This window comes from Rhizobium sp. CFBP 8762, assembly GCF_014841565.1.
In the GTDB taxonomy this organism is placed as follows: Bacteria; Pseudomonadota; Alphaproteobacteria; order Rhizobiales; family Rhizobiaceae; genus CFBP-8762.
The window spans coordinates 1-230686 of sequence record NZ_JACYUD010000003.1 but is presented as its reverse complement, the minus strand read 5'-3'; the positions used below and the strand labels follow the sequence as shown (position 1 = coordinate 230686).

The following is a 230686-nucleotide window of genomic DNA, read 5'->3' as shown; positions in this document are numbered from 1 at the left end:
CGATCTTTACACCCTTGTCGATCCTATTTCGCCCCCATCAAAAGCCGGTGTGAACACCGGTTTTTGGTGGAGGCGCCGGGTACCGCCCCCGGGTCCAATAGGCTTATTTCATCGCCCGTTTATCGCCATAGCCGCCCGAAGACGGCAAGGCTGATATAGGTGGTAATGCTGAAAAGGGAAAGAGGGCTTTTTTACAAAATGCAATGTGACATTGGACGCGCTGGTATTTATAGAGGGTTGGTAATTCAAATGGACTGACGATGCGACATCCCGAACAGCAATATCTCGATCTGATGGCCCATATCCTCGAAAACGGGGATCGGCGGATCGACCGCACAGGCGTCGGTACGCTTTCCGTTTTTGGTGCCATGGCGCGCTTCAATCTCGGCAAAGGCGAGTTCCCGGTTCTGACGACGAAACGCGTCTACTGGAAACTGGCAGTCAAAGAAATGCTGTGGTTTCTGACAGGCAACACCAATCTCCAGCCGCTGTTGAAAGAGAACGTGCGCATTTGGTCAGATTGGCCGCTGGACAAATACCGCAAAGCGGTTGATGCGAACATGTCTCAGGTCGAGTTCGAAAAGCGCATTGTCGAGGATGACGCGTTTGCTGCCGAATGGGGGGATCTGGGCCCGGTTTACGGCAAGCAGTGGCGGCGCTGGGCAGGCCCGGATGGCCGGGAATATGACCAGATCGCCGGCTTGATCGAGACGCTCAAGACAAACCCGACGAGCCGGCGGATGCTGTTTCATGCCTGGAACGTGGCCGATATTGCCGACATGGCGCTACCGCCGTGTCACATGGTCTATCAGTTCCATGTTACTGATGGGCGCTTGTCGTGCATGTTGTATCAGCGCAGTGTCGATCTTTTGCTGGGTTGTCCGTTCAACTGGGCGGAAACCGTGGCGTTGCAGATGATGATTGCGCAACAGGCGGGACTGGAACTGGGCGAATTCGTCTGGTTTGGCGGCGATGTTCATCTTTACCTCAACCATCTGGAGCAGGCGCGCGAGCAACTCAGCCGCACACCACGCCCTCTGCCGACGCTCAAACTCATTCGAAAGGCCGACAGCATCGATAGCTATACGATCGATGATTTCGAACTGGACGGGTACGATCCCCATCCGCCAATTCATGCGGACGTCGCCGTTTAGAGCGTTTTCCGATCTGATTGAATCAGATCAGCGCTCTCATTCCTTTGACTGAAAGCATATCTTGTCGATCCTCGCTTCGCTCCGGTCGCATTATGCTCTAGCCTTTCTCGAATTCCGCAATGATTGGACAATCCGGCCTGTCATCCCCATGGCAGTGCTGAACCAGATGTTTCAACGTATCGCTCATGGCCCGCAATGCCTCAGCCTTTCGCTCGAGATCCTCGATATGTTGCACAGCAATCGACTTGACGTCTGCACTGGCGCGGGAGCGGTCCTGCCAGAGCGCCAGCAAGGCACTCATCTGCGCAACAGAAAAGCCAAGATCACGCGCGCGGCGGATGAACCGCAGAGTATGAACCTCATTGTCGCAGTAAATCCTGTAGCTGGCTGCGGAGCGCTCTGGCGGACGGATCAGGCCGATGGACTCGTAATAGCGAATCATCTTCGCTGAAACACCGCTGGCTTTGGACGCTTCTCCGATATTCATTCGTGCCTCATGCAAGTTTGAAGCGGCGCAGCCGCATGGCATTTCCCAGCACGAAGACGCTGGACAACGCCATGGCCCCTGCCGCAAACACCGGGGACAGCAACGTTCCGTTTAACGGGTACAGTATGCCCGCTGCAACAGGAATCAGGCTGGCATTGTAAGCAAACGCCCAGAACAGGTTTTGCCGAATATTGGCCATGGTGGCTTTGGATAGAGCGATGGCATTCACTACGCCGTTGAGGTCTCCTGACATCAGCACCACGTCAGCGCTCTCGATGGCAATATCCGTGCCGGTGCCAACGGCCAGCCCCACGTCAGCGCTCGCCAAAGCAGGCGCATCATTGATACCGTCTCCAACAAAAGCGACGGACTTTTCGCCTTCACGCAGCGTCTCAAGCGCTGTCACTTTACCGTCCGGCAGGACTTCCGCAACCACCACATCAATCTCCAGCCTGTCCGCAATGGCCTGAGCGGTGCGTGCGTTGTCTCCTGTCAGCATGGCGACTTTTAAACCGAGATCGTGCAACGCGCGGATGGCAGCCGGGGTTGTGTCCTTTATCGGGTCAGATACGGCGAGGATGGCCGCGAGGCGTCCATCCACGGCAGCGTAGAGCGGGGATTTCCCGTCCTGACCCAGCTTTTGTGCCTGCACATCAAACGGAAGCGGATCGATACCCATGTCCCGCATCATGCGGTCCGCGCCAACGGCGACGTCCCGTCCGGCTACCCGACCGCGGACACCGAAACCGGTGACGGACTGAAATTCCTCCGGTTCGCTCACAGGAATATCTTCTGATCGTGCCGCAGAGACGATGGCTTGCGCAATCGGGTGCTCGGACTTGGCCTCGACAGCTGCGACCAGCGCCAGAACCTCGTTTCGGTTAAATCCTTCGGTCAAAACGAAGTCGGTCAGTTCCGGCTTTCCCTTCGTCAGGGTTCCGGTCTTGTCGAGTGCTATTATACTGACATCACGCAGGCTTTGCAGGGCTTCACCCTTGCGAAACAGAATGCCCAGTTCCGCCGCACGCCCGGTGCCGACCATAATGGACGTTGGCGTTGCCAGCCCCATGGCACAGGGGCAGGCTATAATCAGCACTGCAACTGCGTTGACCAGTGCAAAGGTCAGGGAAGGCGAGGGGCCGACAACGAGCCAGACGGCAAAGGTCACCAACGCGATGCCCATGACCACCGGTACGAACCAGCCTGTGACCCGATCCACCAGCGCCTGAATGGGCAGCTTCGCACCTTGCGCTGTTTCCACCATACGGATGATCTGTGAAAGAACCGTATCGGCGCCGATCTTGGTCGCGGTGAACGTCAACGAGCCGGTTCCGTTGATGGTGCCGCCCACAACATGGGCACCGGTTGCCTTTTCCACCGGGATGGGCTCGCCTGTTATCATGGACTCATCAACAAATGACTGGCCGCTTGTCACGGTGCCATCAACGGGGACGCGCTCACCGGGACGCAAGATCACCGTATCCCCGACGATCACGTCCGAAAGGTCCACGTCCAGTGTCGTACCGTTGCGCTCCACACGCGCTGTCTTCGCCTGCAAACCGACAAGCCGCTGAATGGCCTGACCGGTTTTTCCCTTCGCACGTGCTTCGAGATAGCGCCCAAGCAGAATCAGCGTGACGATAACCGCAGCCGCTTCGAAATACACATTTTGCGTGCCTGCCGGTAATGCGTCGGGAAGGAAGGTCGCCACAACCGAATAGCCCCAGGCTGCGGAGGTGCCGAGCACGACCAGGGAATTCATATCAGGCGCCAGCCGCCAAAGGTTCGGGATGCCTTTGCGGAAGAACCGCAATCCCGGCCCGAACAGAACCAGCGTTGCCAACCCAAATTGCATCAGCCGGCTGGTTTGCATGCCCATGGTGTTCATGACCCAGTCGTGGACACCGGGGATGATATGAGAGCCCATTTCAATGACAAACAATGGCACTGTGAGGAGCGCAGCAAAAATCAAAGCATTGCGCAACGCAGCCCGTTCGCGTTCCTTGCTATCCTCATGAGATTCATTGCTGTCAGGCTTGGACGTGCGAACGCCGTAGCCAGCCTTGATGACCGCAGCTTCCAGCGTTCGCCTGTCGGCAAAAGCGGCGAGCATGGTCACTGTTGCAGTTTCGGTTGCAAGGTTGGCATTGGCCGACAGCACGCCCGGAACCGCCAGCAAAGCTTTCTCGATACGGGAGACACAGGAGGCGCAGGTCATGCCCTCGATGGACAGATTGAGCGTATCAATCGCCATTTCATATCCCGCTTTGGTAATCGCCGCCTCAACCGCAGCGGGGCTCAGGCCCGCCTCATGAAGAAGCGTCGCCCGTTCCGTTGCCAGATTGACCGATGCGGACTGAACGCCAGGCACCGCCTTTAGCGCCTTTTCCACCCGCGAGACGCACGAAGCACAACTCATACCGCCGATCTGCAGATCGGTCGTGGACAGTTGGTCCTGGGCGATATCCTGCGTCATTGTCTCAAATCCTGTCAGGCGGGTGCGTATCCGGCATCGGTCAAAGCGTTGCGCAGCGTTTGCTCATCCAGTGACGTTTGTATCCGGGCTGTTTTGCTGGGCAGGTCGATGGAAACGGAGGCCTGTGCATCGGCTTCCTTCACCGTTTTTTCAACGGTTTTGACACAGTGGCCACAGCTCATATCGGGCAGAGTGAGAGTGAACATGGCAGTCTCCTTTGTTTGTTGTTCCCTATATGGGGCTTCCCATCATGGTAAGGTCAAGCGCGCGTAACAAATTTCGTCTGGCCTTCCGTGTGGCTGCTTCTATAAAGAAACGTCAAAAGAAGGGATTGCTGATGTCGCATTGTATTACCCATGTGGTTGCTGTCTCGGAAAATGGCGTCATTGGCCGGGATGGCGACATGCCGTGGAAGCTTTCCACCGACCTCAAGCGGTTCAAGGCACTGACAATGGGCAAGCCGGTCGTGATGGGGCGCAAGACGTGGGATTCGATTGGTCGCCCGCTTCCCGGCAGGCCAAATATCGTGATTTCTCGACGTAGCGATTTTCTGCCCGACGGTGCCACGCTGGTGTCATCGCTTGACGCCGCCTTGGAAACCGCCCGCGCATTTGGCACTGACATCTGCATCATCGGTGGGGGTGAGATCTATCGCCAGTCCATGGATTTCACCGATGTTATCCACTTGACCCGGGTGGAAAGCGTGATTGAGGGCGATACGCGCTATCCCGAGATCGATCAGCACATGTTCGTATTGACCGATCACGAGCGGCCTGAACAGGGGGAAAAAGACAGCCACGCTATGCGCTTTGAGACATGGACACGCAAAACGGCACGGCAAATTAACGAAAGCTGATCTATTTTGCAGGCTTTCCCCAGAAGTTCCCGTCTGCGCGTTGAAACCGCCTCGTCATATACCTATAACGGGTGCAGGTCATAGCGTAGCCCAAGCGGTTGTGTGCATGTGACACCGGGAGTTTAACGAAAGAGGTATTGATGCCCTGGAGCAATCAAAACGGCGGCGGCGGCGGTCCATGGGGCGGCGGCGGCGGCGGCAATAATCAGGGGCCGTGGGGTCAGGGGCCAAAAGGCAGCGGCGGCAACGGTCGTGGCAATCCACCTGATCTCGAAGAGATTTTCCGTCGCGGACAGAACCAGTTGAAAAACGTGGTTCCCGGCGGCTTCAACGGTGGCATTCTGGTCATTGCCGGGCTTTTGATTTTAGGCTTCCTGCTGATCAACAGCATTTACACCGTGCAGCCGGACGAACGTGGCGTTGAGATGCGTTTTGGCAAGCCCAAGGAAGAAATTTCCATGCCGGGCCTGCACTTCCATTTCTGGCCGTTTGAAACGGTCGAATTCGTGAAGATTACCGAGCAGCAGCAGAATATCGGCAGCAAGTCGGCCGTCTCCAACCCCAACAGTGCTGGCTTGATGCTGACGGGCGACCAGAATATCGTCAACGTACAGTTCTCCGTGCTGTTTTCCGTGACGGATCCGAAGGCGTATCTGTTCAATCTGGAAAGCCCTGCCAATACACTGCAGCAGGTTTCTGAGAGCGCCATGCGTGAGATTGTCGGTCGTCGTCCGGCACAGGATATTTTCCGTGATAACCGTCAGGCGATTGCTGAAGATGTGAAGGTCACGATCCAGAACACAATGAACAAATACGGTGCCGGTATCTCGGTCAACACTGTCGCGATCGAAGATGCGGCTCCGCCGCGTGAAGTGGCAGACGCATTTGACGAAGTGCAGCGTGCCGAGCAGAATGAAGACCAGTTGGTAGAAGAATCCAACCAGTACTCCAACCAGAAACTGGGTGGCGCGCGTGGTCAGGCAGCGCAGATTCGCGAAGAAGCAGCTGCCTATAAGAATCGTGTCGTTCAGGAGGCGGAAGGTGAAGCCAACCGCTTCGTATCGATCTACGACCAGTATCGTCAGGCTCCGGACGTGACGCGCAAGCGCATGTTCCTCGAAACGATGGAAGCTGTTCTTGGCAGCTCACGTAAGGTCATCGTGGATGAGAAAAGCGGGCAGGGCGTCGTTTCCTACCTCCCTTTGAATGAACTTGGCCGCGCTTCGCAAACGCCACAGGCGGGGAGCAACTAATGAGCAATCGTCTTTCAGCACTCCTCATCGCGCTGGCGGTGGTTCTCGTTGGTATCTATTCCTCGGTCTACGTCGTCAACGAGCGCCAGCAGGCAATCGTCGTGCGCTTCGGTCAGATCCAGGACGTGAAAACGGAGCCGGGTATCTACTTCAAGCTTCCATTCGCGTTCATGGATGCCGATCGTGTGCAGTTTGTGCAGGATCAGGCCCTGCGGTTTGATCTGGACAATATCCGTGTTCAGGTGTCCGGCGGTAAGTTTTATGAAGTGGACGCGTTCGTCGTCTACAAGATTACCGACGCCCGTCGTTTCCGTGAAACGGTTTCGGCGGACCGCGATAATGCGGAATCACGGCTTCGCACCCGTCTCGATGCGTCCTTGCGCCGGGTTTATGGTCTGCGTGGGTTTGAATCGGCTCTTTCGGAAGAGCGTGGCTCGATGATGCGCGAGGTCAGCAACGATCTTCGTGCGGATGCGGAATCACTGGGCTTGCGCATTGAAGACGTTCGCATTCGCAGAACAGATCTGACGCAGGAAGTGTCACAACAGACGTTTGACCGGATGAAGGCCGAGCGTCTGGCGGAGGCAGAACTCATCCGTGCGCGCGGTAACGAAGAAGGCCAGCGCCGCCGTGCGATCGCCGATCGTCAGGTTGTCGAAACCATTGCTGCTGCGCAGCGTGATTCGGAAACGCTGCGAGGCGAGGGCGATGCGGAACGCAACCGGGTTTTTGCCGCTGCCTACCAGCGCGACCCGGAGTTCTTCGATTTCTACCGGTCGATGATTGCCTACCAGAAGTCGCTGGGCTCGCAGGATTCGACTTTGGTGCTGTCTCCAACGTCAGAGTTCTTCCGGTTCTTTACCGATCCGGCCGGAGCTGCGGCAGGGGCGGCGGCAACACCACAGGCACCCGCACCCGCAGCACCGGTTGCAACACAGCCTGTGCAAAACTAAAGTCCGATGCAGGATTTTTTGACGGGAATTGCTTTTTTCCTGATTATAGAGGGGCTGGTGTACGCACTGGCCCCTTCGGTCGTTGCAGCTATGGCAAAGCGGCTTCCTGAAACGCCGCAATCGCAACTGCGGGTTTTCGGGGTCGTATCCTTGGCTCTCGGCGTGGGCTTGGTCTGGTTGTTGAGGGGATAGCGTTGGACAAAAAACTGATCTTGCAAGTCGTTGTACCGGAATATGCGATCACACGGCTGAATGCGGGCTCCACCATGCCGGAATGGGTGTCAGGACCGGGCTTCTGGGAAGTGTCGAATTCCAAGGAAGAAATGACACTGGTGTGCCGCTCGGACCGGGTTCCATCGAACATCAAATCCAGCGGGGGCTGGAAATGTGTGCGTGTGGAACAGCGCTTCACTTTTGAAGAGCCCGGCGTGCTGGCATCCGTCCTGCTGCCGCTGGCCAATGCCGGGGTCAGTATTTTCACCAGTTCGACATTCAGCACAGACTATATTTTTGTCGCCGGGGGCGATTTGCAGAAGGCGGTGGATGCGTTGCGCGGCCACGGTCATGAAGTTCGAACGTGATTGCAAGTTTCGCCGCAATTGCGAATGATACAATAGCTGTTTCGCAATGACGATAAAGGACGCCTGATGGCCCTGTCCCTCCGCAATTTCGTACTTCGCCCCACCATCCTCGCCTTGAGCCTTGCGGTGGGCACGGCAGGCATGGGGCTTCCCCGTGTCGGCTTTGCCGCAACGCAGGCCGGGCCGGAATCGGTTGCCGATCTGGCGGAGGGTTTGCTGGATGCGGTGGTCAATATCTCCACGTCGCAGAATGTGAAGAACGAGGACACGGGCCCAACCCCGAAAGTGCCGGAGGGGTCCCCGTTTCAGGACTTCTTCAATGAGTTCTTCAAGGGGAATGGCAAGAGTCAGCGCACGGTTGATTCGCTCGGGTCCGGTTTCGTCATTGATCCCACGGGCGTAATCGTCACCAACAATCACGTGATTGAAGGGGCGGATGATATCGAGGTGAACTTTGCCGATGGCAGCAAGCTGAAAGCGAAGTTGCTGGGCAAGGATACCAAAACCGATCTTGCGGTTTTGAAAGTCGAGTCCAAAACGCCGCTGACTGCTGTCGCCTTCGGGGATTCCAAGGTGATGCGGATTGGTGATTGGGTTATGGCTGTCGGCAATCCTTTCGGGCTCGGTGGTACGGTTACCGTGGGTATCGTGTCCGCGCGTGGACGCAATATCAACGCCGGGCCCTATGACAACTTTATTCAAACGGATGCTGCCATAAATCGTGGAAATTCCGGTGGTCCGCTGTTCAACATGAAGGGCGAGGTTATCGGCATCAATACGGCGATTATTTCGCCGAGTGGCGGCTCGATTGGTATCGGCTTTTCCGTGCCTGCGGAACTGGCGCAGAATGTCATTCAGCAACTGCGGGAGTTTGGTGAGGCGCGGCGCGGTTGGCTTGGCGTTCGGGTGCAGCCGGTCACTGATGAGATTGCCGAAAGCCTGAAAATGCCGAACACCAAAGGCGCTTTGATTGCTGGCATTATTGAGGGTGGTCCGATCCGCAATGGCGAGATCAAGACCGGGGATGTGATCCTTCGCTTTGACGGCAATCCGATCAATGAGATGCGGGATTTACTGCGGGTCGTTGCCGAAAGTCCTGTCGGTAAAGAAGTGGATGTCGCCCTGATCCGCGATGGTAAAGAACAAAGCGTCAAGGTAACGCTGGGCCGCATGGAAAATGCTGTGGAGGAACCGGCGGCAGCCGTTGTGGGCGAGGACGATGCAACGCCGGAAGATGAGCCACCTGTCGCAGAAGCTCCACAGGATGGTGCCGTTCTGGGCATGACACTGGCGCAGCTCACCGAGGAAACGCGCAAGCAATATGGGATCGCGGCGGATGTCGACGGTGTGGTGGTAACGGCTGTTGCCGAGGGTTCCGGTGCGCAGGAGCGCCGGATTGCGCCGGGAGACGTCATCGTCGAAGTTGGTCAGGAAGCCATGAAGCAGCCCGACGATGTGCGTCGCCGGGTCGAAGAGCTGAAAGGCGAAGACCGCCGCAACGCACTGATGATGATTGCCAACAAAACCGGCGAGCTGCGGTTTGTGACTGTGCGGATGCAGTAAGCAGGTTGGCGCGCTTTCTGCTGCGCGCCATTTGATGCTTATTGTGCGATAACGAAATCGCTTTTGCGATAGCCTTGCAGATAGAGCAGGGATGTCAAATCCCCGTGATCAATGCGGATTTTCGCCTGCGCGGAAACGGTTGGTTTGGCATGAAGCGCAACACCTGAGCCGGCCAGTTGCAACATGCCGAGATCATTGGCACCGTCGCCCACGGCGATGGCGTTATCGGTGGATATTCCAAGCTTTTCGGCGATATCGTTCAGCGCATCGACTTTCGCCTGTTTTCCGAGGATAGGCTCGGCGACTATGCCAGACAGGCTGCCATTGTCTTCCAGCAGGATGTTTGCCCGGTTTTCATCAAAGCCGAGGGTCTGGGCGATTGGTCCTGTGAAAACGGTAAATCCTCCAGACACGAGAGCGGTATAAAAGCCCTTGGCTTTCATGGTCGCGACCAGTTCGCGCCCGCCCGGCATCAGGGTGATTCGCTTGGCGATGACCTCTGATACTACCGACGAGGGCAAGCCTTTCAACAAAGCCACCCGCTCGATCAAGGCCGGTTCGAATGCGATTTCGCCATTCATGGCGCGTGCGGTAATGTCGGCCACGCGCTCTTTCAGGCCAACTTCTGCGGCAAGCTCGTCAATGCATTCCTGCTGGATCATCGTGGAGTCCATATCCGCAATCAACAGCTTTTTGCGGCGTGTATCTGCATTCTGCACCGCGACATCCACGGGCAGCGTACCGATTACGTCGCGCAGGTCCTGCTCAGCCTGTGCGGGGTCGGTGCCATCGCGCAAGGCCAGATCACAGGCGATGCCATCCGCCAGCCAATAGAGTCCGCTGGCGTTGATTGCGCTGGCGGCGCGCTCGGCCAATGCGGTATCCAGAACAGGGTTTGACGGATTGGCAATAAGCGTGGCAACGAAAGCCATGATGAGAAACCTTGTGAAAAACCAGACTGCGATCCTGATAACCGGGCCGACCGCCAGCGGCAAGTCCGCGTTTGCGGCTGAACTCGCCGCTGAGCACAATGGCGTGGTTATCAATGCCGATAGTATGCAGGTCTATGATACGCTGAATGTGCTGACCGCCCGGCCAGCGAACGCGGATATGGCTGGTGTAGCGCATCGCCTTTATGGGACTGTATCGGCCACCAGTCTGTATTCCACCGGCATGTGGCTTACCGATGCGCAAAGGGAAGTAGAGGCTGCGCGTGACGCGGGCAAAATCCCGGTCTTCGTTGGTGGCACGGGCCTGTATTTCAAGGCACTGACCGGCGGTCTGTCGGACATGCCTGCGATACCCGATGATATTCGCAGCCCACTGCGTGCCCGGTTGTTGAGCGAGGGGGCGGAGGCGCTCCACCCGGAGCTGGTTGCCGTGGACCCCCTAACGGCCGCGATTTTGCGCCCCGGCGATGGTCAGCGCATTGTGCGGGCGCTGGAGGTGTTCGCCGCGACGGGCCAGTCGATCCGAACGTTTCAGAACCGTACCGGGCCCATGCTGATAGACCCGGACACGGCTGCAAAGTTTGTCGTGCTGCCAGAACGCAAGCTGCTGCACACACGAATCAATCGCCGCTTTGCCCAAATGCTGGACGGTGGCGCGGTGGAGGAAGTGCGCGCACTGTTGGCGTTAAACCTGTCGCCGTCCATGCCGGTCATGAAGGCTATCGGCGTGCCGCAGATAGCTCAGTTTCTTGAGGGTAGAATCAGCCGCGAGGAGGTTATTGAAACCGGAGCCGCCGCGACCCGCCAATACGCCAAACGGCAAATGACGTGGTTCCGCAATCAACTCGATGCAGACTGGCAGCGAATCGATCCGTCTGATGTGGAAGGATTGTGTAAAAAGCGTTGACGCAACCCTGCTTTCTGTCTATCACTCGTCCCCATGAAACATTTGCAGACAATTCTTGTGGTGGGATGGCGCATGGGCAGGGTGGTGTAACCACCCGGCGATAGCCACCTATGCGCAAACCGAAGGCTCCCTCAGGAGCCTTTTTTTATGCCCGAAATCACGTTCATCACTCTATACGCAAACGGAATTCGATCCCATGACCAATCCGCAGACGACAAACGCTCCGACTGACCCAGACAATCAGATGACAGGTGCAGCGATCGTTCTTCAGGCTTTGAAGGATAATGGCGTAGAGCATATTTTCGGCTATCCCGGCGGTGCCGTCCTACCCATTTATGACGAAATCTTCCAGCAGGACGATATCCAGCATATTCTGGTGCGCCACGAGCAGGGCGCTGGCCATATGGCGGAAGGCTATGCCCGGTCCACCGGCAAGGTCGGGGTTATGCTGGTCACGTCGGGTCCGGGGGCAACCAATGCGGTCACCCCGTTGCAGGATGCGCTGATGGACTCCATTCCGCTGGTCTGCCTGTCCGGTCAGGTTCCAACCTCCCTCATCGGGTCGGATGCGTTTCAGGAATGCGATACAGTCGGCATTACCCGCCCCTGCACCAAGCATAACTGGCTGGTGAAGGACGTCAATGATCTGGCGCGCATCATCCATGAGGCATTCCGCGTTGCCAGTTCCGGCCGTCCGGGTCCGGTCGTTGTCGATATTCCCAAGGACGTGCAGTTTGCGACCGGCACCTATACGCCACCGTCCGCAAGCGAGACTGCCAAGACCTATCATCCGAAGGCCCGCAACAACGGTGATGCCATTGCGCAGGCGGTTGAGTTGATGCGCCATGCCAAGCGTCCGGTGATTTACTCCGGCGGCGGCGTTGTCAATTCCGGTCCGGAAGCATCGCAATTGCTGCGCGAACTGGTCGAGCAGTCCAATTTTCCCATCACGTCCACGCTGATGGGGCTGGGGTCTTACCCCGCATCCGGTGCCAACTGGCTGGGTATGCTGGGCATGCACGGAACCTATGAAGCCAACATGGCCATGCATGACTGCGACGTCATGGTGTGCATCGGCGCGCGGTTTGATGACCGGATCACCGGTCGCCTGAACGCGTTTTCACCCAACTCCAAGAAGATCCATATTGATATCGATCCCTCGTCGATCAACAAGACCGTTCATGTCGATATTCCCATCATTGGTGATGTTGGAACTGTTCTGGAAGATATGGTGCGCCTGTGGCGGGCCGGGTCTAAGTCCGTGGACAAGACGGCGATCAATCCGTGGTGGGATAGCATCCGCGAGTGGCGGGCCCGCAAGTCGTTGTCCTACAAGTCCAACAACGATGTTATCATGCCGCAATACGCCATCCAGCGCTTGTATGAACTGACGAAGCACCGCGATACCTACATCACGACCGAAGTTGGTCAGCACCAGATGTGGGCCGCGCAGTTCTACGGGTTCGAGCAGCCAAACCGCTGGATGACATCGGGCGGTCTCGGCACGATGGGTTATGGCTTCCCCGCTGCTATCGGCGTGCAAGTTGCCCACCCGGAAAGCCTTGTTATCGATATTGCCGGTGACGCGTCCATCCAGATGTGCATTCAGGAAATGGCCTGCGCCGTTCAATACAATCTGCCGGTCAAAATTTTCATTTTGAACAATCAGTATATGGGCATGGTGCGCCAGTGGCAGCAATTGCTGCATGGCAATCGCCTGTCCAACTCGTACACCGAGGCAATGCCTGATTTCGTTAAGCTGGCGGAAGCCTATGGCGGCATGGGCATTCGCTGCGAGAAGCCGGGTGATCTGGATGAAGCGATCACACGCATGATCGATACGCCGGTTCCGGTCATTTTCGATTGCCGTGTTGCCAATCTCACGAACTGCTTCCCGATGATTCCGTCAGGCAAGGCGCATAACGAAATGCTCCTGCCGGACGAGGCCACCGACGATGCTGTCGCCAATGCCATCGACGCCAAGGGCCGTCAGCTCGTTTAAGGAAAAGGACACATGAACGCTCAGCATCAGCCGACCGGTTCGGCCTACTTCATTGCCAAGGAAACCGCCAAGGCAGAAAATCATACACTATCGGTCCTCGTCGATAACGAACCGGGCGTTCTTGCCCGGGTCATCGGCCTGTTTTCGGGCCGGGGATACAATATCGAGAGCCTCACGGTTTCGGAAACGGAGCATCAGGCGCATCTGTCCCGCATAACCATCGTCACGCGCGGCACGCCGCATGTGCTGGAGCAGATCAAGTCGCAGTTGGAGCGTATCGTTCCCGTTCACCGCGTGGTGGACCTGACGGTGCGTGCGCATGAGCTCGGGCAGGAGCGTGCGCTGGAACGCGAACTGGCGCTGATCAAGGTCTCCGGCACAGGCGAGTCGCGTGTCGAAGCGTTGCGGCTGGCCGATGCCTTTCGTGCGCAAGTGATTGACGCCAACACCGAGCATTTCGTGTTCGAAATCACTGGCAAGGTGTCAAAGGTCGATCAGTTCATCGCGATCATGAAGCCACTCGGGCTGATTGAAGTATGTCGCACCGGCATCGCCGCGATGAACCGCGGCCCTCAAGGCATGTAGGGCTACTGCTCTACAGCATTTCCAGCGATACCTTTCGGCTGGGCGGCGCGAAAGCGGCGTCCAGCGTTTGTTTGTCCGCCTCGGTCAGGTGGACGGACACGCAGTCCCGGTTTTCCGCAAGCCGCTCGAGTGAGCTGGTTTTGGGTATGACGATCACATCTTTCTGGGCCAGCAGATAGGCCAGTGCCACCTGCGCCGGTGTCGCCTGATGCGCTTTTGCCAGTGCAACCAGATCCGGCTGGCGAAGCAGCCGTCCCTGCTCTATGGGGGAATAGGCCATGATCGGGATCTTGCGGTGCTGGCACCAGGGCAGCAGATCGAACTCTATGCCACGCCGCGTGAGATTGTAGAGCACCTGATTGGCCGCCACATGGCCGCCGGCGGGTAGGGCGGTCAGTTCCTGCATGTCGTCCAGATCGAAGTTGGAAACACCCCATGCACCGATTTTGCCCTGTTGCTTCATTTGCTCCAAAGCCTCGACTGTATCGCTGAGCGGATACCCTCCGCGCCAATGCAAAAGATAGAGGTCGATGGTTTCGACTTTCAGCCGCTTCAGGCTGCGCTCGCAGGCGGTGACGGTGCCTGCACGGCTGGCATTGGATGGCAGAACCTTGCTGACCACATAGGCCTCATCACGACGACCTTCGATCGCCTGCGCAACGATGTCTTCTGCGCCGCCATTGCCGTACATTTCGGCCGTGTCGATCAACGTTAAGCCCAGATCGAGGCCCGCTTTCAAACTGGCGATTTCCGCCTTCGCGTTGGCTGCATTTTCACCCATGCCCCACGTGCCTTGACCAAGAGAGGGAACGGTTTTTGATCCGGGAATGTCAATCATGGGCATGGTGTCGGACATGGGTTGCTCCTTGCTTGGTGAATGGTTTCAATTTCAAACGCATGCCTTGCCCGAATGATCCGCTAGCGGTCGCGAAAATGCGGAATCGTTTTTGCCATGAACCGTGCGATAGATGGTCCGAGCAGGGTAACGATGACCAGTCGCGCCGTTTGCAGAGACATGACGAAGCCCATATCGACATGGGAGGATGCTGCGATAATGGCTATCGAATCCATGCCTCCCGGACTGGTGGCAAGGTACGCCGTTAGCGGATCGATGCCTGTGAGGGTGACCAGCAGCAGAGCAAGCACGCCTGAAAACGCCATCAGCACCAGAATGGAGAGAAGGATGGCTGGCGATGCCCGCCGGGCATGGAGCAGAATGGGGCGGGTAAAGGCCAGCCCCACATTCAGGCCCACAATCGCATAGCACAGAAACAAAAGAGGTGCTGGAACCTGCGGTTCCGCCAGCTCCGTTGCGTTCAGAATGCCTGACAGAATGAAGGGCATCAGAAACACACCGGAGGGCAAGCGCAGCAGCTTTCCTGCAACGCCGCCCACCAGCGCAATAAGGAGGGCTGTTCCGAATTGCTCGAAAGAAATTGCCGCGAAAACGGTGTGAACGACCGGCGGGCCCGCTTCGGACACGCCAAAATGCGCAACGATGGCTGCGGCCAGACAGACGCAGAGCACCCGCAAATATTGCATGAAAGCGACCAGACGCGTATCCGCGCCATAGGCTTCCGACATGATCAGCATGGCGCTGGCCGCACCGGGGGATGAACCCCAGATGGCGGTGGACCCCGGCACGATACCGCGCCAGGCTAGGCCCCAGCCCGTCAGCGTGCTCATGAGGATAATGCTGACGACAATGACTGTGAACAGCACCCAATCGGCCGCAAACGTGGCGATGATGCCCGGCGAGATCATTGTGCCAATGGCCGTGCCGAACAACGCCTGCGCCACCAGCAACACCCTGCGCGGCATACGAACCGTTGCGCCATAGGCGCTGAACGTTACGCCCATGATCATGGCGCCGATCAAAAATGCACCGGGCAGCCCAAGCCATTCCAATGCGGTCGAGACCAGCGCGGTTGCGAGGATAAGAGCGAGCCACTGCCAGAGAGGGCGCGTTTTGCCAAGACCAGTTGGCGCGGGCAGGTGAGGGGCGTGGTTCAACATGGCAGGTCTTTCAGGGAAGCTGTGATGACTGTCTACCCTATGACACAACCGGAAATCGAGACCTCCAGCAAAAAAGGACCACAGGCAATCTGCTCGGTCTTTCATCAGCATTTGTGGTGAATTTGACCACAACTATTCGCTTTCCTTCTTCTAACGGTGCGTTACAGTCGCGCACACACTATTGGAAGATTCTAATATGACTGCCGAAACGCTGATTGCTCTTTTCCTTTTCGCCTTTACAACGTCCATCACGCCCGGACCAAACAATATGATGCTGTTTGCCTCCGGTGTGAATTTTGGCTTCATGCGCACTATTCCTCACATGATCGGCATCGGTGTTGGCTTCCTGTCACTTTTGATCGGTGTTGGGCTCGGGCTCGGCGCCATTCTCCATGCCTATCCGCCGCTCTATACGGGTCTTAAAATTGCTGGCGGGCTCTATCTGCTGTGGATTGCTTACAAGATTGCTACGTCGCGCACGCTGGGTGAAGGAACGGCCTCAGCGCAGCCCATGACGTTTGTGGCTGCTGCTGCATTCCAGTGGGTCAACCCCAAGGCGTGGGTCATGGCGATTACCGCCATGGCGACCTATACGAGCGAGGCAAGCTATTTTAGCAGTGTCCTGATCGTTGGTGTCGTTTTCGCGATCGTCAACGTGCCTTCGGTTTCCACTTGGGCGGGGTTCGGCACCGTGCTGCGGCAATGGCTGTCAGTGCCCGTGCGGCTGAAATGGTTCAACATTACCATGGCTGTGCTCCTAGTGCTGAGCCTTTGGCCAATGTTGAAATGAGGTCGATACCCTTGCAATCCGCCCGCGAATCCTGACAGGACAGGGCATGGAATTTGCACCACAACAGGACGAGGCCCTGAAGGCCGTTGCGCGTTGGCTGAAAGAGGGGCGACGCCCCTTGTTCCGCCTCTTTGGCTACGCCGGAACCGGTAAGACGACGCTTGCCCGCCACTTTGCCGAGCATGTGGATGGCGAGGTACTGTTTGCCGCGTTCACCGGAAAGGCAGCGCAGGTCTTGCGCTCGAAGGGCGCAAAAAATGCCAAGACCCTGCACTCCCTGATTTATCGTCCGCGCGGCGAGGAGGAGGTTTCCAACGAGGAAACGGGCAAGACCTCCATGTCGCCGATGTTCGCCATCAACCGCCAAAGCCCGGTGGCCAAAGCGGCTCTGATCATTGTGGACGAATGCTCCATGGTGGACGAAGCGCTTGGCAAGGATCTGATGAGTTTTGGTACGCCAATTCTCGTCCTGGGTGATCCGGGGCAGCTTCCGCCAGTTTCCGGCGGCGGTTTTTTCACCGATCAGGAGCCCGATTATCTGCTGACAGATATTCACCGCCAGGCGCGGGATAACCCGATCATCCGGCTTGCCATGTCGGTGCGTGAGGGGCAGGAACTGACCTACGGTGACTGGGGCAGCGCAAAAATCATATCCAAGGGCGAGGTGACCCGTGAGCTGGTGCTGGATGCCGATCAGGTTCTGGTCGGCACCAACAAGACCCGCAAGCGCTACAACCAGCGTCTGCGCGAATTGAAGGGCTTTGCCACCGAGTATCCCCAGTCCGGCGACAAGCTCGTCTGTCTGCGCAACGACCCGGCCAAGGGTCTGTTGAACGGGTCACTCTGGCAGGTGATGACGTCCTCCAAAGAGACCGTGAAGCCCGGCATCAACCTGATGATCCGCCCGGAAGACGACGATATGGACCGCGGTGCCGCGAAGATCAAACTGCTGAAAACCGCGTTTGAAGAGGTCGAAGGCGAAATTCCGTGGACAACGCGCAAGCGCTATGATGAGTTCGATTACGGCTATGCACTGACTGTGCACAAGGCTCAAGGCTCGCAGTGGAACGACGTGGTGCTGTTTGATGAAAGCTGGGCTTTCCGCGAAACGCGCGAACGCTGGCTGTATACTGCCATTACCCGGGCTGCCGAAACCCTCACAATCGTTAGATAAATTGGAGAGCTGAAATGCCTGCCAAACTGTCGGTCAATCTGAATGCCATCGCCATGCTGCGCAACCGACGGGATTTGCCGTGGCCGAGTGTCACCGGCCTTGGGCGGATTGCCATGGCGGCCGGGGCCAGTGGCTTGACGGTGCATCCGCGCCCGGACCAGCGCCATGTGCGGTTTTCGGATCTGGCACCCATTCGTGCCCTGCTGGATGACGAGTTTCCCGGTGCCGAGTTTAATATGGAGGGATTCCCGGATGAGGGGTTCCTGTCCCTGGTGGAAGCCGCGCAACCCGATCAGGTCACGCTGGTGCCCGACGACCCGACACAGGCAACATCCGATCATGGCTGGGATTTTGAGGCCAGCCGCAGCGTGCTTGAAACTGTGGTGTCCCGTTTAAAAAAAGGCGGGTTTCGGGTGTCGCTGTTCAGCGATGGGGATGCCAGCGAAGACGGCTTGCGCATTGCCCGTGAGGTGGGTGCAGACCGCATCGAGCTTTACACCGGTCCGTACGGCGGCTGTTATGACGATCCGTCGGAGGCGGCGCGGATCGTTGAGCAGCTTGGCCGCACGGCGGATTTTGCGGCGGGACTCGGGCTGGATGTCAATGCCGGTCACGATCTGACCGTGGATAATCTCCCTGCTCTTGCTGCGCGCATTCCCGCACTGGCGGAAGTGTCCATCGGCCACGCCCTGACGGCCGAGGCGCTGGAGTACGGCATGGCGGAAGCTGTGAAACGGTTCCGCAAGGCTTGCGGGCAGGCGGTTTAGAGGGCTGGTGTAAGGCTAAGCTTCGACGACGCAGATTTCTACTCGTAATTATCTGGCACGCTTAACATCCGACGTCCGCTGTGGGAAATTCCCGATGGTGAGTGCAAAGCGCCTTTGACGTAAACATCATGGGCGTGATCGAAACTGCCCGCTGCTTCCTGCCAGCGATGATCGCGCGGGATAGCGGTGTGTTCGTGGCAATGAGTTCTGGCTGGGGGCGATCAACATCGGCCGGGCTCGGCCCCTATTGTGCCAGCAAGTTCGCGGTCGAAGGGCTTGTTGGTGTGCTGAATGACGATCTGCCGCCTCAGGTTTGCGCTATCGCGCTGGACCCGGGGAATAGGGTCAATACCAACATGCTGAACCCTGCCTGCCTAACGAACATAATGATTGCATCGCGCCAGATGCATGGGCAAAATATGCCGTAGACGACTTCCTGAACATGTATCGCCTCGAAGCGAGGGACAGCCTGACTATAGCTCATCCTGGAGTATCTCAATGACGCTGGAACTTTTCGGAAAGAGAGCCGTCGTTACCGGTGGGGGTCGGGATTTTGGCAGGGCCCTATCCATTTGGCTGGCACGCGAAGGCGTGCATGTCGATCTTTGCGCCCGACAATTAACCGACGCGGAAGCGACATGCTCCGCAATCCGAGCCGAAGGTTATTCAGCGTCCCCCTACCGTTGCGATCTGACGAATCCGGTTTCAATTGCAGAGTTCGCAACTAACCTGAGAAGTCACAGAACCCCGGTCGATTTTTTAATACTAAGTGCCGCTCAATGGATGGAGGGCGATTTAGGCGACGGGACGCCAATGGCGGAGATCGTCGGCACCATTGCCTCCGGATTGACCGGGTCGATCCTTTTGACCGATTCGTTGTTACCCGAATTGCGCCGGTCCGATGTAGCCACGATCGTCGCCATGGTTTCATCCTGCGGCAGGCCCGGCTATACTGAATCGGTTGCGCATCCTGCATTCTACGCAGCCAAACATGGGATGGCAGGCTTTATTTCTATACTCGGGCATCGACTTACCGCCGACGGGATCAAAGTTTGTGGCGTCTATCCTCCGGATTTTGAAACGCGTGATCCGATCTCCCCTTCGGCACAGCCGGCCACCGCACTGTTGCAAGCTGAAACGATCTGGCAAAGTATCCGGTCGGTACTGACGACATCCGGCACAGCCGCGGCCGATGCGCTGTTTTTCAGTGGGCCGACACGTAAGGCCATGGGATTATGATGTGCTGGTCACATGGGTCGATGGCGCCGTTACGGCTTGAACTGCAAATGCGCCCGTGTGGGTGGACCCCTGTGGACCAAGCACAAGGGGTGAGGGAGGAGAGTTTGGGGTGGGAATTTAGGATCGTGGCGAGGCCAAGTATTCCTGATTCCAACAAGCTCTCCTCGCCACAGCGTTGATCAGCCGCCCAAAGCCGCCTTGTTTTCCGCCAGAAAATTCTGAAGGCTGCGCGGCGCATTGCCGGTCAGTGTTTCAATGTCGTTTGTCACGACATCAAAATTGCCGTCACGCGTATTGGCGTCAAAGGACACAAGCAATGGAACCACCGGTTCCGGCAGACCAGCAGCTTTCAACCCTTCCGACAGTTGATCATCGCTGACATGCACCACTTCGATGTGGGTGCCGGTTGCTTCGGTTACGACCGCCGCGATCTCGTCGGTTGTCAGTGCCTGCGGGCCGGTCAGCGTGTAGATTTTGCTGTCCGTGCTGTCACTCGCCAATGCGTGGGCGATGGCCTTGGCGATATCGGCACGGGCGGTGTAGCTGTTCTTGCCGTCGCCAGCAGACGTGTACCATTTGCCGCTGGCCAATGTCTGGGGAAGGGAACCCATCAGGTTTTCCATGTACCAGCCATTGCGCAGTATGGTGTAGCTCAGGCCGCTGTCCTTGATTGCCTGCTCTGTGCCGCGATGATCCGGGGCAAAAAGAACCTTGGATTCCGGACCGGGGTTCGGCATTGAGGTGTACAGAATATGGCTGGCGCCTGCGTTCTTCGCCGCTTCTACAGCGTTTTTATGCTGCTCCAGACGTTTGCCGGGCTCGCCGATGGAATCGGTGGAAATGATCAATACCCGGTTTGCGTCTGTAAAAGCCGCTTCCAGAACCAGCGCTTCGTCAAAGCTTCCCGGGCGAACCTCGACACCCTTGTCTGCATACTCCGCAAGATTGGATGGATAGCGCGTGACGGCGATGATATCACTGCCCTTGACGGAGCCGCTTGCCAGAAGTTCATCCAGAACCAGACGGCCAAGCTGACCGCTTGCGCCTGTTACCAATAGTTTTTCAGCCATACTTATCCCTCAAGCAAAGGGCTGCACGATTGCAGCCTCTCAAAACGCGGTCTATAGTCTCAAAAAGAGACCGTCAGCCTATAGGTAGCATCTAAAATGCGGCTGTAAAGGCGGCAGGTTTTTCTACTATAGGCACCAAAAGGGAACCACCTGATGAACACCGCACCGGGCATAATCAAAGGCGAACAGGTATTGATGATTGCCGGTGTGCCGATGGCCATGGATAACTGCCCCGTACGCGACGTGCTGAACACGGTGAGTGGCAAATGGAGTTCGCTGTTGCTGCTGGCACTACTGGATGGGCCGCTGCGATTTTCACAGCTAAGGCGCACCGTACCGGATATTTCGCAGCGCATGTTAACGCAGACGCTGAAAGACCTGCAACGCGACGGCTACATCACACGCACCGTCTATCCCACGCAGCCACCGAGTGTGGAATACGCGCTAACGCAGATGGGCCATTCGTTTCTGGACGTTTTCCAGAAACTGGTCACATGGTCAGTGCAAACTCAAAATACGATCCTCGCTGCCCGTACCGATTACGACAAAGCCGCAGAGTGACTCATGCGTTTCTTGATCGGATCGACCAGTCGGTAGCCGAGTAGCACAGCGATGATGCCAGCGTATATCAGAGGTTCATTCGGCCAGGATTTGACCGACAGCACGAAGTGCAATGCTGCCGACGCCGCTGCCAGATACACAAGCTTATGCAGCCGTGACCATCCCTTGCCGCCGAGCTTCTTGATGGAGAAACTATTGGATGTCATTGCCAAGGCAATCAAAATCACAAACGCCACCATGCCCGCAATGATATAGGGCCGCTTGATGATGTCATTGATGATACGGTCCATGGCTAGCCCTTGGTCGAGCACCGCGTAGACGCTGAAATGCAGCGCAGCATAATAAAACGCGATCAGACCAAACGCCCGGCGAAAGCGTAGCAGATTGATGCCGGCAAGCTTCCGCAGGGGCGTGACCATCAGGCCGATGATGATAAACCGCAGCGCCCATATTCCCAACGTATGCTCCAGTGTGCGCACCGGATTTCCACCCAGTTGATTGCTGAAGGCCATATAAAACACCCACATCGCTGGTAACAGGCCGATGATATAGACGGCATACCACGGAAATTTGTTGACCCATGCGGGTGTGCGGTTGGTGATGGGTTTACGCATCAATAGTACTTCTGTAAGTCCATGCCCGTGTAAAGCCCGGCCACCTGTTCGCCGTAACCGTTGAACATCAGTGTGTCTTTGCGCGCGGAAAACAATCCGCCACCAATGACCTGCTCGGTGGCCTGACTCCAGCGGGGGTGGTCACGTTCCGGGTTTACGTTTGAGTAGAAACCGTATTCGCTCGGGGCTTGCAGGTTCCAGGCCGTCGGCGGTTCCTTGTCAACAAAGCTGATCCGTACGATGGATTTCGCGCCTTTGAAACCATACTTCCACGGCACCACAAGGCGCAGCGGTGCGCCATTCTGGTTCGGCAGGGTTTCGCCATACATGCCGACTGCCAGAATGGTCAGCGGGTTCATCGCTTCATCCATGCGCAACCCTTCGCGGTAGGGCCAGTCCAGCACCGGCAGGAAGGATTTCAGGCCCGGCATTTCCTCCGGTCGCATCAAAGTTTCAAAAGCAACATATTTTGCGCTGGCCTTGGGATCAGCGCGCTTGATGATATCCGACAGCGGAAAGCCAACCCAAGGAATGACCATGGACCATGCCTCAACACACCGGTGCCGGTAGACCCGATCCTCCAGCTTTGACGGCTTGATAAAATCTTCCAACTGGTAGTCGGCAGGATTGTTGACAAGGCCGTCCACCTTCACCGTCCAAGGCGAGGTGGTTAGCGAACCGGCATTGGCGGCTGGATCATCCTTGCCGGTGCCGAACTCGTAATAATTGTTATAGGTGGTGGCATACTGCTTGTCTGTCGGCTTTTCATTGGTCGAAAACGGGCTCGACGCCGCTTTTAGAGGCGCTGCCGACAGCAACGATGGTGCAGCAAGCGCACCGCCAATGAGACCTGCGGCGCCAGCCATAAAATTTCGGCGATTAAGGTAAGCATGGCGTGGCGTGATTTCGGACGCGGCAATCGCAGGACAATCAAAACGCGGCATCAACATGCTCCTCGAGAAGGGTAACGATCGAGATTATACGCCCCGAACGCGTATTTAGTTTCATGACATGTGCGTGATGCGATCAACGGACAAAATATCCGTTGACGACACCACGCAGATGCGCAATAAGCAGAACCGTACCGTACGGTACTATAAGAGGATTTCAACGTGCTGGCAGGAACCATCATTGAGGAAGAGTACACGCCGCGCCAGAACGCTGTTCTGGAAGAAGCGCTGCGACTTCTCGTCAAAGGTGGTGAAAAAGCATTGACCACCGCAGGGGTCGCGCGCGCAGCCAACTGCTCAAAAGAGAGCCTCTACAAGTGGTTTGGTGACCGTGACGGTCTGCTGTCCGCCATGATTTCGTTTCAGGCCAGCAAGGTGCGCACCTCCGATGTGCGCCCGGATGCACTGACGCGGGATAATCTGCGGGAGCATCTGGTGGTGTTCGCGCATGATCTGCTGGAGGTTCTCTCCGGCGAGGTCTCGCTGGCGCTGAACCGGCTGGCCATCGGGCAGGCAAGTCGCGAGGGCTCCAAGCTAGGACAATTGTTGCAGGAGCGGGGCCGCTTGCAGGTGGGGCGACGCGCGGGTGCACTGCTGGAAGCGGCCCGGCTGGCTGGCCTTTTGAGATTTGATGATCGGGACGAAGCCTACGGCCTGCTGTACGGGCTGATCGTGACCGATCTGCATTTGCGGTTGATGCTGGGCGCGGATGCGCGCGCGTTGAAACCGGAATTTTCGGCACGGGCGGAGAGGGCGGTTGGAGCCTTTCTCACGCTTTTTGCCAAAACCTGAATGCCGTTCCGGGCAACCGGATGGCGAACCATTGAAGCACTTAAGGGAGATACCTATGCGCGTTTACTACGATCAGGATGCTGATCTCAATCTCATCAAGTCGAAGAATGTTGCTATCATCGGTTACGGTTCGCAAGGGCGCGCGCATGCGCTGAACCTGAAGGATTCCGGCGCTGGCAACATTGCTATTGCCCTGAAGGCTGGCTCCAGCACCATCAAGAAGGCCGAGGCCGATGGCTTCAAGGTCATGACCGTTGCCGAAGCTGCCGCCTGGGCAGACCTGATGATGATGGCGACCCCTGATGAACTTCAGGCTGATATTTACCGCGACGAAATTGCGGGCAACATCCGCGATGGCGCAGCTATCGCATTCGCGCACGGCCTGAACGTTCACTTTGGCCTGATCGAACCCAAGAAATCCGTCGACGTTGTCATGATTGCGCCAAAGGGCCCCGGCCATACGGTGCGCGGCGAATACCAGAAGGGTGGCGGCGTTCCCTGCCTCGTTGCTGTGCATCAGGATGCCTCCGGCAACGCGCTGGATCTCGCTCTGTCCTACGCCTGCGGCGTTGGTGGCGGTCGCTCGGGCATTATCGAAACCAACTTCAAGGAAGAGTGCGAAACCGATCTGTTCGGCGAGCAGGTCGTTCTGTGCGGCGGTCTGGTTGAACTGATCCGCGCCGGTTTCGAAACGCTCGTCGAAGGCGGTTATGCGCCTGAAATGGCATACTTCGAGTGCTTGCACGAAGTGAAGCTGATCGTGGACCTGATCTACGAAGGTGGCATTGCCAACATGAACTACTCCATCTCCAACACGGCGGAGTGGGGCGAGTACGTGACAGGCCCACGCATCATCACTGCTGAAACAAAGGCTGAAATGAAGCGCGTTCTGCACGACATTCAGACCGGCAAGTTCACCTCCGACTGGATGCAGGAATACCGTTCCGGCGCTGCTCGCTTCAAGGGTATCCGCCGCATGAACGATACGCACCAGATTGAAGAAGTCGGCACCAAGCTGCGTGGCATGATGCCATGGATTGGCAAGAACAAGCTGGTCGACAAGGACAAGAACTAATCCTCATTGCGAACAACCGATTCAAAGTCATTGATTGCACGAACTCATCCGACGCGCACGCCGCGTCGGATATATCCGAAATCAACGCGATGATGCTTTCATTTGCCATATTTTGGAATATAGGTCAGTCATGCTGACCTACGCTGATGCGTGATAAATATCCGGGAGTACCCCATGTTGGACTGGCAGGCTGTATACGCAACACGCGCTTCGCGCATGAAGGCGTCGGAAATTCGTGAGCTTCTCAAGCTTCTTGACCAGCCGGATATTATTTCGTTTGCAGGCGGCATTCCGGATCCCGCGCTGTTTCCAAAGGAAGCCTTTCGGGCTGCCTATACGGATGTGCTGACGGGTTCCACAGCCAATGCGGCGCTTCAATATTCCGTCAGCGAAGGCTATTTGCCGCTGCGTGAATGGTTGGTGGAGCAGATGGGTGCCATCGGCATTGCCTGTCGTCCTGAAAATATCATGATCGTATCCGGCTCGCAGCAGGGGCTGGATTATCTCGGCAAGCTGTTCTTGTCTCCGGGTGATACGGCTTTGGTCACGCGCCCAACCTATCTGGGCGCGCTGCAAGCCTTCAACGCGTATGAGCCCAACTACGATCAACTGGCAATAAACGGCAACCGGACGCCCCAATCCTATGCGGACAACGCGGCTTCCAACGGCGGGCGCGCCAAATTTGCGTATGTAACGGCGGATTTTGGCAATCCCAGCGGGGAAACGATGACACTGGCAGAGCGCGAGCGTCTGCTTGATCTTGCCACGGAGCTGGATATGCCGGTGCTGGAAGACGGGGCCTATCAATCGCTGCGCTACGACGGCGAGGCCATTCCCCCAATCCTCGCGCTTGATCTTGCGCGCAATGGCGGGGAAATCGATGCCACGCGTACCATCTATAGCGGCAGCTTTTCCAAAACGCTGGCCCCCGGTCTGCGCACGGGTTGGCTGTGCGCGTCCGAGGCGGTCATTTCAAAACTCGTGCTGATGAAACAGGCCGCAGACCTGCATTCATCCACTATCAACCAGATGGCCATTCATCACGTGGCGACCCATGGCTTTGCGGCGCAAGTGGAAAAAATCCGTGTCGCCTATCGGGAGCGCCGGGATCTTCTGCTGTCGGCCCTTGCCCGTCACATGCCCGCAGGCGTGGAGTGGACGAAGCCGGAAGGTGGCATGTTCATCTGGGTTACACTGCCGGAAAGTATCGATAGCGCAGCATTGCTGGCCGAGGCGGTCAAGACGGTGCGCATTGCATTCGTACCCGGTCAGGCTTTCCATGCGGATGGCACTGGTGCGAATACGCTGCGTCTGAGCTTCTCCTGCGCCAGCGCGCAAGGGATTGAAGAGGGCATGTTGCGCCTCGGCAATCTGATAAGGAAGACGCTGGGGACGTAAGCATACCAGCTTAAGTGTAACCATGTGAGCGGATCCCTGTGCTCATCACAGGAATCCATGCTTCGGTATCTTTGGACGCAGTCGGGTGCAGTAGGCATCTTAGCCTTTAGGAAGCGGCGAGGAATTTCTTCCCTAACCCAAATACGGGCCTAGCAACGATAAATCCGCCTCGCTCAGCCGGTCGCTGGCGGTCTGCAACTGGTGCCAATAGGGATAGAGGATCGGGGGCGCACTGACCTCGTCCAGTCGGCTCCGCTCCTCGTCCGTCAACTTGAGATCGGCAGCGGCAAGGTTGTCGCGGAACTGCTCTTCCGTCCGCCCGCCGATAATGACCGAGGTCACAGCCTTGCGGCCAATCAGCCAGGACAGAGCAACCTGCGCGCCCGATACGCCACGCGCTTGGGCTATATCGACGATAACGTCGACAATTCGCCAAAGGCGTTCCTCATCGCGGATCGGCGGCTCACCCCAGCCAGCCAGTTGGCGTGTGCCTTCCAGCGCATTCCCGTCCCGGCGGTGCTTGCCGGACAGCAGCCCTCCAGCCAGCGGGCTCCAGACCAGCACACCCAGTCCCTGATCGATAGAGATCGGCAGCAACTCATATTCTGCTTCGCGTGCTTCCAGCGTATAGTGGATCTGCTGGCTGACAAAGCGGTGGCGGTGATCGGCAGCACTGATGCCCATGGCCTTCATGATGTGCCAACCGGAATAGTTGGAGCAGCCGATATAGCGCACCTTGCCGTGGTTCACGAGCGTATCGAGCGCGGCCATGGTCTCTTCCAGCGGGGTCTGTCCGTCCCATTCGTGAACCTGATAGAGGTCAATCACGTCCGTCTTCAGACGGCGCAGACTGGCTTCGCATTCCGCAATCAGATGCTTGCGCGACAGGCCGCCCTGATTGGGGCTGTCGCCCATGGAAAAGCGTGCCTTTGTGGCAATCAGCACATCGTTCTTGCGTTTGCCGCCCAGCACATCGCCGATCATCTCTTCCGATGTGCCGAATGAGTAAATATTGGCCGTATCGATAAGGTTAACACCCGCGTCAATGCACATGTCGACATAGCGACGGGTGTCGTCCATCGACACATTGCCGGTTTTGGCAAACACGCCTTTACCGCCAATCGTCATGGTGCCCATGGTGATGGTCGAAACTTTCAGGCCGGAGCGGCCAAGCAAACGATATTCCATAGTCTTCCCCCGGTTTCACGCACTGCGCGTGAGGTAAGAGTAAAGCGGCGGGCTTGGTTTTCAAGTTACCGCCGGTGTGGCTTTCTTTCCAACGCGCTTTAAGTAGACTTCGACAGCAACCGGATTCGCCCATGCCCCTTCGTCTCGCCACGTTCAATATCGAAAATCTTGTCAGCCGCTTCGACTTCTCCGGGTTCAAACATCAGAACAGGCAGGACCGTGTGCTGCGCCTCTATGATGTTGAAAGCAAGGATGAGTATGAGCGGCTGGAGGGCGCACGCGCCGTATCGCTGACAGACGATACCCGCCAGCTTTCTGCGCTCGCGATTGCCGAGTGCGATGCCGATATCCTGTGTTTGCAGGAAGCCGATAATATGGAGGCGCTTGACGCGTTCGAGTATGGCTACCTGTACCGCATGATGGGTGAGGGCTACCGGCATAAGTTTTTGATCGAGGGGAACGATACACGCGGAATCGATGTGGCCGTGATGATGCGCGAAGAGACGCGTGACGGGCAGAAAATTGAGTGCCTCAACGTCACCAGCCATGGTGCACTGAGCTATGAGTATTCCGGCCTGTTTACCGATTCCGTTGCCCTGACAAACCAGCCGCTTGACCGCGTGTTTCGCCGTGACTGCCTTGAACTCGACCTGCGCATCGGTGGCCGTCCGCTGACGCTTTATGTGGTGCATTTCAAATCCATGGGACCGGGACGGGATGGCGCCGATGGCAGGCTGTCCACCATGCCGGTGCGCAGCGCCGAAGCGCTTGCCGTGCGAAGTCTGATCACAAAGCGGTTTGGCGAGGGGATAGGCACAGCTAGTTTCGCCATCTGCGGTGACATGAACGACTATCAGGAACGCATTGAGATTGCAGGCGATAAGCGCAATGGTTACACGTTCACACCCAAAGCGGAAACCATCAGTGCTTTGAACGTTTTAGGCGAAGATAATTTCGCAGACAATATTGTCGGGCGTTTGCCAGAGATGGAACGCTGGACGTTGTTTCATTCCCGTGGCCCGCAGGAGCGCCATCTGTGCCAGCTGGATTACATCTGGCTTTCGCCCGCACTGTCCCGTTTGAATTCAAACACCTTGCCGGAAATCATTCGGGCGGGACAGCCATTTCGCACCCCGTTTCCGCCGGGGCAGGACGTCCCACGCTTCCCGCGCACGGGATGGGATCGCCCGAAAGCCTCCGATCATTGCCCGGTTGTTGTGGAGTTGGAACTGCCATGAGCACACTTTACCCTGAAGGTTTTCCGCCAGAAGGGGAGATCGTTCCCATCTCCTGTGTGGATATCACTGTGCACACGGCACCTCATCCCTTCGTTTCAAAACACGAGTCCGACATCGATACCAATTGGGCGGTTGAAATTGCCGCGAACCCGGCCCTGTTCAACGGCCAGATGGTTCTGCAACATCGGGTCAGTCTGGTGGATGGTGTGCTGCACAGCGACGCCCACCTCGTTTCTTTCGCCAGCTTCATGCTGTGGCGCAAGCTGAGGACGCACGAGGCGCTCCACCTGTTCGGGTTGCCTGTTATTGTGTCGGCAGATGGCAAGGTCATCGCCATCCGCATGGCGGAAACCACGGCAAACCCCGGCAGGGTCTATTGTGCGGCGGGGTCCTTGGATGAAGGCGATGTCCGTCGTGGCAAATGCGATGTGCTCGGCAACATGGCGCGAGAGGTGCGCGAGGAAATCGGGCTTGATCTTGGCTGTGCGGTCGGGCGTAGCGGACTTCATCTTTTGCACAGCGCACGCACCATTACGGTGTTTCAGGTTTACCGTTTTCAGGAAACGGCGAAGGCGCTGCTTGAACAGATCGAGCGGCATCGCGCGCTGACACCGGACCCGGAAGTTGCTGATGTTTTGACAATCAGCGATCCTGATCCCAACCTGCACAATTACCCGGCTTTCATGCCGCCCATCTTGAAATGGCTGTTCGGTCTTGTGGATGCTGGCGAGAATATGCCACTCTGTACGTAGCAACAGGGGAGATAAGCGTGGACAGACGGTACGCAATTTATGATGTGTTCACCGAGGTGAGCCTTGCTGGAAACCCTCTGGCTGTCGTGTTCGATGGGGATGGTCTATCGGACGCGGACATGCTGGCGATCGCCGGGGAATTCAATCTGTCCGAGACGGTTTTCGTCTGTGCGCCCAAGCAACCCGCCCATGTGGCAAGCCTGCGTATCTTTACCATATCGCGTGAATTGCCGTTTGCAGGCCATCCCACAGTCGGCACAGCCGTTGCCTTGGCGGAAGAATCCAGTGCGGATCGAAGCGCGGCGCTCGATCTGGTGCAGGTCATGCAGGAGCAGGTTGGTCCTGTTCGCTGCGCCGTGCGGCTTATGCCCGACGCAGTGTCGTTCGCAGAATTTGATGCGCCTCGCAAATCGAGCCGGTTGAATGCCACACTGGATCATCAGAAGATAGCAGATGCCTTTGGCCTGTCTGCGGCGCAGATCGGATTTGAAAATCACATTCCGTGTCTCTGGTCTGCAGGCGTGCCGTTTGTGCTGATCCCGGTGCATGATCTGGATGCCGTGCAGACCGTCGCGTTCGATCCCGAGCGTTGGCTGCATGTTGCGCCGCTGGCAGAGGGGCATCTCGCCTCGGCCTATGTCTATTGTCGCGGAGGGGTACACCACGCTGCCAGTTTCCACGCACGCATGTTTGCGCCGGAAATGGGATTGACGGAAGATCCCGCAACAGGCTCCGCCGTTGCCGCGCTGTCGGGTGCCATTCATGATTTCGATCAGTTGATTGACGGGCATTATCCACTGATGGTGGAGCAGGGTGTTGAAATGGGCCGCCCGTCCTACATTCACCTGCATCTGGACGTGAAAGGTGGCGAAATCACCGCTGCGCGGATTGGCGGAAGCGCCGTGCGTGTCGCTTCCGGTATACTGAATATAGGTCGTTAAGACCATGAGACAAAACGTAAAAAAGCCCCGGAGGGCTTCTGCATTTCAAACACGGGAAAGATTGGTGGGTGTGCACAGGTTCGAACTGTGGACCCGCTGATTAAGAGTCAGCTGCTCTACCAACTGAGCTACACACCCACTTAAGACCGCCTCGGCGTCTTGAAGCGCGTAATAAGGGTCTTCTCCAATCTTGTCTAGCGGGGAATAGCATTTTTCTGCGAAAAAGTGAAAATAAACAGCGGCGCTTCAACAAGATGCAGCGCCGCTGACGTGGTTACACGAAGCGATCGATGATCGTCAGGCCTGTTTCCGAGGTCGTGCCCATCGCCATCAAAGGTGCAATGGCGTCCGACAGCGAGATATGCCGTGCAATCAGTTTCTGCGGTTCCAGTTTGCCAGACGAAATCATGTTCAGCATTGCACCGTAGCGCCAGGCCTGCATGCCATGGCTGCCGTAGACTTCCAGTTCGTGGGCAATAACTTGCGCCATGGGAATTTGCGGGGTGGTATTGTCCCCCAGCATAAGCCCGACCTGAACATGGCGGCCCCGGCGACGCAGATTGCTGATGGAGTTGAAGCAGGTTTGAGGATGACCGAGCGCATCGACGGACACATGTGCTCCGCCTTTGGTTAGATCACGGATTTCACCCACCACATCCGGCGTTTCAAGGCTGTTGATCGTGGCACATGCTCCAAGAGATAGTGCCAGCGCCAGCTTTCCCGCATCAATGTCAATGGCGATAACGTTGGCCCCAAGTGCGGCGCCAATCATGATCGCGGAAAGGCCAACCCCGCCGCAACCGTGGACAGCCAGCCACTCGCCGCCTTTCAGCCGTCCCTGATCGACGACGGCCCGGAACGATGTTGCGAAACGGCAGCCAAGGCTCGCCGCCGTCGCGTAGTCCATGTCTTCGGGCAAAATGACGAGGTTGCTGTCGGCATATCGAATTTCGACCAGCTCCGCGAAGGAACCCCATTGTGTAAATCCCGGCTGGAACTGCTCTTCGCAGACCTGCTGATTGCCAGATCGGCACTCGCCGCAGTGCCCGCAGCCAGAAACGAAGGGGACAGTAACCCGGTCGCCAAGCTTGAAGCGTCGCACCTCATGGCCGGTCGCCACCACAACGCCAGCAAACTCGTGTCCGGGAACGTGAGGAAGAGAAATGTCGCTGTCATGGCCAACCCAGCCATGCCAGTCACTCCGGCATAGCCCGGTCGCTTTCACGTCAATCACGACGGCATCCGCTGAGGGTGTTGGATCGGGGAGAGTGCGAACGGCGGGCGTCCGGCCGAACTGCTCGTAAGACATGGCTTTCATAGGAAATCCTGAAGTGAACGACGGTCAACCCGTCTAGCACTCCTTCACCCACCAAGCAATGCAGGGGTCTCCAAAGCAAAAAGAGGACGTAAGCCAGAGCCTAAATCCCCTTCAAACAGTCAATGACTTAAGAATTTCGGATCAACGAAGTCCGAAGAAAGACAGTACGGCCAGAACGATCACAACTGCGCCAACAATCCATACAATATTATTCATGTCCCATCTCCAAATTGAATTACGATACGAAAACGGCGGGGCCGGGTTTTTGTTCCACGCTCCTTCCGAATATCTCCCCAGACGTTGGTCGGCGGAAAATGCGTTCCGCGATGCATCCATTTTCGAGTTCGCGCATTTATCCCGTGTATGAACAAGGAGATATGTCATGGTTGATTCAAGCCAGATCAAAGAACATGCTGAAGTAATTGGCGCCGATGGCGTTCATGTCGGTACAGTGGACCGGGTCGTGGGCGACCGCATCAAGCTGACCAAGAAAGACAGCGGCGAGGGCGCCCATGAGGGGCATCACCACTTCATCTCCTTGGGTCTTGTCGCAGACATTGAGGGCGATAAGGTTCGCCTTTCGGCCAACGGCGATGTTGCGGTAACATTTGAGGAGGAAGAAGACGGCAAGTCTTCCTAACGTGCCAATACGCTGAGTTATCAGTCCCAAGGGCCTCGTTGTTGCAACGGGGCCTTTTTTGTATGCGGTTGCGAATGGAAGCGGCAACACTTTTTTGATGTGGCTTATGGTCTGCACTTGAATATCGTACGGCGAATCTGACACAGAGAGCGCTCAAGTAGATTCTTCTATTTCAGGCGTATCGATGACTTTTCAGCAGTGTCTCGCATTCTTCGTCATCGGTGCCATGATGGTGGCCTTTCTTGTTGACCGGTTCCGTTATGATATTGTCGCCTGTTGTGCGTTGATGCTGGGTGTTGCGGTCGGCATTGTCCCGTTCGAAAATGCGTTTGATGGTTTCAGTGACGATATTGTCATTATTGTCGCCAGCGCGCTGATCGTCAGCGCCGGCGTCGCCCGTTCCGGCTTGGTCGATGCGGCCATAGAGCGGTACATGCCGCGCATGGGGTCCGTGCGTGGACAGATGGCGGTGTTGCTGATTGTTGTGACCGTCCTGTCGGCCTTCATTAAAAATATCGGTGCGCTGGCCATCATGATGCCCGTCGCGTTTCAGTTCGCGCGTCGGTCCGGTGTGTCGCCTTCGGTTTTCCTGATGCCCATGGCGTTCGGCTCCCTTCTGGGCGGGTTGATGACGCAAATCGGCACATCCCCCAACATTGTCGTGTCGCGCGTGCGGGCCGAAATGACCGGGGAAAGCTTCACCATGTTCGATTTCACGCCGGTTGGAGCAACACTGGCTGTGGTCGGTATTCTTTTTCTTTTGGTCGCCTATCGGCTGGTCCCGCAGCGCACCGGACAGGCGGCATCCATCGATACCGCAATTGAAATCGGAAATTATGCCTCGGAAGCAACTTTAACACCCACGTCGACTGTCGTCGGCAAGGCATTGAGCGATCTCGTAAAAATAGGGGACGGCAATGCCATCGTCACATCCATCATTCGCGGACAAAGGCGCCTGACGCCCTTCCCGGATGTCAGGCTGGAGGTGGATGACGTTCTGCTGCTGGAAGGGGACTCCGAGGCGCTTGACCGCATCATTTCGCAGGGAAGACTCAAGCTCTCCGGTGATCGTCTGGCGGCCATGGAAAAGAATAGCGCAGATATCGAGGCGGTTGAGGTCGTCATCAGCAGCGAATCCTCTTTATCCGGTACTTCGGCCCAACGCATTGCGTTGTTCAACAATCACAACATCAACCTGTTGGCTGTCAGCCGAAAAGGACAGCGGCTGAAGGACCGTCTTGCCGAAATCACCCTGCAGGCGGGCGATGTTATTGTCTTGCAGGGCGGACGAAAGGAGTTGACCGTATTCTTGCAGGAGTTTGCGTGTCTGCCGCTGGCCCAACGCAAGATCCTGTTGGGTACGGTGCGTCAAGCCTATGTTCCGCTGTTCATTCTGCTGGTTGCCATGGGCAGCACCGCCCTCGGCGTTTTGCCGGTCACCATCGCATTCTTCGCTGCGGCACTGGCGATGGCAGTTTTCAAGATCATCCCGTTGCGCGAGCTGTACCATGCCGTTGACGGCCCTATTCTCGTGATGCTGGCGGCATTGATTCCGGTATCGGACTCGCTGCGCACCTCCGGCGGCACAGATGTTATTGCCGGATGGCTGGGGCAACTGGCATCCAGCCTTCCGCCTTTTGGCGCATTGGTGTTGATCTTATGTGCTGCCATGGCCGTGACGCCGTTTTTGAACAATGCAGCCACGGTGTTGGTAATGGCACCCATTGCGGCCAGTTTTGCATCGTCACTGGGTTTTCGGCCCGAAGCCTTTCTGATGGCCGTGGCGATTGGCGCAGGATGTGATTTCCTCACGCCCATCGGCCACCAGTGCAACACGTTGGTTATGGGCCCGGGTGGATACCGGTTCAGTGATTATCCGCGCCTTGGATTGCCGCTCTCCATGCTGATTATTCTCGTCACTGTGCCACTGCTGATGGTTGTCTGGCCGCTTCGCTGATTGGGCGTTTCGCGTTCTTACAAAACGGCTGCGCACTTGTGCGCGACATGCTTAGAGCGCTATTCGATCTAATTGAATCAGATCGGCGCTCTAAACCATTTATTTGTACGCATAATTTTTTCGATCCTCGCTTCGCTCCGGTCGGATTATGCTTTAGTGGTCGTCGTGAAACAGGCGAATGGCGTCTGCCAGGGCGATTTCGCTGATTGTTCCGCTGCGAAACATCTGGATCAGAGAGGCAGCGGCATTTTCCGCTCGGGTGCTCTCAGGTGGTAAACTTTGCTCAACACAATAACGTTTGAACACCCGCTGAAGCATATTCAGATCCTGCGGGAATATGACTTGGCTCTCCTGCGACTGTAATTGCGCCAACATGACTGGCCCTCCCAAAAGACAGGTTGCGGTGGCATGATCATTGCGAGAAGCACGTAATAGAAGTGACATGACGACAGTCACACCTCTAATGACGGATAGCCTACTCAATTTTAACGAATTGGCAAGCTTTGCGTGCGTGCCCTCGTTTGGTAAATCTGCGCTGAACACGCCACAAATTGGCTTTAACTTGAACTATGGATGACTTGAGTGATCTCGTTATGACGAATCACATGCTGATACATGCACAGGGAATGCGGTTTTGCCTGAATTTCGGACTATCCTACTATCGATCATGCTGCTGGTGTCAGCGTTTGCGCCCTTGGTTGCGGCTGCGCAGGACACGCCGGTCGATCAAAGCACGCAGTTGTCCTCGGCTCCGCTTCAGGCCGTCAAGGCCAAGCTGGACGAAAGCCGTAATCTGCTTGCCAATATCAAGACAAATGTCGACGCCGCCACGAAGGATCAGGACGACGACAGGCTGCTGGAGCTGAAAACCCGAACGGACGAGGTGACACGCACGGTGACGGCCACGATTGCCGGTCCGCGTGCAAGGCTCGACGAGATCAAGGCACGGCTGACGGCGCTCGGTGATGCGCCCGCCAAGGATGCGGCACCGGAAGCGTCAGTTGTGACCGACGAGCGCAATCGTCTGGTTGCCGAGCGCAATGAGATAACCGCATTGATCAGCGATGCGGATGGGCTTTCGGCGGATTCCTCGCAACTGGCCGGTGCCATTACAGCAACGCGGCGCACAATCTTCACACAAACAATTTTCAACCGCACGGCTATCAATGGCGATCTGTTCGTGGAAGCCCGCGCTGCGGGCATTGCCGAGGGTGAAAACTTTCGCAACACCGTTGGTAGTTGGGCCTCCTTCGTGTGGAAGTTCAAACGCCTGTCGCTGTTTGCGGCAGTGTTCATGTCCTTGTGTGCCGCACTGGTGCTGGTGGCAGGTGGCTACCGCATTTTTGCGCCTTTGCTCAAAGAGGATGAGGCGCAGGCAGAGCCGGACTATATCACCCGTCTTTCCGTTGCCTTCTGGTCGACGACGATACCGACAACAGCGGCTGCAGCCTTTTGCGTTGCCACCTACTTTTTCCTGGAGAATTTTAACGTTCTGACCGGCAATCGCATTCCACCCATGTTGTGGCTGACGATGTCGGTGTGTGTTGCTGTCTACTTCGTCTCAAAGCTGACACACGCTGTGCTTGCACCCAAAAACAGTGCGCTTCGTCTGGTCAATGTTTCTGATCGGGGTGCCCGCTTCCTGACCTCGGCCATTATCGCTATGGCCATCGTGAACGGGCTGGATTACCTGCTTGGCGGATTCAGCGAAGTGCTGGGTTCGCCGCTGGTGCTGACCGTGGTCAAGAGCTTCTTTGCCTCCATCATCGTTGGCTTGATTCTGATCATCATCTCGTGGATACGCCCGATGCGTCGTCAGGGAGAGCCGGTGGATGCGCCGGGACGTCGCTGGCCGCGCTTTGTATCCATCGTTCTGATGGGAACGGGGATCGCGTTGATTTCGGCTTCGGTGCTCGGCTATGTTGGCCTTTCCCGTTTCCTTGCCAACCAGATCGTCATTACCAGCGCAATTCTAGTCACCATGTATATCGGCCTGTTGTCCGGTAAGGCAGTAGCAAAGCAAAATGCCTTTGCCGATACCAAGGTTGGTCGAGGCTTGCAGCGCCGCTACAAGCTTGGTCAGGTGCAGATGGATCAGGCTGGTCTCGTCTCCGGGCTCAGCATTTATGTGCTGGTTATGCTGGCAGGCATTCCATTGATCTTGCTGCAGTGGGGCTTTCAGTTTGCCGATATTCGGGCGTGGGGCTTGCAACTCCTCACTGAAATCAAGGTCGGCAGCATCTCGATCTCGCTGATCGGCATTATCGTCGGCATTCTGCTGTTCACGCTTGGCTACTTCGTCACGGGCTGGTTCCAGAAGTGGCTGGACGGCACAGTGATGGCGCGCAGTCAGGTCGATATCGGCGTGCGCAACTCCGTCAAAACCGGAATTGGCTATCTTGGCGTCGGCATAGCCGGTCTGGTGGGCATATCGGCGGCAGGCATCAATCTTTCCAGCCTCGCGCTGGTTGCCGGTGCGCTCTCTTTGGGTATCGGTTTCGGTTTGCAAAACATCGTGTCGAACTTTGTGTCCGGGCTGATCCTGTTGGCCGAGCGCCCATTCAAGGTGGGCGACTGGGTGGTGTCTGGCACGATGGAAGGCATCGTCAAGCGCATTTCCGTCCGCGCGACGGAGATCGAAACGTTTCAGCAGCAGTCGATTATCGTGCCTAACTCGGTCTTTATCAACGGTTCCGTAGGCAACTGGACGCATCGTAACAAGATGGGCCGCTCCGACATTGCTATCTCGGTCACCTATAATAGCGACCCACAGCATGTCATGAAAATTCTGCTCGACATTGCGCAGGGCAATCCGATGGTGCTGAAAAATCCTGAGCCTATGGTCGCGTTTCTTGGCTTTGGCGATTCGACCCTGAATTTCGAACTGCGGGTGTATCTGCCCGATATTCTCAAGGGGATGCGGGTGCGCAATGATTTGCGTGTCGCAATCTTCAAACGTTTTGTCGATGAGAAGATTCAGCCGTTCTACGAGCATGACAACCCGCTTCTGGAAAGTGAAGACGAGGTTGTGGCGGAGGGTGGAGACCCCGCGCCTGTCAGCAGCGAGGATGAACGCCTGTCGCCTGCTGCAAAAGCCCAGATCGATCAGGCGGCAGGGCGTGCCAGAGCCAATACCGCCCCCGCTGCGCCTGAAAAAACAAAGGCCTGATTGTCCTCGTAAGCCCTGCCTGCTGAAAGATTGGGGCAGGGGTGAATGCCTTCAGAAATATGGTCGCGCCCTTGACCCGGCATGTCGCAAACAGGCGGCAAGCCGTTCCGTGCCGGTTGCATAGTAGCGGCATCGAACATGGCAGTTGGTGTGCTCCCGTAGCCCATCGAGAAAGCCGGTCTCATAGGGGAATGACTGATGAAGACACATGCACGGGCGGTGGTGATTGGCGGCGGTGTCGTCGGCGTGTCCACCCTGTACCATCTGGCAAAAAAAGGCTGGGACGACGCCATTCTGATCGAGCGCAAGGAGCTGACGTCCGGTTCTACATGGCATGCTGCGGGCCTTTTGCCCTTGTTCAATATGAGTTACTCGGTCGGCCAGATCCATAAATATTCCGTGCGTTTTTATCAGGAGTTGCAGCAGGAAACCGGCATGAATGTCGGTTTTAGCAAGGTCTCGAACATCCGCATCGCCCGTACGAAAGATCGTTGGGACGAATATATGTACTACGCCGGCGTTGCCGAAACGCTTGGCGTTACGGTCAATATTCTAACGCCGGAGCAGTTGAAGGAAATCTGGCCGCTCTGTGAGATCGATGGTGTGCTGGGTGCTATTCAGCATCCGGAAGATGGCTATATCCAGCCTGCGGATTTGACGCAGGCTTTGGCAAAAGGTGCGCGTGATTTTGGTGCAACCATCTATCGCAACACCACGGTGCTGGCCATTGAGCGGCAGGCCGATGATACGTGGCTGGTGAAGACCGATAAGGGGGATGTCGTCACCGAAAACGTCATTAGCTGTACCGGGAACTTTGCCCGCAAGACGGGCGACATGGTGGGCCTTAACATTCCCGTCATTCCGGTTGAGCACCAATATATCGTGACCGAGCCGCACCCGGCTGTGCTGGAGCGCAAGGCCAAGGGCCTACCGGAAATGGGCGTGCTGCGCGAATCCGATTCCTCCTGGTATATGCGCGAGGAAAACGGCGGCTTGCTGCTTGGCCCATACGAGCATGGAGCCCCGGTCTGCTATGTGGACGGCCCTTCGGACGAAAGCGAATACGAGCTGTTTCAGGAGGACCTCGACCGCCTGATGCCGCACATCGAAACCGCCATCACCCGCGTACCGGCTTTCGGCGAAGTCGGCATCAAAAAGGTTTACAACGGTGCCATCGCCTACACGCCGGATGGCAGCCCGATCATTGGGCCCGCGCCGGGGCTGAAGGGCTTCTGGCTGAACGAAGGCCACTCATTCGGTATTACCGCCGCTGGTGGTGCTGGCTGGCAGCTTGCGGAATGGATCGTGGATGGCGAGCCGACTGTTGATATGATGGGCGTTGATCCCCGCCGCTTCGGCCCCTACGCCAAGGAGGGCTACCTGATTGAAAAGAATGAGGAGGCCTATGCCAACGTCTTTACCATGCACTACCCGGATGAGGAGCGGGCCGGTGCGCGTCCGCTGAAAACCACGCCTGTTTACGACCGTCTCAAGAAGCTTGGCGCGGTGTTTGGCTGCGTCTATGGCTGGGAGCGTCCCAACTGGTACGCGCCAGAGGGTTACTCCGTTCCAGCAGACGAATTGGGTATGGAAGTGGAGGTGCTGACCGCCCACAACCATGCGCCCCCGCTGGAAGATGGCCGTATCGTGGAAAAATGGTCGTTCCGTCGCTCCAACTACTTTGAACATGTCGGCAACGAGGTGACGAACGTCACGACAAATGCCGGTATTCTAGATATGTCGGCATTTGCCAAGATGGAGATTTCTGGACCCGGAGCGCGGGCCTGGCTGGAATCCATTCTGGCTAACACGCTGCCCAAGAAGCGTGGACGTGTGGCGCTCTGCCACTTGCTGACGAAACACGGCGGTGTGCGTTCAGAATTCACCGTGTACGAGTGGGCACCGGACCGCTTCTACCTCGTTTCTGCCGGTGCCTACGAGGCCCATGACCACGACTATCTGCGCAAGCTGGCCCCTGCCGATGGCTCGGTCCGGTTGCAGCAGATTACGGAGCGGCTGGGCGTGTTGGTTCTGGCGGGGCCGCGTTCCCGCGATATCCTTAAAAAACTCACGCGCACCAGCCTTGAGAACAAGGATTTCCCGTGGTTGTCGGGCAAGGAGATTTCCGTCGGTGCGGCGTCTGCCCATGCGCTGCGCGTGAACTTTGTCGGCGAGCTGGGTTGGGAACTGCACCACCCCATAGAAATGCAGAGCTATATTTTCGACAGGCTCATGGAGGCGGGTGCCGAGTTTGGCCTGAAACCGTTCGGCATTCGCGCCATGGTCGCCATGGCGGTGGAAAAATCCTACCGTCTGATTCCGAGGGAAATGTCGATTGAATACAACGCCTACGAATCGGGACTGGATCGCTTCCTGAAGCCTGAGAAGGATTTTATCGGCCGTGATGCGCTGGTGGCGTACAAGGACAAGGGCCTGCGCTGGAATTTCGTAACGCTGATTGTGGACGATGTCCGCGACTGCGATCCCAGAGGATCGGAGGCAATTTACGATCTGAATGGCGCACTCATTGGACGAGTGACCAACGGTTCTTTCGGTTATCGCATCGGCAAAACGGTTGCGCTGGCGATGGTAAACCCGGACTTTGCCGCGGGGGGAACGCGGATGCAGATCAAGGTTCTGGGCTCGTTGCTCCCAGCAACGGTGGTTGAGGAAAGCCCGTTCGATCCGCAGAACACGGCACTGCGCGCGTGACAAACAGGTGCCGGTTCGTCCGGCACCTCTTCACTCAACGCGGCAGGTAAAATGCCAGAAATGCCTTAAGTCCACAATTCCACTCACTTTTTCGTTGCATTAACTGCTAAGAAAATATTTGCTTATAAAGATTGGGCATCCGTTTTAATCTTTGGGCACAGAATGTCTTTTTTTGGCGTATCCGGTATGTACTATTCCGGCCAATCCTTGCAGAACTATCGCATTGTACTGGCCGAGGACTCAAATCTCTTCGCGTCCATGGTGTCGCAGCGCCTCAAAGAACTTCTCGATATCGATGTTATCGTCTGCCGGGATTTCGAGGAGTTGCAGTTCGCGGTGGAAAACGCGTCCTTCCCCGCCGCCCTTGCCATTTCCAACGTCAACCTGCCGGGGGCCGAAAAAGGCGAGGCGCTGGGTTACCTCACGGATATGAGCGTGCCAACCATCGTGTTTACCGGCACATTCTCGGAAAACACGCGCAACTCGCTGCTTGCCAGAGACATTGTCGATTATGTAACGAAGGACAGCATTCTGGCGGTCGATCTGTTGGCGGAGGGCGTCTGCCGCTTTCTCACCAACCATCGCCACCATGTCATGATTGTCGATGATAGCCCGACAGCGCGGGCCGTGCTGACCTCGCAGCTCAAGCGCTATAATTTTCAGACGTCAGCGGCAAAAGGCGGGCTGGATGCCCTTCGCCTGCTTCAGGACAGCCCGGATATAGGCTTGGTCATTACCGACTACAACATGCCGGATATGGATGGTTTCGAGCTGACGCGGCGTATCCGCGCCACCCATGGACCGCATCAGTTGCGCATCATCGGTGTGTCGTCGTCCACCAACCGGCTGTTGTCTGCCCGGTTCCTGAAAGCAGGCGGAAACGATTTTTTGCTGCGTCCCTTCATCAACGAAGAATTCTACTGCCGCGTCAACCAGAACCTCGACACCCTCACCAAAATCAAACTGTTGACGATGCAGGGAACGGTATCCGCCTGATGGTATCTGGTGGTTTTCAGTAGTCTTTTTTAAGTTATTATGTGCTAATAAAACCTATCGGCTTACGCATAAAGGAGCGGGCAATGAAGTTCAGAGGCCGCCCACGCACGGGTTATGCCCCCAGACATGCGGGAACGAAAATTTTGCTGGTGGAGGATTCCAGCACGTTCACCGCCGCCGCGTCCCAGGCGCTCGGGGAGGCGCTGGGCGCCGACATCCAGCACTGTTCGTCGCTGGCGCAGGTGCAGGACCTCATTGAAACAAAGGGTCGTGCGTTTGCGCTGGCGGTGGTCGATCTCAACGGGCCGGATGCACCCGATGGTGAAGTTCTGGCCTACCTGCAGAAGCGGGGTGTCGCCACGGTTGTTTTTACAGCCGCGTTCAATGACGAAACCGAGGAGCAGATGCTGGCGAGACGTGTCGCCGGCTACGTCTCCAAATGCGGGGCGGAGGCGCTGGATGAGTTGTGTGCGAGGGTGGATCAGGTGTTGACGATGATGGATGCGCGCGTCCTGATTCTGTCACGGGACGGCCAGATGCTGGACATGCTCGATGATCTGCTGGCAGCCAATGGTTGCCAGGTCGTGGTGGCGGAGGACGGAGCCGATGCCTTGACCCTGCTGGATGAGGGTCTGGAGATAGACGTTGCCGTGGTTGACATCGGGGCTGCGGGCGAAAGCGCATTCTGGCTTTTGCAGCAGATCCACGCACGCTGCGGGGAGGACAGTGTGCGACTGTTCGGACTTTCGACACAGGCGCATAAAACTGTCGGGCCACGTTTCATGCGGTCCGGTGGTGATGATTTCATGAGTGTACCATTCATAACCGACGAGTTCCTAAGTCGTGTCGGTGCTCTGGTTCGATTGCAAAAACGCATGACGGCGCTCAAAGATCTGGCATCGATGGACTATCTCACCAGTCTGCCCAACCGTCGTCACTTCTTTGAAAACGGGCCGCGTATGATCGAGCACGCCGTTCGGCGTGGTCAGAATTCGTGCATCGCCATCGCAGATATCGACCATTTCAAGCGGTTGAACGACACCTATGGCCACGAGGTTGGCGATATTGTCCTGCGTGACGTTGCTGTCTGCCTGAAGGCCTGCATCGGCAAGCCGCATTTGCTGGCCCGTCTCGGCGGCGAGGAGTTCGGAATCCTGTTTTCCAACTGCGATATCGGCGAGGCCACTGGCATTTGCGAAGCGGTTCGCAAGCGGATTGCAAGTGCCGCTATCGAGGCAGATGGCGAAACCATTTCTCTGACAATATCCATCGGGTTGGCCGCCATCCAGGGTGGTGAGACCTTCGATAACTATTTGAACGCGGCAGACCAGTTCCTCTACATGGCCAAACATGCCGGGCGCGATCAGGTCATGTCGGAATACCAGCTGATCCGGGCTATCGCGAGTTCCGCTTAGTCGGTTGAAAGCGTCGCCGATGGTTAGAGCATTTCCGGCGAACACGGGTTCACCGGAAATGCTCTAAATCCTTTATTTGTCGCATTGTCCAGACGTGAAAACGACTCCGTTTTCACTGGAAATGCTTTAGCATCGGCGACAGCTGTCGTTCAACGCATCCCCGCCGACATCATGGCAGCCACAGCGGGCTTGCGCTCCGCCCGCTCCTGTTGTGGCGAACGCTGGTAGAGTTCGCGATAACACTTGGAAAAGTGAGACGCAGACACAAATCCACAGGCGACCGCTACTTCAACCACGGGCATGGACGATTGCACAAGCAAATGACGCGCCCGGTCCAAACGGATTTCCAGATAATAGCGCGCAGGCGAGCGCCCCATTTCGTGGCGAAACAACCGCTCGATCTGCCGTCGGGAGAGACCGGCACTATCGGCAATATCGATGAGGGATAGCGGTTCCGACAAGCTTCCTTCCATCAGTTCAATGATGGACAGAACTTTGGGGTTCTGCACGCCGAGACGGGCCCTCAAAGGCAGACGCTGGCGATCATGGGGGCCACGAACGCGGTCCGTCAACGCCTGTTCGCACACACGGTTGACGAGGTTTTCACCAAAATCCTGGTCGATCAGGTTCAGCATCATATCCAGTGACGCGGTGCCGCCTGCGCAGGTGTAGATATTGCTGTCGATTTCATAGAGATCGGCATAGACATCGGCTTGCGGGAAAGCTTCTGCAAAGCCCGGCAAGTTTTCCCAGTGGATCGCACAGCGCTTGCCAGACAGAAGACCTGCCTGCGCCAGCACATGTGCGCCGGTACAGAGACTACCGACGGCGACACCGCGATTATAAACCTCACGCAGCCAGGCATTGACCGATTTGTTGTTGAACTCCTCCACATAAACACCGGAACAGACGAGAACCATGGAGGGGCGGTTCTCGCCGCCAAGACACTTTCGTTCCTCTGCGAGCGAGGTGTTGACCTCGGTTGCTATGCCGGAGGAAGCAAACACTTTCGTGCCGTCCGTCGAGGACAGACGCCACGTATACGCATCATACCCCAGCATCCGATTTGCAATCCGCAGCGTTTCAATTGCGGCTGCAAAAGGCAGCATGGAAAAGTTCGGCACGAGAAAAAAAACGATAGATCGCTTTTTGGACATTGGCAGGTTCATGACAGGGTTCCATACGCTGCAGACCGTCCATTTGTCCGTTGCGGAGAGGACAGCCGCTTATACGAAAGCGACATTGACATGATTGTCCGCGACCGCAAGCAAATAATTCTTAAGCTATTTCAAAATTTACAATTCGCAATTCCGGGCTTGGGCATGAAGGGGCTGTAAACTGCTACAGCCGCAGCCCCCGATTGTGGATTTTGCCATGCTCGGTAGCACTTAAAATTGCAGGGGATACCGGGTATCCGATGTCCTTCAACACCCCGTGGGGCAGAGATTCGAGTTCGCGTACATCGCGTCTTCTCTGCAGCCAGGCAGGCACAGTTTCAGTCAGCCACGCTACGATCGTTTGGGGGACGTGGACGTGCGGGATCGCCCGTCCGCTGGACGGTTCAAGACTTATCGCTCTCATTGATCTGTTCCTTTTCGCGAGGCCTCATGACCTCTCTTGTGTTGGCATCATGACCCCGGTTGATACTTCAATCAAACGAATATGTTTGATATCAGTCATCACCAAAATTCATCACTTTCTGAGGCCAATATCCTGCTGAATGTCGTAGGCCAGCTTGGCTAGTTCGGCATCCAGATGTTTCCGTTTGGCATCCGCATGGCGAGCCCTTAGCCAACGCTTCAGCGATTTCATAATTTTCGTCATCGGTCGTTCCTCCGTTGACCTTGACTATCGCCCCGGAGCAATGTTCAATCAAACGAAACGATATGGTGTTATAAATCAATTTTGTTGAAGGTGTTGCGATGAATATAGCAATCCGGCAAGCGCTTCCGCTTCTTGATATGGATGTGCTGCGCACATTCGTTGCTATCGCAGAAAGCGGTAATTTTACTCTTGCTGCCGATGTAGTGCTGCGTACGCCATCGGCTGTGTCAATGCAGATCAAGCGTCTTGAAGACCAGTTACAGACGACACTGTTCCTGCGGGATGCACGCTCGGTTTCGCTTACGCCCCATGGCGAGTTGCTGCTAACCTATGCGCGCCGTTTGCTGGCGCTGAACAATGAGGCGGTCTCACGTTTTCTGTTGCCGGACATGAACGGCGTCGTGCGGTTGGGCGCGCCGGACGACATGGTCGAACACATTCTGCCGGAGGTGTTGAAGCGTTTTGCCTGTGACTATCCAAATGTTGCGGTTGACGTAACCGTTGCGAGCAGCGCTGAAATCCGCAGACGCGTTGCTGAAAAGCGTCTGGATATCGGCATATTCAGCACAAGCGAGGGTGATACGGGCGTCGATGGCGAGGTACTGCGAACGGAGCGAATTGTCTGGGTCGGGCATCGGTGCAGCACAGCCCATCTGCGCAAACCTTTGCCGGTATCGCTGTGGGAGGAGGGATGTGTCTGGCGTGCACGGGCAATAGCTGCACTGGAGAATGCTGGCATAGCCTACCGGGTTGCGTTTCTCAGTGCGCACGCAACCGGACAGCATTCGGCGATCCGCGCCGATCTGGCGATTGCCCCGATGGCGGCGTTTCAGGTCCAAGGTGATTTTGTCGCGCTCGGCACTGCTGATGGTTTGCCGGAAATCGGCAGTTTCGATATCTGTATGCGTGTTGCAAATGGTGTCGGCGCTCCTGTTCATGCGGTCGCTGACACCATTCGCGGCACCATCGAACGGATCGACCGTTTTTGACCAAATCGTGTTGAGAGATTGAACTTTTTGTGAAGTGATGCGTTATATGAGCGGAAAAGCTTCCAGTATTCTTTCACCGTGAGCCATAACGAAGGACTCGATATATGAACCCGTCTCTCATTGCTAAAATCAGCGCTACTGTTTTCGCTCTCGTGGCGCTTAGTGCATGCGGTAACACCGTTCGTGGCGTAGGCAAGGATGTTGCCGGCACGGTGAACGGCGTACAGGATGCAGGCCGCAGCGTCGATGGTGCAGCCAAGTACTAATTCGTTTATTAAGACCTTAGACCGGCTGTTTCGACAGCCGGTTTTTTATTGTCTGCTTGCAGCTCGCAGCGGCAGCGAAGCCAGCAACCCGAGGCCTAGTATGGCCATCGCCAGAAGCAGCCACAGAGGATCGGCGCGGTTGAGAAACAGGCTTTCCAACAGGCCGATATAGGTCAAGAATATGACTATCATGACGAACAGATCAGCCAAGCGCCGGTTCTGATGGTGCCGAAAGGCCTTGGCGTAGTCAAACAGCGGTTTGATCATCAGCAGATAGATGATCGTGAGCCCGCCCGGCAATCCGTATAGCAGGACGGCGTCGAGATAGGCGTTGTGCGCGGTGACAATGCCCCGCACATCCCAAACGGCTTCAAAATCCGGTTCCAGCCTGGAGATGACGGGACTTTGCCAGAACCCGGCCTGTCCATAGCCCAGCCACAGACGATCACCAAGATGATTGAGAGCGAAGCGCCAGATATCATCGCGACCGGTAAAGGTGGGATCACTCACAAGCGCAGTGGTGATTGATAGAAGCTGATGCGACCAGATGGTTCCGAGCGTCAGCGCCAGCAGCAAGCCTGTTGCGAACAGATGCAGGGTGATCATCAGATAGGGCCGACCGAACGTGCGACCGAGCGCAACCAGCCCGATGGCAATGGGCAGGAAACCGATGGTGGTTTTGGATGCCGTATGCAGAACGAAGTTGGCACAAAGCAGTGTGATGATCAGGCCTCGAAAACGCAGACCCGACCGCCAGCAGTAGATGCCGAACATGCACAGCACCGAGAAAATGGGGGCTGCGACATTCTTATGTGTGAGATGCCCGCGCCACGACCCTGCATGCCAGGGTTCACCTTCGGCAGCGGTATGAATGGCAAGGTTTGGAGCCACAAGCAGAGCTGCATAATTAATCAGTAACAGCATCAGAATGGCGTTTGCGGCGGCTTGCGCAAAATCGTGCTCCGAGCGCGGCAGAACCAGCACGGACGCCACGATCACGAGCGCGACCAGACCGAGAAGCAGCCCCCGAGCCGAGCCGACAGGGTCCCAGGATTGCAAACACGAGACGAAGGCTATGGCAAACACCAGTATCCACGTCGGGGATGCCATCCTGACCAGAACCCGTTTATCCACAATGGCAAACAGGGCCGCACCAAAGATCACGGCGAGGCCGAGATAGCCGATCTGGTTGACAACATTGCCGGTATTGGTTTCCACCACGCCGGTATCGGCCATGCGGTAAAAGGGCGTGAGCGTAAAGACGATCAGAAACAGGCCAGCCCCCGACAGGAATGCCGCAAGCATGCGCACGAAGCGCTGCTTTAAAATTGCCGGTACGGCTGCGTTGTGGGACAAGAGGTGAGAACGCATCAAAAAAGCCGCCGGGTTGCAAAACGCATATATGGGCTTTGGAACTTAAACCGCCGTAAATTTATCAGGCGGCTCGAGCGGTTTTATGATCCGCTGGCGTGACCATGGCAGCAATGATGGCAGACAGCGTAACCTTGCCAATGGGTTTGCCGGAACTATCGACCACGAGGGACTCACTGGCCTGCGCTGCGGTCATGATCCGGGCTGCCATTTCCAGCACCATAGAGCTTTCCACGCGTAGCCCGTTTGGTTCGCCGCTGATCGGCTCCATGATCGTACTGACATTGATGACCCGACCGCGATTGACCTCCCGCACGAAGGCGGAAATATAGTCGTCGGCCGGGTTCAACACGATATCCTGCCCGTCGCCCTGTTGAATGACCTTGCCGTCTCGCAGGATGGCGATCTTGTCGCCGAGGCGCAGCGCCTCGTCCAGATCGTGCGTGATGAAGACGACTGTCTTCTTCAGTTCCTTCTGCAAATCCAGCAGCACGGTCTGCATATCCACGCGGATCAACGGATCCAGCGCGGAATAGGCTTCGTCCATCAGGAGTATATCGGCGTCGTTGGTCAGTGCGCGTGCCAGCCCTACGCGCTGCTGCATGCCGCCTGACAATTGATTGGGATAGTGGTTCTGGAAACCTTCAAGTCCAACGCGCTCAATCCACGTCAACGCTGTCTTGCGGCTGGCATCGGCGGGAATACCCTGTATCTCTAAACCATAGATGGTGTTTTCCAGCACGGTGCGGTGCGGCAGCAGCGCGAATTTCTGAAAAACCATGGCGGTCTTGTGACGCCGGAACTCGCGCAAGGCGCTTTCGTTCATTTGACAGACATCGACACCATCATACAGCACCTCGCCGGCGGTCGGGTCGATCAGACGATTGATGTGGCGGATCAGCGTGGATTTGCCGGAACCGGAGAGACCCATGACCACCATGATTCCGCCTGCTGGCATGGAAATATTGATGTCTTGCAAACCCAGCACATGGCCGTGCTCCGCGTTCAGTTCTGTCTTGCCCATGCCATCGCGAACGGCAGATACGAAATTGCGACCATTTGGCCCGAATATTTTATAGAGATGTTTGATCTCGATTGCATGGCTAGCCATTCAAGCCTCCAGTCATCTTGTGTTGACGCATTGTCCAGACTAAAAGCGACCCGCCTTTACTGGAAATGCTTCTGTTCCCCAACCAGTACGCCTCTGCGGGCGTATCCGGCTTATTTTACAGCGCTGCCTTGATGGCGGCTGCGACATCGCCTGGGACCCATTTGGCCCAGAGGTCCGGATAGGTTTGCAGAAAATGCCGGGCCGCATCTGCCTCTGTGCGACGATTTTCTTCCATCCACGCCATTACCTGATTGAGCGTTGCATTATCCCATGTGCGGGCGCTGAGATAATCGCGGAGTTCCGGCTCCCGCTCCGCCAGTTGACGGGTCACGACAGTATAGACCTCCGTTACCGGATAGGAACTGACCTGAGGATTAGGGCAACCGGCTACGCTGATGCAACTGTTCCACGCGTCTTCATCCACGTCTGCACCGAAACTTAAGCGCACCATCTGGTGGCGGCCCAGCAGGGAGTTGGGTGCCCAATAATAGCCGAGCCAGCCTATCTTCTTGTCCGTTGCATTGTTGATCGAGGCCTCCAGCCCGGCAACGGACAAGGTTTCGATCAGTTGAAATCCCGCTTCCTCGGCCTTGAAAGCACGAAAAAGGTTGGCTGTGGTAACACTGCAACCCCACTGCGGAGGACAGTTGTAAATGGCGCCTTTCTCCGGCGCCAGGGGTGCGGGAAACAGGTCCGGATGCTTCAGTGCATCCTGTACGGTGCGAATGTCGCGGTGCTCATCCGCCATGTATTTTGGTATCCACCACCCCTCGACACCACCCTCGCTCAAAATCTGTGTGGTTTGTATCAATGCGCCGCTGGTCAGTGCGGCGGCCAATGGGGTGCGGATTGTGTTGTTCCACATTTCCGGCGCGATATCCGGCTCGGCCTTGTCGCGCATGGTGGCCAGCGTCGGCACCGTATCGCCCGGCACCAGCGTCACCGTACAGCCATAGCCTTTTTCCAGAATGAACTTGTCGAGTTGCGCTGCTATGCCCGCCGACGCCCAGTTCATATCGGCAATGGTTACCGGGCCGCAGGTTGCGCTGGCGGCTCCCGCACCGGCACAAAGACCACCCAGAACGGTCATCGCGGCCAGAAGTGATTTCATCACGTTCCCTTTCTTTTTGGTCAGACTAGGCCATCGGCGGAGGAATGCAACCACAGACACGGTCGGCCAATATTCCAAAAAAAGCCAAAATTCATACTTGCTTAAGGTCCTGCTAACCATCCGGTAAGAAAGTCCGGTTACATGTGGTTGCGCGGCGGGGGACACTGTCGCAGCGGTTTCGGAAAAGGTAGTGCGTCCCGAAACCTGTCATTGGTAATGCGTCAGCGTGTCATGCGTAACAGAGAGCGCGGATTCGACAGGATCGGATTTGCGCTCTCATCGTGCCGTGGTATCAGCCAAGCCATGACCAGATCTATCATGCTTCAGGGAACCGGCTCCGATGTCGGCAAGACCGTACTGGTGGCGGGCCTTTGCCGCCTGGCCGCCAATCGTGGGCTGACAGTGCGCCCGTTCAAGCCGCAGAACATGTCGAACAATGCCGCTGTTGCCGATGATGGCGGTGAAATTGGCCGCGCACAGTGGCTGCAAGCGCTGGCCGCCCGGGTTCCCACCAGTGTGCATATGAACCCGGTTCTCCTAAAACCGCAGTCAGAGGTCGGAAGCCAGATCATCGTGCAGGGCCGTGTGTTTGGTGAGGCAAAGGGCCGGGACTATCAGCGCTTGAAACCACAGTTGATGGGCGCGGTGATGGACAGCTTCGAAACCATCAGCGCCGGTGCGGATCTCGTGATCGTCGAGGGGGCAGGCTCTGCCGCAGAAACCAATCTGCGTGCGGGCGACATTGCCAATATGGGCTTTGCCACACGGGCCGGGGTGCCGGTGGTGCTGGTGGGGGATATTGACCGCGGCGGCGTTATCGCTTCGCTCGTGGGTACGCATACAATTCTGCCCGACGAAGACAGACGCATGATTTCCGGCTACCTCATCAACAAGTTTCGTGGCGACGTTACACTGTTTGATGACGGGATTGCGGAGATTGAGCGCTTTACAGGCTGGCCATGTTTCGGGGTGGTTCCATGGCTCAAAAGTGCCGGTCGTTTGCCGCCCGAGGATTCCGTTGTGCTGGAAAAGCTGGTTCGCGGCGTGGGAAAGGCCGTCAAGATCGCCGTGCCGGTTCTGCCGCGCATTGCCAATTTCGACGATCTTGATCCGCTGCGTGGTGAGCCGGATGTCGATCTTCACTTCGTGCGTCCCGGCGAGGTGTTTCCGCAGGATGCGGCACTTGTTGTTCTTGCGGGGTCGAAGGCCACGATAGCCGATATGGCGTCGTTGAGAGAACAGGGCTGGGACAGGGCAATTCAACGCCATGTCAAGCGCGGCGGTCATGTCATCGGCATCTGCGGCGGCTATCAGATGCTGGGGCGTCGCATTCGTGACCCCCTTGGAATTGAAGGCAGCGTTACCGAAACAGAAGGACTTGGCCTTCTCGATATCGAGACCGAGATGGCGCCTGAAAAAACGGTACGCAACAGCGTGGCCCATAGCCTGCAATATGATGTGCCACTGTCGGGATACGAAATCCATCTTGGCAAAACTGTCGGGCCGGATTGTGCAAGGCCCGCTCTGCAGTTGAACGGCCATGCTGATGGCGCGCAATCGCAAGATGGCCGTGTGATGGGCACGTATTTGCACGGCCTGTTTTCATCCGACTCGTATCGTCAGCATCTGCTGGAAACCTTTGGCATTATCGGTGGGCGGGAAAACTATGCAGACAGCGTCGATAAGGCGCTCGATGACGTGGCGGGAGAGCTGGAAACCGTGCTGGATAAACGCTGGCTGGAGCGTTTTCAGTAAAAACGCTTGCGTTTTTACGGTTGGGAAATGCGACCAAACAAAGAGCCTAATACACGTTGCTTTCGTTGACTTGATATGCGTGTTCGCGCTATGATCGGCGATGGATGGTTCCCGCTCTGTGTTATGTGGAGTGGGAGTAAATGGGAATGTGAAGGAATGGACCCAGTTAGGGCATTCTGATCACAGCCGACCCCGCGACTGTAGAGCAGTTAGGGATTTCCATTTGCTGACCACGATGGCCCAATGGTGGGCGATCATGGTCAGTAAAGAAGCCACTGAGGTGGCAGCATGATAAGCCGGGGTTGGACGCCTCCTTACCTACGAATCGTCCGCCTTTTCATTGCTGCCAGTTGACCTCGGGAAGGTGAGGAAATTCGTGGACACCCGGGCCTTATACAAAGGCTCGGGTTTCTGTCACTGCGAGCCAGGAAACCTGCCATCCGGCATCACGGGCATGTCGCCCGTACTTTGGGGCCCTTATTGTAGGGGCTGTCCCCGCAGGCCAGCACGGAGGTTGTTATGGCTCACTCGAAATCTGTTTCTTTACCGCTATCCCTTAGCGATCGTTTTGTGGCGGGCATTCTGGCCCTCATGCTTGGAAGTTTTCTGGTCTATGGCGCGGGCTTTGCCAGTGCCGATGTGCTGCATGATACAGCACACGATACCCGGCACGCCAACGTGTTTCCTTGCCACTAAGAAGACCAAGCATCTTGCGCTCTTCTCCCTCATTCCTGTGCTTGTCACAGGGATCCATCCGCACGCTCCGAGTTTGCCCCTAGTCTGTGTTCCTGTGGACCAAGCATACGAGTAAAGGCGGCAAGGGTTGCGGGTAAGTTGAGCTGAACGGTCTCCCAACGATATTACGCTGAGGTAAAAACCATGATTGTCAAACTCTTGCTGGCCGCAATTCTGGCCGGACTCATTGCCGGTGTGCTGGTGACCGGCGCACAAGAGGCACGTGTTGTGCCGCTTATCCTTCACGCCGAAGAATTTGAGAAACCGGCAGCGGAAACCACCACCACCGATGCTGACCATGCCCACGCCCATGATGAGGGCTCAATCCATGATGAAGGTTCTGGCCTGCTGTTCGGGCTCAGCCGCTTCTCCGGTACCTTGATTGCCAACCTTGTAACCGGCGCAGGTTTTGCACTGGTTCTTGGTGGCATCAGCCTTGTGATCAGGGCTCCGATCACTGTCAAAAACGGTGTTATGTGGGGCGCGGCCGCCTGGCTGGCGGTGCATTTGCTGCCATCGCTGGGCTTGCCGCCCGAGCTTCCGGGATTCCCGGCCGCAAGGCTTGAAGACCGGCAGATCTGGTGGCTGGTTGCCGTTATATTCTCTGCTGTAGCGCTGTATCTTCTGATTTTGCGCAGTGAAGTCTGGGCGAAGCTTGTCGGGCTTGTGCTGATCGCCGCGCCGCATATCTACGGTGCGCCCCAGCCAGCTGATCTGACAAGCCCGGTTCCGGCCGTTCTGGGGGCGGAGTTCGCGGTTGCGGCACTAGCCACCACGCTGTTCTTCTGGGTGGTGCTGGGTCTGGCACTCGGGTTTGCACTGGGTATAACCGGCGATCGTCTTGCGAAAATGCGCATGACGACGCTTGTTCTGGGCGGTGCGCGATCCGGTAAATCCGCGTTCTCGGAAAATCTCGTCGAGACCAGCGGGCTGAAACCGCATTACCTTGCCACGGGTCGCGCATGGGATGGTGAGATGCAGGACCGCATTGCCGAGCATCGCACCCGCCGCGGCCCTCAGTGGACGACGCACGAGGAACCGCTGGATCTTGCGGGTGCATTGTCCCGGCTGGACGGCCCCGGCAATATCATACTCGTGGATTGCCTGACCCTTTGGGTTACCAATCTCATGATGGAGGATCGTCCCATGCTGGCGGAGTTTGATCGTCTGGTGAATGCCATCGGGGCGACCAGCGCGCGCCTGATTTTCGTGTCCAACGAGGTTGGGCTTGGCATCGTGCCGGATAACGCGATGGCGCGGGCATTTCGTGACCATGCCGGCACGTTGCATCAACGGGTGGCGCAGGTCGCCACACAGGTTTATTTTATTGCGGCGGGACTGCCGCTGACTTTGAAGGGTTGATCCCATATGCAAACCATAAAAATTCCCGCAACCGTCATCACCGGATTTCTGGGCGCGGGCAAAACCACCATCATTCGCAACATTCTCGCAAATGCCGGGGGCAAGCGGATCGCGCTTATTATCAATGAATTCGGTGATCTGGGTGTCGATGGCGACGTGCTGAAAGGTTGTGGCGCGGAAACCTGCACCGAAGACGATATTATCGAACTGACCAATGGCTGCATCTGCTGCACGGTGGCCGACGATTTCATTCCCACAATGACGAAGCTTCTGGAGCGTGAAAACCGTCCCGATCACATCGTCATCGAAACCTCCGGCCTTGCGCTTCCCCAGCCATTGATTGCTGCTTTCAACTGGCCCGATATCCGCACACAAGTCACCGTCGATGGTGTCGTTACCGTGGTGGACAGCGCTGCCGTGGCAGCAGGCCGCTTTGCCGACGATCACGACCGCATTGACGCGCAGCGTGTGGCGGATGAAGGGCTGGACCATGAAAGCCCGCTGGAAGAACTGTTTGAAGACCAGCTGACAGCCGCCGACCTGATCGTGCTGAACAAGACCGATCTGGTGAGCGCCGAAAAACTGGCTGCCGTGCGCGCCGACATCGCCACCCGCACAACACGCAAGCCTATGATGATCGACGCCAAAAATGGCGAAATCCCCCCATCGGTTCTGCTCGGCCTTGGCGTTGGCACTGAGGATGATATTGAAAATCGAAAATCGCACCATGAACTGGAGCATGAAGCGGGCGAAGAGCATGATCACGATGAATTCGATAGTTTTGTCGTGGAGTTGGGTCCAGTTGCCGACGCGGCCCGCTTCACGGCTGCGCTGAGCGACATTATCAGCGCACACGACATTCTGCGTCTCAAGGGTTTTGCGGCGGTGAAAGGTAAACCCATGCGCCTGCTGGTGCAGGCGGTCGGCAGCCGTATCGATCAGTACTTTGACCGATCTTGGGCACCCGAAGACGTGCGCGCAACGCGCCTCGTCGTCATCGGTCTTCATGATATGGATGAAGCTTCTATTCGTGCGCAAATTGAGGCGCTGATCTGATGCATCTTCTTCTGGCGCAAAAAGGCACGATTGCCGATGGTTCGGAGGCCATCGATCTCGGCCAGTCGCCGGGGGATATCCTGTTTTTGTCCGCTGCTGATACCGAACTGTCATCGATTGCTGCTGCCCAGCATGGTCGCTTTGGCAGTCGGTTGCGGGTGGCAAGCCTTATGACGCTCAGTCATCCGCTGTCGGTGGATACCTATGTGGAACGCACCGTGCGCCATGCGAAACTCGTTGTGGTGCGACCGCTGGGGGGAACCAGCTACTTTCAGTATCTGCTGGAAGCGTTTTATGCCGCCGCTATAACCCACGGATTTCAGATTGCCATTCTGCCCGGTTGCGACAAGCCGGACCCGGGGCTGGATGATTACTCGACCGTAGACGCGCGGGCGCGGGCTGATCTGTGGGCCTATTTTACCGAAGGCGGCAGTGACAATGCCGTGCGCTTTCTTGACTATTGCGATGCGCTGATTTCCGGCGCGGAGAAGCCGGAACCGGCACGACCTCTTATGAAGGGGGGGATCTGGTGGCCGGGTGTCGGCACCATTGGCACGGATGCGTGGCTGTCTCGTAAGCAGCCAGGCAAGCCCGTGGCGGCCCTGTGCTTTTACCGTGCGCTGGTGCAGAGTGGCGAAACCAAACCGGTCGAAGCGCTCATTGCTGCCTTGGAAGCGGAAGGTTTGAACGTCCTGCCGGTGTTTGTGGCCAGTCTGAAAGATACCGTTTCGGTTGCCATTCTGCAGTCGGTCTTCGACCAGATACCGCCAACCGTCGTTCTCAACGCCACAGGCTTCGCCGTATCCGCGCCGGGAGCAGATCGCAAACCTACGGTGCTGGAACAATCCGATGCGACCGTCTTGCAGGTCATCTTTTCCGGCTCTACGCGGCCCGTCTGGGAAGCATCGCCACAAGGGCTGATGGCGCGCGACCTCGCTATGAATGTCGCACTACCGGAAGTCGATGGACGCGTGTTGACGCGCGCCGTGTCCTTCAAGGCAGCTGCGCGGTTCGATCCTGTGGTGGAAGCTAATATTATCAGCCACGAGCCAGTGGCCGACCGCGTTGCGTTTACCGCGAAGCTGGCTGCCAATTGGGCAAAGCTGCGCGTGACCCCACCGCAGGGCCGCCGCATCGCCATCATCATGGCAAACTATCCCAACCGGGATGGCCGCCTTGGCAATGGTGTGGGTCTTGATACGCCCGCCGGCACGGTGGAAGTGCTGAAAGCTATGGCTGAAGTGGGATATGATGTCACAGACATTCCCTTGAATGGCGATGCACTCATGGCTCATCTGATGGCGGGCCCAACAAACGCCGCCGACGATGCACGCGTGATGCGTGAAACGATTTCATGCCAAGATTACAAGCGCTTCTTCGCGGCACTTCCGAAACAGATTCAATCAGCAGTAACGGAGCGCTGGGGCGAGCCGGAGACCGATCCCTATGTGCAGGGCGACGTGTTTGCGCTGCCGCTGGCGCGTTTCGGCGGGGTGATGCTCGGTATTCAACCGGCACGCGGCTACCAGATTGACGCGAAGGAGAGCTACCACTCGCCGGACCTCGTGCCGCCGCACGGCTATTTTGCGTTCTACGCATTTCTGCGCCAGCACTTCTGTGCACATGCTATCGTCCATATGGGCAAACATGGAAATCTGGAGTGGTTGCCCGGCAAGGCTCTCGCTTTGTCTGAAAACTGCTACCCGGAAGCCATCTTTGGCCCCATGCCGCATCTTTACCCGTTTATTGTCAACGATCCGGGTGAGGGTACGCAGGCCAAGCGCCGCACGAGTGCGGTTATCATTGATCACCTGACACCACCGCTCACCCGCGCAGAAACCTACGGTCCGCTGAAGGACTTGGAAGCGCTGGTGGACGAGTATTACGATGCCAGCGGCGGTGACCCGCGCCGCCTGCGCCTGCTGCAAAAGCAAATCCTCGATCTGGTCCGCGATATCGGCCTCGATCAGGACGCCGGGATCACTCCGACAGATGCCGAAGATACGGCCCTGCAAAAGCTGGATGCCTATCTCTGTGACCTCAAGGAAATGCAGATACGCGATGGTCTGCATATTTTCGGGCTTGCACCGGAAGGTCGCCTGCTGACGGACTTGACCGTCGCACTCGCCCGTGTGCCGCGTGGACAGGGTGAGGGCGGCGATGCCAGCCTGCATCGCGCTATCGCTGCCGATTGTAACCTTGCCTTCGATCCCCTTAATTGCGGACCCTCCGACGTGTGGGACGGGCCAAGACCTGAGATACTGGCAGCCGTCGATCCCTCCCCATGGCGCTCTCATGGCGATACGGTGGAGCGCATTGAGCTTCTGGCTGCGTCCTTCGTTTCCGGCGCGCAAGAGGTCCCCGGTGACTGGGCTGCGACCAAAGCGGTTATGGATATGGTCAACACCCATCTTCGCCCCTCAATCACGCAATCGGGCGCTGGCGAAATTGCCGGGTTGTTAGCGGGGCTGGATGGTCGTTTCGTGGCTCCTGGGCCATCGGGCGCACCCACACGCGGGCGGCCCGATGTGCTGCCGACAGGCCGCAATTTCTACTCGGTCGATAGCCGCGCGGTGCCAACACCGACAGCCTATCAAATGGGCAAAGCCTCCGCAGAGCTGATGATCCGCCGCTATGTGCAGGACAATGGTGATTGGCCCACCTCGTTTGCACTGACGGCATGGGGCACCTCAAACATGCGCACGGGTGGTGATGACATTGCACAGGCCATGGCATTGATCGGCACAAAGCCCATCTGGGATATGATGTCGCGCCGCGTCACCGGCTATGAAATTGTACCGCTCGCAATCCTTGGCCGCCCGCGTGTCGATGTGACGTTACGCATTTCTGGCTTTTTCCGGGATGCCTTTCCGGACCAGATTGCCCTGTTCGACAAGGCCATCCGCGCTGTCGGTGCGCTGGATGAGGAAGCGGGCGACAACATGATCGCAGCCCGTATGCGGGCGGAAACGGAAATTTTGGTTTCCGACGGCATGAGCCAAGCTGTAGCTGCGCGGCGCGCCTCTTGGCGCATCTTTGGCTCCAAACCCGGTGCCTATGGCGCGGGCTTGCAAGCGCTGATGGATGATGGTGGATGGCAGGACCGGGGTGATCTGGCGGAAGCGTATCTCGTCTGGGGCTCCTATGCCTATGGTGCGGGGGAGGACGGCACGGCGTCGCGCGGTGTGTTCGAGCATCGGCTCCAGAGCGTAGAAGCGGTGGTGCAAAATCAGGATAACCGGGAGCATGATCTGCTCGACAGCGACGACTATTACCAGTTTCAAGGCGGCATGAGTGCGGCGGTGGAGCGCCTGACCGGGGTGCGGCCAGTGCTCTATCACAACGACCATTCACGGCCGGAAAAACCCGTTATCCGCACGCTGGACGAGGAAATTGCCCGTGTGGTGCGTGCCCGCGTGGTCAATCCTAAATGGATCGCGGGCGTCATGCGCCACGGCTATAAGGGCGGGTTTGAGATTGCTGCTACGGTGGATTTCATGTTCGCCTTTGCGGCGACGACGGGTGCTGTGCGTAACCATCATTTCGACGCCGCCTACGAGGCTTTCATCGGCAACGCGGCGGTGCGGGCTTTTCTGGCCGACAAGAACCCGGCGGCGCTGCGCGAAATGAGCGCGAAATTTGAGGACGCGATTGCGCGCGGGCTGTGGAAGCCGCGCTCCAATTCCGCTGCGTTCGAACTGGCGTCACTAAAGCATGTCTCCCAAAAGTGGTCACCGGTTTTGGGACAAAGACATGCGTGAAAACAGAAACTTAGCGCACCACGCCGACAATTTGAAACGAGCAGGGGCCGCATGATGAGCGACGATACCATTCAACCGACCGCAACCGTCGATCTCGACGCCCGTCACGCCGATAAGATGGCGAAAAAGAAAAACGCTCGTGAGAAGATCATGGCCACCAAGGTGGGCGAGAAGGGTCTGATCATCGTCAACACCGGGAAGGGAAAGGGCAAATCCACCGCCGCCTTCGGCATGATTTTCCGCCATATTGCCTATGGCATGCCCTGTGCCGTCGTTCAGTTCATCAAAGGTGCATGGGAAACCGGCGAGCGGGATCTGATCGAAGCAAACTTCTCTCATCTCTGCCAATTCTATACGCTTGGCGAAGGATTTACGTGGGAAACGCAGGACCGCGCCCGTGATGTCGCCATGGCGCAGAAGGCTTGGGAAAAGGCCAAGGAGTTGATCCGCGACGAACGAAACTCCATGGTTCTGCTGGATGAGATCAACATCGCATTGCGCTATGATTACATCGATATTGCCGAAGTCGTTGCTTTTTTGCGGGACGAAAAGCCGTCCATGACCCATGTCGTTCTAACCGGGCGCAATGCCAAGGATGACCTGATCGAAATCGCTGATCTGGTCACGGAAATGGAGCTGATCAAGCACCCGTTCCGCTCCGGCATCAAGGCGCAACGGGGCGTGGAATTTTGACGCACAGCTGGCAGTTCTGGGCACTGATATCGGCGGTATTCGCCGCACTGACTGCTATTTTCGGCAAGCTTGGCGTCGCCAATATCAACTCGGATTTCGCAATGCTGATCCGCACAGTGGTCATTCTGTTCGTGCTGGTTGGTATTGTGACGGCCACTGGGCAGTGGCAGCGGCCGGACGAAATCTCCTTGCGAACATGGGTTTTCCTTACCTTGTCCGGCCTTGCGACCGGCGCCTCGTGGATAGCCTATTTCCGCGCCCTTAAGCTTGGGAACGCGTCTCAGGTGGCACCCATCGATAAGCTGTCCATTGTGCTCGTTGCGATTTTCGGGGTGCTGGTGCTCGGCGAAAAGCTGAGCCTCGCGCATTGGGCGGGTGTGGGCATGATTGCAGGCGGTGCGCTGGTTCTTGCGGTGTTTTAGAGCACTTCCGGTGAACACGTTCACCAGAATTGCTCTAACTCCTTGTTTCGTCGCATTGTCCGGACGGGAAACGCCTCCGTGTTCAATAGAAATGCTCTAGATGCCGACCCATAAACGCAAGGGATGGCTAGGGTCAGACAACAGCTTGATGGCCATGGCAATGCAGGTGATGATCAGCAAAGGCTTGATGATTGCCGCGCCTTTGCGCATGGCAAACCGCGACCCGACCTGTGCACCGGAAAACTGCGCCAATCCCATGAGAATGCCGATTTTCCAAAGCACCGCGCCGTAAATCCAGAACACGATGAATGCGCCGATGTTGGAGCCGAAATTCAGAAGTTTCGTGTGGGCTGTTGCTTTCAAAATACCGAAACCTGCCAGCGTCACAAAAGCCAGCATGAAGAACGAACCCGTTCCCGGCCCGAAAACCCCGTCATACAGCCCGATCAGTGGCACGATTGTTGCCCCGAAGGCGAAATGCGAAATGCGACGGGCGCGGTCGCTATCGCCGATGTTCGGCTTGACGGCAAAATAGATGGCGATAATCACCAGCAGGAACGGCATGATAATTTTCAGGACGTCGCCGGGGACGATTGTTGCAAGCAAGGCGCCGACGGCAGATCCCGCCGCCGAAATCAATGCCAGCGGCCACTGGCTTTTCAAATCCACGTGCCCCTTGCGAGCGTAGGCCAGCGTGGCGGAACCGGAGCCAAACAGCGATTGCAGCTTGTTCGTGCCAAGCGTTTCCAGTGGTGGAATACCCGCAAGCAGAGCTGCCGGAACCGTTATCAAGCCGCCGCCACCGGCAATGGAATCAATGAACCCTGCAATGAAGGCGGCGCACATCAGCAGCAAAATCGTATCGAGGGTAAATTCCACAGCGGAGACTCATGGGTAGGGTGACAATTGTGCAGCCTCTCTGCCAGTTCTTGAACGTAAGTGTAAAGCCGTTTGACGCTTGTGCCGCACTTGGCTAGTAAAGAAACACACGACAGCGCCCGATACCGGGCTGAACGGGTTTTTGCGCAGGCTGACCAAATTGCGGGGCCAGCGGAAGAAGCTGATCGGGGCAGATATGACGGATATGAAAACGGATACCGCGCGTTTTGTGCTTGGCCTTGGCGCGAACAGCCGCGCCACGCCCAATGAATTGATTGCGCTGGCGCTGGAGGCGTTGGACCGCAATGCTCTCACCCCCGGCTGTGTATCGTCAGTCGCTTCCATCAATCGCCGCGCTTATGATCCGTCCATCCATGCCGTCGCGCATCATCTTGGCGTGCCCGTGCAATTCATGGCTGCCGAGCAAGTCGAGGCACAGGCTGCAAGGGTGGGCAGCGCTTCTTCGTTTGTGTTCAAATCCTGCGGAACACACTCTGTTGCGGAGGGTGCTGCCTTGGCTGCTGCCGGCTGTGGTGCCACGCTTGTTCAACCCAAGCTCAAATCAGCGCATGGAACCGTTGCAATTGCACGTCTGATTTAGCCTATGTTTATCAACGGGTTATTCTTGAATACTGCTATTTTGAATCTGGTTCTTCACAAACCGAATCAAGTCAGGATGAATGATGGCCGTGTTGTTTGACGGCCTTCCTGTTATCCAGCCTGGCTGTGTCTGGCTGGTAGGCGCTGGCCCCGGTGATCCCGGCTTGCTCACCCTGCACGCGGCGCACGCGCTGTCGCAGGCCGATGTGATTGTTCATGATGCCCTTGTCAACGAAGCCTGCCTTACGCTTGCGAAACCCACTGCAATTTTAGAATTTGCCGGGAAACGCGGTGGCAAGCCTTCGCCCAAACAGCGTGATATCTCCCTGCGTCTGGTGGAGCTTGCGCAGCAAGGCCACCGTGTGCTGCGTTTAAAGGGCGGCGACCCCTTTGTTTTCGGCCGTGGCGGGGAAGAGGCGCTCATGCTGGTGGAGCACAATATTCCGTTTCGCATCGTACCCGGTATCACGGCGGGCATCGGTGGTCTCGCCTATGCAGGAATTCCAGTGACGCACCGCGATGTGAACCACGCCGTCACGTTTCTGACGGGCCATGATTCCTCCGGCCTCGTACCGGATCGGGTGGATTGGGCTGCAATTGCACAAGGCTCACCCGTCATCGTCATGTATATGGCCATGAAGCATATCGGCCAGATTACCCGCAGACTGATGGAAGCAGGCCGCAGCCCTGATGAGCCTTTGGCTTTTGTCTGCAATGCGACCACAAGCGATCAGCAGGTTGCGATTTCCAGCCTCGGTCAGGCTGAGGCTGATAGTGTCCGTCTGTCCCTTCAACCCCCGGCCGTTGTTGTGGTAGGGGAGGTTGTCGGGCTTCGTAAAACACTGGATTGGCTGAACAGGTAAGGGCAGGGCATGAGTGGACTTCTGATTGCGGCACCATCGTCCGGTTCCGGCAAAACCACCATTACGCTCGGGCTGCTGCGGGCGTTGAAAAAACGCGGGGCTTTGCTGGCACCCGGCAAAGCCGGTCCCGATTATATCGACCCCGCCTTCCACGCTGCCGCCAGCGGCGAACGCTGCCTGAACTACGACCCATGGGCCATGCGCACGGAACTGTTATCAGCCAATGCGGCGCTCGCCAAAACCGGTGACAAGACGCTTGTGGTGGAAGCGATGATGGGGCTTTTCGATGGAGCGGTGGACGGCGGCGGGTCCCCCGCCGATCTCGCGGCAAAGCTCGATCTGTCCGTTGTTTTCGTGGTTGATTGCGCCCGTATGGCCCAGTCGGTGGCGGCGCTGGTGCGTGGGTTTCGCGATCACCGCAACGATATTCGTATTGGCGGGGTCATCCTCAATCGTGTCGGCAGCGACCGGCACGAAGGCATGTTGCGCAGCGCGCTCGATGCGGTGCGTGTGGATGTGCTGGGGGTAATCCGGCAGAATTCTGGCCTGTCCTTGCCGGAACGGCATCTCGGTCTAGTGCAAGCGGGGGAGCATGGCGATCTGGAAGCATTCATTGAGAACGCCGCTGAGATTGTTGAGAACGGTTGCGATCTGGATCGGATTCTGCGGGAAGCCCGGTATTTTCCGCAAAAGCCCGCCGCAGCCAACATTGCCCGCTTGGCCCCTCTCGGCAGCCACATCGCGATTGCACGCGATGTGGCCTTCGCATTTGTCTATGAGCATATGCTGCTCGGCTGGCAGCGTCGCGGTGCCCGCTTTTCCTTCTTCTCTCCGCTGAATGATGAAGCGCCGGCAGCCGATGCGGACGCAATTTATCTTCCCGGGGGCTATCCCGAACTCCATGCAGGAAAGCTGAGCGGTGCTAGCCGATTTAAAGCGGGTATGCAGGATGCCAATGCCCGTGGCGTGACAATTTTTGGTGAGTGCGGGGGGTATATGACGCTGGGCGAGGGATTGATTGACGCAGACGGTAACCGACACGAAATGCTGGGCCTCTTGCCGCTGGTGACGAGTTTTGCATCGCGAAAACGTCATCTGGGGTATCGGCGTATCCGTCCCGTTGATGACACGCTTTTTACCGACCCGTTGACGGCGCATGAATATCATTACGCAACCATTGTTTCGGAAGGCGATGCCGACCGCCTGTTTCACGCCACGGATGCGCTGGGCAATGATCTTGGCGCTGTCGGACTGCGCCGGGGTCGCGTGGCCGGTTCCTTTATGCACCTCATCGATCTGGCTGGTGAGCCGTGACAGCTGCGCCGATCGTTCACGGGGGTGGGGTTGCCGCAGCCGCCGCTGTCTACGGCGGCGCGCCCGAGACATGGCTGGATCTTTCCACCGGCCTTAACCCGTGCCCCCCTTCGTTGCCGGACATTCCGCACCACGTCTGGCACCGCTTGCCGGATGCCGATCTGCTGGACCAGGCGCAAACAAGAGCGCGCGGATATTATCAAAGCCCTGTACAGCCTTTGGCCGTGCCGGGAACACAGGCGGTCATCCAGCTTTTGCCGCGCTTTGTACCCAAGGGACAACGCGTCGCGATCCTTGGTCCGACCTATGGCGAATACGAACGCAGTTTTACAGCCTATGACCTTGATGTGGATGTAATCGATACGCTGGACGGCATCCGGGCCGACCACGCTATGGTGGTTCTGGTCAATCCCAACAATCCCACAGGTAGGCTCATACCGATAGCTGACGTTGCTGCGCTTTATAAAAAGCTCAGCGGCTGGAATACGAAACTCGTCATCGATGAAGCGTTTGCCGATACCATGCCGGATGTCAGCTCTGTCCAGATTGTAACGCGGGAAAGCGGGCCGTTGATTCTGCGGTCCTTTGGTAAGTTTTTCGGTTTGGCCGGGGTGCGGTTGGGCTTTGCAATCGGTCCTGATGCGCTTTTGCACACCATAAACGACTGGCTTGGTCCTTGGGCAGTTTCCGGCCCTGCGCTCCATTGCGCAGCCGCGCTGATGTCGCAAAACGCTGCGGCGATCCGTACCGTTATTGATGAGCGAAGGGCCGCGCTCGAAAACACACTCGCACATGCAGGTCTTCACATCGCTGGCGGAACGCCGCTGTTTGCTTTGGTCGATCATTCAGACGCAAATGCGCTGCATGACCATCTGTGCCGACGTCATATCCTCGTGCGCAAATTCGACTACGCTCCCCGATGGCTCCGCTTCGGCTTGCCCCCAAATTCGCAGGCCGATCAGCGTCTTGCGGAGGCGCTTGCATGATTCTGGCGCTTGCGCTGCTGCTTGACCGTGTGGTTGGTGACCCTAACTGGATCTGGCAACGCGTTCCTCACCCCGTTGTCATCTTCGGCAAAGCCATTTCTGCTTTAGAAAAGCGCTACAATCGCTTTGAACTCTCCAATACGACGCGCCGACGCAATGGCGTAGCCGTCATCGTCGCTCTGCTGGCCGTTAGCCTCGCCTCAGGTTTCGTAACGCACAGGATAATGTCGGCTTTCGGACTGATAGGCTCGCTGGCCGAAATCATCATTCTCGCCATTCTCTTGGCACAAAAGAGCCTTGCCGATCATGTGCTGGCCGTGGCAACGGGCTTGCAGCAGGGCGGACTGTCTGGCGGTCGCCATGCCGTGTCGATGATTGTCGGCCGTGATCCGCAAACTCTGGATGAGCCTGCCGTGTGCCGCGCCGCTATCGAAAGCCTTGCGGAAAACTTTTCCGATGGCGTGGTGGCTCCCGCCTTCTGGTATGCCGTGCTGGGTCTGCCGGGCATGTTTGCCTACAAAATGCTGAACACCGCCGATTCCATGATCGGGCACAAAAACGAGCGCTATCGCGATTTCGGTTGGGCCTCGGCACGGCTCGATGATGCTGCAAACTGGTTGCCTGCCCGTCTGTCGATCCTGTTACTGGCTGCTGGTGCTTTCGTTCGCTTCGGGGTGAGTCGTGCCAGAGCATCACTCAAAATCGCGCTGCGCGATCACGGTTTCCACCGCTCTCCCAATTCCGGTTGGCCGGAAGCGGCCATGGCAGGCGCGCTTGGGCTGCAACTGGCTGGCCCACGAATCTATGAGGGAAACTTGGTGTCAGAGCCCATGTTGAACGAAGAGGGTCGCGCAACAGCCGATGCTGGTGATATTACCGCCGGTGTCGCCGTTTTCTACCATGCTTGCACAGCACTTCTTTTGTGTACGCTGACAGCGGTCTTGCTCTAACATCTTGTTTTCTCGCGTTGTCCTGGCGTGAAAGTCATTGCACTTTCACTGGAATGCTTTAGTCGCTGCCGGCAAAGTATGCCAGCCGGTCCATATCAGGCACCGTCACGTGACGATTGTTCTCGACGCGAATCACATTTTCCTTGCGCAACCGGGTGATCTGACGGCTGACCGTTTCAATGGTCAGCCCCAGGAAATCGGCGATATCGGCGCGCGACAGCGGCAGATCGAACGAACAGCTGTCCACGCTTTCCGGATCAATATGGGTTGCGATCAGGTACAGAAAGCTGGCAACCTTTTCCTGCGCACTTTTGCGTCCCAGCGTCAGCATCCAGTCGCGGGCTTCTTCCAGTTCCTTCAACGCCTGCTCGTGCAGACGGTGTTCAAGGTCCGGTGTTTCGGAGATCAGCTTGTCCATCAACGAGCGCGGAAAGGCGCAAATGTCGGTCTCGGTGGCGGCTTGCGCTGTCAGCGCGCTGTCACGGGTGAACGGGCGCCCCATAAAATCGGGCGCAAATTGCAGCCCCACAATCTGCTGGCGGCCATCAGCCATCATCTTGGACAGTTTCACCACACCGCGGATGATGTTGGAATAGGTGTTCGCACGCTCGCCCTGCGAAATGACATCCGTGCCTGCGCTAACATTCCTGCGGGTGGACTGGCGGCTCAGTTCCGTCAACTGGCGTGGCGTCAGCGTACCGCAAACGCCGCCGTGACGGGCCTCACAGGCGCGGCATACCACCGGAATCTCTGAATTGTGGATGTCTTTGCGATAGGTGTCCATGTCGGCCAACCCTCCATTCATGACGCTCCAAACATGCTTTTATGTTCGTCGCTGGACCTACTTTTGAGAAAATGGCGGGTCCTGTCCTTGATCTTTGTCAAAAATCGCACTGAAAACTGTGAGAATAATGCTGGTCATCCCACAAATTTTAAGGGTCGTCCACAAGGGCGACGCTAATCAAGTTGAGCGTTTTTGACGAACATTCGGTTGTTCAGGGCATTGTGGTTTCGCAACATGCTGCGGGAAAGTTTGCGACAGCACAAACGGGCATTGGCTTTTCTGCCACATTTGCCTATAGGATCGCCCAACTCTATCATTTACTTGAGGTAAGCGCGTGACAGCTACATTCGACAAGGTTGCCGATATCATTTCCGAAACCAGCGAAATCGACCGCGAGACGATTACGCCCGAAAGCCACACCATCGACGATCTGGGCATCGACAGCCTTGATTTCCTTGATATCGTGTTCGCAATCGACAAGGAATTTGGCATCAAGATTCCGCTGGAACAGTGGACCCAGGAAGTCAACGAAGGCAAGGTTTCCACCGAAGAATACTTCGTTCTGAAAAATCTCTGTGCCAAGATCGACGAGCTGCGCGCCGCAAAGGCTGGCTGATCGCCGTTACCGCTATGGGCTGATGGGCTGTACGACGCGCATCGCTCGACCTGTTTAAAGCCGTCTGAAGGCAAGCGCATGGTTCGTCCGCGTTTCAGGCGGCATTTGCCGTTATACCGTCGATGCTGGTGGCGCTGCCGGGAACGAGGAGAAGCCCTTGCTGCTTGAATACTTCCAGATGATTGACCGTGTCGAGAGTGTCGATCTAGGAGCAGGCGTGTTGAAGGCTCGCTCGGTGGTGCCTGCCAAAAGCCCTGTGTTCGAGGGGCATTTTCCTGGCTACCCGCTGGTGCCGGGCGTTCTCCTCATTGAAACCATGGCCCAGGCCTCCGGCTTTCTGGTGCTGGCCGCAACCAACTTTACCGCCATGCCGTTTTTGATGACGGTGGATGGGGCCAAGATGCGCAGTTTTGTCGAGCCGGAAGCCGTGCTCGATATTGAGGTGCATCTGGAGCATGACGGCTCAGGCTTTGCCGTCACCAAGGCTAAAATCACATCCGATGGCAAAAAGGTCTGCGACGCTCAATTGAAGCTGCGCACCGTGCCGTTCGATCAGGTGCCGCTGGGCGATATCGTGCGCCGACGCGCAGACGAACTGGGCCTGATGGCAGCTCTTTTAAAGACCGAGGAAGTATAATGGTCAAATCAGCAAATGATGTGGTGATTACCGGCGTTGGTATCGTCACCAGCCTCGGTGTGGGTGCAGAGCCGCATGTGGCGATGCTGACCAGCAACATGACGCCGCAACCGATTGTCGAGACCGAGCGGTTTGCGCCATATCCCATTCATCCTCTCCCGCAGATTGACTGGTCGCAGCAGATTGCCAAGCGTGGCGATCAACGCCAGATGGAAAACTGGCAGCGCCTCGGCGTGTTCAGCGCCGGTCTGGCGCTGGACGATGCGGGGCTGAAAGACAATCTGGAAGCCTGCAGCAGCATGGACATGATTGTCGCGGCTGGTGGGGGCGAGCGCGATATCAACGTCGACTCACTGATTGTCGACGAGGCCCTAAAACGCAATGACCGCGAACAGCTTCTGAATGAAAAACTGACGACGGAACTGCGTCCGACATTGTTTCTGGCGCAACTGTCCAATCTTCTGGCCGGCAATATTTCTATCGTTCACAAAGTTACGGGCTCTTCGCGCACGTTCATGGGCGAGGAGGCCGCTGGCATTTCGGCAATTGAAACCGCGTTTGCCCGCATCAAGGCGGGCCAGTCCACGCACACTCTGGTCGGCGGTGCTTTCTCGGCAGAACGACTTGATATCGTTCTGCTGATTGAGGGCATTCAGGGACACTCACGCGATAAGTGGAGCCCGATCTGGTCGCGCGATCAGGGCGAGGGCGGCGGCATGATCATGGGGTCTGTCGGTGCGTTCCTTGTGCTGGAATCACGCGAGCACGCCGAGGCGCGCGGCGCGCGCATCTACGCAACCATCGATGCTATCGGCGGCGACCGGGGCAAGCGTGACAATGGTCGGATGGAGAGCCGTCTCAGCGATCTCGCAGCAGCAGCCGAGGGGATTGACCCTGCCTCGACCGTGATCTTCTCAGGCACCAGCGGCTTCCCGGAGCTTGCGGCGCGAGAAAAGGTGTTTCTTGAAGAGCGCTTCCCTGCCGCATCCATCCGCGCCTTCGGCGGTCTGGTGGGCCATGGGCTGGAAGCGCAGTTCCCGCTAGGGCTTGCCTTTGCCGCTTTGTCCTTGGGCAGCCATGCGGTGGTGCCGGAGTTTGATCCGACTGCCGAGCATCCCATGGTATCGGGGGCACAAACCGCCATTGTCACCACCATCGGCCATTGGCGCGGTGAGGGCATCGCCGTTCTAACGGCCGAAGAATAAGGAGCGCGCCATGAGCAATCCAGCCTACAGAGACCATCTGGGCCGTCCGATCGTCGCCGTAACCGGCATGGGTGTCATCACCTCGCTCGGCCAGGGGCTTCAGGACAATTGGGCCGCGCTGACTGGCGGCGTATCCGGTATTCACAAGATTACCCGTTTTCCGACGGATGGATTGTCCACACGCATTTCAGGCACCGTGGATTTCATCGATATTCCGGTGCAGAATTCCGTCGAGCGTTCCTACGCCTTCGCGCGCGAAACAACGGCGGAAGCCTTGGCGCAGGCAGGCTTGTCGGAGGATTTCAACGGGCCGCTGTTTCTTGCCGCGCCGCCAATCGAGCCGGAGTGGAGCGCCCGTTTTGAACTGGCCGACCGTGCGCCTCCGTCGCAAAAGCCCGGCGATGCCTATGATCGCTTTCTGGCGGCCATGCGCGAAAGGGCCGATCCTGCTTTTCATGAGGCTGTGATGTTCGGGTCAATTTCCGAGCGTCTGGCGGATCGGTTCGGCACGCGCGGCCTGCCTGTTACACTATCAACGGCCTGCGCATCGGGCGCCACGGCAATCCAGCTTGGTGTCGAGGCCATTCGTCAGGGCCGGACCGACCGTGCTTTGACCGTCGCGACCGATGGTTCGGTCAGTGCGGAAGCGCTGATCCGGTTCTCGCTGCTTTCAGCCCTGTCAACGCAGAACGATCCGCCGGAAAAGGCGTCCAAGCCCTTTACCAAGGATCGGGATGGTTTTGTCATTGCCGAGGGTGCTGCAACACTCGTGTTGGAATCGCTTGAGTCCGCATTGGCGCGTGGTGCCAAGGTTCTGGGTATTCTCAAAGGCTGCGGCGAGAAAGCCGATCTGTTCCACCGCACGCGGTCCTCGCCGGATGGTGGCCCAGCCATTGCAACCATTCGCGCAGCGCTGGCCGATGCGGGTGTGAGCGAAAGCGACATCGGCTATATCAATGCCCACGGCACATCGACGCCGGAAAATGACAAGATGGAATATCATGCGATGTCCGCCGTTTTCGGTGAAACGCTGGCTCAGATTCCAGTCTCGTCCAACAAGTCGATGATTGGCCATACTCTAACGGCAGCAGGCGCAGTCGAAGCAGTGTTCTCCCTGCAAACCATGCTGACCGGCACCTTGCCGCCAACCATCAACTATCTCAACCCGGACCCGACCATCGTTCTGGATGTGGTGCCGAATGTGAAGCGTGATGCCAGCGTAGGCGCGGTTCTGTCCAATTCCTTTGGCTTTGGCGGACAGAATGCCAGCCTTGTCATGACGGCAGAAGCAGCTTAAACGCCGTCACTCTACGGACTGCAAAGGAACAGACTCATGCGCGCACTGCAATTGCTTGATGACCGCAAGCTTGAAATCACCGATCTGCCGGAACCGGAAGCACCCGGTCCGGGCGAGGTGACGCTGCGCGTCAAGGCCGTTGCATTGAACCATATCGATGTCTGGGGCTGGCGCGGCATGGCGTTTGCCAAGCGGAAAATGCCGCTGGTGATCGGCGCGGAAGCCTCCGGTGTGGTGGAGTCCATTGGTGCGGGTGTTGCCAATGTTCTGCCCGGACAACTCGTGTCGGTCTATGGTGCGCGCACCTGCGGCCTCTGCCGTCCTTGCCGCGAGGGTCGTGATAATCTCTGTGAGCATGTCGGCGGCGTTCATGGATTTCATCTCGATGGTTTTGCGCAGGAGAAGATCAATCTGCCCGCTCGCCTGCTGGTGCCGGCACCGCCCGGTGTCGACGAAGTTGGTGCGGCACTGGCGCCCGTGACCTTCGGCACCGTGGAACATATGCTGTTTGACAATGCTAAGCTTGAACCCGGCGAAACCATCCTGATCCATGCCGGCGGCTCCGGCATTGGCACTGCGGCAATTCAGTTGGCGAAGAAAACCGGCTGCACCGTGATCACCACCGTTGGGTCTGATGACAAGATCGAAGGTGCGAAGGCGCTGGGTGCCGACCACGTGATCAACTACCGCACGGACCGGTTCGAGGGAGTGGTGCGCAAGCTCACCAAGAAAAAGGGCGTGGATGTTGTGTTCGAGCATGTCGGCGCGGACACCTGGGCTGGCTCCATGCTGTGCATGAAGCGCGGTGGTCGTCTTGTCACATGTGGATCCACCTCCGGCGTATCGACATCCATGAACCTGATGATGCTGTTTCAGCAGCAGTTGCGTTTGATCGGCTCCTTTGGCTGCCGCATGGAAAACATGGCCGATGCCATGCAGAAAATGGCCCGCGGGATTGTCAAGCCGGTCATTGATACGGAAGTCGGCTTTGCCGATATCGACCGGGCGCTGGAACGCATGGAATCGCGTCAGGTCTTCGGCAAAATCATTCTGCGGGTGGAGTAACCGCATTGCGGATGCTCATGACGCGTCTTGTTCTGGCTGCGCGCAAAGCCCAGCACTGGACAATTGCGCAAGGGGCGTTCGCGCTGTTGAACGCGCTGAAGGTGTTTCCGGCTGATCGTGCAATTTCGGTGGCTGACAGGCTTGCGCGCTTTGTCGGCCCCAAAACCGGACGACACAAACTCACGCTGACCAATCTGCGCAACGCCTATCCGGATAAAGCAGAAGCTGAACTGCAAGAGATCGCGCTTGAAAGCTGGGGCAGCATCGGCCGTCTTGCTGCCGAATACGTTTTTTTGGATGAGTTGTTCGATTTCGATCCCGCCAACCCGAAGCCGGGCCGGGTCGAAGTCGTAGGCTCTCCACTGTTTCTGGAACTGCGTGACAATCCGCGCCCCTTTATTGTGTTTACCGCCCATACCGGTAATTTTGAACTGCTGCCGGTTGCCGCAGCGGCCTTCGGGCTGAACGTGACAGTGCTGTTTCGTCCACCCAACAATCCCTATATCGCCCAGAAGGTTTTTGATTTCCGAAAGAAGCGCATGGGCGGCCTGGTACCATCCCACGCCGGGTCATCCTTTACGCTGGCGCGCCAGTTGGAAAACGGAAACCCGGTCGGCATTCTCGTGGACCAGAAGTTCAAAAAAGGCATCAAGACGCAGTTTTTCGGGCGGGATGTGCAGACCAATCCGCTGCTGGCGAAGCTCGTGCGTCAGTTCGGATGCGAGGTATACCCGGCACGCTCGGTCCGTTTGCCCGGCAATCGTTTTCTGTTGGAGCTTGAACCTGCCATCACCATTCCCCGCCGTACCGATGGCAGCGTGGACGTAACCGCAACCGCACAGGTGCTGAACGACAAGGTGGAAAGCTGGGTGCGGGAAAATCCCGGCCAATGGCTGTGGTACCACGACCGGTGGAACATCAAGCACGATATCTGATCGTCGGTCCGTGATTTAAACGGAAGCACTGGTAAGACGCGGGAGCAGGTGCTCGCGCTCAAACGCGATATGGCGTCGCATAGCCTCAAAGAACCCCCGCAGCATATAGCCGGTCGCTTCCACATTGATGGTTTTGTCGCCAGCGGCCAGACGCACCAGCGTATCGGTCACTTCTTCTGCAAAGCATTCATCTTCGCAGTGTTCGAATTTGAGCCGGGTGAGGGTCTCCATCAGCCCCGGCGTGGTATCGGCATCCCGCTCAAGGCAGGGAAACAGAATTTCCTCCTCATAGCGGTGCACATCGCGCGTCAGCGGTCCCAGTGCCTTGGCAGCGGCCATGCATTTCAGCGTATCGACATTGGCCGGAAGGCTGTCGGCGATCGCTTCGAGCGTATCACACAATCGTAATTGCTGTTGCTGCGCAGTTGCCACCCAGCTTTGTGACACGTGGTTTCGGGGGGCGGTCGCCAGAAAGAGCGGCGTCGCCAGAAGGTGTACACGTTCCGTCTGCATTGGCAGGCTCCTTTTGATCTTAACCGTCAAACTGTCCCTCCTTGTGACAAGACATGCGGTTCACTGCCTTGATTTGAATCAAGGAGGATTTGCGCAATTCCTGTCATCCCTCTGCCAATCGCAAGAGAAGCGTCTCTTTTCGCGAGTCTGCAAAGCAGTTGGGGGCTCCAACAATGAAGTATACGACTGAAACAATTATGCTGGGAGCGGGGGCATTTCTGGCTCTGCTGGCAGCAGCCTTTGCACAGGACAGTCTGTTCCAATCCCATATGTGGGTGCTGTTTTTCGTGCTTCTGGCCAGCACCGTCGTCATGGTGCGGCGGGTGTCATTCGCACCGGCGGCGCGTCTGCCGAAATCGGTGGTCGAATCGGAATATTTCGATGAGGTCATTCGCTACGGCGTGATTGCCACGGTGTTCTGGGCCATTGTCGGGTTTCTGGTGGGCGTGGTGGTGGCCATGCAACTGTCCTATCCCGGACTGAATATCGAACCTTTCTTCAATTTCGGTCGTCTGCGCCCGCTGCACACATCCGGCGTTATCTTCGCCTTCTGTGGCAATGCGCTGCTCGCCACGTCATTTTACGTGGTACAGCGCACGTCACGCGCACGGCTTTTTGGCGGCAATCTGGCCTGGTTCGTGTTCTGGGGCTACCAGCTGTTTATCGTCATGGCGGCAACTGGCTATCTGCTCGGTATCACGCAGGGGCGTGAATATGCCGAGCCGGAGTGGTATGTCGATATCTGGCTGACCATCGTCTGGGTTGCCTATCTCGCCGTGTTTCTCGGCACGATCCTGAAGCGGAAAGAACCGCACATCTACGTGGCAAACTGGTTCTATCTTGCCTTTATCGTTACCATTGCCATGCTGCATATCGTCAACAATCTGGCGATCCCAGTGTCATTCCTTGGGGTCAAGAGCTACTCGGCCTTTTCCGGCGTGCAGGATGCGTTGACGCAGTGGTGGTACGGTCACAATGCCGTGGGCTTCTTCCTGACAGCTGGCTTCCTCGGCATGATGTATTACTTCATTCCCAAGCAGGCGGGTCGTCCGGTCTACTCCTACCGGCTATCGATCATCCACTTCTGGGCCCTGATCTTCATGTATATCTGGGCCGGTCCGCACCACCTGCATTACACGGCTCTGCCGGACTGGGCGCAGACCCTGGGCATGGTGTTCTCCATCATGCTGTGGATGCCCTCATGGGGCGGCATGATCAATGGTCTGATGACCTTGCAAGGCGCATGGGACAAGGTGCGCACAGACCCCATCATCCGCATGATGGTGATTGCGGTGGCCTTCTACGGCATGGCGACCTTTGAAGGTCCGATGATGTCAATCAAGTCGGTCAACTCACTCAGCCATTATACGGACTGGACCATCGGCCACGTGCATTCAGGCGCGCTCGGCTGGAACGGCATGATCACGTTTGGCGCCATCTATTACCTGACGCCACGCCTTTGGAACCGCACCGGCCTGTACAGCTTGCGCATGGTCAACTGGCACTTCTGGCTGGCGACACTCGGCATCGTCGTCTACGCGGCTGCCATGTGGGTGTCGGGTATCCAGCAGGGCCTGATGTGGCGCGAATACGACGATCAGGGCTTCCTCGTCTACTCGTTTGCCGAAACGGTTGCGGCGCTGCATCCATACTATCTGCTGCGTGCCGTGGGCGGCCTTATGTTCCTCGCTGGCGGTCTTATCATGGCCTACAACGTCTTCATGACAATCCTCGGCCATCAGCGCAACGAGGCTCCGATTGCCGGAACCTCGCCCGCTCTTCAGCCAGCCGAATAAGGGGGATGGTCCATGTCCATTCTTGATAAACACGCGATACTCGAACGCAACGCCACGCTTCTTCTTCTGGGCTCGCTTCTGGTCGTCTCTATCGGCGGCATCGTGGAAATCACTCCGTTGTTCTACCTGCAGAATACAATCGAGAAGGTGGAGGGCATGCGGCCCTACTCACCGCTGGAACTGGCAGGGCGCGATATCTACGTGCGGGAGGGATGCTACGTCTGTCATAGCCAGATGATCCGCCCGTTCCGCGACGAGGTGGAGCGCTACGGCCACTACAGTCTGGCCGCGGAATCAATGTATGATCATCCATTCCAGTGGGGCTCCAAGCGCACAGGGCCGGATCTGGCCCGTGTGGGCGACCGCTATTCCAACCAGTGGCATGTGCAGCATTTGAGCGAGCCTCGCTCCGTCGTGCCGGAATCGGTCATGCCGAGCTATTCTTTCCTGAAGGAAACAACGCTCGACGTGCGCAACGTCGCCATGAATCTCAAGGCCAATGTGGCCGTGGGCGTGCCGTATGACGATCAGATGATCGAGAACGCAAACGCCGATTTACAGGCGCAGGCCGACCCGAATGCCGATACGGAAGCGCTTCTTGCGCGCTATCCCAAGGCTAAGGTGGGTGACTTCGATGGAGACCCGGCGCGGCTGACCGAAATGGATGCGCTGGTCGCCTATTTGCAGGTGCTCGGCACGCTGGTGGATTTCTCCACCTATGACGACGCAGCCGGTTACCGCTAGAGAGGGGGATATCATGGAGATTTATACCGCGCTCAGGCACTTCGCCGATAGCTGGGGCCTTTTGGCCATGACGCTATTCTTTCTCGGCGTCGTTGCCTTCGTCTTTCGCCCCGGTGCCAAAAAATCGGCCCATGAGGCCGCCCAGATTCCTCTGAAAGAGGACAGCCACGATGACCGATAAACACATTTCCAACACGCACACAGGTCCTATCGATGACATCAGCGGCGTAACCACCACCGGCCATGAGTGGGATGGTATTCGCGAGTTGAACAACCCCATGCCCCGCTGGTGGGTGTGGACATTGTACGCCACCATTGTGTGGGCCATCGGGTACTGCATCGCTTACCCATCCATTCCGCTTATCCGCGACTCGACGAAGGGACTGCTGGGCTATTCCACACGCGGGGAGCTGAAGACCGAGCAGAACGCGGCCACGCAGGCCCAGACGGCTATGGCAGACCGGATCGCCTCGGCCTCCCTTCAGGACATTCTGGCCAACCCGGAGCTCAGCCAGTTTGCCATTGCGGCAGGTTCATCCGCTTTCAAGGTCAATTGCGCGCAGTGCCATGGCTCCGGTGCTGCTGGCTCTCCCGGCTTTCCAAACCTAAACGACAATGATTGGGTGTGGGGCGGCTCGGTGGACGATATCTTCCAGACCGTTGCTCACGGCATTCGCCATCCCGGCGATGACGAAACGCGTTTTTCAGAAATGCCGTCCTTTGCCGAAGGTCTCCAGCCGTTGGAAATCCGTCAGACTGCCGCCTATGTGGTCAGCCTGACCGGTACGCCGAGAGACCCTGCCATGGCAGAACCGGGCAAAGCCCTGTTTGAAGCCAATTGCGCAGCGTGTCATGGGGAGAATGCGACCGGCAATCGCGAACTGGGTGCGCCAAACCTTGCTGATGCCATCTGGCTGAAAGGCGAGGGCGAGGATGCCGTTGCGGCGCAAATTCGAACCCCGCGCCATGGGGTCATGCCGGCATGGCTGCCAAGGCTGGGTGAAACGACGGTCAAGGAACTGGCCGTATTCGTGCACTCTCTCGGAGGCGGCGAGTAGCAGCAGGAACTTACCATTGAACTGAGCTACGGTCTGCGACACGCTGGCGCAGGCCGTTCTTGATTCATATCAAGGAAACCAGCGACCCCACATGGCAAACCAACCTTAGAAAAGGTGTTTGCCATGAATCTCTACAGGTCTCCGATGCCCGCCGCTGCCGATGCTCCGGTTGAGCGGCTGAATGCAGAGCCGGTCAATTCCGCGCAGGTCCGCAAGCCGCTTTATGAGAAGCGCAAGAAAATCTTTCCCAAGCGCGCCGAAGGGCGCTTTCGTCAGTTCAAATGGCTGGTGATGGCGATCACGCTGGGGATCTACTATCTCACGCCCTGGATCCGCTGGGATCGCGGCCCCCATGCGCCCGATCAGGCCGTGCTGATCGATCTTGCCAGCCGCCGTTTCTACGTTTTCTTCATTGAAATCTGGCCACAGGAGTTTTTCTTCGTCGCCGGTCTGCTGGTCATGGCTGGTTTCGGATTGTTTCTGGTGACCTCCGCTGTCGGCCGTGCGTGGTGCGGTTACACCTGTCCGCAGACGGTGTGGGTGGGCCTGTTTCTTGTGGTGGAGCGATTCATTGAAGGGGATCGCAATGCCCGGATGAAGCTGGATGCAGCACCCTGGACCCTTTCCAAGCTGCGCAAGCGTGTTACCAAACATGTCATTTGGCTCGCAATCGCAGTTGCGACCGGTGGGGCATGGATCTTCTACTTCGCCGATGCGCCAGCGCTGCTGTCGTCCTTCCTTCATTTTGATGCGCCGCCGGTTGCCTATATTACCGTCGCCATCCTCACCTTTACCACCTACACGCTGGGTGGGCTGCTGCGTGAGCAGGTCTGCACCTATATGTGCCCTTGGCCGCGCATTCAGGCCGCCATGCTCGATGAAAATTCGTTGGTCGTCACTTACAATGACTGGCGCGGTGAACCGCGTGGACGCCATGCAAAAAAGGCTGCTGCTGCCGGCGCCGTGCAGGGCGATTGCGTGGACTGCAACGCCTGCGTGGCGGTCTGTCCCATGGGCATCGACATTCGCGATGGCTTGCAGATGGAGTGCATCACCTGCGCGCTCTGTATCGATGCCTGCGACAGCGTGATGGATAAGGTCGGGCATGAGCGTGGGTTGATTTCCTACGCCACGCTTGCGGACTATTCCGCCAATATGGCGCTGGCAACCGACAATGGTACCAAGCCCATTGATCCGCGCCGGGTCCGCAAACCCGAAGGTGGCTTCTCCAGTGCGGTCAAACATTTTGACTGGCGGGTGATTTTCCGTGGCCGCACGCTGCTGTATTTCACAGTCTGGGCGCTGGTCGGCCTTGGCCTGATCTACGGCCTGCTGGCCAGGGACCGGCTGGAACTCAACGTGCTGCATGACCGCAATCCGCAATTCGTCGTGGAGTCCGACGGTGCCGTGCGCAATGGCTATCAGATCAAACTGCTGAACATGATTCCGGAGCCGCGTGTCATTCGCGTGTCTATCGAAGGTCTGCCCGAGGCGACCATGAAAATGATGGGGCAGGAAGGTGAGGCCCGGGTCTTCCTCATACCGGTTCAGCCGGACAAGGTCACCAACGCCCGTATCTTCGTGACCTTGCCGAAGGCGGCAATCGGAATAGCGGCAGACGGTTTTTCGCTGGTGGCCGAGGATGAGGCCAGCCACGAACGCGATGTTTACAAGGCGCGCTTCAATATCCCGGAGGTTGTACAATGAACCAGACTGTTCGCAAATCATTCACCTTTACCGGTTGGCACATGCTGGGCGTCACGTTTCTGTTTTTTGGCACCATCATCGCCGTTAACATCGTCATGGCGTGGAGCGCTGTCTCAACCTGGAGCGGGCTGGTTGTGAAAAACACCTATGTCGCCAGTCAGGAATTCAACGGCAAGGCGGCGGAGGCCAGGGCCCTGTCCCTTACCGGCATCCAAGGCAAGCTTGTGGTCGATGGACCATCCATTTCCTACACGCTGACGCACCCGGAGCGGGCGTCGGTGGAGGCAGACGAGGTCACGTTGATCTTCAAGCGCCCAGTGGAAGAGCATAACGACTTTCGCATGAACCTGGCATCCGCCGGTCCGGGCCGCTTTGTCGGTCGCCATGGCATGGCTGCGGGGCAGTGGATCGTTGATATCACCTCCAAAGAGAAGGGCCGGATTGTCTATCACGAAGCCATCCGCGTTAAGGTGGGGGGAGCCACGTCATGACCTGCTGCGCACCGGGAACCGAAGGTGCCCTTGATCTTGCCCGCACTGCACCGCCACCAACCCAGGAACTCTGGCTTGCCAGCCGCACGGTAGGCGAAGGGCAACGCCAGAGTGATTTGAGCGTTCCCGCCGTGCACTGTGGCGACTGTATCACCACCATTGAACGTGCGCTGAAAGCACACCCGGCCATTGTCAGCGCCCGCGTCAACCTGTCGGCGCGTCGGGTGTCGTTCGTCTGGAAGGAAACGGTTAAGGGTGAAGCGACCGATCCGTCGGAACTGGTGAGCCTTGTCCGCGCCGTTGGCTATGACGCGCACCTGTTTACCAGTGCCGAGCAAGCGGGCGATGACCTGCTGCGCCAGCTAATCCGCGCCGTGGCAGTATCGGGTTTTGCCGCCGTCAATATCATGCTGCTGTCCGTCTCGGTCTGGTCAGGGGCCGATACGGCTACGCGGGACTTGTTTCACTGGATTTCGGCGTTGATTGCCGCTCCGGCACTGCTCTATGCCGGTCGTTTTTTCTTCCGCTCCGCTTTCGCAGCGCTCAAAAACCGGCGTACGAATATGGACGTTCCAATCGCGCTCGCAGTGACGCTGTCCTATGCCATGTCGCTCTATGAGACGATCCATCACGGCGAACATGCGTGGTTCGATGCCTCCGTCACACTGTTGTTTTTCCTGCTGATCGGGCGCACGCTTGATCATATGATGCGTGACCGGGCGCGCTCCGCCATTACCAGCCTTGCGCGCCTGTCCCCTCGCGGCGCCATGGTGTTGACTGAAAACGGTCAGCGGGAATACCTGGCCGTGGAAGACATTCAGCCCGGCCAAAAGCTGGAAATCGCCGCGGGCGACCGCATCCCCGTCGATGGCCGCGTGCTAGACGGTGTCAGCGATATCGACCGCTCCATCGTCAATGGCGAAAGCGCGCCCGCCAGTATTGGTGTAGGTGATGTTTTGCAAGCAGGCGTCATGAACCTGACGGGTCCCTTGGTTATCGAAGCAACGGCAACTGCACGCGACTCGTTTTTGTCCGAGATCATCCGCCTGATGGATGCAGCCGAAGGCGGGCGGGCCCGCTACCGGCGTATTGCGAACCGTGCCGCCCAGGTTTATTCGCCCGCCGTACATCTTCTGGCCTTACTGTCCTTCTTCGGCTGGCTGCTGGTCAACGGCGATGTGCAACACGCCATGCTCATTGCTGTCGCTGTCCTTATTATTACATGCCCCTGCGCCCTTGGCCTGGCCGTGCCGGTTGTGCAGGTGGTTGCAGCGGGTCGGCTGTTCAAAAGCGGGGTCATGGTCAAGGATGGATCGGCCATGGAGCGCCTTGCTGAAATCGACGCCGTGGCTTTCGACAAGACCGGTACGCTGACGCTCGGCCAACCCCGCCTTGTGAACGGCGCGGACGTATCAACGGAGTTGATGGCCATTGCCGGGGCGCTGGCGTCAAAATCGCGCCATCCCTTGTCGCGTGCGCTGGCTGAGGCTGCATCAAGTTTTTCTACCGGATTTGAAGAGATTGAGGAGCGTCCCGGAGCGGGCTTGAAAGCAGCACTCGGGGACCATGTTTATCGCCTCGGCAGCTTTGTATTCGCGTGCGGGAAGCAGGCACCGGAACCATCTCTCGACGGTCGTTCCGAGGTCGTTCTGTCACGAGATTTCGAGCCGCTTGCCATTTTTCGCTTCGAGGACTCGCTTCGCCCACACGCGCGGGCAAGCATCACGGCGCTGGAAGCCCAAGGGCTCTCGGTGTCCATTTTGTCTGGGGACCGTGTGTCGGTTGCCGATGCACTTGGCCGTCGATTGGGTGTAAGCGACGTTGCTGCCGAACTGTCGCCGCAAGGAAAGGCGGAGGCACTGCGCAGCCAAGCGGAAGCCGGGCTGAAGGTGCTGATGGTGGGCGACGGCATCAATGATGCACCGGCGCTGGCCAGCGCGCACGTATCCATGGCACCGGCGACGGCGGCTGATGTTGGCCGTCAGGCTGCCGATTTTGTCTTCATGCACGATGGTTTAAATGCTGTGCCGTTTGCAATCGAAACGTCGCGTCAAGCTGGCCGTTTGATCCGCCAGAACTTTGCGCTGGCTATCGGCTACAACGTTATCGCTGTGCCGATTGCCATACTGGGTTATGCAACGCCGCTGGTTGCGGCTATCGCCATGTCCACCAGTTCTATCATCGTTGTGGTCAACGCGCTTCGCCTGTCGCGTCCAGTCAAGTCCGACAGTGGGAACGTGGGCACGCCCGTTACCGCTCGCCAACCCATGCAGCTTGCATCATGAATACGCTCATCTTTCTGATTCCGATTGCGTTGTTTCTGGGCGGGCTTGGGCTTGCGGCCTTTCTCTGGTCGCTAAAAAGCGGCCAGTACGATGATCTGGACGGTGCCGCCTGGCGCGCGCTGGATGACGGCGACGACCGCCCGGAAAAGTGAACCGGCAAGATTAAGTTTATCTTGTCCTAAATCGATTTGAGTGCCAAAACGCCACGAAAGGACTGTGCTTGCGCACAGTTGAATGGACAGCTCCAACGGAGGAATGCACGTGGAACAGGCAGAAATCGGTCTTATCGGTCTTGGTGTCATGGGGGCCAATCTGGCGCTGAATATCGCGGAAAAGGGCAACCGGATCGCAGTGTTCAACCGCACACCCGAAGTGACGCGCGCCTTTTACGAGGCTGCCGGTGCGCTTCAGGACCGGATCATTCCATGCGAAACCCTGGAAGAGTTCGTGGCAGCCATCCGCCCGCCGCGTCCCATTATTATTATGATCAAGGCCGGCGATCCTGTCGATCAGCAGATGGCGCTGCTTCGCCCCATTCTTTCCGATAACGATATCATCATCGACGCTGGCAATGCCAACTTCCGCGATACGATGCGCCGTTTCGATGGCCTCAAAGACAGCGGCCTGACTTTCATCGGCATGGGTGTTTCCGGCGGCGAAGAAGGTGCGCGCAACGGCCCGTCCATTATGGTGGGCGGCACACCGGAATCCTATGCTCGGGTGGAAAAAGTGCTGACGTCGATTGCCGCCGTCTATGATGGCGCACCCTGCTGCGCTTGGCTTGGCACCGATGGGGCGGGACACTTCGTCAAGACCATTCATAACGGCATTGAATATGCCGATATGCAGATGATCGCGGAAATCTATGGCATCCTGCGGGATGGCTTGAACATGTCTGCCTCCGAGATCGCCAATGTGTTTGGCGAATGGAACAGGGGCCGCCTGAACTCCTATCTCATTGAAATCACCGAAATCGTTCTGAATGCCGCAGACCCGATCACGGGCAAGCCAATTGTGGATATGATCCTCGATCAGGCCGGACAAAAGGGCACGGGCAAGTGGTCCGTTATCGAAAGCCAGCAGATGGGCGTGCCCGCCACCGCCATCGAAGCTGCCGTGGCTGCCCGCAGCATCTCGTCCATGAAGGCAGAGCGGGAAGCGGCCGAAGGCATTCTTGGCCTGCCGAAGGTGCCGGAGTTCGTCGTTGAAGACCGCGCGGCATTTATCAAGGACCTTGAAAACGCGCTTCTCGCTGCCAAGGTCGGGGCTTACGCGCAGGGCTTTGCGGTGATGGCGCAGGCGTCGCGTGAGTTCAACTGGTCGCTGCCGATGCCGGTAATTGCCAAAATCTGGCGCGCTGGTTGCATTATCCGCTCGCAGTTTCTGGATGAAATTACCACAGCCTTTACCGAAGCACCGGAGGCGGCCAACCTGATTGTCACACCAGCCTTTGCGGACATCGTGAAGGATACGGACGCAGCCCTTCGCCGCGTCGTCTCGGCTGCCGTCTTGCACGGCCTGCCGGTTCCGGCGCTGGCTTCGGCGCTCGGTTATTTCGACAGCTACCGCCGTGCACGCGGCACCGCCAATGTCATTCAGGGCCAGCGCGATTTCTTCGGAGCGCACGGCTTTGACCGTGTCGATGGTGCCGACGCCCACCACGGTCCTTGGGGCAGTGGTCTCGGACACAAATCCTGATCCTGTAAACCCGTCAATGCCGCCCGCCTGAACCGGGCGGCATTTTTGTAGACCCCACCTGCTCATCGTAAGGTGCGGTGGAGGAGATCCCATGAAGCGTAGTGAAATTAACCAGATCCTGATCGAGGGCGATGCGTTTATCCGCTCCTTCGGTACTGTGCTGCCGCCTTTCGCGAACTGGTCGCCGGAAGAGTTGAAAACCCGGTTTGAGACCGATACCCCGTCGCTGCTCGATGCGCGTCTTGGCTGGGATATTACTGATTTCGGGTCCGGCAACTTTGCCGATTGTGGGCTGTTTCTGTTTGCAGCACGAAACGGCAGTGCTGCCGATCTCGCCAAGGGGCGAGGCATGCTCTACGCGGAAAAGATCATGATCGTTCGCCAGAACCAGATCACCCCGCTGCACCGTCATGTCATCAAGGCAGAAGACATCATCAATCGCGGCGGTGGAAACCTCGTTCTGACGATGTTCAATTCCTTGGCCGATGGCAGCCCGGATGAACATGGTGATGTGCAGGTGGCGACAGATGCGCGTTTGCGCACCTTGAAGGCTGGCAGCCATCTATCGCTAGCACCCGGTGAAAGCGTCACGCTGCTGCCCGGCAACTGGCACTCCTTCTGGGGCGAGGGATCTGATGTTCTGGTGGGCGAGGTTTCGACCGTCAACGATGATCTGACCGATAATGTTTTCCATCAACCGGTCGGGCGTTTTTCAACAATTGACGAAGACGAGAAGCCGCACCGCCTGCTGGTTTCCGACTATGATACCTGGCTGAGATAGGGAGGATTGACGATGACGTGGACACCCGCAGACAATCGCTACAACGCAATGATCTATAATCGCTGTGGTCTAACCGGCCTGAAATTGCCCGCCGTTTCCTTAGGGCTCTGGCACAATTTCGGGCATGAGACGCCTCATGAGCGCAAACGGGCAATCTGCCACACCGCGTTTGATCTCGGCATTACGCATTTCGATCTGGCGAACAATTACGGCCCGCCGCCCGGCTCGGCGGAAACCGCATTTGGGGAAATTCTGCGCACGGATTTTGCCGGTCTGCGGGATGAGTTGATCATCTCGTCCAAGGCCGGGTACGATATGTGGCCGGGTCCCTACGGGGAATGGGGTAGCCGCAAATATTTGGTTGCGAGCTGTGACCAGAGCCTGAAACGCATGGGGCTCGACTATGTCGATATTTTCTATTCGCACCGCTTTGATCCTGAAACGCCGCTGGAAGAAACCTGCGGAGCGCTGGACCATATCGTGCGCTCGGGCAGGGCGCTGTATGTCGGGATCTCCTCCTACAATGCACAGCGCACCCGCGAGGCAGCGCAGATTTTGAAAGATCTCGGCACGCCCTGCATTATCCATCAGCCCAGTTACTCCGTTATCAACCGCTGGATAGAGCGAGATGGCTTGCTGGATACGCTGGAAGATGTCGGCATGGGATCCATCGTCTTTTCGCCGCTGGCGCAGGGCATGTTGACCAGCAAGTATTTGAATGGCATTCCAGAAGGCAGCCGCGCCGAGCAGGATCATTTTCTCAAGCGCGACTTTCTGACACCGGATACTTTGGCCAACATTCGTGCACTGAATGAGATTGCCGAGCAGCGCGGCCAAACACTGGCACAGATGGCCATTGCGTGGGTCTTGCGCGGCGGTCGGGTAACGTCCGCGCTCATTGGTGCCAGCCGACCCGAACAGGTCACAGACTGCGTTGCCGCGCTCCAGAATCTCGATTTCACTGCGGAAGAACTCACGAAGATCGACGCTCACGCCGATGATGCGGGAATTAATCTCTGGGCCAAATCCGCCGAGCAGAACTAAAGAACAAAGGCCCGCTGGTTGGCCAGCGGGCCGCTTCATGCTGTCTCTACATTAGTTTCATTATATGTTTGATATCATTACGCAAATGTAATTTAAATCTCAGTTTCCATTCATCCGGGGCGCTCTAGATATGGCTCTATTGAAATGAAAGGAAACTTCAATGAAACGTCTATTTCTGGCTTTGATCGCAACATCGTTTCTAACAGCTCCAATGGCAATGGCACAGGATATGCGCCATCGCAAACCCGTGGAACGCCACGAGATGCAAAAAGGCAAGCAACATGCCGAGCAGCAGCGCCACGGTAATCGCTGGAAGCGCGGCGAGCGTCTGTCGCGCGCGCAGCGTGGACCGGTTGTAGGCGAGCGCGACTATCGTCGCCACAATTTGCAGCGTCCTGGCCGCGGCCAGCAGTGGGTGCGCGTCGGCAATGACTATCTTCTGATCAGCGCCGCCACTGGCCTTATCCTTGGCATCACTGCCGGTCGTTAACACGGTAAGCTTCGATAAAAAGGGAAACGATCAGTTTCCCTTTTTATTACCCCTTGGCGCCGCGCGCGATTGGCTCCTGAAAAGTGAAGCCGAGATCCCACGGGAAAAAGATCCATGTGTCCTGACTGACCTCGGTCACAAAGGTATCGACCATCGGGCGTCCTTGTGGCTTTGCATAGACCGCAGCAAAATGCGCTTTTGGCAACATCGCACGCACCTGCGCCGCGGTTTTGCCAGTATCGGTCAAATCGTCGATGATCAGAATGCCTTCGCCTTCATCTTTCGTTAGCTCTTCCGAAATGCCTTTCAGCAGCTGCATATCGCCCTGCGTGTCGTAGTCATGGTAGGATGCGACGCAGACCGTTTCGATCAGACGGATATTCAGTTCACGCGCGATAATGGCGGCAGGCACCAGCCCGCCACGGGTAATGCACACCATGCCGCGCCACGCGTGGCCCTGATCTGCCAGTCGCCAGGCCAAAGCGCGCGCATCTCTGTGGAACTGGTCCCATGAAACGGGAAAAGCTTTCTCGGGAAGGGACATGGCAGGCTCCGCATGGCTGGAAAAGAGCTTTGTCTTTGCGGAAAATCCAAGGGTTTGCAAGTGTCTTTCCTCACCACTGCCCCTGAAAAAACAGGTTCTACCGGTCTTCCCGATGGTGACGAAGGCGCAGATGAGGCGCAATTCTTCGCGAAATGAACGGTGAGAGCGCAAAGCTGAAAACCACGACAACAACAATTGCCCATGGTAGCTGATCCTGTAAGGCCGGTATCATCAAAACCGTCACAAGCCCAACACCAAATAGAACAGCATTGACCATAAAACTCACAAGCAGACTGATCCATGAAATTGTGCGCATCATTTTCCCTCTCACATTCAAGGGGACATTACAGGGAAAACGAACGCAGGGCTTTGATCTGGATCAGCCGGACCATATTGTAGCACGCGGTCAGGGGCGCTGTAGCACAGGCTGATCGAAAAAATGCCTGGTACGCTTCTGCTCAGCGCTGCTCTCTGTTTCCTTGACAAACAGGTTGAAGCTTTCGGGATCAAATCTTTCCTGTTGCAAGGAGACGCTCGCGCCAAACGCGTCCATATTGAACGGCTTCGGGGATGCAAGAAACGAACTTGCCGCCTCAAAATCTGTCCAGCGTGTTTGCTCAATAAGTATTCTGTAGGATTTTGTGAGTGCGCTTACTATAGCCGGAGACAGCGTGGCGGATGCGGTCTTGATCTTAATTCGCACAGATTTTACAGCCCCATCGGGATCTCCCTTAATGTCAATGAAGACAGAGGAGACGGGATCCGCTTCGGACACGCCGAAGTCGGACAGCAACTGGCATTCAAATCGTTGGTGATCAAACGGATCAACCATCCAGCTTCCGCCCTCGGGAAACCCCTCAACCCGGCTGAGTGCGCGGCAAAGTTCAGGTCCTGAAACTCTTAGCTCTCGTACAAATGCTGACAGGGTGCTGACGTTCGGCGACGAAAGAAGGCGCACGGGAATGGTGACAACGGCAGCCGAGGGTTTTTTGCGAGGGGTGGTTGGGGATGCGCGCTCTTTCTTGACGTTTGCTTGCGAAGGCATCCAGTGCGCAACATTGTAATAGGCGAGCAACGAGCGAAGGTGGCGCTTGTCATTGGCGAGAAGGAAGACGCTCAGAATTGTTAGGCAGACGCAAGCCGTCATAGCCAACGGAATTCGATATCGCCTAGGCCGACTTACAGGGGGTGCTGCGGTCATGACAATGTCTACCAGTCCCCTGAAACTTCCATAAAGGTTTTAACAATATTGTCACATTAGAGAATATTGAAGTGCAATTAAAACTGAAAATATCTGAGATCGACAAGGACGGCCAGCGTGATCTCGCGGCAGCAACGTGACGTCAATCGGTCACCCGACCCCGTTCTAAAGTAACGGCAGTCGCGTCCTGAAACCTTTTTGACAGACAGCTCTTACTTCGTCTACCGCAATTTCTGTCAGCCGGATAAAACTGGTGCGGACGACGGGGGTCGAACCCGTACAGCCTGTGGCCGAGAGATTTTAAGTCTCTTGCGTCTACCAATTTCGCCACGTCCGCCTGTGCTGCTTTTCAAATAGTTACTCGCCACAGTCAAGAGCAGAATATGATCAATGTCGCACCATATCGACGGCAGGATAAAGTAACCCGTGTTTACGTCAGAAATGCATATCTGCAGGATTTATAGACGTAGTTTCGCCGGGGTGAGTGAACAGTTTGCCGCGTTCGGCCCACAGGACCGCCAGGATCGTAAAACTACCCAGAAGCACGAAGCTAATAAACAGTGGCTGAATCGTACCGTTGAACATTTGTCCGACCAAACTGCCTAAAACCGCTCCGAATGTAGTGGAAACAAACCCCGTTACCGATGTGGCTGTGCCTGCAAGATGGCCCATGGGTTCAAGGCTGATTGCGGTGAAGTTCGTCATTACCACGCCAAGCACAATCAGAAGCACACAGATTGCCAGGTACGTTACAACGAATGGCGGTGTTGTATTTATTCCTAACACGACGATCAGCAGTGACGCCACTGTAAAGATCAGGATGCCTGAATGGGCAATTCTGCGCATTCCAAACCGGCGGACGAAATAGCCATTGGCGAAGTTTGCCAGTGCCATGCCGGCACTGGTGCCTGCGAATGCGAGCGGCAACTGTTCGCCCATGCCGTACACCTCGCCAAACACCTGCTGGACAGAGACGATGTACGCGCAGATGACAGCGGTAAAAAGCGTGAGCGCGATCATGTAACCGCAAGTAATCCGGTTTGTCAGCACTGCGCCAAACGCTTGTGTGACAGATGCGAAGGAAAGCGGGCGACGCTCCTCAACGGCCATGGACTCCCGCACGCGAACGAGCGTCCACACATACAGCAATGTGCCAGCTACGCCGATGAAGATGAAGATGGAATGCCAGTTGAAGTAGCGGTCAATGAGTTGACCAAGAAAGGGGGCAACGAGTGGTATCATCATGAAGATGATCATGATGTAGGACATGACTCTCGCCATCTCACGCCCGCCAAAACAGTCCCTCACCATCGCAATGGTGGTGATGCGGACCGCGGCAGCGCCAACGCCAGCGGCAAAGCGAAGAATCAAAAGTGTTGTCAGGTTGCTTGCCCAAACTGACGCAAAGGTTGACAGGATCAGGAACAACAAACCGCCCAATAAAACGGTTCGCCGGCCAAACGTGTCGCTCAATGAACCGAAGACAATCTGCGAGATACCAAACCCCAGAAAGAACACCCCGATCACAAGCTGCGCATCATTTGCACTGGCCAGGTTGAGATCAGCTGCGATTTTCGGCAAAACTGGCAGCATGATATCGATCGAGATGGCCGTGATTGCCGTCAGCAAAGCAATAGTTACGACGAACTCAACAAAGCCTACACCAACCCTGCTGCTGCCGGATGAAGCCGTTTTCGAGTGTGTCGACATTTTTGATCCTAACAATGCAAGGGTCGGGGAGGTTTAATTTTCGGTCTTGATGACGGGCGAGTGGAACAGGCGACCGCGCTCGGCAATCAGCACCAGCACAAAACCAATCAGGGCAACGGAGAAGAAACCGGTCGCAAGTGGACGAATGGTCCCATCATAGGCCTGACCGATGACCGCGCCAATCAACCCGCCGCCAACCGTTTGCGTAAATCCGAGAACGGCGGACGCCGTTCCTGCCACATGGCCCAAAGGCTCCATGGCCATGGCGTTGAAGTTTGCGCCAATCAAACCGAACTGCACCATTGATCCAGCGTAAAACAAGCCAAACAACCAGAATGGCAAAGGGCCGAAAAAGGATGATACCATCCACAGGAACGTAACGACAAGAAACCCGAGCAAAGCGGTATGCGACAGGCGGCGCATACCGAACCGTCCGACCAGCCGGGAGTTTGTAAAAGACGAGGCGGCCATCAGAACGGCGAACCCAGCGAAGACCAGCGGGAACCAGACGCCCAGGCCGTAATTGCCAACCATGATCTGCTGCGCAGAATTGATGAAGCCGAACAGCGCGCCGAAAATGAAAGAGGCTGCCAGCGTATAGAGCAGCGAAATCCGGTTTGTCAGCACTGTGCAGAAAGCGAGCTTCACGGACGCGACGCTGAGAGGTCTACGGTCTTCCGGTGCCATGGTTTCCGGTAGGCGAACGAATACCCAGATCGAGACGCCAAGCGCGACCATTCCCATAAAGGCAAAAATCATGTGCCATTCGGCAAAAATCAGAATGCCTTGACCAATGCTGGGGGCGATAACCGGCACGACCATAAACACCATCATGATCAGCGACATCACTTCTGCCATCTTTCGTCCACCGTAGATATCGCGGACTGTAGAGACACTGATGACACGCGTGGCAGCCGCGCCGATGCCTTGCGTAAACCGCAGCATCAACAGGGCGGTAAACGATGGAACGAAAGCCATCAGCAGCGCAGAGACCGCATAGATGCCAAGGCCGATCAACAAGGGTGTCCGTCGGCCAAAACGATCAGACAACGGTCCGTAGGCCAACTGCGCCGTGCCCATGCCGATCAGATAGGTGGTAATCACATATTGCCGATGGTTTTCCTCCATCACACCCAGACTAGCGCCGATTTGTTGGAGACCCGGCAACATGATGTCGATTGCCAGTGCATTCAACGCCATGAGCGACGCCATCAAGGCAATGAATTCTACACGCGAAAGCGTGGTTAGCGCTGTCGGTTTAGCGGTAAGTGACATGGGAAAATCCGGCTTGGAATATGGTGTTGCAAGACGTTTAAAAACCGCACCAGTCAGTTGGCGAGGCGTACGTTGCACAGTATCTAGTCTTCGTTACACATAAAAAAAGGCGGATATCCGCCTTTTTGGTTTCGGATGGCTGCCCTTAGGCCGCGCCTTTAACGGCGACGCCCTGTTCGGCCAGATGCGTTTGAAGTTCACCTTCCTGAAACATCTCGCGGATGATATCGCAGCCACCGACAAACTCACCCTTCACGTAGAGCTGAGGAATGGTCGGCCAGTTAGAATAATCCTTGATACCTTGGCGAAGGTCTGCATCCGCCAGAACATTGATACCTTTATAGTCGACACCAACATAATCCAGAATTTGCACAACCTGCCCGGAAAACCCGCACTGTGGAAACTGCGGTGTGCCCTTCATGAACAGCACCACGTCGTTGGACTTCACTTCATTGTCGATAAATTCTGCGATACCGCTCATGGATATGCCTCTTTCATAACTTTGCCTCTAGATAGGCCATGCGCTTGACCCTGTCGAGCGCTTCACGACGAAAGTGATCAAAACCTATTCTGGCGCACTGGTTTGCAATGCCAGCGCGTGAAGAACACCACCCATATTGCCCTGCAAGGCATTATAAACCATCTGGTGTTGCTGCACACGCGTTTTGCCGCGAAACGCCTCGGCGACAACCTCTGCCGCGTAATGGTCTCCATCCCCCGCCAGATCACGGATCGTAACCTGAGCGCCGGGAATGCCAGCCTTGATCATGTCTTCAATATCACCCGGATTCATTGCCATGAACAGACTCCTTTACTCGGCTGCATTCATATAGTTGGGGAACCATGCTTCATGCGCGTCATGAAGGTCCTCAACAGATAAGGGTCTTGCTTCGCCCAGTTTCAAGTTCTCACCACCGGTTCGACCAATCACCGGCATGGAGACTCCGGCTGCTTCCGCCTTGTCTTGAACAGCCTTGAGGTGCTGTTCGGCGACCGTCACTACATATCGGCCCTGATCCTCACCAAACAAAGCGGGTATCGGCTGCGCCGTGTCCGGAATGGTGATGGTGGCACCGATACCAGATGCAATGGCCATTTCGGCAACCGCCAGCGCGAGACCGCCTGATGAACAATCATGAATGGCAGTTACCAAGCCATCCCGTATCAAACCACGAACGAAGTCGCCGACTTTGCGCTCGTGAGCAAGATCCACATGTGGGGCAGGGCCATCGCTACGGCCATGGATGTCGCGCAGATACACGGACTGGCCAAGGTGGCTTCCCAACGTGTCCGGTGCACCAGCCAGCAGAATTGTTTCGCCCTGTGCCGCAAACCGGATTCGCGCCATCTGCGACCAGTCCGGCAGAATGCCGACCCCGGCGATTGTTGGCGTCGGCAGTATGCCCTGACCATTGGTTTCGTTGTAAAGCGACACATTGCCCGATACGATCGGGAAGTCCAGTGCCCGGCAGGCTTCGCCGATACCCTTGATGGCGTGAACCAGTTGGCTCATGATTTCCGGCCGTTCAGGATTGCCAAAATTGAGATTGTCGGTTGATGCCAAAGGCAGGGCGCCAGTGGCTGTAATGTTGCGCCAGCATTCGGCAACCGCCTGCTTGCCACCCTCAAAGGGATCGGCCTCAACATAGCGCGGCGTGACATCTGACGAGAAGGCAAGCGCCTTGGTCTCGTGACCCTCAACGCGCACCACGCCAGCGTCCCCACCGGGCAGTTGCAGGGAATTTCCCTGAATCAGTGTGTCGTACTGTTCCCATACCCAGCGTCGGGAGGAATTGTTGGCAGAACCCACAAGGCTGAGCACCGCATCGGCAATATCGGCTTCCGGAATGTCGTCTTCAGCCAAGGGAGCGGATACTTTAGCCGGTGTCCATGGGCGGTCATATTCCGGCGCTTCGTCACCGAGTTCCTTGATCGGCAGGTTTGCTACTTCTTCGCCCTGATGCAGAACGCGGAAGCGCAGGTCGTCCGTGGTCTTGCCGACGATAGCAAAATCGAGGCCCCACTTCACGAATATAGCCTTTGCTTCCTCTTCCTTTTCAGGACGCAGCACCATGAGCATGCGCTCCTGGCTTTCTGACAGCATCATTTCATAGGCGGTCATGCGCTCTTCGCGCACAGGCACCTGATCCAGAATCAGCTCGATTCCGAGGTCACCCTTCGCACCCATTTCCACGGCGGAGCAGGTCAGCCCAGCCGCGCCCATGTCCTGAATTGCGATTACCGCGCCGGTCTGCATCAGCTCAAGGCAGGCTTCCAACAGGCACTTTTCGGTGAAGGGGTCACCGACTTGAACGGTCGGGCGTTTTTCTTCAATTGATTCATCGAACTCGGCCGATGCCATCGTTGCGCCACCAACACCATCGCGTCCGGTTTTCGCGCCGAGATACACAACCGGCAGGCCAACGCCCTTTGCCTCGGACAGGAAAATCGCATCGGACTTCGCAAGGCCAGCAGCAAAAGCGTTTACCAGAATGTTACCGTTGTAACGGGCGTCGAATTCGACCTCGCCACCGACGGTTGGTACGCCGAACGAGTTGCCGTAGCCACCGACGCCGGAAACGACGCCCGCGACCAAATGACGGGTTTTCGCGTGGTCAGGCGCACCGAAGCGCAGCGCGTTCATCGCGGCAATCGGGCGTGCGCCCATCGTGAACACGTCTCTCAGAATGCCACCGACGCCGGTTGCCGCACCCTGATAGGGCTCGATGTAGGACGGATGATTGTGGCTTTCCATTTTGAAAACGACACAATCGCCATCTCCAATATCGACAACGCCCGCATTTTCGCCCGGACCCTGAATGACCTGCGGCCCCGTTGTCGGCAATGTCCGCAGCCACTTCTTCGAAGACTTGTACGAGCAGTGCTCGTTCCACATGGCGGAGAAAATGCCAAGCTCGGTGAATGTCGGCTCTCGACCAATCAGGGTCAGAATGCGCTGGTATTCATCCGGCTTCAAACCGTGGGATGCAATAAGATCAGGCGTGATGGCACGGGTATTGGAAATGGTCATCGTCAAGTCTTCAGGTCCATTCTCTGAGGCGCTGTTGATGAATGTTTAGCGTATGCACCGCGCGGGCGCGACAGGAAAATTGAATATGCCGTCGCTTTGCGAGCGGTGCACCACGCAATCAGCAGCCTTTGGCGCCCGCAGCCCAGCGATTGACATCGGCAGACATGCGCGCGCCATTCGGACCGGACAGAAGTGGACCGAAAGCGGCCAGTTGTGCCGGGCTTCCTTCTGCTTGAACCACGGCCAGCGGACGCGATTCGGGTGAGTTGCGATGGACGATCAAGATGCGAGGGCGGCCGGAGAAGGAATTCAGTTCGGGTGCGAGACGATAGTTGCGGAAAGCCGGATCACCGGACTTGAACCAGCAGGCATTGGCTGAAAGCGCAACACGCTCCATGGTGGCAAGTGGCGCGCGACTAACGACAACTGGCGGAGCAACTGGCGCGCGGCGGGACTGGCAGGACGCGAGCGTTGCTGCGCAGGCGCAGAGCGCGAGCAAGGAGAGGGTGGAGAAAGGGCGCATGCAAAACCTCGTGGGTCGAAAAAACATGCGCCCTTCTACCGTCCAACTGGTTAAGCGGCGATTACGTCCAATGCAGAAGCAAACAATGCGCGGCCATCCGAGCCGCCATGTGCCGCTTCAATCAGATTTTCAGGATGTGGCATCATACCCAGCACATTGCCGCGTTCGTTGATGACACCAGCGATATCGTTCAGCGAGCCGTTCGGATTGGTGCCTTCGGCGTAGCGGAAAACAACCTGCTGCTGATCCTCGATGCGCTTCAAAGTCTCCGCATCGGCAAAATAGTTGCCGTCATGGTGTGCAATGGGGCAGCGAATGATCTGGCCTTTCGCATAGGCACCGGTGAAGGCGGTGGAGGCGTTGGTGACCTCCAGCTTGATTTCCTTACACACAAATTTCAGGGAGGAATTACGCATCAACGCGCCGGGCAGAAGACCAGCCTCCAGCAGAATCTGAAATCCATTGCAAACGCCCAGAACCCTGACGCCCGCTTCGGCCTTCGCCTTGATGGCTTGCATGACCGGCATGCGGGCAGCAATCGCCCCGCAACGAAGGTAATCCCCGTAGGAAAAACCGCCGGGAATAACGATCAGATCGACGTCCGGGAGTTCGGTCTCGGTTTGCCAAACGACCTTTGGTGCATGACCGGAAATTTTGGTTAGCGCCGTGATCATGTCACGGTCACGGTTCAAACCGGGAAGCTGAACGACAGCGGATTTCATGATGGCACTAACCTTTCGAACTGCGAGTTACAGCAGGGAAATCGCGTAGTTTTCGATAACCGTATTGGCGAGCAACTTCTCGCACATCGCCTTCAAATCAGCTTCTGCCTTGGTCCGGTCGCTACCCTCGACTTCCAGATCAAAGACCTTGCCTTGGCGAACCTGACCGACACCTTCGAAGCCGAGGCTGCCAAGCGCGCCTTCAATTGCCTTGCCTTGCGGGTCGAGAACGCCGTTTTTAAGCGTGACTGTCACACGTGCCTTGATCACGATCGCATATTCCTTGGTATCTTGATGAATGCAACCCCGACCGATGCGCACCGGACGGGGCCTGTCGATTTACTTGACGAGAACAGGGCCGGAGCCGCGTGGCGGCTCGTTTTCGTTGATAATGCCGAGGCGACGGGCCACTTCCTGATAGGCTTCAACCAATCCGCCGAGGTCACGGCGGAAGCGGTCCTTGTCCATCTTTTCCTTGGTTTCAACATCCCAAAGGCGGCAGCTATCGGGCGAAATTTCGTCCGCCAGAATAATGCGCATCATATCGCCTTCGAACAGGCGACCGCATTCGATCTTGAAATCGACGAGCTGGATGCCGACGCCGAGGAAGAGACCAGACAGGAAGTCGTTGATACGGATGGCTAGCGCCATGATATCGTCAAGTTCCTGCGGGCTGGCCCATCCGAAGGCCGTGATGTGCTCTTCGGAAACCATCGGGTCGTCCAGAGCATCCGCCTTATAATAGAACTCGATGATGGAACGCGGCAGGACGACGCCTTCCTCGATGCCCAGGCGCTTGGCCAGCGACCCAGCGGCCACATTGCGCACCACGATCTCAAGCGGGATGATTTCCACTTCCTTGATCAGTTGCTCGCGCATGTTCAGGCGACGGATGAAGTGCGTCGGAATTCCAATCTTGTTCAGATGGGTGAATATGTATTCCGAAATCCGGTTGTTGAGCACACCCTTGCCGTCGATAACTTCGTGCTTCTTCGCGTTGAAGGCAGTGGCGTCATCTTTGAAAAACTGGATCAGCGTGCCCGGCTCAGGACCTTCGTAAAGGATCTTGGCCTTGCCTTCGTAGATACGGCGGCGACGGTTCATGTAATCTGTCTCTGTGGTTGGCGCGCTGTGAGACGCGCAATTGAAGTTCGTCTGTTGCGGTCCTTATCTGAAAACGTGCTGTTTCACAATCGGGCATGGACACTCAGTGATGGTTTCCACGGAGAAGATGTCACAAACTTCGCGTTGCACTTTTATGCGGCATTTGGTTTATGATGCAGACCGAAAGCGTTCGTACAAGCAATGGAGACAAATATGGCCGGGATGCAGGACCGCGAAAAAGCATTTGAAAACAAGTTTGCGCTTGATCAGGAACTGAAATTCAAGGCTGAAGCGCGCCGCAACAAGCTCTTAGGCTTGTGGGCTGCCGGTTTGATGGGCCGGGACGACGCCGATGCCTACGCCCGCGAGGTTGTAGCTTCCGACTTTGAAGAGGCGGGCGACGAGGACGTGTTCCGCAAGGTGCGTGCTGATCTGGATGCTGCCAACGTTGCCCAGACGGACGAACAGATCCGTGCCAAGATGCTGGAACTGCTGGCGGAAGCCGTTACGCAAATCCAGAGCGCGTAAATTTACATACATGAAAAAGGCCGCCCCACCGGGCGGCTTTTTTATGGAGCTTTCAACCGGCTGAGAAACTGTGCAAACACCATCGTGCCCTCTGGCCATGGGCCGTGGCCGGATTCAGCATTGATATGTCCCGATTCGCCAGCATCCACCAGCATGGAACCCCAGGCATTGGCGATATCATCCGCATGTTCATAGGTGCTAAACGGGTCGTTGCGGCTGGCAACCATCAAGGACGGAAACGGAAGCGGATCACGCGGATACGGTCCGAACGTCATGAGATGTTTGGGGCGGATCTTTTCGTTGGCCACGTCCGGCGGTGCGACCAAAAACGCGCCCGCAACCTTGCTCGTATCAAAGTGTGGCAGGGCCTGCACAACCGTTGAAACGCCAAGGGAGTGTGCCACGATAACAACAGGTTTCGTCGCAGCATTAATCTCTTCGACCAGCCGCGCAACCCAGTCTTCGCGCACAGGTTTGGCCCACTCGGCCTGCTCCACGCGCCTGGCGGAAGCCAACCGTGATTGCCAGCGTGTTTGCCAATGGTCCGGTCCCGAATTTGTGTAACCCGGGACAATCAAAATTTCGGTCTCAGATGCTTTCATGGCGCGATATGTGTTGATCGCCGCGGCTCAAGTCAAGCGCCAAGCGAGAAATGTAAACAGGTTCAAGGCGTGCCGGTGCCATTGAAAAATTTGAAGTATGACGCGATTTGCGCCGCCGTATTGGTGGACAGCTTGAGCCGGATGCCAATTTTATCGCCACGGGACCATTGGATCATACCCGTGAGATGACCCAGTTCTTCGCTCTCCAGCGTGATGGGCTGGCCTTCCTTTGCGTTGATATCAAAGTAAAGCTGAAAGCACATGCCGGTTGCGGACAAATCCAGCACGGTTCCACGGCTTTCGCCACCTTGGCAGCGCGCAAGCGCCGTAAATTTGGTTTTCGTACGCTCGGCTGAGCGCCGAACAAGATTGTTTTGAAGCATGGTGCACCCCCTGGTAACCGCATCGCGCAAACTATCGCATAAGAAGGTGTACTATTTACTAATGCATCTGTCGCTGAAAAGCAATTGGAGGCTTGGTTGAGCCAAGCCTCCGGACAGTTTACTCGAAGACGCGATTGAAGATCGTGTCCACATGCTTGGTATGATAGGCAAGATCGAACTTTTCGCGAATGTCATGTTCTGACAAGGCAGCGCGGACTTCGTCATCGGCCAGCAGTTCTTCCAGAAAATCCTTGCCTTGTTCCCAGACCTTCATAGCGTTGCGCTGTACAAGACGGTAGGAGTCCTCGCGGGAAACACCCGCTTGAGTCAGCGCCAGAAGCACACGCTGTGAATGAACAAGCCCACGGAACTTGTTGAGATTGTTCATCATATTGTCTGGATATACCAGCAGCTTGTCGATCACGTTCGTCAGGCGGGCCAGTGCGAAATCCAGCGTTATCGTAGCATCGGGGCCGATCATGCGCTCAACCGACGAGTGCGATATATCACGCTCATGCCAGAGGGCTACGTTCTCCATGGCAGGCATTGCAAAAGCGCGGACCATGCGGGCAAGGCCGGTCAGGTTTTCTGTCAGCACCGGGTTTCGCTTGTGCGGCATGGCCGATGAGCCTTTCTGGCCCGGCGAGAAATATTCCTCAGCCTCCAGAACTTCGGTCCGCTGCAAGTGACGAATTTCGGTGGCCAGACGTTCAATAGAAGACGCAATTACGCCGAGTGTCGCAAAATACATGGCATGACGATCCCGCGGGATCACCTGAGTCGAGACCGGCTCCGGCTTTAGGCCCAAAGCTGCGGCCACATGCTCTTCAACACGCGGATCGATATTAGCGAAGGTGCCCACAGCGCCGGAAATGGCGCAGGTCGCAATTTCCTCGCGTGCTGCGATCAGACGCGCACGGCAACGCTCAAATTCCGCATAGGCCAAAGCCAGCTTGATACCGAACGTGATCGGTTCTGCGTGAATGCCGTGGCTGCGGCCAATAGTTATTGTATCCTTGTGCTCGAATGCGCGCCGTTTCAGCGCGTCGAGCAGCCTATCCAGATCGGCCAGCAACAGGTCCGATGCGCGAACGAGCTGTACGTTGAAGCAGGTGTCCAGTACGTCCGACGATGTCATGCCCTGATGGACGAAACGTGCGTCCGGGCCGACGATTTCTGACAGGTGCGTGAGGAAGGCGATGACGTCATGCTTCGTAACCGCTTCGATCTCGTCAATCCGGGCGACATCGAAGGTAGCAGCATTGCCTTTTTCCCAGATCGTGGCTGCGGCCGATTTCGGAATAACGCCGATCTCGGCGAGCGCGTCACAGGCATGGGCCTCGATTTCGAACCAGATTCTGAACTTCGTTTCCGGGGACCAGATATCGACCATTTCCGGCCGGGAATAACGAGGGATCATGGGCTTTCAGCTTTCTTAAACGGTAGGCGGGATGGATGCAGTTGCTCTAACGGATCGTGCCGGGCTTCTCAATGCACAATTTCATTGGGTGGCTTGCGCCGGCTCACGTATCGCCTGAATGGCAGAACGGTAGGCATCGACAGAGCCACCCTTGAAGACGGCGGACCCAGCAACGAAGACGTTGGCTCCGGCCCGGGCTGCCATTGCGGATGTGTTCGCTGAAATGCCGCCATCCACTTCCAGCTCGATGGGCCGGTCGCCGATCATCGCCTTGACGCGGGAAATCTTGTCAAGCATCGCCGGAATGAATGCCTGTCCGCCGAAACCGGGGTTGACGGTCATGATCAGGATGAGATCGAGTTGATCCAGCAGATACTCGATCATGCTTTCCGGTGTGCCGGGATTGATGGAAATGCCAGCCCGTTTGCCGTGCGATTTGATGGACTGAAGCGAGCGGTGCGTGTGTTTGCCGGCTTCTGCGTGAATGGTGATGATATCGCAACCGGCTTTGGCGAAGGCTTCAATATAGGGATCAGCCGGGGCAACCATCATGTGGCAGTCAAAGATGGCGGTGGTGTAGGGGCGAAGGGATTTGACGACATCTGGCCCAAACGAAATATTCGGGACAAAATGCCCGTCCATGATGTCGAGATGAATCCAGTCGGCTCCAGCTTCCGTCACGTCGCGCACCTCCTGTCCGAGATTCGCGAAGTCTGCTGCCAGAATGGATGGTGCAATGCGGATCGGAAGGCTCATGTCTTACTCCAGAATGATCGTAAAGTGCCCTTATCACCGCTGACTGCGGTGAACAATATTCAAACCGGGCCTGCCCAAGCCGCAAGCACGTCATTCTCGTGGACGGATGCTTCATACACCCCGCGCGCAATGGCGCGTGCCATGGTGGACGCCGCCGCAGCGCTGATCTCGACGAAGTCGGTGATATCGGGCACAATGCCGCTGGTGCCGGTGGCAAGCGCGAAGATGAGGTCGCCGTCCAGCGGCGTGTGAGATGGCCAGAGCGCCCGTGCAAAGCCGTCATGGGCTGAAACCGCGAGTCGCTTTGCCTGTGCCTTGGTAAGCACCGCGTCCGTTGCAATTACGCCAATGGTCGTGTTGCCTGCGGGCGAAGGGGCACTGGCAGATTTGATCCGTAACTGCCGGGCCGAGTCCGGAAATGGCCATGGTGTGCCGAACCCACCAAACTCGGTGCCTTCCTCGAAGGGTGCTGCCCAGAAATGGCGTGTGTCGCCAATCGTGGCTGAGCCCAAGGCATTGACGGCCACAAGGGCGCCGATGGTCATGCCGCTGGACAACCGGATGGATGCCGACCCCAGCCCGCCTTTGAAAGTAGCGGTCAGCGCTCCCGTACCAGCACCCACGCTGCCAAGATCGAAGGACCTGTCTGCAGTTTCCGTGGCGTCATAGCCTAGATGGCGGTAGGGCGGGTAACGCCCCCAGTTCTTATCCCCACCGTTGAGCAGATCAAACAGGATGGCGGCGGGAACGATGGGCACCGTTACAGGACCGACAGGAAACCCGCGACCGGCCTGGCGCAGCGCTGCCTGTACGCCGGATGCAGCATCCAACCCATAGGCCGATCCGCCGGAAAGCACCACTGCATCGACCGTCTCCACCGTATTGTGTGGTTCCAGCAGATCCGTCTCGCGAGTGCCGGGTGCGCCTCCGAGGATCTGTACGCCCGCGACCGCAGGTTGCTCACACAGAACGACGGTGACGCCGGATTTCAGATCATGATCCTGCGCATTGCCGACGAGAATACCCGGAACATCTGTAATCAGATTGCGAGGTCCGGGTTTTGCAATCATTGCGTTGCGTCCGCCTCTCGGAACCGTCCGGCCCGCCATTCCAGCAGGCGATACGGATTTTGAACAAGGGCCTGCCGGTCGGTAAATTGAAGTGGGCCCATCGCCGTTTCAAACGGTCCGCGCAAAAGGGAGGCCATAAGGCTGGGCGAGTCAGTTGCGGAAGCGGCCGCCGCCGCACGAACGAGATCGACGGCAGCATAGGCTGGCAGAACATATCCTTCGGCGACAATGGCGCTTTGCGCCATTTTTTCCACGACCGCCTTGCCGGTGCCGGATTGCGCGTCATCCGGCATTCCGATGGCCAGAATGCCATCGGGTAACGGCACCGACTGATCGGCGGCCAGCAGTGCTTCGCCGCCCAGAATTGTGAGACTGGTCTTTTCCGCCGCCGCGTCCCGCGCGATGATCGCAATATCGGACCGATCTCCGCCAACAACGATATGGTCTGCACCAGCTTTTTTCAGGCGTCGCACCAGCGCGAGTTGCTGGTCCTGACCGGGGCGATAGGTATCAACAAATGCTGGCCGAAACCCGGTTTCTTCCATGGCCGCACGAACGGCATCTACCAGTTCGCGGCCATGAAGTGTTCCATCGTCGACCAGCGCGACGGTTTCGCCAGCCCAGCGTTGGCTGACGACTTGAATGGCTTTGTCAGCTTCTGCCTTGGCTGCGGGCGCAAGTTGCAACAGCGGCCATTTGTTTTTCAGCACGTCCTCCATCAAAATGCCGGAGCGGACGCTGAGTGTTATGGCTGGAATCTGTCGATCTGCCAGCACCGGCAAAGCGACTGTCAGGCTCTCGGTGCAGAGAAAGCCGATGGCGGCAACTACATCGGCACTGGCAAGCGCCGGTCCGAGATCCGCGCCGCCTTCGGTCTCGCAGGATTCTGCAAGCGGCACAATTTCGATTCCACGCGCGTCAGCGTCAAAGGACGCACCGGCCATTACCTGCTGTCCGAGAATAGCCAGTGGTCCGGAGGCCGGCGCAACAACGGCAATCCTGATGGTATCAGCCATCGCCTGGCTTGCAGCAAGCAATCCAGCCAATACGATAAGGTGTGCGCAAAAGCGTGCCATTGTGTCTGCCTGTCGATCCTGATCGCCTGTCTTAAAACGGCACAGCCACAACGCAAAGCGCAAAGTTGCGGATAATACCGGCCAATCCGGGTTTAAAATTACGCGTATACACTTATGTTGCCAGTATCAAACCTGAAACGAGGCCGCCTTGGACACGCAACTATCGGACCCGGTTCTATACCGAAATGCCATGAGCCATCTGGCAGGTCATGTGCAGATCGTGACGACTGAACATGAGGGGGAGCGCCGGGGCGTTACCATCACCGCAGCCTGTTCGGTATCCGATAATCCCGCAACCTTGCTTGTGTGCCTGAATGCAGGCAATGCGCGCAATGCCCTGTTTCAGCAGAGTGGCAAGTTTGCCCTGAACACCCTTGGCGCTCATCACGAGCATCTGGCCAATGCCTTTTCCGGTCGCGACGGTTTATCGAACGATGCACGTTTTGCGACAGCAGCCTGGGTAACCGGCGCAACCGGCGCACCGATTCTCGACGATGCCATTACCAGCTTTGATTGTCGCATCACCGACATCAAGCTGGTAGCCACGCATATGATACTCATCGGTCAGGTCTGCGATATCCGGGTTGCAGATCGGAAATCGGCGCTTATCTATCTGGATCGGCATTACCGAACGCTATGACCGCGACCCGTGTTGCCATCATCCTACTGGCGGCAGGTCGTTCTAGCCGAATGGGGCAGCGCCCAACCAACAAGGTGCTGGAACTGTTTGATGGCAAGCCGTTGGTGCAGCATCTTGCTGAATGTGCCGTTCGATCAAAAGGCTCCGATGTGGTTGTCGTGACGGGTGAGCACCATGATGCGATCACGACCGCGCTCGGCGACCTGTCTTTGTCTGTTATCCGCAACGATTGGTTTCAGACGGGAATGGCATCTTCGATCAAAACCGGTCTTGCAAGCGTCGCGACCCATTCTGACGGCGTTCTTGTCATGTTGGGGGATATGCCGCTGGTCACCACACGCCATCTTGATAGCCTGATTGACGCGTTCACTCAGCATCAAGGTCCTGTGATCGTACGCGCAGTGGCAGGTAGCAACCCCGGCAATCCGGTGATCCTGCCCGCTGAACTTTACCCACGTCTGGCGGACCTAAAGGGCGATACCGGCGCGCGAAAGCTGCTTGCGAGCAGCGACATTCCCATTACCGATCTGGAAATTGGTGATGCGGCGTTGATCGACATCGATACGCCGGAAGCGCTTGCGAGCGCTAAAGACCTGTTTAAGAAACAGGTCTCAAACGCACAATAAAAACGGAGCACCAAGGCCCCGTTCTGATTGCATTAATGTGGCAACTTAGTACTTGCCAGCCACCAGCATGAAAGCCGGAATATCATCGCCAAAACCGACAGGTGTCGGGCCATCATCCTGGTCGCGGCGGTAGCGGTTGCGACGATCATCATTGGCCGGGTAGGGCGACTGGCGATTGTTGCGTGACGGCGATACATCGTCGCGGAAATCGCGCGCGGCTTTGGGTTGCTCAGTCCTTGCGGTGCGTTCTGTTCTCACGGGCTCTGCCTTTATTGCTACCGGTTCTGACGGGATCACAGTATCGGTGCTTATGATATCGGTTTTGTGACTGGATGATGGCCGACCCGTGCGGTCGCGATCACGCCCGCGTGTTCGTCCGCCTTCGCGCCGTCCATCCCTTCCGGTTTTGGCAGGCTCAAAGCTTTCCATCGGCGCGGGAAGCGCAGACAGATCGCCGTTCATCCATTCGATCTGCTTGTCGATCAGCTTTTCGATGGCTTCGGCAAACTTCTGGTCTTTTTTCGTGACCAGCGTGAACGCCGCACCTGCACGCCCCGCACGGCCTGTACGCCCGATGCGATGGACATAGTCTTCCGCGTGGATCGGCACATCGAAATTGAACACGTGGCTGACATCGGGAATATCGAGCCCGCGCGCCGCAACATCGGACGCGACCAGCAAGGTGATCTGATTGTTCTTGAAGCCCGCAAGCATCGCCGTGCGTGACGTCTGGTCCATATCGCCGTGGAGCGCACCGACGGAGAACCCATGCCGTTCCAGAGACCGGAAAAGGTCCGCAACGTCTTTTTTGCGATTGCAGAAAATAATTGCGTTCTTCAGGTCGTCCTGAGCACGGATGATATCGCGAAGCACAGCGCGCTTCTCATAATCCTTGCCGTGAGTCGCCACCAACAACTGCTTCACGGTGGTCGCTGTAGAAGAGCGTGTGGAGACTTCGATACGCTCGGGATTTTGCAGGAAGCGGTCCGCCAGTTTCTGAATTTCCGGCGGCATGGTTGCCGAGAAAAACAGCGTCTGGCGTGTGAAGGGGATCAGTTTCGCGATGCGCTCGATATCGGGGATAAAGCCCATGTCCAGCATACGGTCTGCTTCATCGATGACGAGGATTTCAACACCGGTCATCAGAAGTTTGCCGCGCTCGCAGTGGTCAAGCAGGCGGCCGGGGGTGCAGATCAACACGTCTGCGCCACGCTCCAGCTTGCGATCCTGCTCATCGAACGACACGCCGCCAATCAGCAGAGCGATGTTCAGCTTATGATTGCGACCGTATTTCTCAAAATTTTCTGCAACCTGCGCTGCCAGTTCGCGTGTTGGCTCAAGGATCAGCGTGCGGGGCATGCGCGCCCGAGCGCGGCCCTTTTCCAGCAGCGTCAACATCGGCAACACGAAGGAAGCAGTTTTTCCTGTGCCAGTCTGGGCGATGCCCAGAATATCCCGGCGTTGGAGAGCAGGCGGAATAGCGCCAGCCTGAATGGGTGTAGGCGTGGTGTATCCCGCGTCTGTGACAGCGGAAAGTACTTTTTGGCTCAGGCCAAGGTCAGCAAAAGTTGTCAAAGGGAAAACTATTTCCGTTCCGGTTCTAATGAACGCTGATGAATAAGCGGCGATCAGCCCGCTCGGTAAAGGCGCACATAATGCCCTTTTGTCGGAAAGTCAAGAAAACCGGTGTTTTGCTGCGTCGGGACGGTTCGTGGCACTGTTTTCAGCAATCAGTTCAGGTATTTTTGAATTTTCAAACCGGCGTTCAGGAATCGCATCGGATCTAGCGGCTCGCCGTATCGGCGGACTTCATAGTGCAGGTGCGGCCCGGTCGATCTGCCGGTATTACCGGAGTCTGCGATGGTTTGGCCCCGTTCAATAGTCTCGCCTTCTCGCACCCGCAGGCCAGACAAATGCGCGTAGCGGGTGGTGATACCATTCCCATGGTCCACCTCCACCATCAGGCCGTACCCACCATTATAGCCGGCAGACACGACTGTACCCGAACCTGTTGCGCGAATGTCGGTGCCGGGTGAAGCCCGGAAATCGATACCGGCGTGGAGCGCCAGCCGGCCTAGAAAAGGATCGGTCCGATTGCCGTAGGTGCTGGTAATTTCGCTTTCGGGAAGGGGGTTATCAAGGGGTGTTGCGTCTGCATAACGGCGAACCGTATCCATGACAGTCAGCGCCGCATCCAGTTGTGCAATGGATGTATCGAACGCGGACTGTGCAGTGCTCGTATCGGAGTTCAACTCCGGCTCGATAAATGGACCGCCGGTTGCTGGTCCCTCAAGGGAGGTGGTGATAGCTGGAAGCGGGACGCCAGTCCGTTTCAATGCCGCATGAATGTTGGTGGCGGTTTCCCGGACTTTGTCCGTCATCGCCTGCGCTTGCGCCAATTGGTCCTTTTCCACGGCGGACAGGGATGCTTTGACTTTCGTGGTGCCGTCTTTGGTATCAAGGGAGCGTTCGGTGCGCGGCTGTTCAGGCTGATAACCAAGCGCGGTAGGGATAGCGTTCTCGCTGCCGCGAAGCCCCATAACGGCCTCTATAGCCTGCGTGCTCGTTTGCGTCTTAACAGACCTGTCAGAATCGGGAACGCGGTTCTGTCGCAGTGTCAGCGCGGAGTGCTGCTCAAGCAATTGCTCGACTTTGTCCTCCACGTCCTGCTGGTCGATCAGTTGACGGCTGGCGATCTGATCGAGTTGTGTCCGCAGCGCGGCAATGCGGTTTTCATAATCATGCTGCATGCGGACCTGACGCGCCATTGTTGCGCCAATCAGATCATCCCGAAATACGAAATAAGCTGTGGCGATGAAGTACCCGGCAGTCAAAAGGCCAACGCAGGACAGTGCGGTGGCCGCCATCCATGGGCGGATGGTGATATGGCGGATGCGGCTGCCGCTTGCCAGAATCAGGACATGACGGGTCCGGGCCTGACCGAGTATCTCGCTGTGCGCACGAACTGACAAAATATGAACCCCGGCAATGCTTTAATCCAATCGCATTACACCGAGTTAAGGTTAACAAACCCTTGCGCTTCCCCAGAACTCACTAATCCACTGGTGTTGTCGCATTGTCCGGACGTGAAAACCACTCTGTTTTCACTGGAAATGCTTTAAATCAGGATGAAGCGGGCAGCGCTTTCACAGCCTCAAGCACTTCATTCGCGTGACCGGGTACTTTAACCTTGTCCCAGATGCGAGAAATTTTGCCTTCGGCATCAATCAGAACAGTTGTTCTTTCCACGCCCATATATTTTCGTCCATACATGCTTTTCTCTTTCCACACGCCATAGGCCTCCAGCGCGGATTTGTTTTCGTCAGCGGCCAGGGGAATGCTCAGGGCATGTTTGGCAACGAATTTATCATGGCTTTTTACAGGGTCTGGCGACATGCCGATAACAACGGCACCCGCAGCGGCAAAATCATCAGCCAGCGCAGAAAAAGCAACGGCCTCAGCCGTGCAGCCGCTGGTATCATCCTTGGGGTAAAAGAACAGCACGACCGGTTTGCCTATGAAACTTGACAGGCTTAGCGTGCCACCGCCATCGCGGGGAAGCGAAAAATCGGGAGCTTGTGATCCAACTGTTAATTCTGTCATAATCAACCTTTCTTCCGCCTGCTTTATAGGTCACTCAATTTCACTTCCCGTATATAGATGTGGCGTGAGTCGTCCAAGGAAATTACGGCGGAATGACGCACTCGGTTTTGCGAATACAGGAAGGCTGCGCCTGACGAATGAACGAAATACGAGGCGAAAAAGTAACGTTCGGCAAGCACGAAATCACCGAGCTTCACGATCTTCCATCAGCAAAGGCCGTCGATCCCATTATTGTTGACGCCCCCCGTCGGCGATCTTTGACACGCAAGTTTGTCAGTGGTCTGTTTGCAATCGCCTTATTTCTGTTTTTCATTGCAGGACTTTTAACCGCAGCGGTGGAAAGCGGGCTACTCGACAAGCCCCTGACCGAGCGTGCTGAACTGGCGCTGGATAATGCCGTCGGTGGCGCATATCACGCGGTGGTAGGCAGCACCTCCATTCGTTTCAACAGGGACATGCGGCTGGGTTTGCGCGCTAGCAACGTGACGCTGATGGAGCGCACAACTGGCAAGCCTCTCGCCACGACAGAAAGTGTGTCACTCGCATTCGATCCGCTGGCGTTGTTGCGCGGCCAGATCGCGGTTGCCAAGCTTGACGTGGATGGCGTGACGCTTGATCCCTCCTTGCTGCCGAAGGGCAATGCCATCGATCTTTCGGGCATCCGGGTCGATTCGGTCCCCATAGGATTGGAGGCCTTGTTTAAGCAGGTAGAGCGGATTTCCGATTTTATTGCGCGCAGCAAAACCGAATCCGTCAGCCTGTCGGATGTGAAGCTCAACATCCTCGGTGCCGGGCGGCGCACCGTGCCCATCGATATCGCGACCCTCGATTTTACACGCGCCCCGGATGGCACGCTGGCTATCGATGGTGATTTTTCCATCGATCATGTGCCGGCGACGCTTGACCTGAGTGCAACGCGTAACGGCACACAGATGGACACGCTGGAGGGCAAGCTCGGCCATTTTTCCATCACGCCGTTCAGTATGCGCCCGGGGATCGATAGCGCCCACGGTTTTGGTATTGCCAGCACAGCAGATCTGGATGTTGACGCGCGCCGCCAGACCGACACACAGGAAGCGGCTTTGTCGGTTAAGGCAAGTCTCGACAGAGGGACGTTTCGGGCGGACGATCTGGTTTCGGTTCTGGAACCGTCAGAGGTCAACCTCGCCTACAATTTCGAGGGCAAGCGGATTGTGGTGCAGCCATCGCGTTTGGCCATTTCGCAATCGTCATTTCCGTTTTCCGGCGCGATGATGGATCTGGACCGGGTCGCCAACATCACGCAGCAGGGTATTGCCTTCGATATGGTGTTTCGCGATGCGCGCTCTCAGCCCGGCGATGTGCCGGAGCCGCCGCTGGCATTCGATGCGAAGGTGACAGGGCGCTTTCTTCCTGACAGCAATGACATCATTTTCGATCAACTTGGCATTTCCAGCACCGTAGGGTCACTGGCAGGGTCTCTTTCCATCAAGCTGGGCAATACCTCGCCGCAGATTACCTTTGTCGCGTTGGCGGACCGCATGCAATCCAGTGCAGTCAAGCAACTCTGGCCTTTCTGGATGGCTAAGGGTGCGCGCCGCTGGGTCATCAACAATATCTTTGGCGGCACCATTACCGATGGGCGCATTGCCGTTGCCCTGCCGGAGGGACGGCTGGCCAAGCTTCCCGCGCCGCTGCTGTTGAATGAGCAGGAACTCAACATCCGGTTCAACATTGAAGGTGCCCGCATGAATGTAACCGGGCAGATACCGCCTTTGCGCGATACGTCCGGCGAGTTTACGCTGAAGGGTGAGCGGGTCGATGTGAAAATCAACAAGGGCAACGCCTACTTTCCATCTGGCCGTGCCGTTACTCTGGATGGCGGCGATTTTGCCCTGCCGCATGTTTACGACAGGCCGCTGATGGCCGAGATGAACATCCATATCGCGGGATCAGCCGATTCCGTCGCGGAGTTGACGACTTACAAGCCGATACAGGGCTTGCAGCACACACCGTTCCAGCCGGATGATTTTACTGGAAACGTAACGGCCGAAGTCGGTGCGCGGTTCGGCCTGATTGCCGACCAGATGCCACCGCCCCCGGACTGGCAAGTTGAAATGATTCTGGACGATGTCGCGTTGAAGAAAAAAATTGCCAACCGCAACATTACGGCGATTGGCGGTTCTCTGCGCATTGATCCTGAGAAGGCGGACATGAAGGCCACGGCCTCTGTCGATGGGGTTCCGTTGCAACTCGTTTTGGTGGAGCCGATCAAGCCGGACAGCAAGATACAGCGTGAACGCAGCATCAGCGGCAATCTCAGCGATGCCGAGCGCGATAAGCTGGTGCCCGGCCTGTCAGACGTCGTCAATGGTCCCGTCAGCATCGTTGTGGAAGGTCTGGAAAAGCCGGAACAGAAAGTCAGCGTGGATCTTACAAAAAGCGCTCTGTCGGTTCCGTGGATTGGATGGACGAAGGGAGCGGGCATCGCCGCGACAGCCGATTTCACCACCAGCTCGGCAGAGGGCGCGACAAAAATACGGTCGTTCGACTTGTCCGGCAAAGGGTTCGGTGCATCGGGCGATCTGGATATCGACAAGGCTGGCCTGGCCGGGGCGCGTTTCTCAAAGGTCAAACTGTCGTCCTCCGATAACTACGCCCTGACTTTGAAACGGCAAAAGGGTGGCTTTGACGTCAGCGTCAACGGCAGTGTTGCCGATATCAGGCCTGTGATCGCGCAGCTACGCAGTGGCTCCCCTGGCGGTAAAGCGAACGCAAACAGTTCATCCGCCTCAGCTACCGTTCGGGCAAAGCTCGATATGGTCACGGGGTTCAATGGCGAAGCCCTCTCCAACGTGGATCTGTTGTATTCCATGCGGGGCACGAAGATTTCCGCCGCACGGCTGGGTGCCGTTACGGGCAGTGGGCAGGCCGTTGTGGTGAAGCTGGCGGAGGGCGGGCAAAATGTGCTGGACCTGACCAGTGGCGATGCGGGCGCGCTGATCCGGTTTGCCGATGTCTACGGAAAAATGCAGGGCGGTCTCTTGAACATGCGGCTGAAGGCCGACGATTCGTCGACCTGGCGCGGCACAATTGATCTTCGCAAGTTTTCGCTGGTGGGTGAGGAGCGCCTGCAATCCATCGTATCAACGCCATCGGGAGAAGATGGCCGCAGCCTCAATCAAGCGGTCAAGCGCAAACTGGATGTCAGCGCGGTCACCTTTGACCGTGGGTTTGCGCAGGTCTTCGCCAGCGGTGGTGGTTTTCGAATTGAAAAAGGCGTGGTGCGCGGCGAAAATGTTGGCGCGACCTTCCAGGGCATCTTGCGCGATGCGCGCGGCAATATGGATATGACCGGAACATTTATGCCGGCCTATGGCCTGAACCGGCTGTTCGCCGAACTGCCGGTCATCGGCGTGATCCTCGGTAATGGTCGGGATCGCGGCCTGCTTGGGATTACGTTCAAGCTAACCGGGCGGTTTGAAAAACCGGCGCTGACGATCAATCCGTTGTCGATCATCGCGCCGGGAGTGTTTCGTTCTATCTTCGAGTTTCAGTAGAGCTTAGAGCATTTCCAGTGAAAACGGAGTCGTTTTCACGTCCGGACAATGCGACAAAATAAGTAATTAGAGCACTTTCGGTGAACACGTGTTCATCGGAAGTGCTCTAGATTGGACGCACGAGAACGTGCTTCTTCTTGCCCAGTGAAAGCTTCACTACGTCATCGCCTGTGACATTGGCAGTTGCGACGACAAGACGATCGTCGCTGACGGTCTTGTCGTTGACCTTGACCGCACCGCCCTTGATGTGGCGGCGGGCTTCTCCATTCGATTCGGCCAGACCTGCCCGCACGAACAGGGCGAGAATGCCGATGCCCGCTTCCAGTTCGGCCGTGGGAATGTCGATCGATGGCAGGTTTTCAGCCAGTGCGCCTTCCTCGAATGTCTTGCGGGCGGTTTCGGCGGCCTGATCGGCAGCGGTACGACCGTGCAGAAGCGCGGTCACCTCGGTGGCCAGTATCTTCTTTACGTCATTCAGCTCCGCGCCGCCGAGCTTGGACAGTCGGTCGATCTCGTCCATCGGCAGTGTGGTGTACAGTTTCAGGAATCGGATGACATCACCATCCTCGGTGTTGCGCCAGTACTGCCAGAAATCATAGGTAGGCAGCATGTCGCCGTTCAGCCAAACGGCACCGTTGGCGGACTTGCCCATCTTGGCACCTGACGCAGTGGTCAGCAGAGGGGAGGTCAGCGCGTAGAGTTGCGGTGTCCCCATGCGATGACCGAGATCGATGCCGTTGATGATATTTCCCCACTGATCCGAGCCGCCCATCTGCAAACGCACGCCGTAGCGCTTGTTCAGTTCCACATAGTCGTAGGCCTGCAGGATCATATAGTTGAATTCAAGGAAGGACAGGGACTGCTCGCGGTCCAGCCGCAGCTTGACGCTGTCAAACGCCAGCATCCGGTTGACGGAGAAATGACGACCGACATCGCGCAGGAATTCCAGATAGTTGATGGAGGTCAACCAGTCCGCATTGTTGATCATCAGCGCGTCTTGCGGGCCCTCGCCGTAGGACAGGTAATTGGAAAATACTGTCTTGATCGATGCGATATTGGCAGCAATCGTATCGACGGTCATCAGTTGCCGGGCTTCGTCCTTGAAGGACGGATCCCCCACCATGCCGGTGCCGCCGCCCATCAGCGAGATGGCGCGGTGGCCGGTCGCCTGAAACCAGTGCAGCATCATGATTTGAATGAGGGAGCCGACATGAAGGCTTGGCGCTGTCGGATCAAAGCCGATATAAGCCGTGACGGTTTCCTTCGACAGCAAGTCATCAAGGCCGGTTTCGTCGGATACTTGATGGATGAAGCCGCGCTCTTTAAGCGTGCGGAGAAAATCGGACTTGAATTCGGACATGATCTGTCTCTCTGGATCGGACGTGGTGATATAAATCGAAGCCGGGCGTTTAGCACTGTTTTTGCAAAAGTGCACCTCTCAGCAGGCAAGGACAGACAATGACGGACGTTAAAACTGCAATCGGCTTGATGAGCGGCACCAGCATGGATGGGATTGACGTCGCGCTGCTGCACACCGATGGTCGTGATGTGGTGGAGCGCGGTCCGTCCGCAAGCCTTCCATATGACAGCCGCTTTCGTGGTCGTCTAAAACGAGCCTTGACGATCGCAGCCGATCTATCGGATCGTACGGCACGCACGCCGGAGCTGGCTGATATCGAGCGTGAATTGACCTTGCTGCATATCATGGCGGTGCGGCAGTTTCTGGATACCCATTCCCTGCACGCGGAAACCATTGACCTCATCGGTTTCCATGGTCAGACGGTGTTGCACAGGCCAGATCAGGGCCTGACGATCCAGATTGGCGATGGTCATTTGCTGGCACGGGGAACGGGGATCGCTACCGTGTTCGATATGCGCGCAAATGATATGGCACATGGCGGGCAGGGCGCGCCTTTAATTCCGGCGTACCATCAGGCCCTTGCTCTTCGCCTTGCCGGCACTCATGGCGCTGACCCTCCGGTGGCGCTGGTCAACATCGGTGGTATCTCCAATATGACATGTGTTGGGGACGCAGGCGAATTGACGGCCTTCGATAGCGGTCCTGGCAATACCTTGATTGACCAATGGGTGGAGGCCCATACGGGTGCCGCATACGACGCCAATGGTGATATTGCTTCCAAGGGCCAGATCGACAATGCGCTGGCCAAACACTATCTCGCTCACCCGTTCTTTACCGCCAACGTCAGGCGCTCGCTGGATAGAAATGATTTTCGCCCGCCAGCAAAAGGTGATGTTTCGCTTGAAGATGGTGCACGCACTTTGGCTTACGTGACAGCGTCCGCCATTGTTACGCTCGCCGCACATCTGCCGCAGTCGCCCAGAACATTTATCATTTCGGGCGGTGGTCGGCTGAATCGCGTCATCATGCAGGATTTGGCTCAGCTTGCAGCGGCGAGTGGTGCGAAGGTCATTGCCGCCGACGAGGCAGGACTGGATGGCGATGCCATGGAAGCGGAGGCCTGGGCCTATCTGGCAGTCCGCTCCGTCAAAGGTCTGCCCCTGACCTTTTCGGGAACGACCGGGGTTTCAACCCCGGTCACGGGTGGTGTGCTTGTAAAGCCAAATTCCCTGTCTTGTCGCATTGTCCAGACGTGAAAGCCTAGTTAGCTTTCACTGGAAATGCTTATCGGATACGCTTTGCCGCCGGTTCTGGTGTCAGTTCACCATTCAGGCGGCGATCCAGATAATCTTCGCATTCCTCCATCAAGGTCTCGACCTGACCATTGAAGAAGTGGTTGGCTCCCGGCACGGTCTTGTGCGTAATCAGAATGCCCTTCTGCGTCTTCAGTTTTTCCACCAGCACGTTCACGTCCTTTTCAGGCGCAACCTTGTCCGCATCGCCGTTGATGATCAGGCCAGAAGACGGGCAGGGTGCCAGAAACGAGAAATCATAGGTGTTTGGCTGCGGAGCAACGGAAATGAAGCCTTCGATTTCCGGGCGGCGCATTAACAACTGCATCCCAATCCATGAGCCAAAGGAATAACCGGCCACCCAACAGCTCTTCGAATCAGGGTGCAGGCCCTGTACCCAGTCGAGCGCGGACGCGGCATCGGAAAGTTCCCCAGCCCCATGGTCAAATTCGCCCTGGCTGCGGCCAATGCTGCGGAAGTTGAAGCGCAGCGTGGTAAATCCACGCTTCTGGAACATGTAGAACAACTGATACACGATCTGGTTGTTCATGGTGCCGCCAAACTGCGGATGCGGATGCAGGATAATCGCAATCGGCGCGTGTTTGTGCTTGGAAGGCTGGTAGCGGCCTTCAAGGCGACCGGCAGGTCCATTGAAAATGATTTCGGGCATCGGGTCTCCGGCGGTTTGGTATCCAAAAAAGAGCATCTGACGCGCGAACAGTCTTGACGAACGCAGTCAGCTTTTCTAAAACCCAGTTTAGAACCATTCGAAACTTTTACACAGCATATGTGTTGTGAGTTTTGTCTCTTAAGGCAAGCGTGACGGACATTTCAAGGAAAATGCGCCATCGCACCGCCGCAGACAGGAGAAGCGCAACAATTATGGTCGCTCAGCGCCTCTATATGGACTGGAATGCTACGGCGCCTCTGCTGCCGGAGGCGCGGGACGCCTGTGTGCAAGCGCTTGACCTGTTGGGCAATCCATCGTCAGTCCATAAGGAAGGGCGGGCCGTGCGCATGATGATCGAGGCCGCCCGCCGCGATGTGGCGGCCCTGTGCGGCGCATCTGCGTCCAGTGTGATCTTTACCAGTGGCGCGACGGAGGCGGCAAATATGGTGCTGTCGCCCGATTACCGCATGGGCAGGACACCGCTGACGCTCGGGCACCTCTACGTTTCAGCAATCGAACATCCCGCCGTGCGCGAGGGTGGCCGGTTTCCCAAAGCCCACCTCTCGGAAATCCCGGTAACGACACAGGGCATTGTTGATATTGCTGCTTTGGCTGCGTTGCTGGATCAGCATGATCGCGCATTGGGTCTGCCGATGGTGGCAATTATGATGGCCAACAACGAGACGGGCGTGGTGCAGCCGATAGCCGAGGCCGCTACACTGGTGAAATTGCATGGTGGTCTTCTGGTTGTGGATGCCGTTCAGGCCGCAGGGCGTCTTGCGCTTGATATTGAAGCGCTCGGTGCGGATTTTCTGATTCTGTCGTCGCACAAGCTCGGCGGACCGAAGGGCGCAGGGGCGCTTGTGTGCCGGGGCGAAATCCTGATGCCTAAACCTTTGGTTCATGGTGGTGGACAGGAAAAAGGGCATCGGTCCGGTACCGAAAATCCGGTCGCCATAGCGGGCTTTGCTGCAGCAGCTCGTGCCGCCAAGGACCGGCTCGTTGCGGGCATCGATAGTATTGCTCATCTGCGTGACAAAATAGAGACGACAATGCGTGAGCGGGCACCCGATGTCATGATCCATGGGGTGGGCACGCCACGTATAGGCAATACAAGCTTCTTCACATTGCCGGGGCTAAAATCGGAAACCGGTCAGATCGCCTTCGATCTGGAAGGTGTTGCTCTGTCTGCGGGCGCGGCTTGCTCGTCTGGCAAAGTGGGTCAAAGCCATGTGCTGACAGCCATGGGGCTGGATGCCGACCTCGGCGGACTGCGGTTATCCATTGGACCCTCCACTAAGACAGAGGACGCTGACAGGTTTCTGGCGGCGTTTGAAAAGATCGCCGCACGGCGAAAACAAGTGGCCTGCGTGGCGTGAGGGTAAACTTAGTACCGGAAATGCGAAATTCGACTTGCCAAGAGGGCTGAAAATACCCCTTTGGCCTCTTACATAAGGTGCAACAAGGCTGGTCCAGCCTTACAGCGCTTTGACAAGCTGCCGAACCCCAGTGTTCAGCAAGATTGGAGAACGACATGCCTGCCGTGCAGGAAACTATCGATCAGGTTCGTCAAATCGACGTTGACCAGTATAAATACGGTTTTGAAACCATCATCGAAATGGACAAGGCACCCAAGGGCCTGTCCGAAGAGATCATCCGCTTCATTTCGGCCAAGAAGAATGAGCCGGAATGGATGCTGGAATGGCGTCTTGATGCTTATCAGCGCTGGTTGACGATGGAAGAGCCCACTTGGGCGCGCGTCGATTACCCCAAGATCGATTTCAACGACCTGTATTATTATGCAGCGCCAAAGAACCAGACTGGCCCCATGTCGATTGACGATGTCGATCCTGAACTGCTGCGCACCTATGAGAAGCTAGGCATTCCGTTGCGTGAGCAGGAAATGCTGGCGGGCGTGCAGAAATCGAAGATCGCCGTTGATGCGGTGTTCGATTCGGTTTCGGTCGTCACCACCTTCAAGGAAGAGCTGAAGAAGGCCGGCGTGATTTTCATGTCGATTTCCGAAGCGATTCGCGAATACCCTGAATTGATCAAGCAGTATCTTGGTACGGTTGTGCCAACCACGGACAATTTCTACGCGACCATGAACGCTGCCGTGTTCACCGACGGGTCGTTCGTGTACGTTCCAAAGGGTGTTCGCTGCCCCATGGAATTGTCCACCTACTTCCGCATCAATGAAAAGGGTACGGGCCAGTTTGAGCGCACCTTGATCATTGCCGAGGAAGGCGCTTACGTGTCCTATCTTGAAGGCTGTACGGCGCCGCAGCGCGATGAAAACCAGCTTCACGCTGCTGTGGTTGAGTTGATTGCGCTGGACGATGCAGAAATCAAATATTCGACCGTTCAGAATTGGTATCCGGGCGACAAGGACGGCAAGGGCGGTATCTACAACTTCGTGACGAAACGCGGCGATTGCCGTGGCAAAAACTCGAAGATTTCGTGGACTCAGGTTGAGACCGGCTCGGCTATCACATGGAAATATCCGTCCTGCATTCTGCGCGGTGATAATTCCCGTGGCGAGTTCTACTCGATTGCGGTGTCCAACGGTTACCAGCAGATCGATTCCGGCACCAAGATGATCCATCTTGGCAAAAACACCTCCAGCCGCATTGTGGCCAAGGGTATTGCAGCCGGATTTTCGCAGAATACGTATCGCGGGCAGGTTTCGGCCCATCGCCGTGCGACCAACACGCGGAACTTCACACAGTGCGATTCGCTGCTGATTGGCGACAAGTGCGGTGCGCATACCGTGCCGTATATCGAAGCCAAGAATTCGACTGCGCAGTTTGAGCACGAGGCGACGACATCGAAGATTTCCGAGGACCAGCTGTTCTACTGCTTGCAGCGCGGTATTCCTGAGGAAGCGGCGATTGCGCTGATTGTGAACGGCTTTGTCAAAGAGGTCATTCAGGAACTGCCTATGGAATTTGCGGTGGAAGCGCAGAAACTGATCGGCATTTCGCTGGAGGGGTCGGTTGGCTGACGCCAACCACCTCCTGTTGATCCTGTTATTATGTGAAGAGATACACTATGCTTGAAATCAGAAACCTGCACGCCAAGATCGCCGATACCGACACGGAGATCATCCGAGGCCTCAATCTCACCGTGAAAGCGGGCGAAGTTGCCGCCATTATGGGCCCCAACGGTTCCGGCAAGTCCACATTGTCCTACATTCTGTCTGGCCGCGAAGACTATGAGGTCACCGAGGGTGACATTCTGTATAACGGGGAGAGCATTCTCGAAATGGATGCCTCAGAACGTGCTGCCAGCGGCATTTTTCTGGCGTTTCAGTACCCGGTGGAAATTCCCGGCGTTGCGACCATGCAATTCTTGAAGGTCGCGATGAATGAGCAGCGCAAGTATCGCGGTGAAGACGAACTGACGACACCGGAATTCATGCGCCGCGTGAAAGAGGCTGCCGCCGACCTCAGGATTGCGCCCGAAATGCTGCGTCGCCCCCTCAATGTCGGCTTTTCCGGCGGCGAGAAGAAGCGTGCGGAAATTCTGCAGATGGGTCTGCTGGAGCCGAAGCTTTGCGTGCTTGACGAGACCGACTCCGGTCTCGATATCGACGCGCTGAAGATCGTGTCCGATGGCGTAAATGCGCTGCGCTCGCCGGATCGTGCGTTCCTCGTCATAACTCACTATCAGCGCCTGCTGGAGCATATCGTACCGGATACGGTTCACGTGCTCTATAAAGGTCAGGTCATCAAGACCGGTGACAAGACCTTGGCCATGGAACTGGAAGCAAACGGTTACGCTGATATTATCGGCGCGGCTGCTTGAAGGAGGTGTCGCTCGTGAACATCGCTACACCCATTCTAACGCCGATCAAGCTGACCGCTGCGGAAACAGCGCTGGTCGACGCCTTTACGCGTCAGGTCGGCGAGCTGCCCGGCGATGGCATGGTGCTGGTCGCCCGCGACAATGCGCTGGACGGCATTAAGACTGAAGGCTTGCCAACGCGCCGGGTTGAATCCTGGCACTATACGGACTTGCGCGCCCTGTTGCGCGCCATTCCAGCCGACACGAACGCTCCGTTTATCGAGCAGCGTCCGGGTTTGGTATCCAATGCTTTCGTTTTGCCTGTGCTGAACGGCAAGCCGGATGTGAAAACGTCCATCGACGGCGTGACCATTGGTTCGTTCCGCGATCGTCTTATGTCTGACGATCACGCCCACATTGAGCCGCGTGGCAGCGACGACGCCATTGGCCGGATCAATACGAGCTTTGTGCGGGACGGTCTGGTCATTGACATCGCCGATGGTACGACCCTCGAGCGGCCGTTGGAACTGCAACTGTCCCAGTCTGCTGGACAGAGCCATATGCGCTTTGCTGTGTCGTTCGGTGCGCAGACCAAGGGTACGGTCATCGAGCGGCACAGTTCGCTGAGTGATGATGCCAGCCTCGTATCATCTGTCAGTGATGTGGTCGTTGGTGATGGCGCAGACATCCTCTGGATCATCTTTCAAGCGCAGGGACCGGTCGATACGCATCTGGCGCAGATGAACTTCAAGCTCGGTGCCAATGCAAAGCTCACGCTCTATGTGATCAACACCGGTGGCAAGCTGGTTCGCCAGGAAGTGCACGGCGTAACCGTGGGTGAGGGGTCGGATTTCCAGATGCGCGGCATCAACCTTCTAGGTGGTGATACGCATACGGATGTGACGTTTACGCTCGGCCACGACGTGCCCAACACCACGTCAACAGAGATAATCCGTAATGTGATCTTCGACCGCGCCCGTGGCGTGTTTCAGGGTCAGATTCGGGTGGCACCGGATGCGCAGAAGACTGATGCGCGCATGGCTTGCAACACATTGTTGATGTCGGATGACGCAGACTTTTCAGCCAAACCGGAACTGGAAATCTTTGCTGACGACGTTCAGTGTGGTCACGGCGCGACCGTCATCGATATCAATGCCACGCATCTTTATTACCTCATGGCACGCGGCATTCCCGAGAACAAAGCCCGTGGATTGCTGATCAACGCTTTCGTTGCAGAAATTGTTGAAGAACTGGACGACGAGCAATTGGTGGAAGCGTTGGAAGACGTTATTTCGGCATGGCTCGATAAGCACGCCTGATTGGAGGGCATTCTCATGGATCATCTCGCGCCGACCGGCTTCTACGACGTGGACGCGATACGCCGGGATTTTCCAATTTTGTCCCGTACGGTGCATGGGAAGCCTCTCGTCTACCTCGATAACGGCGCTTCGGCGCAGAAGCCGCAGGCCGTTATCGACGCAGTTACCCATGCCTATTCCAACGAGTATGCCAATGTGCATCGCGGCCTGCATTTCCTGTCAAATGCTGCAACGGATGCCTATGAAGCTGCGCGTGAAAAGGTCCGGCATTTTTTGAATGCCGGAAGTGTGGATGAAATCATCTTTACGAAGTCTTCAACCGAGGCCATCAATACGGTGGCTTACGGATACGGCATGCCCAACATCGGCAGTGACGATGAGATTGTCCTCTCAATCATGGAGCACCATTCCAACATTATTCCTTGGCATTTTATTCGCGAACGTCAGGGTGCCAAGCTTGTCTGGGTTCCGGTAGATGACGATGGTGCGTTCCACATTGAAGACTTCACCAAAAGCTTGACGGACCGCACAAAGCTGGTGGCCATAACCCATATGTCCAATGCCTTGGGCACGGTTGTGCCGATCAAGGAGATTTGCCGAATCGCCCATGAGCGCGGCATCCCGGTGCTGGTGGATGGCAGCCAGGCGGCGGTCCATATGCCGGTGGATGTGCAGGATCTCGACTGCGACTGGTATGTGATGACAGGCCACAAACTGTATGGTCCATCCGGTATTGGCGTGCTTTACGGCAAGAAGGATCGCCTCAAGCAGATGCGTCCCTTCATGGGGGGCGGTGAAATGATCATTGACGTGTCCGAGGATGCGGTCACGTACAATGACCCGCCGCATCGGTTCGAGGCCGGTACACCGCCGATTGTGCAGGCGATTGGGCTTGGTGCGGCACTGGACTACATGGACGGAATTGGGCGCACGGCAATCGCCGCGCACGAACTGGACCTGACGCGTTACGCGCACGAGCGGCTATCCGCCATCAACGCACTCAGAATTTTTGGCAATGCGCCGGGAAAAGGCGCAATCTTCTCCTTCGAGATTGAAGGTGTTCATGCGCATGACATTTCCATGGTGATAGATCGCGCTGGTGTGGCCGTGCGTGCCGGAACACATTGCGCGCAGCCGCTCTTGAAACGATTTGGTGTAACCTCCACATGCCGGGCGTCATTTGGGCTCTATAATACCAGAGCGGAAATTGATAAACTGGCTGACGCGCTGGATTACGCGCGCACATTTTTTGCCTGAAAGGAGGCCATGATGAGCCTCGACGACAACGATATTGACACATTCGACGCCCGCGATGGGCTGGTGGAATCCAACATTCCGCCAGAGGAACTGGCACGGTTGAGCGACGATATCATCTCGGCGCTGAAGACGGTCTATGATCCTGAAATCCCGGCGGATATTTTTGAGCTCGGTTTGATTTACAAAATCGATATCGAAGAGGATCGAATTGTGAAAATTGCCATGACGCTGACTGCTCCCGGCTGTCCGGTTGCGGGCGAAATGCCGGGCTGGGTAGAAAATGCCGTGGGCGCCGTTGAAGGTGTTTCAGGCGTTGAAGTCAGTATGACATTCGATCCGCCGTGGACACCGGACCGGATGTCGGAAGAAGCCCAGGTCGCTGTCGGCTGGTACTAGAGCGTTTCCAGTGAAAACAGAGTCGTTTTCACGTCCGGATAATGCGAAAAGTAAAGAATCCAGAGCATTTCCGGTGAACCCGTGTTCACCGGAAATGCTCTAGTAAGATGACTTAAGCACCGGGCCTTGAACCCGGTTGTTAGGGAGATTGAATTTATGGCTTTTGCAGTCATGACACTGACGGATGCGGCGGCAGATCGTGTCAACGCCATCGTTGCCAATTCTGGCGCGGACGCGCTCGGTATTCGCGTCGGCATCAAAAAAGGTGGCTGCGCCGGGATGGAATATGCCATTGATCTGGTAACCGATGCCGCGACAAAAGGCGATCTGATCGAACGCAATGGCGCGAAGGTCTGGGTCGCGCCGGAAGCCGTCCTGTACCTGTTGGGTACACAAATGGACTTCGAAATCACCACCTTGCGGTCCGGTTTTACATTCCACAATCCGAATCAGACATCGGCCTGCGGCTGCGGTGAGTCGGTTGAACTGAAGCCTGCCGATCTGGCGGCACTTGCCGCCAAGGGCGATGCGGTCGTTCGCGTCAGCTAGAGCATTTCCAGTGAAAGTGGGGCTACTTTCGCGCCCGGACAGTGCTCTAACCCCTTTCTCATCATCAATATAAAAATGGCTCCGTTTCCGGAGCCATTTCTGTTTATTCCGCAGCCTGCGCATACTCCTCCACCGGAGGGCACGAGCACACGAGGTTGCGGTCTCCATAGACATTGTCGACACGGTTGACCGGAGACCAGTACTTGTCCACGCGGAATGCGCCCGGCGGATAGCAGGCCTGTTCACGTGAATACGGGCGGTCCCACTCTCCGACAAGATCCTCCACAGTATGGGGAGCATTTTTGAGCGGGTTGTTCGCCGGGTCCATGCGTCCCTCTTCAATATCCCGTGCTTCCTCACGGATCGCAAGCATCGCTTCGCAGAACCGGTCGATTTCGGCTCGGGTTTCCGATTCAGTCGGCTCGATCATTAGCGTACCAGCAACCGGCCAACTCATCGTCGGAGCGTGGAAACCGCAGTCGATCAGACGCTTGGCCACGTCATCGACTGTCACACCGGCAAGCTCCACGAGCGGGCGGGTATCGATGATGCATTCGTGCGCGACCCGTCCCTTTGCCGAGGCATACAGAACCGGATAGGCATCCTTCAAACGGGCTGCGATGTAGTTGGCGTTCAGAATCGCCACCTTCGTTGCCTGCGTCAGACCTTCTCCGCCCATCATCAGGCAGTAGCTCCAGGAAATCGGCAGGATGGACGCCGATCCGAACGGCGCAGCCGATACGGCACCTTCTTCACCTGTGACTGGGTTGGTCGGCAGGAATGGTGCCAGATGAGCTTTGACGCCGATGGGTCCCATTCCCGGGCCACCGCCGCCGTGCGGGATGCAGAATGTCTTGTGCAGGTTCAAATGGCTGACATCCGAGCCAATATCGCCGGGACGAGACAGTCCCACCATGGCGTTCATATTGGCGCCATCGAGATAGACCTGCCCACCATGCTGGTGGACAATCTCACAGACTTCGCGAACATTCTCCTCAAACACGCCGTGGGTGGAAGGATAGGTGATCATGCAGCAGGAGAGATTGGCCGCATGCAGATCCGCCTTCTGGCGAAAATCATCCATGTCGATGTCGCCATTCTCGCTTACCTTGATGACGACGACTTTCATGCCCGCCATCTGGGCAGAGGCCGGGTTGGTGCCATGTGCGGAAGTCGGGATCAGGCAGACATCCCGATGCGTATCACCGCGTGAAAGGTGATAGGCTCGAATGGTCAACAGACCGGCATATTCCCCTTGAGCACCGGAGTTTGGCTGCATCGATATCGCATCGTAACCAGTGATCGCGCAGAGCTTCTGCGACAGATCATCGATCATATGCTTGTAGCCCTTGGCCTGATCGGCTGGCGCATAGGGGTGAATGTCGCTGAATTCAGGCCAGGTAATCGGCAGCATTTCGGCTGTCGCGTTCAGTTTCATCGTGCAGGATCCGAGCGGGATCATGGCTCTGTCAAGCGCCAGATCGCGGTCTGACAGCCGACGAATGTAGCGCGTCATCTCACTTTCCGCCCGGTTCATATGGAAGATCGGGTGGGTGAGATACTCGCTTTTGCGCAGCATGGACTGTGGCAGGCGGTAATCCGGTGTGAAGGCATCGACGCTGAAATCGCCACCAAAGGCGCGCCACACGGCTTCCAGATGGATGGGGCGCGTGCGCTCATCCATGCTGATGCCGATGCGGTTGTCCCCGATCTTGCGCAGGTTGATGCCTTCCGCAACGGCTGCCTTGAGAATGGCACCCTGCAGGCGACCGACATCAACGGTGATTGTATCGAAGAAAGTTTCGGGCTCCACCGAATATCCCAGCGCTTCCAGACCCTTTGCGAGGCGCACCGTTTTTTGGTGGACGCTCTGCGCAATGGCCTTGAGGCCCTTTGGTCCGTGGAACACGGCATACATGGAAGCCATGACAGCCAGCAGAACCTGTGCCGTGCAGATGTTGGATGTGGCCTTTTCGCGACGAATATGCTGCTCGCGGGTTTGAAGCGACAGGCGATAGGCGCGGTTTCCGCGCGCATCGACCGACACGCCAACCAGCCGGCCCGGCATGGAGCGCTTATGGGCGTCCTTCACGGCCATATAGGCCGCATGCGGCCCGCCATAACCGACCGGTACGCCAAAGCGCTGTGTGTTGCCGATGGCTATGTCTACGTCCATCTCGCCCGGCGATTTCAGAAGAGCAAGAGCCAACGGATCAGCGGCGATAACAGCCAAAGCATTCTGCGCGTGGAGCTGCGCGATAATCTCGCTCAAATCCCGGACATGACCATAGGTGCCCGGATACTGGAATATGGCGCCGAACACGGCCAGATTGGCAAGATCGGTCTCGGGGTTGCCGACAACGATGGTCCAGCCAAGCGGCTCCGCTCGGGTTTTCAGTAGAGAGATGGTTTGGGGATGGCAGTGCGCATCCACAAAGAAGGTCGTTGCCTTGGATTTTGAGATGCGCTCGGCCATGGCCATGGCTTCTGCGGCCGCCGTTGCTTCGTCCAACAGCGATGCGTTGGCGATATCGAGACCCGTCAGATCGCAAATCATCGTCTGGTAATTCAGCAACGCTTCCAGACGCCCCTGACTGATTTCCGGCTGATACGGTGTGTAAGCGGTATACCAGGCGGGGTTTTCCAGAATGGTGCGCTGAATGACGGGTGGCGTGATGGTGCCGTAATAGCCCTGACCGATGAGGGATACCAGACGCTGGTTCATGTTGGCGGTTTCGCGCAACGTATCCAGTGCTTCGCGCTCCGTCAGAGCGGGTCCCCATTGCAACGGTGTCTTCTGGCGAATGGACGCTGGGACGGTGTCGTTGATCAGCGCATCGAGACTATCGTAACCAATGGTTTCCAGCATTCCGGCCATCTCATCGGGTGAGGGGCCGATATGGCGGCGATTGGCAAAATCATAGGGTGCGTAATCGGTAAACGCGAAGTCGCTCGGCGTGGTCATCAGGCCACAAGCTCCTTGTAAGCCGCTTCATCCATCAGGCTTTCGACAGCCTTGGGATCAGCGAGTTTCAATTTGAAAAACCAGCCTGTGCCCTGCGGGTCTGTGCTGATCAGCGTCGGATCGGCGACGATGGCGTCGTTGACCTCGGTAATTTCACCATCCAGTGGACAATAGACATCGGAGGCTGCCTTGACCGACTCGACCGTTGCAGCGCCATCACCCTTGGAAAAAGTGCTGCCAGCTTCCGGCAGTTCAACAAACACCAGATCACCCAGTTGGTTGGCGGCGTGAACGGTGATGCCAACGGTGGCAATATCGCCGTCAAGCTTCAGCCATTCATGTTCTTCGGTAAATTTGAGCATGAGCGTGTACGTCCTATCAACGTTTGTAGGTGGGAGTGATAAAGGGCAAGGCGGTTACGGTAACCGGCAGGTATTTGCCGCGAACCTCTGCAAATAGATGAGTACCATCAGCTCTGTGCGCGGTGGCGACATAACCCATAGCAATGGGGTGGCCGACGCTGGGGCCGAAGCCACCGGATGTAACAACACCAACTTTCTGCTCGCCATTCGCGTCTGCGTAGAGTGGTGCGCCTTCGCGCACAGGGGCCTTGCCTTCCGGCTTCAAGCCCACGCGGGTACGGGATGGCTGATTGTTGAGTTCGGTCAGGATACGGTCAGCGCCTGGAAAGCCGCCTGCACGATCTCCGCCGTTGCGGCGCACCTTCTGCATCGCCCATTTCAGATTGGCCTCAACAGGTGACGTCGTCTCATCGATATCGTGGCCGTACAGGCACAGCCCTGCTTCCAGACGCAGCGAATCGCGCGCGCCTAGTCCGATAGGCAGCACATCCGGATGTTCCAGCAAAAGCCTGGTCAGCATATCCGCAGATTCAAGCGGCATCGAAATCTCAAAGCCGTCTTCGCCAGTGTAGCCCGACCGCGATATGACGCAGTCGACATCGTGCAGGCTGGCTGACACCACATCCATAAACCGCATGGCGCTGACGTCAGCCCAAAGCTCGGACAAGACTGCCTCCGCCCGTGGGCCTTGCAAGGCAACGAGTGCGCGATCCAGCATGGTAACGGAACAGGCTGGGGTGAGATTGGCGGACAAATATTGAAAATCGGCATCCTTGCAACCGGCATTCACCACCAGAAACAGGTGGTCTCCACGGTTTGCAATCATCAGATCGTCCAGAATGCCGCCGGTGTCGTTTGTCAGCAGTCCGTATCGCTGCCGTCCGGGTTCAAGGCCCGCAATATCCACAGGGATCAAGGCTTCCAGAGCAAGCGCGGCATCCGAAAGGTTTCCGCTGTGCGGCTTGACGATAATCTGGCCCATATGGGAAACATCGAACAGACCAGCACTTGCACGTGTGTGCAAGTGCTCTTTCATCACCCCGGTAGGGTACTGAACCGGCATATCATAGGCAGCAAAAGGAACCATGCGCGCCTCTAGCGACACATGAAGGGCATGCAACGGTGTTGTCTTGAGTTGTTCGGGCGTTTGATGTTCAGCCAATACAGACCTCCGGCAGATGTGCTTTCGCACGGGCTCATTCTCAGGCGCGGTCGCGCCGGTACGTATGAGCCCCCTCTGTCTGCGGTGCCTGAGATTGTTATCCCTTCGGCGGATTTTTGGGTGCCAAAAATCACTCTCCAGAGTGTGTCTGTGCTTGCTGGTCCTTTTGCCTGAGAGTTTCCGGGGCGGTTGCTCCTTCGGCACCAGATCGAACTGGATTCTCCCAACAAGTCAAAAGCAGATAGACCTGAAAGCCGCGCATTGGCAAGAGCCTATGTCGCAATGGAACAGCTTTTTGTCGCGCGGCTGAACTGTCTAAATCGAAGACTCGAACTCTTCGTAAAGTCGTTGCGCTTCCCTGCGGGTTCTTTGGGGCAAATAGGTATCGCGCTTTAGTAACGAGAAAGCCATGTGCGGAGCACATCTAACAGGTGGTGACAAAAGTTGAAAACCGGGCGCTTTTTCCCTGTTGCTCAATTTTGCAAGCGTGGTTGCCTCATCGGTTGGGCCGTCACCGCGCACACGGGCAGACGGACGAATGGCTTCTGCAGCGTATGCGGCCGTTGTTGCCGAAACCGTAAACACCTGCGTCATAGCACACCGTACCTTCCGACCCTGTCACTACCTTATATTAGTATTAGCAGAAAATTAACCTTTTAAATACTATTTCTTCGATTTGGCTCCGCGTTTCTTTTCAACGGGTGCAACAGCTTCAACCTTGTCGCCTTCCTGCGCCAGTCGCATTGCCTTCAAGCGGGCGGTCTTCTTTTCCCGTTCCGTTTTCTGCTGGTCATTGATCGCCATCGCGGCGGCATGCGTTACAGCCGCCTTCGTCTCCCCGGCGCTGCTTTTGCGCTGCTTCAAGGGCTCGTCGTTTACGGCATTGTCGTCGCCACTCATGGTCATTTCTCTCCCAATGATGTCGTCTTGAACGACGAACTTTATATGAATGTGTGCTTGGTTGGCAAATTATGGAGCTGTCTGGTTTGTCTCTAGTGGCTTTACATCATTGGCCGTGTCGCCCGGATGCGAGAACATGACATAGGCAATCCCAATCGCACACGCGGCAGCAAACAAAGCTATTACAAACAGACCAAAGTTATTTTTCAGCATAAAGTGTTCCTTTTTATGCATAACTAAAAAACAGGTAAATTGTTCCCCTTAGCCACGCATAGAGAAGCCCGGCGGGTAATCACCAGCCGGGCTTCGATCACCACAGATTGTGTCAGTCCTGCTTTTTAGAACTTGACCGACAGGTTCAGCGCTGCACCGTTGCGGCGTGTACCATCGCCGAATTGGCCCTTATAGGAAACGCCAAGTTTTGCATTTGTGCTGATGTCGAAATCCACGCCCGCTTCCACGATGGCCGCATTTTTGGCAATCGGCACGCCTGCAACGGTAAAGGCATCACCGCCTGCAAAACGATGGGTGGACAGTGGCGTGGTGTCACCATAGGCATGACGCCATCCCAGTGTGCCCACAAGGCTTGCTTTCTGCTGTCCGAGATTGAGGTCGGTTGACGCGCGTACACCCACGGTCGTGAAGGTGGTGTCGGTGTTGTCACCCCGTACCCGCAGGGCACCGAGGCCACCTTCCTCGGTAAAGGAATCGGTGTTCAGGCGAACATGAGCCAGTGACACGAACGGTTCGATAACAGCCTGTTGCGTGTTGAACCGGTATCCCAGTTCACCGAACGCCTGGAAGGTATCGGCGTCGTAATCGTTTCGCAACTGGCTGGACAGGCCCGGTATCGCAACGGTCCGTGTTCCATCAATATCGTGGAATGTATAGGCCAGTCCCGACCGGAACGATACAGCGCCCCACTCTCCGCTGCCATAGACACCCAGATGAATGTTGTCACTGTCGCCGTTCGAGCGTCTTGCATCGACGTCAAAGCTGGAGCGTGTATACCCAAACAGGGCGCCTAGCCGCCAGTTGTCGCTGACCGGCGCATCGCCACCAACAATGATGCCGCGAGCATCATGGTCCATTTCCGAGGCGTTTCCATCACCGTCCACAGTGCCCCATTCACCCACGGCATACGACCATGCAGCCGGTTCTGCGGTTCCGGAGGCTGTGTAGAGGCGGCTGTACACCGCGTCACGGACGATATGGCTGTCGTCGATCAAGGCGGTTTTTGTCGAGGCGTGAATTTCGCCGGAGAGTTGGTCGAAGCTGTTCCGAATCAAAGCACCGTTACCCGGCAGGGCGACGATGGCGTCGTAAATCGCGTTCCCCATCCCGAGGCTTTCAAGACCGCCAGCGGTTGCGATCTGATTACGGGTCAGGCCAACATCGGTGAACGAGATGTTGTTGCGCACCAGCGACAGGGTGACTGTATCGGCAGTGTAGCCGAGGATCGGGTCCAGAAACGCAAAGACCGAGGTTGCGCCACCAAACTGACCGACCACGCCGCCATCAGCGGTCAGGATCGTGTAGGTGCTGACTGGCCTGTAGTTTCCGGTCGTTCCGACATGCACAACCGATGCGCCGTTTAAGGTCGCCACGCCGTCAACCGTGACGAGATCTGATGCGGTACCTTCGGGGTCTACTTCAACCTCGTAGCTTGAACCCGGCGTGAATGTCAGATCTCCTGCCACCTGCAATGTGCCGATTGAATTGCCGGGTGCTATCGTGCTGCCGGCATTCAGCAGGACGCTGCCAACAGTACCATTTCCGTGCAGGCGCGCACCGTTTTCAACAGTCAGCAGCGATGAGGAGGCGAGCGAGCCCCCGGCAATGACATCCAGAATTCCGGATGCAACCTGTGTCTGGCCTGTATAGGTGTTGGCGCCTGTAACAGTCAGTATGCCGCTTCCGGCTTTTATCAAGGAGCCAGTCCCGCCAACGCCGGTGTTCAGCACGATATTGTCTGAACGGTTATAGATCAGCGTTCCATTGTTCTCGACAGTATTGTTGAAGCCATTTGCGTTCAAGAAGCCTATCGTGCCGCCATTTCCCAGTTGCAGGGCGCTGCCAGTGCCGATTCTCACAGTGCCTGTGGTCAGGTTTTGACCGGTAAGCACCAGTGTGCCTGCGCCGGTTTGTTCGACGGTACCGTCGCCGGTGATAACGCCGCTATACAGTGCGTTGCCGGCGGCATTGAAGATCAAGGTCCCGTCGTTGCTGACATCGCTGACAATTGACCCGCCCCCGCCGCCATTGCCGACTTGGAGCGTGGCGGATTGCGAAACAGCTATCCCGCCAATGAAGGTGTTCGTGCCGCTCAATGTTTGAGTACCGTCAGCAATGGCCACTTGCCCAACGCCAGCGATGGTGCCGGAAAAGTCATCCGCAGCATTTTGCAAGGTCAGGGTCTTGTCCCCCAGCAAAACGCTGCCAGAGCCTGCAAGCGAGGCAATTTCCCCGTGGTCCGAGCCAGAAATATCGAACGTCCCATCTGCGATGATTCGGCTGGAGCTATTCAAGCGTCCGTCACCCGCCAGCGCCAGAGTGCCGGAGGCGATAGCCGTCTCTCCCGTGTAGGTATTGGCCCCGCTGAGTGTGAGGACGCCAAGACCTGCTTTTGTCAAAGCACCAACGCCGGTAATGGCGCGGGCAATGGTCGCAGTGTTGCCGAAAGTGTCGAAAGTGCCGCCTCCGGCGTTAAGCGTGATTGACCGTTTGTCGGCCAGATCAAAGCTGGAACCGAACCGCAATGTACCGCCGTTAAAGACGAGACCGCCTGACCCACTGCCCAGGCGACTATCAGCGGATATCTGTAGAATGCCGCGGTTGATCGTCGTTGTGCCTTCAAACCCGACGAGATCTTCCGGCAGCACAATACCGTCTACGGACCCCGTTGAGGACATGCGCACAGAAACCGGGCCTTGTTCACCATTGTTATAGCTGGTGGTCACCGCCACGTAACGGTTTCCCGAAACGAGCTGACTGGAGTAACTATAATTGTTTTCCACAAAGCCGGGGTCATCATCGCCGGTAATCAGGTTCGCTAGTGCATCGGCCGGGTTAAACGGCGCATAGAGAAATCCGTAGTTATCCAGCGCGCTGTCAGCAGAGATTTGCAGAACGCCATCGCCGATCGTTGTGAACGGCATTTGTATATAATTGACATTGGTGCCCGCCCGGCTCAGCCGTGGCGGTTGCGCGCGAATGTTGACACGATGATAGGTCGGCTGGTTGGTAAGGTCGCCTGAAAAAATGATATCGACATCTGCCTTGGACGATGCGGCAGGAAAGAATGCTGCGCTGGTGAGCAAAACACCGACAAGATGCGATGATTTTAGGGTTGGAAGGCGTGGTTTCGAACGAGATGACATGGAAATCCCCCTGTAAAGTCGTCCTTAACAGCAGGAAAACGATATCAGGATCAATTTGCCCGATGTGTTATGGGGGAGGCGGTTAGTACCCCTAAAGGACTAAGGGCGTCCGAATTGTCTGCTTACAGGTGGACGCGCGGGACGGAAAATACAGCTAGACCCAAGCCAGTCTTAGACGCCCGTGTCAGCGGCAGAAAACAATAAACCATTGAAAAGATTGGAGGCCTCGCCCGGAATTGAACCGGGGTGCAAGGATTTGCAGTCCTCTGCGTCACCACTCCGCCACGAGGCCTCAGCTGTGCAACAGCTTCATGGCCGTTTAGACCGATTTTAAAAAGAGTGCAAGCGATCTGATGGGGGACACATCAATTTTCTGACGCGTCAGAACACAATATCCTAGCCTTTAGATAGAGCTTTGCGGCGACCCCACCATAAAGCAAGCTTTCGCCTGCGCCGACGAACGAATGCGAGATCGTTCGACAGAAGCAGAAGACCCAACGGCACCATCCAAAAGCCAAGGATCGGCAAAAAGCCGAGCAAGCCACCAAACACCAGCGCGACCCCGATACTGATACGGGCAATTCGGGACTTGGGGATCTTGATGCGTGCAGAACCGACATGCATGTGCCCGGTCGTCGCGTTGATGCCAAAAGCCGGTTTCTTTTTCATGTCTCTGCAATTCCCTGTTGTGCACACGTAGCTTTTGGCGCGGAAATGGGGATAAAGTGAGAGTAGGACAAGATATTTTGTTTTATTTTCAAATAGCCTCTTGGCAAATCGGAAAAGCCTTTGTATTAGCAGCATCACTTCTGCAGCGCAGCTCGCAGACGTTCCCTGGTAGCTCAGCGGTAGAGCATTCGACTGTTAATCGACAGGTCGCCGGTTCGAATCCGGCCCGGGGAGCCATTTTATCAACCACTGCATTCCGCAAAACGTGTTGATCTGACTTCCGTTTATGGTTGTTATCAAAAGTCAGAAGCTGCTTTATCCTACCGAATGCGAATTAGCCTGCTTTGTGGTCTTCTCGCCCGCTCTGTTGAATTACCGACGGTAAGAATAGACATCAGTTCGGTTATCGGATAACAGCCTCCATCGTCAAAGTATTAGCAGCATACAAACCAAATGGCCGATTTGTAGTGCGCTAATATAGAATTCAATCATCCATAAAGTATGCGCACATCGGTGGAAGATTATGAATTGGAAATGTTGAGTTGCTTAATTTCATTCCGCATCACCATCTCATCATCGAATTGACGAAAAGGGATTTTGCCAGCCGATATAGCGGTTCGTTTGCTGGTATCATCTGGTCGTTTATTCAGCCACTGTTTCTGCTTGCGGTCTATACCACAGCGTTCGGATTTATCTTGAAAGCCCGGTGGGGTGCCACGGGGTCAACGTCCGAGTACGCTTTGATCCTGTTTTCAGGTTTGATAATTTTCAATTTGTTCTCAGAGTGCCTGACAAAATCCAGTTCGCTTGTCTTGGCAAATCCGAATTTCGTCAAAAAAGTCGTCTTTCCTTTATGGATTCTGCCGCTTGTATCTGCGTTGAGTGCCATGACACACGCGCTGATAGCAATTCTGGTCTGGTTGCTGGGTTATATCCTGTTGTTCGGTCTGCCACATCTGACGTTCCTGTGGTTTCCAGTGGTTCTCCTCAGCTTCTTTCCTGTGTTGCTTGGCGTCGGTTGGTTGCTATCGGCCGTTGGTGTCTATGTGCGTGATATTGCGCAGGCCGCCGCCATGATCAGCCATACGCTTCTGTTTTTGACGCCGATTTTTTACAGCACAGCGATGGTACCGGAAGGTTTGCAGCGCGTTATCAGAATCAACCCGCTGACCTTTGTTGTCGATCAGTTCAGGGACGTCATGTTTTTTGGCAACGCGCCCGACTACGGCGGCCTGCTGGTGTATTTCGTATGCGCATCGGTTTTCGCAGCGCTGTGTCTGTATGTGTTCAACCGGTTGAGGCCAAGCTTCGCGGATATGGTGTAACAATGTCAGATATTGTCATTTCCGCGAAGAACATCAGCAAGTCGTTCAAAAGCTTTTCCAGCCCAACCGCGCGTTTTCTTGCACATCTGATGCCTTCGCGTGCGACCGGGTTAGAGGAAGTTCACGCCCTGAAGGACGTGACATTCGAGGTTAGAAAAGGGGATTCGCTTGCCATACTTGGCAGGAACGGCGGCGGCAAAAGTACGCTTCTGCAAATCCTTACCGGCACGCTTTCACCGACGCAGGGCGAGATCGTGGTTAAGGGAAGGGTATCAGCCCTTCTGGAGTTGGGAAGCGGCTTTAATCCGGAATACTCCGGACGCGACAACGTTATATTGAACGGCTTGTTGCTTGGCCTTCGCCGGGACGAGATACTGTTACGTTTTGGCGAGATCGAGGCGTTTGCCGATATCGGCAATGCGATCGACCGCCCGGTCAAGACCTATTCCAGCGGTATGATGATGCGGCTGGCGTTTGCGGTTCAGGTCATCTGTGATCCGGAAATTCTGATTATTGACGAAGCGCTGAGCGTAGGTGATTTCTTTTTTCAGCAAAAATGTCTCGCATACATCCGTAGCCTGAAGGAAAAAGGCGTCACTCTTCTCTTCGTGTCTCACGACATGGGAGCCGTCCGAGACATTTGCGATCGAGGCCTTTATCTAAGCCATGGTCATTTGGTGTACGATGGCGATAATCTCACCGCCATACGCTATTACCTGCAGGGGGATAGCGTTATCCCTGCGGAAGAGGCGCCGCGTGAGCGGACAACGACACAAACGCCCAACGAGAAAAGCAAGGTTATTGCTGAAAACAGTGTTTGGACGATAGATCCCTCGCAGGAAGCAGCCGCACAGGAACATGCAGTTGTGACATCGGTCACGCTTTACAGCAACCAACAGGCTGTTGCCGCAATAGACATGGATAGCTGGGTGACGGTGCGCATAGCGTGCCGGGTGCTTGTCGCTGGACAATATCACGTCCATTTCGAAATCAAGAACAAGCAGAACCAGATCGTGTTCTCGGTCGGAAGCCAGAACTTGAATTTGTCTGCGCCGACGTTCGATGTTGGGGATGAGATGCTCTTCGATCTGGATATACAGTTTGCGTTCGAAGCCGGAGAGTATGCGTTCTGCGCGCAAATTGTACAGCCAGCTACGGATCACACAACCGGCATTATGGTGGACAAGACACCTTGGATTGGTCCGATACCGGTTCACTGGGACTATTACAGCAATAAACCGCGTTTCTTCGGGTTATTTGGTGCAAACTGCACAGGTAAATTTGCCTGATCCTGAAATCGTCTGAATTGGTATTCAATAAACAAATCGCAACGCGGTAGGAGTGAGTTTTGGGCGCGGTACATTTTTCCCTGGATATGGAGTTGATTGCTGCTCTGAAAAAGAGCGTGCAGTTGGATGTCTTCTGTGAAACAGGGACCTTTGAAGGTGACACTGCGTCTGACGTAGCTGAGCGCTTTGCGCGCGTTTACACGGTGGAACTGTCGGAACAACTGTATGATCGCGCCGCTGCCCGGCTTCAGCCCTATTCAAATATCGAGGTGATTCATGACGAGTCGGCGGCGGCGTTGACGCGCCTTCGCGATACGTTATCGGATCAGTCGGTACTCTATTGGCTGGATGCTCATTGGTGCGTTGCCGAGGATACAGCCGGGGAAATGTCGCAGTGTCCATTGCTCGACGAACTGGACGCTATCGGAACGCTGAACGCAAAGTCTGTCATTCTGATCGACGATGCCCGTTTGTTTCTTGGTCCGCCCTTGGCTCCGCATGAGATATCGGCATGGCCGAGTTTCGATCAGGTGTCCGTGCGCCTGCGCTCGCTGAGTTCGACACACAAACTGATGGTCATCAACGATGTCATCATGTTTTTTCCGCCGGAAGCTGAGGGCGATATTGTTGCGTACGGGCAGGCCAACGGCACAGATTGGCTGCAGGTACACCATTTCTACAAAACCCATCAGACGTTACATGATGATCTTCTCATGAAAGAAAACGTCATCAATGAACAAACGGCTGCTGTTGAACGACTGTCGAGTGAATTGGTCACAGTGCGGTCCGTACTAGAGCGTGTTAAACTGGTAAATCAGCAACTTAGGTCGGAGTTAAAAAATAAGGCACTGGTCGCTGGAAATATTAGCGACACCATTGATCGCCTCAAGGAACTCGACGAGCGCCGCGATACAGCGTTTTACCGTATTATAGCGGACCGGGAAGACTTGATCGCAAAAAATGACCGATCGCGATTGACATCATTGGGGATTCTTGCGAAAGGTCTGCCCCGGTTGCGTAAAGTGGCACGCGTTTCCGTCAGCCCTATCAGGAGGGTGATGCATCGCACCAAGTTGATTCTTCAGCCGCGACTGGGGAACCTCAACCAATATGCACCGCGTCCAATGCAGACGGAGACGACATGGCCGAGATTGTCGAACCCCGAGCAATGCCCGAAAATTTCGGTGGTTACACCGTCGTACCAGCAAGCTGATTATATTGGGCGAACAATTCGAAGCGTAACGGACCAGGGCTACCCGAACCTCGAACTGTTTGTTCAAGATGGTGGATCCAAGGATCATACGGTTCAGGTTCTTGAAGAAAACGACCATCTGTTAACGGGTTGGGTGTCGGAACGGGATACGGGTCAATCGCAGGCGATCAACCGTGGTTTCAGCCGGACGACCGGCGATATCATGGCCTGGCTCAATTCGGATGATCTTTTGCTTCCAGGGTCGCTGAATACCGTCGCCGAGTTCTTTTCCAAACACCAGGAAATCGACGTTGTCTATGGCAATCGATTGCTGATCGATGAACAGGATCGGGAGATCGGTCGTTGGATCATGCCGGGGCACGATGGGGACGTGCTGTCGTGGGTTGACTATGTCCCTCAGGAAACGATGTTCTGGCGCCGCTCCGCCTGGGAAAAAGCAGGTGGACAGATCGATGAATCATTCCGGTTTGCGATGGACTGGGATCTGATCATTCGGTTCAGAGAGTCCGGTGCGCGTTTTGTCCATATTCCGCGTTTCCTTGGTGCGTTTCGTATTCACGAACATCAGAAGACGTCCGCCGCGATCAACAATATCGGCTTTGCTGAAATGAATCGCATTCGCGAACGTGTACTCGGCTATGTTCCGGACTCGGCCGAAATCCGAAAAAACATCGCGAAATTCATGGCAAAACATATCCTACTCGATTTGAAGTTACGGATAAAAAGAAGATTGTTTGGATTTATCAAATAGTATGACGAAACATTTTAATGTGCCTGTTTTCGACAAGCGAACATACCTTCTCGCAATAATACTGGTGCCTTTTATAGTGATGATGCCGGTTCTGATGCATCCCCATTATGGGCTGTTCAGCGACGCGCAACAACTGATAGTCGTGCCGCGAACGGTATTGTCCGGCATGCCGGGCTGGTTGACGCCATTGCTTCCGCTCAGTGACGGTCGGTGGAACCCGCTGTTTCATGGCCTTTCCGTACTGATTTATGCAATCGTCCCAGAATCGCCTTTTCCATTCTACGTTGCGCAACTGGTAATGTTGTGGGTGACCGTTCTTATCTTATCACACACCGTATATAAGCTGAACCATAAATACGCATATGCAATTCTGGCAATTGTTCTTTACTGCCTATCGTCATCGTTTTTTGAAAATTATTACACTTTGGACAAGGTGGAGCCTCGCATTGTCGTTTTTTCGGCCATGCTGTTTTTGTTCATCTATAAAAAAGCAGAGGAGATTGAACGATCAGTGCATTTGGAACGACCGCGACGAGCGTACTTCCTGATATTTTTTCTAACCTGTTGCGCAATTTTTTCAAAAGAAACAGGTGTTTTTCTCGTGGGCGCGTCAGGTGCTGTGCTGGTTCTGACCTATGTTTCAGGACCGCTGAAGATTTTCCGTAGATTTACACTGAAAACATTTCTGGTTCAGCTGATCGCGCTCATATTATTTTCCAGCCTGTTCAAGTTGTTAGCGGAGAGTAATAACTCCAATTATACGTCATACTCTTTAAATGCCTATATGATCGCCCGGAATGTCGCTTTTTACATGCGGTCATCTCCAGAGCTGATTGTATCCTGCATCGTGTCGCTGGCAATCGCGCGTTGGATCTTCAAAAAGCAGTTTCCACGAATCTCCAAAGCAAACCTGTACAGTCTGATGTGCCTAGTATGCGCATTCCTTGCCTATATGGCCGGGATAAGCTTGTGGCGCTGGCCGCTAGAATATTATCTGTTGCCAGCTCAGTACTTCAACATCGCTATCCTTTGCTGCGTATTGCCCCTTGCATTGACGTATGCAAAACAGTTTCATCGGATTAGCAGATACGCGCTCGTAATCTGCCTTGTCACGATATCGACAGGCTACGTTGCGTTCCGTTTGGCGGGAGGCGTTGCTATATTCGCGTTTGACGAGGTGAAGGATACTTTGGCAAAAGAGCTGTCCAAGCCGGAATATCGTGAGAGGAGGTTCATTGTCCCATTTGATAACCCGGGAAGTTCGGAGATAGCGCAGCGGCTGGAGTACTTCATCAACGCCGCACGGAAGCAAGAGGACGCAACCAGCCTATTCAACTTTTGGGAACTTCCGTCCGACAATCGTAAAAACCTGAACCGCTTTGATGGCAGCATTTGGTGGCCTTTACCGACGGCAGATCAGTTGGCTTCCGTTTCGAAAATCGATGAAGACGTCGTCATCTGGTCGTTCAGACCGTACACGCAACTTCTGAATTCAACTGTTGGAACGCCTGCGCAGGAACCTCATGCCTCATGGGACTTCAGTACGTTACGTCCAGGCGATCTTGTCCTGCTACCGACAGGGTTAAAATATTACGAGTTTTTCAAGGCGCGCGGACTGAGTATGCATGGTCGTACGCTGCAAGGGCTGATTTATGAAACAAAGCTGAATCTGACGAAAATAGATGAGGTGAGAAGCGGGATTGGATTGTCGATGAACTGGGACATAGTTGAGGTCAATTAGCAGCTTGATTGTGCATATTTGGAAATCCGTATGAACCGTAACTTAGCACAACTGGTAAAATTCGCTGTTGTAGGAGCGGTCAATACGGGGGTTGATTTTCTCCTATTCTATATATCCTACCGGCTGTTGTATCTCCCGCTGCTTTTCTCTAACCTTGTCGGGTACGGTGCAGCGGTAATCAACAGTTTTTTCTTGAACTCACTCTGGACATTCAAAGCCGAGCAGTCGTCAGCCCGACGACTAAATTTCGGGCGTTTTGTGTTGATCAATGGAGTAGGTTTTCTGATTTCCAGTGTTGTTGTACTTGCCTGTTCGCAAATCATGGCTGCCGAATTTGCGAAGTTGAGTTCCATCGTCTTGACGCTGTTCTGGAATTTTCTTGTAACGAAACGGTTCGGCTTCGCAGGAGTAAAAGCTGATGGCTAAGTTGCTGTCCGTGTTGGTGCCAATGTACAACGAAGCTGAGGTGATTTCGATTTTTGTCGATACACTTCGACCAATATTGGATGGCTTGCCGGTTGACTGGGAAATCATCTGTGTAAACGACGGAAGTACCGATAATACGCTGAAGATTGTTCGGGAAATGAGCGCAATCGATGATCGTATCAAGGTCCTCAACTTATCGCGCAATTTTGGCAAGGAAAGTGCTCTTACGGCAGCGTTGGATCATGCCCGCGGCGACGCCGTTATTCCAATTGACGCGGATTTGCAGGATCCGCCGCAGATTATTCCGCAGATGGTCGATTTGTGGCTGGCTGGTGTTGATGTCGTCAACGCAGTTCGAAGCAACCGGGATACCGATACGCGGATCAAGCGATTAACAGCGCGCTATTTCTACGTGTTGATGAATGCGATTTCTAACATAGATGTACCACAGAATGTGGGCGACTTTCGCCTCATCTCACGGCGCGTTCTAGACGTTTTGAACTCGATGAGAGAGCGTCGCCGGTTTATGAAGGGGCTTTTTTCCTGGGTCGGTTTTTCCAGCGCCAATGTCTTCTATGAGCGACAAGGCAGAGCTGCCGGCAAAACCAAATGGAACTACTGGCGCCTTTGGAACTTCGCAATTGAGGGAATTACATCTTTCAGTACGTTTCCGCTGAAGATTGCCACGTATTGCGGGTTCATGCTCGCCTTTATCAGCCTGACCTACGCTATTAATCTCACAGCCAATACGTTGATTGTCGGTACAGACGTGAAGGGTTATCCGTCGATCATGACTGCGGTTCTGTTTTTCGGCGGTGTTAATCTGATGTTTATTGGCATCGTTGGTGAGTACGTTGGTAGAATATATGAGGAAGTAAAGCAGCGTCCAATTTATATTCTTGAATCGTCCACAGGTTTTGATAAGAACTCGAACTAACAAAACAGAGTGGTTTAATAAGTTATGTCTAAAAAAGCGTTGATTACTGGCGTCACAGGGCAAGATGGGGCGTACCTTTCGGAATTTCTACTTGGAAAGGGCTACGAAGTTCACGGGATCAAAAGACGGTCATCGCTCTTCAACACGAACAGAATTGACCATCTGTATCAGGACCCCCATGATTCAGAGCGCAATTTTGTGCTTCACTACGGCGATATGACGGATTCATCGAGCCTCATTCGAATCATTCAACTCGTTCAGCCAGATGAGATCTACAATCTTGCGGCTCAGTCACACGTTGCAGTTTCCTTCGAGGAGCCCGAATATACGGCAAACTCCGATGCTCTGGGTGCGCTGCGTATTCTGGAAGCGATCCGTATCCTCGGCCTTGAGAAAAAGACGAAGTTTTATCAGGCTTCGACATCTGAACTCTACGGGCTGGTACAGGAAGTTCCGCAGCGCGAGACGACCCCATTCTATCCAAGGTCGCCTTACGCAGTTGCCAAGCTCTATGCGTACTGGATTACCGTCAACTACCGCGAAGCCTATGGAATGTACGCTTGTAACGGCATCCTGTTCAATCATGAAAGCCCGCTGCGCGGTGAGACCTTTGTGACGCGCAAGATCACACGTGCTTTGGCTCGCATCAAGCTTGGTCTTCAAGATTGCCTGTATCTCGGCAACCTCGACGCAAAGCGCGACTGGGGTCACGCTAAGGACTATGTTGAAATGCAGTGGCTGATGCTGCAGCAGGACGTTGCGGAAGATTTTGTGATCGCTACCGGAATTCAGTACAGTGTTCGTGAATTTGTCGAAGCGGCGGCACGGGAGGCCGGTATCAATATCACCTGGCGTGGTGAAGGTGTTGACGAGAAGGGCTACAACGAGCAGGGAGCCTGCATTGTTGCGGTGGACGAGCGCTATTTCAGACCAACTGAAGTTGAGACGCTTCTGGGTGACGCGCAGAAGGCCCGCGAGCTTTTGGGATGGGTTCCGAAAATTTCATTTGCTGAACTGGTCAGCGAAATGATGCGTGAAGACTTGAAGGCTGCTTCACGAGACGAACTTGTGAAGAAGCATGGCTTTTCTGCGTATAACTTCCACGAGTGATCATGTTGAAATCAGAGAAAATTTACGTTGCAGGACACAACGGGATGGTTGGTTCTGCAATTGTCCGTCGGTTGCAGTCTCTTGGCTACGACAATATTATCGTGAGAAGCCGCCGCGAACTGGATCTTACCAACCAGATGGCAGTTCGGGAATTCCTGGAGCAGGAGAAACCCAGTTACATCTATCTGGCAGCGGCAAAAGTTGGTGGCATCTTCGCAAATGACACGAAGAGGGCAGAGTTCCTTTACGAAAACCTGATGATTGAGGCCAATGTAATTCACGCCGCCTGGCAGGCCGGTGTCAATCGACTTCTGTTTTTGGGGTCAAGCTGTATCTATCCGCGTGACTGCCCCCAACCCATCAAAGAGGATTACCTCCTGACGGGTCCGCTCGAAAGCACCAACGAGCCCTATGCGATTGCAAAAATTGCAGGGGTCAAGTTATGCGAGAGCTATAACGCGCAGTATGGCACTCAGTATGTGTCGGCCATGCCCACCAACTTGTACGGTCCGAACGACAACTACGACTTGACCAGTAGCCACGTGATGCCAGCCTTGATCAGGAAGGCGCACGAGGCAAAGAATAACGGCAGCGTGTCTCTGCATGTATGGGGTTCGGGAAGGCCAAAACGAGAATTTTTGTACGTTGATGACATGGCGGAAGCCTGCGTTTTCCTTATGGAAAACGACGTCAAGGAAGGTCTTTTTAATATCGGTGTCGGTGAGGACGTCACGATCGAAGAACTGGCACGCACGATCATGGACGTTGTCGGATTTTCCGGAGAGATTATTTTCGATGCGTCAAAACCAGACGGAACGCCTCGGAAACTACTCAATGTCGACAGGATGACCAGTCTCGGCTGGAAGGCAAAGACCGACTTGCGGGATGGTATTGCGTTGGCTTACAGCAAATTTCTTGAATCGCACGGGCATTAAGATGACGTTGCCGATGGTGACGGTTGTCATTCCGTCATTCAATCAAGCACAGTATCTGGACGCTGCCATACGCTCGGTGTTTGAGCAGTCACTTCCAGTGGAGGTATTTGTTCTTGACGGCGGATCCAGCGATGGATCCTTGGACATCATTAAGAAATGGCAGGATCGTTTGTCGGGGTGGCGAAGCCATGCCGACAACGGGCAGGCCAGCGCAATCAACGAGGGTGTAGCACTCGGGAGTGCGCCGTTCGTGTGTTGGCTGAACAGCGACGATTTCTTTGAGCCTGGCGGATTGAAGGCGCTGCTTGCTGCGTTCATGGAGTGTCCGGACGCGCCTGCAGTCTATGGGCGCGCCTGGAACTTGAAGCAACGGACGGGCAAAAAGTCACCCATATGGGTTGAACGGTTCGATACAGACCGGCTTGCCAAACGATGCATCATTTCCCAACCTGCAACTCTCATTTCCCGACGCGCTTGGGAGAGCGTAGGTGGGGTCGATCCCGTACTGCATATGACAATGGACTACGATCTGTGGTGGCGACTGCTGCGCCAATGTGGACCGCTCGTGTTTGTTGACCGGTTTGTTGCGACCAACAGAGAACACGACGACACCAAGACGAGGACGCTACGCCGTCGCCATTATCAGGAAGCAATCCAGACGGTTCGCCAGTACTATGGCAAGGTGCCGCTGCGCTGGTGGCTTGCATGGCCATACTCTGTCTGGTTCAAAGCTCTGCAAAATCGGTATGTACGATAACGCGCAAGTTTGATGACAGACAACGGACTAGAAGCCGATAGTGCTTTTATGTCGGTCTAAAGATGCGGATTATAATGGTGAGAGCGCAGGGATTCGAACCCTGGACCTACTGATTAAAAGTCAGTTGCTCTACCGGCTGAGCTACGCTCTCCCACGTTCGGGCGGTTGCCCTCAGGAAGTGGGCGGAACATAGGCAGGAGCTTTGCTGCGGTCAACCTCAAAAATCGGTCATCGACGGAAAATCCCACATTTATTGCAGTTTCGCTAAAAGGTGATTGGTTTCAAAGGGGTTGGCGCTGTATTGAAGCGGTCATCATGTGCTGAAAGTAGGTCAATACCGTGTCGATTGCCGATATTTCCATCTGGAGCGCGATTCTCGCCGGAGCCCTTTCGTTTCTCTCGCCCTGTGTCTTGCCACTGGTGCCGCCCTACCTTTGCTACATGGCCGGGGTATCGGTTGATGAGTTTCGGGGGGAGCGCCAGAGAGACGGGACAAGTACACGGCGAATCGTGTTGTTGGCAGCGCTGTTTTTTACCCTGGGATTTTCCACGGTTTTCATCTCGCTGGGAGCGGGAGCATCCACCATCGGACAAGTGCTGCGTCAATATATGGACGTGTTGGCGCGAATCGGCGGGTTTCTCATCCTTTTAATGGGCCTACATTTTCTTGGTGTGCTGAGAATTAATCTGTTCGGCCGAGAGGCGCGTTTTCAGAGCGCGGGCAGACCGGCAACGCTCTCCGGAGCCTATCTGATGGGTCTGGCTTTCGCTTTTGGTTGGACGCCCTGTATCGGGCCGGTGCTGGGCACCATTCTAGGCGTAGCAGCATCTCGCGATACGGTCGGTGAGGGCGCAGGATTGTTGGCTCTATACTCGCTGGGTCTTGCCGTGCCGTTCTGGATTGCCGCAGCGTTTTCGGAAACGTTCATGGCATTTCTCACACGTTTTCGCCGCTATCTGGGGCTTGTGGAAAAGATTATGGGAGCGGCCTTGGTCCTTGCTGGCCTCGCTTTCATGTTCGGCTTCATCAGTGATGTCGCAATCTGGTTTCAGCAGACCTTTCCCGTATTGATGACAATCGGATAGGCCTCAGGCTCGTCGGCGAAATCCGAGCTTCTCGGAAATTGCCCGAAGCGCGCCGCCTGGTTCGATGCCTTCCCGCATGATGAAGTTGCGCAGCGGCGATAAGGTGGACAGAGCCTGTAGCCCCGCCGCCCGTACCATCTGGACCGGTAGGAAAGACGATAGCAGCGACCGGTTTAAGAGATCGACGCTGGCAGTCCGGGTCATGATGTCGACCTTGCGCTTCGCCGCGAAGGCATCTCCAGTATTCGGCTGCAGTGCTGTGTCTGCCCGCTGGCCAACGATCTCAAGCAGCGCTCGTAGGTCCCGTAGGCTGAGATTCAAACCCTGGGCGCCGATCGGTGGGAAAGCATGGGCCGCTTCACCGATCAGAACAGCACGGCCACGGCCACACTGGTTAGCAGTCATGCCAGACAAGGGATAGCTCTGCACACCCCCGTCAATCTCGACAGCGCCGAGCATGGATTGCATCCGGGTTTCGATATCGGCACTCAGTTCATCCGTCGTCATTGCCAGCGCTGCCTGCGCATCCTGCGGGGTACGCACCCAGACGAGGCTTGAGCGTTTACCCGGAAGAGGAACCTGGGTGAAAGGGCCATATTCCGTGTGGAACTCAGTCGATATATTGTTGTGCGGGCGTGAATGGGTGAAATTCAGCACGAGGGCGGACTGAGGGTAGGTCCACGTCTTCACCGCAATGCCTGCACATTCGCGTACCCGTGAACCACGGCCGTCGGCTCCAACGATCAAATCGGCTGTCACCACCTCGTCCGTTTCGAGCGTCAGTTCGACGGCACTGTCAAGCAAAGCCATAGAGCGCAGCATGGTCGAGATACGTTCGATTCGGTGATTGGCCGAAATTTCCGTTTCCAGTATCGTTGTGAAGGCAGCATTTGGAATATTGTAACCGAATGCATTGAGATCGACTTCTTGCGCACGAAACGCAACGGTGGGTGCGCGCAACAGGCGAGAGGTTCCATCAATGATCTGCATGGTTTCAAGTGCAGCGGCCTGCGGCTCGATGGAATCCCAAAGGTTGAGCGTCTTCAAGAATGCGATTGACTGGTCCATCAATGCAGTCGTGCGTCCGTCAGTCCGTTCCGTTGGAGGCGCTATCAGCGCCACGTGATAGCCCGCTTTTGCCAGGGCAACGGCGGAGAGTGAACCCGCGAGGCCTGCGCCCGCGACAGCAATATCAAAATGTCTCATGGCGACCACTCCTTTGAACACGCAACGCCTATGTAGTGCTTTTATACTGCTGCGACCATGAGGCGGATCGGCACGGTAGCGATTTTGCTTCAAACGATCATACGGACCTCTTGCTGCTGCAAACCCGCCTTTACGATTTCCCCAGAAGTTCGCAAGACAAAGGTGCGGCACTGTCCTTTTTGCTGGAAGATCATGGCAAAGCCTGCATAGTAGAGCTTGCGGTACGGTTTGAGCCTCCGCAGATGCTTTGGTAATTCTATGAGGATAAAAGGCCGCAGATGAAATTCTTCAATTACAGACGTGTGCCTTACGCCGAAATTCGTGCTTTCTCCGTTCATATTCTGACAGCTTCGGGTTCGTTTCTCGCTTTTCTCGGCGTGGTTGCCGCTGCGGAGCATCGCTTCGTAGACATGTTCTGGTGGCTGGGTCTGGCATTGGCAGTGGATGGTATTGATGGGCCAATTGCCCGTAAGGTGCGGGTCAAGGAGGTTCTGCCGAACTGGTCCGGCGATACGCTGGACAATGTCATCGATTACGTGACCTATGTGCTGCTTCCAGCGTTCGCGCTTTACCAAAGCGGCATGATTGGTGAGCCGTGGTCGTTCGTAGCGGCAGGCATGATCGTGGTGTCCAGTGCCATTTACTATGCGGATATGGGCATGAAGACCGAGGAGAATTTCTTCTCCGGCTTTCCTGTCGTCTGGAACATGCTGATATTCACGCTGTTTGTTATTAAAGCCAGCGAACTGACTGCGTCCATTATCGTTTTTGTCTCCGTGGTGTTGACGTTCCTGCCAATCAACTTTCTGCATCCTGTTCGGGTTCAACGGCTTCGGCCACTTAATCTGTTCGTGTTTTTCCTTTGGTCGGGCCTGAGCGGGTATGCACTGTTGCTGCACTTCAACTCGCCGGATTGGCTGGTGGCGGGCGTCGTTGGCACCGGTCTTTATCTCTACTGCATCGGCGGTGTGCTGCAGGCATTTCCTGCTTTGGGGCGTAAATCATGACGAGTTTGACGAGAGCAGTCACAATCAGCGCCTATGGCGGTCCCGAAGTGCTTCACTATCAGGATGTACCGTTGAACGCGCCGGGAGCGGGAGAGGTGCAAATTCGTCACCATGCCATCGGCCTGAACTTCATCGATATATACAAGCGCACAGGGATTTATCCGTCACCAGCGGGCTTTCCGTTCATTCCGGGTGAAGAAGGCGCAGGAGAGATTGTCGCAATCGGAAACAGTGTGAGCGGTTTTGCGGTCGGGGACCGGGTTGCGTATGGCTCATCTACGGGTGCCTATTGTGAGCATCGCAATATCAAGGCAAGCCAACTGGTAAAACTACCGGACGCGATTTCCTATGAAACAGCGGCTGCGATGATGCTGAAGGGCATGACGGCGCAGTATCTTCTAAACCAGACCTTTCAAGTGACGCCAGACACGACCTTACTGTTCCACGCTGCTGCCGGTGGCGTAGGGCTGATCGCCGGGCAGTGGGCAAAGGCATTGGGTGCCCGGGTTATAGGCACTGCCGGATCGGCCGAGAAGGTCGCGCTGGCACTCGATCACGGTTACGATCACGTGATCAATTATAAAGCTGAAAATTTCGTGGAACAGGTGCGTGGGTTGACTGATGATGCGGGCGTCGACGTCGTCTATGATTCGGTCGGCCGCGATACTTATCCCCAATCCCTTGACTGTTTGAAGCCGAGAGGCTTGTGGGTCAGCTTCGGGCAGTCCTCGGGCTTGGTTGAGCCGCTGCAAATCGGCATCCTCGCGCAAAAAGGCTCACTTTTTGCAACCCGTCCGACGCTGGGACACTATATTGCAACCCGCCAAGCACTCGAGGCATGTGCACAGTCGCTCTTTGATATTGTGCAGAGCAACAAAGTGGCTATCAATATCAATCAAACCTATTGCCTGAGCGACGTTGCTCTTGCGCAAAGCGATCTGGAACAGAGAAAAACAAGCGGGACAACCCTGCTTATTCCCTGATCGGGATAAGCCAGCACCAAAGGAAAGAGGCCAGCGTGTCCGTGACAAGCGAATCTGAAAGTTCGCGAGACGTTTTCGTGCAAAGTTCTTTGCTGGCTGTGCGCGGGCTGACCAAACGATTTGGCACGTTTGCAGCATGCGATGGAATTGACCTGGATATTCGCACCGGCGAAATTCATGCCCTGCTGGGTGAAAACGGCGCGGGCAAATCGACCCTTGTCAAAATGCTGTTTGGTGTTCTGGCTCCAACCGAAGGCGAAATCCTGTGGCGCGGCGAGCCGGTGAGCATCGCAAGTCCCGCAGACGCGCGAAAACTCGGCATTGGTATGGTCTTCCAGCACTTCTCGATGTTTGAAGCACTCACCGTTGCGGAAAATATTGCACTGTCCATGCCCCCCAATATTTCGTTGCAGAAGGTTGCAGCAGAGGCTGCGACCGTCTCGAAGGCATATGGTCTTCCGCTGGACCCGGCGGCGCATGTCGCGGACCTGTCGGTCGGGGAGCGCCAACGTATCGAGATTGTTCGGGCTCTTTTGCAGAATCCGCAACTGATCATTCTCGATGAGCCGACGTCGGTGCTGACGCCGCAGGAGGCGGACCGGCTGTTTGAAACGCTGGAGCGGCTCCGTGCCGAAGGGCGTTCTGTTCTCTACATCAGCCATCGGCTGGAGGAGGTGCAGCGCATCTGTCAACGGGCCACAGTGCTGCGGCACGGAAAGGTTACGGGCGCGTGTGATCCTCGTTTGGAAACCCCTGCATCTCTCGCCCGAATGATGGTGGGTGCCGATGTCAAATCGGTGCGGCACATTGCGAGCAGCGGTGGCGGTGCAGTGCAATTGGCGGCTGATCATCTGTCTGTCGCTGCGCGAACGCCCTTTTCCGTCTCGTTGAAAGACATCTGTCTTGAGGTCAGGGCTGGCGAAATTCTGGCAATTGCGGGCGTCGCGGGCAACGGCCAGAGCGAACTGTTCGATGCGTTGTCGGGAGAGTTTCCGGTTGAAGCCAACACGGCAATCTCGATCCGCGGCAAGCCGGTCGGTTCGCTTGGCATTACCGCCCGCCGTCTTCTCGGGGGCAGTTTTGTGCCAGAGGAGCGCCAGGGTCACGCTACCGTCCCGGCATTGACGCTGGCGGATAACCTCGTGCTTGCCCGCAACCAGTCGGATGCCCGGGTTTTTCTCGGCGGGGGACTTCTCCAGATCATTCGACACATGATCGTCCGCGTGGCATCCACCCGCATTTCCAAGGCTATGGACGTGCGCAAAAGCGGGGAAGACCCCGCTGCGGCGTCTTTGTCCGGCGGTAACCTGCAAAAATTTATCATCGGGCGCGAGTTGGACCGCCAGCCATCAGTGCTGATTGTCAATCAGCCAACGTGGGGCGTGGATGCGGGCGCAGCGAGCCGTATACGCCAGGCATTGGTCGATCTGGCAAAGGCCGGTTCGGCAGTGCTGGTCATCAGTCAGGATCTCGATGAGATTTATGAGGTTGCCAGCAGTATTGCGGTTATCAGTGATGGTAAGTTGTCACGTTCCTACCCGGCTGAGCAGATCACACGCGAACAGATTGGCCTGCTGATGGGCGGAACGCAGTCCAATCATTCAGCCCCGGAGACCAGCCATGCGCATTGAACTGCAAAAACGCGCCGGCCATTCGGTTCTGTTTTCCATTCTTTCGCCCTTTATTGCCCTCGGGCTGACGGTCCTGTTTGGCGGCCTGATGTTTGCGCTACTCGGCAAGGATCCGGTGGTGGCACTCTACAGTTTCATCATCGAACCGCTGCTGGAAGTCTGGTCGCTGCACGAACTGGCGATAAAGGCAGCGCCTTTGATCCTCATCGCTGTCGGTTTGTCGGTCTGTTACCGCTCGAACAACTGGAATATCGGGGCTGAAGGTCAGTTCATCATGGGAGCCATTGCCGGTTCGGTCATTCCGGTGGTGTTTTATGAGTGGCAGTCGCCGCTTGTTTTGCCGCTGATGTTGCTGATGGGAATGCTCGGAGGCGCGCTATATGCGGGTATCCCTGCCTTCCTCAAGGCGCATCTCAACACCAATGAGATTTTGACCAGTCTGATGCTGGTCTACAGCGCCCAGTTGTTTCTCGACTGGTTGGTCCGTGGACCGTGGCGCAACCCCACGGGCATGAATTTTCCTGAAACCCGGCTGTTCGCGCCGAATGCAATTTTGCCGGAAATGTTGAGTTCGGGCCGCACCCATTGGGGCTTTGCCTTCGCCATTCTGGCGGCACTGGCCATCTGGTTCATGATGCGGTTCACCCTGAAAGGCTTTGAAATTACTGTTCTTGGCCAGTCGGAGCGGGCAGGGCGCTTTGCAGGCTTTTCGCCCAAGCGCATGATCTGGTTCTCCATGTTGCTATCCGGCGCGCTGGCTGGTCTTGCTGGTATCAGCGAAGTCAGTGGAGCCATAGGGCAATTGCGTCCGGTGATTTCGCCCGGCTACGGATTTACAGCGATCATCGTCGCCTTTCTCGGACGGCTCAATCCGCTGGGGATTGTCGCCGCTGGTCTTGTTCTGGCGTTAACCTACCTGGGCGGCGAAGCCGCACAACTATCAATCGGCGTATCGGATAAGGTCACCCGCGTGTTTCAGGGGCTGCTGCTATTTTTTGTTCTGTCCTGCGATACGCTCATCCACTACCGCATTCGCGTTATCACGTCATCGTTGACCGGGCGTTTGTCAGGCGGTGACACAGCATGACCATTCTTGAAGCGATCCTCCTGACAGTTATCACGGCCTCAACACCGCTGGTGCTGGCAGCCCTTGGCGAACTCGTGACCGAGCGTTCCGGCGTCCTCAATCTGGGCGTCGAGGGCATGATGATCATGGGCGCCGTCTGCGCATTTGCGGCCACCAATTTGACTGGCTCGCCCTATATCGGCGTTCTCGCGGGCGTTGTCAGCGGCGCGGCTTTCTCCCTGCTGTTTGGTTTCCTGACACTCACGCTGGTGGCCAATCAGGTGGCAACGGGGTTGGCGCTGACCATTCTGGGGCTTGGCCTGTCTGGAATGATCGGCGAAAGTTTTGTCGGGCTGTCGGGTATCAAGTTGCCGCCACTTGCCATTCCGGTTTTGTCTGACATTCCTTATCTGGGACCCCTTCTTTTCCGGCAGGACCTGATCTTCTATCTGTCGATAGCCTTGATCGCGGGGGTCAACTGGTTTTTGTTTTCCACCAGAGCCGGCCTGAAGTTACGCTCGGTTGGTGACAATCACGCTTCTGCCCATGCACTCGGCATCAATGTTCTTCGTACGCGGTATCTCGCCGTTCTGTTCGGCGGTGCTTGCGCGGGTCTGGCCGGAGCACAGCTTTCGCTTGTCTACACGCCGCAGTGGGTGGAAAACATGTCTGCCGGTCGTGGCTGGATTGCTCTGGCACTGGTGGTGTTTGCATCCTGGCGGCCATGGCGCATTGTTGCCGGTGGGTATTTGTTTGGTGCCGTTTCCATCAGCCAGTTGCATGCGCAGGCGCTGGGCATCGGTGTTCCCTCGCAGTTCCTGTCAGCACTTCCCTATCTTGCGACGGTGGTGGTTCTTGTGCTCATCTCACGCAACCGCCGCATGACGCTGATCAATACCCCGGCATCTCTCGGAAAGCCGTTTGTGCCGGACAGATAAACCAACAAAACTCAAACAGGGGTATCACAATGAAAAAAATCGTTCTCGCTCTGGCAGCCTCAGCGGCGATGCTGGGTGCGTTTTCGCCAGCAAGCGCTGCCGATAAGGCCAAAATCTGCTTCATCTATGTCGGCTCCAAAACCGATGGTGGCTGGACGCAGGCCCATGACATTGGCCGTCAGGCACTGGAAAAAGAGTTTGGCGACAAAATTGAAACGGCATTTCTGGAAAGCGTTCCAGAGGGTCCTGATGCCGAACGTGCTATCGAGCGTATGGCTCGTTCCGGCTGTGGCATGATCTACACAACATCCTTTGGCTTTATGGACGCAACAGTGAAGGTTGCGCAGAAGTTTCCGGATGTGAAGTTTGAACATGCGACGGGCTACAAGACCGCTGCCAACATCGCGACCTATAACAGCCGTTTCTACGAAGGTCGTTATATCAGCGGTCAGATCGCCGCCAAGCTATCGAAGAATGGCGTAGCAGGCTACATCGGCTCATTCCCGATCCCGGAAGTGGTGCAGGGCATCAACGCGTTCCTCATCGGCGCACGGTCGGTGAACCCAGAGTTCAAGATGAAGGTCATCTGGGCGAACACCTGGTTTGACCCCGGCAAGGAAGCCGATGCAGCCAAGGCGCTGATCGATCAGGGCGTTGATATCCTCGCACAGCACACGGACACGACTGCGCCGATGCAGGTTGCAGCCGAGCGCGGCATTAAAGCTTTCGGTCAGGCATCCGATATGATCAAGGCGGGTCCTCAAACGCAGCTGACGGCGATTGTGGACACTTGGGGCGCCTATTACATCAAGCGCACACAGGCGTTTCTGGACGGCAAATGGACGTCGCAGTCCAGCTGGGACGGCCTGAAAGACGGCATCCTGACCATGGCCCCTTACACCAACATGCCCGATGACGTGAAGGCGATGGCAGAAGCAACACAGGCGAAAATCGAGTCCGGCGAGTTGAAGCCGTTCTCCGGCCCGCTCAACAAGCAGGATGGCAGCGTCTGGCTGAAAGCGGGTGAAAGCGCTGACGACGCGACCCTGCTGGGGTTGAACTTCTATGTAGAAGGCGTTGACGACAAGCTGCCGCAATAAGGTTTTCAAGATCGGGGCGGCTCTGTCGCCCCGATTTTTTAGAGTTCCTCATGATAAATCTATTGTGTGACGCGGATGTTCCAACCTCAAGCCCTTGCCGCTTTCGCCAGCACGGCTTATTTGGTTACGACGCTCCCAAACGGTGACCCATGTCCGAACTGATTGTTATACTGCTTCTTTTGCTGATCAATGCATTCTTCGCGCTCTCAGAAATGGCGCTGGTATCGGCAAGTCGCCCGATGCTCCGGCAGATGGCGCGCCAAGGCAACAAAAGAGCAGCCTCCGCACTGGTTCTGGCGGAAGACTCCGGGCGTTTTCTCTCAACGGTTCAAGTGGGCATTACGCTTGTTGGTACGTTGGCGGGCGCCTACGGCGGTGCGACGATTGCCGACAAACTGACACCTGTTCTCAACGACATTGCGTGGATCAACCCCTATGGCGCGACGGTGTCGGTGGCGCTCGTTGTTTCCCTGATTACCTATCTTTCCGTCATCATCGGCGAACTCATCCCCAAGCAACTGGCGCTGCGCAATGCGGAAACGCTGGCCATGCTGGTGGCGACACCCATGACGATACTGTCGCGCGTCGCCTCGCCTATCGTCATCCTGTTTGAGGGTTCGGCCTCGTTGATCATGCGCTTGTTCGGCATTATCGGCAGTGACCGCGATCAGGTGACGGAGGCTGAGGTTCAGGCCATCATGGCCGAAGGTGTGGAAAGCGGCGCCATCGAACAGTCGGAGCATGAGATGCTAAGGCGGATCATTCGGCTCGGGGACCGTAACGTCAAGTCGATCATGACGCACCGCACAGAGGTGAGTTTCATTGATATCGACGATACGTTTGACGAAATCCGCCAGAAGGTTCACCAGCACGGCCACTCCCGTTATCCTGTCATCGACCCGGAAACCGGTGATGTTCTAGGCGCAGTTTTGGCGAAGGAATTGCTGGATGCGGCCCTGACTGGCGGTGACTTCAACGTTCGCGAGTTCATCAAGGATGTTCACACTCTGCCGGAGACAACAACATGTCTCAAGGCACTCGAAGCGTTCAAAACGTCCAGCATCAACCTTGCGCTGATCGTCGACGAATATGGCAGTACGGAAGGTATTGTCACCATTGCGGACATTCTGGAAGCCATCGTCGGGGTGCTGCCTTCTAACTATGACGATCTGGAGCACGCTCTTATCGTTCTTCGGGAAGACGGCTCTTATCTGGTCGATGGCAGAACGCCAATCGACGAAATTCACCTCAGCCTCGGGCTGGACGATATTGACGGCACCGGCCATTATGAAACGATTGCTGGCTTCCTGGTACAGGAGCTGCGCAAGACGCCGAATGAAGGCGATTATACCGAAGCCTTTGGCTATCGCTTTGAGGTAATCGACATGGATGGCCGGCGGATCGATAAGATTCTGATTTCCAAGGTGGCCGCTTCGGACGACTAACCCCTGGTGCTGCAGTAAGGTCTGTTACGGCTGCGGCGGGCAGATTGTCTCACCCCGAAAGTCTGCCGAAGCGCAACCCAAACGGTCAAAACCAGTATTCAGATTGCTTGTCGCTCTGCCAATGCCGCAGCTTGCAAGAGTGGTGAGGCTGATCATGACCAACAGCAAACGAACCATTCTACTCTCCATTACCGTTTCGAACTGATGTCGGCCTAAAAGCAAAAAGGCCGGGGTAAACCCGACCTTTCCTAATTCGCCTCGACACTCAGTGCCAGTACATCCGTGGTCAAACAGTGGAAGCGAACTATCTCAACAATGCATTCCTACACACGTATTATGTCACCCGTATGTCAGTCTGCATTGGTGTTAGACGGTAGATGGGTGTTGGCGCGCAGGTTTTCAAGACCGTTTTTTTCTTGGTCAGGGATGGTATCGTTTCCCTCTGCACGATCTCGATGGAGAGCGGCATGGCCGAGCAGCATCAGCGTGATCGGGGTTGTCATGGTCATGAATGCAATGATCAGCAGCTCGTGCGCCACCCATCCGCCCTGCAGGATGAAGGCAATCATTGACCCGATTGAAATGAGGATTACTCCACCGCTGGCCCCCAGGGCGGGCGCATGAAGGCGGTTATAAAATGTTTCCAGCCGCGCCAGTCCAATCGCGCCAATAAGGGTCAGAAGCGCTCCGGCAAGTACGAAAAACGATACGACTATTGCTGCCCAGACGGGAATTGTTTCCACCCCACTCATTCAATCACCTCGCCACGCATCAGGAACTTGGCAAAAGCTATGCTCGACACGAATCCAAGAAGGGCAATTACCAGCGCAGCCTCGAAATAGAGTGTGCTACCGGTACGAATGCCAAATACCAGAAGGAACAACAGGGCGTTGACGTAGAGAAAGTCCAGCCCCAGAATACGGTCCTGCGCACGCGGTCCTTTGACGATCCGGTAGCCAGCACACACCATGGCGAAGACGATAATGGCCTGCGCGGCTGTAAGCGACCAAAGCAGAATGGTAGCACTCATTCAAATATCTCCCTGAGGGGCGCCTCGTATCGCATCTTGATCAAATCGATCCAGTGCTGCTCGTCAACAAGGTCCAGAATATGGAGCAGCAGGGTGCGTTTGGCCGTATCGAATTCCAGCCATATGGTGCCGGGGGTTGCTGCAAGAATGCAAGCCAGCACAGCGAGAGCGTTCCTATCCTGCAGTTCCAGTTGCAGCCGCAGGAAACCGGATGTTTGCTTGCGGTGCCGACCGCGCAGAATAACCCGGGCGACAGCAAGATTCGACCGTGCGACATCGAGAATAATATGTCCAAGAAGCGTTACTACCAGCGCTGGCTTCCTGATACGCGATTTCTGCGGGTCCAGCGACAGCACAACCCAACATAAGGACAGCGACAGCACCGAGCCCAGCAGAATCTGTCCCAGAGACACGGACTGGTTGACCAGCAACCAGATGATCAACAGAAACAGGGCCAGGAGCGGATAGGGAAACCAATATTTCATGGTGCCTCTCCTGTTGTTGGCGGAGCGACCGGCTTCAGGCCAATGACCTGCTGGATGTATAGCTCCGGCCTCTGTAGTGATCGTGCCGTCGCTTCCATATAGCGCATGGTTGGGCCTGCAAGAATTGTCATCCCGACACACACCGCCAAAAGCGCTGCGACGGGCACAATTTCCAGCAAGACCACTCGGGGAATGGTACCTTCAATAGATGCCCAGAAGGTGCGGATACCGACGCGGCTAAGCGCGATCATGCTGGCAAGGCCTGAGATGATGACCAGCGTTACATAGCTCCAGTCAGCGGCAGTGAGGGCATGGGATGAATTCCCCATACCCGACGGATTGAAGACGCCATTTAGAATAGAAAATTTTGCAATAAAGCCGGAAAAGGGGGGTAAACCCGAGATCAGCAATGCAACCAGGCAGAAGCATCCGCCGAGAATCGCCATGGTGGCGGGAATGGAAACGCCAATTTCTTCCTCGACAGTATCCTCATCCGTATCCCCATAGGCCTCCATGGTGACCGCGAGAACGTCCGCACCGGCATCACGTCCTCGCTCCACCAGTTCTATCAGCAGGAAGAAGGCTCCAATCGCCAGCGTTGAGCTGACGAGATAGAACAGGGCTCCACCTATGACGGCGGTGTTTCCCAACCCAATCGCAGCCAGCAGCGTGCCGGAAGAGATAAGCAGGCAGTAGCTTGCCAATCTTGGCACCGCTTGCGACGCGAGTACCCCAACCAGACCGAAGACGATGGTTGCCAAACCGCCCAACAGCAGCACCCAGGTTCCAAAACCGGTTGAGGTGCCAGCCTGATCACTGAACAACAACAGAGACAGGCGAAGGATGATGTAGATACCAACCTTGCTCAAAATCGCGAATATAGCCGCAGCCGGGGGTGATGCTGCAGCATAGGCAGGCGGCAGCCAGAACCCCAGCGGCCACATTCCGGCTTTCACCAGAAACGCAACGCCGAGAATGGCTGCACCCGCCTCCATCATCATACGGGTTTCAGGGCCGATCTGCGTAATTTTCACGGCAAGATCTGCCATGTTCAACGTGCCCGTTGAGCCATAAATTAGGCTGACCCCGATAAGAAACAGAAACGATGCGGCGAGATTGATCGCGATATAATGCAAGCCCGCCTTGACGCGCACCGGGCCAGAGCCGTGCAACATCAAGCCGTAAGAGGCGGCCAGCATAACCTCGAAAAAGACGAACAGGTTGAAGAGGTCGCCGGTGAGAAATGCGCCGTTGATGCCGACGAACAACAGTTGCAGCATGGTGTGGAAATGTTGGCCCGCATTGTGCCAACGCGCCAGCGCGTAGATGTGCGTCGCCAACCCGAGAACGCTGGTTAGCAGCAACATAAGAGCTGACAGGCGATCCAGTACGAACACGATGCCGAAGGGCGCGGGCCAATTGCCGAGCAAATACGCGTTGCTGCTTGCATCGGGTTCAGCTTTCGCAACAACGATCAGGGCCATTGCAATGAAGACGAGAAACAGGGTCGACAGAAAGCTGATGACGGCTTTGATGGGACGGCGACGCTCGTCAATGGGAATGATGATGGCCGCTGTGAGCAATGGCAGCAGGATTGGCAGCAGGATAAGATGGTTCATGGCTGGCATGCTATTCCCTCGAGTCCACATGGTCCGTGCCTGTGAAACCACGTGCAGCCAGCAAAACCACGAGGAAGAGTGCCGTCATTGCAAAACCGATAACGATAGCGGTCAGCACCAGCGCTTGAGGAACTGGGTCCGTCAGTGCCTGTGTTGACACCCCATCTCTCAGCACGGGAGGCGAATTAAAGGTCAACCTGCCCATGCTGAAAATGAACAGGTTGACGGCGTAGGACAACAAAGAAAGCCCGATGATGACCTGATAGGTTCTGGGCCGGAATAATAGCCAGGTACCGGAGGCCGAGAGTACGCCGATGCCAATGGACAAGACGATTTCCATCACACCACCTCCTTCAGTTTGGCTTTCAAGGCGCGCGCTTGCGCACGGGGTGAACGAATGGACTGGTGCGCCAGCGCAATCAGAATCAGCACAGTGGCGCCCACAACGAGCAGGAAGACCCCGAGATCGAACAGCACCGCAGTGGCCAGCGGAATGGTGCCAATCAGCGGGATATCGACGTATCGGAACGCGGAGGTCAGGAATGGATAGCCGAAGGCCCACGCACCAGCCCCGGTCAGCGACGCGAAAATAAGTCCCACGCTCATCCAGCGCAGTGGCAGAATTCGCAAGCGCTCTTCCACCCAGCGGGTGCCCTTGGCCATATACTGCAGGATAAAAGCGATGGACATGGTGATACCGGCGGCGAAACCGCCACCGGGTAGGTCGTGCCCCCGGAAGAACAGGAAGGCAGCCAGCATTCCTATGATCGGAAATAGCCACTTCATCAGCACGGAGGGAATCGCCAGATAATCGGTCGCCGTGTCGCCCTTGTTGCGCTCTGGCTGAGCATCGTCGAATGCGTTCTGTACTTGCTGTTGCTGCGGCAGTTCCAGGCTGTCCGAAGCCGGACGGAACCGCCGTAGCAGCGCATAGACGCTGAGGGCAACGATACACAGCACCGTGATTTCGCCGAGCGTATCAAATCCCCGGAAATCGACCAGAATGACGTTGACGACGTTGCGTCCTCCGCCTTCTGAATAGGCCTTGTCCAAAAAGTAAGATGATATGCTTTCGGATACGGGCCGTGTCATGATGGAATAAGAAATCAGCATCATGCCGATTCCGATTGCCACGGCGAGAACCAGATCGCGCAGACGGCGCATACGAACACCGAACGTCAGTCGCTCTTCGTCTTCCACCAGTTGCAGCCGTTTGGGAAGCCAGCGAAGGCCAAGCAGGATCAGCACCGTGGTGACGATTTCTACCAGCAATTGGGTGACGGCCAGATCCGGCGCGGACATCCACACGAACGACAGACACGTCACCAGACCCGCACCACCCAGCAACACGAGCGATGCCAGTCGGTGAAACTTCGCTTGATACGCAGCGGCGATGGCGAAGGCTGCACCAATCAGCCAAAGAAACGCGAAGGCTGGATCAACATCACTCAATGCCATGGCTGCGGGCCGGAAACCACCAAGGTATAAAACAACGGCCGCAGACGCGAGGGAGAAACCAGCGAGCACGCGGAGTTGAGGCTGTAGGCGGCGCGTTGCAATGGTTTTTTCAAGCGATCTGGCCCACTTCCAGGATATAGTAACGAGCACACGTTCGAAAATGCGCTTACCTTGCAATTCTCGCAGCAGGGGCGGGCCTTCGATGCTTGATTTCAGGTAATTTCGCATCAGCACATACAGCAGGATACCGCCTGCCAGCGCGATAATGCTCATCAGTAAGGGCAGATTGAAGCCATGCCAAACCGCCAGACTGTAAACAGGCGTCTGCGCGCCCAGAACAGAGATGACGGCAGTGTGCAAGAACGGTCCAATTGTCCAGGCTGGGATAATGCCAATGACCAGACAAACAAAGACAAGAAACTCAACGGGCGCGCGCATCCAATGCGGCGGTTCATGCGGTTTGATCGGCAGATCGGTAGGCGGCGGGCCGAAAAATACCCCGTGAATGAAGCGTAGCGAGTAAACCACACTGAACATGCTGGCGAGTGTTGCGATATACGGCGTGATTGTGTCCAGAGCGGATGGAACATGCGTTTCGATTGCTTCTGCAAAGAACATTTCTTTGGACAGAAACCCGTTCAACAATGGCACGCCGGCCATTGCTGCACTGGCGACCATCGCCAGCGTGGCGGTTATCGGCATGTATCGCGCAAGCCCCGTTAAACGCCTCAGATCGCGAGTCCCGGTTTCATGGTCGATGATACCGGCTGCCATAAAGAGCGATGCCTTGAACGTCGCGTGATTGACTGTATGGAAGATAGCCGCGACGGCGGCGATGGGGCTGCCAAGGCTTAACAGCACCGTAATGAGCCCCAGATGACTGATTGTTGAATAGGCGAGTAGACCCTTCAGATCCTGCTGGAAAATGGCAAAATAGGCACCGAGCAAAAGGGTGGTCAGCCCGGCTGTTCCAACAACCCAGAACCACGCATCTGTACCTGCCAGCACTGGCCAGAACCGGGTTAGCAAAAAGACTCCCGCTTTCACCATCGTTGCGGAATGCAGATAGGCCGAAACCGGAGTAGGGGCTGCCATGGCGTGCGGAAGCCAGAAATGAAACGGAAACTGAGCGCTTTTTGTCAGCGCACCCATCAGGATCAGCAGCAACACGGAAAGATAAAGCGGATGGGCTCGTATCTTTGCGCCCGATGCAAGTACGACGTCCAGATCATAGCTGCCGACGATATGGCCGAGCAGCAGCAGACCAACCAGCAAACAGAGCCCGCCGGTTGCCGTTACAATCAAAGCCATACGCGCCCCATCCCGAGCCGCGGCATTGTGATGCCAGTACCCGATCAGCAGGAAGGACACGATGCTCGTTAGTTCCCAGAAGATCGCCAGAAGGACGATGTTACCCGACAGGATGAGCCCAAGCATAGACCCCATGAAGGCCAGAAACAGCGAGAAGAAACGCGGTACCGGATCTTCCGGCGACATATAATAGCGTGCATAGACCACAACGAGCAGACCGATGGCGCTGATCAAAACCGTGAACAGCCACGCAAAACCATCCATCCGCAATGTCAGATTTAGCCCCAGATCAGGAAGCCAGCCAAGTTCAGCCCGCAGAATAGCGCCGTCGGTTACACTCGGATACAGTCCGGCCGTCAACGCAAGAGCGAAAAGAGAGGTGAGGCCCGCGAGCCAAGTGGCGAAGCCGCGTGCAGATGTGGGCACCAGTGCTGCAACAAGACAGCTCAGAAACGGCAGAAACACCAGTGCGAACAGAAGATTACCCATTAATGTCCGTCTCGTTTTGTCAAAATTGTCGCGTCTTTATCGGAGCTTGTTGCAAACTGTTCAGCGGGCGAGGGTGAAATACGCTCGCGCCTCTTCTCCGCCCGGTATCGCGATCCCTCGAAAACGAGAATAACACCGAGCGCAAAAACGAACGGGATCAGCAGATACAGTAGCCTGAACACTACCAACGCAGCCAGAACATCAGCCGGGTTCATTTCCGGAAGACCGGCGATAAAAACCAACTCAAGAACACCAATTCCACCCGGCGCATGGGATAACAGCGCGACTGAAAAAGACGCGAGAAAAATCCCCAGCACAACCAGAAAACCCGGATTGCCCGCATGGGGTAGCGCGAAGTAGATGATCGACGCCGCAGCGATCAATTCCATCGGTGCAATGATCAGTTGGCGAAGGACGAGCGAGGGTTTCGGATATTCGAGCTTCAGCCAGCGCGTCCGAATGGGGCGAAAGCCGACAAGACTCCCAATCACATAGAGCGCCACGAACACCAGCATGACCGTGCCTGTCGAAACAGCTGCACCCAGTGGCAGGACATCGGTAAATCGCTCGATAATGTCGGGTTGAAGGAGAAGCACCAGAGCCGATAGCATGACCGTGCCCAATGCGAACGTAAACGAGCAGAACGCAACCAGAAGGCCCACTTCGGTGACTGTCAGTCCTTTCGACTGATAGGCCCGATACCGAACAACAGCTCCGGAAAAGACGGATGCGCCAAGATTGTGCGACAGTGCGTATGTCGTGAACGAGCACAGGCTGATGAAAATCAACGATATCTTGTGACCAAGATGTTCCAGCGCCAGCCGATCATAGCCAGCCAGCGCGGCATAGGCAACGACCGTTGAAAGCACGCACAAGACCCAGCCATGTAAAGGAATAGCAATCAGCGATGACATGAACGCGTCGAACGACAACCCGCGTAGCTCGTGATACAGCGCCCACAGCGAAAACATGATCGCCGCGAGTCCGATTACAGGCCATATGAATTTTCGTAGTGTTTTCATATGTTAGGTCTTTTCACACTTGCAGTCTATTGGCTGCTTGTGAGGAAACATACGCTTATTGTTCGAAGAGCGCGACGATTGGCTGAGTTCAGCCCGTTTCAGGCCGTTGGTGGCGCTCTTGGCAGGATAGAATGAAAGATTGCAGAGTCCGCGGACCTGTCATGCGTTAAATGAGTTACCTTCGACCCGTGAAACAGTACCGTATAGAGACTAGACCTGGCGTTCAGATAAGACGCGGAATGCGGAGACAACAACTCGTAAGGCGCTGCTATTGACCCCACATCGTCAGTTTTTGCCGATTCAATGGTGAGCGTATAAGGGCATTTGGTCGTTTCAATGCATAGTACGATCTGCGACAAAAACGTGACACAAAAGACAAGACCAATTGCGACGGCGACCGTCGCACGTGTGCCGCACAAGAAGCGAAGATTTCGTGAGCGCGTTTCTTGAAACCCTTGCAACAATTGTCCCTGACCGGTTTTTAACATGCTCTAAAAGAGCATCGCAAACACCCGCCGGTCAACCCTATATCTTGTCGTTTTGGCGGAATACCGAACTTTTTTCACTATAGCTAGGATTGATCCTCGATGGTCGTTTCCGGGCGATCTCCGCCGGATGCCGTTTCCTCCACCCAGTTGCCTGCTTCATCCTGGTAACTGATGATTTCGTCGTTGCCACCAACCTGTTGCTCTTGTGCCGCTGCTTCTGCAGCCCTGAGTGCGGCGTCATGCGTGGGGAAAGGTTCGGAAAATACGTCGCCAACCTTGTAGGCCCAGCCGCCATCGTGCTCTACGATTTTGTAGGTTACATTTACCATTCTGCTCTCCTTTGACTGCTGTTCAGAACGGCTGGCGGCGAACTTGGTTCCTGCGCAGTGACGGAACAGTAGAGGCGCTTATGCGTTAAGCTGCTGAAACAAAAAGGAGAGTGTTATGATTGAAACCAAAGAAGGCTCGGGTCACCTGCAAATTGGACAGGAGCAAACACCAGTCTCCTATAAGCTATCTGCTGGAAGCATTCCCGACGAGCCTAACACGGTTATCGTATCGCTTCACGCGCCTAGAGACTGGCTGCTGCAAAAGGGCTTTATTGAGCATGCAGAGCTGATTTTGGAGAACGGTGAAGTCGTTACCGTCTCGTCGGAGAAGCCTGTTACGGTTGCTGATGTTGCCGCCATCCCGCTTGAATTTACCGATACCTCCTGCGATAGCCATGATGCGATCGTAAAGAAGTACCCGGAATTCGCCGAGCTGTAAGGGAAGCTGGTTTACGCCCTCAAAGGGCTGGAGCAGACCCCATATCCAGCCCCACCAATGCGATCTTCGAGTAGCCCGCCTTCTGTAGCATGTTCATGACGCCTGTCAGTTCGCCGTAATCGACGGACTGATCTGCCTTTAAATAAATGCGTGTATCTTTCTTGCCCTCGGTCGCTCGTTCCAGTGATGGTGCAAAAGCCTCTCGGGAAATGGGGTCATTGCCAAGATACAACGTCAAATCAGCCTTCAGCGAAAGCCAGACTGGATTAACTGGCGGTGGGCTAGGTTGTGCGACAGACTGCGGCAGATCAACTTTGACATCGACGGTTGCGAGCGGTGCTGCAACCATAAAAATAATGAGCAGAACCAGGATGACGTCGATAAATGGTGTGACGTTGATCTCGCTGTTTTCTTCAAGATCGTCTCCACCTTCCCGAATTTTTCCGGCCATGGTCAGCCCCTCCGTTTCGCGGCTTCAGCGGAAAGAATCGCAGCAGACGTGCCCGGACGGTGACGTGCTGCCCGGAAGTCAAGATCGCGGCTGACGAGTCGCTCAACAGCCGCGCTGGCGTCCGCAAGATACTGACGGTAGGTGCCGATAGCGCGTGCGAATATGTTGTAGATCACAACAGCGGGAATTGCGGCAACGAGGCCGATGGCGGTTGCAAGCAGCGCCTCGGCAATACCGGGGGCAACCACCGCAAGATTGGTTGTCTGGGACTCGCTGATGCCAATGAAGGAATTCATGATGCCCCACACCGTTCCGAACAAGCCAACGAAAGGCGAGATCGAGCCGATTGTCGCCAGTATCCCTGTACCCTTAGCCATCGATTTGCCGGCAGCAATTTCGATACGGGACAAATGGGACTCAACGCGCTCCTTCACGCCCGAACCATCGGTGTGATCAATGATCGCTTCGGATTTCTCCAGTTCGTTCATGGCTGCCTGCAACATCTTGCGTACCGGGCCGCGAACTGAGCCAAAGGCTTGGACGGCGTCCTGTAGCGATGTTGCGTCAGAAGCGATGCGAACAGCACGTCGAACGCGTTTTCCACCAGTTCCCAACTCGCCGGCCTTGAAAACAAGGATTGCCCAGGTCAGAACGGAGGCCAGAGCCAGACCAATCATGACCGCTTTGACCACGATATCAGCGGCCATGAACATGCCCCATGGGGTCAGGTCATGGGGAACGGTTGCCGATTCAGGTGTGGGGGTTACAGCACCATCAACTTGAGTGGACGGCTGTGTTGGAGTCGCCGGCAGGGACGGTGCCTGCGGCGCAGCAACGGCTGGATCAGGAGCTGCTTGCCCGGCTAGAGGCGCAGTGGGCGCTGATTCCACGGGGGCGGGCTGAATTTGCGGCTCGGTCTGCGCTGGTGGCGTGGACTGGGGCGTAACCTCCTGCGCTGAGAGACCATATGCCGAGGCCAAGGTAAGCGCGGCAGCCAATAATATCCGTCCCGGCATGAGTGTGCCCTTCCAGTGTCAACGTGTGTTGCGCGCTCATTACGACAAAACATCGGCAAATGACAATATTAACTAGACAAATATCATCATGAATCTTTATCTGGCGATGATATGTTTTTTGGCCGGTAGCACCGCTTTGGCTTGAAAGCCTGTATCAGCGGATTTAAGAGATTGCTCAGGACTTCATGAACTTTGGGCCCGCACCACTGGGGCCGGTTTGAACAGGGCATAACATGATTGATTTCAGCGCTCAGCGCACCAAGATGGTCGATAACCAGATCCGCACGACCGATGTGACATCCCATTCCGTTCAAAACGCGTTCTTGAGCGTGCCGCGTGAAGACTTCGTCCCCGTCGCTATGCGACCGCTAGCCTATATCGATAATGATATTGAGGTGCTTGCGGCAACACCTGTCTGTCCGGCCCGCTTCATCATGGAGCCATCGCCTCTGGCGAAGTTGCTGCAACTGGCCGAAGTCGCTGAGACAGACGTGATTCTGGATATCGGATGCGCAACGGGATATACGTCCGCTTTGCTATCGCGCATGGGGTCCTCCGTCGTCGCACTGGAGAGTGATGAGACGCTTGCCGCGCAGGCATCTGAAACTGTTTCAAAGCTGGGATACGATAACGTCGCTGTGGTGCAGGGTGCGCTGGAGCAGGGCTATGCTGCCGAAGCACCCTACGACGTCATCTTCGTTAATGGTGCGGTGGAGGTGCTGCCGACGGCCTTGTTCGACCAACTTCGCGATGGCGGACGACTGGTCGTGGTTGAGGGCCTAGGCAACGCTTCGCAAGCAAAGCTGTACTTGCGGGAAAACGGAATCACTGCCGAGCGTCCCGCGTTCAACACATCAATTAAACCCCTGCCCGGCTTCCGTAAAAATGCCGGATTTGTGTTTTGAGGCTCCTCTTGGTGAGGGAACTCACTATCGGCGATACATCTTTTGATTGAATTGTTGCGCATAAGTAACTCGATTACGCTTTCTTTCAACTTTTCTGTTAAAATCAGGTTCATAGAGGTTGATGAAATGTTAATTTCCAGATCAAAAGTGCGCAATGGGTTGTTGGCCGTGTAGGCTCTCCACCTTCTTCTTATCATTCAGTCGCTGGTGTACGCGGTATGCCGGGGATTGACAGGGCGGTGGTTCGATCCAGTCATTGCCTATATATCGGAGTGTGCGATCTTGTTGATGAGCCGTAAAGCAATTTTCCTCGTAGCACTTTCGCCCCTCGTATGGGCCCTCCCGCAGATGGCATCTGCCGAGACGATTTTCGGGGCCATGTCGAAAGCCTATGAAAACAATCCGGACATCAATGCAGCACGCGCCGGTCTGCGGGTGACCGATGAAGGCGTTACCATTGCCAAGGCCACGGGCAGACCGCAGATTTCTGGTGAAGTCAGTGGAACTCTGCAACGGGTGGATAATGGTCTGGTCGGACGACGCGACTTTCACAGCTCCTCCTCTGGCATTACGATAACCCAGCAGATTTTCGACGGTTTCCAGACGGTCAACAACGTTCGGGCGGCAACCGCTTCGGTGTTCTCGGAACGCGAGAATGTGCGCGCAACGGAAATGCAGATTCTGTTCTCGGCGGCGCAGGCCTATGCCAATATCGCTCGTGACCAGCAACTGGTCAGCATCCGCAAGCAGAACCTTGCTTTCTTGCGTGAGCAGTTGAACGCATCGCAAGCGCGTCTGGATGTGGGTGAGGGCACACGTACAGATGTCAGTCAGGCTCAGGCCGAACTTGCTGCGGCGCAAGCCTTGCTAGTCGGCGCTGTCGCGCAACTGAAAACAAGTGAGGCTGTCTACGTCCAGATCGTCGGTGCGCAGCCGGTTGGCATCAAACAACCCGCACCTGCAAGCCGCGGCCTGCCGAGGTCGCTTGATCAGGCCGTTGCCAGCGGATTGCGGCAGCACCCGTCAATTCTGGCAGCCCAGTATGCTGTCGATTCCGCTGGTTTTGGTGTCAAAGTTGCCGAAGGCGCGGCACTTCCGGGTGTGCGGCTTGAAGGCACATTCGGTCGCACGACCGGAAACAACACCTCGAACGGTGACAACACGTCCGGTGCGATCACGGCACGTCTGTCTGTTCCCATCTATCAGGGTGGCGCGGAATACGGCCGTATTCGTCAGACCAAAGAGCAACTGGGTCAGCAGCGTATTCTCGTGGATCGCGAGCGCGCCTCGGTCCAACAGAACGTTGTTTCCGCTTACGCGCAGATGGAAGCCGCCATTGCGCAAATTTCTGCCAATCGCCAGCAGCTTAGTGCTGCCAATCTTGCGCTGGCAGGCGTTGTAGAGGAGCGCAATGTTGGACAACGCACGACATTGGACGTTTTGATTTCCCAGCAGAATGTTTTGAATGCGCAGGAAAGCCTGGCGGTGTCACAGCGTGATGCGGTGGTTGCCAGCTACTCCTTGTTGGCTGCCATGGGCAATCTGACTGTGGGCAGCCAGAACCTTCAGGTCGCCGAATATCGTTCGGAAAAGCACTTCGAAGCCGTGAAGGACAAGTGGTTCGGCTTGCGGACTGTGGACGGTCGATAGCAGTCTGGCTACGTGACGTTTCTGAAAAAACTGTGCATCATGATGTCAGATCGATTCGGTAGTCTGTTCTGCCGAATGAACTCGTTTAAGGTCTGTCTGGCAGGTGTCGATCTCCGGGTCGAGGAAACGAACAGGAATGACAATGGCTCAGCCAAACGTAGCGCGCGAACCCTCCATGGACGAAATTCTGGCGTCGATCCGGCGGATTATTGAAAGCAATGAGCCGCTATCTCTCGATAGTTTTGAAGACGGTTTTGAAACCAAGTCGGACGTGAACGAAGACGCTTCGGATGCATCCGAGATGGCTGCACCTTATTTGACTGCGGATTTGTCGGCGCAGGACAATCGACCGTCAGCGATCAACGAAAGCGCCCCGTCGCCCCAACCTTTGTCGTTGGCAGATGTGGCTGCGCGCGTTCGCGGCTCCGCCGGTCGCAATACGGTGGCGGACACACAGCCAGTACCTGAAAATGTTATGCCGTTCCGTTTTCAAAACAAAGAGGAAGATAAGTCCGAGGTTGGCGCCGAGATAGGTTCGGAAGCTTTCAGCGAGCCGATGGCAGCGAAAGGCACTGAGAGTGAACCTGAGTTTGCCGTGGAGCCCCACGTAAGCCCCTCCGTCACAGTGTCTGCGCCCGAAGTGGCCGGTATTGTATCACCTCAGGTTGGTCAACAAGTGGCACGCTCGTTTGACGACCTTTCGCAAGCTATTCACGCAACGCCGCGGCGGTCTTTTGATGAGATTGCGCAGGAAATGCTGCGCCCACTCCTGCAGGAATGGCTCGATAACAATCTGCCGACTTTGGTTGAGCGTTTGGTGCGCGAAGAAATTGAGCGTGTCGCCAGAGGTCCCCGTCGGTAGACAAACAGTGCTTTGAAAATAGGCACGGTGCTTCGTCGTAATGCCAAATTGCGTACGAAGTATTTGACTCCGTTGACCGCTTCAGCTTTACAAGCCGTATGTCTTCCCAAATGAGTTTGGCTTCCGATGCTTGAAAAAACCTATGATTCCGCCAGCGTTGAACCTCGAATTGCCCGTAAATGGGAAGAGGGCAACGCCTTTGCAGCAGGCGCGAATGCAGAGCCGGGTGCCGAGACGTTTTCCATTGTTATACCCCCGCCGAATGTTACCGGTTCTCTGCATATGGGACATGCGCTCAACAATACGCTTCAGGACATCATGGTTCGCTTTGAGCGTATGCGGGGCAAGGATGTTCTTTGGCAACCCGGAATGGACCATGCCGGAATCGCAACGCAGATGGTTGTCGAGCGCAAGCTGGCCGAACAGAAGCTGCCCGGACGACGGGAAATCGGCCGAGAGGCTTTCATCGAAAAAGTTTGGGAGTGGAAAGATGAGTCAGGCGGGTTGATCTTCAACCAGCTCAAACGGCTCGGTGCGTCCTGTGACTGGTCGCGTGAGCGCTTCACAATGGACGAGGGACTGTCGGAAGCTGTTCTGGAAGTCTTTGTGTCGCTCTACAAAGAGGGCCTGATTTACAAGGACAAGCGTCTTGTCAACTGGGACCCCAAACTGCTGACGGCCATTTCCGACCTTGAGGTTGAACAGGTCGAAGTTGCCGGCAACCTCTGGCATCTGCGTTATCCGCTCGAAGACGGCGTGAGTTACGAATACCCGATCTCCTTCGATGACGAGGGCAACCCGGTCGAGTTTGAAACTCGCGATTATCTGGTTGTCGCAACCACCAGACCGGAGACGCTGCTGGGCGATTCTGGCGTTGCCGTTCACCCGGATGATATGCGCTATACAGATATCGTCGGAAAGCATGTTATTCTGCCCATTGTTGGCAGGCGTATACCCATTGTTGCCGATGAATATCCAGACCCAACGGCGGGAACCGGTGCGGTAAAGATGACGCCTGCGCACGACTTCAACGATTTCGAAGTCGGCAGGCGCCAGAAGCTCGCCATGATCAATATTCTGACCATTGATGGAAAGATCGAGCTAACCGACAACGACGAATTTCTAGAGGGTTTACAACCGGCACCGGAGCAGCTTGCTCACTGGAACGCGCTAAACGGCCTTGATCGTTTTCAGGCGCGCGAGCGGATTGTTCAAATTCTGGAAGAAGCAGGGCTCGTTGATCGCATCGAACCGCATAAGCATACCGTTCCTCACGGGGACCGGGGTGGTGTGCCGATTGAACCGAGGCTGACCGAACAGTGGTATGTGGATGCAGCCACTCTGGCAAAACCTGCTATCGCTTCGGTGCGTGAGGGACGAACGAAGTTCGTACCGAAAAACTGGGAAAAAACCTACTTCGAATGGATGGAAAACATCCAGCCGTGGTGTGTATCCCGCCAGCTCTGGTGGGGGCACCAGATACCGGCGTGGTACGGCCCGGACGGGCAGGTCTTTGTTGAGAAGTCTGAAGAGGAAGCGCTTCAGGCTGCCATTCAGCACTATTTGTCGCACGAGGGGCCGATGAAGGCCTATGTTGAAAACCTGCTGGAAGACTTCCGTCCGGGCGATATCCTGACGCGTGACGAAGATGTTCTTGATACATGGTTTTCGTCCGCGCTTTGGCCCTTTTCGACACTGGGATGGCCGCACAAAACGCCGGAACTTGACCGCTATTACCAAACGGATGTGCTCGTCACCGGGTTCGACATTATCTTCTTCTGGGTGGCCCGCATGATGATGATGGGCCTGCATCTCATGAAGGATGAGAGTGGCACGCCGATTGAGCCATTCCATACCGTTTACGTTCATGCGCTGGTGCGCGACAAAAACGGTCAGAAAATGTCGAAGTCGAAAGGCAACGTCATCGATCCCTTGAACCTGATCGACGAATACGGTGCGGATGCGCTGCGCTTCACCCTTGCCATCATGGCGGCGCAAGGGCGTGATGTGAAGTTAGACCCTGCGCGAATTGCAGGTTATCGCAACTTCGGAACCAAGCTGTGGAATGCAACACGGTTTGCTGAAATGAATGGTGTCAAGAATGATCCCGCCTTTGTGCCGGAAGCGGTAACGCTCACGGTCAACCGGTGGATCATCACTGAACTCTCACGCACCAGACAAGAAGTCACCGAGGCTATCGAGACCTATCGGTTCAATGAGGCGGCAGGCAGCCTCTATCGCTTTGTATGGAATCAGTTGTGTGACTGGTATCTGGAACTGCTGAAGCCTATTTTCAGCGGCGAGGATGAGGGTGCGCGCGCCGAGTCACAGGCTTGCGTGGCCTACATTCTGGACGAGACCTACAAACTTCTGCATCCCTTCATGCCATTCATGACGGAAGAACTGTGGGATCACACGGGGGATCGCGACAATCTTCTCTGCCTGACCCGCTGGCCGACCTCGACCTACCAGGATGAAACGGCTGCCGGCGAAATCAATTGGTTGATCGATATCGTTTCGGGCATTCGGTCTGTTCGGGCCGAAATGAACGTGCCACCATCTGCTGTCGCGCCTCTTGTGGTCGTGGGTGCCAACCAGCAAATACGAGACCGCTTGCTCAGTCAGGATGCAGCCATTCGGCGGCTTGCACGCGTCGAGTCAATATCGCTTGGCGACGCGGCACCGAAAGGCGCGGCGCAGATTGTCATCGGCGAAGCGACCGCATGCCTGCCGCTCGGGTCTTTGATTGATGTGTCAGCGGAACGCGCGCGCCTCGAAAAGGCCATGACCAAACTCGACGTGGAACGCGCAAAAATTGCGTCGAAACTGTCCAACGAACGATTTGTAGCCAACGCCAAGGCAGAGGTGGTTGAGGCGGAGAAGGAGCGTCTGGCAGAGATCGACGTGCAGATGAGTTCGTTGCAGACCGCATTGTTGCGCGTGGCTGAGGCTGGCTGATACCGCATTTCTGGGAAATAAAACGGAATTGCATGAGGCAAGCCCTACGCAAGCATAATCTTGTGTTAAAGCAGGTAGCATTAGCGAGCTTGCAAGTCCTCGATACTTGTTTGATACTCGTTACCAACGAAAGAGACTGCGGGACGCTGACGGGGGAACTATGACGAAGCTTTCAATGAAGGGGCGCTTGCTGGGGCTCGCTACGCTTTCCACACTCACGTTTGGTGCTGGCGCGAATGCGAGTGGGTTGGAGCGTGGTGGCTACAATATCGATTTGCTGTTTGAGGATTCACCCTATGTAGGAGAAGCATCCTCCAGCTTTGTCATGCCTAATCGACGTCTGAAAAATGTTCGTGACACCGACTCGAGTGTGATCGATCCACGATTGTTTGGTGGCAGAGGTGTGCCGGGTGTCGGCGGTGGTGATCTCAACAATCGCCCACGGACAGCTGATGATAGTGAAAGCTATTGGTCGCCACGGATTGGATTTAAGGCAGGTTTTGGCGATGCCGTCGACTGTATGGTTGATTACTCACAGCCTTGGGGTCTGCATCTGAAACCTGGCGCCAATTGGGCAGGCGCAAACTACAATGTGGAGACCAAGGTTAGCAGTGACAACTATGCGGGAACCTGTTCCTATAAGTTTGACATGGGACCCGGAAAGCTTCGTCTGATTGGCGGTGCTTTCTACCAAAAAATCGATGGGTTCAAAGACCAGCTGTCTCAGGAATATCCGGCCGCATTTCCTCTCACGGGTCTCGGACGTCTGGAACTCGAAGGTGACGGATGGGGCTGGCGCGCAGGTGTAGCTTATGAAATTCCGGAATATGCCATCCGCGCCAGTCTCGTATATAACAGCAAAGTCGATGTGGATCTGACCGGATCCATCGATGCCAGCAACGTCATTCCCATTTCGCTTAGTCCGATTACTGGCGTGCCTCGCTATGGCGTCAGCGGATCGGTATCCATGCCGGACTCTGTTGAACTGAAACTTCAAAGCGGTATCGCGGAAGGATGGTTGGCATTCGGGTCCATCAAATGGACCGATTGGAGCCAGATTTCGGTTCTGAACTTCTGCCCTCCCGTTCTTTCGCCGCTTAGTCCGCGTTGCTCACAGCTCGATCTTCTGTTTCGTGATGGCTTGAGCATCACCGGGGGTGTCGGTCACAAATTTACCGATAAGCTCAGCGGAGCACTCAGCTTGACCTATGACCGCGGTGCAAGCACCGGGATCAATACGCAAAGCGATACATGGTTGCTAGGCACGGGTCTGTCTTATGCCGCTACGGAAAAGGTGGAGCTGCGTTTGGCCGGGGCAGTTGGTATTTTGACCAGTGGGTCTTCTGGTATCGTCACGCGTGGTGGACAGGTATATGGAGACAATGTTTCCTACGACTACGACGACGATGTTGTAACCGCAGTGTCTACAGCAATTAAAGTGAAGTTCTAAGCAACCAGTAGAAATAGTAGCATTCACCGTGAGTGCCACCTCATAATGACCAAGCCCGGGACCAGCCCCGGGCTTTTTGTTTGTGTGAACGCGGAAGATAGAATTTGTGCTGAATCGGCAACACACTTTTTGCTAGAGTCTGATATCAACTTGGCAAGAGGCAAAATGTCTATTTCCCGCCACAAACTGGGCGCAGCGATAGGGCATATATCCCAAGATGAAAGCGCAACCGATATCATGAACTGTGTGGTGAACGAGAGCTTGCTAACAGCCAAAGTTTCAACCGCCATAGCGGGTTTGAAGACGGTCGACCTGCACTCTGTGAAACCGTTAGCGATGTCATTTTTTCGTGCGAATTCAAAGATGAGTCTTGGTTCACTCAAGTGCAAGGTCAAGAGAAAAGCTACTATGCCGCTTGCCATATTCAAACCGTTCAGAGTTTTAGCGTTTGGAATGAGCCTCACATTGTGCGTTGCAGCGTCAGAGCATGCGCTGGCCTTCGATCCGGATGCAGGCGTCAACAGGGAATCGGGTCCTTTTGACCTCTTCAAGTTCGGGTTTTCGGCCTATAAAAATGGCCGGAAGGACGAGGCCGTTGAGGCCTATAAATATGCTGCCGAAAAGGGACACACTGGCTCGCGGTGGGCATTGGCGAACATGTACGCCTATGGCGACGGCGTTGCGGAAAATGATATTGAAGCGTTCAAGATGTATCGTGACATCGCCGAGCAGGGTGTTGAGCCCGGCTCGGAAGATACCGGATATTTTGTGAATGCCCTGATTTCGCTTGCCGGATACTACCGGCGTGGCATTCCGAAAAGCCCGGTGACTGTCGATCTGTCGCAAGCGCGTCAGCTTTATTTTCAGGCGGCTTCGACTTTTGGTGTGGCGGAAGCGCAGTTTCAGTTGGCAAAAATGTTGCTGGCGGGCGAGGGTGGGGCTGTTAACGTGCAGCAGGCCAAGAAATGGCTGAACCGTGCGCGCAAGGGTGGCCATGCAGGTGCTATGGGCGTATTTGGCAATGTCCTGTTTCAGGAGGGGCAGACAGCACGCGGACTGGCCTTTATGACAGCTTCGCTGGACCATTGTGCGCCGAAAGACTGTGTCTGGTTGCAAGCTATGCAAGAACAGGCTTTTTCCGTTGCTACGGAAAATGATCGACGTGCAGCTGTGCAGCTTTCCCAGAACATCGGTCTGAAATCAGCGGAATAAGCGGCCAACTGCTAGTTACTCTACATGTTCAATTCGATAACCGCGGGCACATGATCTGACGGCTTTTCCCAGCCACGTACATATTTTTCAACCGATGCTGATACCAGCTTGTTTGCAGCCTCTGCAGATAAAAGCAGGTGATCGATGCGGATTCCATTGTTCTTCTGCCAGGCACCAGCCTGATAATCCCAGAATGTGTAAAGAGGTGCCGCATCCGAGGACGTGCGAAGCGCATCGGTAAACCCAAGATTGAGCAGCCTTTGATAGGCATCTCTCGTTTGCGGTAGGAAAAGGGCGTCGTTCTTCCAGACTTCGGGATCGAAGCAATCATGGGGCTGCGGTATGACATTGTAGTCACCTGCCAGAATTAAAGGTTCTTCCAGTTTCAGCCGGGTCTGCGCGAGGCTATGCAGTCGCTCCATCCAGCCGAGTTTGTAGGGATATTTTTCGGTATCCACCGGGTTACCGTTCGGAAGATACAGGGAGCAGATGCGCAAGATGCCCTTCTCCGTGCTGAATACACCTTCAATGAACCGCGACTGCACATCGTCGTCATCACCCGGCAGGCCACGGACAACGTCTTCCGGGCTGCGCTTCGACAACAGTGCGACGCCGTTAAATCCTTTCTGTCCGTGGGTCTCGACGTGATACCCAAGCGCCTCGATCTCCAACCGCGGAAAATTCTCGTCCACCGATTTGATTTCTTGAAGACAGACGATATCGGGCTGTGATTCTCGAAGCCACTGGAGAAGAACTTCGATCCGCGCCTTGATACCGTTGATGTTCCAGGTTGCAATTTTCATCATTTTCTTTCTGGAACGTGAGACGTATCAACTAGATGGAAAAGCTGGTTCCGCATCCGCAGCTTGCGACAGCATTCGGATTTTTAATCTGAAATGATTGACCCAACAGGTTATCGATAAAATCAATTTCCGAGCCGCTCATATAGACCAGCGACATTTGATCGATCAAGACTTTGGCATCGCCCTTTTCCAGAATCAGATCATCGTCCTGTACATCGTCGACCAGATCGAACTTATAGGAAAAGCCGGAGCAGCCACCGCCCTCCACAGACACTCGCATCGCCTTGCGAGCGTGTTGTGCAGCGAGAATCGAGCCTATCCGCTTGGCGGCCGATTCGGAAATGGTAACAGTCTCTGTCATGTCAAACTCCTGCCGGGATCAAAGTCCTTCAGAATGGTGCTTTCACTCCTGAACGCATTGTTGGATGAACCGCAAAACGCTTTTCAGGAACGTGCCATATAGGTATGAAGGCTTGCATACCACGTCAATGGCGTTGGGTAATAGGTGAGCAATGACATTCGATAAAAATGCACTGGGTTATGGCGTTGGAGAACGGGCGGTTTTTGCTGCAGACCCTTGGAACAGCCGGGGGAGGCTCTATCCGGAAACGCCAAGCGCAACGCGATCGGATTTCCAACGCGACCGGGACCGAATTGTACACACGACCGCATTCCGTCGTCTAAAGCATAAGACCCAGGTATTTATCGCAGCCGATGGAGATCACTATCGCACCCGCCTGACGCATACGATTGAGGTTGCGCAGATCGCCCGCGCACTTGCGCGCGCGATGCGGCTGGATGAGGATTTGGCCGAGGGCGTGGCACTTGTTCACGATTTTGGACATACGCCGTTTGGACACACAGGCGAGGACGCGCTGGATGACATTTTGCAGCCTTTCGGAGGCTTTGATCACAACGCGCAGTCACTGCGGATCGTCACCAAGCTTGAGCGTCGTTACGCCGAATTCGACGGACTGAACTTGAGTTGGGAGACCTTGGAAGGTCTGGTCAAGCACAATGGTCCCCTGTGCGATGCGAATGGCGTCGGGCTCAAGGGGCCGGTTCCTCAACCCATTCTGGATTATTCGGGTTTCCATGACTTGGAACTGTCGAGCTTTGCCAGTTTGGAGGCTCAAGTCGCAGCGATTGCGGATGATATTGCCTATAACACGCATGATATCGACGACGGTTTACGCTCCGGTTTTCTTAATTTTGCGATGCTGGAGGAAATACCGTTTCTGGCAGGTTTGATGAAACAGGTGACTGATCGTTATCCAGGGCTGGAGGACAGCCGGTTCACGCACGAAATCATGCGTCGCCAGATCACCGCAATGGTGGAAGACGTCATCGGCGTTGCACAGGAACGGCTGGCAGAGATCAAACCCCAAAGCGCAACCGATGTTCGCAATGCGGGCAAGGTTATTGCTACATTTTCTGACGAGATGGCTGTGACGGACAAACAGATCAAGGCCATGCTGTTTGCCAGAATTTATCGACACCCGGACGTCATGCGTATTCGCGCCGATGCGGCGAAGATTGTCGTCGATTTGTTTGATGCATTCATGAGCCAACCAGCGCTGATGCAGGGCCATTACTGGGTTGACCCAATCGATGCCATGAGCGAGGCGGCAAAAGCGCGTCATGTGGGTGATTATCTCGCTGGGATGACGGACACGTACGCGATTACAGTCCACAGGCAGTTGTTTGACCATACTCCTGATTTGCGATAGTCAGCGCCCAACAATAACGCGGAAGCCACCAAGGCAAGCCAGCGGATGGACCCTATGAATCTGTTCACAGACTTTGAAAACAGAATTAAAAATGTTCTGGAAACTCTTGATAGCGTTCAAGAAAAACGCTCTGAACTGGATTTTTGTCGTATTGGCGTGGAGCCTCCACGCGATGCCAGTCATGGCGATGTCGCCACCAACGCGGCCATGGTTCTGGCGAAGCCCCTGGGAACCAATCCGCGTGCACTCGCGGAACAGATCATCGAGAAACTGCGTCAGGATCCGGAAATCGAAGCTGTCTCCGTCGCAGGTCCGGGCTTCATCAATGTGAAGCTAGCCGTTTCCTATTGGCAGCGCATTCTGGCAGATATGATCCGGCAGGGCGATACCTATGGCAAGAGTGCCGTTGGTGCGGGTCGCAAGGTCAACGTTGAGTATGTATCCGCCAATCCCACAGGTCCGATGCATGTGGGCCATTGCCGTGGTGCCGTGGTGGGTGACACCCTGGCAAACCTGCTGAAATTTGCCGGCTTCGATGTTACCAAGGAATACTATATCAACGACGCAGGGTCGCAGATCGATGTGCTCGCGCGGTCGGTATTTCTGCGCTATCGCGAGGTGCTGGGCGAAACAGTCGGTGATATACCGGAGGGGCTCTATCCCGGCGATTACCTGATCCCCGTCGCGACGCAACTGGCCGACGAGTATGGCAGCAGCCTGCGTTTGATGACGGAAAGCAAGTGGCTGCCGATTGTTAAAGACCGCGCCATTCTGGCGATGATGGACATGATCCGCTCCGATCTGGCGGCCTTGAATGTCGTCCACGATGTTTTCTATTCCGAGCGGACCCTGCATGAGAACGGTGCTGTGCCTATCCGCACGGCCATCAATGATCTCACCTTCAAAGGCCACGTCTACAAGGGTGCGCTACCGCCACCAAAAGGGCAGTTGCCGGAGGATTGGGAAGATCGTGAACAAACGTTGTTCCGTTCAACGGAAGTCGGCGATGACATTGATCGGCCCTTAATCAAATCTGACGGTACTTACACGTACTTCGCTGCTGACGTTGCCTATTTCAAAGACAAGTACGACCGTCATTTCGATGAGATGATCTATATTCTCGGCGCTGACCACGGCGGCTATGTCAAACGGCTGGAGGCTGTTGCGCGTGCCGTATCCGACGGTAAGGCAAAGCTGACCGTTCTGCTCTGCCAGCTTGTCAAACTGTACCGGAATGGCGAGCCGGTGAAAATGTCGAAGCGCTCCGGCGACTTCGTTACCCTTCGGGACGTGGTCGATGAGGTCGGTCGTGATTCGGTTCGCTTCATGATGATTTACCGCAAAAGTTCTGAGCCACTGGACTTCGATTTTGCCAAAGTGACGGAGCAATCCAAGGACAATCCGGTCTTTTACGTGCAGTATGCCCACGCCCGCTGCCAGTCAATTTTCCGACAGGCGAAAGACGTGTTTCCTGATTTGGATTTCGGCGCAATTGATTTTTCTGCTGCGGTGGAAGGCTACATCACCGATCCGAACGAACTGCAAGTCATTGCAAAGCTTGCAGAATTTCCAAGGGTTGTTGAAGCGGCGGCATTGGCGCAAGAGCCACACCGTATCGCGTTCTACCTGTATGATTTGGCCAGCACGTTCCACGGACACTGGAATAAAGGCAAGGATTCACCGGAATTACGATTTGTTAACGATAAAACACGAGAATTGAGTATTGCCAGACTCGGGCTGGTGCAAGCTGTAGCTTCCGTATTGAAGGCAGGTCTGTCGATTACCGGCACCGCCGCCCCGGACGAGATGCGATAGCCTGTCACCATTTCCCCACAATACGCTGGCATGAAAACGCTAAGTGGTGTGAGTGGAGAACATGGCAGACAAACAATTCGTTCGAAGCGGGCCGACCGATCATAATCATCTTTCCGATGATGATCCGTTGAGCGAACTTGCCCGCATTGTCGGCTATGATGCTCCGCCCGTGGTGCATCAGCAGCGGCAGCTTCAGGAACTGCATGAGGCCAGACGGCCTCAGGCCGCCGAGTTCGATCTGGAAGACGAACTGATGCGCGCGTTCGATGACTACGACGTGCCGAAGCGCGAGCCGACACGCCCGCAGGCACCGGTTGCCCGTATCCAGGAGCCGACCTTCGAGGACAACAGTTTCCACGCTCCTGTGTTTGCGGACGTCGCTGATACGGCGGCACCTCGGCACGATATCGGCGATGACCTGTTGTCGGAAGTGGAGCAGTATGCGGTTCCCGCCGCAGCGGCGCCAGCACCGGCACCTGCAAAAAAGATCAACTACCCGTTCACGCCTTCGTTTAGCCGGGCAACCCCGGTCGCGGCCGGTGCGGGTGTTGGACAGCGTGCGTTTGCGACGCCGCTGCCACCACGCACCCAGGCACCGGAGCCAGCACCTGTGGCGCCTGCAAGAGTTGAGCCGCCAGCGGCACCGGTGGCACAGGCTCCGGTGGAGCCCGACGTAGAAGTGAGTGATTTTGATCTCGACAATTTCGAGATTGATCTGTCCGAGATGGACATGGAACTCAATGAGGCAGTGGCGTCGGATGCTCCTGTTTTTGAAGAGCCGGAGCCTGTCGCCAAAGCCTATTCGGCGCCGCCCCCCCCAGTGTCAACCCCTGCCGCGCAAGCGTATCAGCCAGCGCGTTTTGAAGCTGATGCGCACGAGGATATCGTAGAAAGTGAATTGCCTTTCGATCCGGCAATGATTGCGGACTCCGAGGAAACTGTGTCGCCGATGGCCGACATGGACGTTCCTCAGCTACCGGCTGTCGAGCAGGATGACCCGCCGACACATGAGCCGGATTACGATTACGACATTGACGCGGAAATTGCGCAGCTCTTTGCCCCGCAGCAGGGTGGCGAGGTGCGGGCCGATGCAGCACCTGCCGCATCCTGGAAAGCGGGAGCGGAACCCAAACGAGCCGGAAAGCCGGAGCAGGATTCCGATGAATTCGAGCGGCTCCTTGAGGAAGATTTCCGCCGCTCGCTGAATACGCCGCGCGCGGCGGAGCCTGCTGTCGATCGCCGACCCATCAGCCCGGATATCGCTGTCACAGACGGGTTTTATGAGGATGACAACCGCCGCTCACCGCTCAAACTTGGCTTGATTGCCGCTGGTGTCCTGGGTGTCGTGGTACTCGGCGGAGCTGGCGTCTACGCCTGGATGGGCAATGATTCAACAACGGCTTCCGGTGCGCCGCAAGTTATTCTGGCGGATAAGGATCCTGTGAAAATCGTACCGACAGAGCCCGGTGGAAAAACCGTGCCCAATCAGGACAAGGCAGTCTATGACCGCGTTGCCGGTACGCAAAGTGCTGATCCGACGCAGTCGGCATTGGTGTCTTCAACGGAAGAGCCGGTGGATGTTGTACAGCGCACTCTGGCGGATGATAGTCTACCGTTGGAAGGCAATGACGAAGCCGATTCTGGCGCTGTGGATGCAGTTTCAGGGGCAGACGCAGCGGCTGGCGATGAGCGGCTTGCCCCGTCTGAAGACGAAGCGAATGCAGGTGGCGGTGAGGAAAGTGCTCCAAGCGTTTCACCGCGCAAAGTTAAAACGATGATCGTCAAGCCGGATGGTACGCTGGTCGCCCGGGAGGTTTCCGCTCCCGAACCGGAAACAGATGTTGCGACCGCTTCTACGACACCGGTCAGCGCAGCAAGCTCAGCTTTGGCAGACGTGGCCAGTGCGGATGTTGGAAATGCCGCACCGGTTCGCACAGTGACAACAGCACCGGTGGAAGCACGGTCCACCCCCGCCGCCACGCCGAAACCACCGGTTGTTGCACCGGTTGAAACCGCCGCAGTTGCGCCGGAACAGCTTGCAACGCCACCAGCGAACCCAGGCGGTTACGTCTTGCAAATTGCATCGCTGCCAAGCGAGGCAGATGCTAAATCATCCTACGCCAACCTCTCCGGTAAATTCGCCGGTATCATTGGCGGGCGCGGCGTGGACATTCGCAAGGCGGATATTGCAGGCAAGGGAACCTACTACCGCGTCCGTATCCCGGCGGGATCACGCAGCGAAGCCAATGCGTTGTGCTCGCGTTACAAAGGTGCTGGTGGGAGCTGCATCGTTACAAAGTAAGCAGAATGATCAAGGAGAAAAGGCGCGGTTTTCCGCGCCTTTTTCATGTGTAGCGTAAGGCATGGCGCGTAAAACTGTGCAGCGGTTTTGCGATGACGGCACGCAACAAACAGAGACTTAAAGCAGGACCAGCGAATCCGAAAGATCGGTACATGCTTTACCGAACGCACTCGCAATTGCTGACCGAGCCGATATGATCAAACCCATGAGCGAATCAAAAGCAGTAATATTCGGGTGCAGCGGCCTGTCCTTGACGGCAGAGGAGAAGGCATTCTACCGGGCCGAAAAACCATGGGGTTTCATTCTGTTCGGGCGCAACATCGGGACGGAGGATCAGATCAGAGCCCTGGTCGCTGAGCTCCGCGATACAATTGACAATCCTGACGCACCTGTTCTGATCGATCAGGAAGGGGGTCGGGTCCAGCGGATCAAGGCGCCGCTGGCGCCTGCATACCCGAACGCCGCGCTGCTGGGTGCTTTGTACAGCCAAGATCGCGAGACCGGACTGCGGGCGGCTTGGCTAATGTCCCGGCTGCACGCCATTGACTTGATGAAATTCGGCATCAATGTTGACTGCCTTCCCGTACTGGACGTTCCCATAGAAGGAAGCCATGACGTCATTGGCAACCGGGCCTATGGCTTTGATCCGCATCTGGTTGCAGCCATGGGGCAGGCAGCCGCCGATGGTTTGAAGGCAGGGGGCGTACTGCCAGTCATGAAACATATTCCCGGTCACGGTCGTGCCTTCGCCGATTCGCATTTGGCGCTACCCACGGTCGATACATCGCTTGATGAACTGATGAGCAGCGACTTTGTGCCATTTCAAGCCCTCAAGCATGAATTGATGGCAATGAGTGCGCATGTTGTCTATTCCGCACTGGATGCAGACCATCCGGCGACGACTTCGGCCAAAATTATTCGGACTGTTATCCGCGAATCGATCGGATTTCAGGGGTTGCTTCTCTCGGACGATGTTTCCATGAATGCGCTTTCGGGAACGATTACCGACCGCACGAAGGCTATTGTTGCGGGCGGTTGTGATATCGTGTTGCATTGTAACGGGATCATGAGCGAAATGGTCGATGTGGCGCGGCATGTGGTTCCGCTTGCTGGCCAGGCGCTACAAAGAGCAACACGTGTCACAATGGCATTCGCTGATGCTGAACCTGCCGACGAGCAAGCATTGCGTGCGGAATTCGCTGCGTTGATACCAACGGCCTGATGATGACACTGTTTGGTGGATATCCGGACATGACAACACAGGACATATGGACGGACGCGGACCCCCAGCCAGCCGAGGCGCTGGTTCTGGATATCGAAGGGTTTGAAGGTCCACTGGATTTGCTGTTGCACCTTGCGCGCAACCAGCGTGTAGACCTTGCCCGCATCTCCATACTTGCTCTGGCGGAACAGTATCTGGTCTTTGTCGAACAAGCCCGACTCATTCGGATAGAACTTGCCGCCGACTACCTTGTGATAGCGGCATGGCTGGCGTTTCTCAAATCCAAACTACTGATTCCCCAGCAAATAAAGGGTGATGGTCCAAGCGGGGAAGAGCTGGCTTCCGCTCTGGCGTTCAGGCTCAAACGGTTGGAGGCGATGCGCGAAGCAGGCGCGCAGCTGGCTGAGCGCAATCGGCTCGGCCGCGATATATTCACGCGTGGCGCGCCGGAACATGTTCTTTCTACGGCGACATCCGGTTACGAAGCATCACTGTTCGATTTGCTGTCTGCCTACGCTCAGTTGCGGCAAAAGCAGGCTGTCTCCCACGTGACCATCTCCAAACGCCGCGTGTGGTCTCTGGTGGATGCACGTTTAATGCTAGCGCGGCTGGTCGGCGATCTCGATGGCTGGACTTCGCTGGAGCAGTATCTGGTACAGTATCTGTCCGATCCGGCAGAGCGCTCCACCGCCATAGCAAGCTCGTTTGCCGCGTCTCTGGAACTGGTTCGAGAGGGGCAGATCGAACTGCAGCAGGCCGATGCGTTCTCCCCGATCTATATCCGTCAAGGACCCACGCCAATTAGCGCGGAAGCACTTGAAGCGATGGAGACGGCCCGCAATGGATGAGGCTCACCGTATTGCTGAAGCGCTGATCTTTGCATCTGCCGCACCCGTTGCGCCGTCTGTCATCGAGGAGCGTCTGCCTGTCGGCGTTGATGTGCGCGCAATACTGCTTGACCTCAAAGCGGAGTATGCCAGCCGGGGCGTCCACCTTCTTGAAATAGACGGGCATTGGGCGTTTCGCACGGCTGCCGATCTGTCCTTTGCGATTTCATCAGGGGAACCGGTTCGCAAACTCTCGAAAGCCGCTTTGGAGGTCCTCTCGATCATTGCATACCATCAACCGGTTACACGGGCCGAGATAGAGGATATCCGAGGCGTGCAAACATCCAAAGGCACGCTGGACGTGCTGATGGAAGCGGGTTGGGTGCGTTTTCGGGGACGTCGCCGTACGCCGGGGCGTCCGGTGACATTCGGCACGACACGAGAGTTTCTGGACCATTTCAGTCTGGAGGACATCCGGGATTTGCCGGGCATCGAAGAGCTGAAGGGCGCAGGAATGCTGTCCGGCCGTATCCCGCCGGGCTTTCAGATCCCCGAGCCACTCGGCATCGACGATGTTCCAGAGGATGAGGATCCGATCACCGCCCTCGATCTTGAAGAGTTGGGCCTGCTTGCGCCCAAGGGGGAGGAGCCGGAATGACCGTCGTCGCCAATAAGCCATTCAGGGCCCGTACTTTCTCTCCCGCACGGCTAACATTCGAGCATATCCGCCATCGCTATGCAGACCGTGAAACCATTCGCGACGTGTCGCTTTCGGCAGAACCGGGTGAGATACTGTGTTTGCTTGGACCTTCCGGCTCATGCAAAACAACGCTGCTGCGAATTGCTGCCGGAATCGAGACCCAGACGTCCGGCCGGGTGTTGCTGAATGACATGGAGCTGTCCGGCCCCAACCTGCATCTGCCGCCGGAAAAACGCGGTATCGGCCTGATGTTTCAGGACTTTGCCCTGTTTCCCCACCTGACGATCAAGGACAATATTTGCTTTGGCCTCAAAGGCTGGGACAAGACCGAAGCAAACCGTGCAGCGGATGCCGCCTTGGAGCGAGTGGGGCTTTCCGGTTATGCGCACCGTTATCCTCATGTGTTGTCGGGTGGTGAGCAGCAACGCGTGGCATTGGCTCGTGCGCTGGCACCGCGACCAGCCGTGCTGCTGATGGACGAACCATTTTCCGGACTTGATTCGCGTTTGAAGGACAGTGTGCGCGCCGACACTTTGTCTGTTCTGGCCGATAACGGTACGACTGCCATTATTGTGACCCACGACGCGGAAGAAGCTATGGGCATGGCGGACAAGATTGCGTTACTGCGCAACGGTATGCTTGTTCAGACAGGTGCGCCACAGGAGTTGTACCGCAAACCGTCAAATCTGTTTGCTGCCGGCTTTTTCTCGCAACTCAACATTGTTGCCGGCAAAGTCGTAGAATGCTGTGTCGAAACGCCGTTTGGTGTGGTGCAAACACCGGGATTGAAGACCGGAACCGAGGTGTCGGTGGCTGTTCGGCTGTCGGCCGTCAAGGTCTCTGCCGGGGGCGCGGGAGCGAAAGCGGAGATTGTGCATCGCCGATACCTAGGCGCTGCTGAGCTTCTCGACCTGAGGCTTGCACTGTCGAAAAAGATTTTACAAGCTCGTATTGCCGCCGACATTCTGCCGCAAGGATTGTGCGAGGTGTCCGTTTCGGTTAACGAGCAGGACATATATGTGTTTGAAAAAGACGAATAACGTCTTACACCGGGGTTCTGGTTATAGGGAGTTTGACTATGGGTTCTTTCAGTATCTGGCATTGGCTAATTGTTCTCGTCGTTGTTTTGCTGCTCTTCGGTCGCGGCAAAATTCCCGAATTGATGGGTGATGTTGCCAAGGGCATCAAAAGCTTCAAGAAGGGCATGACCGAGGATGATACAGCGGAGGGTCCGGTTCAGCGTCCAACGCACCCGGTTGATCCGCGCACAGTCGATCACAAGTCAGATGAAGTTCGTTAGAGCATAAGCCGACCGGAGTGAAACGAGGGTCGAACAGCTTATGCTTCAAATGAAGGATACATCACGTCAGGAATCATGGACGACGTTCAAGTCCGTGATGCGAGGCTCTGAGAATGCTTGATATTGGTTGGACAGAGCTGCTGGTCATCGCTGTCGTTATGATCGTGGTTGTTGGTCCAAAGGACCTTCCGCCCATGCTTCGTGCATTCGGCAAGATCATGCGGAAGCTGACCGGTATGGCTTCTGATTTCCGTCACCAGTTTGATGATGCTTTGCGGGAAGCAGACCTCGATGATGTCCGCAAGACGATCCATGACGCGCAGCGGCTGAACCCGGCCAATTCGCTGCGTGATGCAATGAACCCGCTTCGTCAGATGGGCAATGAGCTGAAAGCCGATCTGCAACGGTCCACGTCATCATCGGTCAGAACGCCTGAAACACCATCACCCGCCAGTGATATAGAACAAGCGAAACCCGAAATGGTGAGGCAACCCAAGGCGATTGTTCCAAAGCCATGGGTTATGAAGAAGCAACCGGGACCAGATGAGGACAAAGCATGAGCGGCGACATTGACGACAAGCCGCAGCCGCTGCTGGAACATTTGATCGAACTTCGCTCACGCCTCATGTGGGCGCTGGGCGCGTTCTTCGTCGCATTTCTGGTCTGTTTCTATTTCGCCAAAGGTCTTTTCAACCTTCTTGTCATTCCTTTTCGCTGGGCCGTTGAGTGGTCTGGAATTGAACATGGAAGCATCGAACTGATCTACACGGCCCCGCAGGAGTTCTTCTTCACTCAGATCAAGGTTGCGATGTTCGGGGCGTTTGTGGTGGCGTTTCCCATGATTGCATCGCAACTCTATAAGTTCGTCGCTCCCGGCCTTTATAAAAACGAGCGTGCTGCATTCCTGCCGTTTCTTGTGGCGTCGCCGATCCTGTTTCTGCTTGGTGCAGCGCTGGTCTATTTTTTCTTCACGCCTATGGTCATGTGGTTTTTCCTGGCCATGCAGCAGTCCGGTGGCGACGGGAAAGTCGCGATCCAGCTTTTGCCAAAAGTGTCCGAATATCTTAGCCTGATCATGACCTTGATCTTCGCGTTCGGGCTGGTTTTTCAGCTTCCTGTCGTTACCAGCCTGTTGGTACGCGTGGGTTTCATTTCCTCGCAAAGCCTGAAAGATAAGCGCAAGTACGCAATCGTCATTGCCTTCGTGGCAGCTGCAATTCTGACGCCGCCCGACCCGATATCGCAGATCGGGTTGGCAATTCCGACAATCATTCTTTACGAAATCTCGATATACACGGCGCGATTGATTGAACGTCAGAAAGCAAGGGAAGCGTTGGTGCGCTCAGCGTACGACGCACAGTCAGCAAGTGCTGACGACGAACCCTCAGCAACCTGAGCCTCTCTTGAGCCGACTACTCATAACGCCCTGGAATAAACATGCTTGATATCAAATGGATCCGCGACAATCCCGAAGCTTTGGATGCGGCACTTGCCAAACGCGGTGCCGCGCCGGTGTCTGCCGATATTATTTCGCTGGATGAAAAGCGCCGCGGCCTTGTGCAGACATTGCAGGATATGCAGGCCCGCCGCAATTCCGCGTCCAAGGACATCGGGGCCGCCATGGCGGCTGGCGAAAAGGACCGGGCCGAGGCGTTGAAAGCCGAAGTCGCGACGCTGAAAACCGCATTTCCCGCAGCCCAGGACGACGAGCGAAACACAAGCGCGGCCCTTGCCGATGCGTTGTCTAGGCTGCCGAATATACCGATGGACGACGTTCCCGTTGGAACCAGCGAAGACGACAATGTTGTTGCCCGGGTCGTGGGGGAAAAACCGACCTGGAATCATGCAGCCAAGGAGCACTTCGAACTGGGTGAAGCTTTGGGCTTCATGGATTTTGAAACGGCTGGCAAAATCGCCGGGTCGCGCTTTACCATCCTGCGCGGGCCTCTGGCTCGGCTGGAGCGTGCCCTTGGTCAGTTCATGCTTGACCTGCATATCGATACCCATGGCTATACGGAGGTGCAGCCACCGCTGCTGGTGCGTGATGACGCCATGTTTGGAACGGGCCAACTGCCAAAATTCACCGAGGACCTGTTCCGCACTACGGATGATCGGTGGTTGATTCCGACTGCCGAGGTGCCGCTGACCAACATGGTGCGCGAGCAAATCCTCGATGAAGCAAAATTACCCCTGCGATTTACGGCGCTGACACCTTGCTTCCGCTCGGAAGCGGGGTCTGCCGGTCGTGATACACGCGGCATGTTGCGCCAGCACCAGTTCATGAAGTGCGAACTGGTCTCCATCACGGCCGCTGAAACCGCCATTGATGAACACGAGCGTATGACGGCGTGTGCTGAAGAAATTCTGAAAAGATTGGGCCTTCACTACCGCGTAATGGCGCTTTGCACGGGCGACATGGGTTTTGGGGCGCGCAAGACTTACGATCTGGAGGTTTGGCTTCCGGGACAGGCAGCGTATCGCGAAATTTCGTCCTGCTCCGTATGTGGTGATTTTCAGGGTCGACGGATGAATGCCAGATATCGGTCCGAGGACGGTCTGAAGTTCGTTCATACGCTGAATGGATCCGGCGTTGCCACCGGACGCGCATTGATTGCGGTTATGGAAAACTATCAGAATGAAGACGGCTCCATCACCGTGCCAGACGTTCTGCTTCCCTATATGGGCGGGTTGACCCGTATCGAGACATCCAACTGACGAGGCCTGATCCCTGATGCGTATTCTGCTGACAAACGACGATGGTATCCATGCTGAAGGCCTCGCAGTGCTGGAGCGTATTGCCCGTGTACTGTCTGACGATGTCTGGATTGTTGCACCGGAAACCGATCAGAGCGGACTCGCTCACTCTCTGACGTTGTCTGAACCCCTGCGCCTGCGCCAGGTATCGGAAAAGCATTTCGCGCTGCGCGGCACGCCGACAGACTGCGTTATTATGGGTGTGCGCGAGGTGTTGGACGTCAAGCCGGACCTTATTCTGTCGGGCGTGAATGTCGGTGCCAATATGGCCGATGACGTGACCTATTCCGGTACGGTGGCGGGGGCCATCGAGGGAACACTGCAGGGGGTGCGCTCCTTTGCGCTGAGTCAGGCGTTCAACCACGCCGGGCGGCTGGTGCCGTGGGACGTAGTGGAAACACACGCACCGTCCTTGCTGGCCCGTTTGATGAAGATTGACCTGCCCGATGGGACATTCCTCAATCTGAACTTTCCCAACTGCGCGCCCGGAGACGTTCAGGGCGTGGAGGTGACGTCTCAAGGTAAGCTGGAGTTTGGCCTCTCTATTGAAGAACGCGCAGATGGCCGGGGCTTTCCGTATTACTGGTTGCGGTTCGGCGAACGGGCCGGAGAGTTCCGGGCCGGTACGGATATCCACGCCATCAAGCACAATCAGATTTCCGTAACGCCGTTGAAGCTGGATATGACGGATTATACAGTGCAAGATCGGTTGGCTAAAGCGCTTCTCGAAGGGAGCGCGGATTGACCATCCGCCTTGGTGAGCAGGAAGGCTTTGCAGCTATGGTCCTTCGGCTTCGTGCCGAGGGCATTTCCAACCATGACCTGCTGACGGCGGTGGAGCAGACGCCCCGCTCGGCCTTCGTTCCGCCCCAGTTTGCGGAGGACGCATACTCGCAACGTTTGCTGCCGCTGGATTGCGGTTCGTTTATCGAGGGTCTGGATTTCGCCGTTCGCCTGCTTCACTGTCTGAACATCAAGCCCGGTCAACGCATTCTTGAAGTCGGGACCGGAAGCGGATTTATGGCGGCTGTGATGGGACGTCTGGCTTCACGTGTGCTGACGTTGGAGCGGTACAAAACTCTGGTCTCGCAATCCCAGAAAAATCTCGAAAAGGTCGGCGTGCGGAATGTTGTCGTACGCCACAGTGATGCGAGCGCTGGACTTGCAGGTGAGGGCACGTTTGACCGTATTCTGGTCACCACTGCTTTTTCGAGCCTGCCGCGCATGTTTTCCGATCATTTGGTATCGGGTGGTACGTTGATCCTGCCGATCATGGTCTCAGACGACGAATGCAAGATGGTCCGCCTGACGCGCACAGGTAGCCGCTATGACCGGGAAGACCTGTTCGACGCACCCTATCTGCCAATCGTGCCGAAGCTCGCATCCATTCTCTAGGCAGAGATATCGCTGCGATAGCCGTCGGCCAGCGATGCCCCATGGTTATCAATCTGTCAAAAATCGTGGTTTAAATCGAGAACCTTAACCCGGCGGTAACTCTAACGCGCTTTAATCCGTATCAACAAGCTGTGTTGGAATTGGGTTGGTGTCATGCGTGTAGAAGTATCGCCGGTTGTTGGTAAGTCGATCATCCGCCTCTGTGCTGCGGTTCTGCTCGCAAGCGTCGTCACCGGGTGCGGATCGGATTCCACCCGTTTCGGGAATGTCTTCGATGGCGCCGATCAGGTGACGACCAGTTCCGTGCCGCGCAGTCCTGCGCCTTCGGCGACACCTGTAGCCTCAGCCGGTCCGTATGCCGCATCGCCGGTCAACAGCGCACCTGTCTCAGAAGTCCGCGCCGTCTCTACGCCCATGAGCGTACAGCGCGTTGCCTTGGCCGATCCGGCAAGCGCAAACGGCAACCCGCAATCCCCATCACGCAATACCTTTGAGTCCAGCGCCGTACCCGAGCCCGGCAGGCGTCCGTCCACCCCAGGCGGGTCGAAGTCGGTTACGCTTGGTGCAGGCGAGACGGTCAACTCGTTGTCGCGCAAGTACGGCGTTCCCGAAAGCGAAATTCTGAGAGCCAACGGACTAAAAAGCGGTTCGCAGGCACAGTCCGGCCAGCGTCTGGTTATTCCAGCTTTGAGCGTTTCGGCCAGTGCCGCCAAAGCCTCTGCATCGGATGCGGCGTCCAGTCTTGATATCAACGGCAAACTACCGTCCGATGACCGGACGCGCGACCGGGATGTTGCCATTCTACCCGGTTCACCTCAGACCCGCGATAAGTCCGACAGCAAGACAGGAACATCGACAGGCAATCTTGGCGACAATGGCGCAGGAGCGGCAAACGGCAGCTATATAGTCAAGCAGGGCGACTCACTGAACAAGATCGCTCAGGCACATGGTGTGCCTGTCGCGGATCTCAAAAAAGCCAACGGTATCACTACCGGTTCCATTCGCATCGGGCAGACACTGGCCCTGCCGACGGGTGCTGCAAAAGCGGCTGATCCGGTTCAAACGGCGTCTGTTCAATTACCAAAGGCGCAGGCAACGAAGCCTGCTGACCCTGCGCCCGCTGCCGCTGCTGCACCTGCGGCGCCCAAGGAAAGCGTGAACGAAGTGGCCTCCCGCAGTGACGTTACCGACGATTCACCCAAATCCACTGGTATCAGCAAGTATCGCTGGCCTGTGCGGGGCGCGGTTATCGCGGGTTACGGCGCAAATGTGGACGGCAACCGGAACGACGGTATCGATATTTCCGTGCCCGAAGGCACGCCCATCAAGGCGGCTGAAAACGGCGTGGTCATCTACTCCGGCAGCAGCCTGAAAGAGCTCGGAAACGCCGTGCTGGTCCGCCATGATGACGGCACCGTTACCGTCTACGGTCACGCCAATACCCTGAATGTGACACGCGGCCAGAAAGTGCAACGCGGACAGACGCTTGCAGAATCGGGCATGAGCGGCAATGCGAAGCGTCCCACTGTGCATTTTGAAGTGCGTAAGAATGCAACGCCGGTCAATCCAGCGACGTTCCTGGAGTAGTGCAGGGGTAGGGCTGGGCTGCTACTGCATAATTCCTTAAATCGGAATCGATTCAAGGATAAATGATGCAGTATTTCTAGTGCTACAGCGTCCTTGCGCGTCATATTTGACGTACAGCGCTGTAGGCTGCCCACTCTATTCGGATGTAAGCGGACGGCCGAGTTTCCCAGCCAAATCCTGAATGAACTGCCAAGCCACGCGTCCCGATCGGGAACCGCGTGTGACACTCCACTCCAACGCCTGGGCATGAACCTCGCTTCGCTCCAACGGCAGTTTGAAGTGCTCGACATAGCTGTCGATCATCTCCAGATAATCGCTCTGGCTGCATTTGTGAAAACCAAGCCAGAGCCCAAACCGGTCTGACAGAGATACTTTCTCCTCAATCGCCTCAGATGGATTGATAGCGGTAGCCCGCTCGTTCTCCATCATATCCCGGGGAAGAAGGTGGCGTCGGTTTGAGGTCGCGTATAAAATGACATTGTCTGGCCTGCCCTCGATTCCCCCATCGAGAACTGCTTTCAACGACTTGTAGGACGTGTCGTCGTTATCAAACGACAGATCGTCGCAGAACACGATGATCGGTGATGATGCGGCGCGGAGGATATCCATCAGAGCCGGTAACGTCGAAATGTCCTCGCGGTGAACCTCAACGAGCTTGACGGGAATACCGGTTTCGGTTTTCGCTTTCAGTTGCACGGCCTTGACCAGAGATGACTTTCCCATCCCCCGTGCGCCCCATAGCAGCACGTTATTGGCGGGCAGTCCCCGCGCAAACCGTAGGGTATTGTCGAGCAGGATATCCCGTACGTGGTCGACACCGCGAATCAGTGAAATATCCACCCGATTCGGTTTGGTAACCGGCTGCAAATAGCGCTGTGCCGGACTCCATACGAAACAGTCGGCGCTCGCCATGTCGTTTTGTGCCGGGGCAGGCCCAGCGATACGTTCCACGGCAGCCGACAGACGCTTGATTTCCAGGATGAGTGTGGCAATTTGAGCGTCTTGCATGGTTAACTCCGTTCTGCGTCCTGATCTTGCACAGGTAGCATGGTGTTTCTGCCTGTAAAATAGTATGAGCGGGAAAACCGGACAAAGGGAAAACCTTTAGCCGGCTCTAATTTAAATGACAGGCCATTGGCCTGCTGAGATGGACGTCAAGGAGTTTAAGTCATGTTCGTGAGCCAGGCATTTGCCCAAACAGCAGCAGCACCAGCGACCGGAGCCGGCGGCGGGCTGGAAATCCTGATGTCCGTATTGCCCTTCCTTCTGATCTTTGTCGTCATGTACTTCCTGATCATCCGTCCTCAGCGCGCCCAGATGAAGCGTCGCGAAGAGTTGCTGAAGAACATTCGTCGCGGCGATCAGGTCATCACCGGTGGTGGTATTGTCGGCAAGGTCACCAAGGTTTTTGACGACGGTGAGCTGGAAGTTGAAATTGCAGAAGCCGTTAAGATCCGCGTGCTCCGCAGCGGTGTTTCGGAAGTTCGTGTCAAGGGCGAACCCGTCAAGCAGTAATCGTTCCTTCCAGCTTCAAGCGCGCCTGTTCCGGGCCGGGTCGAGAGAGCCATGCATCATTTATCCCGTTGGAAACCTGTGCTGGTTTGGCTCGTGTTTTTTGCAAGCGCGATGCTGGCTTTGCCCAATCTGTTCAGTCAGGATGCCGTCTCCACGCTTCCAAGCTGGATTCCAGCCAAGAAGCTGGCTTTGGGCATTGATCTGAAAGGCGGCTCCGACGTCGTCCTCAAGGTTAATCGCGTCGATCTTGAGGGGCGTCGGTTACAGGCGGTTGGGGGCAATATTCGGGATCGGCTCCGGGAAGCAAACATAGCCTATAATGGTCTGACCGGATCTGCGAACGTTATCGAAGTGCAAATTCGGGACGCCAATCAGGTCGATACCGCTCGTCAGGCATTGCAGCCACTGACCGAAGCGGTGGCAACGGGTGACATAGCTGGCCGCACCCTACGCGAAGTTACCATGGAAACGGCGGCCGATGGTATCCTGCGGTTCACGTTGACGCCGCAGGGTATCGACTACCGCGTTGTTGCTGCTGCCAATCAAGCCGCCGAAGTGCTACGATTGCGGGTTGATGGTCTTGGTACGGCAGACTCCGTTGTGCGTCGGCAAAGTGCCGATCGTGTTTCAATTCAGGTTCCCGGCGAGGATGATCCGGAACACTTGAAAAGCGTTCTAAGCCAGACTGGAGACTTTGTCCTGCGGCGAACCAACACATCGGTTCCGCTGCAGCAGGCCATTGATAACGGTGCCCCTGAGGGCACAGAACTGCTGTATTCGGGGGATGACCCACCGACAGCCTATCTGGTTGATCGTCAGATTCTTGCCTCACAGATGGATGTTACTGAAGTCAGCGCCGGTGTGCCCAATGCGCAGGGTGAAGCTGTCCTGAATGTGCTTCTCGATGATGAGGCACAGGATCGGTTGGCAGCCACTGGCTCTGATCGTTCATCGGTTCTGGTCCTGCTGGATGACCAGATTATCGGCACTGCAACAGTCAAGGGAGCAGGCGAACCGGTCGAGATATCCGGAGGCTTCACGCCTGAGAACGTCGCTGACCTCATCAGCGTGTTGCAGGCTGGCGCCTTGCCCGCCGTTTTCGGCGTTGTCGAAGAACGCACTGTCGATCCGGCATTGGGCTCTGATTCTGCGAAAACCGGAACCTCTGCGGCCATGATCGCCTCGGGATTAATCGCGATGTTCATGATGGCGTTCTATGGCCGTATTGGTCTGTTCGCCAGCGTTACCATTGCGTTCAACCTTCTCTTGATCATTGCTGTGATGACCGTCAGCGGGCTAGCGTTGACATTGCCAGGCATTGCCGGAATCGTGTTGATCATCGGCATGGCTGTCGACTCCAATGTGCTTGTCTATGAGCGGGTTAGAGAACAGATTCGCCAGCGCAAATCAGCCGGTGAAATTATTGGCCCTGGGTTCGATAAGGCCTATGCCACCATCATCGACGCCAATCTTGTCATGTTGATTGCCGCACTGATCTTGTGGGTGTTTGGCAATGGCCCTGTTCGCGGCTTTGCAGTGACTGTTGCCATCGGCATTTGTGCCACACTGTTTGTTACTGCAACATTCACACAGAGCATGGTCGCCCGCTGGATCGCGCGCGAAACCTATCGCGACGTGCGCAAGAGCTTGCATACGGTGATTTTCGACCGGCTGAATATCCGGTTTATGGGGATACGGCGTTATGTGTTTATTGGGGCGGCCTTAACCGGACTGGGTTCGGTAATCCTTTTAGGGCTGGTGGGAATCAATCTTGGCATTGACTTCAACGGCGGGGCGACGGTTGAACTGCGCGCGCGCCAGGGCGACGCCAATATTCCCAACATTCGCGAGCGGCTGGCGGAACTGAATATTGACGGTGTTCTGGTGGAGGCGACCAGACGACCGCAAGATGCCAGAATTCGCGTTGCATCGCGTGGCGGTGGCGAAAACGCGGAACAGACTGCCATTAACGTGATGCGGGACGAACTGGAACCGGACTATGATTTCCGGCGGGCGGAAGTGGTTGGTCCCACGGTTTCGGGCGATCTGACCTATCGCGCCACGCTGGCGGTCTTGATCTCGCTTCTGGCCGTATTTGTTTACATTTGGGTCCGCTTCCAGTGGCAGTTTGCCGTCGGCGCAATCATTGCGACCATTCACGACGTCCTGCTGACGATGGGGCTGTTCGCTTTCACGAGCATGGAGTTCAATCTGACGGCCATTGCTGCTGTTTTGGCAGTCATCGGTTTCTCGCTCAACGATACCGTCGTTGTTTATGATCGTATCCGCGACAACCTCAAGTCCTTTGGTCAGATGCCCTTGTCAATCTTGATTGATACATCGATCAATCAGACATTGTCGCGCACCGTGCTGACATCCGTCACGACGCTGATCGCGCTGCTGACGCTGTTGATTTTCGGTGGTGAAGGAATACGGGTGTTTGCCGTTACAATGATTTTTGGTGTCATTATTGGAACGTTGTCGTCCATTTACATTGCCGGGCCGCTGCTGATCCTGTTCCGCCTGCGACCGCGCCGATCGAGGCGTGGTACAAGTGCCGCCCCGACCGCAGTGGCGGGGTAAGGATATGGCGAAAGGCATAGAAATGCGCGAAGCTCATTTTCCCGGACGCGCACCGGTCGATGCCTACGGCAACGGCGGCTTTCGTTTTGCCGATATGTCGCATCGCGGCTCCGTACTGATGCTTCCCTCCGGTATTTACGGCTGGGATATGGCAGAGGGAGACGCTTTGACAGCAGATCGCTTCCAGCGTGTGCTGGATGAAGCCGGTGATATTGAGGTGCTGTTGGTGGGCACCGGAATGGACATCCGTCCGTTGCCGGAAAACCTGCGTATGACATTGAAAGACCATGGCATATCGTCAGACCCGATGAGTACGGGAGCAGCTGTGCGCACATTCAACATCATGCTGGCAGAGTCGCGCGCGGTGGCCGCGGCACTGATAGTCGTTTGACTGGACCCGATACTACGATGGGTTCTGATGTCGGTGCATACGACTATTGTTTGAGCAACCTTCGCGATACCGATCGCGACCGGTATCTTGCTTGTCTGCTGTCACCGGAGAATAAGCGTGGGGCTTTGGCGGCGCTCTATGCCTTTAATGCAGAGCTCGCGCGGATCCGGGACACTGTGCGCGACCCGCTGCCCGGCGAAATTCGAATGCAGTGGTGGCGTGATTTTCTGGATGGTCAAGCGGCCGGTGATGGTAGCAGCAATCCGCTCGCGCAGGGCTTGCGTTCCTGTATACAGGATCATAACTTGCCGACCGGTGTCCTGCACGACATGATCGACGCGCGTATCTACGATCTCTACGACGACCCCATGGACAGCCGCAGCACTCTTGAGGGCTATGCGGGTGAAACTGCCAGTGCGCTGATCCAGTTGGCAAGCCTGATTCTGGATCCCGGCAACGCAGCGCAATCTTCTGGCGCCGCAGGACATGCGGGTGTTGCCCAATCTATTGCGGGCGCACTTTTGCTGCTTCCAATTCATCAACAACGCGGGCAGATGTACATTCCCGCCGAAATATTGGCTGCGACTGGACTGGACCGTGACGCTTTCCTCAAAGGGAGTCAGACTGATGCCATGACTGCCGCCATCCGGGCGTTCGCGGGTCTGGGGCGTGACCACTTAAATCAAGCACGACAGGGTGCGATAATTTCCAAACAAAGTTTTTGTGCTTTTCTGCCGATTGCTTTGGTTGAACCGGTTTTTGAACAGGCCGAAAAGCTTGGATACAGGGCTGCGATCCAGCCGGTGTTGCAGGCGCAATGGCGGCGCCAGTGGCGTATGTGGCAGGCAAAACGCAGGCAGCGTTTCTGATTAATGCTCCATGCTCAGGCAAGTTTGATGGCGTAAGCTCTATCCAACAAAAAGGGACGGGGTGCCGATGGTCTGGCTCATCACCGCATTGCTGCTTCTCGGCATCGCATGGTTTTTTACGTTGATGAACCGGCGAGCCGCCCGTGAAAACCAGAGGGTTGATACCGGGGCGGCAATTCTGGATTTCGCCCGCGCATTCCCTGAACACCCCATACGAAGTTTGCACGTGACGCGAGATGGAGCCGCGATTTTCGCCCGACTTCACGATGGGCGCATCGGATTCATGCAGGCGCACGGTGCCCAATACGCCTGCCATCTTCTGGAGCTCGAGCAGGTTCGCGCCCAATGCGATGGGCGCAGTCTCAAAGTGAGCTTTCCCGGTACGGTTATTCCGGAAACCAGTTTTATTTTCAGAACGCACAAGGAGGCCGACGACATAATGAACTGGCTGAAACCGGATGCGCTGCCGGCTGCCATAGACAATTCCGTCCCCTTTGAGAACGGTCAGGTTACCTAGTCTATTTTCAAGAGTTGGTGCTTGCTCGGTGCCTTAACCCCGCAACCACACGGCGCAATCATCCAACGCACGCTTGGCAACGGCCTGTTTCTTCGCGGCCGCTTTGTCCTTGCCGCGGAAACGCTTCAGACCCTCCGGGCGGACGATCGCACCCGGTTCCAATGGTGGAAACAGTCCAAAATTGATGTTCATCGGCTGGAATGAACGCTTTCCGGGTTCGTCGTCCGATACGATGTGACCGCCGGTAATATGGTTGAGCAGGGCGCCGAGTGCGCTGGTCATCGGTGGTCGGACAGGCATCTCCCCTCTATAATCCGAGGCAGCAAACCGACCAGCCAGCAGACCGATACTCGCACTCTCCACATAGCCCTCGCAGCCGGTGATCTGGCCAGCGAAGCGGACGTTGGGCCGTGACTTCAGCCCCAATGTTGCGTTCAGCAACGTGGGCGAGTGAAGGTAGGTGTTGCGGTGCAGTCCGCCCAATCGTGCAAACTCCGCCTGTGCCAACCCCGGAATGAGCCGAAAGATCTCTGACTGGGCGCCATATTTCAGCTTGGTTTGAAAACCAACCATATTATACAGCGTACCCAGCGCATTATCCTGCCGCAACTGCACGACCGCATACGGCTTGACTGAAGGATTATGCGCATTGGTCAACCCCATGGGTTTCATGGGACCATGTCGCAGCGTCTCCCGACCGCGTTCGGCCATCACTTCGATTGGAAGGCAACCGTCGAAGTATGGTGTGCCTTCCCACTCCTTGAAGCCCGCGGTATCGCCCGCAATCAAGGCGTCGATAAAAGTGTTATACTGCTGCTCGTCCATCGGGCAATTGATGTAGTCCTTGCCGGTGCCCCCGGGGCCCACCTTGTCGTAGCGAGACTGGAACCAGCAGATATCCATATCAATGCTGTCAGTGTAGACAATGGGCGCAATTGCGTCGAAAAATGCAAGCGCATCAGCGCCGGTTTCTGCTTGAATAGCAGACGCAAGGGCAGGGGCTGTTAAAGGTCCGGTGGCGATAATCGTCTGGCCCCAGTCTTCAGGCGGTAAACCGATTACTTCCTCACGAACGACCGTAATCAGCGGATGTCCGCCAATCGCCTCGGTGACGGCATAAGAAAACCCGTCGCGATCCACAGCCAGCGCACCGCCTGCCGGAACCTGATGCGCATCGGCACACCGCATAATGAGCGAATCAGCTAACCGCATTTCTGCGTGAATGACCCCCACCGCATTGCTGGTCGCGTCATCGGACCGGAAGGAGTTTGAGCAAACGAGTTCCGCAAGACCATCGGTCTTGTGTGCCTCGGTGCCCCGAACACCACGCATCTCATGCAGAATAACGGGGATGCCACGCTGTGCCACCTGCCAGGCCGCTTCGCTGCCAGCAAGTCCACCGCCGATAATGTGAATGGGAGTATTCGAAACTGTCTTATTCATGACACGCTGCATAACACACGGCACTCATCAAGCAAATCGGTGACGGCAACAAGGCTCTGAAAACGACAAAGGCACCCGTAGGTGCCAGTATCGGATATTCTAAAGTGCAGCTTACCGGAACGAGCGCGAAGCAATGTCACGGATATCGTAGCGAGTAATGCCGATGTCGCTCAATGCGTGGTTGGACAGGCTGCCCAGTTCATTAACGGTACGACGATAGTTGATCCAGCTCTTTGCGATGCGAATAGGGTTCATTGTCTGATCCTCCAGAACGTGTTGGCTGCTCATCTGCAGCGGTTGAGCGTGTTATAGCTCCACATTCTCCAAACCCCCAGTGCAATTAATATGCATCTGCTATGCGTTTGTGCATCCCATGACTAAAATCCGTGCAGTTTTCCTCTCTGCCATTAATTGCCGCAACTGTTGCCCAGGCACAAAAAAACCCTCCGCAAGCGAAGGGTTTTGAGGGCGTCAGGCTTGAATTTATCTGACGGCCTGTCGTGCTACATAGGCAATATCGCCCCGACCAATGCCGAGATCATTCAGCTCCCGGTCAGTCATGCGGCCCAGTTCATTGCAGGTCTGGCGATACTTGCGCCAATTGTTAAACGAGCGAGTGATGTTCATGTCGATGTCCTTTGTTTTTGCCGGCTGCCGTCGCCAGCGCTCTGCATCAGTTCTTGATGCTGTATGTACGCGCATCCACGGGGATAAAAAGTGCTGATACCGTATGGCACCCATGCGTGGGCTGCATCGCGTTGAGCCAACAAACGGTTGAGTGTCGTTATAAACTTGGGCGCAAACGTATTTTTTGTTTGATCCGGCAAAATCGGGTGCTATAGAGACGCCGCGCTCGGGAACGCTGGCGCGACAGGCATCACAGAGGTGAGTGTGTTGGTCAGCGGTTACGTCTCTTGGCAAGCGGGTATGGTGAAATTGGTAGACACGCCAGATTTAGGTTCTGGTGCCGTAAGGCGTGGGAGTTCAAGTCTCTCTACCCGCACCAATCAGGGTTAAGTGCAGAAGACCCTTGTCTATGCGCGTGTATCAGGACCGAAGAGTGCCATTTTGCTTGCAAAATGGCAGGAGAATTGGGTAAAGCCACTCCCGGCAACTAGATTCCGGTCGAGTGCTCATAAAACTTATCGGGTCGGTAGAGCACCGCCAACGTGAAATGAAGGTTTGAACATGCAGGTTATCGAAACGCTCGCAGACGGGCTGAAGCGCGAACTCAAGGTCGTCATTCCGGCCAAGGACATGGAAGCTCAGATGAATGAGCGTCTCGCCGACGCCAAGAACAAGGTGCGGATCAACGGATTCCGTCCTGGCAAAGTGCCAGTTGCACACCTGAAAAAAATGTATGGCAAGTCGATCATGGCTGACCTCGTTAACGAGATCGTTCGTGACAAGCCGCAGGAAATTCTTTCCGGCCGTGGCGAAAAGTCTGCAACGCAGCCAGAAGTCGCGATGACTGAGGATGAAGCCGAAGCCGACAAGATCCTCGATGCAAAGGCTGATTTTGAATTTACGCTCGCTTACGAAGTGATTCCTGCCATTGAGTTGAAGGACAATTCTGGCATCGCGGTCACGCGTGAAGTGGTTGAAATCGGCGAAGAAGAAGTCAACGAACAAATTCTGCGCATCGCGGAGAGCGCTCGCACGTACGAAGCCAAGGATGGTGCTGCTGAAAATGGCGATCGTGTCACGATCGACTATCTGGGCAAAGTCGACGGTGAAGCCTTTGATGGCGGCAAAGATGAAGACGCGGAACTGGTTCTCGGTTCCAACCGCTTCATTCCGGGTTTTGAAGAGCAGCTTGTCGGCCTGAAGGCAGGCGACGAAAAGGTTATTACCGTTACGTTCCCGGCTGAATATCCCGCTGCCAATCTGGCTGGGAAGGAAGCGACATTTGACATCTCGGTGAAGCAGGTTGCTGCGGCTGCAGAACTGGAAATCAACGATGATCTGGCGACGAAGCTGGGTTTGGAATCGGTTGATCGCCTGAAGGACGTTGTTCGCGGTCAGATCGAAAGCCAGTTCGGCTCCATGACGCGCCAGAAGGTCAAGCGTCAGATCCTCGATCAGCTGGATGAAATGTATCAGTTCGATACGCCGCAGCGTCTGGTTGATGCGGAGTTCGAAAACATCTGGCGTCAGATCAACACCGATCTGCAACAGGCTGGCAAGACATTCGCAGACGAAGATACCACCGAAGAAGAAGCCCGCGTTGAGTATGGCAAGCTGGCTGAACGTCGCGTTCGCCTTGGTCTCGTTCTGTCAGAAATTGGTGAGAAGGCTGGCGTTCAGGTCAGCGACGAGGAAATGCAGCGTTCACTGTACGAACAGCTTCGTCAGTTCCCCGGTCAGGAAAAGCAAATTCTCGATTACTTCCAGAAGACACCGGGCGCTGCTGCTTCGCTGCGCGCACCAATTTTCGAAGAGAAAGTCGTGGATCAGCTGCTGACTGAAATTTCGGTAACAGACAAGGTTGTCTCGAAAGAGGAACTGATGGCTGACGACGAAGCAGACGAAGCTAGCTCGGAAACCACGGAAGCTAAACCCGCGAAGAAAAAGGCTGCTGCAAAAGCAGAGGGTAGCGAGGACGCTCCCAAGAAAAAGGCCGCTTCAAAAAAGAAAGCCGCCGAAGACGCTTCGGAATAAGAAAACCCAATAAAAAACCCCGCAGCAGCGGGGTTTTTTATGTCGAGATGTAACTGAAGTCAGCAGAACTGTTATTATACTGGGAAACCATTGATACCCTGCTTGATGTTTTTAAGGGCTTCACGGTCTTCATGGAGTTCCGAAATCGTCTTGGTGAAGTCCACAAGAAACATCACGCTGATAAATGCGGATATCAGCATCATTGCAATTGCCATTATGCTCTCCTGCTAGTTGGCGTAGGGGCTACGTTGAAGGTTCAAGCGTTCGTCACGAGCTTCGTTTCGCAGTGCGTGTATAGTTGCGAAGATCATCGTGAAAAACATGGTGATGGAAAGTAAAGCTAAGACCATTATTCTTCTCCTTTCGCCTCATTAACGGTTGCTTTTTCAATAAAGTTCCAGCGAACGCATTTTTCCTGCACATTGTTTGCAAGTCGTTGGACGTGTGCCTTATCGGGTCTCGGTGACATGCTGTGCTTGCAGTTGCTTGAATACCGTGCCAGAACGCGCCCTATGAAAATCGAGAGCGGTAAAATTGGTTTCTACACAGGGTCATTCGATCCGATAACGCTTGGTCATGTGAATGTGCTGCGTCAGGCGCTGAACGTCTGCGCGCATGTCCATATTGGCATCGGATCAAATCCCGGTAAAACGCCGCTATTTTCGATCCCGGAGCGGCTGTCGCTGATCCAACAGGTGTTGGACGACGAATTCAACGACCAGGCTAGACGAGTGACGGTTCAACAATTCAGCGGCTTGGCTGTCGATGCTGCAAAGTCTTTCGGCGCATCTGTCATTGTTCGGGGATTGAGGGATTCGACAGATTTCGATTATGAAATGCAAATGGCCGGTATGAACGGTGTTCTGGCACCAGACGTTCAAACTATCTTCATTCCAGCGAGCTCAGAGCTGCGGCCTATTACCGCCACATTGGTCCGTCAGATCGCGGCCATGGACGGCGATATCAGTCCGTTTGTTCCCCGTGCGGTTTTTGCTGCGCTGTCGAAACGCTAACTTCGCATCATCCGAGGAGTCACCATGAATTTCCTGAAATTTGCAGTCGCGGGCGCGCTTGTAACCGCATCCATGTCTTTCACATCATTGGCCTACGCCAAAGACCTGCTGACGATCCAGCTCAAAGACGGCCCTGTGGTGGTTGAGTTGCGGCCGGATATCGCGCCACAGCATGTGGCCCGGATTGAAGCGCTTGCCAAAGCAGGAGAGTACAACAACGTTGCCTTTCATCGTGTTATCGAAGGATTCATGGCACAAACCGGCGATGTTCAGTATGGTGATTTGAACGACGGATATCAGGCAGACGCTGCCGGTACCGGCGGTTCCAGCCAGCCGGATTTGCCAGCGGAATTTTCCAACGTGCCGTTTGAGCGTGGAACGGTGGGAATGGCGCGAAGCCAGAACCCGAACTCCGCCAATTCGCAATTCTTCATCATGTTCGCACCCGGCTCGTCACTCAACGGGCAGTACACGGTTGTCGGCAAAGTGGTCAGCGGCATGGAAAATGTTGATAAGATCAAGCGCGGCGACGACGCAAATAATGGTGCTGTCAGCGACCCAGATCGCATGATCAGCGTTAAAGTCGGTCAGTAACCAAAAGGACGAAGTTATGGTTGATATCAAAGACCCGGAAAACACGATTGTTATGGAAACGACGAAGGGGCAGGTGGTTATCCAACTTCTGCCGGATCTCGCACCGCAGCATGTCGCCCGCATCAAGGAACTTGCGCGTGAAAAGTTCTATGACGGTATTGTTTTTCACCGCGTAATCGATGGCTTTATGGCGCAGACCGGTGATCCAACGGGTACCGGAATGGGCGGCTCCGACAAGCCTGACCTCAAAGCGGAGTTTTCGAACACCAATCATGTTCGTGGCACATGCTCCATGGCACGCAGCCAAAACCCGAACTCGGCCAACTCACAGTTCTATATCTGCTTTGAGGATGCTCCTTGGCTCAACAAGCAGTATACGGTCTGGGGTCAGGTGATTGACGGCATGGACAATGTTGACAAAATCAAGCGCGGTGAACCGGTGCGGGATCCAGATTCGATTGTCACCATGCGCGTTGCTGCCGACGTCTAAGCAGCCCTTTTTGTTTCAGAGCCGGGTCTGACATGTTCGGATCCGGCTCTCACTCCCTGTTTAACGCATTGACTGGTTATAAGGCGGAGCCGCTTTTTCCTGGAATGCTCCGTGTTGAGTGCTATGCGCGTCGATCTTTTTGACTTTCATTTGCCGGATGAGAACATCGCGTTACGTCCCGCCGAACCGCGAGACGCGGCACGAATGCTGGTGCTGCCTCCGGGCGGTGCGCCGTTCATCGACGAAGCAGTTCTTTCCCTGCCAGATTTCCTACAGGCTGGCGACGCACTGGTGTTTAACGATACCCGCGTTATTCCCGCGCAGCTCGAAGGTGTAAGGCCGCGAGACGGGTTGTCTGTCTCCGTATCGGCAACGCTGCATATGCGTGCAGCGCCTGATAGCTGGCATGCGTTTCTGCGGCCTGGCAAACGGGTGAAGGTTGGTGATGACATCCGGTTTCAGCGTCTGGATGCTGATGATCTCGTTGCGACAGTAACCGAAAAGCGCGAGACGGGTGACGTAACGCTGCGTTTCCAATTCAGCGGAGCGGCACTGGATACGGCGATAGCCACAGTTGGGCGCGTTCCGTTGCCGCCATATATTGCCTCCAAGCGAGATGAAGACAGTCGTGATTTAATTGACTACCAAACCATCTATGCAAAAGAGAAGGGTGCCGTGGCCGCGCCTACGGCAGGTTTGCATTTTACCGAGCGCCTTTTTAACGCTTTGGATGGCAAAGGTATTGAACGGCATTTTGTGACGCTTCATGTGGGTGCCGGAACGTTTCTTCCCGTCAAGGCGGATGATACGCGCGATCATGTCATGCACCATGAAATCGGAACCGTATCTGCTGAAACGGCCGACCGCCTGAACGCGGTCAGGGCCCGTGGCGGCCGTATCGTATCTGTCGGCACAACATCGCTGCGTCTGCTGGAAAGCGCTGCCGATGAGAAGGGGAAGCTTCGGCCATGGCAAGGCGCGACGGACATATTCATTACGCCGGGATATCGGTTCAAGATCGTTGATATGTTGATGACCAACTTTCACTTGCCGAAATCGACGCTCTTCATGCTCGTATCTGCTTTCTGTGGGCTGGAAACGATGCAGGCGGCTTACAAACACGCTATCGACAAAGGCTACCGGTTCTATTCCTACGGTGATTCCAGCCTTTTGTTTCGGAAAGATCAATGACCGATACCTTCACATTCAATCTGATCGCGACCGATGGCAAAGCCCGGCGAGGAACCGTTTCCATGCCGCGCGGGGATATCCGCACGCCTGCTTTCATGCCCGTGGGCACGGCTGGAACCGTCAAAGCCATGTATCTCAGTCAGGTACGTGAACTGGGTGCCGACATTATTCTGGGCAACACCTATCATCTGATGCTGCGCCCGGGCCCGGAGCGTGTTGCGCGCCTGGGCGGTCTTCACAGCCTGATTGGTTGGCCACACCCGATTTTGACAGACAGCGGTGGCTTCCAGGTTATGTCGCTCTCGGGCCTGCGAAAGCTGGATGAAAAAGGCGTTACCTTCAAATCGCATCTGGACGGCAGTTCGCACTATATGTCGCCAGAGCGTTCCATTGAGATACAAGGCTTGCTCGGCAGTGATATTCAGATGCAACTGGATGAATGCGTTGCGCTACCCGCAAAGCCCGATGAGATCGAGCGGGCCATGGAAATGTCGGTTCGCTGGGCCGAACGATGCAAGGTGGCCTTTGGCGACCAGCCCGGAAAAGCCATGTTCGGCATTGTGCAAGGCGGAGATATCCCGGCCTTGCGCGTCAAGTCAGCAGAGGCTCTCAAGCAATTGGATTTGAAGGGTTACGCTGTGGGCGGGCTAGCCGTTGGCGAGCCGCAAGCCGTTATGCTGGAGATGCTCGATACAACACTGCCGGTTCTGCCAAAGGACAAGCCTCGCTATCTCATGGGCGTTGGTACGCCGGATGATATCTTGAAATCCGTTGCCCTTGGCATTGATATGTTTGACTGTGTTATGCCGACACGGGCAGGGCGTCACGGGCTGGCCTTTACCCGCCGAGGACGCATCAATTTGAGAAATGCGCGACACGCCGAGGACCTGCGCCCACTGGATGAACAATCAACATGTCCGGCCACGCGCGATTATTCTCGCGCCTATCTGCATCACCTCGTGCGCGCTAACGAAGCCCTTGGCGGTATGTTGCTAACCTGGAACAATCTTGCCTACTATCAGGATCTGATGGCAGGTATTCGGCTGGCTATTGAGCAAGGGCGTTATGCCGACTTTGTTGCCCAGACGCAGGAGGAATGGGCGAGGGGCGATGTGACGGCAAACTGATGGGTCCTAAAGCGCTGTTCCCTGTGCTTTCATCATCCGCACCCCGTTTATGGTGAAGGGCTGATTGCCTTCTTTCACCAATTGGTAGACGGCAACCCACTCCTGACCATCCGGGGCGGAAATCCTGACCTCCTGTAACACGACATCACCGTCCACCTGAGATGTACCAAACGTGAAGTTGCCGGGTTGATAGACGGCTGTATAGTCACGCCGGACCATTTCAAAAAACACAGCTTTGTCTGGAAACTTCTTTTTGATGGCGGGCGAAGCGCGTTCGTAGGCGGCGTCAGCATCTTCGTTCAAAAATGCAGCAATCTGGCTCTCGATCACCTTCTGCGCCATTTTTACAGCATCTTCCGCCCTCAAAGGTGTTGTTACAAGCACCGCAGGCACTATCAGGGCTGCGCAAAACTGTTCCAGAGATCGCATTGTGTCCTCCCGACTGGTCCTTTGAACAGGATAACGCCAGTTCCTCTCAGATGGAAAGGCGTTATCGCAAAAAACCCGGCCCCCCCTTGAAATGGCTTGGCTTTGATGCAAATTGAGTAAAGTACCTCATTATAAGGAATCTCGTTATGGCATGGCATGCACCTAAATTCATCGAAGTCAGCTGCGGCATGGAAATCAACCGTTACGCACCAGCGGATGGCAACGAGCCAGTTTTGTTCTGATCAATCTTGTCAGACTTTATGACTGATAACGACGGGCGCGAGAGGGGCAACAGCCGGTTTCGCGCCCTTGTCTTAGGCGCTGCGGCGGGCGGGGGCCTGCCCCAGTGGAATTGCGGCTGTGAAAATTGCCGTGACGCACGTATCGCCGGTAGCGGTATTGTCCCGCAAACACAATCGTCGTTGGCCGTCTCCGTGGACGGCGAAAACTGGGCGGTGCTGAATGCGTCACCTGACATTCGTCACCAACTCGAGCACAACCCCCAGCTCCAACCAAAATCACTGCGGCACAGCCCGGTCAAAAGTGTATTGCTGACCAATGGGGATATTGATCACATCGCTGGTCTGCTCATTCTGCGTGAGAAACAGCCGCTTCAAGTATTTGTAACATCAGCTATTTCGCAGATTCTGGATGATAACCCCGTTTTCAGGGCTCTTGACCCCGAGTTCGTCCGCCGCGAGATCATTTCGCTCGATCAGCCCTTTGATCTTTTGCCCGGTTTGACAGCGCAATTGTTCGCCGTACCGGGGAAAGTTCCGCTGTTTATGGAGGATGGCGAGCCAGACACGCGTTTGGAAGGCGAGCAAACGGTTGGCGTTGAAATGCATGCCAACGGGCAACGGATTGTCTATATCCCCGGCTGTGCATTTATTCCCCCCTCGCTGGCCGCAAGGTTGGACGGTGCATCACTTGTCTTTTTTGACGGCACTGTGTTCACGGACGACGAAATGATACGGTGCGGAACGGGCATAAAAACCGGTGCGCGCATGGGCCACATGGCTATTTCAGGCGAGGGCGGCAGCTTGGAAGCGCTGCGTTCACTAAAGATTGAGCGCATCATTTATATTCACATCAACAATACAAACCCTATATGGCGAGAAGGTCCTGAACGGGATTTGGTAAACGCCCATGGCATTGATGTGGGGCATGACGGAATGGAGATCACGCTTGGTACAGGCGCTCGATAGACACGCATTTGAAGCAAGGCTTCAGGCCATCGGGCAGGCGCGGTATCACGACAAACATCCATTCCATCGCCGGCTGCATGGCGGCGAATGCACAATGACAGAGGTGCGTGCCTGGGTCATCAACCGGTTCTATTACCAAAGTCGCATTCCTATGAAGGATGCTGCGTTCATGTCGCGGTGTTCGGACCCGGATTTGCGCCGCGCGTGGCGCTCGCGCATTGAAGATCACGACGGTGGTGTAGAGGAGGGCGGCGGTATTCGGCGCTGGTTGAAACTGGCGGAGGCTGTCGGTCTGGATCCTGACTATGTTGCAAGTGCGCGTGGGGTATTGCCGACAACGCGCTTTGCCGTTGATGCCTATGTTTCATTCGTGCGCGAAAAGCCGATGCTGGAAGCTGTTGCGTCTTCGTTGACGGAGCTGTTCGCGCCTAAAATTCATAGCGAGCGGATTGCTGGGCTTCTGGCGCACTACAAATTTGCCGATGAGACAGCGCTCTCATATTTTCGGCAGCGTTTGAGCGAGGCACCGCAGGACGTTGCCTTCGGGCTCAACTTTGTTCTGGACCATGCCGATACGTTGGAGAAACAGGATGCTGCCGCCGCGGCGCTGACATTCAAGACCGATGTCTTGTGGTCGCAGCTCGATGCGTTGTTCTCTGCCTATGTGGCCCCGGGGCGCATTCCGCCGGGCGGCTGGGACGGGCGGGAAGGCGTGACAGGGGATCTGGATGACAGCACCCCGACGCAGGACGTGGTAGCATGAGCGACCAGCCCCAAGTTGTGATTACCGATTCAAGCGTCGTGAAATTGCCGCGCGGCGTACGTCTTCGCAGAGACCCCGTGCGTAACCATATGGTTTTACTCGCACCAGAACGCGCGATGGCGCTGGATGACATTGCCGTGGTGATTGTCCAGGCACTGGACGGCGTTAAATCCGTTGATGTGTTGTCGCAAGAGTTTTCCGAGAAGTTCCACGCACCAAAAGACCAGATCGCTCAAGACATCAAAGCGTTTCTGACGGAATTGTCTAACCGCCGGATGTTGGAGATCGTGCAGTGAACGTTGCTCTGTCACCTGTTCCGACACCTCGGGCACCGATTGCGGCGCCCCCGCCGATGGCGATGCTCGCTGAGTTGACCCATCGCTGCCCGTTGGCCTGCCCATACTGTTCCAATCCGCTGGATCTGGCAAAGGCCAGCGAGGAACTGACGACGGAGCAGTGGATAGATATTTTCCGCCAGGCAGCGGACCTCGGTGTCTTGCATTTGCACCTGTCTGGGGGTGAACCGGCAGCGCGGCGTGATCTTGTAGAATTGACCCGGGCCGCTGCATCTTTTGATCTGTATAGCAACCTTATTACCTCGGGCGTGGGCTTAAACGAAAACCGCATTAAAGACCTTGCGGATGTCGGGCTGGATCATGTCCAGTTGTCCATACAGGGCAGTTCACCGATCTCGGCTGATCGTGTTGGTGGCTACAAAGGCGGCTATGACCGGAAAATCGCTGTTGCCGGATGGGTTAGGGATTCTGGTATCCCGCTGACCGTCAATGCCGTCTGCCACAAGCAGAACATGGACCAATTGGACGAGATGCTGGACCTTGCCGTCAAACTTGGTGCGCGACGTATTGAGATTGCGACAGTTCAGTTTCACGGCTGGGCGGAACGCAACCGTCGCCAACTTATGCCGACGAAAGAGCAGGTTCTGAAGGCCAACCAAACGGTTGCAGAAGCATCAAAGCGGTTGGAAGGAACATTGGTGATTGATTACGTTCCCGCCGATCATCATTCGACCTACCCGAAAGCCTGTATGGGCGGCTGGGGACGGATCGGCCTGAATGTCACACCCACTGGCAAGGTTCTTCCATGCCACGCAGCCGAAACCATACCGTCACTGATTTTTGATTACGCTTACAAGACACCACTGGCAGACATCTGGTACAACGGGCAGGCATTCAATGCCTATCGGGGCGATGACTGGATGCCGGATCTCTGTCGGTCATGTGATCGCAAGTCCATCGACTTTGGCGGATGCCGTTGTCAGGCAATGGCACTGGCCGGTAATGCCGCGGAAACCGATCCGGTTTGCATACGCTCACCATTGCGCAATCAGTTGGTAGAGAAAGCGGCCGAAGACGCCGCCGCGCAGCCCGGGGACTTCGTATATCGGGGTAGGTGACTGCGAGATCTTTTTCTCATACGAGGTGGAGCCATTGAGATCATTGGCATCCACCCGACTATACACAAAAATCAGATAAGAAAGATTATGGAACTTCTAGTCTTGCGGTAGCTCGATGGTGAACGTCATCTGGTCATATGCTGGCTCAACATGATCCGGCGTTTCGTTCAGAACGGTCTCGTAATCCAGCGGCGTGTGCATGTGCGTCAGGACAGCACGTTTCGGTGCCAGCCGTGCGATCCAGTCTAACGACTGTTCCAGTGATAGATGGCTAGGGTGACGTTTGTATTGCAGCGTATCCAGAAACAGAATGTCGAGACCCTGAAGCTTTTCAACCGTCCGCGATGGGAAATCGCTGACATCGCTGCAATAGGCTATGTTGCCAATTCGAAACCCTAATGAGTGGATCGACCCGTGTTGCTGCAGCAATGGCTGTAGGGTCAAAGAACCGCCGTCGCCAACAATGGTCAGTTCGTCGTCAGGCGACGCAATAAGATGTGCCTTGGCTATCGGGGGGTAATTGCTGCCGACAGGTGTTTCCAGGCAATAGGAAAAACCCTGCCGGATGCGTTCCAGCGTTTCGGCATCCGCGTAAACCGGTATGCGGCTTTTGCCACCCATCACAAACCCGCGCAAATCATCCATGCCATGAAGGTGGTCAGCGTGCGCATGACTATAAACTACTGCGTCGATGTTCTTTACATTCGCAGCAATCATCTGGGCGCGGAAATCCGGCCCGGTATCGATAACGATCGTCGTAATGCCACCGTTTTCAGCGATCTGCTCGATCAAAAACGACGATCGCGTCCGGCGATTTTTGGGGTTCGCCGGATCACACGCACCCCAATCACCATTAATTCGTGGAACTCCGGGTGATGAAGAGCAGCCGAGAACGGTAAAGCGACGCAAAACTGTCAATTGAGTCTCGGCATTTTGGAGAACAACCGAAGGGCATTATCCGTTGTCGCTGCGGCAATTTCGTCCAGACTGACGCCTTTGCAGCTCGCCAGCACCTCAGCGGTATTGACCACGTAGGAAGGCTCATTCCTTTTCCCCCGCCAGCGTTTCGGTGCAAGATAGGGAGCATCGGTCTCAACCAGCAACCGATCCATGGGAACGGTACTCGCGATCTCGCGAATCTCTTCGGATTTCGGAAATGTCAGTATGCCTGAAAAGGAGACGTAACCGCCCAGTTCCAGTCCGATGCGGGCGAGGTCAGCGCCCGATGAAAAGCAGTGCAACAGGAATGGAAAGGCCCCCTTCCCGGTTTCCTCGGTCAGAATATCGGCCATGTCGGCATCGGCTGATCGGCTGTGAATGACCAGCGGTAAGCCGGTTTCGCGCGCGGCCTCTATATGTCGGAGCAACCCCGTTTTCTGGTCTTCAGGCTTGACCGTGTCGTAGAAATAATCGAGTCCAGCCTCGCCGATTGCCACCACCTTGGGATGACTGGAAAGACGGATGAGATCGTTTGAAGTCACATCCAACTCCTCGTCTGCGTTGTTCGGATGCGTCCCCACAGAACAGAAAACCGTAGGATAGCGCTCCGCCAGTCCAGAGATGACGTCAAACTTCTTGACGCGCGTTGAGATGGTTATCATCTGACTGACACCGGCGTCATGCGCGCGCTCGATGAGAAGATCGCGCTCCTCATCGAAATCGGCAAAATCCAGGTGGCAGTGCGTATCGATCAGCATTGGTCTACGACTCGACCAGTGGTGCGACATAGCGCGGAAAAACCGGTGTCGGTGCTTGCAGTTGTGTTCCCGGCACAAGGCGCCCTGCCTCCCCAAGCGACGCAAATGTTCTTTTACCGTCCGGTATTGCCACAAGATCCAGGAGTTTTGCCGCAGACTGCGGCATGAATGGCTGAAGGAGGATTGAAATCTGGCGCACGACATCCGCCGTCACGTACAGGACCGTCGCCATGCGGGCAGGATCGGTTTTTTTCAGTGCCCAAGGCTCTTGTCCCGCAAAATAACGGTCAGCTTCGGAAACAACAGCAATGATGGCTGCCAGTGTCCGGTGTAACATCTGTTTATTCATGTCCTCGCGGGCAATGGAAAGCAGCGCATCAGCCGAGGCCAGCATTGTCTGGTCTTCCGGGGTCAATGGTCCGCATTCGGGTACCTGACCGTCACAATTTTTCACGATCATCGACAGCGAGCGGCTGGCAAGGTTGCCGATACCATTGGCCAAATCGGAGTTGATCCGTGTCGCGATTGCCTCTTCGCTATAGCTGCCGTCCTGCCCGAACGAGACTTCCCGGAGCAGAAAGAACCGTATCTGGTCGAGGCCAAAGTGCTCGACAAGGTTGAAGGGGTCAACAACATTGCCTAAAGATTTCGACATTTTCTCACCCTTGTTGAGCAAGAAACCGTGAGCGAAAACACGCTTTGGCAAGGCGATGCCCGCAGACATCAGAAAAGCCGGCCAATACACCGCGTGGAATCGAATGATATCCTTGCCGATGATATGCGCACTGGCAGGCCAGAATTTCGCTTTTGGGCCGGTCGGATCTGTCAGAAAACCCGTTGCCGTCAGATAATTGGTCAGCGCATCTACCCATACATACATGACGTGCGCCGGGTCCCCCGGGACCTTGATACCCCAATCAAATGTGGTGCGTGACATGGACAAGTCCTTGAGACCGGACTTCACGAACGACACGACTTCATTGCGGCGCTCCTGGGGGGCAACGAAGTCCGGCTGCTCTTCATAGAGTGCCAACAGCCGGTCCTGATACTTCGACAGGCGGAAAAAGTAGCTTTCCTCCTCAACCCATTCCACCGGTGTTCCCTGCGGTCCGTAGCGTACTCCATCAGCCCGCAGCTCGGTTTCCCCTTCCTGATAGTAGGCCTCATCCCGAACCGAGTACCAGCCGGAATAAGAATCCTTGTAGATGTCACCAGCGTCTTGCATGCGCCGCCAGATTTCCTGAGCAGCAATATGATGCCGTCGTTCGGTCGTGCGAATGAAATCATCATTCGACGCATTCAGAACCGTCGCCATGTCCTTGAAAACGGACGAGTTTCTATCTGCAAGTTCCTGCGGCGTGATACCCTCACGCTTGGCAGTCTGTTGCATCTTCTGTCCGTGTTCATCGGTCCCCGTCAGAAACAGCACATCGCGACCGTCGAGCCTCTGAAAACGTGCCATGGCATCGGTTGCAATCAATTCGTAGGCGTGGCCGATATGCGGTCTGCCGTTGGGATAGGAGATTGCGGTGCTGATGAAGAAAGGAGATGAATCAGTCATGGTCGGCTGTGGCCTGCCTTGGGAATGTGTCAATGTGCAGTGCTTTTAGCGCATCACATTCAATCCCGCAAAGGCTGCTTATCAATTCTTTGGCTGCTTTATCCGCGACTCGCGCTTTTCAAATCTTCCAGAACGGACAGGATAGTCTGTTTACGGTCCAGATTGAAGGCTTTGGCCGTCGTCATCCGCTCCGTAATGGTTGCGGTTAAACGGGCAAGCGTATTGGCGCCCGAAAGATTACCCTCTTTCGCAGCAGAGGTTGCAGCGGACATGATGTGGTCATGAATATGAGAACTGAAAAAATTGAACAGGATCTCACTATCCTTGCCCGAAAGCACATCTGCCAACCGGTGCATTTCTTTTCGCGCGGTTGGCCCGTCTTTCGTCAAAGCCGAATTGAAGGCGCGGATGACCTCCGCGCCACCGTAATTCAGCAAGGTCAGCGCTTCGGAAACGCTGCCTTTTGCAGCATTCAGCGCATCTTGAGCACCCTCACCTGAACTACCAACACCGAGGTTTGACAAGGCAAGCGCCAACGCAGCGTGCGGCAATGGTTGCAGCTTTAGCGGAAGGCAACGAGATCGGATTGTTGGCAACAGCCGACCCGGAGCGTGCGTCAGCACCAGGAACATGGAACGCTTGGGTGGCTCCTCCAGAATTTTGAGAATTGCGTTGGCGGCATTGCGGTTAAGATCGTCAGCAGGATCGATGATCACGATCCGCCAATTGCCCGTACCGGAGGTTTGCGAAAAAAATTTTCCCGCTTTGCGCACTTCATCGACAGTGATGGCGCTTTTGACCTTGCCGGTTTTCTCATCCACCGGTCGCGTCATATGCAGCAGGTTGTGAGAAGCGCCTGATGAAATCTGCCGACTGACAGATGTATTTGGATCAGGATCGGACAGATGATCCGGTGCATGTTCCGGTTCCGGATGTCTGAGGATATGGTTTGCAAACCGAAACGCCAGCGTTGCCTTCCCGATACCCTGCGGCCCCTCTATCAGGATCGCATGATGTCCTTTGCCGGACCGGTAGGATTGCGCAAGGAAAGTTTCAGCGGCCTCATGTCCGAACAGCCGCGTGTTCTGTGCGGGCGGTATCGCACCGTCCAAAGCGTCAGTGGCGGCATCTGTGCTCATCGATCTGCCCCGCCGTTCGCTGTCAAAAACGGCTCAAGCACAGAATAAACCGCCTTGGCAACGTCGTCCGCGGGTAGGGTCGCATCGATAATGCGACAGCGTTTCGGTTCCCGCAGGGCGATATCAAGAAAAGCCTCTCGGCGCTTTTCGTGCGTGTCCACTTCTTCCCGTTCAAAACGGTCCGGCGCTGAACCATTTGGCAGAGCACCCCGTAGGCGCGCGCGCTCCAGACCGAGTGCGGCGGGTAGATCAAAGACGAGGGTACAGTCCGGCATGATCGAATCAACCGCAATGCGCTGCAGCTCGTCAACGAAAGCAGGTGCAAGATTACCTGTAACGCCTTGGTAGACACGAGATGAGTCAAGAAAGCGGTCGCACAGCACAATTGCGCCCTCTTCCAGTGCCGGTTTGATGACGTCTTCAACGTGGTCATTGCGTGCGGCTGCAAACAGGATGGCCTCCATTCGCACCCCGAACTCTTGTGCAGCGCCTGACAGGAGAACGTGCCGCACGGCCTCTGCTCCCGGCGATCCGCCGGGTTCGCGTGTAACAACGACATTGTAAGCCTGCGCGCGAAGGCGTTCAGCCAGCAACAAAATCTGTGTCGATTTTCCTGCGCCCTCGCCGCCCTCAAACGTGATGAACAATCCGTTATTCAATTCTGCTACTCATTTGCCCAGTCTATCGAATGTCTGACAGACTGCTTGCGCCGTTGGAACATGGTCTGCGGTCTGCATAGCGCATACCCAATCAGCATAAAACCGTTCGGCTGATTATTTCTATAGCCAGAACAACAGCAACTCCTGCAATGCATCGCGCGCGCGGCTCACGAGCGTCCCCTGCCCGACCGAACCAACGGTTTCAACCGGTACTTCGCGCAGCAGCCGCTGTCCGTCAAAGACCTGTAATGTGCCGACTTGCGTACCGGCGGCGATTGGTGCCCTGAGTGGCCAGTTATACAGGACCTTTGCCGATATGCGGCCACCGGCTTCGACTGGCACGAACACGTCCAGGGGTTCATGGCTCACCAAGTCGAGGTGCGTGGCGTCCCCACCATAGACGCTTGCACGTCCGACAACGGCACCCTTTTCAAACAGCTTGCGTCTTTCAAAGGTACTTGCCCCCCACTCCAATATTTTTCTGGCTTCCTCCGCGCGCTCCTTGTCGCTCGTCAGTCCGCTCATAGCCAGAAACAACCGTGTATTATCACGGACCATTGTCGCGACGATGGCGTAACCGGAGGATTCTGCATAACCCATCGCCATTCCATCTACGCCCATGTTCAGCCGCAACAGCGGGTTTCTGTTGCGCTGGCGGATCTTGTTCCACTCGAAATCCTCTTGCGAATAGAGGGAGTAGGACTGCGGATAGGTTCTGTGGATATGCCGTGCCAGAGTGAGCAAGTCGCGCATGGTTACCTGACTCACTGCGTCTGGCAGACCAGTGGCATTGCCAAAAACTGACGAGGCCATGCCCAGCGCTTTTGCCCGGTCCGTCATGCGGCCCGCAAACTTGGCCTCAGAACCGCCGAGCCCCTCTGCCAGAACAATACAGGCATCATTGGCAGCTTGCACGATAACGCCTTGGATAAGGTTGCCCACGGACACGGACGACTTGACAGCCGCAAACATGGTAGATGTTCCTGATGGAGCGCCACCCGTGCGCCACGCATTCTCGCTGACTGGAAAGGTGGTTTCTGCTGATATCTCACCGCTTTCGAGCGCTGAGAAGACGACCTCCATGGTCATCAACTTCGCCAGCGAAGCCGGTGGTATCGGAACGTCTTCCTGTTTGGAAAACAGGACGGTGCCAGTGTCTTCCTCAATCAGCAATGCCTGTTTGGCCTTGGTTTCAAAGCCCGCCACTTCCGCCGGCTGTCCTTGGACCGCTTGCCCATAGAAGCCTATCGACATCGCGATCAATAACATTTTTAGCATGGCAGTATCCAAACGTCGCTTTGGGTGACATTCGGTAAACTGTACTACGGTCTCTTTAATACGGCTTTAAATGCCAAAGCTTCCAAACGGTCATCGGGCTCTGCGTAAGCCGACGCGAAGCTGCGGGAGCCAAGCATTGTCGGACGTTCGCTTGGCATAGGGCCGATGTCCGGCAGCGAAGCAAATTCATTCATCTGCGCAACGGCAGCTGGCTCAGGGATGGTCTCGGTCAAGGCGTTTTCCCGGACTGGCGCGCGTGTTGGTCCCAGCGTACCCAGAAGGCCCGGTGTGCGCTTCAGCGGTGCATTGGAGGCAACCATAACCCCGGACGCGATCTGGCCTCCGCCCGGCAGGGTATGTGGTGTGCGATCACCCTTGGGAACATAGGATGCCATAAGATACGGCATGTCGTGGCCATCCATACGCGCGCGGCCGACATACTGCACTTGAACATTTGCGCTCCCCTTACGCTTCAAATCGAGCAAGTCGGCCGTTTTTGACGAAACGTCGATCAGGCGATCATATTCATACGGCCCACGATCATTGACGCGCACCACCACGGAAGCACCATTTTCAAGGTTGGTGACCCGGGCGTAACTTGGCAGCGGAAACGTGGGATGAGCGGCGGAAAGATGCTCTTTATCATACACTTCGCCATTGGCCGTCAGCCGCCCGTGAAAAGCATCGCCGTACCAGGATGCGTGACCCACCTTGTTGTAGGTGTAGTCTTCCTTTGGCGTGTACCAACGACCTTTGACCTTGTAAGGCTTGCCAACCTGAAAGCGCCCACCGCCTTTTGGAATCCTTGAGCCGGTTGCAACACGCGGACTGGCTTTGACACCATAAATCGATTCCGCAAAATACTCTTTGCTCCGAGGTTTTGCCTTCTTCGCGCCCCCGGTGGTACCGCAGGCAGCCAGCGAAATGCATAACGCCGGAATAGCCGCCAAGCGCGCACTCTTTACCAAAAGCGTTATGTAAGGTTCAAACGTCATGAATAATGTTGCCAGTTCGATCGTGTTCATTTGAGATTTGCCGCGCACTCAGGAAAGTGCCTCAAATTGGTCGAATTAGGATTAACAAATCTGTTCCAAAGGTTTTTCTATTTCTATGGTTAACGAACTCTATGCTCGGACCCTGACGAAAAGCCGGCATCCTCTTGCGCGTCGTAGCCGGCAACAATACTAGACAGTTGGCGGAGGCCGTATTCTCGTTGAGCAGCCACAATTTCGTTCATCGACCAGTTTACACAAGCAAGTGGTGTTGCATTTGGTCCAAGATCGCGCTCTCGTTTGTGACGTCAGAGCGGTCTGCTCTACATCGGCTGTACATCTGCTGGAGCCTGACCCGGTAAACTGCTGTGCGACTCGCGATTACGGATCCGAACAAGCCGCTGCTCCGTCGCCTTGACATCTTCATTGTCCGGAGCAATCCGCGCTGCCAATTCGGCATTCTCAGTTGCTTGGTCCAAGTCTCCGTTTCGGATTGCAGTTCGTGTTGCGGCAAGCAGCAATTTTACGGTTTTTTCTGTCACTCGCTCATCGCCCGGCTTCACCAGTAGAGCTTGGGCATACTGCTGTGCTGCTGTTTCGATGTCACCGGAACGTTCGCAGCTACGCGCCCATTTTAACAGAGTGGGATAACGCGGATCCAGCCCTGCTGCCCGCTCGAAGCACGCAGCTGCATCCTTATGTCGTCCCGCTTCACTCGCTTTTTCGCCCAAACCAAGCCAATATGTCGGCCAGAGTTTCCTCTTTTGCAGAACATCATCCCTATAATTGGCGAGATCGCTATCTCCAGCAATCGTATCCTGCAAAAGGGCATCTAAAACGCCATTTGTTTTCAGAAACGAAAAAACATTCTGACCAATTAAAGGTATTTTTAAATGTTGAACGTGATCGCCTACGATTTTTCGGAGATGGTAAGCGTCTCGTGTCAAAGGATCGTATACGAGTAAAACATTGGCATGCTGACTGATCCCCTCACCGACCTCTTGCCTATCCAAAGCAAGCATTTCCGTTGGCGCTTCCTGTCTTGCGTCTTTTGCTGCTCTTGAAATGAGCGGCGCCAATGCCAAAACTTCCGTTGCCCCGAGCGCGGATGAAAAGATCAAAGCGCCATAGGCTCCCATTGCCGTTCCGTAGCTCAACACGCGAGGAAATGCACTGACAGCCGAACGCACAACGGCCAACGCCTCCTTCATGTCTTCGATTTGCCACCAATGGTCTGAGTTGGAGACAAATGCTATCGACGGAATACCAAGATTTTGGAAGTAGGCTTGTGAGAAACCTTGCGGAGGGGAAACGTGTCTGTGATCTTCAGGTGTGAAAGTGACGGCAATTGCGTCTGTTCTGGTGCCCGAGGTTTGGACAACCGCAATATGCTCGCTCTGAAAAATAACATTCGAAATGCTCATAATTATAAAGGTCCTTTAATACCCCTTAACCAATGGGTTTGCCAGACAATGCAGATGAGCCTGATTGGGGTCAACCCGGTTGGTCGTAGAAACAGTGTACGCCAGTTGACGCTGCGTCAGATTGTCATTCGCTGACAGCCATTATAAGCTTGCGCGCATCCAGTCCGCAAAGTTGACAGGACGGTATGCGACTGCTGCGGAACATATTGACGCAGCTATTAAAGCTGCTATGTAGCCAGCCAGCAACAAGTCGGGTAGTTATTCATCAAACTACCTAGCATTGGATATACCGACTTAAAGCTTGGAGGAGTGGCCGAGCGGTTTAAGGCACCGGTCTTGAAAACCGGCGTGCGTGAAAGCGTACCGTGGGTTCGAATCCCACCTCCTCCGCCATCTGCGTTCATATCTGCGAACCCCCGGAGCATCAGGCTCGAGCTGCTTTTGATTAGCTCGTTCAACCCCCGCAACTAGGTCATTGACATGGCCCTGAATGTCGATGTGGTTGTTCCCCACAATTACAACGGCAACAATCGTGCTGAGATAGATTTTCGCGATCGCTCTGTTTTCGCCGAAAAGGACGTCGAGCATGTCGGTTCGAAAAAGGTCGACGCTGTCAATCGAAATATCCCCAGCACATACGGAACTGCGGCGAAGTAGGTCAGAAAGCATTTGGTTTGCCGCCCGCAATTCGATGGACACCGCTGTTACATCGTTTTGGTATGGGCGCTGGTCAGTGATGGATGGAACTTGTTTGGCAAGTGCGAACAAACTACTGAGCTCTGCTTCTGCCTTTGCGATGCGTGCGCGGAGATTTGGTACCTGGCCGTCGTCTCGCTGCCTCAATAGCATTTCCCTATCTTGCAGTTTGGTCAGCAGCTCAAGTAGCCTGTCCTTTGAGAGAACCTGATCTTTAACGTGTTCCAATACGACCGCATCCAGCGCGTCTTCGCCAACTCTAGGTCGGCTGCATTTTTTTGTCGCAGGTGCGTCGGACGCGCTTGGGCTCGTCCCCCTATTGGCGCTGCTGCAAACATAATAGCGGTAGAGCTTGCCAAGTTTACCTGTACCTGTGCCTAAGGTCATAGAAGCACCGCAGGCGCATCTGGCAATACCGGAGAGTAGGAGGGGGCTACTCGTAGCCTTGGCAGCTCCCATCTTGGGATCGCGCCGCTCCAACATTTCTTGAACCCTGTCAAAATGCTCGCGGGAGACAAGCGGAGGTACTTTCAGCAGGCACACCTCCTGCTTTTCCTGAAACTGGTGTTCGACTTGGTTCACGCTCCAGTGATATTCACCGTAATAAATCGAATGGCTCAAAATCCTGTGGACACCCTGAATGCTCCACATCGATCCGCTCCTAGTGCGGTAACCCTGCTTGTTCAGCAAAAGTACCATTGTCTTTATACCCATCGGCGGGCTTGTGCCGTCCCCGTAGATTGCTAGTGTATAAAGCTTCTCAACAACGGTGCGTTCTTCATCGTCAATTTCGAGCCTTGAACGTTGGGGATTTTCTGGACAAGGGACACGCTTATAACCGTGCGGTGCAACGCCACCCGGCCAGTATCCTTTGTTTATCATGTGTCGTCGGGCTCGCGTTGAATCGACTGACGACCGTAACGAGTGAAATTCATCCATGAGGTTAGTCAAGCGCTGCGCAACCATCCCGCCTGCGTCTTTGGAAAAGCTCTGCGTTATTGAAAGTATTTCCACATTCTTCTGATGCAAAAGTGTCTCAAAGACCATGTAGTCCCTAGTGGATCGGGCAAATCTGGACGTGCTATGTATCAGTATTTTGTCGAAAGGCGGCGTGCCTTGACATGAGGCATCTGCGATCATCCTCTTGAACTCTTTTCGCGCCGTCGATTTGGCAGATTTTCCCGGCTCATAATAGATTGCGACAACTATATATTTTTGTTGATCGGAATACTTTCGAAGCTGGATTTCCTGATCTGGCATTGAGAGATCGCTTCGGACGCTCCTGTCGCTGGATACGCGCACGTAAAGTGCAACACGGATCGGAGAGATGGAGGGTGCGATGGTTGCCGGGAGGGCTGCTTGTCGCTTCCTACGTTCTAAAGTGGTTTCTCTCTTAGTCTTTCGGCTAAGCACGTCATCAAAAAGAAGCTGCAGAGGGTTTCGTGGATCGATGAAACGCGTTTTTTCGGCTGGAGGTTTCGTAGTTGAGGCTCTGTCAGTCTTTGACTTCTTTCCAAGGACAGCTGTTGAATGTGATCCACCGCGGGATTTTGCCATCGCTATGACTCCTCTAAAATCTGTGTGTTGGTTTTGTTTTCAAAATCACTGCAAGGGCATTAACTTCGCGATCCGTCACGCGAGGCGGCAGGGCAACCGAGTTGGAAACCCGCCATTTCGATGCGGTCGCTCGGCAGATTTTCTCGATATTGGTCAATTTCGGTGGATTGAAGCTCTCGGCCGGTTCCTCAAGCAACCGGCCACATGCAACATCAAGCCGCGATACTTCCTTGTCAGGTCTGTTTTGCGATGGGTGTCGTGATCGGCGAACGCGGTCTGCGCTTGGCGAAAAGAGAAGTGAGAGATTTTCAGACTCCCGCGAATTTCCGTTCTCACGCTCAATGGTCATACACGCCACCCCGGTTTCTTGACCCAGTATGCCGGCAGCGGCGATATCGCTTCTCTTCGGGTATTGCGAAATCACCGCTCCTTTCATTACGACATAATGAAACAAAAACCTTAGCGAGAGTCAACAAGCCTATGAAATCATTATTTAATCCAAAATAACAATTGAAGACACCAGAGCGTCGACGGCCTGATCAACTCAAGGGCATATTGGGGTCTTCGGCAAAAGACTTTAGGTTTTGAATTTCGCGAAAAATGCAATTTGAGTGCATCGATTTCTGGACAGATTGACTGCGAAAGTGAAGGTCAATAGCCGGCTGAATAAACTGAGCCGTCGGAAAAAAATGCGAAACGAATGCACGAATATCCCTGCCCAGACGGAATATTTCGCAATCGACCTGCCGTCGAGCTTGTTGGAAAAGTTTCGTCCATCTGCGAACCTGGCCTAGATTCTCATTGCGCAGCGACTGCATTTACCGTGAGCGCTGCCCGCTGGCACTTTGGCCTTCGTTCATGATGCCTTTTCGAAACCTGCCCCTATGATCATGGGCGGCGGCGTCTCGCCAATGGCGGCACCTACGCAATCCTGTTGTGTTCCGACTAGACTCGGGCGAAAATTTGGAACCGAATTGGATATCGAAACGGCTTGGCTCTCTGTTGCCTTTATCATCATTGCCATAGTCTATGCAGCCGTTGGACAGGCTGGGGCATCTGGTTACATAGCTGTTATGGGCTTGGCAGGCTTTGCGCCCCTCGCCATGAAAACGACCGCGCTTTCTCTGAATCTCGTGGTTGCCGCTATTGGCACCGCAGTGTTCCTAAAGGCTGGGCGAATCTCATGGCGGAATGTTTGGCCGTTCGCGATTCTGGGGTTTCCCTTCTCCATGCTGGGAGGAGCGGTACACTTACCGGAAGAGGCCTACTACCCCATTGTCGGCGGCGTGTTGATCCTTTCCGCGCTTCAGATGGCCCGAACTGCTTTTCGAGGTGGATCGTCGGCAGCCGAGGCAACAGTCACGCCACCTTTTGTCGCAGCGCTGGCGACGGGAACAGTCATAGGCTTCGTATCCGGCACGACGGGGACCGGGGGCGGTGTATTTCTTGCCCCAATTATCCTGAGCATGGGATGGGCAACGGTGCGGGAAGCGGGTGCCACCACGGCAGTTTACAATCTCATACTCAGGCGGGGCGCTGGTTGGAGGCTATGCTGTATGGGACTAAATCCCTTCGACCCTGCCAGTCTGGCTAGTCGCAGTGGCTGTGGGCAAGTCTATAGGTGCTTATGTCGGCAGCCGCTATCTCCCCGACCGCTGGCTGCGTGCAATACTTGCCCTTCTCCTGCTGGTGTCGGGGGTCAAGTTAGTCCTATGAGCGCGGCTTTGGGTCCGACTACCTTGCCTGGCGATTCCAAGGTAAAAGGGCTTCAACCCGGCTCTGCTTGTGGCCGTTAACGATGGCGGAGAGCGTGCTGGTCAAATACGCAAGCGGATCGACGAACAAATCCCGCAAGCCCGTTGCGGAGGTGAACAGACGTGCAGACTTATTTTCAGCAAGTCACTTCTGAGAACTTGACCGTAGGTTGAATGTCATCGCGGACACCTGCCCAAAATCATCAAAGACCAAGTTGACGCCTCGCGCGGTTAACGCTTTCAGAATTTTGTCTAGTGAACCCTGCGTAACATGCCCGTCTTTCTCAAGCCGATGGACCGTTCTCGCTGCAACCTTGGCCGCACGAGCAAGCTCAGTTTGCCCGAGCCCTGAGTAAGCTCTAGCGGCACGGGCGATCGAAGGATCGAATAACTTCAAGGCTCAGCCCGATCTGTTCGATTTGGTAGGTAATGATCCATCGAAGCTATGTGATTTCCCAGGAGAGCGGCGTCGCTCCACTTAACGCCGACGCCGTAAAACAAGCCTGACGTAACGTCGCCCCATCCGAGGAATGCGATGCCCTCCCGTTCGTAATACGACCTCAGACGGAGCAAGGAGGCCTGATCGACCAACCCACCTGTCTCCAAGAGACCTATCTTTCGTTGGTTCACACCAGAAAAGTCAGCAATTTCGGATTGCTTTTTGTTCAGCAACGCCCTCGCTGGACCAAAGGCGACACCGTTCGGTTCTGTGTGAAAATCGGATGGCGTCGGAGGCAGAACCGGTAGTTGTGACGGGGTCCGCCACCGTACGCCAATGCCTGTCGTCTGCCCGGTCCCCAGATCGACCGTTCCAAGAAACTCAATGCCCAAATTTTCATAGAACGTTTTGAGCTTTGCATTGGTGGAAATGCCGAGTGGGTTATCGCCCTCTGCTATCCATATGGCTTTCTGGGTCATCGACGCGCCGTGAGCGGCTTCTCGCTGGCTAAGTCCAGCAAGTGTACGGGCTGCTCTTAGTGCGTCGGCGGGCAGAAGCGTTTTCATAGAAACCTAAGGCCGGTTTCGGAACGCAATGTCAATTTTCTTAATTATGAAGTCTTTTAATTCTTCATAGACTCAATATAGAAGCATCTATGACGTCTTTTCAGTACGGGCATCCGTCGATGTGAGAACGTTGGTAGCGCCGATTCGATCAAAGAAGTTCCGATAAATGCGGGAGCGCTCTGCGCCCGCGGCACAGTCAAAATAACGGAGAGTTTGCCGTGAGTGATGCATCATCGATCGCCTGGTTTGGTATGACCAGGCTGAAACTGGTTAACCGATTGAGACAGCTGGCCGATGAGCTGGAGGTTTCCTCAATTTCCGCTAGCGGACCTATAACTCGAATTGACCATTGGACGGTGGCTAGGCGAGCAGTTCCTTGCCTTATTGGCATCCCCACTTCGCATCCAAGGATTTCGGACGGCGAACCTCTTTACTCTAGCGAGTTATATTACCTTGATCCCAACCAAAGAATCGCACGTTCGTTCTCCAGCTGGTATGAACTTGGAAACCAGGTCGATCCCCGCTACTGGGAACAGCGCTTTCCGGTGCAGCGATGAGAGCCTGGATATTCTCTGACCTACACCTCGAAGTGGACGAGGGCTTTCAACTCATCAATGTTCCAGAGGCCGAAGTTTGTCTCTGTGCCGGCGACATTCTCGATGGCGGTGTGATTGCAAGTATCATGTGGCTGGGCGAAAATGTTGCCCCCCACATGCCGGTCGTGTTCGTGCCCGGTAATCACGAATATTACAGGAGTGCCTACAGAGAAGGACTCGCAGCCGGCTATAAGCTGGCAGAAGCCTATGAGAACCTGTTTCTTCTGGATGGGGACTCGATCATCCTCGACGGCTACCGTTTCATCGGGGCAACGCTCTGGACGAATTTCGATCTGCACGACGATCCCAGGCTGGCAATGGCCATCGCCAAGGAAGAATTGAACGACTACCGCCGCATCAAACTATCAAAGTCCCCGTTTAAGCGCTTTTCGCCGCAGGAGAGCCTTCACCTTCATCTCCGAGCAGCCATCGATATCGACAACGCGTACCGTTCTCAACGCGACCTTCCTACTGTCATCATTAGCCATCACGCCCCAAGTCTCATGTCTGTTCCCCGGAAATTTCTGAAGGACGGCCTGACACCCTCATTCGCGTCGCGGTTCGAGTATCGAATCCTCGAATACGAGCCGCGCCTTTGGGTGCACGGTCACATTCATTCAGCCAGCGACTACTTCCTTGGCAAGACGCGGGTGATCTGTAATCCCCTCGGCTATCCAGGAGAGGTGTCGCGTGAGACGTTTATTCCGGACCTGGTGATCGACCTTGACAAACTCGTCCAATAACAAACCTACAAGAACGCGCGCGCGATCGCTTTGGAAGCCCGACAACACAGCCGATCAATCAGACGTCACGGTCCCTATATACCTTGCGTATTGCGGGATCGTCGCAGCGCTTCGGCATCATGTTGCGGCGAAGACGCCGTCGCTTGCTGTCCTCGAGACCACAACACCTGATGCGATCGACAGCTACGTTCATGCCGGCCGCCTGTTCCTGCGCCAACTCCTCAATCGTCGCGGATATTCGGACCCGTTTGTTCGAGCCATAAGGCAGCGGAAGAGCGACAAACCATCCGAACTGGATGTCTACCGTCGCGCCGCCGAAGATGGTCGAGGTATTCTGTTATGTACAAGCCTGGGCGACGTGGACGAAGAGCTCAGACTATTCGCGGATGTGGTGGTTACAATCCCACAGCCGACTCCCAACCAAATTTCGGCAACTTTCAAGCGTTACGGCCACGTCCTGACTACACTTGAGGAACAGATGATAGCATCCGAGTCCTGGACGCGGCTTGTCTGCGCCTTTCCGCCGGATCGCCCTGTGTTGGCAGGCCTGCGCCGTCTTCGCGAAACGGCCCGCCGGCCACCAGTGCAAAAGGTTGTGCCCGTTGCAACGGGGCCAACACTCGAGAACTTGAGCGGTCTCGGTCCAGCCAGAGAATGGGGTCTTGAGCTTTCCCGCGATCTTGCGGACTTTAAAGCTGGTCTTATCTCATGGGATGACGTGAACACTGGCGCTCTGATTTCAGGCGCCCCGGGGACAGGCAAGACACTCATTGCCGAGGCATTGGCGCGGACGTGTGCCTTGCCGATTGTCGCCGTGTCGGCCGCACAGTGGCAGGCGGCCGGGTATCTCAATGACCTTCTCAAGGCGATGCGTGAAAGTTTCCGGGAAGCGCAATCGAAAGGAACTGCGTTACTGTTCATTGATGAACTCGATGCGATGGGTAGCCGAGCGGTCAACGACAGTCAAAATGCGGACTACAAACGGCAAGTAATAAACGGGCTGCTCGAGCTCCTTGACGGTTTTGAGCGTCGTACTGGTGTGGTCGTCGTTGGAGCGACCAATCATCCGGGGGATATTGACCCTGCTATTTTACGACCAGGACGGCTTGATCGGCATTTCGAAATACCGCTGCCGGACTCGACGACGCGCCAGCAGATATTCCAGTTCCATGCCGGGTTTGCCGTCCCGGAAGATTACGAAGATCAATTTGCGCGTTCCACTGCCGGCATGGCAGGTGCAGGGCTGAAGCAACTGGTGAGAGATGGGAGACGAATAGCCCGCCGCTCTGGAACACCGTTTGGATTTGAACAAGTCCTAGAAGCGGCGAAGCCGCTGATCGACCTTCCGGTCGAACTCATGCGGGTAGCGGCGTTTCATGAAGCGGGACACGCCATCGTTGGTCTCGAGTTGGGAATGGAACTAAAAGGGATCAACGTTGCGGATAAAATCTTGGCCGAGGGCGTGAATACCTTGGGCGGGGCGTTGTTCACAAGGCAAGCCTTCCCAATGAAAACGAAGTCGTTCTACCTTAATCTCATTACAATGTATCTCGGCGGCCTCGCGGCTGAAACCCTGATATTCGGCGAGTTTACCGAATCTGGTGCCAGCGATCCGAACTCTGATCTGGGGGTGGCAACAGCTCTCGCGACGAAAGTTGAAGTGAGTTTCGGAATGGGAAGCACATTGGCGATCGACGTCGTTCTCGACCACGAACTGGGTAGGCTGCGTACAACCGATAACTGGGTCCGTGCCGCGGTATCTGAAATCCTCGCTCGACAGTTCACCCGCGCGAGGGAAATTTTGGACCTCCGGAACAAAGCACTCGGTGAGATCGCCGATACCCTTCTGACGGCACGTTCGATGAGCGCCGCGGAAGTGAGCGAGGTCCTTCGTCGGCATCCTGGTTCGCATGCTCGCCCGTTGGGCGTCGATGCGTCTGAACCCGACTATTCTATTCAAGTCGCGCGTCGTGCCATTCATGGCTTGCATGAGGATGAGGTCCGACGCGAAATGGATGCCGCACGACGGCGATGGCGAATGCTTTAGATGTTGGACCTATTTTGGGAGGATCATATGAATTTGAAATGACGAGCAGCGCCGCCTTCAGTTCGTGCTCATCGCTGCATCTTTAGCGGGCGAGGTAGGATCACGGCGCACGTGATGCCCCGGATTGTCTCTAGTCCGGTCTTCAATTCGTGATGTTGCTCAGTCTGCGCACGATCATCCCAGACCACGACCATGATATTGTCGTAGCCGCTTTCGGCGCTGAGGTATAAACTTGCGTCTGCGGCGACCTCTTCGGTAACTTTCGCCAGCGCAGCCTGTCCGGCGGAGCGTAGGAATTTGACCTCAATTATAGTTCGCAAGGACGGAATCCCTAGATCAGCGCGCGGATGCTTATGTCCAACGGAGGGAAGGTTTTCTTCATCTTCGAGATCAGGGAAAACTGGGGCGAGGATTGCCCATAGAAGCGATTGAACGTGGTATTCATTTTCAACGTCCCATCGTGCAATAGCGGAATTGGCGGTTCGAGGCGTCGATTCGAACCGCCAAAGCTTGAGGGCTCTCCCCGAATTCAAGAGAAGCGTTTTCAGGTCCTCAACACCTGCCGCGCCCACAGACACGTGAGCCATTCTGGCAAGCGCGAATTCGAATACAGCAAGACGCACCGCATCACGGGCCACGCCGTCCGTATGTGGAAACATCCGGGCCGACGCTTGCCAAGCGGCATGAACATCGGTGTTACTAATGTTCCAGCCCAAAACCTCCGCCAGCGCTGTAGATAGTTCTGGGGGAGAAACGCTAATGTCCGCCTCGCCCGAAACAATTCGAGCGGCTCGGATCAAACCATGCTGCCATGGATCAGTGGTGGCTGACGCTTGCTTGAGAAGACTGGCGAGCCACGCTCCTCCGGTTAGGCTTGCGGCGGCTCCCAAGGCAATTCCTAGAAGGCCGACCCCATCGGCCTCTATGCGCAACGGGCGTCCAGGAGAGAAGAAATTGCGGCCCGATAGATGCGTTATTTCCTCGTTCATCAGCGACGGCTGATCTTTCTCGAGTACATTGCCTGCGGACCCAAACCCCAGCGCCGCGATATGTTCGGGATGCCTAGCTTGACCATCGAAATCCAACGCTCGTCTCACCTGTGTTTGTAGATCGGCCTTGTTCCCGGTGATCCAGGCGCAAAAAGCCGCCACATGACATGGATAGTCGTCAGACACGCGAGCTGTTGAGCGAAGCGCTTCATGGACGGCAGCCAATGACACGGGCGCTACAGAAACCACAATGTTCTTCCGATCTGGCCGAATTTTACGGCCTCTGCATCCCAACCCGGAACGGCGGCAAGGCCGGTCAACCGTTCTGAGATAAGATCGGAATAGCGAATTGTGATCGGGAACGGTTCGGGTGACATTGTTCGCCAAGAGTTGCCAGCGAACGCAAAAGCCTGCCTCGCGATGTAAGTCATGTCGGTGAAGGTCGACAGGCGGTGAAGCTTCAAAAGGCAAGGACGCGGCATCCCGTCCTCCGGCCTTTTCAGTTCCGATGCCCCGGAAAAGACAACGAGGGATTCCCTGTCGCCTAATTTGAGATGCAATCCACGGCTGGGCCCGAGGACACCCTTTCGCGGATCGCGAAAACCGTACCCCTTTTGATCGTGGTCGAAAATGATAAACGGATGGTCTGGTGCAACATGAACAAACGCGAACGTTACATCCTGAAGGTGGAGGTCTCGAACGACCCGTTCTACCGCCTCCGCTTCGATGTCCTTGAGCGGCTTGAACATGTGGAAGACAAGCCGGACCTTGTCGGAGCTGCGCCAGTTATCTTGGGTTCGGACAGTCGTGATCGCTCGCTTGAGGGTCTCGTAAAGTGCCACCGCATAGTCTTCGTACGGCACTACTGCCGTTCGATCGCTGAGCAGGTAGCTACCATCGCTTGAAAACACAGTAGTTATCCCAACGAATCGCTTCCCAGTGCCTATCCGGCTTGTGGCTTCTGTGTGAGAGCCGAGGCCGATAACCAGTTCATGGGCAACGGTCTGCTGAGCCGCAAGGAGCCAAGGCGTGCCGCCAATCTTCGCGTAGGTCGCAAGGCTCAGGTGATTGAGGGAGAAGACGAGTTCTCCCGCAGGCTGCGCCATGGTCTCAAGGCGGATGCTCTGGACCGGAACGTCCCTCTTCAAGAAGATCGATTTAGTAGCGTAATAAGGGTTGTCACCTCCATCAGATGCTTTGAAGTCTTCCTCGACCTGGACGATTGCCAAATCCCACTTGAAACCTTCGTCTGCAGATGTTGAGAGCGCTGTCCTGCTGGCGGACAAGTAATCGTCAGCGGATGAGCCCGATGCCGTGAAATATCTTACAGATGGCTTGTCGAGCTGGAAACGTCGCAGGAAACCGTCCCCGTAACGTGCCTCCCTCTTCGCACCCGTGAGCACGCTGGGCATTCCCTCAAGAAATTTCGCCAAGAATTCATCGACCCTACCTTCATGCCGAGCTTGGCATACTACGGCGATCCGCAACTGCTTGGGACTAAAAGTCCTTTGGTCGAATGGACCACTTTCTTTAAGGCCGCGCTCTTTCCATGTGTCCCTCCGCGTTCCGCTGGGATCGAAAAGTAGACTGGGCTGAGGAATGCTCTCGGTTTTTGGGAACGACTTACTTCGATTGGATAAGAGATCGCCGACAACAAAGTTAGCACCTGGTACGGCCTCTAGATTTGCCTTTTGGCGAAGGTATTTCAATGCCTCCGCGATTTGACCTTGGCGCCCAGGACCCGAGTGGAAAAGTGCCGCCTGACGCTCGGCTTCGTCCAACACCCCACGCGCGCTACGGCCGAGAAGACGGTTTACACAATCTTCCATTATTTCCCGGCGAGGTTCCAGATAAGCCTCGCTCGCATTCACTGTCTCAAAGCCCTCCGCGTTGTCGGAAAGCGTCAAGATGTCGCCCTCTTTCGAGACGACCTTCCCCACCAGGCGTAAACGAGGCAAAACGCGAGGATCGGAAGCGGGCATCCGTACGGTCACGTAGCGTCCGACAATTGGGATTTCATGCTCGAGCAGGACGGAACACGGCGCGTTGATGAAGCTTTTCAACTTTGTTTCACACACTAGGCCGAACGTGCTTTTCCTGTCGACATAAGTAGTTCTGGTGTCGAAGCGAAGCAGCGTCCGGCGCTGTATCCATTCTGGGAGTTCTGGATGGATAAGGTAACCGCGGCCGACAGGCCCGACCACGCTGACCGGTCGGTCTGACAAGATGTCACGTAAGCCGCCGAAAGCGCGCAGCAGCGAAGCGGAGAGAAGCGTCGGCCAAAGCCTTCGTTCATTCACGAGATCGAGTGTCTCATGAACGTTACCTAAAGGCTGAGCGTCTTTGACAATTGGTATATCGATAATGGTGTCGTCGATACCGCTACGATGGAAGACATGGCTATCGACGAAGTCAGACCTCAAGTCGGCGAGATGCTCGGCATCAAACGGTTGCCGCCCGACTTGAACAGACGTGTTCCCGACTATGTTGAGCGGCGCGAAATTGAGCGAAAGCTGGCTCATGTGGCCTTGGCATACCTTCTCGTAGCTTTTCAACGAATCGCTGGGATGTTACTATAGCGTGTAAGTTTTGCCGATGATGCATTTGCATGTATGGCAGACTATTCCCAGCGTTCTCGCATTCGGATTGACGTCTTCATCTATCGGCGTCATCATTGCATTAGAAGAACGAGAAGAGCTGGAAATGCAACAACCTGTGTCTAATCGGTACATTTTTCAGAGCATGGAACCGATGTGGCTCGCGTGATTGTATTGAGTATATCTTGACCGCACTGTCTATGGAGGCGCGTCGTGGCGAAAGATGATACTATTAATGTATCTAGCGGAAAGTGCCCCAATGAACTGGTTCGGAACGGCAACCGCCTAGACTTTCAAGCTTGGCAGGCTAATTTTTCACCTCAAGTACCCCGAGTCGCTATTTATTGTCGGTCTGCGGCTAGTAATGCCGATATTATAAAGCGGCAGTGCGACATTCTTCGGGCCCTGGCCCTGAATTATCGGTGGAAGATAGTGTTGTCATATATAGACGACGGGTACTCGGGATCGCGGCTTGATCGACCAGGGCTCAATGCCATGATGAAAGCCGCCGCTACACTACCGCTACCGTTCGACATAGTCATGATCGAATCGCATTCCAGGATAGCGAGAGACCTAACACTTTTTAGGTCGTGTGTTGAGGCCCTGCAAAATGGTGGCATCGAGTTGATCTCCGCACGTGGGTCGGTAGCCTTGTAGTGTTCAGTTCCCACGCTATTCATCAATTCTCGGCTAAAGGGGCAGGCCCGCTCCTTTAGAAAGGAATTGTTCCGCTGTTGCCTCGCGAACCTGCTTCTCAGTCTCGACCATCCTTGTGCATGGCCGTCAGATAGATCGCGGTCTCCTGTCCGGCCGTGCTGATGTAGCGGGATATATTGATGTTGTAGCCTTCCTCGGCGATGCCTTCCATACTGATACGCCTGGATTATCGGTCTTCCTCCTTCCGGGATTGGTAAGTGTCGATGATCTTAGAGATGTGCTTGTCTGAGAGTTGGTTCTGCCGCTTGGCCTTATCAAAATGCTCAGGCCGCGCTGCGTTGATGAACAAGACGTCGTCCGGCTTATTGAACTTCGTCATGAGGTGATATTGACCCGTCTGTCGGGGGCCGGAATAGAAGCGTCAACGACATCGGAAAAAGCGGTGCCGTTATAGGAAGTGCGACGGAATGCGTCGAGATTTGTCGCTTTCCGGATCGGTAGAAGCCAGATGAACCACGTCGCGAGGAATGCCCGATCTAGCAGAGCCGAAAATGGTCGATATTATCTGCACGCATACCGTTTATTGGTTGCGCAAAATATCGGAATAGAGCATTTCGTTTGTGTCGCTCGCGCACCCTGTCCATTCGCCGTTCACTATCATTTTTCTTGACAAAGGGTCTGCGGTATCATTTGATACCAACACAAGGGAATGGAATGGCAGAGGTTGAAGTCAGTGACGCAATTAGGCGGATGCTTGCAACGAGGTGCTGCTCCAAACGTACGAGAGGTGCGACCTTTTCGCACGACCAACCGACTGATTGGAAACCCAACTCCCTGCGCGATCCAAGAGACCCAACTCAATATTTCACGGAAGATTCTGCCTGGGAGTTCATATCCCAGTTGCTTGTTGACGGTTGCGGGGTCGAGACGGTGGTACTCGAGAAACCTCCCGGCAAAACCGGGTACGTCATTAAGGTTGCGGGATGCCCCCCTGTTTCCCATATCTATATAAAGCTTCAATTGGGGGCCGAGAATGTCATCGGACGTAGCTTCCACGAGAGCTATGTCCGTAATGCGTAGTCGAAAGAGGATCAAATGATGCAGCGTTGTGAAATGTGCGAAGCAAGCGCCGTGACCGTTCGACAGCATGAGGAGAAATTCGTTTATGGTTCCGGCGAGGACCAAGTCCTACTCTCGGCTGTTGTTCCGGTCTACGAATGCGGCGAATGCGGCGAGATGTACACGGGCCACGAGGCAGAGGAACTTCGCCACGAGGCCGTCTGCAGGCACCTGGGGCGCTTGACACCTCGTGAGATCAGAACGATCCGGGAGAGCTACCGTCTAACTCAGGAGAAATTCGCGGACGTCAGCGGATTCGGTGTCGCCTCGATCAAGCGTTGGGAGCTCGGGAATCAGATACAGGGCGAATCGGCGAACAATCTTCTTTTGTTGCTTCGCATGCCCAGCAACCTGCTTCTTGTTCAGGAGGCCAACAAGAAGCAGGCGTTCCAGCCGAGGTTCCGTACAAAGATTTCGGAGATCGCGCTCCAGCAGTCTATTGAGTTCAAGCTCCGACTTCCTGTCGTAGTTGAAAAAGCCGCCTGATGTTCGTTATCACCTTCTACTCCTACAAGGGCGGCGTCGGCCGTACGATGAGCCTCGTCAACGTTGCGTCCGAGCTTTCGCAGCGTGGTCGGAAGGTTCTCGTTATCGATTTCGATCTCGAAGCTCCCGGAATTCCGAGCTTTCGGCAGTTCTCTTCTAGCGAGAGCCGCGTGGGAATCGTTGATTATGTTTCGCAGTACATAGAGACCTCCGTCGCCCCCGATGTGAAAGACTTCATCGTGGAGGCACAATTGGACATCCACGCGGAATCGGTCCCCATCTGGGTCTTGCCTGCGGGACGGCGTGATCAACATTACGGCATGAAGCTGTCGTCAATTGACTGGCAGGACTTGTATCTAACGCGGAGCGGGTACCTTCTTTTCGAAGATTTGAAGCAGCAGATCGCTGATGACGCGAGGGGCTTTGATTATGTACTGATCGACAGCCGAACCGGTCACACGGATGTCGGGGGTATCTGCACGCGTCAGCTCGCCGACGCCATCACCTTCATGTTCTTCCCGAACAAGCAGAACATTTCCGGTCTCAAGACGATCGTGGATGAAATCCGCTCGGACCGTCACGTCGATGCGAAGCGGACCAGCATGTTCTTTTGCCCTTCCAATGTTCCCGACTTAGACGACGAAGACGGCATACTCAAATCCATGCTCGACGAGGCGAGCAGAGAGCTTGGCTATGATGAACCAGCCGCGACCATAAGACATTACAACAGCATGTCGCTGGTTGATCAGAAGATTTTCGTCATCGATCGACCCAAGACAAAGCTGGCGGCCGAGTACCGACGCCTGACCGAAGCGCTCATGGGCTCGAACATCGAGGATCGCGAAGGCGTCATCCTTTATCTTCAGAAGATGATATCGGGATTCCGTGGCAGGGCTAGGAGAGGAGCCAAGGGGTCCACAGTCGGTTCTTTCACGCTCAACGAGATTACCGCCGAACTTGGTAGGATCAACTCCAAGCATCGACACGATGGCGAGATATGCTGGCTCATGGCGGCGCTCTATCACGACCTCGGCGACCTCGCAAACGAGATGGAGGCGCTGAGCGGTGCTATCAAGGCCGGATTCAATATGCAGAAAGCACATCTCAGGCGAGCTTTCACACTCCTAAGCCAGTCCCGTCACGATGAAGCAAAGGCAGACCTCCTCAATGTCCTCCATTCTCCCGACACGGTGCCGACGGACTTGCGGTCAGCGATCGAGGCCTTGAAGTCGCTGGACTCGAACTGGATCGGTCTCATCGAAGGATCGCCGTTTCTGGAGCAGCTTGCGCCGGAGGACGTAGGCATAATATCGGACGCCCTTCAGTCCGACGCACGAGCCGTCCCCCTGGCTTCACGACTGCTAGAGAGAGCATACCGGGAGGCAGACAATTCCGCCGGACCGCACGGGCCGCTCCACTCGAATCTGGTCTTATCGTTGATCTCTAGCGGGCAGTTCCAAAAGGCGGTGGAGACGATTGGCACCAAGAGAGCCCAGGTTTTATTGGGCGCAGATATTCGAGATGTTTTCAACTATGCGATGGCGGAGTGGGGTCAGGACGGCACTGCGCCCGTGGACTTGTTCGAGCGTGTGCTAGCGCTGGCTAAAATGCCCTTGGACGAAGATGCAAACTTTTATCAGTGCTTGGCGTTGGCCAGCGCGGTGACGGGCGATACGGACCTCGCATTGAATTTCCTGAACATGGCAAGGGATAAAACCCAACAGGGCGCGATATTTAGTTGCTGGACCTATTTATCCCGGCGGCGCACTGAGATGTTATCCGACCTCGATGCTATGGAGGCCGCTTTCAAATCGGGTCCTATTCTTCCTCCTGTGATCGATAGGAACACGCAGGTACACACGCCCCACTGACGCGAGGGTCGGACGTAATCTATACGCGACGTCGCAAGATGTTGGCACACAATTGCCGTAAGGGTCCGTTCCAGCCGCCGGCACTACAAAAGCATCTCGGTCAGGTGCGAGCGGGGCATCGCTTACCTTGTTGGCCTTACCGCAAACGCTATCGACCCTGCTGTATCTCTCTGTTGGTGGCTTAGGCATCGGCTGCTTTCCGTAATTGCTGATGCGAGATGGACTGGCCCATGGCGCCCTCGTCCTTGAAGGCGAGGTCGAACAGGCCGGGAACCTCAGGATGTTCTGGCCTGAAAGTCGTTTTCGAGGAACCGGCAGGGCTGTCGATGCGGTGCTCGAGGTATCGCTCGTAACACCACCGCGATGACCCGCTCTCAATTCTCCCGATTTAGCAACGCGGCAAACCGCAAGGTGTTGCTCTTTGGCTGCAAGCGTTGTTCGAGCGCCTTGATATTGAGCTTTAACGGCATCTGGCCAGCCATTCCGCTGAAAATGCAGGTTCCGGTCGGCAGGGTGGGAATTGATTCTTCGGTGAGCTTGTCAATGTAAGACACAGCACTTGCGATCGACTGTAGGTCCTTTTGATTGATGAGCCGATGGATGAAATAGTTGTGTGCCTGCGATGTAATCGTGGGTGAGATATCGTTGGGCCGCTGACTGGCGATCGTTACAAACACGCCAAATTTGCGTCCCTCCTTAATGATCTCTTCGAAAGTCTCGAGGCGGTAATCCTTCCAGCTCTCTGTCTCCCTTGAAGAGTCGGTCGACAGGATGTTGTGAGCTTCGTCGATCACAATGCTGAGCGTCTTGCCTTGGAACATCGTCTTGTGTTCTTGGTAGATGCGACGGCAGAGAAGCAGGGGGATCGTCTTCTTCATTTCCAGATTGACGTCGTTGAGGTTGACCACGACCACGTTGGTCTCGAACAGTTCGCCGTGTATCGCAGGGTCGAACACTTTCCGGATGTCTTTTTGCTTGCTTCGCAACTTGTTTATCACCGGTGCGATATGCTCGTTCTGAGCGCGGTTTGCTAGCACATCGTAAATTAGCTGGATGTACGAGAAGTTGATGAAATCTGCGATGATGTCGCCAACGAACGCGAAATTGGCAACGTGCTGATAAACGACAGTGTTAGTAATTGCCGCAGGAACGTCACGCAGCCAATGCTGACCGCATCTGAACTGCGACGTGTTGTTATGCCATTCTAGGTCCGACGCAATCTCTACTATGTTTCCGTATTGATCGTGCTCGGGAAGTAGCTGACGCAGATAGTCGAACAGGAGGTCGGCCCTGACCTTATCCGACATCCTGAGAATTTGCGTAACTTGTTGACGGATCATATTCCTCAGGTGTTCGGTTGGGTCGTTTCCCTCCATGACCCTTTCGTGCTGCATCAGAACGCGACGCAGGAAAGGCTTTTGGGTTTTCTCCGTAGCGTCCGAGACGATCGACAGTATTTCGATATCCAATAGTCCGTCGTTGCCCAACGGAATTTTATCGCCTTGGTCATTTCGGGTCGAGAGATTGTAAACCGTCTTGTCGTTCGCGATACAATCCGCATGCGCATATTCGCCGTTGAAGTCGAACAGAACGATCCGGCAGCTATCGTTGAATGCCTCGGCGTTGATCGCCCTTAGTTCCGATACGAAGTGCTGGTAGAGCGTCGCTAGCGTGTTAGACTTTCCGCTCCCCGTGTTTCCGAAGATGGCGATGTGGCTGTTCATCAGCCCGTCGACAGGGAGGGCTATGTCGTATCCTTCGTATTCGGAGGTAGCAATGTGGAGGGCGATTCCGTCCTCCGCGATCAGATTGTGGACCTGAAGCACGCGTTCACGAGTGAGAAGGAAGGCCTCGTTTCCGACGAGGGGCAATTCCTTCGTCCCGCCGTAAAAGCGTCCCTTTCGGTCGATGAAACCGACTAGGGATACTGAAAGCACCCGCCGCCCGCGCACTGTTAGCTCCAGGGCTTCCGATCTCGAAGAATCTGGATTCGCGTTCTCGCCGTCAACCTTGCCGATGAGACTCACGAAACCCTTTCGGATGTCGACATAGCTGCCGACCGCGATGTTCCTCAAGAGATCGCCGTCGTAGAACAGTTCCGACAGGTTCTTGTCCTTATCGACGGTAACGAGAATACGTCTCCCCGTGACGCCTGAGACTTCACCGACTCGGAGGACAGCCTCCTTCTTGAGACGGAAGTCGCTCATGCAGACTTGCCGCCCTGAGGAATGACCTCGCGAAGGATTGAATTTAAGACTGTGAAGTCAGTTGGGGGCCCAGCGCCTGGGTCGATGATTGTCACGTTCCGGTTTTGCGAAAACTTGTCCGAGAACGCGGCGACGTTCGCATTCGAATAGGCGAATATCAGTAGCTGGGCGGTTGGGTTGCGCAACGCTCGCCGGGTAATGTCCAAAATATGCTCGTCCGCGAAAGAAAAGCCAAATGCTACAAGGAGCGCGTTGTCTCTGTCCATGCAGTTCGAGAATAGGCGAAGCAGGTCAAAGTAGACTCTCTCCATCAGCGTCGACTCGAACTTGCGGACGTTCGGCAGGATCACAGCTCGCTTCGCCAAGGCGTTAGAGACGGCGCCGGGATTGTTTTTCTGGACGTGACCCGACAGCAAGACGCCGCTGGAGGCAAAACGGATTTCCTTGTCAGCGTCGCGTTGCCAGCTTAGGGAGCCGTGGACCTTGATCAGGTTCATGACGGGAAGTTCCGCGATCCGGTCATTCGAGCTGCCGGATCGGTAGGTCCTGTCAAAATACTTCTCCGGTGAAAACAGATAACTGCTTCCGATGGCCGAGGTCCGGTCGAAGCCATCGTTCAAGGTGACATTAGGAAGCTTATACCAATCGTCGTTAATCTTGACTCGTGGAATTCCCAAAAACCGCCGAATCTGAATC

At 55.8% G+C, this 230686-nt stretch carries 215 protein-coding genes, 7 tRNA genes, 1 other RNA gene, 6 pseudogenes and 2 riboswitches (1 of these 231 cut by a window edge); of the genes and pseudogenes, 138 read left to right on the top strand and 91 right to left on the bottom strand.

The annotated features are described in order from the left end of the window. Positions 1-185, bottom strand: a transfer-messenger RNA (tmRNA) gene (gene ssrA / locus IFT84_RS09665); it reaches 172 nt to the left of the window's first position. Between the two features lie 75 nt (positions 186-260). Between ssrA and thyA the strand changes: the two genes are divergently transcribed. Beyond that, the gene (gene thyA / locus IFT84_RS09660) at positions 261-1154 is read left to right on the top strand and encodes a thymidylate synthase (protein WP_192118760.1); all 894 of its coding nucleotides are present in this window, start codon (positions 261-263) and stop codon (positions 1152-1154) included. Between the two features lie 97 nt (positions 1155-1251). Here thyA and cueR read toward each other — a convergent pair whose 3' ends face one another. The 3 genes from cueR to IFT84_RS09645 are packed head-to-tail and all read right to left on the bottom strand — an operon-like array spanning position 1252 to position 4323. After that, the gene (gene cueR / locus IFT84_RS09655; protein WP_192118758.1) at positions 1252-1641 is read right to left on the bottom strand and encodes a Cu(I)-responsive transcriptional regulator; all 390 of its coding nucleotides are present in this window, start codon (positions 1639-1641) and stop codon (positions 1252-1254) included. Between the two features lie 7 nt (positions 1642-1648). Further along, entirely contained in the window at positions 1649-4117 is a 2469-nt protein-coding gene (locus IFT84_RS09650) for a heavy metal translocating P-type ATPase (protein WP_192118756.1), read from the bottom strand. Positions 4118-4131: 14 nt separating this feature from the next. Then, positions 4132-4323 carry a heavy-metal-associated domain-containing protein gene (locus IFT84_RS09645; protein ID WP_192118754.1) on the bottom strand — a complete coding sequence of 64 codons (192 nt, stop codon included), beginning with the start codon at positions 4321-4323 and terminating at the stop codon, positions 4132-4134. A gap of 131 nt (positions 4324-4454) precedes the next feature. Here IFT84_RS09645 and IFT84_RS09640 point away from each other — a divergent pair, with 131 nt between their 5' ends. The 6 genes from IFT84_RS09640 (at position 4455) to IFT84_RS09615 (ending at position 9323) form a co-directional block, all read left to right on the top strand. Further along, positions 4455-4973: a dihydrofolate reductase gene (locus IFT84_RS09640; RefSeq protein ID WP_192118752.1), complete on the top strand. Its 519-nt coding sequence runs from the start codon at positions 4455-4457 to the stop codon at positions 4971-4973. A 140-nt stretch (positions 4974-5113) separates the two neighbouring features. Continuing rightward, positions 5114-6226 (top strand): FtsH protease activity modulator HflK, encoded by a 1113-nt coding sequence (gene hflK / locus IFT84_RS09635; protein WP_192118750.1) that lies wholly within the window; start codon positions 5114-5116, stop codon positions 6224-6226. Then, on the top strand, positions 6226-7179 hold the full coding sequence (gene hflC, locus IFT84_RS09630) for a protease modulator HflC (protein ID WP_192118747.1): 954 nt from the start codon (positions 6226-6228) through the stop codon (positions 7177-7179). Before hflK ends, hflC begins: the two co-directional genes overlap by 1 nt. A gap of 6 nt (positions 7180-7185) precedes the next feature. Next, the gene (locus tag IFT84_RS09625; protein WP_192118745.1) at positions 7186-7371 is read left to right on the top strand and encodes a DUF2065 domain-containing protein; all 186 of its coding nucleotides are present in this window, start codon (positions 7186-7188) and stop codon (positions 7369-7371) included. Positions 7372-7373: 2 nt separating this feature from the next. After that, positions 7374-7760 (top strand): ACT domain-containing protein, encoded by a 387-nt coding sequence (locus tag IFT84_RS09620; protein WP_192118743.1) that lies wholly within the window; start codon positions 7374-7376, stop codon positions 7758-7760. Positions 7761-7832: 72 nt separating this feature from the next. Next, positions 7833-9323, top strand: a complete 1491-nt coding sequence (locus IFT84_RS09615) for a DegQ family serine endoprotease (protein WP_446737586.1) — start codon at positions 7833-7835, stop codon at positions 9321-9323. A 38-nt stretch (positions 9324-9361) separates the two neighbouring features. Here IFT84_RS09615 and serB read toward each other — a convergent pair whose 3' ends face one another. Then, a complete protein-coding gene (gene serB, locus IFT84_RS09610; RefSeq protein ID WP_192118741.1) occupies positions 9362-10255 on the bottom strand; it encodes a phosphoserine phosphatase SerB in 894 nt (297 codons plus the stop codon). Between serB and miaA the strand changes: the two genes are divergently transcribed. The 3 genes from miaA to ilvN all read left to right on the top strand — a co-directional run bounded on the left by miaA (position 10254) and on the right by ilvN (position 13767). Beyond that, positions 10254-11180 (top strand): tRNA (adenosine(37)-N6)-dimethylallyltransferase MiaA, encoded by a 927-nt coding sequence (gene miaA / locus IFT84_RS09605; RefSeq protein ID WP_192118739.1) that lies wholly within the window; start codon positions 10254-10256, stop codon positions 11178-11180. The genes serB and miaA overlap by 2 nt on opposite strands. 196 nt (positions 11181-11376) lie before the next feature. Beyond that, the gene (locus tag IFT84_RS09600; protein WP_342212852.1) at positions 11377-13182 is read left to right on the top strand and encodes an acetolactate synthase 3 large subunit; all 1806 of its coding nucleotides are present in this window, start codon (positions 11377-11379) and stop codon (positions 13180-13182) included. Positions 13183-13194: 12 nt separating this feature from the next. Further along, positions 13195-13767, top strand: a complete 573-nt coding sequence (gene ilvN, locus IFT84_RS09595) for an acetolactate synthase small subunit (protein ID WP_192118737.1) — start codon at positions 13195-13197, stop codon at positions 13765-13767. 10 nt (positions 13768-13777) lie between these two features. Here the strand turns inward: ilvN and IFT84_RS09590 are convergent, their stop codons facing one another. Further along, entirely contained in the window at positions 13778-14623 is an 846-nt protein-coding gene (locus IFT84_RS09590; RefSeq protein ID WP_192118735.1) for an aldo/keto reductase, read from the bottom strand. 62 nt (positions 14624-14685) lie between these two features. Beyond that, positions 14686-15783: an AbrB family transcriptional regulator gene (locus tag IFT84_RS09585; protein ID WP_192118733.1), complete on the bottom strand. Its 1098-nt coding sequence runs from the start codon at positions 15781-15783 to the stop codon at positions 14686-14688. Between the two features lie 196 nt (positions 15784-15979). Between IFT84_RS09585 and IFT84_RS09580 the strand changes: the two genes are divergently transcribed. From IFT84_RS09580 to IFT84_RS09560, 5 genes are all read left to right on the top strand, one after another. Next, positions 15980-16573, top strand: a complete 594-nt coding sequence (locus IFT84_RS09580; protein ID WP_192118731.1) for a LysE family translocator — start codon at positions 15980-15982, stop codon at positions 16571-16573. Positions 16574-16619: 46 nt separating this feature from the next. Further along, positions 16620-17747 carry an ATP-dependent DNA helicase gene (locus IFT84_RS09575; RefSeq protein WP_192118729.1) on the top strand — a complete coding sequence of 376 codons (1128 nt, stop codon included), beginning with the start codon at positions 16620-16622 and terminating at the stop codon, positions 17745-17747. A 14-nt stretch (positions 17748-17761) separates the two neighbouring features. Beyond that, positions 17762-18514 (top strand): pyridoxine 5'-phosphate synthase, encoded by a 753-nt coding sequence (locus tag IFT84_RS09570; RefSeq protein ID WP_192118727.1) that lies wholly within the window; start codon positions 17762-17764, stop codon positions 18512-18514. A 101-nt stretch (positions 18515-18615) separates the two neighbouring features. Beyond that, a complete protein-coding gene (locus IFT84_RS09565; protein WP_342212851.1) occupies positions 18616-18942 on the top strand; it encodes an SDR family oxidoreductase in 327 nt (108 codons plus the stop codon). Between the two features lie 70 nt (positions 18943-19012). Further along, complete coding sequence (locus IFT84_RS09560) at positions 19013-19753, top strand: SDR family NAD(P)-dependent oxidoreductase (protein ID WP_192118723.1); 741 nt, start codon at positions 19013-19015, stop codon at positions 19751-19753. A gap of 179 nt (positions 19754-19932) precedes the next feature. Here IFT84_RS09560 and IFT84_RS09555 read toward each other — a convergent pair whose 3' ends face one another. Next, entirely contained in the window at positions 19933-20823 is an 891-nt protein-coding gene (locus IFT84_RS09555; RefSeq protein WP_192118721.1) for an SDR family oxidoreductase, read from the bottom strand. Positions 20824-20976: 153 nt separating this feature from the next. Between IFT84_RS09555 and IFT84_RS09550 the strand changes: the two genes are divergently transcribed. After that, a complete protein-coding gene (locus IFT84_RS09550; RefSeq protein WP_192118719.1) occupies positions 20977-21384 on the top strand; it encodes a winged helix-turn-helix transcriptional regulator in 408 nt (135 codons plus the stop codon). Here IFT84_RS09550 and msrQ read toward each other — a convergent pair. Beyond that, positions 21363-21998 (bottom strand): protein-methionine-sulfoxide reductase heme-binding subunit MsrQ, encoded by a 636-nt coding sequence (gene msrQ, locus IFT84_RS09545; protein ID WP_192118717.1) that lies wholly within the window; start codon positions 21996-21998, stop codon positions 21363-21365. The two genes, IFT84_RS09550 and msrQ, sit on opposite strands and share 22 nt — an antisense overlap. Further along, complete coding sequence (gene msrP / locus IFT84_RS09540) at positions 21998-22942, bottom strand: protein-methionine-sulfoxide reductase catalytic subunit MsrP (protein ID WP_197975514.1); 945 nt, start codon at positions 22940-22942, stop codon at positions 21998-22000. Before msrP ends, msrQ begins: the two co-directional genes overlap by 1 nt. Before the next feature lie 168 nt (positions 22943-23110). On the opposite strand from msrP, the gene IFT84_RS09535 reads away from it, so the two are divergent. The 3 genes from IFT84_RS09535 (at position 23111) to IFT84_RS09525 (ending at position 26213) form a co-directional block, all read left to right on the top strand. Continuing rightward, complete coding sequence (locus IFT84_RS09535) at positions 23111-23740, top strand: TetR/AcrR family transcriptional regulator C-terminal domain-containing protein (RefSeq protein WP_342212850.1); 630 nt, start codon at positions 23111-23113, stop codon at positions 23738-23740. 55 nt (positions 23741-23795) lie between these two features. Further along, on the top strand, positions 23796-24815 hold the full coding sequence (gene ilvC, locus IFT84_RS09530) for a ketol-acid reductoisomerase (protein ID WP_192118713.1): 1020 nt from the start codon (positions 23796-23798) through the stop codon (positions 24813-24815). 174 nt (positions 24816-24989) lie between these two features. Continuing rightward, entirely contained in the window at positions 24990-26213 is a 1224-nt protein-coding gene (locus IFT84_RS09525) for an aminotransferase-like domain-containing protein (RefSeq protein ID WP_192118711.1), read from the top strand. A 132-nt stretch (positions 26214-26345) separates the two neighbouring features. On the opposite strand, the gene IFT84_RS09520 is transcribed toward IFT84_RS09525, so the two are convergent. Further along, complete coding sequence (locus IFT84_RS09520) at positions 26346-27401, bottom strand: aldo/keto reductase (RefSeq protein ID WP_192118708.1); 1056 nt, start codon at positions 27399-27401, stop codon at positions 26346-26348. A 131-nt stretch (positions 27402-27532) separates the two neighbouring features. Here IFT84_RS09520 and IFT84_RS09515 point away from each other — a divergent pair, with 131 nt between their 5' ends. The 3 genes from IFT84_RS09515 to IFT84_RS09505 are packed head-to-tail and all read left to right on the top strand — an operon-like array spanning position 27533 to position 30332. After that, positions 27533-28639, top strand: a complete 1107-nt coding sequence (locus IFT84_RS09515) for an endonuclease/exonuclease/phosphatase family protein (RefSeq protein WP_192118706.1) — start codon at positions 27533-27535, stop codon at positions 28637-28639. Next, the gene (locus IFT84_RS09510; RefSeq protein ID WP_192118705.1) at positions 28636-29391 is read left to right on the top strand and encodes an NUDIX hydrolase; all 756 of its coding nucleotides are present in this window, start codon (positions 28636-28638) and stop codon (positions 29389-29391) included. Before IFT84_RS09515 ends, IFT84_RS09510 begins: the two co-directional genes overlap by 4 nt. Before the next feature lie 17 nt (positions 29392-29408). After that, positions 29409-30332 (top strand): PhzF family phenazine biosynthesis isomerase, encoded by a 924-nt coding sequence (locus IFT84_RS09505; protein WP_192118703.1) that lies wholly within the window; start codon positions 29409-29411, stop codon positions 30330-30332. A 62-nt stretch (positions 30333-30394) separates the two neighbouring features. Here the strand turns inward: IFT84_RS09505 and IFT84_RS09500 are convergent. Both IFT84_RS09500 and IFT84_RS09495 read right to left on the bottom strand, forming a co-directional pair. After that, positions 30395-30470: transfer RNA gene (locus tag IFT84_RS09500), tRNA-Lys, on the bottom strand. 136 nt (positions 30471-30606) lie between these two features. Next, positions 30607-31650 (bottom strand): zinc-dependent alcohol dehydrogenase family protein, encoded by a 1044-nt coding sequence (locus tag IFT84_RS09495; RefSeq protein ID WP_192118701.1) that lies wholly within the window; start codon positions 31648-31650, stop codon positions 30607-30609. A gap of 382 nt (positions 31651-32032) precedes the next feature. Here IFT84_RS09495 and IFT84_RS09490 point away from each other — a divergent pair, with 382 nt between their 5' ends. Together IFT84_RS09490 and IFT84_RS09485 are read left to right on the top strand one after the other, a co-directional pair. Then, a complete protein-coding gene (locus IFT84_RS09490) occupies positions 32033-32290 on the top strand; it encodes a DUF2171 domain-containing protein (protein ID WP_192118699.1) in 258 nt (85 codons plus the stop codon). A 184-nt stretch (positions 32291-32474) separates the two neighbouring features. Next, positions 32475-34247: an SLC13 family permease gene (locus tag IFT84_RS09485; RefSeq protein ID WP_192118697.1), complete on the top strand. Its 1773-nt coding sequence runs from the start codon at positions 32475-32477 to the stop codon at positions 34245-34247. Between the two features lie 153 nt (positions 34248-34400). Here the strand turns inward: IFT84_RS09485 and IFT84_RS09480 are convergent, their stop codons facing one another. After that, on the bottom strand, positions 34401-34622 hold the full coding sequence (locus IFT84_RS09480; RefSeq protein WP_192118695.1) for a hypothetical protein: 222 nt from the start codon (positions 34620-34622) through the stop codon (positions 34401-34403). A 259-nt stretch (positions 34623-34881) separates the two neighbouring features. Here IFT84_RS09480 and IFT84_RS09475 point away from each other — a divergent pair, with 259 nt between their 5' ends. The 4 genes from IFT84_RS09475 (at position 34882) to IFT84_RS09460 (ending at position 42539) form a co-directional block, all read left to right on the top strand. Then, positions 34882-37416, top strand: coding sequence for a mechanosensitive ion channel family protein (locus IFT84_RS09475; protein WP_192118693.1), 2535 nt, complete (start codon positions 34882-34884; stop codon positions 37414-37416). Between the two features lie 198 nt (positions 37417-37614). Then, on the top strand, positions 37615-40128 hold the full coding sequence (locus tag IFT84_RS09470) for a GcvT family protein (RefSeq protein WP_192118691.1): 2514 nt from the start codon (positions 37615-37617) through the stop codon (positions 40126-40128). Between the two features lie 162 nt (positions 40129-40290). Continuing rightward, the gene (locus IFT84_RS09465; RefSeq protein WP_192118688.1) at positions 40291-41124 is read left to right on the top strand and encodes a response regulator; all 834 of its coding nucleotides are present in this window, start codon (positions 40291-40293) and stop codon (positions 41122-41124) included. A gap of 83 nt (positions 41125-41207) precedes the next feature. Further along, the gene (locus IFT84_RS09460) at positions 41208-42539 is read left to right on the top strand and encodes a GGDEF domain-containing response regulator (protein WP_192118686.1); all 1332 of its coding nucleotides are present in this window, start codon (positions 41208-41210) and stop codon (positions 42537-42539) included. Positions 42540-42688: 149 nt separating this feature from the next. Here the strand turns inward: IFT84_RS09460 and IFT84_RS09455 are convergent, their stop codons facing one another. Continuing rightward, the gene (locus IFT84_RS09455) at positions 42689-43708 is read right to left on the bottom strand and encodes a GlxA family transcriptional regulator (RefSeq protein ID WP_192118684.1); all 1020 of its coding nucleotides are present in this window, start codon (positions 43706-43708) and stop codon (positions 42689-42691) included. Between the two features lie 523 nt (positions 43709-44231). Then, positions 44232-44363: a hypothetical protein gene (locus IFT84_RS21610; protein WP_274603597.1), complete on the bottom strand. Its 132-nt coding sequence runs from the start codon at positions 44361-44363 to the stop codon at positions 44232-44234. 98 nt (positions 44364-44461) lie between these two features. On the opposite strand from IFT84_RS21610, the gene IFT84_RS09450 reads away from it, so the two are divergent. Next, on the top strand, positions 44462-45352 hold the full coding sequence (locus tag IFT84_RS09450) for a LysR substrate-binding domain-containing protein (protein ID WP_192118682.1): 891 nt from the start codon (positions 44462-44464) through the stop codon (positions 45350-45352). Positions 45353-45456: 104 nt separating this feature from the next. After that, positions 45457-45618 (top strand): entericidin domain-containing protein, encoded by a 162-nt coding sequence (locus IFT84_RS09445; protein WP_192118680.1) that lies wholly within the window; start codon positions 45457-45459, stop codon positions 45616-45618. Positions 45619-45663: 45 nt separating this feature from the next. Here IFT84_RS09445 and IFT84_RS09440 read toward each other — a convergent pair whose 3' ends face one another. From IFT84_RS09440 to IFT84_RS09430, 3 genes are all read right to left on the bottom strand, one after another. After that, the gene (locus tag IFT84_RS09440; RefSeq protein WP_192118678.1) at positions 45664-46989 is read right to left on the bottom strand and encodes an O-antigen ligase family protein; all 1326 of its coding nucleotides are present in this window, start codon (positions 46987-46989) and stop codon (positions 45664-45666) included. Between the two features lie 64 nt (positions 46990-47053). Then, positions 47054-48100, bottom strand: coding sequence for a quaternary amine ABC transporter ATP-binding protein (locus IFT84_RS09435; RefSeq protein ID WP_192118676.1), 1047 nt, complete (start codon positions 48098-48100; stop codon positions 47054-47056). Positions 48101-48215: 115 nt separating this feature from the next. Next, positions 48216-49211 (bottom strand): glycine betaine ABC transporter substrate-binding protein, encoded by a 996-nt coding sequence (locus IFT84_RS09430; protein WP_192118675.1) that lies wholly within the window; start codon positions 49209-49211, stop codon positions 48216-48218. A gap of 303 nt (positions 49212-49514) precedes the next feature. Here IFT84_RS09430 and IFT84_RS09425 point away from each other — a divergent pair, with 303 nt between their 5' ends. From IFT84_RS09425 to IFT84_RS09390, 8 genes and pseudogenes are all read left to right on the top strand, one after another. After that, positions 49515-50966 (top strand): cobyric acid synthase, encoded by a 1452-nt coding sequence (locus IFT84_RS09425; protein ID WP_192118673.1) that lies wholly within the window; start codon positions 49515-49517, stop codon positions 50964-50966. A gap of 88 nt (positions 50967-51054) precedes the next feature. Continuing rightward, positions 51055-51421, top strand: a riboswitch (cobalamin riboswitch). A gap of 64 nt (positions 51422-51485) precedes the next feature. Continuing rightward, positions 51486-51662 carry a CbtB domain-containing protein gene (locus IFT84_RS09420; protein WP_192118670.1) on the top strand — a complete coding sequence of 59 codons (177 nt, stop codon included), beginning with the start codon at positions 51486-51488 and terminating at the stop codon, positions 51660-51662. A gap of 183 nt (positions 51663-51845) precedes the next feature. Next, a pseudogene (locus IFT84_RS09415) lies at positions 51846-52517 on the top strand (CbtA family protein); the annotation flags it as partial. 33 nt (positions 52518-52550) lie between these two features. Continuing rightward, positions 52551-53063, top strand: coding sequence for a bifunctional adenosylcobinamide kinase/adenosylcobinamide-phosphate guanylyltransferase (gene cobU, locus IFT84_RS09410; protein ID WP_192119135.1), 513 nt, complete (start codon positions 52551-52553; stop codon positions 53061-53063). Between the two features lie 6 nt (positions 53064-53069). After that, the gene (gene cobW / locus IFT84_RS09405; protein ID WP_192118668.1) at positions 53070-54119 is read left to right on the top strand and encodes a cobalamin biosynthesis protein CobW; all 1050 of its coding nucleotides are present in this window, start codon (positions 53070-53072) and stop codon (positions 54117-54119) included. Then, positions 54119-57880 (top strand): cobaltochelatase subunit CobN, encoded by a 3762-nt coding sequence (cobN, locus tag IFT84_RS09400; RefSeq protein WP_192118666.1) that lies wholly within the window; start codon positions 54119-54121, stop codon positions 57878-57880. Before cobW ends, cobN begins: the two co-directional genes overlap by 1 nt. Positions 57881-57934: 54 nt before the next feature. Then, positions 57935-58573 carry a cob(I)yrinic acid a,c-diamide adenosyltransferase gene (cobO, locus tag IFT84_RS09395; RefSeq protein WP_192118664.1) on the top strand — a complete coding sequence of 213 codons (639 nt, stop codon included), beginning with the start codon at positions 57935-57937 and terminating at the stop codon, positions 58571-58573. Next, positions 58570-58995 carry an EamA family transporter gene (locus IFT84_RS09390; protein WP_192118662.1) on the top strand — a complete coding sequence of 142 codons (426 nt, stop codon included), beginning with the start codon at positions 58570-58572 and terminating at the stop codon, positions 58993-58995. Before cobO ends, IFT84_RS09390 begins: the two co-directional genes overlap by 4 nt. Before the next feature lie 96 nt (positions 58996-59091). On the opposite strand, the gene IFT84_RS09385 is transcribed toward IFT84_RS09390, so the two are convergent. Next, a complete protein-coding gene (locus IFT84_RS09385) occupies positions 59092-59841 on the bottom strand; it encodes a TSUP family transporter (protein WP_192119134.1) in 750 nt (249 codons plus the stop codon). 229 nt (positions 59842-60070) lie between these two features. Here IFT84_RS09385 and IFT84_RS09380 point away from each other — a divergent pair, with 229 nt between their 5' ends. From IFT84_RS09380 to cbiB, 5 genes are all read left to right on the top strand, one after another. Further along, a complete protein-coding gene (locus IFT84_RS09380; RefSeq protein WP_192118660.1) occupies positions 60071-60475 on the top strand; it encodes a cobalamin biosynthesis protein in 405 nt (134 codons plus the stop codon). Positions 60476-60557: 82 nt separating this feature from the next. Further along, positions 60558-61337, top strand: coding sequence for a uroporphyrinogen-III C-methyltransferase (cobA, locus tag IFT84_RS09375; RefSeq protein WP_192118658.1), 780 nt, complete (start codon positions 60558-60560; stop codon positions 61335-61337). A 9-nt stretch (positions 61338-61346) separates the two neighbouring features. Further along, positions 61347-62651: a cobyrinate a,c-diamide synthase gene (locus tag IFT84_RS09370; protein WP_192118656.1), complete on the top strand. Its 1305-nt coding sequence runs from the start codon at positions 61347-61349 to the stop codon at positions 62649-62651. Then, on the top strand, positions 62648-63637 hold the full coding sequence (gene cobD, locus IFT84_RS09365; RefSeq protein ID WP_192118654.1) for a threonine-phosphate decarboxylase CobD: 990 nt from the start codon (positions 62648-62650) through the stop codon (positions 63635-63637). The genes IFT84_RS09370 and cobD overlap by 4 nt, the downstream gene beginning before the upstream one ends. Continuing rightward, complete coding sequence (cbiB, locus tag IFT84_RS09360; protein WP_192118652.1) at positions 63634-64587, top strand: adenosylcobinamide-phosphate synthase CbiB; 954 nt, start codon at positions 63634-63636, stop codon at positions 64585-64587. The genes cobD and cbiB overlap by 4 nt, the downstream gene beginning before the upstream one ends. Before the next feature lie 58 nt (positions 64588-64645). Here the strand turns inward: cbiB and IFT84_RS09355 are convergent, their stop codons facing one another. Continuing rightward, positions 64646-65371: a Crp/Fnr family transcriptional regulator gene (locus IFT84_RS09355; RefSeq protein ID WP_192118650.1), complete on the bottom strand. Its 726-nt coding sequence runs from the start codon at positions 65369-65371 to the stop codon at positions 64646-64648. A gap of 334 nt (positions 65372-65705) precedes the next feature. Here IFT84_RS09355 and IFT84_RS09350 point away from each other — a divergent pair, with 334 nt between their 5' ends. The 6 genes from IFT84_RS09350 to IFT84_RS09325 all read left to right on the top strand — a co-directional run bounded on the left by IFT84_RS09350 (position 65706) and on the right by IFT84_RS09325 (position 71126). Beyond that, on the top strand, positions 65706-65987 hold the full coding sequence (locus IFT84_RS09350; RefSeq protein WP_192118648.1) for an acyl carrier protein: 282 nt from the start codon (positions 65706-65708) through the stop codon (positions 65985-65987). 157 nt (positions 65988-66144) lie between these two features. After that, positions 66145-66624: a 3-hydroxyacyl-ACP dehydratase FabZ family protein gene (locus IFT84_RS09345; RefSeq protein ID WP_192118646.1), complete on the top strand. Its 480-nt coding sequence runs from the start codon at positions 66145-66147 to the stop codon at positions 66622-66624. Further along, positions 66624-67829 (top strand): beta-ketoacyl-ACP synthase, encoded by a 1206-nt coding sequence (locus tag IFT84_RS09340; RefSeq protein WP_192118644.1) that lies wholly within the window; start codon positions 66624-66626, stop codon positions 67827-67829. Before IFT84_RS09345 ends, IFT84_RS09340 begins: the two co-directional genes overlap by 1 nt. Positions 67830-67839: 10 nt before the next feature. Further along, complete coding sequence (locus IFT84_RS09335; RefSeq protein WP_192118642.1) at positions 67840-69126, top strand: beta-ketoacyl-ACP synthase; 1287 nt, start codon at positions 67840-67842, stop codon at positions 69124-69126. Positions 69127-69162: 36 nt separating this feature from the next. Further along, on the top strand, positions 69163-70191 hold the full coding sequence (locus IFT84_RS09330) for a zinc-binding dehydrogenase (RefSeq protein WP_192118640.1): 1029 nt from the start codon (positions 69163-69165) through the stop codon (positions 70189-70191). An 11-nt stretch (positions 70192-70202) separates the two neighbouring features. Further along, complete coding sequence (locus IFT84_RS09325) at positions 70203-71126, top strand: lipid A biosynthesis lauroyl acyltransferase (protein WP_192119133.1); 924 nt, start codon at positions 70203-70205, stop codon at positions 71124-71126. Positions 71127-71141: 15 nt separating this feature from the next. On the opposite strand, the gene IFT84_RS09320 is transcribed toward IFT84_RS09325, so the two are convergent. Further along, positions 71142-71639, bottom strand: coding sequence for a hemerythrin domain-containing protein (locus IFT84_RS09320; RefSeq protein ID WP_192118637.1), 498 nt, complete (start codon positions 71637-71639; stop codon positions 71142-71144). 173 nt (positions 71640-71812) lie between these two features. Here IFT84_RS09320 and ccoN point away from each other — a divergent pair, with 173 nt between their 5' ends. From ccoN to IFT84_RS09260, 12 genes are all read left to right on the top strand, one after another. After that, positions 71813-73435, top strand: coding sequence for a cytochrome-c oxidase, cbb3-type subunit I (gene ccoN, locus IFT84_RS09315; protein WP_192118635.1), 1623 nt, complete (start codon positions 71813-71815; stop codon positions 73433-73435). A gap of 12 nt (positions 73436-73447) precedes the next feature. Further along, a complete protein-coding gene (ccoO, locus tag IFT84_RS09310) occupies positions 73448-74179 on the top strand; it encodes a cytochrome-c oxidase, cbb3-type subunit II (protein WP_192118633.1) in 732 nt (243 codons plus the stop codon). Positions 74180-74192: 13 nt separating this feature from the next. Continuing rightward, entirely contained in the window at positions 74193-74360 is a 168-nt protein-coding gene (locus IFT84_RS09305) for a cbb3-type cytochrome c oxidase subunit 3 (RefSeq protein ID WP_192118632.1), read from the top strand. Beyond that, complete coding sequence (gene ccoP, locus IFT84_RS09300) at positions 74350-75237, top strand: cytochrome-c oxidase, cbb3-type subunit III (protein ID WP_192118630.1); 888 nt, start codon at positions 74350-74352, stop codon at positions 75235-75237. Before IFT84_RS09305 ends, ccoP begins: the two co-directional genes overlap by 11 nt. Before the next feature lie 123 nt (positions 75238-75360). After that, positions 75361-76944, top strand: a complete 1584-nt coding sequence (gene ccoG, locus IFT84_RS09295) for a cytochrome c oxidase accessory protein CcoG (protein WP_192118628.1) — start codon at positions 75361-75363, stop codon at positions 76942-76944. Next, on the top strand, positions 76941-77435 hold the full coding sequence (locus IFT84_RS09290) for a FixH family protein (RefSeq protein WP_192118626.1): 495 nt from the start codon (positions 76941-76943) through the stop codon (positions 77433-77435). The genes ccoG and IFT84_RS09290 overlap by 4 nt, the downstream gene beginning before the upstream one ends. Next, positions 77432-79720: a cation-translocating P-type ATPase gene (locus IFT84_RS09285; protein ID WP_192118624.1), complete on the top strand. Its 2289-nt coding sequence runs from the start codon at positions 77432-77434 to the stop codon at positions 79718-79720. The genes IFT84_RS09290 and IFT84_RS09285 overlap by 4 nt, the downstream gene beginning before the upstream one ends. Continuing rightward, positions 79717-79872, top strand: coding sequence for a cbb3-type cytochrome oxidase assembly protein CcoS (ccoS, locus tag IFT84_RS09280; RefSeq protein ID WP_192118622.1), 156 nt, complete (start codon positions 79717-79719; stop codon positions 79870-79872). Before IFT84_RS09285 ends, ccoS begins: the two co-directional genes overlap by 4 nt. Before the next feature lie 109 nt (positions 79873-79981). After that, entirely contained in the window at positions 79982-81418 is a 1437-nt protein-coding gene (gene gndA, locus IFT84_RS09275; protein WP_192118620.1) for an NADP-dependent phosphogluconate dehydrogenase, read from the top strand. Positions 81419-81509: 91 nt separating this feature from the next. Then, the gene (locus tag IFT84_RS09270; RefSeq protein WP_192118618.1) at positions 81510-82199 is read left to right on the top strand and encodes a D-lyxose/D-mannose family sugar isomerase; all 690 of its coding nucleotides are present in this window, start codon (positions 81510-81512) and stop codon (positions 82197-82199) included. Between the two features lie 12 nt (positions 82200-82211). Continuing rightward, positions 82212-83243: an L-glyceraldehyde 3-phosphate reductase gene (gene mgrA, locus IFT84_RS09265; protein WP_192118616.1), complete on the top strand. Its 1032-nt coding sequence runs from the start codon at positions 82212-82214 to the stop codon at positions 83241-83243. Positions 83244-83403: 160 nt separating this feature from the next. Next, on the top strand, positions 83404-83733 hold the full coding sequence (locus tag IFT84_RS09260) for an RcnB family protein (protein WP_192118614.1): 330 nt from the start codon (positions 83404-83406) through the stop codon (positions 83731-83733). A 46-nt stretch (positions 83734-83779) separates the two neighbouring features. Here the strand turns inward: IFT84_RS09260 and gpt are convergent, their stop codons facing one another. Next, complete coding sequence (gene gpt / locus IFT84_RS09255) at positions 83780-84277, bottom strand: xanthine phosphoribosyltransferase (protein WP_192118612.1); 498 nt, start codon at positions 84275-84277, stop codon at positions 83780-83782. Between the two features lie 12 nt (positions 84278-84289). Here gpt and IFT84_RS09250 point away from each other — a divergent pair, with 12 nt between their 5' ends. After that, positions 84290-84433, top strand: coding sequence for a hypothetical protein (locus tag IFT84_RS09250; protein ID WP_192118610.1), 144 nt, complete (start codon positions 84290-84292; stop codon positions 84431-84433). A gap of 250 nt (positions 84434-84683) precedes the next feature. On the opposite strand, the gene IFT84_RS09245 is transcribed toward IFT84_RS09250, so the two are convergent. The 11 genes from IFT84_RS09245 to purC form a co-directional block, all read right to left on the bottom strand. After that, on the bottom strand, positions 84684-85478 hold the full coding sequence (locus IFT84_RS09245) for a DUF6030 family protein (protein ID WP_192118608.1): 795 nt from the start codon (positions 85476-85478) through the stop codon (positions 84684-84686). A gap of 251 nt (positions 85479-85729) precedes the next feature. After that, positions 85730-85815 (bottom strand) — tRNA-Leu (locus IFT84_RS09240). A gap of 98 nt (positions 85816-85913) precedes the next feature. Next, positions 85914-87188 (bottom strand): multidrug effflux MFS transporter, encoded by a 1275-nt coding sequence (locus tag IFT84_RS09235; RefSeq protein WP_192118606.1) that lies wholly within the window; start codon positions 87186-87188, stop codon positions 85914-85916. 33 nt (positions 87189-87221) lie between these two features. Further along, positions 87222-88463, bottom strand: a complete 1242-nt coding sequence (locus IFT84_RS09230; RefSeq protein ID WP_192118603.1) for a multidrug effflux MFS transporter — start codon at positions 88461-88463, stop codon at positions 87222-87224. 145 nt (positions 88464-88608) lie between these two features. Then, entirely contained in the window at positions 88609-88944 is a 336-nt protein-coding gene (gene grxD, locus IFT84_RS09225) for a Grx4 family monothiol glutaredoxin (RefSeq protein ID WP_192118601.1), read from the bottom strand. An 84-nt stretch (positions 88945-89028) separates the two neighbouring features. After that, a complete protein-coding gene (locus tag IFT84_RS09220; RefSeq protein ID WP_192118599.1) occupies positions 89029-89262 on the bottom strand; it encodes a BolA/IbaG family iron-sulfur metabolism protein in 234 nt (77 codons plus the stop codon). 12 nt (positions 89263-89274) lie between these two features. Beyond that, positions 89275-91494, bottom strand: a complete 2220-nt coding sequence (gene purL / locus IFT84_RS09215; RefSeq protein WP_192118596.1) for a phosphoribosylformylglycinamidine synthase subunit PurL — start codon at positions 91492-91494, stop codon at positions 89275-89277. Between the two features lie 118 nt (positions 91495-91612). Next, complete coding sequence (locus tag IFT84_RS09210; protein WP_192118594.1) at positions 91613-92017, bottom strand: hypothetical protein; 405 nt, start codon at positions 92015-92017, stop codon at positions 91613-91615. Positions 92018-92067: 50 nt separating this feature from the next. Then, positions 92068-92739: a phosphoribosylformylglycinamidine synthase subunit PurQ gene (gene purQ / locus IFT84_RS09205; protein WP_192118592.1), complete on the bottom strand. Its 672-nt coding sequence runs from the start codon at positions 92737-92739 to the stop codon at positions 92068-92070. Positions 92740-92766: 27 nt separating this feature from the next. Continuing rightward, on the bottom strand, positions 92767-93009 hold the full coding sequence (gene purS / locus IFT84_RS09200; RefSeq protein ID WP_192118590.1) for a phosphoribosylformylglycinamidine synthase subunit PurS: 243 nt from the start codon (positions 93007-93009) through the stop codon (positions 92767-92769). A 69-nt stretch (positions 93010-93078) separates the two neighbouring features. Beyond that, entirely contained in the window at positions 93079-93843 is a 765-nt protein-coding gene (purC, locus tag IFT84_RS09195; RefSeq protein ID WP_192118588.1) for a phosphoribosylaminoimidazolesuccinocarboxamide synthase, read from the bottom strand. Between the two features lie 213 nt (positions 93844-94056). On the opposite strand from purC, the gene IFT84_RS09190 reads away from it, so the two are divergent. Then, entirely contained in the window at positions 94057-94371 is a 315-nt protein-coding gene (locus IFT84_RS09190; protein ID WP_192118587.1) for a DUF1476 domain-containing protein, read from the top strand. Positions 94372-94412: 41 nt separating this feature from the next. Here the strand turns inward: IFT84_RS09190 and IFT84_RS09185 are convergent, their stop codons facing one another. The 6 genes from IFT84_RS09185 to IFT84_RS09160 all read right to left on the bottom strand — a co-directional run bounded on the left by IFT84_RS09185 (position 94413) and on the right by IFT84_RS09160 (position 99678). Then, positions 94413-94973 carry an RBBP9/YdeN family alpha/beta hydrolase gene (locus IFT84_RS09185; RefSeq protein ID WP_192118585.1) on the bottom strand — a complete coding sequence of 187 codons (561 nt, stop codon included), beginning with the start codon at positions 94971-94973 and terminating at the stop codon, positions 94413-94415. Positions 94974-95035: 62 nt separating this feature from the next. Continuing rightward, positions 95036-95356, bottom strand: coding sequence for a PilZ domain-containing protein (locus tag IFT84_RS09180; protein ID WP_192118583.1), 321 nt, complete (start codon positions 95354-95356; stop codon positions 95036-95038). A 118-nt stretch (positions 95357-95474) separates the two neighbouring features. Next, on the bottom strand, positions 95475-96776 hold the full coding sequence (gene purB / locus IFT84_RS09175; protein ID WP_192118581.1) for an adenylosuccinate lyase: 1302 nt from the start codon (positions 96774-96776) through the stop codon (positions 95475-95477). Between the two features lie 81 nt (positions 96777-96857). Further along, positions 96858-97532, bottom strand: a complete 675-nt coding sequence (gene rpe / locus IFT84_RS09170; RefSeq protein WP_192118578.1) for a ribulose-phosphate 3-epimerase — start codon at positions 97530-97532, stop codon at positions 96858-96860. Positions 97533-97591: 59 nt separating this feature from the next. Then, positions 97592-98599 (bottom strand): P1 family peptidase, encoded by a 1008-nt coding sequence (locus tag IFT84_RS09165; protein ID WP_192119132.1) that lies wholly within the window; start codon positions 98597-98599, stop codon positions 97592-97594. After that, positions 98599-99678: an ABC transporter substrate-binding protein gene (locus IFT84_RS09160; protein ID WP_192118576.1), complete on the bottom strand. Its 1080-nt coding sequence runs from the start codon at positions 99676-99678 to the stop codon at positions 98599-98601. The genes IFT84_RS09165 and IFT84_RS09160 overlap by 1 nt, the downstream gene beginning before the upstream one ends. 190 nt (positions 99679-99868) lie before the next feature. On the opposite strand from IFT84_RS09160, the gene IFT84_RS09155 reads away from it, so the two are divergent. Then, positions 99869-100318, top strand: coding sequence for a flavin reductase family protein (locus tag IFT84_RS09155; RefSeq protein WP_192118574.1), 450 nt, complete (start codon positions 99869-99871; stop codon positions 100316-100318). Beyond that, entirely contained in the window at positions 100315-100944 is a 630-nt protein-coding gene (locus IFT84_RS09150) for a nucleotidyltransferase family protein (RefSeq protein ID WP_192118573.1), read from the top strand. The genes IFT84_RS09155 and IFT84_RS09150 overlap by 4 nt, the downstream gene beginning before the upstream one ends. A 45-nt stretch (positions 100945-100989) precedes the next feature. On the opposite strand, the gene IFT84_RS09145 is transcribed toward IFT84_RS09150, so the two are convergent. The 4 genes from IFT84_RS09145 to IFT84_RS09135 form a co-directional block, all read right to left on the bottom strand. After that, a complete protein-coding gene (locus IFT84_RS09145) occupies positions 100990-102519 on the bottom strand; it encodes a DEAD/DEAH box helicase (protein WP_192118572.1) in 1530 nt (509 codons plus the stop codon). Between the two features lie 155 nt (positions 102520-102674). Then, positions 102675-103916: a peptidoglycan DD-metalloendopeptidase family protein gene (locus IFT84_RS09140; RefSeq protein ID WP_192118571.1), complete on the bottom strand. Its 1242-nt coding sequence runs from the start codon at positions 103914-103916 to the stop codon at positions 102675-102677. Between the two features lie 35 nt (positions 103917-103951). Next, positions 103952-104059 carry a hypothetical protein gene (locus tag IFT84_RS21755; protein WP_446737585.1) on the bottom strand — a complete coding sequence of 36 codons (108 nt, stop codon included), beginning with the start codon at positions 104057-104059 and terminating at the stop codon, positions 103952-103954. Positions 104060-104067: 8 nt separating this feature from the next. Then, a complete protein-coding gene (locus IFT84_RS09135) occupies positions 104068-104547 on the bottom strand; it encodes a peroxiredoxin (RefSeq protein ID WP_192118570.1) in 480 nt (159 codons plus the stop codon). A 137-nt stretch (positions 104548-104684) separates the two neighbouring features. Here IFT84_RS09135 and IFT84_RS09130 point away from each other — a divergent pair, with 137 nt between their 5' ends. Then, on the top strand, positions 104685-108086 hold the full coding sequence (locus IFT84_RS09130) for a YhdP family protein (RefSeq protein WP_192118569.1): 3402 nt from the start codon (positions 104685-104687) through the stop codon (positions 108084-108086). 106 nt (positions 108087-108192) lie between these two features. On the opposite strand, the gene tyrS is transcribed toward IFT84_RS09130, so the two are convergent. Continuing rightward, a complete protein-coding gene (tyrS, locus tag IFT84_RS09125; RefSeq protein WP_192118568.1) occupies positions 108193-109446 on the bottom strand; it encodes a tyrosine--tRNA ligase in 1254 nt (417 codons plus the stop codon). 98 nt (positions 109447-109544) lie between these two features. Between tyrS and IFT84_RS09120 the strand changes: the two genes are divergently transcribed. Next, complete coding sequence (locus tag IFT84_RS09120; RefSeq protein ID WP_192118566.1) at positions 109545-110702, top strand: anhydro-N-acetylmuramic acid kinase; 1158 nt, start codon at positions 109545-109547, stop codon at positions 110700-110702. A 28-nt stretch (positions 110703-110730) separates the two neighbouring features. Here the strand turns inward: IFT84_RS09120 and IFT84_RS09115 are convergent, their stop codons facing one another. Then, complete coding sequence (locus IFT84_RS09115) at positions 110731-111408, bottom strand: alpha/beta hydrolase (protein WP_192118564.1); 678 nt, start codon at positions 111406-111408, stop codon at positions 110731-110733. Between the two features lie 212 nt (positions 111409-111620). Between IFT84_RS09115 and IFT84_RS09110 the strand changes: the two genes are divergently transcribed. From IFT84_RS09110 to sufA, 7 genes are all read left to right on the top strand, one after another. Continuing rightward, positions 111621-112787 carry a cysteine desulfurase family protein gene (locus IFT84_RS09110; protein ID WP_192118562.1) on the top strand — a complete coding sequence of 389 codons (1167 nt, stop codon included), beginning with the start codon at positions 111621-111623 and terminating at the stop codon, positions 112785-112787. Positions 112788-112942: 155 nt separating this feature from the next. Then, positions 112943-114412 carry a Fe-S cluster assembly protein SufB gene (sufB, locus tag IFT84_RS09105; protein ID WP_192118560.1) on the top strand — a complete coding sequence of 490 codons (1470 nt, stop codon included), beginning with the start codon at positions 112943-112945 and terminating at the stop codon, positions 114410-114412. A 47-nt stretch (positions 114413-114459) separates the two neighbouring features. Continuing rightward, positions 114460-115215 (top strand): Fe-S cluster assembly ATPase SufC, encoded by a 756-nt coding sequence (gene sufC, locus IFT84_RS09100; RefSeq protein WP_192118558.1) that lies wholly within the window; start codon positions 114460-114462, stop codon positions 115213-115215. A 20-nt stretch (positions 115216-115235) separates the two neighbouring features. Next, positions 115236-116513 (top strand): Fe-S cluster assembly protein SufD, encoded by a 1278-nt coding sequence (sufD, locus tag IFT84_RS09095; protein WP_342212859.1) that lies wholly within the window; start codon positions 115236-115238, stop codon positions 116511-116513. Positions 116514-116528: 15 nt separating this feature from the next. Continuing rightward, entirely contained in the window at positions 116529-117770 is a 1242-nt protein-coding gene (locus IFT84_RS09090; protein WP_192118556.1) for a cysteine desulfurase, read from the top strand. Positions 117771-117782: 12 nt separating this feature from the next. Next, positions 117783-118166: an SUF system Fe-S cluster assembly protein gene (locus IFT84_RS09085; protein ID WP_192118554.1), complete on the top strand. Its 384-nt coding sequence runs from the start codon at positions 117783-117785 to the stop codon at positions 118164-118166. 156 nt (positions 118167-118322) lie between these two features. Next, entirely contained in the window at positions 118323-118715 is a 393-nt protein-coding gene (gene sufA / locus IFT84_RS09080) for a Fe-S cluster assembly scaffold SufA (protein WP_192118552.1), read from the top strand. Positions 118716-118818: 103 nt separating this feature from the next. On the opposite strand, the gene gcvP is transcribed toward sufA, so the two are convergent. The 8 genes from gcvP to IFT84_RS09040 all read right to left on the bottom strand — a co-directional run bounded on the left by gcvP (position 118819) and on the right by IFT84_RS09040 (position 128153). Beyond that, positions 118819-121680 (bottom strand): aminomethyl-transferring glycine dehydrogenase, encoded by a 2862-nt coding sequence (gene gcvP / locus IFT84_RS09075; RefSeq protein WP_192118550.1) that lies wholly within the window; start codon positions 121678-121680, stop codon positions 118819-118821. Beyond that, on the bottom strand, positions 121680-122042 hold the full coding sequence (gene gcvH / locus IFT84_RS09070; RefSeq protein ID WP_192118547.1) for a glycine cleavage system protein GcvH: 363 nt from the start codon (positions 122040-122042) through the stop codon (positions 121680-121682). The genes gcvP and gcvH overlap by 1 nt, the downstream gene beginning before the upstream one ends. Positions 122043-122058: 16 nt before the next feature. Further along, the gene (gene gcvT, locus IFT84_RS09065; protein ID WP_192118545.1) at positions 122059-123204 is read right to left on the bottom strand and encodes a glycine cleavage system aminomethyltransferase GcvT; all 1146 of its coding nucleotides are present in this window, start codon (positions 123202-123204) and stop codon (positions 122059-122061) included. 148 nt (positions 123205-123352) lie between these two features. Further along, positions 123353-123440, bottom strand: a riboswitch (glycine riboswitch). A 427-nt stretch (positions 123441-123867) separates the two neighbouring features. Next, positions 123868-124104 carry a hypothetical protein gene (locus IFT84_RS09060; protein WP_192118543.1) on the bottom strand — a complete coding sequence of 79 codons (237 nt, stop codon included), beginning with the start codon at positions 124102-124104 and terminating at the stop codon, positions 123868-123870. A gap of 69 nt (positions 124105-124173) precedes the next feature. Then, entirely contained in the window at positions 124174-124317 is a 144-nt protein-coding gene (locus IFT84_RS09055) for a hypothetical protein (RefSeq protein WP_192118541.1), read from the bottom strand. A 125-nt stretch (positions 124318-124442) separates the two neighbouring features. After that, positions 124443-127484, bottom strand: a complete 3042-nt coding sequence (locus tag IFT84_RS09050; protein ID WP_192118540.1) for an autotransporter outer membrane beta-barrel domain-containing protein — start codon at positions 127482-127484, stop codon at positions 124443-124445. Between the two features lie 218 nt (positions 127485-127702). Next, positions 127703-127776, bottom strand: a tRNA-Cys gene (locus IFT84_RS09045). A 104-nt stretch (positions 127777-127880) separates the two neighbouring features. Next, positions 127881-128153 (bottom strand): hypothetical protein, encoded by a 273-nt coding sequence (locus tag IFT84_RS09040; protein ID WP_192118538.1) that lies wholly within the window; start codon positions 128151-128153, stop codon positions 127881-127883. A gap of 162 nt (positions 128154-128315) precedes the next feature. Here IFT84_RS09040 and IFT84_RS09035 point away from each other — a divergent pair. The 10 genes from IFT84_RS09035 to IFT84_RS08990 all read left to right on the top strand — a co-directional run bounded on the left by IFT84_RS09035 (position 128316) and on the right by IFT84_RS08990 (position 138637). Beyond that, positions 128316-128390, top strand: a tRNA-Asn gene (locus IFT84_RS09035). A gap of 305 nt (positions 128391-128695) precedes the next feature. After that, positions 128696-129478, top strand: coding sequence for an ABC transporter permease (locus tag IFT84_RS09030; protein ID WP_192118536.1), 783 nt, complete (start codon positions 128696-128698; stop codon positions 129476-129478). A gap of 2 nt (positions 129479-129480) precedes the next feature. Then, entirely contained in the window at positions 129481-130767 is a 1287-nt protein-coding gene (locus tag IFT84_RS09025) for an ABC transporter ATP-binding protein (RefSeq protein ID WP_192118534.1), read from the top strand. Between the two features lie 59 nt (positions 130768-130826). Beyond that, positions 130827-132731, top strand: coding sequence for a glycosyltransferase family 2 protein (locus IFT84_RS09020; protein ID WP_197975511.1), 1905 nt, complete (start codon positions 130827-130829; stop codon positions 132729-132731). Position 132732: 1 nt separating this feature from the next. Beyond that, the gene (locus IFT84_RS09015; RefSeq protein ID WP_192118532.1) at positions 132733-134472 is read left to right on the top strand and encodes a hypothetical protein; all 1740 of its coding nucleotides are present in this window, start codon (positions 132733-132735) and stop codon (positions 134470-134472) included. Positions 134473-134502: 30 nt separating this feature from the next. Beyond that, positions 134503-134898 carry a GtrA family protein gene (locus IFT84_RS09010; protein ID WP_192118530.1) on the top strand — a complete coding sequence of 132 codons (396 nt, stop codon included), beginning with the start codon at positions 134503-134505 and terminating at the stop codon, positions 134896-134898. Next, positions 134891-135835 (top strand): glycosyltransferase family 2 protein, encoded by a 945-nt coding sequence (locus tag IFT84_RS09005; protein WP_192118528.1) that lies wholly within the window; start codon positions 134891-134893, stop codon positions 135833-135835. The genes IFT84_RS09010 and IFT84_RS09005 overlap by 8 nt, the downstream gene beginning before the upstream one ends. A 24-nt stretch (positions 135836-135859) precedes the next feature. Next, on the top strand, positions 135860-136945 hold the full coding sequence (gene gmd / locus IFT84_RS09000; RefSeq protein WP_192118525.1) for a GDP-mannose 4,6-dehydratase: 1086 nt from the start codon (positions 135860-135862) through the stop codon (positions 136943-136945). Positions 136946-136947: 2 nt separating this feature from the next. After that, positions 136948-137880 carry a GDP-L-fucose synthase gene (fcl, locus tag IFT84_RS08995; RefSeq protein ID WP_274603596.1) on the top strand — a complete coding sequence of 311 codons (933 nt, stop codon included), beginning with the start codon at positions 136948-136950 and terminating at the stop codon, positions 137878-137880. A 1-nt stretch (position 137881) separates the two neighbouring features. Next, complete coding sequence (locus tag IFT84_RS08990) at positions 137882-138637, top strand: glycosyltransferase family 2 protein (protein WP_192118523.1); 756 nt, start codon at positions 137882-137884, stop codon at positions 138635-138637. Positions 138638-138712: 75 nt separating this feature from the next. On the opposite strand, the gene IFT84_RS08985 is transcribed toward IFT84_RS08990, so the two are convergent. Next, positions 138713-138788: transfer RNA gene (locus IFT84_RS08985), tRNA-Lys, on the bottom strand. Positions 138789-138976: 188 nt separating this feature from the next. Between IFT84_RS08985 and IFT84_RS08980 the strand changes: the two genes are divergently transcribed. After that, on the top strand, positions 138977-139723 hold the full coding sequence (locus tag IFT84_RS08980) for a cytochrome c biogenesis protein CcdA (protein WP_192118521.1): 747 nt from the start codon (positions 138977-138979) through the stop codon (positions 139721-139723). A 3-nt stretch (positions 139724-139726) separates the two neighbouring features. Here IFT84_RS08980 and IFT84_RS08975 read toward each other — a convergent pair whose 3' ends face one another. Then, the gene (locus IFT84_RS08975; RefSeq protein ID WP_192118519.1) at positions 139727-140929 is read right to left on the bottom strand and encodes a UbiH/UbiF family hydroxylase; all 1203 of its coding nucleotides are present in this window, start codon (positions 140927-140929) and stop codon (positions 139727-139729) included. A gap of 278 nt (positions 140930-141207) precedes the next feature. On the opposite strand from IFT84_RS08975, the gene pcsA reads away from it, so the two are divergent. The 7 genes from pcsA to IFT84_RS08940 all read left to right on the top strand — a co-directional run bounded on the left by pcsA (position 141208) and on the right by IFT84_RS08940 (position 149099). After that, positions 141208-141936 carry a phosphatidylcholine synthase gene (pcsA, locus tag IFT84_RS08970; protein ID WP_192118517.1) on the top strand — a complete coding sequence of 243 codons (729 nt, stop codon included), beginning with the start codon at positions 141208-141210 and terminating at the stop codon, positions 141934-141936. Further along, positions 141933-142919, top strand: a complete 987-nt coding sequence (locus IFT84_RS08965) for a quinone oxidoreductase family protein (protein ID WP_192118515.1) — start codon at positions 141933-141935, stop codon at positions 142917-142919. The genes pcsA and IFT84_RS08965 overlap by 4 nt, the downstream gene beginning before the upstream one ends. 77 nt (positions 142920-142996) lie before the next feature. Next, positions 142997-144550, top strand: a complete 1554-nt coding sequence (locus IFT84_RS08960) for an ABC transporter ATP-binding protein (protein ID WP_342212849.1) — start codon at positions 142997-142999, stop codon at positions 144548-144550. After that, complete coding sequence (locus tag IFT84_RS08955; protein WP_192118513.1) at positions 144540-145637, top strand: ABC transporter permease; 1098 nt, start codon at positions 144540-144542, stop codon at positions 145635-145637. Before IFT84_RS08960 ends, IFT84_RS08955 begins: the two co-directional genes overlap by 11 nt. After that, the gene (locus IFT84_RS08950) at positions 145634-146554 is read left to right on the top strand and encodes an ABC transporter permease (RefSeq protein ID WP_192118511.1); all 921 of its coding nucleotides are present in this window, start codon (positions 145634-145636) and stop codon (positions 146552-146554) included. The genes IFT84_RS08955 and IFT84_RS08950 overlap by 4 nt, the downstream gene beginning before the upstream one ends. A gap of 29 nt (positions 146555-146583) precedes the next feature. After that, positions 146584-147654 (top strand): BMP family ABC transporter substrate-binding protein, encoded by a 1071-nt coding sequence (locus IFT84_RS08945; RefSeq protein ID WP_192118509.1) that lies wholly within the window; start codon positions 146584-146586, stop codon positions 147652-147654. A 149-nt stretch (positions 147655-147803) separates the two neighbouring features. Next, positions 147804-149099, top strand: a complete 1296-nt coding sequence (locus IFT84_RS08940) for a hemolysin family protein (RefSeq protein WP_192118507.1) — start codon at positions 147804-147806, stop codon at positions 149097-149099. Positions 149100-149449: 350 nt separating this feature from the next. Here IFT84_RS08940 and mnhG read toward each other — a convergent pair whose 3' ends face one another. The 8 genes and pseudogenes from mnhG to IFT84_RS08900 form a co-directional block, all read right to left on the bottom strand. Further along, entirely contained in the window at positions 149450-149851 is a 402-nt protein-coding gene (gene mnhG, locus IFT84_RS08935) for a monovalent cation/H(+) antiporter subunit G (protein ID WP_192118505.1), read from the bottom strand. Then, entirely contained in the window at positions 149848-150129 is a 282-nt protein-coding gene (locus tag IFT84_RS08930; protein ID WP_192118503.1) for a K+/H+ antiporter subunit F, read from the bottom strand. Before IFT84_RS08930 ends, mnhG begins: the two co-directional genes overlap by 4 nt. After that, positions 150126-150614 carry a Na+/H+ antiporter subunit E gene (locus tag IFT84_RS08925; protein ID WP_192118501.1) on the bottom strand — a complete coding sequence of 163 codons (489 nt, stop codon included), beginning with the start codon at positions 150612-150614 and terminating at the stop codon, positions 150126-150128. Before IFT84_RS08925 ends, IFT84_RS08930 begins: the two co-directional genes overlap by 4 nt. After that, entirely contained in the window at positions 150611-152263 is a 1653-nt protein-coding gene (locus IFT84_RS08920; RefSeq protein ID WP_192118499.1) for a monovalent cation/H+ antiporter subunit D, read from the bottom strand. Before IFT84_RS08920 ends, IFT84_RS08925 begins: the two co-directional genes overlap by 4 nt. Then, positions 152244-152573, bottom strand: a complete 330-nt coding sequence (locus IFT84_RS08915) for a Na+/H+ antiporter subunit C (protein WP_192118497.1) — start codon at positions 152571-152573, stop codon at positions 152244-152246. The genes IFT84_RS08920 and IFT84_RS08915 overlap by 20 nt, the downstream gene beginning before the upstream one ends. After that, positions 152573-155491 (bottom strand): monovalent cation/H+ antiporter subunit A, encoded by a 2919-nt coding sequence (locus IFT84_RS08910; RefSeq protein WP_192118495.1) that lies wholly within the window; start codon positions 155489-155491, stop codon positions 152573-152575. Before IFT84_RS08910 ends, IFT84_RS08915 begins: the two co-directional genes overlap by 1 nt. Before the next feature lie 92 nt (positions 155492-155583). Next, positions 155584-156513, bottom strand: a pseudogene (locus IFT84_RS08905) (lysylphosphatidylglycerol synthase transmembrane domain-containing protein); the annotation flags it as partial. Positions 156514-157084: 571 nt separating this feature from the next. Beyond that, entirely contained in the window at positions 157085-157330 is a 246-nt protein-coding gene (locus IFT84_RS08900; protein ID WP_192118491.1) for a DUF2188 domain-containing protein, read from the bottom strand. Between the two features lie 115 nt (positions 157331-157445). Here IFT84_RS08900 and IFT84_RS08895 point away from each other — a divergent pair, with 115 nt between their 5' ends. Next, positions 157446-157769: a hypothetical protein gene (locus IFT84_RS08895; protein WP_192118489.1), complete on the top strand. Its 324-nt coding sequence runs from the start codon at positions 157446-157448 to the stop codon at positions 157767-157769. A gap of 19 nt (positions 157770-157788) precedes the next feature. Here the strand turns inward: IFT84_RS08895 and exbD are convergent, their stop codons facing one another. Beyond that, positions 157789-158220, bottom strand: a complete 432-nt coding sequence (exbD, locus tag IFT84_RS08890) for a TonB system transport protein ExbD (protein ID WP_192118487.1) — start codon at positions 158218-158220, stop codon at positions 157789-157791. Positions 158221-158222: 2 nt separating this feature from the next. Next, a complete protein-coding gene (gene exbB / locus IFT84_RS08885) occupies positions 158223-159236 on the bottom strand; it encodes a tonB-system energizer ExbB (protein WP_192118485.1) in 1014 nt (337 codons plus the stop codon). 236 nt (positions 159237-159472) lie between these two features. Between exbB and IFT84_RS08880 the strand changes: the two genes are divergently transcribed. The 6 genes from IFT84_RS08880 to exoR all read left to right on the top strand — a co-directional run bounded on the left by IFT84_RS08880 (position 159473) and on the right by exoR (position 168273). Then, positions 159473-160141 carry a methyltransferase domain-containing protein gene (locus IFT84_RS08880; protein ID WP_192119123.1) on the top strand — a complete coding sequence of 223 codons (669 nt, stop codon included), beginning with the start codon at positions 159473-159475 and terminating at the stop codon, positions 160139-160141. Positions 160142-160429: 288 nt separating this feature from the next. Beyond that, positions 160430-161791: a TolC family outer membrane protein gene (locus IFT84_RS08875; RefSeq protein ID WP_192118484.1), complete on the top strand. Its 1362-nt coding sequence runs from the start codon at positions 160430-160432 to the stop codon at positions 161789-161791. Positions 161792-161933: 142 nt separating this feature from the next. Beyond that, positions 161934-162653: a PopZ family protein gene (locus IFT84_RS08870; protein ID WP_192118482.1), complete on the top strand. Its 720-nt coding sequence runs from the start codon at positions 161934-161936 to the stop codon at positions 162651-162653. A 126-nt stretch (positions 162654-162779) separates the two neighbouring features. Continuing rightward, positions 162780-165611, top strand: coding sequence for a valine--tRNA ligase (locus IFT84_RS08865; RefSeq protein ID WP_192118480.1), 2832 nt, complete (start codon positions 162780-162782; stop codon positions 165609-165611). Positions 165612-165771: 160 nt separating this feature from the next. Beyond that, entirely contained in the window at positions 165772-167061 is a 1290-nt protein-coding gene (locus tag IFT84_RS08860; RefSeq protein ID WP_192118478.1) for an OmpP1/FadL family transporter, read from the top strand. A 408-nt stretch (positions 167062-167469) separates the two neighbouring features. Then, positions 167470-168273 (top strand): exopolysaccharide production regulator ExoR, encoded by an 804-nt coding sequence (gene exoR, locus IFT84_RS08855; protein ID WP_192119121.1) that lies wholly within the window; start codon positions 167470-167472, stop codon positions 168271-168273. A 20-nt stretch (positions 168274-168293) separates the two neighbouring features. Here exoR and xth read toward each other — a convergent pair whose 3' ends face one another. Together xth and erpA are read right to left on the bottom strand one after the other, a co-directional pair. After that, positions 168294-169076 carry an exodeoxyribonuclease III gene (gene xth / locus IFT84_RS08850; protein WP_192119119.1) on the bottom strand — a complete coding sequence of 261 codons (783 nt, stop codon included), beginning with the start codon at positions 169074-169076 and terminating at the stop codon, positions 168294-168296. A 31-nt stretch (positions 169077-169107) separates the two neighbouring features. After that, on the bottom strand, positions 169108-169437 hold the full coding sequence (gene erpA, locus IFT84_RS08845; protein ID WP_192118476.1) for an iron-sulfur cluster insertion protein ErpA: 330 nt from the start codon (positions 169435-169437) through the stop codon (positions 169108-169110). A gap of 151 nt (positions 169438-169588) precedes the next feature. On the opposite strand from erpA, the gene IFT84_RS08840 reads away from it, so the two are divergent. The 14 genes and pseudogenes from IFT84_RS08840 (at position 169589) to IFT84_RS08775 (ending at position 184708) form a co-directional block, all read left to right on the top strand. Beyond that, on the top strand, positions 169589-170806 hold the full coding sequence (locus tag IFT84_RS08840; protein ID WP_192118474.1) for a deoxyguanosinetriphosphate triphosphohydrolase: 1218 nt from the start codon (positions 169589-169591) through the stop codon (positions 170804-170806). Between the two features lie 54 nt (positions 170807-170860). Then, positions 170861-172621: an arginine--tRNA ligase gene (argS, locus tag IFT84_RS08835; RefSeq protein ID WP_192118472.1), complete on the top strand. Its 1761-nt coding sequence runs from the start codon at positions 170861-170863 to the stop codon at positions 172619-172621. Positions 172622-174395: 1774 nt separating this feature from the next. Further along, positions 174396-174923 (top strand): SPOR domain-containing protein, encoded by a 528-nt coding sequence (locus IFT84_RS21750; protein WP_446737584.1) that lies wholly within the window; start codon positions 174396-174398, stop codon positions 174921-174923. 205 nt (positions 174924-175128) lie between these two features. Next, positions 175129-176145 carry a beta-N-acetylhexosaminidase gene (gene nagZ, locus IFT84_RS08825; RefSeq protein WP_192118468.1) on the top strand — a complete coding sequence of 339 codons (1017 nt, stop codon included), beginning with the start codon at positions 175129-175131 and terminating at the stop codon, positions 176143-176145. A gap of 29 nt (positions 176146-176174) precedes the next feature. Beyond that, positions 176175-176993: a segregation and condensation protein A gene (locus IFT84_RS08820; protein ID WP_192118465.1), complete on the top strand. Its 819-nt coding sequence runs from the start codon at positions 176175-176177 to the stop codon at positions 176991-176993. Then, positions 176986-177630: an SMC-Scp complex subunit ScpB gene (gene scpB, locus IFT84_RS08815; protein ID WP_244651164.1), complete on the top strand. Its 645-nt coding sequence runs from the start codon at positions 176986-176988 to the stop codon at positions 177628-177630. The genes IFT84_RS08820 and scpB overlap by 8 nt, the downstream gene beginning before the upstream one ends. Further along, positions 177627-178712, top strand: coding sequence for an ABC transporter ATP-binding protein (locus IFT84_RS08810; RefSeq protein ID WP_192118462.1), 1086 nt, complete (start codon positions 177627-177629; stop codon positions 178710-178712). The genes scpB and IFT84_RS08810 overlap by 4 nt, the downstream gene beginning before the upstream one ends. Before the next feature lie 38 nt (positions 178713-178750). After that, positions 178751-178972, top strand: a complete 222-nt coding sequence (locus IFT84_RS08805) for a twin-arginine translocase TatA/TatE family subunit (RefSeq protein WP_192118460.1) — start codon at positions 178751-178753, stop codon at positions 178970-178972. Positions 178973-179085: 113 nt separating this feature from the next. Next, positions 179086-179386: pseudogene (tatB, locus tag IFT84_RS08800) on the top strand (Sec-independent protein translocase protein TatB); the annotation flags it as partial. 142 nt (positions 179387-179528) lie between these two features. Further along, positions 179529-180368 (top strand): twin-arginine translocase subunit TatC, encoded by an 840-nt coding sequence (tatC, locus tag IFT84_RS08795; RefSeq protein WP_192118456.1) that lies wholly within the window; start codon positions 179529-179531, stop codon positions 180366-180368. Positions 180369-180409: 41 nt separating this feature from the next. Then, a complete protein-coding gene (gene serS / locus IFT84_RS08790) occupies positions 180410-181687 on the top strand; it encodes a serine--tRNA ligase (RefSeq protein ID WP_192118454.1) in 1278 nt (425 codons plus the stop codon). Positions 181688-181703: 16 nt separating this feature from the next. Further along, entirely contained in the window at positions 181704-182471 is a 768-nt protein-coding gene (gene surE / locus IFT84_RS08785) for a 5'/3'-nucleotidase SurE (protein ID WP_192118453.1), read from the top strand. Then, the gene (locus tag IFT84_RS08780; protein ID WP_192118452.1) at positions 182468-183121 is read left to right on the top strand and encodes a protein-L-isoaspartate(D-aspartate) O-methyltransferase; all 654 of its coding nucleotides are present in this window, start codon (positions 182468-182470) and stop codon (positions 183119-183121) included. The genes surE and IFT84_RS08780 overlap by 4 nt, the downstream gene beginning before the upstream one ends. Positions 183122-183274: 153 nt before the next feature. Then, positions 183275-184708: a LysM peptidoglycan-binding domain-containing M23 family metallopeptidase gene (locus tag IFT84_RS08775; protein ID WP_192118451.1), complete on the top strand. Its 1434-nt coding sequence runs from the start codon at positions 183275-183277 to the stop codon at positions 184706-184708. Between the two features lie 135 nt (positions 184709-184843). On the opposite strand, the gene IFT84_RS08770 is transcribed toward IFT84_RS08775, so the two are convergent. Further along, positions 184844-185716 (bottom strand): ATP-binding protein, encoded by an 873-nt coding sequence (locus tag IFT84_RS08770; RefSeq protein ID WP_192118450.1) that lies wholly within the window; start codon positions 185714-185716, stop codon positions 184844-184846. Between the two features lie 162 nt (positions 185717-185878). Here IFT84_RS08770 and yajC point away from each other — a divergent pair, with 162 nt between their 5' ends. From yajC to IFT84_RS08745, 5 genes are all read left to right on the top strand, one after another. Continuing rightward, positions 185879-186223, top strand: a complete 345-nt coding sequence (gene yajC / locus IFT84_RS08765; protein ID WP_192118449.1) for a preprotein translocase subunit YajC — start codon at positions 185879-185881, stop codon at positions 186221-186223. A gap of 93 nt (positions 186224-186316) precedes the next feature. Beyond that, complete coding sequence (gene secD / locus IFT84_RS08760; protein WP_206757402.1) at positions 186317-188806, top strand: protein translocase subunit SecD; 2490 nt, start codon at positions 186317-186319, stop codon at positions 188804-188806. 4 nt (positions 188807-188810) lie between these two features. Next, on the top strand, positions 188811-189197 hold the full coding sequence (locus IFT84_RS08755) for an Mth938-like domain-containing protein (RefSeq protein WP_192118447.1): 387 nt from the start codon (positions 188811-188813) through the stop codon (positions 189195-189197). A 17-nt stretch (positions 189198-189214) separates the two neighbouring features. Further along, entirely contained in the window at positions 189215-190066 is an 852-nt protein-coding gene (locus IFT84_RS08750) for a phytoene/squalene synthase family protein (RefSeq protein WP_192118444.1), read from the top strand. A gap of 67 nt (positions 190067-190133) precedes the next feature. Further along, positions 190134-190583 carry a hypothetical protein gene (locus IFT84_RS08745; protein WP_192118442.1) on the top strand — a complete coding sequence of 150 codons (450 nt, stop codon included), beginning with the start codon at positions 190134-190136 and terminating at the stop codon, positions 190581-190583. Between the two features lie 33 nt (positions 190584-190616). Here IFT84_RS08745 and trmFO read toward each other — a convergent pair whose 3' ends face one another. From trmFO to IFT84_RS08730, 3 genes are all read right to left on the bottom strand, one after another. Then, positions 190617-192026 (bottom strand): methylenetetrahydrofolate--tRNA-(uracil(54)-C(5))-methyltransferase (FADH(2)-oxidizing) TrmFO, encoded by a 1410-nt coding sequence (trmFO, locus tag IFT84_RS08740; protein ID WP_192118440.1) that lies wholly within the window; start codon positions 192024-192026, stop codon positions 190617-190619. A 111-nt stretch (positions 192027-192137) separates the two neighbouring features. Next, complete coding sequence (locus IFT84_RS08735) at positions 192138-192281, bottom strand: DUF1127 domain-containing protein (RefSeq protein ID WP_192118438.1); 144 nt, start codon at positions 192279-192281, stop codon at positions 192138-192140. 228 nt (positions 192282-192509) lie between these two features. Further along, on the bottom strand, positions 192510-192653 hold the full coding sequence (locus IFT84_RS08730) for a DUF1127 domain-containing protein (RefSeq protein ID WP_192118436.1): 144 nt from the start codon (positions 192651-192653) through the stop codon (positions 192510-192512). Between the two features lie 294 nt (positions 192654-192947). On the opposite strand from IFT84_RS08730, the gene IFT84_RS08725 reads away from it, so the two are divergent. Beyond that, a tRNA-Leu gene (locus IFT84_RS08725) sits at positions 192948-193032 on the top strand. A 182-nt stretch (positions 193033-193214) separates the two neighbouring features. Further along, on the top strand, positions 193215-194687 hold the full coding sequence (gene tig, locus IFT84_RS08720; RefSeq protein WP_192118434.1) for a trigger factor: 1473 nt from the start codon (positions 193215-193217) through the stop codon (positions 194685-194687). A 74-nt stretch (positions 194688-194761) separates the two neighbouring features. Here the strand turns inward: tig and IFT84_RS08715 are convergent, their stop codons facing one another. Then, complete coding sequence (locus tag IFT84_RS08715; RefSeq protein WP_192118432.1) at positions 194762-194902, bottom strand: hypothetical protein; 141 nt, start codon at positions 194900-194902, stop codon at positions 194762-194764. Between the two features lie 297 nt (positions 194903-195199). Here IFT84_RS08715 and coaD point away from each other — a divergent pair, with 297 nt between their 5' ends. From coaD to tgt, 5 genes are all read left to right on the top strand, one after another. Further along, a complete protein-coding gene (coaD, locus tag IFT84_RS08710) occupies positions 195200-195700 on the top strand; it encodes a pantetheine-phosphate adenylyltransferase (protein WP_192118430.1) in 501 nt (166 codons plus the stop codon). A gap of 24 nt (positions 195701-195724) precedes the next feature. Next, entirely contained in the window at positions 195725-196294 is a 570-nt protein-coding gene (locus IFT84_RS08705) for a peptidylprolyl isomerase (protein WP_192118428.1), read from the top strand. Positions 196295-196310: 16 nt separating this feature from the next. After that, positions 196311-196784 (top strand): peptidylprolyl isomerase, encoded by a 474-nt coding sequence (locus IFT84_RS08700; RefSeq protein WP_192118426.1) that lies wholly within the window; start codon positions 196311-196313, stop codon positions 196782-196784. A gap of 123 nt (positions 196785-196907) precedes the next feature. Further along, on the top strand, positions 196908-197975 hold the full coding sequence (queA, locus tag IFT84_RS08695) for a tRNA preQ1(34) S-adenosylmethionine ribosyltransferase-isomerase QueA (protein ID WP_192119117.1): 1068 nt from the start codon (positions 196908-196910) through the stop codon (positions 197973-197975). Next, positions 197972-199102, top strand: a complete 1131-nt coding sequence (gene tgt, locus IFT84_RS08690) for a tRNA guanosine(34) transglycosylase Tgt (protein ID WP_192118424.1) — start codon at positions 197972-197974, stop codon at positions 199100-199102. Before queA ends, tgt begins: the two co-directional genes overlap by 4 nt. Before the next feature lie 6 nt (positions 199103-199108). Here tgt and IFT84_RS08685 read toward each other — a convergent pair whose 3' ends face one another. Beyond that, complete coding sequence (locus IFT84_RS08685; protein ID WP_192118422.1) at positions 199109-199531, bottom strand: DUF4864 domain-containing protein; 423 nt, start codon at positions 199529-199531, stop codon at positions 199109-199111. A 146-nt stretch (positions 199532-199677) separates the two neighbouring features. Between IFT84_RS08685 and pqqA the strand changes: the two genes are divergently transcribed. Genes pqqA through pqqE form a run of 5 tightly spaced genes read left to right on the top strand, consistent with a single transcriptional unit; the run spans position 199678 to position 202916 of the window. Then, positions 199678-199773, top strand: coding sequence for a pyrroloquinoline quinone precursor peptide PqqA (gene pqqA, locus IFT84_RS08680; protein ID WP_192118419.1), 96 nt, complete (start codon positions 199678-199680; stop codon positions 199771-199773). 18 nt (positions 199774-199791) lie between these two features. Then, positions 199792-200739, top strand: coding sequence for a pyrroloquinoline quinone biosynthesis protein PqqB (gene pqqB / locus IFT84_RS08675; protein WP_192118417.1), 948 nt, complete (start codon positions 199792-199794; stop codon positions 200737-200739). Further along, positions 200720-201502 carry a pyrroloquinoline-quinone synthase PqqC gene (gene pqqC / locus IFT84_RS08670; RefSeq protein ID WP_192118415.1) on the top strand — a complete coding sequence of 261 codons (783 nt, stop codon included), beginning with the start codon at positions 200720-200722 and terminating at the stop codon, positions 201500-201502. Before pqqB ends, pqqC begins: the two co-directional genes overlap by 20 nt. Continuing rightward, on the top strand, positions 201499-201798 hold the full coding sequence (gene pqqD / locus IFT84_RS08665; protein ID WP_192118413.1) for a pyrroloquinoline quinone biosynthesis peptide chaperone PqqD: 300 nt from the start codon (positions 201499-201501) through the stop codon (positions 201796-201798). Before pqqC ends, pqqD begins: the two co-directional genes overlap by 4 nt. 56 nt (positions 201799-201854) lie before the next feature. Further along, a complete protein-coding gene (pqqE, locus tag IFT84_RS08660) occupies positions 201855-202916 on the top strand; it encodes a pyrroloquinoline quinone biosynthesis protein PqqE (protein ID WP_192119115.1) in 1062 nt (353 codons plus the stop codon). Between the two features lie 96 nt (positions 202917-203012). Here the strand turns inward: pqqE and IFT84_RS08655 are convergent, their stop codons facing one another. From IFT84_RS08655 to IFT84_RS08620, 8 genes are all read right to left on the bottom strand, one after another. After that, a complete protein-coding gene (locus IFT84_RS08655; protein WP_192118411.1) occupies positions 203013-203834 on the bottom strand; it encodes an MBL fold metallo-hydrolase in 822 nt (273 codons plus the stop codon). Then, positions 203831-204613, bottom strand: coding sequence for a TatD family hydrolase (locus IFT84_RS08650; RefSeq protein ID WP_192118409.1), 783 nt, complete (start codon positions 204611-204613; stop codon positions 203831-203833). The genes IFT84_RS08655 and IFT84_RS08650 overlap by 4 nt, the downstream gene beginning before the upstream one ends. A gap of 4 nt (positions 204614-204617) precedes the next feature. Further along, on the bottom strand, positions 204618-206174 hold the full coding sequence (gene metG / locus IFT84_RS08645; protein ID WP_192118407.1) for a methionine--tRNA ligase: 1557 nt from the start codon (positions 206172-206174) through the stop codon (positions 204618-204620). A 98-nt stretch (positions 206175-206272) separates the two neighbouring features. After that, positions 206273-207313, bottom strand: coding sequence for a DNA polymerase III subunit delta' (locus IFT84_RS08640; RefSeq protein WP_192118405.1), 1041 nt, complete (start codon positions 207311-207313; stop codon positions 206273-206275). Next, on the bottom strand, positions 207310-207972 hold the full coding sequence (gene tmk, locus IFT84_RS08635) for a dTMP kinase (protein ID WP_244651163.1): 663 nt from the start codon (positions 207970-207972) through the stop codon (positions 207310-207312). Before tmk ends, IFT84_RS08640 begins: the two co-directional genes overlap by 4 nt. Positions 207973-208092: 120 nt before the next feature. Next, positions 208093-209250, bottom strand: coding sequence for a D-alanyl-D-alanine carboxypeptidase family protein (locus IFT84_RS08630; RefSeq protein ID WP_244651162.1), 1158 nt, complete (start codon positions 209248-209250; stop codon positions 208093-208095). A 44-nt stretch (positions 209251-209294) separates the two neighbouring features. Beyond that, a complete protein-coding gene (locus IFT84_RS08625) occupies positions 209295-210245 on the bottom strand; it encodes a septal ring lytic transglycosylase RlpA family protein (protein ID WP_192119109.1) in 951 nt (316 codons plus the stop codon). A gap of 320 nt (positions 210246-210565) precedes the next feature. Beyond that, on the bottom strand, positions 210566-211666 hold the full coding sequence (locus tag IFT84_RS08620) for a tetratricopeptide repeat protein (protein WP_192118403.1): 1101 nt from the start codon (positions 211664-211666) through the stop codon (positions 210566-210568). Between the two features lie 303 nt (positions 211667-211969). On the opposite strand from IFT84_RS08620, the gene IFT84_RS08615 reads away from it, so the two are divergent. Continuing rightward, a tRNA-Ser gene (locus IFT84_RS08615) sits at positions 211970-212059 on the top strand. Between the two features lie 87 nt (positions 212060-212146). Beyond that, positions 212147-212323: a hypothetical protein gene (locus tag IFT84_RS08610; RefSeq protein WP_192118402.1), complete on the top strand. Its 177-nt coding sequence runs from the start codon at positions 212147-212149 to the stop codon at positions 212321-212323. A 264-nt stretch (positions 212324-212587) separates the two neighbouring features. Here IFT84_RS08610 and IFT84_RS21745 read toward each other — a convergent pair. After that, positions 212588-213919, bottom strand: a pseudogene (locus tag IFT84_RS21745) (recombinase family protein); the annotation flags it as partial. Positions 213920-213932: 13 nt separating this feature from the next. Next, positions 213933-214268: a hypothetical protein gene (locus IFT84_RS08595; RefSeq protein WP_192118400.1), complete on the bottom strand. Its 336-nt coding sequence runs from the start codon at positions 214266-214268 to the stop codon at positions 213933-213935. A gap of 535 nt (positions 214269-214803) precedes the next feature. Here IFT84_RS08595 and IFT84_RS08590 point away from each other — a divergent pair. Beyond that, positions 214804-215385, top strand: a pseudogene (locus IFT84_RS08590) (TSUP family transporter); the annotation flags it as partial. Positions 215386-215653: 268 nt separating this feature from the next. On the opposite strand, the pseudogene IFT84_RS08585 reads toward IFT84_RS08590, so the two are convergent. Continuing rightward, positions 215654-215758, bottom strand: a pseudogene (locus tag IFT84_RS08585) (transposase domain-containing protein); the annotation flags it as partial. Positions 215759-216066: 308 nt separating this feature from the next. Continuing rightward, a complete protein-coding gene (locus IFT84_RS08580) occupies positions 216067-216591 on the bottom strand; it encodes an XRE family transcriptional regulator (RefSeq protein WP_192118398.1) in 525 nt (174 codons plus the stop codon). Positions 216592-217231: 640 nt separating this feature from the next. On the opposite strand from IFT84_RS08580, the gene IFT84_RS08575 reads away from it, so the two are divergent. Both IFT84_RS08575 and IFT84_RS08570 read left to right on the top strand, forming a co-directional pair. Continuing rightward, positions 217232-218017, top strand: a complete 786-nt coding sequence (locus IFT84_RS08575) for a metallophosphoesterase (protein WP_192118396.1) — start codon at positions 217232-217234, stop codon at positions 218015-218017. Then, on the top strand, positions 217998-220064 hold the full coding sequence (locus IFT84_RS08570) for an AAA family ATPase (RefSeq protein WP_192118394.1): 2067 nt from the start codon (positions 217998-218000) through the stop codon (positions 220062-220064). The genes IFT84_RS08575 and IFT84_RS08570 overlap by 20 nt, the downstream gene beginning before the upstream one ends. A 68-nt stretch (positions 220065-220132) precedes the next feature. Here IFT84_RS08570 and IFT84_RS21690 read toward each other — a convergent pair whose 3' ends face one another. Both IFT84_RS21690 and IFT84_RS08560 read right to left on the bottom strand, forming a co-directional pair. Next, positions 220133-221239 (bottom strand): PD-(D/E)XK nuclease domain-containing protein, encoded by a 1107-nt coding sequence (locus tag IFT84_RS21690; protein ID WP_206757401.1) that lies wholly within the window; start codon positions 221237-221239, stop codon positions 220133-220135. A gap of 50 nt (positions 221240-221289) precedes the next feature. Continuing rightward, on the bottom strand, positions 221290-223575 hold the full coding sequence (locus tag IFT84_RS08560; protein WP_192118390.1) for an argonaute/piwi family protein: 2286 nt from the start codon (positions 223573-223575) through the stop codon (positions 221290-221292). 288 nt (positions 223576-223863) lie between these two features. Between IFT84_RS08560 and IFT84_RS21740 the strand changes: the two genes are divergently transcribed. Beyond that, on the top strand, positions 223864-224307 hold the full coding sequence (locus IFT84_RS21740; RefSeq protein WP_192118388.1) for a recombinase family protein: 444 nt from the start codon (positions 223864-223866) through the stop codon (positions 224305-224307). Positions 224308-224533: 226 nt separating this feature from the next. Here IFT84_RS21740 and IFT84_RS21315 read toward each other — a convergent pair whose 3' ends face one another. Further along, a complete protein-coding gene (locus IFT84_RS21315) occupies positions 224534-224686 on the bottom strand; it encodes an N-6 DNA methylase (RefSeq protein ID WP_197975509.1) in 153 nt (50 codons plus the stop codon). A 716-nt stretch (positions 224687-225402) separates the two neighbouring features. On the opposite strand from IFT84_RS21315, the gene IFT84_RS08545 reads away from it, so the two are divergent. Both IFT84_RS08545 and IFT84_RS08540 read left to right on the top strand, forming a co-directional pair. Next, complete coding sequence (locus IFT84_RS08545; RefSeq protein ID WP_192118386.1) at positions 225403-225912, top strand: type II TA system antitoxin MqsA family protein; 510 nt, start codon at positions 225403-225405, stop codon at positions 225910-225912. Continuing rightward, positions 225912-227783 (top strand): KGGVGR-motif variant AAA ATPase, encoded by a 1872-nt coding sequence (locus IFT84_RS08540; protein WP_192118384.1) that lies wholly within the window; start codon positions 225912-225914, stop codon positions 227781-227783. Before IFT84_RS08545 ends, IFT84_RS08540 begins: the two co-directional genes overlap by 1 nt. A 374-nt stretch (positions 227784-228157) precedes the next feature. Here IFT84_RS08540 and IFT84_RS08535 read toward each other — a convergent pair whose 3' ends face one another. Beyond that, complete coding sequence (locus IFT84_RS08535) at positions 228158-229990, bottom strand: ATP-binding protein (RefSeq protein WP_192118382.1); 1833 nt, start codon at positions 229988-229990, stop codon at positions 228158-228160. After that, positions 229987-230686: SIR2 family protein (locus IFT84_RS08530; protein ID WP_192118381.1), on the bottom strand; the 700-nt coding region annotated here is incomplete at its 5' end. The genes IFT84_RS08535 and IFT84_RS08530, both read right to left, overlap by 4 nt.

Coding starts and splice junctions, on each gene's coding strand:
- thyA (WP_192118760.1), top strand. CDS start 261: ATGCGACATCCCGAACAGCAATATCTCGATCTGATGGCCCATATCCTC.
- cueR (WP_192118758.1), bottom strand. CDS start 1,641: ATGAATATCGGAGAAGCGTCCAAAGCCAGCGGTGTTTCAGCGAAGATG.
- IFT84_RS09650 (WP_192118756.1), bottom strand. CDS start 4,117: ATGACGCAGGATATCGCCCAGGACCAACTGTCCACGACCGATCTGCAG.
- IFT84_RS09645 (WP_192118754.1), bottom strand. CDS start 4,323: ATGTTCACTCTCACTCTGCCCGATATGAGCTGTGGCCACTGTGTCAAA.
- IFT84_RS09640 (WP_192118752.1), top strand. CDS start 4,455: ATGTCGCATTGTATTACCCATGTGGTTGCTGTCTCGGAAAATGGCGTC.
- hflK (WP_192118750.1), top strand. CDS start 5,114: ATGCCCTGGAGCAATCAAAACGGCGGCGGCGGCGGTCCATGGGGCGGC.
- hflC (WP_192118747.1), top strand. CDS start 6,226: ATGAGCAATCGTCTTTCAGCACTCCTCATCGCGCTGGCGGTGGTTCTC.
- IFT84_RS09625 (WP_192118745.1), top strand. CDS start 7,186: ATGCAGGATTTTTTGACGGGAATTGCTTTTTTCCTGATTATAGAGGGG.
- miaA (WP_192118739.1), top strand. CDS start 10,254: ATGATGAGAAACCTTGTGAAAAACCAGACTGCGATCCTGATAACCGGG.
- serB (WP_192118741.1), bottom strand. CDS start 10,255: ATGGCTTTCGTTGCCACGCTTATTGCCAATCCGTCAAACCCTGTTCTG.
- IFT84_RS09600 (WP_342212852.1), top strand. CDS start 11,377: ATGACCAATCCGCAGACGACAAACGCTCCGACTGACCCAGACAATCAG.
- ilvN (WP_192118737.1), top strand. CDS start 13,195: ATGAACGCTCAGCATCAGCCGACCGGTTCGGCCTACTTCATTGCCAAG.
- IFT84_RS09590 (WP_192118735.1), bottom strand. CDS start 14,623: ATGTCCGACACCATGCCCATGATTGACATTCCCGGATCAAAAACCGTT.
- IFT84_RS09585 (WP_192118733.1), bottom strand. CDS start 15,783: ATGTTGAACCACGCCCCTCACCTGCCCGCGCCAACTGGTCTTGGCAAA.
- IFT84_RS09580 (WP_192118731.1), top strand. CDS start 15,980: ATGACTGCCGAAACGCTGATTGCTCTTTTCCTTTTCGCCTTTACAACG.
- IFT84_RS09575 (WP_192118729.1), top strand. CDS start 16,620: ATGGAATTTGCACCACAACAGGACGAGGCCCTGAAGGCCGTTGCGCGT.
- IFT84_RS09570 (WP_192118727.1), top strand. CDS start 17,762: ATGCCTGCCAAACTGTCGGTCAATCTGAATGCCATCGCCATGCTGCGC.
- IFT84_RS09560 (WP_192118723.1), top strand. CDS start 19,013: ATGACGCTGGAACTTTTCGGAAAGAGAGCCGTCGTTACCGGTGGGGGT.
- IFT84_RS09555 (WP_192118721.1), bottom strand. CDS start 20,823: ATGGCTGAAAAACTATTGGTAACAGGCGCAAGCGGTCAGCTTGGCCGT.
- IFT84_RS09550 (WP_192118719.1), top strand. CDS start 20,977: ATGAACACCGCACCGGGCATAATCAAAGGCGAACAGGTATTGATGATT.
- msrQ (WP_192118717.1), bottom strand. CDS start 21,998: ATGCGTAAACCCATCACCAACCGCACACCCGCATGGGTCAACAAATTT.
- msrP (WP_197975514.1), bottom strand. CDS start 22,942: ATGCCGCGTTTTGATTGTCCTGCGATTGCCGCGTCCGAAATCACGCCA.
- ilvC (WP_192118713.1), top strand. CDS start 23,796: ATGCGCGTTTACTACGATCAGGATGCTGATCTCAATCTCATCAAGTCG.
- IFT84_RS09525 (WP_192118711.1), top strand. CDS start 24,990: ATGTTGGACTGGCAGGCTGTATACGCAACACGCGCTTCGCGCATGAAG.
- IFT84_RS09520 (WP_192118708.1), bottom strand. CDS start 27,401: ATGGAATATCGTTTGCTTGGCCGCTCCGGCCTGAAAGTTTCGACCATC.
- IFT84_RS09515 (WP_192118706.1), top strand. CDS start 27,533: ATGCCCCTTCGTCTCGCCACGTTCAATATCGAAAATCTTGTCAGCCGC.
- IFT84_RS09510 (WP_192118705.1), top strand. CDS start 28,636: ATGAGCACACTTTACCCTGAAGGTTTTCCGCCAGAAGGGGAGATCGTT.
- IFT84_RS09495 (WP_192118701.1), bottom strand. CDS start 31,650: ATGAAAGCCATGTCTTACGAGCAGTTCGGCCGGACGCCCGCCGTTCGC.
- IFT84_RS09490 (WP_192118699.1), top strand. CDS start 32,033: ATGGTTGATTCAAGCCAGATCAAAGAACATGCTGAAGTAATTGGCGCC.
- IFT84_RS09485 (WP_192118697.1), top strand. CDS start 32,475: ATGACTTTTCAGCAGTGTCTCGCATTCTTCGTCATCGGTGCCATGATG.
- IFT84_RS09480 (WP_192118695.1), bottom strand. CDS start 34,622: ATGTTGGCGCAATTACAGTCGCAGGAGAGCCAAGTCATATTCCCGCAG.
- IFT84_RS09470 (WP_192118691.1), top strand. CDS start 37,615: ATGAAGACACATGCACGGGCGGTGGTGATTGGCGGCGGTGTCGTCGGC.
- IFT84_RS09465 (WP_192118688.1), top strand. CDS start 40,291: ATGTCTTTTTTTGGCGTATCCGGTATGTACTATTCCGGCCAATCCTTG.
- IFT84_RS09460 (WP_192118686.1), top strand. CDS start 41,208: ATGAAGTTCAGAGGCCGCCCACGCACGGGTTATGCCCCCAGACATGCG.
- IFT84_RS09455 (WP_192118684.1), bottom strand. CDS start 43,708: ATGAACCTGCCAATGTCCAAAAAGCGATCTATCGTTTTTTTTCTCGTG.
- IFT84_RS21610 (WP_274603597.1), bottom strand. CDS start 44,363: ATGACGAAAATTATGAAATCGCTGAAGCGTTGGCTAAGGGCTCGCCAT.
- IFT84_RS09450 (WP_192118682.1), top strand. CDS start 44,462: ATGAATATAGCAATCCGGCAAGCGCTTCCGCTTCTTGATATGGATGTG.
- IFT84_RS09445 (WP_192118680.1), top strand. CDS start 45,457: ATGAACCCGTCTCTCATTGCTAAAATCAGCGCTACTGTTTTCGCTCTC.
- IFT84_RS09440 (WP_192118678.1), bottom strand. CDS start 46,989: ATGCGTTCTCACCTCTTGTCCCACAACGCAGCCGTACCGGCAATTTTA.
- IFT84_RS09435 (WP_192118676.1), bottom strand. CDS start 48,100: ATGGCTAGCCATGCAATCGAGATCAAACATCTCTATAAAATATTCGGG.
- IFT84_RS09430 (WP_192118675.1), bottom strand. CDS start 49,211: ATGAAATCACTTCTGGCCGCGATGACCGTTCTGGGTGGTCTTTGTGCC.
- IFT84_RS09425 (WP_192118673.1), top strand. CDS start 49,515: ATGACCAGATCTATCATGCTTCAGGGAACCGGCTCCGATGTCGGCAAG.
- IFT84_RS09420 (WP_192118670.1), top strand. CDS start 51,486: ATGGCTCACTCGAAATCTGTTTCTTTACCGCTATCCCTTAGCGATCGT.
- cobU (WP_192119135.1), top strand. CDS start 52,551: ATGCGCATGACGACGCTTGTTCTGGGCGGTGCGCGATCCGGTAAATCC.
- cobW (WP_192118668.1), top strand. CDS start 53,070: ATGCAAACCATAAAAATTCCCGCAACCGTCATCACCGGATTTCTGGGC.
- cobN (WP_192118666.1), top strand. CDS start 54,119: ATGCATCTTCTTCTGGCGCAAAAAGGCACGATTGCCGATGGTTCGGAG.
- cobO (WP_192118664.1), top strand. CDS start 57,935: ATGAGCGACGATACCATTCAACCGACCGCAACCGTCGATCTCGACGCC.
- IFT84_RS09385 (WP_192119134.1), bottom strand. CDS start 59,841: ATGTGCGCCGCCTTCATTGCAGGGTTCATTGATTCCATTGCCGGTGGC.
- IFT84_RS09380 (WP_192118660.1), top strand. CDS start 60,071: ATGACGGATATGAAAACGGATACCGCGCGTTTTGTGCTTGGCCTTGGC.
- cobA (WP_192118658.1), top strand. CDS start 60,558: ATGGCCGTGTTGTTTGACGGCCTTCCTGTTATCCAGCCTGGCTGTGTC.
- IFT84_RS09370 (WP_192118656.1), top strand. CDS start 61,347: ATGAGTGGACTTCTGATTGCGGCACCATCGTCCGGTTCCGGCAAAACC.
- cbiB (WP_192118652.1), top strand. CDS start 63,634: ATGATTCTGGCGCTTGCGCTGCTGCTTGACCGTGTGGTTGGTGACCCT.
- IFT84_RS09355 (WP_192118650.1), bottom strand. CDS start 65,371: ATGGACACCTATCGCAAAGACATCCACAATTCAGAGATTCCGGTGGTA.
- IFT84_RS09340 (WP_192118644.1), top strand. CDS start 66,624: ATGGTCAAATCAGCAAATGATGTGGTGATTACCGGCGTTGGTATCGTC.
- IFT84_RS09335 (WP_192118642.1), top strand. CDS start 67,840: ATGAGCAATCCAGCCTACAGAGACCATCTGGGCCGTCCGATCGTCGCC.
- IFT84_RS09330 (WP_192118640.1), top strand. CDS start 69,163: ATGCGCGCACTGCAATTGCTTGATGACCGCAAGCTTGAAATCACCGAT.
- IFT84_RS09325 (WP_192119133.1), top strand. CDS start 70,203: ATGCTCATGACGCGTCTTGTTCTGGCTGCGCGCAAAGCCCAGCACTGG.
- IFT84_RS09320 (WP_192118637.1), bottom strand. CDS start 71,639: ATGCAGACGGAACGTGTACACCTTCTGGCGACGCCGCTCTTTCTGGCG.
- ccoN (WP_192118635.1), top strand. CDS start 71,813: ATGAAGTATACGACTGAAACAATTATGCTGGGAGCGGGGGCATTTCTG.
- ccoO (WP_192118633.1), top strand. CDS start 73,448: ATGTCCATTCTTGATAAACACGCGATACTCGAACGCAACGCCACGCTT.
- IFT84_RS09305 (WP_192118632.1), top strand. CDS start 74,193: ATGGAGATTTATACCGCGCTCAGGCACTTCGCCGATAGCTGGGGCCTT.
- ccoP (WP_192118630.1), top strand. CDS start 74,350: ATGACCGATAAACACATTTCCAACACGCACACAGGTCCTATCGATGAC.
- ccoG (WP_192118628.1), top strand. CDS start 75,361: ATGAATCTCTACAGGTCTCCGATGCCCGCCGCTGCCGATGCTCCGGTT.
- IFT84_RS09290 (WP_192118626.1), top strand. CDS start 76,941: ATGAACCAGACTGTTCGCAAATCATTCACCTTTACCGGTTGGCACATG.
- IFT84_RS09285 (WP_192118624.1), top strand. CDS start 77,432: ATGACCTGCTGCGCACCGGGAACCGAAGGTGCCCTTGATCTTGCCCGC.
- ccoS (WP_192118622.1), top strand. CDS start 79,717: ATGAATACGCTCATCTTTCTGATTCCGATTGCGTTGTTTCTGGGCGGG.
- IFT84_RS09270 (WP_192118618.1), top strand. CDS start 81,510: ATGAAGCGTAGTGAAATTAACCAGATCCTGATCGAGGGCGATGCGTTT.
- mgrA (WP_192118616.1), top strand. CDS start 82,212: ATGACGTGGACACCCGCAGACAATCGCTACAACGCAATGATCTATAAT.
- IFT84_RS09260 (WP_192118614.1), top strand. CDS start 83,404: ATGAAACGTCTATTTCTGGCTTTGATCGCAACATCGTTTCTAACAGCT.
- gpt (WP_192118612.1), bottom strand. CDS start 84,277: ATGTCCCTTCCCGAGAAAGCTTTTCCCGTTTCATGGGACCAGTTCCAC.
- IFT84_RS09250 (WP_192118610.1), top strand. CDS start 84,290: ATGGCTGGAAAAGAGCTTTGTCTTTGCGGAAAATCCAAGGGTTTGCAA.
- IFT84_RS09245 (WP_192118608.1), bottom strand. CDS start 85,478: ATGACCGCAGCACCCCCTGTAAGTCGGCCTAGGCGATATCGAATTCCG.
- IFT84_RS09235 (WP_192118606.1), bottom strand. CDS start 87,188: ATGTCGACACACTCGAAAACGGCTTCATCCGGCAGCAGCAGGGTTGGT.
- IFT84_RS09230 (WP_192118603.1), bottom strand. CDS start 88,463: ATGTCACTTACCGCTAAACCGACAGCGCTAACCACGCTTTCGCGTGTA.
- grxD (WP_192118601.1), bottom strand. CDS start 88,944: ATGAGCGGTATCGCAGAATTTATCGACAATGAAGTGAAGTCCAACGAC.
- IFT84_RS09220 (WP_192118599.1), bottom strand. CDS start 89,262: ATGGCAATGAATCCGGGTGATATTGAAGACATGATCAAGGCTGGCATT.
- purL (WP_192118596.1), bottom strand. CDS start 91,494: ATGACCATTTCCAATACCCGTGCCATCACGCCTGATCTTATTGCATCC.
- IFT84_RS09210 (WP_192118594.1), bottom strand. CDS start 92,017: ATGCGCCCTTTCTCCACCCTCTCCTTGCTCGCGCTCTGCGCCTGCGCA.
- purQ (WP_192118592.1), bottom strand. CDS start 92,739: ATGAAATCCGCTGTCGTTCAGCTTCCCGGTTTGAACCGTGACCGTGAC.
- purC (WP_192118588.1), bottom strand. CDS start 93,843: ATGAACCGTCGCCGCCGTATCTACGAAGGCAAGGCCAAGATCCTTTAC.
- IFT84_RS09190 (WP_192118587.1), top strand. CDS start 94,057: ATGGCCGGGATGCAGGACCGCGAAAAAGCATTTGAAAACAAGTTTGCG.
- IFT84_RS09185 (WP_192118585.1), bottom strand. CDS start 94,973: ATGAAAGCATCTGAGACCGAAATTTTGATTGTCCCGGGTTACACAAAT.
- IFT84_RS09180 (WP_192118583.1), bottom strand. CDS start 95,356: ATGCTTCAAAACAATCTTGTTCGGCGCTCAGCCGAGCGTACGAAAACC.
- purB (WP_192118581.1), bottom strand. CDS start 96,776: ATGATCCCTCGTTATTCCCGGCCGGAAATGGTCGATATCTGGTCCCCG.
- rpe (WP_192118578.1), bottom strand. CDS start 97,532: ATGAGCCTTCCGATCCGCATTGCACCATCCATTCTGGCAGCAGACTTC.
- IFT84_RS09160 (WP_192118576.1), bottom strand. CDS start 99,678: ATGGCACGCTTTTGCGCACACCTTATCGTATTGGCTGGATTGCTTGCT.
- IFT84_RS09155 (WP_192118574.1), top strand. CDS start 99,869: ATGAGCCATCTGGCAGGTCATGTGCAGATCGTGACGACTGAACATGAG.
- IFT84_RS09150 (WP_192118573.1), top strand. CDS start 100,315: ATGACCGCGACCCGTGTTGCCATCATCCTACTGGCGGCAGGTCGTTCT.
- IFT84_RS09135 (WP_192118570.1), bottom strand. CDS start 104,547: ATGACAGAATTAACAGTTGGATCACAAGCTCCCGATTTTTCGCTTCCC.
- IFT84_RS09130 (WP_192118569.1), top strand. CDS start 104,685: ATGAACGAAATACGAGGCGAAAAAGTAACGTTCGGCAAGCACGAAATC.
- tyrS (WP_192118568.1), bottom strand. CDS start 109,446: ATGTCCGAATTCAAGTCCGATTTTCTCCGCACGCTTAAAGAGCGCGGC.
- IFT84_RS09120 (WP_192118566.1), top strand. CDS start 109,545: ATGACGGACGTTAAAACTGCAATCGGCTTGATGAGCGGCACCAGCATG.
- IFT84_RS09115 (WP_192118564.1), bottom strand. CDS start 111,408: ATGCCCGAAATCATTTTCAATGGACCTGCCGGTCGCCTTGAAGGCCGC.
- IFT84_RS09110 (WP_192118562.1), top strand. CDS start 111,621: ATGGTCGCTCAGCGCCTCTATATGGACTGGAATGCTACGGCGCCTCTG.
- sufB (WP_192118560.1), top strand. CDS start 112,943: ATGCCTGCCGTGCAGGAAACTATCGATCAGGTTCGTCAAATCGACGTT.
- sufC (WP_192118558.1), top strand. CDS start 114,460: ATGCTTGAAATCAGAAACCTGCACGCCAAGATCGCCGATACCGACACG.
- IFT84_RS09090 (WP_192118556.1), top strand. CDS start 116,529: ATGGATCATCTCGCGCCGACCGGCTTCTACGACGTGGACGCGATACGC.
- IFT84_RS09085 (WP_192118554.1), top strand. CDS start 117,783: ATGAGCCTCGACGACAACGATATTGACACATTCGACGCCCGCGATGGG.
- sufA (WP_192118552.1), top strand. CDS start 118,323: ATGGCTTTTGCAGTCATGACACTGACGGATGCGGCGGCAGATCGTGTC.
- gcvP (WP_192118550.1), bottom strand. CDS start 121,680: ATGACCACGCCGAGCGACTTCGCGTTTACCGATTACGCACCCTATGAT.
- gcvH (WP_192118547.1), bottom strand. CDS start 122,042: ATGCTCAAATTTACCGAAGAACATGAATGGCTGAAGCTTGACGGCGAT.
- IFT84_RS09060 (WP_192118543.1), bottom strand. CDS start 124,104: ATGAGTGGCGACGACAATGCCGTAAACGACGAGCCCTTGAAGCAGCGC.
- IFT84_RS09055 (WP_192118541.1), bottom strand. CDS start 124,317: ATGCTGAAAAATAACTTTGGTCTGTTTGTAATAGCTTTGTTTGCTGCC.
- IFT84_RS09050 (WP_192118540.1), bottom strand. CDS start 127,484: ATGTCATCTCGTTCGAAACCACGCCTTCCAACCCTAAAATCATCGCAT.
- IFT84_RS09040 (WP_192118538.1), bottom strand. CDS start 128,153: ATGAAAAAGAAACCGGCTTTTGGCATCAACGCGACGACCGGGCACATG.
- IFT84_RS09025 (WP_192118534.1), top strand. CDS start 129,481: ATGTCAGATATTGTCATTTCCGCGAAGAACATCAGCAAGTCGTTCAAA.
- IFT84_RS09015 (WP_192118532.1), top strand. CDS start 132,733: ATGACGAAACATTTTAATGTGCCTGTTTTCGACAAGCGAACATACCTT.
- IFT84_RS09010 (WP_192118530.1), top strand. CDS start 134,503: ATGAACCGTAACTTAGCACAACTGGTAAAATTCGCTGTTGTAGGAGCG.
- IFT84_RS09005 (WP_192118528.1), top strand. CDS start 134,891: ATGGCTAAGTTGCTGTCCGTGTTGGTGCCAATGTACAACGAAGCTGAG.
- gmd (WP_192118525.1), top strand. CDS start 135,860: ATGTCTAAAAAAGCGTTGATTACTGGCGTCACAGGGCAAGATGGGGCG.
- fcl (WP_274603596.1), top strand. CDS start 136,948: ATGTTGAAATCAGAGAAAATTTACGTTGCAGGACACAACGGGATGGTT.
- IFT84_RS08990 (WP_192118523.1), top strand. CDS start 137,882: ATGACGTTGCCGATGGTGACGGTTGTCATTCCGTCATTCAATCAAGCA.
- IFT84_RS08975 (WP_192118519.1), bottom strand. CDS start 140,929: ATGAGACATTTTGATATTGCTGTCGCGGGCGCAGGCCTCGCGGGTTCA.
- pcsA (WP_192118517.1), top strand. CDS start 141,208: ATGAAATTCTTCAATTACAGACGTGTGCCTTACGCCGAAATTCGTGCT.
- IFT84_RS08965 (WP_192118515.1), top strand. CDS start 141,933: ATGACGAGTTTGACGAGAGCAGTCACAATCAGCGCCTATGGCGGTCCC.
- IFT84_RS08955 (WP_192118513.1), top strand. CDS start 144,540: ATGCGCATTGAACTGCAAAAACGCGCCGGCCATTCGGTTCTGTTTTCC.
- IFT84_RS08950 (WP_192118511.1), top strand. CDS start 145,634: ATGACCATTCTTGAAGCGATCCTCCTGACAGTTATCACGGCCTCAACA.
- IFT84_RS08945 (WP_192118509.1), top strand. CDS start 146,584: ATGAAAAAAATCGTTCTCGCTCTGGCAGCCTCAGCGGCGATGCTGGGT.
- IFT84_RS08940 (WP_192118507.1), top strand. CDS start 147,804: ATGTCCGAACTGATTGTTATACTGCTTCTTTTGCTGATCAATGCATTC.
- mnhG (WP_192118505.1), bottom strand. CDS start 149,851: ATGAGTGGGGTGGAAACAATTCCCGTCTGGGCAGCAATAGTCGTATCG.
- IFT84_RS08930 (WP_192118503.1), bottom strand. CDS start 150,129: ATGAGTGCTACCATTCTGCTTTGGTCGCTTACAGCCGCGCAGGCCATT.
- IFT84_RS08925 (WP_192118501.1), bottom strand. CDS start 150,614: ATGAAATATTGGTTTCCCTATCCGCTCCTGGCCCTGTTTCTGTTGATC.
- IFT84_RS08920 (WP_192118499.1), bottom strand. CDS start 152,263: ATGTGGACTCGAGGGAATAGCATGCCAGCCATGAACCATCTTATCCTG.
- IFT84_RS08915 (WP_192118497.1), bottom strand. CDS start 152,573: ATGGAAATCGTCTTGTCCATTGGCATCGGCGTACTCTCGGCCTCCGGT.
- IFT84_RS08910 (WP_192118495.1), bottom strand. CDS start 155,491: ATGGGTAATCTTCTGTTCGCACTGGTGTTTCTGCCGTTTCTGAGCTGT.
- IFT84_RS08900 (WP_192118491.1), bottom strand. CDS start 157,330: ATGGTAAATGTAACCTACAAAATCGTAGAGCACGATGGCGGCTGGGCC.
- IFT84_RS08895 (WP_192118489.1), top strand. CDS start 157,446: ATGATTGAAACCAAAGAAGGCTCGGGTCACCTGCAAATTGGACAGGAG.
- exbD (WP_192118487.1), bottom strand. CDS start 158,220: ATGGCCGGAAAAATTCGGGAAGGTGGAGACGATCTTGAAGAAAACAGC.
- exbB (WP_192118485.1), bottom strand. CDS start 159,236: ATGCCGGGACGGATATTATTGGCTGCCGCGCTTACCTTGGCCTCGGCA.
- IFT84_RS08875 (WP_192118484.1), top strand. CDS start 160,430: ATGAGCCGTAAAGCAATTTTCCTCGTAGCACTTTCGCCCCTCGTATGG.
- IFT84_RS08870 (WP_192118482.1), top strand. CDS start 161,934: ATGGCTCAGCCAAACGTAGCGCGCGAACCCTCCATGGACGAAATTCTG.
- IFT84_RS08865 (WP_192118480.1), top strand. CDS start 162,780: ATGCTTGAAAAAACCTATGATTCCGCCAGCGTTGAACCTCGAATTGCC.
- IFT84_RS08860 (WP_192118478.1), top strand. CDS start 165,772: ATGACGAAGCTTTCAATGAAGGGGCGCTTGCTGGGGCTCGCTACGCTT.
- exoR (WP_192119121.1), top strand. CDS start 167,470: ATGCCGCTTGCCATATTCAAACCGTTCAGAGTTTTAGCGTTTGGAATG.
- xth (WP_192119119.1), bottom strand. CDS start 169,076: ATGAAAATTGCAACCTGGAACATCAACGGTATCAAGGCGCGGATCGAA.
- erpA (WP_192118476.1), bottom strand. CDS start 169,437: ATGACAGAGACTGTTACCATTTCCGAATCGGCCGCCAAGCGGATAGGC.
- IFT84_RS08840 (WP_192118474.1), top strand. CDS start 169,589: ATGACATTCGATAAAAATGCACTGGGTTATGGCGTTGGAGAACGGGCG.
- argS (WP_192118472.1), top strand. CDS start 170,861: ATGAATCTGTTCACAGACTTTGAAAACAGAATTAAAAATGTTCTGGAA.
- IFT84_RS21750 (WP_446737584.1), top strand. CDS start 174,396: ATGATCGTCAAGCCGGATGGTACGCTGGTCGCCCGGGAGGTTTCCGCT.
- nagZ (WP_192118468.1), top strand. CDS start 175,129: ATGAGCGAATCAAAAGCAGTAATATTCGGGTGCAGCGGCCTGTCCTTG.
- IFT84_RS08820 (WP_192118465.1), top strand. CDS start 176,175: ATGACAACACAGGACATATGGACGGACGCGGACCCCCAGCCAGCCGAG.
- scpB (WP_244651164.1), top strand. CDS start 176,986: ATGGATGAGGCTCACCGTATTGCTGAAGCGCTGATCTTTGCATCTGCC.
- IFT84_RS08810 (WP_192118462.1), top strand. CDS start 177,627: ATGACCGTCGTCGCCAATAAGCCATTCAGGGCCCGTACTTTCTCTCCC.
- IFT84_RS08805 (WP_192118460.1), top strand. CDS start 178,751: ATGGGTTCTTTCAGTATCTGGCATTGGCTAATTGTTCTCGTCGTTGTT.
- tatC (WP_192118456.1), top strand. CDS start 179,529: ATGAGCGGCGACATTGACGACAAGCCGCAGCCGCTGCTGGAACATTTG.
- serS (WP_192118454.1), top strand. CDS start 180,410: ATGCTTGATATCAAATGGATCCGCGACAATCCCGAAGCTTTGGATGCG.
- surE (WP_192118453.1), top strand. CDS start 181,704: ATGCGTATTCTGCTGACAAACGACGATGGTATCCATGCTGAAGGCCTC.
- IFT84_RS08775 (WP_192118451.1), top strand. CDS start 183,275: ATGCGTGTAGAAGTATCGCCGGTTGTTGGTAAGTCGATCATCCGCCTC.
- IFT84_RS08770 (WP_192118450.1), bottom strand. CDS start 185,716: ATGCAAGACGCTCAAATTGCCACACTCATCCTGGAAATCAAGCGTCTG.
- yajC (WP_192118449.1), top strand. CDS start 185,879: ATGTTCGTGAGCCAGGCATTTGCCCAAACAGCAGCAGCACCAGCGACC.
- IFT84_RS08755 (WP_192118447.1), top strand. CDS start 188,811: ATGGCGAAAGGCATAGAAATGCGCGAAGCTCATTTTCCCGGACGCGCA.
- IFT84_RS08750 (WP_192118444.1), top strand. CDS start 189,215: ATGGGTTCTGATGTCGGTGCATACGACTATTGTTTGAGCAACCTTCGC.
- IFT84_RS08745 (WP_192118442.1), top strand. CDS start 190,134: ATGGTCTGGCTCATCACCGCATTGCTGCTTCTCGGCATCGCATGGTTT.
- trmFO (WP_192118440.1), bottom strand. CDS start 192,026: ATGAATAAGACAGTTTCGAATACTCCCATTCACATTATCGGCGGTGGA.
- IFT84_RS08735 (WP_192118438.1), bottom strand. CDS start 192,281: ATGAACCCTATTCGCATCGCAAAGAGCTGGATCAACTATCGTCGTACC.
- IFT84_RS08730 (WP_192118436.1), bottom strand. CDS start 192,653: ATGAACATCACTCGCTCGTTTAACAATTGGCGCAAGTATCGCCAGACC.
- tig (WP_192118434.1), top strand. CDS start 193,215: ATGCAGGTTATCGAAACGCTCGCAGACGGGCTGAAGCGCGAACTCAAG.
- IFT84_RS08715 (WP_192118432.1), bottom strand. CDS start 194,902: ATGGCAATTGCAATGATGCTGATATCCGCATTTATCAGCGTGATGTTT.
- coaD (WP_192118430.1), top strand. CDS start 195,200: ATGAAAATCGAGAGCGGTAAAATTGGTTTCTACACAGGGTCATTCGAT.
- IFT84_RS08705 (WP_192118428.1), top strand. CDS start 195,725: ATGAATTTCCTGAAATTTGCAGTCGCGGGCGCGCTTGTAACCGCATCC.
- IFT84_RS08700 (WP_192118426.1), top strand. CDS start 196,311: ATGGTTGATATCAAAGACCCGGAAAACACGATTGTTATGGAAACGACG.
- queA (WP_192119117.1), top strand. CDS start 196,908: ATGCGCGTCGATCTTTTTGACTTTCATTTGCCGGATGAGAACATCGCG.
- tgt (WP_192118424.1), top strand. CDS start 197,972: ATGACCGATACCTTCACATTCAATCTGATCGCGACCGATGGCAAAGCC.
- IFT84_RS08685 (WP_192118422.1), bottom strand. CDS start 199,531: ATGCGATCTCTGGAACAGTTTTGCGCAGCCCTGATAGTGCCTGCGGTG.
- pqqA (WP_192118419.1), top strand. CDS start 199,678: ATGGCATGGCATGCACCTAAATTCATCGAAGTCAGCTGCGGCATGGAA.
- pqqB (WP_192118417.1), top strand. CDS start 199,792: ATGACTGATAACGACGGGCGCGAGAGGGGCAACAGCCGGTTTCGCGCC.
- pqqD (WP_192118413.1), top strand. CDS start 201,499: ATGAGCGACCAGCCCCAAGTTGTGATTACCGATTCAAGCGTCGTGAAA.
- pqqE (WP_192119115.1), top strand. CDS start 201,855: ATGGCGATGCTCGCTGAGTTGACCCATCGCTGCCCGTTGGCCTGCCCA.
- IFT84_RS08650 (WP_192118409.1), bottom strand. CDS start 204,613: ATGCTGATCGATACGCACTGCCACCTGGATTTTGCCGATTTCGATGAG.
- metG (WP_192118407.1), bottom strand. CDS start 206,174: ATGACTGATTCATCTCCTTTCTTCATCAGCACCGCAATCTCCTATCCC.
- IFT84_RS08640 (WP_192118405.1), bottom strand. CDS start 207,313: ATGAGCACAGATGCCGCCACTGACGCTTTGGACGGTGCGATACCGCCC.
- IFT84_RS08630 (WP_244651162.1), bottom strand. CDS start 209,250: ATGCTAAAAATGTTATTGATCGCGATGTCGATAGGCTTCTATGGGCAA.
- IFT84_RS08625 (WP_192119109.1), bottom strand. CDS start 210,245: ATGACGTTTGAACCTTACATAACGCTTTTGGTAAAGAGTGCGCGCTTG.
- IFT84_RS08620 (WP_192118403.1), bottom strand. CDS start 211,666: ATGAGCATTTCGAATGTTATTTTTCAGAGCGAGCATATTGCGGTTGTC.
- IFT84_RS08610 (WP_192118402.1), top strand. CDS start 212,147: ATGGCCCTGAATGTCGATGTGGTTGTTCCCCACAATTACAACGGCAAC.
- IFT84_RS08595 (WP_192118400.1), bottom strand. CDS start 214,268: ATGACCATTGAGCGTGAGAACGGAAATTCGCGGGAGTCTGAAAATCTC.
- IFT84_RS08580 (WP_192118398.1), bottom strand. CDS start 216,591: ATGACCCAGAAAGCCATATGGATAGCAGAGGGCGATAACCCACTCGGC.
- IFT84_RS08575 (WP_192118396.1), top strand. CDS start 217,232: ATGAGAGCCTGGATATTCTCTGACCTACACCTCGAAGTGGACGAGGGC.
- IFT84_RS08560 (WP_192118390.1), bottom strand. CDS start 223,575: ATGAGCCAGCTTTCGCTCAATTTCGCGCCGCTCAACATAGTCGGGAAC.
- IFT84_RS21315 (WP_197975509.1), bottom strand. CDS start 224,686: ATGACGAAGTTCAATAAGCCGGACGACGTCTTGTTCATCAACGCAGCG.
- IFT84_RS08545 (WP_192118386.1), top strand. CDS start 225,403: ATGATGCAGCGTTGTGAAATGTGCGAAGCAAGCGCCGTGACCGTTCGA.
- IFT84_RS08540 (WP_192118384.1), top strand. CDS start 225,912: ATGTTCGTTATCACCTTCTACTCCTACAAGGGCGGCGTCGGCCGTACG.
- IFT84_RS08535 (WP_192118382.1), bottom strand. CDS start 229,990: ATGAGCGACTTCCGTCTCAAGAAGGAGGCTGTCCTCCGAGTCGGTGAA.